Source organism: Parabacteroides caeci (assembly GCF_023656795.1).
Lineage (GTDB): Bacteria > Bacteroidota > Bacteroidia > Bacteroidales > Tannerellaceae > Parabacteroides > Parabacteroides segnis.
The window spans coordinates 1-230,686 of the sequence record NZ_JAMOKT010000001.1 but is presented as its reverse complement, the minus strand read 5'-3'; the positions used below and the strand labels follow the sequence as shown (position 1 = coordinate 230,686).

The following is a 230,686-nucleotide window of genomic DNA, read 5'->3' as shown; positions in this document are numbered from 1 at the left end:
ACCTCACTTGACTATTACAGGTCTATTTACCGTCTGCTTTAGCTGACGGACTAGTAAAGAATCTATCTCTTTGGACTTTAGTCCCATTTCTTAAAGCTTTCTATCTGAGAAAAATGTGGCTAAAGCCAAAAAAAGAACCTGCTTATAAACCGTCAGCTAAAGCAGACGGCAAATGAACCTGTAACAGATGAGTCACTTTGACAGTTGGATAGCTCAATTTTTTCTATACTTTCACTTTAGGCAATATCAATTCCAATAATTTATTTACCGACTCTTCGAGGCTCAACACCGAGGTATCCAACGACAAAGCCGGATGCTCCGGTGCTTCGAATGGGGCCGAAACACCTGTAAAATCTTTAATCTCTCCCTTGCGGGCTTTTGCATACAATCCTTTTACGTCGCGTCGCTCACATTCTTCGATCGGCGTATTCACATAAATTTCCAGGAAATTATCTTTTCCGATAATCGTAGAAGCCATCTCCCTTAACTCATTGTTCGGACTGATAAAAGCCGCTATAGTTATAACACCAGTGTCAATAAATAGTTTGCTTACTTCCGCGATACGACGGATATTCTCCACCCGGTCTTCCGCAGAAAATCCCAAATTGTTATTGATACCGCTACGGATATTGTCGCCATCCAGAATACGGCATAACAAACCGCGCTTATGCAACTCACGCTCCAAAGCAATGGCAATCGTACTTTTACCGGAACCGCTCAGCCCGGTAAACCATACCATCACACTACGTTGTTTCAAAAGCGCCTCTTTATCCTCTCTTCCCAACATACGGTCGAAAATAGGATATATATTATTCGGCTGTGTATTATTCATTTTATTTCTTATTGCCTTTTATATTAAAATTCCCAGATCATCGGTATCACGAACACGGAAATCAAAAACGTAATCAGGTTCAACGGCAATCCCACACGGACAAAATCCGTAAACTTATAACTACCGATACCTTGTACGATCAGATTTGTCTGATAACCGATCGGAGAACTGAAACTGGCCGACGCCGCCATACAAATCACCACAAAGAATGGCGTCGGGTTTACTCCCAACTGTGTAGCGACCGACAACGCTATCGGAAAACTCAAGGCAGCCGCCGCATTGTTCGTTATCAGTTCGGTAAAAATATTTGTTATGATAAAAATGATGGCAAGCAGAGCATACGGTCCGAGATTGTCGGCCATACTGATAATATAGCTGGCTACCAAGGCTGCAAAGCCTGAATTTTCCATCGCCTTACTGATAGCAAACGCACAAGCGATTGTAATCAGAATATCCCAGGATATATATTTGGTATATTTCTTCGGTGGAAATATCTTCGTCCAAGCCATAATAATAGTAGTGATGCAAACGAAAAAGAACATATCCAGACGCATACCCGGAATGGCTTCTTTCACGGCCGGCAATTCGCCGACTGTAGCCCCTACAATCATAAAGATAAGTAACCCCAGTGCCAGCCAACGTTTCTTTTTCGATACCGGTTCAGTATTTTCATTACCATTGGCAAGCATCAGGAAGACACTCGATTCTCCCCAAGTCGGAATAAACGAATCATCGGCCCAAAGCACCAAGGTATCACCTTCATGCAAAGTAACCTTGTCCAGATCATGGGTGAAACGTTCTCCCCCACTTTTCACTTCCTTTACGATAGCACCATAATGGCGGGCAAAATTAAACTCTCCCAAAGTCTTATTGATACCGGGAAAACGAGAACCCAACACAGCTTCCACCCGATGCAGGTTTCCCTGACTCTCTTCTTCCCCTTCATCCACATAATTATCCTGACGGGAATCGGGCAATAACTTATTGGAGAATGCAAACAGATACAGGATACCGGCTATGGCAATAAAAATGCCGACTTTTCCGAGTTCAAACATAGTGAACCCCTCGTAGCCGGCTTCAATAACCATACCATGAACAACCAGGTTGGTGGAGGTTCCGATCAGCGTACAAATACCGCCTAATATGGTTACGTAAGAAAGTGGTATAAGAAATTTGGTAGCCGGAAGTTTTACCGACTCAGCCCACCGTTTGATGATCGGGGCAAAAATAACTACTACCGGAGTATTATTAAGAAAGGCTGAAATAAATGCAATGGGAGGTAACATCCGGACCTGGGCCTTTAAAACGGTAGTTTTTCCTTCCGGAAGCAGTTTCTTGATAACTTGCCCGAGCGCCCCGCTCTGCCGGATTCCTTCACTCACAAGAAAGAGCATGCCGACGGTTATCATACCTTTGTTACTGAATCCCTCCAACATTTCTTTTGGAGACAATATTCCTACGACCAGGAATAATACTACAACAGTCAGTAATACCATTCCCGGTCGCATCCTATCCCATATCAATGCCGCAACCATTCCGGCCAGGGCTAGCAATACAAATAATATTTCGAAGTTCATCGCGTTCCTAATCTGTCTAAATTTCTCAGATAAGGTGCAAATGTAATAAGAAAATTAACGTTATTCGTACGCAAAAACCCTATTTTAATCCTTTTGACCAAAATAATCAGCAAATGGAAGAAAGAGGTTTGACGATAAACCAAGGGTTATGCAAATCCTTCTTATTGTATTTCAACGGAGTTCGGCCATCTATGTGGAATACGTCACATCCGGACCCTCTTGCGATAGCATGACCGGCAGCAGTGTCCCATTCCATTGTCGGTGCAAAACGGGGATAAATATCTGCACTTCCTTCTGCCACCAGACAGATTTTCAGGCTACTACCACTACTGATCAAGGTAACAGGCTGTCCTTGTTTCCGCAGATTCTCTATAAAATCGGTCGTCTCCGGACTCTGATGCGAACGGGAAGCGACAACGACAATACCCTGATGTCCCATAGATACAGGCAGTCGCGTAGCCTTTTGCATAATCTCATCCATAGAAGGTTGCAGGTCACAATCTGCAATCAACTTATAAGCTCCTACAGAGTCGGCCGAGAAATAGAGTTCTTTCCGCACCGGCACATAAATAACTCCCAATACAGGGACTCCCTTTTGAATCAAAGCGATATTTACAGTAAACTCACCGTTCTTTTTAATAAACTCCTTGGTTCCGTCCAACGGATCAACCAGCCAGAAAGTTTCCCAGGCAGCCCGTTCAGCATGCGGAATATCCTTCCCTTCCTCGCTCAATATCGGATACGGGGTCACGGAAAGGACATTCATTATCAGCTTATGAGCAGCTTTGTCTGCTTTCGTCAGCGGAGAATTATCAGCTTTGCGTTCAATTTCAAAATCAGATGCAGGATCTGTATAAATATCCATGATAGCTTTACCGGCATCTATCGCTGCCCGGATAGCAATGTAAAGATAGTTCGAATAGTTCATCATCACTCATATCTATTAGGTTGTGAATATACAAATATACTATTTTTTTCGAACAAAACGCAGCTGAAGTGATTTATTTCAAGCGGTCTTACCTATTAAGACATAAATGGCGTCTTTTTGACCTGATGCAAAACTCCTTTTTATGTATCCAATCTGATTAAATTATACTTCTGACTACCGATACCGATTGCTTCTGCATGTTCAAGTGTATGAATGCCGTGGCGCGACTCCATCCGTTCGATCAAGTGACTGCGTCCTTCGTCAGGTGAACTATACACCATGTCCACACAGGCTTTATCCAACGCTACCGGATCCAGTGAGGCCAGGATACCGATATCTGCCATTTGAGGATCTTCCGGATGCGAATCGCAATCGCAATCCACCGATAAATTATTCATCACACTGATATAAAGTATTTTATCACCACAATGATCTACTACCGCTTTAGCCGCTTCAGCCATCGATTCCAGAAAAATATCCTGTTCAGGCAATTGTCCCCACATCTCTCCCGCATTCCTGGTTTTACCGGCTGAGTGTATCCACGCCTTTCCGGAAGCCGAAGCAATACCGATAGATATATTCTTTATCGCTCCGCCGAAGCCGCCCATGGCATGTCCCTTGAAATGGGATAGAACAACCGTAAAATCATAATTGGTGTAATGGGAACCTACAATATCCTCTGTTAGATGCTTTCCCCCTTTCACTGGCAGACTGATCTCCCCTTCCGAGTCCATGATATCGACATCTGCAATAGCTGTAAAACCATGATCTGCCGCTGCTTTCAGGTGGGCTTCCGTATTAGAACGTCCGCCGGCATAAGCAGTATTACATTCAATGATAGTACCGTTTACTTTCCGCACCAGATCGCTGATAAGTGCCGGTTGCAGGAAATTATGCCCGCCGGGTTCTCCCGTACTCAGTTTCACGGCAACTTTACCTGAGGCTGAACGCCCGAGTGCTTCATAGATCCGCAGCAAACTAGCCGGAGAAATATCTGTTAACATATAAACTGCCGCTGCTTCACCTGACGGATTATTTGTTGTTCCTCCATTTTCTCCGGGTTCTTCTCCCTGCCCGTTATTGGTGGAACATGCAGCTAACGGAACCAAATTGGATGCCAATAAAACACCTCCGGCTGCTACCGATGCTTTAATAAAACCACGCCTTGTAATCTGTGATACCTTCTTTTTTTCACCCATAATCTATACATTTTTATTCTGTTACAAATATATTCGGATGTAACCTATTATATTGTATACACATTACGGATAAATATACCCGGATTACAGTTTTTCGATCAAGTTCAAATCAAACAAAGCAGATGAACTGGAAACAAAGAGAATTTGTCGTTTTTTATTAGCTTTGTCAAAAATATTTATAAAATGCCTGTTATACCGACACATAAAGTAATCCAACAATCCGATTTCGGGATATTCCTGAAAGAAATATCCCCTGTTCTTTCCCAGGAAACGATTGTGCATGCCCATCGGGATGATTATTATATATTTGGTATGGTGGATAGTGGGAACTGCCGCATCAATATCGACTTTAAAGAGTATCTGTTATCAGGAGGCAAAATGATGTGCATCCAGCCGGGACAAATTCATCATGTTGTAAAATCAAGCGACATAGAAGCATTTCTCCTTTTTGTAGATAGTGTATTTGTAGCCCCATCGGATAAGCATATCATCGCCGAATACGCATTGTCTCCCATTCCTTTTCAGGTAAACGACATGCAACAATCTGAATTAAAGCAAATTTTCAATATCATTGCCCGCAGGATAGGTAATCCAGAAAATGAGGATTCAAAGCGCATCATACAAAATCTAGCATGTGCTTCCATAGGAATAATTACGGAAGCTGTACGAAATACCATCCGGCAACAACCTAAAAACAGAAGGCATATTGAAATTACTTTAGCATTCAAAGAGCTTTTGGCAAAAGAGCATCCTATAAATAAATCTCCATCCCACTATGCGTCCTTATTGCACATTTCTTCTGTCTATTTGAACGAGGTTATCAAAAACATAACAGGAGAAAGCACTAGCAAATACATTCAAAACGAGCTCATATTGAGGGCAAAACGAATGTTAGTCCATACCACTTTGAATATACAGGAGATAGCTCTTGACCTGGGATTTGACGATTATGCCTATTTCTCCCGCTTGTTCACGAAAATAACCGGGATGAATCCTACTTCCTACAGAAAAAAATACCTTGAATAGTACAATATTTACCTCGCGTTGTCTATTCTCCCGCTTTTCTATAAGTCGTTATTTTGTATCAAAAAAACGATGAACAGAAAAAGAATTATTTATCTTACGGATTTAGTATTAGTGCCTCTCTTTCTTCTTACTTTATATACAGGCATCATGCTGCATATTGCAAGTCATGGCAGCAATCATGATATCTGGCATAACTGGGCGATATTCCACGTTATTATCAGCTTGCTATTTAGCGTATTCGGGATTATGCATGTCAAACATCATTGGGGATGGTACAAGGGATTAAAAACAAAAGGCATCAAAGGTAAAAATAAGGTCGTCTTATTATTATCTTTCACCTTTATCCTTGTTATTATAACAGGAATATTGTTATTATGTATAGAAGGTGCAAATTCTTCAACCGGGCTATTACATTATAAAGCAGGTCTTATGGCTGGAGTTTTAGGAGTTCTGCATATCGTGAAACGATGGCGCTTTCTAATTATCAAGAAAAAAGTTTCCTGATTGGTGCCAGTATTTCATGTTATGACGGATTAAATCCGAAAAGAAATAAATCCATATAAACAAATATCAGATATGAAGAGTTTTATATTAACTACCGCTTTACTATTGACAAGCGTGATAGCAATGGCACAAGTTACAAGGAGTGATCAACTTTCAAAAAAAACAGACATGAATACAAACGATAAGACTCCCTCGGAAAAGAAATTCGAAAAGCCGGACGACGTAACACTACGTTCAAAACTCACAGCAGAACAGTATGCAGTAACACAACAGAATGCAACGGAACGGGCATTCAAGAATGAATACTGGAACGAAAACCGGGAAGGCATCTACGTAGATATCACCACCGGCGAGCCATTATTCATTTCGACGGATAAATTCGACTCCGGCTGTGGATGGCCCAGCTTTTCAAAGCCGATAGATAAAAGTTTGATTATGGAAAAAACAGATAAGTCTCATGGCATGAACCGGACGGAGGTACGCAGCAAAACTGGAGACGCACACCTGGGACATGTGTTCAATGACGGCCCTATCGCCAAAGGAGGATTACGTTATTGTATCAACAGTGCCTCCCTGAAATTTATACCAAAGGCAAAGATGAAAGAGGAAGGATATGCCGATTATATACCACTGCTCGAAAAGAAATAAAACGAATTATATCATTAATAATTAAATAATACAGTATATTCGCAAAAGAATAAAATCAAGTAAATATGGAAAAAGCGAATATCACGCTATACACAGTCATTGGCGACCCCGGCCGCATCGTAACAGCCATCCGGGAGCATTTTAAAGAAATGACAAAAGAGTTCACACCGGAAAACGGAAATATCCTCCTGACCCTTGCAGACGATTCAACGATCTCCTTCAATATCAATCACCGGCAGGACAAGCCTGACTTCATCGCCTCCCATACAGCCGGGATGGCAAACTATTTTTCTTCAGCAGAGACTCCGCTGGTCGAACTGAAGGAGAACGTTTTACAGCAAATCCGCGTATTCAACTGCGTGACTGGCATCACTTTCGACATCGACGACAATGAAGACCGCACCAGCTATATCATCAACGGCCTTTTCGCCATTGCGAACGATGTAAACGGCTTCCTGCTCTATCCCAGCATGCAGATATATACCCAGGAAGGCAAATTGCTATTCTCTATCAAAGGCGAAAGCCAGTTGACAGAATTTATCCCGGTTGCCAATGCCGACCTGCTGGACGGAAACCGCCCCCAAGAATCACCTGCCGATATGAAAAGACGCCTGCGCTCAAACGCCCTGCTCAAAGCAAGAAACATTCCTTATATGGAGCAACTGCCCTGTGAAGTCCTGGAAAGCGAAGTGCAGATGAGAAGCCGTGAAGAAATGGTGGAACGGGCAGCCGCCTTGTTTGCTGTTGCCGTCTATTCGGAAGTCATCCTCTCGGAAGATGCGGACCGCGAAAAAGCCCTCTTCTATTTCAACAAGATGAACGATTTGTATGGCGTCAAATCTTACCTTACGAAAAAAGAAACAGCCTATATCAATGACCCCAAACCCGAACGGCAAACCTGTATCCAGTTCGTATGGCGTTATGAATGCTGCGCCGTGCTGCTTTGGGCGGCAGGTGTTGTCGACGACCTCTCCCATCCGTCCGAGATTGTCGATGTGCCCGTCCTGGCTGCTATTTTCTGGCAACATAAAGGATTGCAGGACATATTGTCCAAAGGCTATTCGCGTCCGGAAAAGGAAATACTGGATGAAGCAGACCTTACATTGCGTTACGACTGGGCCTGTGTGGATGCACGCATTCATGGGCAAAAAGCTCCGACCGGAATCGACGGCGGAATCGTGATAGAACGCCATTATGCCTTTAACTGGATTATCGGAGCGAATAACGGTGCCGATTGGGATCACATACAGCCGAATACATAATTCGGCTGCTCTATCAATCAAACTCCTATATGTTATGAATAAAATTAAAACAGGATTAGCCGCCTACGGAATGTCAGGACAGGTATTTCATGCCCCGTTTATCAGCACGAATCCGCATTTCGAACTGACGGCTATCACCGAACGAAGCAAAAACCTGGCCTGCGAACGGTATCCGCAAACCCGCATCGTCCGCAGCTTCGACGAATTGCTGGAAGTGGATGGCCTGGAACTGGTCGTAGTCAACACTCCCGACAGTTCCCATTATGAATATGCCCGTCGCGCACTTGAAGCCGGAAAACATGTCATTGTAGAAAAACCTTTCACCCAAACGGTAGAGGAAGCCAATGAACTGGTCGCCCTCGCCGCCGGAAAAGGATTGACATTGAGTGTTTATCAGAACCGCCGCTGGGACAGCGATTTCCTGACCGTTAAGGAAATACTCGCTAAAAACCTGCTCGGACGCCTGGTCGAGTTCGAATTGACCTTCCCCCGTTTCCGCAATTTCATCAAGCAGGGCACCTGGAAAGAAACAGGCGAAGCCGGCGGAGGCATGACTTACAATCTGGGAGCACATGTAATAGACCAGGCCGTGCAACTGTTCGGTATGCCGCAGGCCATCTTTGCCGACATCGCCACCTTGCGCGATAACGGAATGGTAGACGATTATTTCATCATCCATCTCCTGAAACCCTCCAAAGCCCCTGAGGTAAGAATCACCCTGAAAGCCAGCTACCTGATGTGCGAGCGTGAGCCGCGTTTCACCTTGCACGGCACGAAAGGCTCTTTCGTCAAATACGGCCTCGACCGCCAGGAAGAGGACCTGACAAACGGCTTGATGCCCGACTCCCCTCATTGGGGTGAAGAGGATTCCTCCATCTGGGGTCTCCTGCATACCGAAAAGAATACTATAAATGTACGCGAACGATATCCGAGCCTCTCGGGCAATTACGGTGCTTTCTACGAAAACATTTACCAGCATGTCCGTAACGGAGCCGCTTTAGAAAGCGATGCCCGCGAAGTGGTAGACGTTATCCGCCTGATTGAAGCGGCCTGGGAAAGCAGCCGGACAAAATCAGTTCAGAACTTATAACCCAATCCGATAAGCAAACGGGAGAAACAAATATTGCGCTATTCTTTGATGATTTTATTCTTCTTCCGGTACTCAGTCGTACTCAATCCGGTGGCATTTTTGAAAAAGCGGCTGAAGGTGGCCTGGTCTTCAAAACCCAGCATCAGGGCAATCTCTTTGGAGCTTTTGGATGAATAGAGCAGCAGGCGCTCCGCCTCTGCTTGCACCCGGTTGTGGATTACGCGGATGGCCGAAGGTTGTTGGTAGGTAGACAGCAGGTTAGCCAGCGTCTTGGGCGACTTATTCAGCATATCGGCATATTCCTGCACCTGTTTCTTTTCTTTGAAATGGGTATCGACCAGGACATAGAACTTGCGAATCGTCTCAAACTGCATCCCGTTTTCCTTCCTTACGCCCTGCCTGTTTTCTGCGATACGCGTACATAATATAATAAAGCGTTTCAACAGCACGCGGAGCATTTCGTCCTGCAAATGGTCGCGGCTTTCAAATTCTTCACGCATAATCCCGGTCAGCGTCGCGATTTTCCGCCGCTCCTCACCGGACAAATCAAAGATAACGACATGCGAGGAACCGTGAAACAGCAACCCGTTGCACGAAACCTCATGGTCGTTGCCGTAAATACAATAAAAATTACTGTTGAACAACAAAGACAGATACTCGCCGTCCACCCGTACAAAGTCCACATGGTGCAGATGGGACAAGGTGAGCAACTGACCTTCTTTCAATACGACCGGTTGGTGGTCGACATCCAGTTCCAGTTGACCGGACAAAACCCATATAAACTTATACAAGGTTTTATCCTTCAGCAAAGCCTTGTTTTCATGTAAGGAGTCTGATAAAATGACTTTTCCTTTAATCTTTGTGTTCTCAAATAATAAATCTATCGTATTCATATGCTTAGTGTTATCTCCATTCCGTCGGAATCTCCCCCGTATGCCTGCGGAACCAACGTGAGAAAGTGTCGTGGTTGGCAAATCCCAGCATCGTTGCAATCTGCGAAGGACGCAGACGGGTTTTCGATAACAGGTCTTTTGCTTCCAGCAATACGAACTCACTAATCCACTCGGCCGCAGAGATACCGGCTCCTTGCTTACATCGGATATTCAATTCTTGCGAAGTGATTCCTAATTTCTCTGCGTAAAAGTACGCAGGAGAATGGTGATATCTACTAATTAATGTCGCAAATCGTTGGAAAAAGAGTGAATTTTCTGTTTTCGGCGTGTCAGACACTGCTTTTCCCTGTTGTAAATTTATAATCAGAGCTCTCAGGAGAGATTCGACCACCTTCGCACGCATCTCTTTCATCTGTTCTATTTGCGATTCGACAAGGCGCAGATAGATTTTTGTCTCCTCGATTTCGTCGGAAGGAATATCGCGGTACACGAGGCGCTGGCGGTTAATCAACAGCTCTTCGGACACATAAACAATTATTCCGGAAAACCGGGTGCTGGGAAAGGCTTCGACCGCCGTCACGTCGTCGCTGGCAGCGAGTAAAAGTTGTCCGGCCGATACATCGTATGTATGGTGCAAGGCTTTACAGGTAAAAGTTCCTCCGGTACAGATTACGGCCAGGGTACCCGAGTCCAGAGGCAGCAATTTATAGTCTTCACCCTCTTTTACATATAGGATTCTCAGCGAACTTTCGAGCTTCAGTTCCGGTGTTGATACGGAATTATACAAATCAACAGGTAAGATTCTTTCTGCTTTCATCATCATGTCTTTTTGTCTGTAATTTAATTTCCGGGTAAACATAAAAAGGTGTCTTTTAGTTTATTATGTTGGGTGATTTTATCTTTAGTTAAAAAAATAAGACATATTCCGCAAACCAAATCTTTTATCAGTATCGCCTAAAAGTCTTTTGATCATATATCCAATGATTCTTTTGTTAGAGGTAGGTGTAAATAAATTTAGAGGTAGGTCTATTTTCATTTAGAGGTAGGTCTAAATCGATTTACACCTACCTCTAAATAAAAAAACATTAGCTCTTTTCATTCTTTTTATCCTAAACAAAAAAGAATCGTTATAGAGAGTTATCTTGATTTTTATTCGGTTCGCATACAATGCAACGATTATTTTATGTATGTTTGTCACATAAAGATCGTTGCAATGAAACAAACGAATACAATTCTAGCAATCATTCTGTTGGTGGTATTGGCAGGGTGTGGAGAAAACAAACAGTCAACCGATGATTTAATCACCGTCGACGTATCGAAAAGCTATCCTAAAAAGGAACTGATTCTTCAGGATTTTATGGATGTGGAATACATTGCGCTTGAAACCACCGACGAGTTTCTTACACAAGGTCTGGTAAAAGATGTAGGAAAAAAATGCTTACTGGTGACAAACAGGAATAACGACGGGGATATTTTTATTTTTGACAGAAAAACAGGCAAAGGAGTAAGAAAGATAAACCGGCAAGGGCCAGGAGCGGAAGAATATACAAGGATTAACGAGATTATTCTCGATGAAAGCAATGGCGAAATATTCGTAAAGTCGCCGGGCAATAAAATCCTGGTGTACGACCTTTACGGAAAATTCAAACGGTGTCTGAACCTGGACTGGGAAGTTTCATCTGTTTTTGATTACGACAAAAATAATTTAATTTGCTATGATATGTCAGATTATCATAATAAAGGAAAGGACAGAAGCAAAGCATACCATGTTATTCTATCCAAACAGGATGGAAGCATCACACGGGAGATTTTTATCCCTTTTAAAACGATTAACTCACCGATAGTGACCGATGGGAGTAACTTTGTGGCAAGTTATTCTTACCAAATACGCCTGAGCCACGGTCAATGGACACTCATGGACGCATCAGCCGACACATTGTATAACTACGCACCGGATGGAACATTAACCCCCTTTATCGTAAGAACTCCCTCTGCGCATAACATGCAGCCCGAAGTTTTTCTTTATATGGGTATTCATACCGACCGTTATTATTTTATGGAAACCGTTAAAAATGTATTCAATTTTGAAAAGGGTAACGGATTCTATACGGATGAACTGGTGTACGACAAGGAAGAAAAAAGCCTGTATCAAGTTGCCGTATACAATAATGACTATGCAGAAAAAAGAACCGTGGCTATGATTGCGAAATCAATTAATTGCGAAATCAATTAATCGCGAAATCGAAAACGTCACCAGTCTAAATGCCTCCCCTCTCGTTGAGATTTACAAGAAAGACCAACTGAAAGAGGGCAAATTGAAAGAAATAACCTCGAGGTTGGATGAAGAAGATAATCCGGTAATTATGCTTGTAAAACAAAAGAAATGAAAACATATCCACGTACAAACGACTTTCAGACTATCTACCTGAACACAGTCATTACAAACCCCAATATCCTTGTCGGCGACTATACGATATACAACGATTTTGTCAACGATCCGACCCAGTTCGAGAAGAACAACGTTTTATATCATTATCCGATCAATAAAGACCGACTGATAATCGGCAAGTTTTGTTCCATCGCCTGTGGAGCGAAATTCCTTTTCAACAGTGCCAACCATACATTAGATTCCCTGTCTAATTATACATTTCCCCTATTCTTCGAAGAGTGGGACCTGGATAAAAAAGACGTCGCCTCTGCCTGGGACAACAAAGGCGACATCGTCGTCGGCAACGATGTATGGATAGGTTATGAGGCTGTAATCATGGCAGGCGTACATATCGGAGACGGGGCTGTCATAGCAGCACGGGCAGTCGTCACCAAAGACGTCCCTCCTTATACCATCGTAGGCGGAACGCCGGCCAGGGAAATACGCAAACGCTTCGACGAAGAAACAATCGCCCGGTTGCTGGAATTACAATGGTGGGACTGGCCCACCGAAAAGATACGCCGTTCTTTACCTTGATATCATGGGGAAAAACCTCGACTCGTTGTCCGACCTATAGTTTTTGCGACAGATGCTATTCCAGCTCCTTCGCATAAATATGGATAGTCTGTAATGCGTTTAGGATGGTAGCCGGAATCATTTCCCGGCATTCTATCCTCAATACCTTCTCCCAATTCTCCAAGTCCACATGCCATTTGTCGATTTGGGGGAATTGGACGAAAAGCGTTTCGATACGCTTTATATCTTGTTTATTTCTTACGGATGTCCGGAAAATCAAAATATACTTTTTCATACACATTAATAATAAATTGGTATGCAAAAGTAGGCTCTATTGCAACCCGGAAAAGACTTATTCGACGAATCACGTCATTTCAGATGACGAAACAAGGAAAATAAACTACAAACAAGCCGGAGAAAATAATCAATCTGTTAAAACTAAAATGGAATAATTATATGAGAATCTGTATTGCACAAATTGAACCTATAAAAGGTGATATTCAAAAGAATCTGGGTAAACACCTGAAGTTCATAACGGCAGCATTGGCAAAACGACCGGACCTGATTATGAAATATGTATCAGTATGATCATTTTCCAACCCAACCAGGAAAGAATCACCTATTCAAAACAATATTTATATCCTACTGAAAAAAGGATATTCACACCAGGTACTACCTCATGTGTGATTCCTTTTGGCAAAACAGACATTATTGCTCCCGCCATCTGCTACAAGTTATCCAATAGCGAACACGCGGATTATGCACATAGATACTCAGACCAAGTCTATCGACATGCAACGAGGAGAAATGTTAAAAATGCAACCTTGAGGAAAAATAATAATATTTCCATGCGGTTATTAAAAAATAAATTGTACATTTGCTGGTAAAAAACGTAAATTTTTTCATAGTTAAGGTTTTGGTTAATAAGAGATGGCCCGCTTGTGAAAGCAGACCATCTCGTTTTTTTATACCTACCCATTATTTCCTCGGATCATACCAAAATCCTGAGGGAAAAGATTATACATAAATATTAGCTAGTCTAAATAAAAAGAAACGATCAATCACCTGCTTGGCGGCAGGAAAATAGATACGTGCTATTTGAGCCATATTGGGTCCATATCCAGAGTAATTTCCCGAACTTGAAAACGACAACGGCGCGAGAGTTTGAGAAGGGCCTTTGAGACTTTCTCTGCTGACGTCCCTTTGATCATGGCTATTATTGTTCCCTTCTTCCCTTTTGCCTCCTTGTTGATTAGGATGGTATAGAGTTCACCGGTAGAGAGGGGTTTCATCCAGGCCAACATAGGGTCCTATATTTTTCTCGAATAGAATCCAATCCTGAGCATGAGCAAGTTGCTCCCATTTTCTAAAATCACTCAGATGGTTCTTGTATTATGATTCAAGTTGCTTGGCCTCCATTCCATAATGATCGGCCAACGAACTAATGCTTATTGCACGAGAGTCGATCCAATGCTTTTAAAAAAGACGCAAACTCAACCGATATTTGCGTGCCTTCTGCCACTAACTTCCAATTGCGACTGACATTTAAAAAAGCGAAGATAAGAATATTTTAATCTTTTCCCTCAGGATTTCGGTATGATCCAGTATTTCTGCCAGTAGGCAAATAAAAAACCGCCATAAACACCTAGTTTACAGCGGTTTATTTTATAAAAGTGATCCGCCTGGGGTTCGAACCCAGGACCCCATCCTTAAAAGGGATGTGCTCTACCTGCTGAGCTAGCGAATCATCCGGTGCGTTACTTCTGTAATGCGGGTGCAAAGATAGAAGGTTGTTTTTTATTATGCAAATATTCCAATGACTTTTTTGAATTTTTTTTCATCTAACAAACGAAACACATTGGCTCACTGTACATAACCGGAACCAGATCTTTTCAGGTGTCACCTCCACATATTCGCCATTGACTAATACTGTTACTGGCCATCGTGTATCACTACTCATTTAAAAAGGTGCAAAAAAAGGCTGAAAGGGTATATGAAGAATACAATACCACCATAGATTTTAGAATCTGAAGATATTTATGTAAGTTTGTCCTGGAAAAAAATTACAAAATACATTCTTAAAAATATGGCAGACGACAAGAAAATTATTTTCTCGATGGTAGGCGTGAGCAAGACTTTCCCGCCGCAGAAACAAGTACTGAAAAATATTTATCTGTCTTTCTTTTATGGAGCCAAGATCGGTATCATCGGTCTGAACGGTTCCGGTAAATCTACGTTGCTGAAGATTATAGCCGGCATTGAAAAGGAATATCAGGGAGAAGTGGTCTTCTCACCCGGATATTCGGTAGGTTATCTGGAACAGGACCCGAAACTGGAACCAGGCAAAACCGTAAAGGAGATCGTACAGGAAGGAGTACAGGAAATCGTTGATACATTAAAAGAATACGAAGAGGTAAACGAAAAGTTCGGTGATCCTGAAGTGCTGGAAGACCCGGACAAGATGGATGCGCTGATCGCCCGTCAGGCCGAATTGCAGGATAAGATCGACGCAACCGACGCCTGGAACCTCGACAGCCGCCTGGAGCGTGCAATGGATGCCCTGCGTTGCCCGCCTGAAGACCAGATCGTGGATACGCTGTCCGGAGGTGAGCGCCGTCGTGTAGCTCTTTGCCGTCTGTTGCTTCAACAGCCGGACGTGTTGCTGCTCGATGAGCCGACCAACCACCTGGATGCCGAGTCTATTGACTGGCTGGAACAACATTTGCAGCAGTATGCCGGAACAGTGATCTGCATCACACACGACCGTTACTTCCTCGATCACGTGGCCGGTTGGATTCTTGAACTCGACCGTGGCGAAGGTATTCCCTGGAAAGGCAATTACTCTTCCTGGCTGGATCAGAAGACTAAGAAAATGGCTCAGGAAGAAAAGCAGGCCAGCAAACGCCGCAAGACGTTGGAACGCGAGCTGGAATGGATCAACATGGCTCCGAAAGCTCGCCAAGCTAAAGGTAAAGCTCGTCTGAACTCCTACGAAGCCTTGCTGAATGAAGACCAGAAAGAACGCGAAGCCAAGCTGGAAATCTTTATCCCGAACGGTCCCCGTCTGGGTAACAAGGTGATCGAAGCGCAACATGTAGCCAAGGCATTCGGTGAAAAACTATTGTTCGACGACCTGAACTTCATGCTTCCTCCGAACGGCATCGTGGGTGTGATCGGTCCGAACGGTGCCGGTAAAACAACACTATTCAAGATGATCATGGGCATGGAAAGCATCGACAAAGGTACATTCGAAGTGGGTGAAACCGTAAAAGTAGGTTATGCCGACCAGACACATAAAGACATCGACCCGAATAAAACAGTCTACCAGGTTGTTTCCGGCGGACAGGAATTTATCCGCGTAGGAGGAAAAGAAATCAACTCGCGTGCTTACCTGTCACGTTTCAACTTTGCAGGAGCCGACCAGGAAAAACTTTGCGGCGTCTTGTCAGGTGGAGAACGTAACCGCCTGCACCTTGCCATCACACTGAAAGCCGAAGCCAATGTGCTGTTGCTCGACGAACCGACCAACGACATCGACGTGAACACGCTGCGTGCCCTGGAAGAAGGTCTGGAGAACTTCGCCGGATGCGCCGTTGTCGTTTCGCACGACCGCTGGTTCCTTGACCGTATCTGTACACATATCCTGTCGTTCGAAGGCGATTCGAATGTGGTCTTCTATGAAGGTACTTATTCCGAATACGAAGAATACAAACGCAAGCAGGGTGGCGACACTGAACCGAAGCGTGTACGTTATCGCAAACTTATTGTTGACTAATTACTATTTTATTATTCATAATTCATTTAGAACCATGAAAAAAAGAATGCTCTGCATGGCGGCCATAGCCGCAGCATTTTTGTGCTTCGGAAGCGACGCAAATGCACAGAAGACAACCAAGTTGTTCAACGGAAAAGACCTGTCAAACTGGAACTTTGTCGTTGACAAAAATTCCGTTCCGCCCGAACAGGTTTATTCCGTAAGCGACGGTGTGATCAAGATCAAAGGCCAGCCTTTCGGTTATATGTACACGAAAGAAAAGTACGATAACTACAAGCTGCACGTGGAATGGCGCTGGCCGAACGGTGACCAGAATGCGAACAGCGGTATTTTCCTGCTGATCGCCGATCCGAAGAATCCGTTCCCGAACGGAATAGAATGTAACCTGATGCTGGGTAATGCGGGTGACTTTGTCCTTCTGGGCGGCTCCGACCTGATGCAATACCAGGGCAAGCCAGGTGAACCCCGTCCTGGTTTCCCAGTGGTGAAAAAGAACGCTCCGAGCAGCGAAAAGCCTGCCGGCGAATGGAACGAGGCCAACATCTATGTGAAAGACGGAAAGATCAACGTCTATATCAACGGCGTTTATCAGAACACCGGATGGAACAAGCAGAAAGACGGTTATATCGGCTTGCAGAGCGAAGGTAAGGAAGTGGAGTTCCGCAATGTGACGATCACTCCCTGGTAAAATTATAATAAATCAGATTATCTGATAACACGGAAGGCGGCTACCTGGAGGATTCTAATCTCCGGCAGCCGCCTTTTATAATTTTTTTTCACTTAACCTATCCCGTTTCTTTTTGTTGTATGTAAATCAACAATAAAAATGAACGTCAAAATGAAACGGCACAAAACTTTATACATTTTCCTGCTCTTATTATTCCTGCACACAACGGCAAACGCCCAACTGCAAAAAGTAATCAAGGATATTTTCTCGGCCGATACGACCCTGACACATACCGACTCGTCCGCCATACAAAAGACAGACGCCGCCTTCAAACTGAAAGCCGGACAGATCCAGAAACTGGATTCGTTGCACCAGGAAACGGTTGACAAACTAAAGGACAGCAAACTTCATGAAAATTGGTGGGAAACGGGAAAACACGCCCTCTATTTCATGCTGGTGCTGCTGGGACAATACCTGCTGTTCCGCCTTTCTTCCTGGCTCTACCAAAAAGCAAAAGCACGTATCCAACAACTGAAAGATACCAGGTTAAAACCAATCTCCATCCAGAACTACGAGATACTGGATACGCAAAAGCAGGTCAAACTACTGGTCTTTATGGCAAGCATCGTACGCTACCTGCTGCTTTTCATCCTGCTGGTGCTGACGATCCCGATCCTCTTTTCGATCTTCCCGCAGACTAAAGAGCTCGCCTACAAAATCGCTTATTACATCTGGAATCCGGTAAAAAGCATCCTGGTAGGTATTCTGGATTATATCCCCAACCTGTTTACGATCATCGTGATCTGCCTGGCTATAAAATATATTATCCGTGGAATCCGTTACCTGGCAACGGAAATAGATGCGGGAAGGCTGAAGATTAACGGCTTTTATGCGGATTGGGCGATGCCGACCTATCATATCGTCCGATTCCTGCTGTATGCGTTTATGATCGCTATGATTTATCCTTATTTGCCGGGTGCCAATTCGGGCGTGTTCCAGGGAGTATCGGTCTTTGTCGGGCTGATCGTTTCATTGGGGTCGAGCACGGTGATCGGGAATATTATTGCCGGATTCGTTATCACTTATATGCGTGCTTTCAAACAGGGTGACCGGATTAAACTGAACGATACGGTGGGTAATGTAATCGAAAAGACAGCGTTCGTCACCCGCCTCCGCACGATAAAGAACGAGATTGTAACGATACCGAACTCATTCATTATGTCTTCACAGACGGTCAATTACAGTTCGTCGGCCAGAAGTTACGGGCTTATCATCCATTCCGAAGTGACGATCGGCTATGACACGCCATGGCGTCAGGTACACCAGCTTCTGATCGAGGCAGCCAAGGCAACGCCCGGAGTGATGCCCGAACCGGCTCCTTTCGTCCTCGAAACGTCCCTGAGCGACTTCTACCCCGTTTATCAGATCAACGCTTATATCCAGGAAGCGGACAAGATGACAAGCATCTATTCAGACCTGCATCAGAACATCCAGGACTATTTCGATAAGGCCGGTGTCGAGATCCTGTCGCCCCACTATACGGCGTTCAGGAACGGAAATGCCTCAACGATCCCCAAGGAAAAACCGGCAGCCGATTAAGCCGGCAATCCTTCTAATTGTTGTTCTTTCCATTCCACAAAGCCCGTGCCAAACATGCGGCCTGTCCCCTTCGCAAATCCGGGAACAGGCCGCACATAATCTTATATCCGACTAATTTAGAACGGGACCTCGTTACTACTGCCCTGGTTCAGGAAATCTGCACCGGCAGGCGGTATCGGAGGTAACGAATCGTCACTGTTCATATTCGATGAAAACTCACGTACAGCCACATCTTCATCAATATTCATGAACTTCGCATAATCGCCCTTAAATCGCAGACGCACATCACCCGTCGCACCGTTACGATGCTTGGCAATGATGATCTCCGCCAGACCGACCAGCGAGTTACCGCGTTCATCTTCCGTAATCTTATAATATTCGGGACGATGGATAAAGCAAACCATATCCGCATCCTGCTCGATCGCTCCGGATTCACGAAGGTCGGCCAACTGCGGACGTTTTCCTTCAGCTCCCTGACGGCTTTCCACACCACGGTTCAACTGCGAAAGTGCAATAATCGGGATATTCAGTTCCTTCGCCAACCCTTTCAACGAACGGGAGATGGTACTTACCTCCTGCTCACGGCTACCGAAACTCATACCACTTGCATTCATCAACTGAAGGTAGTCGATGATAATACATCTTACCCCATGTTCACGTACCAGACGGCGTGCCTTTGTACGCAACTCGAACACCGAAAGACTCGGCGTATCATCCACATAAATCGGAGCATCATACAATTCCTTAATCTTGAAGTCAAGCTGCTCCCACTCATAGCTTTCCAGGCGTCCGCTTTTAATCTTCTCACCCGGTATCTCACATACATTCACGATCAGACGGTTTACCAACTGAACGTTACTCATTTCAAGCGAGAACAAGGCAACCGGCACATTATGGTTCACCGCCATATTCTTCGCCATCGAAAGTACAAACGCCGTCTTACCCATCGCAGGACGGGCAGCGATAATGATCAAGTCAGAATTTTGCCACCCCGAAGTGATCTTATCCAACGCATCGAAACCGGTACGCGTACCGCTCAGACCTTCTTTCTGGTTTGCCGCTTTCTGCAACATATCCATCGCATCCTTGATAACCGGATTGATCTGGGTCACGTCTTTCTTTACATTCCGTTGCGAAATCTCAAACAATTTACCTTCGGCCTCCTGCATCAGGTCTTCCACGTCGATCGTCTCATCAAACGCTTTCCCCTGTATCATGGCCGTAAAAGAGATCAACTCCCTTGCCAGATATTTCTGGGCGATGATACGGGCATGATATTCGATATGCGCACTACTGGCAACCTTACTGGTGAGCTGCGAAATATAAAACGGTCCGCCCACCTGATCCAATTCGCCGCGTTTCCTCAGCTGTTCCGTCACGGTCAGCATATCGACCGGACGCTGGCTGGCTGCCAGATCCACAATAGCTGCATAGATCATCTCGTGCGACTTTTCATAGAAGCACTCCGGCTTCAATATCTCACTAATGATCGAATAAGCATCCTTCTCAAGCATCAAGGCACCTAAAACGGCCTCTTCCAACTCGCGTGCCTGTGGTTGTAGACGCCCCATATCAGACACGACCACAGGTTTTTGCTTTCCCCTTCCGGAGTTTCCTCTCCCGGTATTTTTAGTTCCTTCTGCCATTCTATTTTGTAATTTTCGGACACCAAAAAAATAAAAAACGCTCTTACATAAGATGATTTTCAAAGCGTTTTTATATCTTTCAATATATTCCTTGTAAAATTTGTGTAAAGATACTAGCAAACTTTTATTCCGCAAAATGATAGACAAAGAAATACCGGGCAGAGCATTCTACCTGGCTAACAACCCGACAATTTAGATAAAGCATCATAAAAAAAACGCAAACAACATCTAATTTAATCCCTATTAATTGTAGTTCCTATTAAAACATCACCTTCTCGATAAGGCTCTATTTTTCCGGATGCACTATACGAAGAAGGATTGGAAATATTAGCCTGTCCTGTTTTTGGATTTATATAAATAGATATTTTATTTCCAGATTTATTTCCTGCTCTAAAAGTAAGTATAATAGAACCTTTCTTATTCACTTTCTTTTTTAAATCTACTATAAGTCCTTTACTAGTAAAACCACCTATGCCATTATTCCCTGGATAAGGATGAGTATAAGAGCCATTATTTACTTGTAATATTTCCTTCTTTGTTCGTGACCCCATTATTTGTGCCCCGTTTTTCATGGTTTGAAATATATATTTATTCCCTTCAATTATCATAAAATTACAAGATTGATCTAGCCCCCTATAAGATAATTTATTATCATTTTCTTCAGTTAAACGATCAAATTTAATAATCCAGGTACCATTTTCTATTAACTCTTTGACCATTTGTTCACAATTGACATCTTGTCCCAATTTCTCTGAACCTCCTACATTTTCTTGCCCAAAAAGAAATGTGCAGTAAACCAGTAAACAGATACATAACAATATACTTTTCATATATACTTATTTATAGTAATAAATTCTAACTATGCCTTCTTTATTTCCTAATGACCCCGAGCCTGAAATTTGTTTCTCAACCTCTTTAATGTCTGTAATTTTATTATCGTCATCACGTACGATTTGATAAGAAGTCCATTTATCTCCGCAAATAGTACCTGAATCTATTTGAGAAAATGTAAGATCAACATACTGATCATTATACCTATTCGTAACTTCGACTCTTCTAGCAAAATACCATAAGAATTTATCAGCCGATAGTTTAAAAACAAGACGATTCCCAGATATTGCAAAATAATCCGCAAAAGGAAGATTGTATTGAATACTAGTAAACTCTTTAAATGTATAATCAAAATCCAACACATTACTTGGAGATGACACATCAAAATGGACCATATGATATATGGACTGGGATTTAATACTTGTTGTCAGAGCAAATAGTGTAACAACAATAAACATGAATCTAATTCTTTGTGTTTTCATAACTTTGTTTTTTATTATTAGTGGTTGAAACAAATGTATTACAAATCCAAACAGCATAGCACATTTTTTGTTGACAATTTGTTGACAATCAATAAAAAGCTGAATACTAAGCAATTAAGACACAAAATATATCAAACAAAGAAAAACAACATAATACCATAATAATCAATACCTTATAAACTGTCAATAAATTGTCAACAGTTAAATTAGCATATTAAATAATAAATGCATACATTAGTAGCTTTTTGACATAAAAACAACCTTACCCTCCTCTAACGCAGTTAGCGTAAAAATAGCGTATTAAATTTCGGACACTAAAATACGATTTTTATTTGGTATTCATTCCTTTTTTTTACCTTTGCAGCCGTAAAAAGTAATTAACTAATTATGGACGACAGTATTCCGCGAGAAACATTAACAAGTAAAAATTAGCGGACGGGGGTTTCTTATTACCTCTGTTCGTGTTAACAACGAAAGGAGGCAATAATGAAAACATTTCTTTATTGTGAAGCCGGTTTTGTGGAGAAAGACCAGTGGCTTCCTAACAGCTGGGTAAACGTAGAATGCCCTACACCCGAAGACATCCAATACCTTTTAAATCAATTTCACGTACCCGAATCATTCCTGAGCGATATCGCCGATACCGACGAACGTCCGCGTATCGAATACGAAGGAAACTGGCTGCTGACTATCCTGCGTATCCCGGTACAAAGCAAGGAAAGCGGTATTCCCTTCACTACCGTTCCGATCGGCATCATCACCAACAATGAGATTATTATCTCGGTATGTTATCACAAAACCGAGTTATTGCCTGATTTCATCCGTTACAGCCGGCGTAAAGAACTTGTGGTACGTCATAAATACGACCTGATCCTGCGCCTGATCCACTCATCGGCCGTCTGGTTCCTGAAATATCTGAAACAGATTAACAACGAAGTGGCACGTGCCGAAAAAGCCCTGGAAAAGAGTATCCGTAACGAAGACCTCCTGCGGTTGATGAAACTGGAGAAAAGTATGGTTTACTTCAACACTTCCATCCGTGGAAACGAAGTGATGCTCTCGAAGCTGCAAAGCATTTTCCAGGAACCGATGTATATGGATGCGGAACTGTTGGAAGATGTCGAAACAGAGTTAAAACAGGCACACCTCACGGTGAACATTTACAGCGATATCCTTACCGGAACGATGGATGCTTTCGCCTCCATCATCTCCAACAACGTGAATACCATCATGAAGCGCATGACCTCCATCTCTATTATTCTGATGGTACCAACGCTGATTGCCAGCTTCTACGGAATGAATGTGGTCAATTATATTGAAGACGCTCCCCACGGACTTATTGCGATCGTACTTTTATCGATCACCTTATCCGCTTTGGCATTCTTTATTTTCAGAAAGATCAAGTGGTTCTGATAATTACACAAAAACTCATACAAAAAAAGTCCCGGATATCCGGGACTTTTGGGTTTGTTTTGACGGGAAACAAATCGTTCTCCCGAAAAACGAGATATACTTATTTAAGGGTTGCGCCTCCGTCCCCACCCTGATTCCGGACGATCCAGGGTAAAACATTAAAATCCATTTTCAGATAAGCTTCGTATTCATCAGGTTTTTCCGGATCGATCTCCGGTGTACCGGAACCAAGTCCGGAAATATTCGTCACCAACAAACGGTAAATATTATTTCGTACTATCGCAAACTCCATAACTCCCATCTCGTTTTCCTTGTTATTATCCAGATGCCTGATCCAATAATTATAATAGCAATAATAATTGTTACCTTCCGGATCTTTCCGGTAACGTTTCACAAAGAACTTTGCCAGCTCTTCATCAGTCGAATCTTCCGTAATGCCATCCAGTTTAAGTCCGGCATCTTTCATCGCTTTAATACTGTTATAAAATTTATAGTTCGCATAATAAATAACATCAGGCCTTGCACTAGTTGCTTCTTTACCCTCTCCCCAAAGCGTACCGGGAACAAAGCTTGCCTTAAACCGTACCCCGGTCGAATAAGCATTCAACTGTGCCGTTTTAAACATGCAATTCTCCAGACAATAAAAACCGTGGAACGCATCAACCGGAACCGACTGCCAGCTTTCAGCCACAGAGGTCAATGGATAAGCATAATAACTATCCGGATTATCAAACCCTTTCGCTCCGTCTACCGTTTTCGAAAAGAAATAAGGGTCGATCACATAACCGTTATTCGCATTTATCTCTCCGAAATTTCCATTAGCAATAGTATAGGAAGAAGGAGCATTATTTGCTGTCAGCACCGCCGTATGACGAAACGTATAGAACCATCGGCTCAAATTGATATACTGGAATCCGGTCAGACTGATGGAAACATACTCTTTTCCATTTCCATCAACCAGGCTATAATCCTCTTTCGACTGCCCGACCAGAACTTTAGCCATCACACGTTCCAGATTGATAGTCACGATATCCGGTTCCTCCGACGGTAAAATCTCACGAACTGTCACTTTCAGATTTGAATCGGTCGTACCATCATACAAACCGCTGTTATCGGCACGGTTTGTCATCTGCAATGTGCCGTCTTCGGTCAAGACTCCGAAACCATCCTTATAAGTAGACCTATCCACCAGGTTTATAAACTCATTTTCCGTACTGAAAGAACCCGTAACATCTCCATTGGCAATCGTAAAGATATCATACGTACCCGGGTCTATCAACACCCGGTTGGCCGTATATTTCACCACATGCTCGTTTTGATTTCCGGATGAGCTATTTTCCGGTAATTGCGGACCGGCCGTACGTGTTATATTTTCCAGCCGAATCTTTTTATATAAAGCCTTCGTATCTGAATTAAACAGATAGACATTAAGCGACTTCACATTATATTCGTTCGCATTTCCGGTTTCATAAATACCCGAAGTTTCGGCATCTCCGGCTTTAGTTGAAGAACTGTTGGGCACAACAAAAGCAAAACGAACATTTCCTTCTCCTCCATCCACAAAACCGGAATTATCTTCCGGCAAAACATCTGCATCATTAATGCATCCGGCCAGCCCCAAAGCCAGGCATAACAGCCATACTGATTTTACAAAAAGTTTGTTTTTCATACGATAAAAGTATTTAGTAAATAATATTCCAGACTAACTCAATGACGTTTATTATTCTCAAAAAATAATGTCAGATTCATGCCGGCCTCTTCCGAGCCTTCCGCTTTTGCAGACTTCAGCAAACGGATACCCTCATACAAATTTCCGGTCATTAACTCATATACCCCCTTACAGTTCTTATAGGCCAACGTTTCATGAGGTGCCATTTGCAGATATTGTCCGGCAGCCTGCCAGTTTCCCTGTTCGATGGCTGCCGCTGCCACATTCTGGTTGGCTACCGGATGAGCCGGATAAATCCTGACGCTTGTTTCGATCATCTTATAAAACTGTTCCCGTTCATTTTTATAGCTTAATGCAACCATATACAGCTCACGCAAAGAGAGCATCTGAGGGTTCATTTCAGCCACTACACGGGCTTCCTCCAGATTAAAATTCAGCTCTTTCTGATTACGTATATCCGTTGCATCGCTCTCTGGAGAAATATAAGATGCCTTTAATCCTGACAGGCCGGACACTGTCGACGAAGATACGGTCTCCTCCACAACAAGCGGTTTCCCGCTATCCGGAGACAAACCGGATTTCGTCAAACGAACCTCTTCCCTAACATTCTCCCCGGAATGAGTCAACCGGTTCATTTTCAAAAACAACTCAGGTTTACGCATCCAGTTCTCCGCAATAACAGAAGTAGTATAGACTATTTCACAAGGTTCTTTTTCCGACAGTTCCTTTACAAGAAAAAAGTCATCTCCTTTAATTCCTTTTCTCTTATTTAAAACCCGGTTCCGTTCATAAGTACGATGTCTTTTTTTACCATTTAATAAAACCGGAGGCAACTCTTTTTCCTGTCTGTTTTCTTTAATAACCGGAATAAGCGTCAGGGCTTCGTCTGATGCAAAATCATGTGCATTGACCATGTACTTTATCGACACCATTAACGAATCCCCTTCCACAAAACAGGATTGCGATTTTATCTCCACATCGATATCTTTTGCAGATAAAGAATTGCTAATAAAGAATAAGCCCAATAACACGAGCAAATTGATTTTCATATTTATCGTTTTTTTATTGTATAAAGTAGATTAAAGAGAAACCTAACTGAGTCGGACCGACATAATTAGTATGCGCTTTTTCTATCAGAGATGCCCCCTCCTTCCGCCCGTACTTATCATAACTCAAATAAGCATATCCAAACGCAATGCTGGCCTCCAGATTCCACAACGGACTTATCATCCATTGATATCCGTAAGAAACCCCGCCACCAACCAGATTTCCTTGAAAACGATAATCGGACAATATCCCTCCGACATTAAAACGAGCATAATGAGCCTGTATACCGACAAAACTTCCCTGAAAAACATCGCCAAACCATTTCCTGAGCTCCGGCTGTATAAGAAGATGCTTCATCTTTCTGTTATCAGCAAAAGTCCACGGATTATAACTTATAATCGAACTGATAGAATAGGTATCATTACATTTTATCTCCCCACCGATATTCAAAGATGACGTCAAATCATAGAGAACATTACTTTTCACTGCTATATTCTGACAATTCATTTTTTGCAATACACTAATAATCAAAACAATAAACAAAAGGCACTTAGGCTTATAAAACAATAAAATACCTTTATTGCAATAATTCATAATGTTACAAAAAGCAACTTTATAATTTCTTTTTTCTTGCATAACAAATATCATCGTAAATAATTAACACCATATATTCTTCACTTTTTACATTTTCACAAAAAAATAATGACTAGAATAAAGGATCGTTTTTTCTAGTCACTATTTCGAGAGTAAAATTCAATATATGATGATTATTGCAACTTCTTGAAAAACTACATTTATCTATCTGTAATACAGCGAAATAAAAAGATTAAAAATGCTTTGTTTTTCATTTAATATAAAATATATTTGCACAAAATAAATGACTAAAAAAAACGATCGTTTTTTTTAGTCATTGCTTTATAACCTTATGAATATTTCATAAAAAACTCCGTATTTCCCGGTATTATTTTTAGTTGAAACCGGGAAATACAGAGTTAAATATTGAACACGAATAAAACCTATACCGCTATTTTTCCTGATTATTCAGTTTACGGACCAAATCGTCTGCTGTCCGGAATTTTATTGTTGTTCTCGGAGCAAGCATAATTGGTTCCATTGTTTGCGGATTACGAACAGGGCGGGACTTCTGGAGCACGGGAGAAAAAACACCAAGCCCTCCTATCCTCACCTTGTTCTCTGATTTTACTTCATTAAATACAGTATCGATAAATGTATTCAATACCTTTCGTACAGCACTTTGCGTGTACCCTGTCTGTTCTGCAATGGAGTATATCAACTCTCTTTTGTTCATCATATCTTTTACGATTTTTAATTGTTTGTTATGTTTAATCTGTTATTTCAAAAGCATTTCATTGTTATCTAATAATTTGCGTACCAACCGGACCTGTTCCCCAGACAAGCGTAAAGTCCTCAACCCTTTCTCATACTCACTTAGTTTATGAAAATCGGTACCGACATAATCATAATACCCTTCACGGAGCAAATGCTCCGCTACCTGCCGGACCTGTTTACCCTGTAAGCCGGCTAAAGAAAACAGGTTCAGTTGAAATCTATACCCTTTACTTTTCAAATAAGAATAGTCCTCCTGTTTCATATACCCATATCGCTCCGGATGAGCGATAACAGGCGTATAACCATCCAATGCCAGGTCGAACAGGATTGTCAGAAATTTGTCGTGAGCCGACAAACAGGAAGTCTCAACCAAGACCTGCCTGCCGGGAAGTGTAAATAACATTCCCTTCATATATGCCTCAAAACCATCGTCCAGCATATACTCGGCAGCCAGGTGTAACTCTATTTCCGGAGGACAACATTCCTTCAAAATAGCATACTTTGCACACAGGAGTTCCGGTGTATTATTAGGAAACTCCGCCATAATATGGGGAGTCAGAAATATCCGTTTCACACCGACTTCCTTCATTCTCTCTAATGCAGCGATCGAGTCCATCAACGACTCCGATCCACCGTCCACATTAGGAAGCAGATGCGCATGCACATCTGTCATTCCTTCAAGCAATGTGGTACGGATTATGTTTTTCTTTGAGCTAAACCAGGTCAGCATATTGGAAAATAGTTTTTATTTTTTCTTTTCGTTCCCGTAGCCATAACCATAGCCGTAACCGTATCCATAGCCATAACCGTAACCATAACCCGAACGATTATAGCGGACACCATTCAGCACCAGACTCATATTCCTGAATTTACCCTGCCTGTATAGCTTTTCCAGTTCAGGTAACTGCCGGCGGTCCATCAATCCGGCACGCAGGATATAAATGGTCAGGTCGGCTACACGGTTTACAATCGCTGCATCGGCCACCAAACCGGCAGGCACATTATCCAGAATGATATAATCATACCGTTTCTTCAACTCCTCGATCAAAGCTTCCAAACGATCGCTCAATAAAAGCTCGGAAGGATTGGGAGGCACAGGGCCGGTATGGATAATATCCAGGTTTGTGGCAAGTTCCTCTTTTTTTATGATAGAGTTGATGTCATCCACTTTTCCGGATAAATAGTTTGTTATTCCCATGTTAGTGGAACCACTAACATGGCCGCTAAGGGTACCCTTACGAATATCGAGATCGACCAGTATCACTTTTTTTCGGGTCAGGGCAAAACTCATGGCCAGATTCATCGATACAAATGTCTTTCCTGCATTCGGATTGAAAGAAGTAAACATCACCACTTTCATATCCTTCGCTTTCACACGCATGAAATCCATATTCGTACGGACAATACGGAACGCCTCCGAAATACTGTCGCGCCCATTTTCACGCACGACTATTTCATCTTTATTCTTCTTGTCACGCAAAGGAATCTCTCCCAGGAACGGGATCGATACGGCATCTTCCACATCCTTACGTGTACGCACAGTCGTATTCATGACCATCTGCAACCAGATGATACCTGCCGGAATAGCCAATCCCAACACTACTGCTGCCAATAAGATCATCATCGATTTCGGTGCCACCGGACTCCGGCTTCCCTGCGCCGCATCGATCACACGGGCATTACTTTCGGTAATCACCTGCGACAAAGCATTCTCTTCCCGCTTATTCAACAAGTAGAGATACAACTCTTCCTTGATCTTCTGCTGACGTTCGACAGACAACACATATTTCTGTTGTGTCGGCACAGCCGAAATACGGCGGCTGGTCTGGGCTTCCCGTTCTCTGATATTCTTTATCTTGATATTCAGACCGACAATCAGGTTGTCGATAGCCCGGATAATCGTCTGCTTCATCGCACTAAGCGAATTATTCAGGTCCATCACCACCGGGTTCTTGTTACTGCTATTACCTATCAGTTTATCACGTTTTAGCAACAAGTTGTTGTATTCGCTGATTTGCCCTTCTATATTCACATCGGCAATCCCGGTGTTGGCAGGTATCAGGTCCGAACTCTTATGAGGGTCTGTCAGGTAATCGCGTATATATTTCGCCAAAGTCACCTGATTCTCCAGTCCAAGTCCTTCTTTGCTATACTGGCTACTCTCCTGAAGGTACATTCCCGTTTCCGAACTGATGTCCGTCAGCTGGTTTTCCCGTTTATACGTTTCGATATCGGCATCCACACTACCCAACTCCTCTTCAATAATGATCAAACGGTCATTAATAAAGTTGGAGGTGTTCACCGTTACCTGGTTCTTATCGTTTATCGCGTCTTCGTTATACACGGCAATCAACATATTCAGAACATCTTCGGCACGCGGTATGGATACGTCCTGCAACGTCAGGTTGATGATCGTCGCCGTCTTACTGGCCAACGCCACCTGAAGGGAATTGCTATAAGTCAAAGCGATCTCCTCCCTGTTCCGCTTACTTATAGTTACCGCCTTCCCGAAATATTTATCCGCATAATACAACGTAGGGGTCACCACCAGTTTACCCACCGGAGTAGAGACCGTATCGTTCAATGCCACTTTCAAGCTCTTAGCCTCATTCGTCGAGAAACCGGACAACAAAATCTCTCCGGCCGACAAAGGTGTCGCTACCAAGGAAAAAGACTGCGAAGCCTCCGCTTCCGGGAACCGTACGGCTATCGGCGATTGCGTATACAACTCTTCCGTCCGCAACCCGTCCTTTATCGTATAGCTGATATCCAGATTCAACCGTTCAGCCACTACCGACATCAGACGCTTCGACTTGAAGACCAACACTTCGTTGTCCACATTACTTTTTACATTGAACATATTCAGCTCTTCGAAAGCTGCCGACTCGCTGAGCCCTCCTCCCTTGCTATTGTCTTTTATCAGTACCGATGCCGTACGTGTATAGACTTTAGGAGCCCATTTCAGATACAGAACAGCGACTCCGGCACAAACCAGGACAGACAAAACGAACCAATACCAGTTGGCCAACACAATATGGAAAAGGTCACTCAGGTTCAGTTCGTTTTCTTCTCTTCGCAAGTTGATTGTTTCTTGTTCAGAATTCATTTGTAATCCGATTATTTAAAGATTAATACCGCAATCGTAGTCAGCAAGGAGATAACAGAAACCCAGACTCCGATCGAATTATTCTGGTTGATGCTGCTCTGACCCGATTTCGCTTTATTCGGTTCCACATAGACAATATCGTTCTGTTGCAGGTAGTAACAAGGAGAATTAAAAATATCCGCCGAACGCAAGTCATGGAACAGGATTGTACGTTTTCCGTTATTTTCGCGAATCACCCCTACCCGGTCACGACGTCCGTAGATTGTCAGGTCACCTGCCATACTCAAAGCCTCCAACAATGTGATACGGTCGCCGGAGATAGTAAAGCTACCCGGACGTCCGACTTCACCCATCACGGAAATTTTGAAGTTCAGGAACTGTACCGTCACAATCGGATCCTTAATCAAATCGCCTTCGATCAGCTTGTTTTTGATCAGTTCGGTCAACTGCATACGAGTCAAGCCTTCCACATGGATTTCTCCCAAGATGGGAAAGTCGATGTTTCCGTTCGTATCCACCAGATACCCTAAAACACGTTGCTGTCCGCCAGTGTTAGAACCCAACTGATAACTTACCATCGGCATATTGAAAGGCAATGCCAGTTCCGGGTCGCGACTGTTCACCATAATAGCCAGCAAGTCGTCACCATGGATAATCACCTCATACTTTTGTTCGATCTCCTGTTGTTTCAACGGAACGACATCCTGCAAATAGATAATTTTTTTAGTCGATGTGCAGGCGGTAAAAAATACCGCCATACACACGACCAAATAGGCCACATACTTCTTAAACATAGTTACTTACAATATTAATTATGCTCAGGTTTCATGTTTCCCTGTTCTTTCTCGATGTTCTGCGATACCGTTCCATACTGTTCGACAACAATGCTTTCCACGCCACGGTTAGTCTTAACACGAATCGTATATCTTATTACCGCCTGCTTATAAGTGACAGTCATCTTCATGTCGCCACTTACCGCCATACTCTTTGACATTGCGATTTCGGAAACACCTTCACTAGCCAAAACATTCCTTAAAGCAGCCATCAGCATTGCTTCAACATCACCCGTCACTCCTTTACTTTTAGATACGACTTTCCAACCTTCTTTCGCCTTAACGGAAAAGTCTTTCGATACAGCCGTTGTTTTTCCAAGGTTGTCCACTTCTTCAGACAAGAGGGTTTCACTATTCGGTTCGGCCGACAAATCTGTAACCACTCTCAACTCGTGTACAGAAAAGCCATCCAACTGCAGGACATAAGATTTATCCGAATCATCATAAATAACTTCTGCATTATCCGTTCCGTTCACATAATGTTTCACTTCCGTGAAATAAACATCATTATCGGCTTCCAGCGCCTTTACCCTTATTTCCAATGGCTTTTCAAACTTGACACCGTCCGGTTGGCAATCAAAGCTAGATAACGCCAATGCAGAAGATGTTGTTTGCGGAGTAGAAGTCGACACCGCCTTATCGGCCACCTCTTTCAACTTTTTATCAGCAGCCGGAACAAATGACGTGATTGCTATATCCGTTTCTTTTTCCACTGCGCCGGCAGGAACAAACGCTTCGGTATTTTGCGTAACAACCAGCAAAGCGTCTTTCTCAGGAGTTACTTTGACTGATTCAGCCTGCTTAGTCAGTATCTGCGAGTAAAATACGGTGGTACCTTTTTCTGCTTTGCTATCCACTGTCACTTCATTTTTAATCGTGATGTATCCGTCTTTGGCAAAGCTCAGTTCAAAAGAACCTTTCTTATCCACCTCGATTTGGTAAGCACCTGAAGCATCCGTTTTTGCCGACACCTTTCCGGCAGATACGGAAACATCCGCCAACGCATTTGTTCCGTCCGTTACCTTACCGGTAATAAAATAGGCTTCTTTTTCCAATGGGTTTTCTACTACTTCGGGAACCGGTTCCACTTCATCTTTTTTACATGAGTTGAAGGACAATCCCCCCACCATCAACGTTGCAGCCAACAGGCTCAACGACCAGAAATTAGTTGTTTTCATACTAAAAATGAATTAATTAACATTTATTATTTGTTGATAATATGTTTATGGAAAAGCTGTTATTTCAATTCTTATCAGGTTTGAACTATCTTGTCCCCGTGCTTGACACGGGGCCGCAGAAGAACCAGCAGTATCAAAAGATACATATAGGATACGGTCTGTGCCTTTGCGATCCCGTGTCAAGCACGGGAACAGGATAGCTCAATTATTCCTAAATTGGCACATTGGCATATTACCACATTGGCTCATTATTTTCTATACAGGAAATTATTTTGTAACAATTCTCAGAATCTCCTTCTTTATAAAATCCGGAGCATCATATCCCCGGCTACCGTTTTCGTCGGGACGGACTTCGTAGCTGTAACCTAACAACTCGTCGCCATACGAACCGCCATGACGTGCCCTGTATTCATGGGCAAAATATTCAGGTAACCGGAAACGGACGGCTCTACGTTTCCCCCGCTTCGTTCCCGGAATCGGGAGAGCAAAATGGAAACCACCATTCATCTCACCATCGGTAAACAGGCCATATACCCCGACCGTCACCTCACCGAAATGACGACGGCAATCCAGCCGAGCTCCCATATCGCCATACACCAGCCGCACGGCCGCCAGGTCTATCTGCAAACCATAATGCGGTTCGTTATACCGTCCCCAGACGGAACCCGACACCCTTCTCCAGGTCGACACCACCCATTCCCCGCCATAGCAGGTACTCGACCCGGTCAGGCCGACATTCGCACCCACCAACCACCGTCCCCGAGCCGGTTGATAACGGAGGGCGGCATCCACTCCCATCCGGTTGCCTGTAAAGTTTCCGGCCGTAAGCCGTCCCAACACACCACCCGGCAGACGAAATTCCTGCCGCAGCGTAATCACTCCCGGACGTATATATTTACGGAAATCAGTCATATTCGTATAAACCGGCAACACGACCTGCCCCGTCAGCACCGCCCCTTTCCAAAGGTCCATCCGGATAGCCGGAGAAAAATTGACCGCTACCCCATATAATTTATCGAGCCATGAATTCTGTAAGAACAGCTCCGGATACAACACCACATCTATCCGTCCCGCCATCTTATTCCGGCGTTCTTTCCCTTTCAAGCGCCGCATCGCCTCGTCCGTATCATAGCTCACCTCCAATGCCGCCGTCTGCCGGGGCAATGTCAACAGCAATCGCGGCATACGGTCGTCCAACACCACCAGCTCATACGCTGTTGCCTGTTCCGTCTCCGGCAGGCTGCGCAGGGCTTCAATCACAGCCGCCAGTCCGCGATACGTCCCCCGGTATATATTATCTTCATAGGCTATCGTACAAACCGAATCGGTCTGTGCCACCCGTATCTCTTCCATGCCGAGCGAAAGCAAAGTTTGTTCAGCCGCTTCTACAACCTGTCTTCCCGCCGGTTGTTGCCCCAGTACCCCTGCAACCATTCCCCAGCCCATCAGGCAAACCATTCCCAAACGATTCCCTCTCATTGACGGCCTCCTTTCTTTTTGAACAATACCAGTTCATACCGTATCCCGCCCGACACCGCTTTCAGGTCGTAACAAAACAGGTGTACCGTAAAATGATTGAAAAGACGCACGCAACCACCCATATTCACCGCATTGCCGTCGTACTCCGCCATCAAGGAAAGCGGACGGCAGAAGGCGGGCGAATAACTCATCCCACCAAAGACTCCGTCACGAACAGCATGCTTACGGAACGGGATATTCCATCCGAATGTAAACGCCAGGTCATGACCGCCAGACTGAAAATGCTTTGTCGCTACCCCATACACCGACGAGAAATAACGATTGCCGGTCTCCCCGCTAAACGTATTCAGTTGCCCGGTCGTCAATGCGTCACTACTCCCCACGACCACCGACGGCCAATATCGTCCTTCTTTCAACGGACGTATCCTGAGCGACACCGAACGGTCCTGATTCCATTTACCCGTTTTAAGTTTCATCAACGTACAGCGATAACCGACCTCCAGGCAAGGCAGAAAAGTCACATTCAGGAAATAATTCCCGGAATTATAATCCCAGAAATCAGGAAGCATCTGCTCCGGCAGATAATTCGCCCCCACCATAAACGTTCCGTCTACCTGCATATCTGCCGTCGGAATATTCAATAACCCCGTCACCCCCATCGAGTGTTGAGCGTATAAGGATGAGCCGCCCAGCAAAAAGCCCGCAGCCAAAACAAATAGAAAACATTTCATTTATTCGGATATTATAAGAAACTGTTCATTATTAAACCGCCCCCGGCCTGTCCAGCCACACCGAAACGTGGCGCAGTTGTTCCCGGCGTTCCGCCAGCTTTATAACCAGTTCGTGCCGCAACTCTTCATGGTCTTCCTGCACTACCTGACGGACCAGCCGGGAGATCAGCCGGAGCAAACGAGCTTCGCTATACAGGAATAGCAGATAAGGCAGATATACATCGGACGATAACAGTTCCAGATCAGCCTGTAATTGCGTATCATATTCCCGATGCAGCTCAGCAACAACGCATTGAAGCGGGGCCGACAACCCATTCTCCGTTCCTGCCTCCTGCAGATGTTCGAAAATACGCTGATGATCCGCATCTTCAAACCAGAGATCATCCGTCTCCAGGGCCGAAGCCACCAGGTCGATAAACAAGTACTCCGCCCCTCTCAAACGAAAAGTAACCTCCGGATACAACAGGCAAACCGTCAGCAAGGCGCACTCCGACGAATGCGGCCTGTTCTGCAACCGCCCGATCATCCGCGCAAACTCTTCCCTGCCTAACCGACGGAATAAAGAATCCGGATCTCCCCCGCCAGGAATCAACGCCGAATCGGCATCCATCCCCGCTTCCCGCAAGCGCAACACCGCTTTCTTCGAAGCTGCCTGCCCCGCCTCGTCACCGTCGAGCAACAAACAGGCACGGTTGGTATATTTCTTCAGCAAAGCAATATGGCTGTCGGTCAAAGCCGTCCCGCACAAAGCCACCGTATTGACAAACCCGGCAGCATGCATCGCAATCGCATCTTTATATCCTTCGGTAATAAACACATAATCTTCTTTCCGTATCACCGCCACCGCACGGTTGAGTCCGTACAAGGTAGCCCCTTTGTCATACCCGTCGGCTGCCGACGAGTTGATATATTTCGGAACCGAAGTATCTTCGTCACACAACCGGCGTGCTCCCATCCCGACCAGTTTTCCATACTCGTCGCGCACCGGAAAAATAATCCGGTTGCGCATCACCTTCCATTCGGCAGGCACCTGCACAGGCGACATGCCCACTTCAAAATCCAGATAAGCAGCCGAAAGCTCCGTACACCCGCAGGCATAAGGCAACAACAGTTTCATAAAAGCCGCAAAATCCTTTGCTGGCTGTTTCGCCTGTCGTTTGATAGCCAGCCGCCCTGTACCGGGCATCACGAAATCCGGCTTACCCTCAGCAAATCTGCCTGCCGCCAGTTTCCTGACCGCATCACTCAACGTACAATGTTCCATCTTCCTGACAAACTCGAATACATCCCCATGTTCCCCGCAGGCAAAACAGGAATAAGTCTGTTTTTCGGGATTCACCATCAACGACGGATGGTGGTCCGGATGAAACGGACACAGCCCGACATAATTCTTCCCCTTAGGCTCCAAATGCTGATAACCGCCGATCACCTCCTCGATACGAACAGATGATTTTATTTGTTGAAAATCATTCTTCTTCATAACGCATCCGGTTGTCATAGTTAGTAATACGGGTAAATGACTTATTGTAACGGAAACGGGCAATCCCGGTCGATCCGTTTCGTGTTTTCAGTATATATAATTTCCCTACGCCCCGCAGGCTCTCCCCTGTCGTCTCGTCCTTGAAAATACCGTAACGTTCGGGACGGTGAACGAAAAAGACACAATCCGCCACCTGTTCGATCACACCCGAATCACGCAGATCATGCAATTCAGGGACATACGCCTTTTCGACACGTTGTACACTATTACGGTTCATCTGCGACAAGACCAGCACCGGGCAATTGGCATCGACCGCCACCTGTTTCGCTCCTTCTATATTACGGCCCACCAACTGGTCCATCGTCTCCCCGGCACGCCCTTTGCGTTCCATCAGATGCAGATAATCGATCACTACCAGGTCACACAGCCCCTTCTTCTTCTGTAACATCACCTGGGCACGGATATTCTCTATGCTATTGCCCGGCGTATGGTCGAAAAAGAGCGGCAGGTCTTCAAACTTTCCCGCCAGCCGTTCCATACGTTCCAGTTCAGCCGTCGTCAGTCCCTCGATACGTAAATGATCAGCATCCACACTAGCATAACCGGCAAAAAGACGGTTCATCGTCTGCATAGCTGTCATCTCCAGGCTGAAAAAACAGACCGCTTTTCCCGAAAGCGCTACATTCATGGCAATATGCATGGCGACAGCCGTTTTTCCGTCGCTCGGACGTCCGCCTTCCACCAACAGTTCACCGTTGTAAAGTCCGCCCGTCACGTAATCGAACTCTTCGATTCCCGACAGGATACGCATTCTGTCATTCCCCGTGTTCAACCGTTCACGATGCATCTGAAGCACCTCGTTGGCCGTACATCCGATACGTTCGAGCGGTTTGCCCACCGTGCATCTCCCACGCAGTTCGAGCAACGACCGCTCCGCCTCTTCTATCAACAGTGTGTAAGAAGACTCGAACCCGGCCGCCTTTGCGCCCAGCGTCACAAAAAGGATGTTCAACAGGCGGAGCATATACTGTCTTTTCACCTCTTCCACATAATAAGGCAAACCCGAAATATGGCGTATGCGTCCTACCAACGAAGCCATTCGTTTAATACCGCCCCATTCCTTCCAACGTTTCTCGTCGGTCTTACGCATTTCGGTATCGACCGTGATCATATCCACCGTTTCCCCCTTGTCGTAAAGATTGCTGACTGCCTGATAGATAAATGCCAGGTCCGGACGGCTGAACATCTCCGGTTTCAAGACGGGAAAGGTGCCCACTATCGCTCCGGCATCGAGCAGCAAGGCGCTGATAACGGCTTCTTCCACCTGTTCCACACTGATGTTGTTTTCTCCTGCGAATATTTTATTTTCGATATTCTCTGTTGCCATGGTCGATTCAGTTAACGTTTTTATTTGGATATTGCTTGCTTCTTCCCCCTATCTTGGCCTCAGCCTCCGACAGGCGTGCTGCGGCATCTTCCGCCTGTTTCGCTTCGTTCGTCCGACTGGTTTTAGCAGTGTCACGCAACTTGTATTCCTTCTCCGAAGCAAAACAGAATTTATCGTATCCGTTTACGCGGATGACAGAGCCGCCCGGTACCCGGACTATCTCTACCAGTTCTCTTTTCTCCAGTTTTTCAAGCAAGCGGCTGATCGAGCCGAAAGGTATTCCCGACAATCGCGACAGCTCACGATACGTGCCTACATACTCCCCTCTGTAACTCATTACCTGGTTATTTCCCAATTTCACCACCCTGTCATCGAAGTTGCATGAAATAAACAAAACCAAATGCAACCTGGCTAACATTTTTTCTTCTTTCTCCAAACTCAATACCCTAGCATATAAGACTCTGGGTACTTTTACGAATGAATGCCCCATATATTCGAGAGCCACCCGTTCATGTTCTTTGTTTTCTTGTCTCATGTGTATTACTTTAACGTGTAACATCTGAAACGCAATTTGAAACACTTTTAAAACGCTACTCATCCGGTTAACAAATAGATTTAAGCTTTTTCGAAACGCTTTTGAGACGCATTACCCTATTTTCTATATATATTAAAGAACTTCTTAAAAGAACATATAAAAAATAAACATTGATTTTCAACTTGCATTACGAAGACAAAAGTAGACGGTTCGGAAACGGATGGCAACCCGCTTTTTTCCGCATTTTATTTCTTTAGAAGGCTTTCTGACAACAGGTTATAAAATTAAAATACGTATTTTTGTGTAAATACAGTTTGTTAAACTAGTATAATCTATACTACGAATGACTCAAATGTGAACTGAGGTATTCTTTCGTACAATTCATTTCAAAAATGGTGAGCAGGGCGGCGGCCAATCTCCCGTAAGAGATATCTCCCAGCAAACCGGCTTCTCTCATTTCGAGAAACAGTTCTATCACTTTCGTCTTTCCCTTTTCATCCAATGGAATTTTTTCAAAAGCCTCGACCAGATTCGTGTATCCGAGTTGATGCAGGATCAATTCTTTATTGTTTTCGAAAAACTGCGTCCGCAGACTATCCCAACGACTCGTGTTTTTCGTGTCATTGCATGCCAGGACAGGGATGAGCATTAATACCAGACCGATTTTATCATCGTTCTTTTCGATTACTTCCTCCAGGTACGTATACGCAAGGTTTCTACCTGTCAAAGCGCCGATTCTTTTTTTACGATCTTGATCAGATCGATATGTTTTTTGATAAATAAGTTCATATGACAATTGTATTATGCTGTCAGAAAGCCTCTTTTAATTGTCAATTTCCTAACTATATAATCGCATACGGATAACTATGTAATCCGCCACGTATAACTATCTGTTTTCTCATTTACGGTTCGCCCAGAAAACGGACGATAACCTGCACCTGTATGGGTGTCAGAATCTTTTTCCCTTTCTTCCATCCGCACCGTTCCAGTTCGTCTGTCAACGAAGGATTGACCTGTACCCATTTGCTTAATCTTTTGGTAGACGATTCGGGTGTCAGTCCCTCTCCATACAGCAATGCCAACTCCTGCCAACCATACGATCTGATCTTGAATTTTCCTTCTTCCATATTTCCTCCTCCGTTGTTTTACATGCCTTGAAGTTACAAAATAAAAACGACATAATCGCCATGATTCTCAATTATTTCAAGAGATTCAATCATATTCATCTGCGTCCCTTAATACAGACATTGAGCATTGCGAATAGATCAATTATTATCAGAAGTGAATGTTACTTTTCTCTTGATAGAAAAGTAACCAAAAGATCAAGGCTGCATCTGCTTCGCTACTCAGCATCCTGCGTTCGCTGTCGTCTGTGAACTCGCTACGCTCAAACAGCACAGCCTCCGGGCGCTCTCTACAGATGCTTCGCTTTACGCTCACCAGATGAGGCCTTTCATAGAACGCTTTGCGTTCTCCTGGGATTGCCGATACTACCTGTTAAATCCGATAGTTTTTGTTCTATAAGTACCGGTACCGGCCATCCTAAGAGGAAGCACAGCTTCCTGGGAAAGGCCTAAGCGGGTGAACGTCCGCGAAGGGGGAAGACGAAGCGGTTAAAAAAATCCGTTGTCTGAGCGAAGCGAGTTTCGGATTTTTCAGCGGAGTCTTTCACCAGAGCAGTGAATCCGGTTGAGCCTTGATCTTTTGACTACTTTTCCATCAAGGGAAAAGTAGGTTCAATTATTTCTAATACTGAACTGAAAATAAGAACAAATATTCATCGATCTTCCCGTTGAAGGATAGATAGGAATTTGCGTTTTTCGGCTGATGTACCTTTGTATTGTTATCGATAACCAACCTGTTAATCGTCAATAGCTTTCGGAGTATTTCCATTGGCATATTGGCACATTGTCAAATTAAAAAATTATTTCCCATGGCTTTAAAGTATCATTTAGTACAGCGTCTTGACAAGAGTAAAGATGCTGCTGCCGGTTCAAAGCTGTATTACGGCCAGATCCGTGCCCAACAGAAACTGGAGTTTAACAAACTCTGCGAAATCATTGCTTCTTATTCTACGGCTTCACGCGGTGATGTCATGTTAGTAATCGACGATTTGTTATACGTTATGCGCCAACATCTGGAAAACGGCGAAGTGGTCCAGGTGGGCGATTTCGGTAACTTCCGTATGCTGGCTGGCAGCAAGGGGACAGCGGTTGCCGATGATTTCACCACGAGTCTGTTCAAAAAGGGTCGTATCGTTTTCACACCGGGTCCCATGCTGAAAGAAGTCACAGCGAAACCGAAGTTTGAGAAAATTGTACCGATCACCTCATCCGGCAACAGTGGCTCGGGGAGTGACCGTCCTGAAATCGAGTAATGACGCACCATGAAAAAGCTAGATTTCATCAAACAATATTTGCCTCTCGCCCAAAAGGCGGGAGTGCAATTCGGAATGAACCCGGTCATCATCCTGGCACAATCGGCCATCGAAACCGGCTGGGGCGAAAGTACGCTTTGCAAGGAACATAACAACTTTTTCGGTATCACGGCTTACGGTCATCCCAACCCTTTCTGGAAAGGCGACCGCACCGACCTGTCTGCCGTCACCGGCCGTCCGACCTTATGGTTCCGCCGGTACGCTTCACCGGAAGACAGTTTCCTCGACTTCGCCCGCCTGATCCACTCGGCCTATCCTGTGGCAGCGACTCTCACCTTCCACCCTGCGGCTTACGCCAAAGAGATTGCCTACAGCAAATACATCAGCGAAGTGAACGGTGACAACCGTGCCGCTTACCAGCGTATGCTAGTGTCGATCTGCCGGTCGATAGAGCGGTTATCGGTCAATTAATTTTCAATTTATAATTTTCAATTCCCATGAATGTCCTTGAAACAATTCTCAACTTCCTCACCAGCCTTGCCCGGATCATCTTTCCCCGCAAGCGAAAACCGGCAGCCGGTGACTGCCCCTGTCCTCATCCTCTGCCTGCTCCTGCTGAGCCTCCTCTCCCTCCTGATGCGGGAGACGGAAGTAACCCTGACCTGTATCGGAGCGATACTCTCGCTCTCGGACAGGGGGACTGGGGAACCCGGCAAGAAAGCCTCCCTCCCGGAGCCGACTGGCTCGGAATGTCCGGATACAGCCTGATGCTGATGGGCGGGGTTGGGTGTTTGTACAAATGGTTTATTGCGTAAGCGATCCTTCCCTTTTGAGGGAAACAGGGGGTGTGTCGAGGGATGCACTCCCTTTCTATTTCATAAGAACCTGTTTAAATTTTGCTCAAATCAGTTTGAATAATCATGTTAACCTGCGGATAATTTCTTTACATCCAAAATAATCAAACACGAAAAGAGGAAATGCACTCAACACCGCAACTTTAGGACACGGTTGTCCGATATATTTTTCTATTTGTTTCTCAAAGATCACAAATTGTGACACCAACTCTTCCGGTAAAGAATAAGAATCATTGACCACATAATTCATCTTAAAAAGATGCGCCTTTATAAGGGTATTCCAACACTCTGAATTATATTGATGAATATTCGACATTTTAGGACATTCATTACCTACCCGCGTTTTATAATGAGGTTCACTCAAACAGGTAGCCACCTCCTTACAATCTTCTTGATTAGGGCAATTCCTTCCTTTGCATTTTACACACAAGTCCCTAAAACTGTCATGATCCTTAAAATGCCTGATGGCCTCCACCATTGGATAGCTAATATAGAGCTTACCTTGTTCTGTCTCGTTATCAAAGTAAGTCAACATTTCTTTTATCTTTTCATCGCCTGGCTTCCCTTTGTTAGCTGTAGCATGACCATCATAATCAAAGAATAAATGAATTTCCGAAAAATCATCTCTATTATAATCTTCAAGCACCTTGGCATTCTGTTCATTCAATGCTTTAATATAGCTAAACATATCCAAATATTCATCTGTAACAAAAGTAGCATATAGCTGATAAATATCTGCAGCAAAAGCGCACTTGATTATTTTTTCATCCTTAAAAACGGATTTTTCCAGACTTTCAGCAATCACCTTCTCAGCCCTTTCTCCTTCAAAGACAAACAAAATATTAGTCGACATTGAATGCTCCTGCTTTATACATTTTCTCAATATTGTGTGCTTCTCTCAATTCTTTATCTGTGCTATTCGACAAAGATTTGATTTTCTTCTTATTCATCAAGAAATAGCAATCCGGACGTAATAAGTCGTTAGAAAGGATAGACGTATTATGAGTAGTCAAAATAAACTGAACCCCTATTTCTTTCAAAGTTTCCACTATCATCTTAGATAGATCATGATGATAAAAAGCATCAAATTCATCTATGAATAAAAAAGACACTTCATTTTTTCGTATTCGCTGATACCAACAGTAAAAAAGAGTAAGTGCACTTGTTCCTGTTGACATAATCTCAGTCATCAACAACTTCTTCCCATTAAAATCAAATGCCAAATCTTTTCTATCCAATGATTCTACTACAGAAAGCTTGCAATTAATATTTGCCTTATTTAGGAAAAGCTCAAAATCCTCAACATTCCCCCATTCGATAATATCTTCCGTCAACGATCTCTTTCCGGTATCCTGTAATCCCATATAGGTCCGATCTTCCAACGAACGAAAAAACAACATATGTTCTACAAAGGAGAAAAAGGCTTTAAATATATTGTTTTGTTCATTTTCCTCCAGTACTGTATTGTTTTTAATATACTTCAAAACAGATAATTGAGGATCATTAATCATAGTTTTCAGACTTTCTGCACCTTTCAGCCAAACAGAGAAGTTAGTATTCCCGTTTGTTCTATCAAATGACACCAGGACTGTATCATCTATTGAAAACTCCTCATAAACCAAAACCTTATAATCACTCTTTTTATAAGTATACTTTACAACCTTATTATCAATAAGAAATTCGTAATAAAAATCAACCGTAGGCGAGGTACTATAAGCATTTACATAATTTCTATATCTACGCTCTTCTCTTCTTTGATCAGTCAAATGTTCAATAATATCAAAAATAGCTAATCCCAAATTTGATTTCCCCATGCCGTTATGCCCATAAATAAGCGCAGCATTCACTATTCCATTTTTCACACATTGTGAATTAAATGAATAACCATTCGTTTCCGAAAGATCAAATTCAAAATCATTTTGGAAACATTTAAAATTAGAAACTCTAAATTTCCTAAGCATAGATATTATTTCGTTAGTTCACAACAAATATATAAGAAAGAACAACTACTGTAATTTTTTTACGGCTGTTTTTATTCTTTTTTATATAATCACGTTACATAACCGCCTTCTTGATCTCTTGCACAATATAAACCACATCCTCATCCGTCACACACGGGCCACTTGGCAGACAAAGCCCTTGTTTGAACAAAGATTCGCTCACGCCATTCACATAACAAGGGTTATTCTTATATACAGGTTGCAAATGCATCGGTTTCCACAATGGACGAGATTCGATACCGGCAACATCCAAGGCCATACGCATGGCTTCCACATTCCGGTTCGGCTCCGAGGCTGTATGCAAGGAAGAAGCCTCGTGTGTCACACCGGCTGCGCCTCCTACGGCTCCCTGCACAGCGGTTTCATAGGCATGTTCTTCACCTTTCACATGTAAGTCAGTATTAAGCAGGATTGTATTCAGCCAATAGTTACTATCGAACCGGGAAGATGGATTTTCATGCAGTACGATTCCCTCTACTCCGGCAAGTAACTCCTTGTAAAGACGGCAAGTGTACTGATGGTGGGCGATATGTTCTTCTAGTACTGTCATCTGCCCACGTCCGATACCGGCACAGATATTCGACATACGGTAATTATAACCGATCTCTTCATGCTGATAATAAGGATATGACTCGCGAGCCTGGGTAGCATAGAACATGATTTTCCTTTTAGCCTCTTCATCCGGACAAATTAATGCACCGCCTCCGGAAGTCGTAATCATCTTATTCCCATTGAAAGAAAGTACCCCAAACCGTCCAAACGTACCACAAACCTGTCCGTCATACCGGCTGCCTAATCCTTCGGCAGCATCCTCGATAACCGGAATATCATACTTATTGGCAACCGCCATAATCTCCTCAATCTTAGCAGGCATACCATACAGATAAACGGGAACAATCGCCTTCGGCTTCTTACCAGTCTTGGCGATCCGATCTTTAATAGCCTCTTCCAACAACTCCGGGTCCATATTCCAAGTATCCGCCTCCGAATCCACAAATACCGGAGTAGCCCCCAGATAAGTCACCGGATGCGAAGAAGCACAGAAAGTAAAGCTCTGTACAATCACTTCGTCCCCCGGTCCCACACCACAGGCCAACAATGCAAGATGGACGGCTGCCGTACCGGCAGAGAGTACTACAACTTCCTTATTATTACCTACAAAATGTTTCAGATCCTCTTCAAACCCATTCACATTCGGTCCCAAGGGTACAACCCAATTGGTATCAAAGGCTTCTTGGATAAAAGTCTGTTCTTTGCCGCTCATGTGGGCTAGGCAAAGGTAAATTCGTTTGTTCATTATCTATTACAAATGTTTTAATATCTTACATCTATTTCCTACAGCCAAAACCCCATCCGGAATGTCTTTGGCAACTACCGAGCCAGCACCTATAACAGACCATTTTCCGATCTTGACACCCGGTAGAACCGTCGTACCTGCACCGATCCAACAACCTTCACCAACATGAACGTTTCCACAAAGCGTACTATGTGGAGAGATATGCACATAATCTTCTATCACACATTCATGATCAACTGACACTCCGGTATTAACAATGCAATGTTTCCCTATACAGGCACAAGACTGGACAACCGCTCCCTGCATTATAACCGATCCTTCCCGTACAATAACATAAGGAGAGATCATCGCAGACGGGTGTATCGCCGTTCCAAACTCAACATTCAATTTATGAGCGATCATCTGACGTATTTTATTATCTCCTATACTTATTATCAGAGGTGAAATATCTTCTTTTCCATGAAAAACCGGATAACCTAAAAGTTCATTTATATTCGGATTATCATCGACAAGACCTTCTATCTCTATATGATTCGCTTTTAATATATCTATGATCACTTTAGCATGACCACTCGCACCGTATAAATACATATCCGTTTAATTATTACCCGTAAAAAACTCCATCGTTGCCTGTCCCTCTTGTGAAATACCTTCCCGGACAAACACTTTTTTTATCGTTAAAAAGATGATCTTTACATCCAACAAGAACGAACAATGGTCCACATACCAGACATCCAGTTCGAACTTCTTCGTCCAACTGATCGCATTACGTCCGTTCACTTGTGCCCATCCGGTAATACCCGGTCGCACATCATGACGACGAGCTTGCTCTTTACTATACAATGGTAGATATTGAACCAATAAGGGACGAGGTCCGATCAACGCCATATCCCCTTTCAGGACATTTATCAGCTGGGGCAACTCATCGATTGAAGTAGAACGAACAAAACGCCCTACGTTCGTCAACCGATCCGCATCAGGCAGTAAATTACCGTCAGCATCCCGTTCATCCGTCATGGTCTTGAACTTGATTACCTTAAATACTTTTCCCCCTTTCCCAGGGCGTTCTTGCATGAAAAAAACGCCAGTTCCTTTGTTGGCAAAATGCAACCACAAGGTGATAACCAACAATATCGGCCAGATCACGGCCAATACACAAAAAACGATGATAAAATCGATCAATCGTTTAAAAAAATGTTTATACATGGATTACTCCTTAAATTATAGACTTGTATTCAGCCAACAATGCATTCCATACCATCCGCTGTTCATAACGGGAAACGATCAACGGACGGGCATTGGTAGCCATCTTTTCTACTTCCACCGAATGGGAAGCAAAATATTTCATCGCTTCACATTTAGAAGTTTTAGTTCAATATTTCATGATAATATCGTAACCATGCAGCAGTTAACACATTATTATCAAATTTATCTTCTACACGTTTCCGTCCGTTCAATCCATGTAATTTACGTTCAGCTGGATTCTCATAATACCACTTCATACATTGATACAATCCCTCCGGATCATTCACCCCACAACGTATCCCGGTCTCATTAGGTACTGAAGCATCAACTACCCCATACGCATCACTTGTAATCACAGGAAGTTCTAATGCCTGAGCCTCAAGTACACTTGTACCAAAACCTTCCCTCCAAGTTGGAAGAACAAAAACATCGCCACATTGCAAGACTTCATAAGGTTGACGCGTAATTCCTGGATAGAAGAAGTTTTCGTCACGTTTCAGAGCAGGATAATCTCGCGCCTTTTCCTCGTAATTCTCTTCATCGAAACCATACAACAACAATTTAGCATGAGGGCATTCCTCAACCATCTGGCTAAAAGCTTCATACAGTTCTCCTATGCCCTTGTCATGATTCAATCTGCCGATAAAGATATAAACCACATCTTCATCGGTAAATCGAAACTTCTCCCGCTCACGTTTGCGCACTTCTTCAGAAATGACAAACCGTTCCAACCGTACTCCAGCTATCGAACCGTTAGCCAATACTTGGCTGTTTGCTTCTTTCAGCACTCCTTCTTTAATAAGGAAATTACGTTGCGATTTGCCATCAACCAACAAATCCGTATTGAACCATGCTGGTATTTTGTCCATGCATTTCAACAAGGTACGCATGACTCCCCTACGTGTTGCCCACACCTGTCCTGTATAAATATGGATACGATGTGGAACTCTTACTAACCAACCCGCTAAAGCAGTCAATAACCCCGCCTTAGGAGTAACCGAATGCACACTCTCAAAATGCTCTTGTTTAAAGATTTGGCAAATTACCGACAATGTTTTCAAATCATTCCAAATAGATATTTTCCGTTGTATGGGAATCCAATGGCAACTGACTTCTATTTGGGCAAATTCGTCTTTATCTTCTTTGGAAAAATTGGCCAAAAGATGTACGTCATATTCCTGTACCAATCGCATCATGTGGTCTTTCAAGAAAACACGTGCTGTTACAGGAGAAGCCACTACGAAAGCTATTTTTTTTCTATACATTTATTAAAGCTAAATTTTATCACCCTTACTTTGTAAAGTAAATCAATTGTGATTGTGGCTATTGTTCTTTCTTCTATGCAAATAAACATATAAAGAACGTGGGAGTAAATACTTGATAATGGGTTCTAATGTGAATATCTGATAATACCACGGTAAACCAATCATTTTGTAGCCAATATGTTTTACATATACTTCATTCTTTCTGCTTTTCCAATTGCGACGCGATATGCTTGCCGAACTGCTCCTAACTAAATAAAGACTTTCGGACATTTGATATAATTTATATCCTGCCGCAAAAATTTTAAACCATAAATGATAATCTTCCACTCTAAGCAGTCTGTCATCGACAGTATATCCACCTACTTTCTTAAACACCGCCGTTCGTGCCATACATTCTGCATGACCAACAGGGCTACTTCGTATAAAATCTTTAGGTTTTACTTCTCCTTGTCCCTTATTTATTCTGAATACACCATTTTCATCAAAATATGTTCCAGGAGTACTTACAACTCCATATTCGGGATGTTCATCAAGAAACTTCACCTGTATAGCAAAACGTTCCGGTTTTGAAAGATCATCACCATCCATTCTTGCGATAAGTTCCGTGTCTGCATATTGCAAACAATGGTTTAGAGTATAATTAAGTCCACGATTTCGATCATTTTTAAGAAGAATGACATTGTCATATCTATTTGCATATTCTGATGCGATATTATATGTTTCATCCTTTGAACCATCATCACAAAGAATTATTTGAAAGTCTTTGTATGTTTGTGCATATAGAGAATCCAATGCCTCCCTAAGGGTATCTGCACAATTGTAAATTCCCATTAAAACTGAAATCCTCGGCATTATATTTTATTTTTTGGAGTTTAACAACAAGTCTGCAATTTCTCTCATCGTATATGACTGCATACTATATGTACGATGACATTCACTATAGCATTTCAAAATCTCTTCAATGAACCACATATTGTTTTCAAGATTAGCACCACAATTATGTGGATGCCACCAGATATGATATACTTCATTGTGTTTGGCTGCATAACGAATTTCGCATTTCACCCGATATAACCTTAACCTTTCCAAAAGATATAATTTGGGAATGAACGGACGAATAAAACGACTAGCTGGTATATTTATAAGATTTTTACTTCTATCAATCCTTTCATAAGGATAGGATGTATTTCCACCAATATTCACATAAGCATCTACCAATCTGCAAATACGATTTTTTAGAGCTATCGTCTTGTTTTTAGTCGGGGAGAAATATTTGAGTGCATTACCTCGATAATATTTTAATCCCCAATTAACACATGCTTCAATATAATTCTTACTGACCTGATTCTTGGGGAATATAATAGACTCTAATTCAACACCGTGTTCGGAAGCAATTTTGTTCATTTCTGCAAGATCGGCTTGGAATTCTTCAATTGTCTGTCCCTCTTCTTGACAAAAATAGTGACTGAATGTATGCGAACCGATTTCTATGTTCGGACATATCTTTAACTTTTCTATAACATCCAATGCATAATACAAAGAGAAATCTTGGTCGTTAATACGATTTATGTAATCAATTTTGAAAGGACTTAAATTTGAGTCAAAATACGAAGGTAACTTCACTGGCCGATGTTTTATGGCATCTTCGTTGTCTTGACAAAACAGGAGTCCAACAGTTGCAAATGTTGCATGTATTTCATATCGATTAAACAATTCAAGCAACTTGTAAATGACAGAGCGCACTGCACTAATATTGCTTTTCCCATAGTCCATGGGAGTTGCCCAATCATGACATCCCCACATCATCTCAAAATCCAATGATATGACTAAACAACCATGTCTATTCATTTACATCCTCCCGTTCACTAATTTCTTTGATAACCTTGCACGGAGCCCCAGCTGCAATTGTCCAAGCAGGAATGTCCTTTGTGACAACCGACCTTGCCCCTATAATAGCCCCTTCACCAATAGTTACGCCAGGCATTACAATGGCCCCCATGCCGATTTGACAACCTCTTTTTAAAGTCACGGGGTTATGGATGTAAGGTAGTTCGTAGGAATTATCATACTTTCGATAGTTTTTCATGTCCCGCCTATGGCAAAGAATTATGGAACAGTTTGTTATAATGACATGGTCCTCAATATGGATAAGATCTGTATTGCCTATATCTGTAGAAACAGAATGTCCGATACACACCCCTTTACCTACATGACATCCCATTTTTCTCCAAAGGTAAGCTCGAAACTTATTAAAGTATATTGTTTCTACAATTCCCGGCTTATAAGCCATCTTAAAACAAATGATAATCTTAAGAGATTTTAAGGCATGACCTATTATTGAAAAAAGCGAAATTCTACCATATTTCTTTTCATCGTGAATAATTCCCAAATGCTTGAAAGTCCTAAAAGTTAGGCTTAAATCTTTGTTTGACATACCAATAAATGTAAAATTTTTTAATAATATACGACTGCCATAAACAACGTAAAAAGTAAATGCACAGCCATAACTACAGAGAATGTTTTATTTTTATTTTTAATCTGAATATTTACTGAAAAATAAGGATATATCAATACTATCGGATATAAAAGCCACGAAAGAGCAGCAATCCGATTTGTAAAGTTTGCATACATACAAAGTAGCCACAATCCATTTATAAGCATATACAAGTTCAACAAAAAATCATACTCCACGTCTTCAACTTTTTTCCTAAACCTGTAATACCAACCCAACAGGATTGGTATAAAACTATATAATACGAAATCGTATCTCATACCGGTCATCCATCCTTCTTCATCAGTCAAGTATCTCGCACTTTTTTCATCCGTCAATCCTGCAAAAAGATTTTGAAAATAGGAAATGTGCATTATCGCGACCAGCAAACAGAAAATCCAAAATAGAGAATAAAATTTAGTATTCTTATAAAGCGAAACCGCTATGAAAGCCAATATACAGAGATGCATTGAATGATGAAACCCCCAACTTGTGAGTAATAGTATGACTGATAAAATTTTATTATCTTTATAAGCGACAGCACAAACAAAAATAGATGCAGCTGCACCGGCTTTTATTCCATTTACAGACGATGCAAATGTCAAAAAAGCCCCTAAAAAAACAAGATACGCTGCCCAACTGTTATTAGGAAACATTTTCCTACACGATATATATCTGCCAATAAAATAAATAAATGCAATAACCAAAAAAAATATAGAATAAGAAATGCCATTGGAAGACATAAATTCAAGCAAATTGTCGAAAAGTATGTTTTCAACATCTACTGAAAATGAGAAAGGCAAATTTATGTGGGAATTATAGTACGAAGCATATCCTACTGTATCGGCAAACACACGATGTATAGGTCTGAAACCGATAAAAAAAGACAGTGCAATTGCCAAAATTAATGGTGAACCTTTCCACTCCAATATAGTGCCACCATAGCTATAATATCTCATAAAACAGAAAAATGTAAAAAAAGCTACGATGAAAAGAAATATGCCTTGATAATATATAGCGTCTATCATTTTCCTACAACTACTTACGCAGCCATTTTTGTTGTTCTTCCTTTAGCTTAGACATTAAAGTCTCCGCTGTCGTTTGTCCATTGAAATGAGTTCGAACAAACTCACACCCTGCCTTAGCAATTTGTTCCAACTCTTCTTGATGTTCTTCCTTCTGATAGTACTTCACCACTTTACGTAATCCTTCTTTCGTTCCGTCATACACTATGTAATGTGTACCGGGAATAAGTCCGAGATCACGATACATGGAAGAGTCGATTCCAATATAGGCACATCCGCAAGCCATGCCTTCCACATAACCGATGCCAGGTACCCCCAAGATTTCTTCACCAATAAGACACATTTTATATTCGTTGAATTTCTCTACCATATCGAAAGAGAAATATTTCTTTTGTTTACCCACATGGGTACGGTTGTAAATCTTTTTGTATAATTTCAAAAGGGTATTATCACCTGCATTGACAGGCTTTCCTGAGTTGTCTTCCAAATAATCGCTACTATAACAATCTACCGTGTCTTTGAAATACTCCGGATTGTCTTTTACAAATTTTCTGGCTGGTTGGTCACAAGGATCACCATACACGGAAAGGAATTCATCGTGTTTCTTATAGGTGATGGTTCCTGTGGAAAAACATTTGTTCTTGCGCTCCTTAAACGGCTTCATGTTCCTAAACCGCTCTGCGAATACAAACGGATGAATTACCCACGGACATTTCACGGAATAATACTTCCTGAATATTTCAGAAGTGGCACTTAAATCCACTTCATTAAAGTAACAACTGATGTTTGCACAACGAATGTCAGCATTCTCTTCTTTCCGTCCATGAAAGTGTAGCATACTTAATGCCTTAAATGCATTGACTTGATTCATCCCCCTCAGTCCTTCATGACAAACATTATAGAGAATGACTATATCATCCTTCCTTATTTCTTCAGGATGTTTTAGTATGGTTATATGTTTAGGTTTGATACCATTCTTTTTCAATGTAATCCGATTCTCTATGCCACTTAATTTATTCAAGAATTTCATAAAGATACCATTTCCGTTTGTGAATAAAGAGAAGCCCCGGTCGTTTATATAGTTGCACACCTCGTATTCCTTCGGGTGTTCCAACAAATATTTCAACAGATAACCATGTTTGATGGCTGCTGAATACTTAAACACATAGACCATCGCCACCCTAAGGAGCATCCAGTCAGAATGGAGATTTACAAATACGACTCTCATATTATTGGTTTATTTAATAGATTCAAAAACTTTCTCCATCTGTTTGGCCATGTGGCTGATGGAATAATTTTGCAGTCTTTCCTTGTCAATACTCAATCTTATCTTACCGTCTATCATGTCGCTCATGTTTTTTACCCATACATCGTAGTTGTCAGACAATGGAACAAAGTAGCATTTGCCACAATCAGCGGCCCTTGGCACTACATCCGAAACTATGCACGGCAAACCTGCCGCTTGGGCTTCAATAATAACTATCCCTAATCCCTCGAAAGCACTTGGCAAACAAAATAGATCACAACATTTCAATATATCAGCCACATCATTCCTGCTGCCCAAAAAATGCACCCTGTCAGATATGCTATTTTCCTGAAATATTTGGCGACACTTTTCTTCCAAGGGACCGATGCCCACCCACACCAAGTCGCAATCTTTGCGATTTTTGCACAACTTGGAGAACATTTCGGCAAGGAACAATGGTTTTTTCTGAGGAATAAACCTGCCTACCGTCACCAGATTGTATTTTGCCGTCAGTCCCAATTCTTTTTTCTTTTCGGTTGTGTTTATCTCTCGTCCATATTCCTTTAAGTCTATTCCGTTTGATATGACACTAGGATATTCCTTTTGCTGCCATCCATATCCTTTATACAGAAACTCCATAGCTTCGGTAGAGCATCCACACCGCCTGTTGGAGAAATGCCAGCACATCCACCTCATCATTCTCTGATAGATGCGTATGGGGAACGTTGTTCCCTCTACAAGAGCTTTCTGTTGCATGGCATTGTGCGAATGACAACATCTCACCGGCACGCCAGCCAACCAAGCCACCAATAAGTTTGGCCCGTTGAACAAATCAATGTTAGTTTGGAATACATCAAACTTTCCTTTTTTTAATATGGAATATAGACGTTTGAGGTGAATAAATTTCCCTTTCAAGTCACCCAAGTCGTGTGTATGAAGGATAGTTGTCCCTGTGGCAAGCACATCAACTTCACGAACCCGACTTTCCTCTTTTATGCTTGGGTTAACCACTGTTATCTCATATTTCTCCTTATCTATTGATGCACATAGATTGACCACAAAAGTATCTGTTCCACCACGTGCCAATCCGTTTTGCAATATACAGACCTTTCTCTTAGCCATGATTTATCCTTTTATTAGTTTTATCAATCTACCGAAGCCATACCAACGACTAAAAATAGCAGCCGTTACATATCTGTCAACACTGTCCATCTTATATTTTCTGAGATTTGCCAAGTTTCTTCTGATATTGTTTTGTCTTTCTTTGATATGCTCGTCATATTTATAACCGCAAAGTGAGGCAAAGTAGAGTGCCCACATATCTTCCAAAGCAAAGCGCGCTTGGGCTACATCTAAATATTGTAACCAACGTTTTGCTACATCGTCGCATATTGTTTGCCAAACGATATGCCCCGTTCCTTTTCGTTCAGGAGTCCAGTTTTGATGGCTAATACTGTTCCAATTTCTCCTGTAATGATACAGTTGCCTGTTTGTGTTCACAAGTATTTTCACCCTCTGAAACATATTCCAACAGAACAGTGCGTCTTCGCCGTATGATATCTCTTTTTGGAACATCTGGCCATGTAACAAACTCGTCAAGACGAGTTTGTTACATAAAGAGCCTGATAGCTCTTTATGGAACAGAAATTTTTCAATTACGGTCTCCTGACTCCAAACCTCCTGCCTGTAATCAGCCGAAATCCTTGTGTCATTCACAACCATGCTACACGTGACGACATCCGCTTCATACTCTTCTACTTTCTTGACTAAAAATTCTATCATATCAAGTTCCAGCCAATCATCGGAATCCACAAAAAGTACATAATCTCCCTTTACATGTGCAAGCAAGGAATTTCTGGCAACTGCCACCCCTGCATTTTCTTGATGGTAAATCTCGATATAGGGATATTTGTCAGCATATACCTTGGCAATTGCCAAGGTATTGTCTGTAGAACCATCATCCACAATTACTACTTGTAATTGTGGATAGGTTTGATTGACAATACTATCTAAACACTGTGGTAAGTATTGTGCCACATTATAAGCAGGAATAAGAATAGATATTAATGGAAACATATATTTTATAACTTCAAACCAAGCATTCTTTTTGATCCCCAATCCTCATAATTATTTACCACAAAAGGGCGAAATGTTTTTTTATCCAACAACATGGCATAGATGATATGTGACAAATACAAACGGTCATAATGGCGTAAACTGGTATAATATCTACAAAACACTTCACAGTCCTCAAAAACATATCCACCGGCACTGATATAATGACCTATTACTGATTTCTCTATTATATTCGTGATATAATACATATCATCTACAGCGACATAACTCTTATCACGCGGATCAAGCATTTCCAACTCTTCAATCGGATAAATCGCAACTCCATTTCGTATAGCTTCCTTCGATTCAAAATAGCAATCGGCATCCTTTATGTATATACTGCCGGAAATCCGTTCTTGTTGAATCGTCATAAACACAGTTTCCGCCTGATCGCGTGTAGGTTCATCAAGAATTACAATCTTGACATTGACAAATCCCAAACGTTTACACTGCATCCATAACGAATCGGCTATATAAAAAAGATCATCATGTTTGCGGAGAACAGTAAAATAGATATTATCAAATCGATCCAACGAAAGTCCCAATATTGATTTGATACAAACGATTATGCCATCTTCACCTAAAGCAAACACATAAGGAAGCTTATTACGGTATTCCGGCTTATCAGCAGCTACAGGTACAATCAAATTACTACTCATGCAACAAACTATTTAAAATATTTTTAAGATAATAAACTACTTTTGCCTCATGTGCATAAGGAAGAATACGCAGTATATTCATAAGTTGGACAGTCCTATAATGATCCGTATACCACTGATATTTATTCGAAAAATATTGATTTATTTCATGGTCAATCTTATCGCAGATAATACCCAGACGAACAGCGTCATACCGTTTGGTGTACATTAATTGAGACCAACGATATGCCGTATCCTGGCGAATCTTTACAATATCTTGTAGTGGAGTTTCTATAAAACTATCCAAGAAATCGATCAGATAATAATTATTACCATTAAAAAGAATATTTGAGAAAGTCAGATCGCCATGACATACGCCTATGGGGAGCAACATCTCTTGAAGGTGATCAAAATAGGATTGACAGTCTTCAATAATGCGAACTACTTGGACATCTTGTTGAAAAAGCGTATTTTTCTCTAACTTCATACGGATGTCGTCAAACTTCGTACGAAATATTTGAGGAGATACGGCCTGAAGCTTACATTTGTTGATCTCATACTCTATGAAATATTTCAAAGCTCCAACCAAATAATCGATTTGCTCAAAACCTGCTTGTTCAAAAAATTCAATAAAATTCTTTGAATAAACATATTGCATCTTCACAATCGTTTTCTTATCCGTTTTTTTCAATTCATAAATAAGAGGTACACGGATATGCTGAAACTCTACCAAACAGGCTTTACGTTGTTTTTCGGCTTGTAAAGCAAGACGATTCAAATATAAGGGATCTGCTGTCGATTTATAAACAAAGATCTGTCCGTCTTCGGAAACAACATCGATCTGGCAGCCGGAATGGCCCTTCACTTCTATTTCCATTATCTAAAAAGTTATTTTAATGAAATAAGCACCGGAAGCTTTTGCAGCCCGAAGACCAACTTCTGAATCTTCAAAAATAAGAGTATCCGATGGTTGAACTTGAAGCTCAGCCATCGTTTTATCATATATTTCAGGTGAAGGCTTCCCATTCTTCACGTCCTGCCCTGTATAAATCAGATCGAACAAATCAACAATCCCCAAGTAATTTAGCGCATTCATTAAATTTTCCTTACAAGCCGTAGATGCAATTGCCGTCTTTCCCCCAAAATATTTAAAATTACGAATCAACTCAATCAGTGCATCATTCGGATGCAAGGATTCAAAAAACAGTGGATAATAATCTTTCTTCAAACTCTTTATACGAACTATGGTCTCTTTTTCAGAAATTCCCATCGCTTCCATAAACCGGTCAAAACGAAAACCGAAATATTCACGATACTTTTCTTCACTCAACACCACACCGACTTCTCCAAATGCTTTTTGGTAAGCCTTTAGATTCGCATCAAAAGTATCAACCAATGTTCCGTCAAAATCGGTTATTATTGCTCTAACCATAAATATCGCTTAAGTTCTTCAGGAGTTCCATAACTATAATATTCTTCCATAGGAGCAAGCCAAACTTTTTCGCCATCTTTTAGAAGATAATTAAAAAGAAGACTCACATAATATTCCGGCTTAGCAAATACTGGTTCTGCCAAGAGCAGATGGGCAATTTGCTTAAAACGTCTACCGGATGCGAAAAAGTAAGCCCCACAAAGCGCATGGTTACTGATAACTTCTTTCTCTGCTGTACGAATTACAAAACCATCCTCTCCTATTGCAGCATAACTATATCGAGGTTCGTTGGATTCAAAAGAGACTAGCGCTCCACCTGTTGCTTCTTCTATCGGCTTATAGAGAATCTGCTTGATAATTTCTATAAATTTCTTACTACGAAATTCCAAATCGCAATCCATGATAATCACTGCGTCATCATCAGCAATAGTACTTTCTGCTATTAAACAAGTCTCCACTGCTCCACGTGTTGTCTTTACGACAGAAAATAGGTTTGCTTCAGGCAAGAACGATTTAATACCCTTATCTATTTGGTGTTTATCAATATGCTCTTGACGAACGATGAATGAATATTTCATCTGGATATCTTTATCTGTCACACTACTTATAGCATGTTTAAATAAAGGTTGCCCATTAAGTTCGATTAAAGGTTTGGGCGTTGTCCATCCTTCTTTGAGGAAACGACTGCCTTCACCCGCCATAGGCATTATTACATGTAAATTTCTCATAAATTCAAATAGAACAACAATTTATTTTATTCACGAAGAGATTCTTTTAAAAAAATTTCAGATAAAACAACTTCATTTTCTAAAGTTAAAGTAACTTTTTCATAATCAATCAATTCAAAAGTAGGCAATATTCCTTTATTCAAAAAACGCTTCTCTAATCTCAATTTCTCAACAAGAGAAGCGATTCGATTATCAGAAGAGTTATTCTGCTTAATTGCATAAAAAGGTTTATTAAAAATAATGGATAATGCAGTTCCATGGAATGAAGTTGTAATAATACAAGCTGCATTAGCAATATACTCTACAAACTTTTCCGGAGATGTTGCCATATCTTTCTGCTTCAACCGTTTTGCAGACCAACTGCCTTCTAATTCAATAATGTCTGCATTTAATTGTCTAGCCACTGAATTTGCAACATTCAACGTTTCATCATGGCTACTCAATTCATAAATAAAAACATAAGTTTTTTTATGCGGCTTATTCGAGCAAGAAACAAAACGTGATAGAACTTCTTTTCCCGCCAACAAGGTTGGATCCACAACGGTAGAAATATGATTGTTTAAAACTAATGGTTGCAAAAGCTTTGCTAACGAAAGCTCACGTACACTAATTGCTGATAAATGGGATAAAGCATTTCTAAAATATTCAACCTCATCTTGTTCTAGCCCAAAACTTTTATTACTCGCAGCATATGATATAACTTTACACTTTGCTTTTTTCCCAAAAAAGGTATCATCATAAGATCCACCAGTTATACCACGATTCCATATTTGATCACTTCCCAAAATAAGAACATCAAACTCCGAATAATCAGAATCTGCACTATAAGGATATAATCTTAAATTATTATTTATGAAATGCATAAAGCTATCATAACGTTTTTTTCTGTCAAATATTAAAAACGGTTCATTACTCCATTTATAAAAAAAACCTTTAACAGATTTTGATATCCAACATTTAAAACTAAATCGATATATTGTATCAACTATATAGGAAGGACGATAATCTATAACATAAACATCATGTCCTAGTTTTTTTAGTTTCTCTTGCAGACAAAAAGCCTGAAGAACTGCACCATAATTATGTGCACAATGGAATGTTAAAATGCCTATTTTCATTTTACTTTACAACTCCTCTAATTAGTACTTTTATTGATTTCGGCATAATGCGTTTTACAAAATGTTTCCAACCAATAAAACCATAGTATTTCAACACATAGCTAAAACCTTTATCTGTATAAAGACTTTCAAATTCTAAACGTTTGGGATGAAGCTCTGTAGGATAGGATAATTGAGGTTGTAAACAATCTCTTAATGCAACTTCTTGATATTCCATCTTGTTCTTTACTTGCTCAAACCAACACCTTCCTTTCTCAGTATTTAATAAAACCAAAGAACATCCTCTATTATCACCCCCCATAGATACAGCCTTTGTTTTCTCTACTCCCCAAAAGTCAGCAACCGTTATATCAGAAGGACGTTTTAGATTAGTATATGGACACTCCATACACGATTGACGTATGGTCATAGTTGTATAAAATGTAAACGAATATGTCTTTTTCTTTCCATTTGAAAACAAAAATGATTCAACTTGAGACCGCCAGCCAAAAGACTTATCACGAAAATTTGTTTCCACTAATCTTTGACCTTCTCTTTTCTCCAAAAAGCTTAAATAATCTTCCCAAACAAAAGGAGCTGCAACACCATGACAAACCACATCCACCAAAAATAAATTTTCTTGTAATGATTTTTTAATATAGGACCTTAATCCTGATGTTTGACATGGAGTACCTGAAAACAAGACTATTAAACCTTTTTTTTAATCTTCTTCAACTTGAGAAAAAACAGAACTTAAATCACTTTGAACATATTTACTTCCTTTAAATTCATTTCTTTCCGCTTTTGTTGTTGCTTTTTTATGAACTACGCGAAAATGTCCTACATAGCCGACACCATATACAACACCTCCTTCATTCAATATCCAATCAGAAAAAGCAACAAAAGCCGCTCCACTTTGAGACGTCTGTATTTCTTGTAAATCTTTATGACGAGCAGCATAAGCAATAGGATTTAATAAATTCAAACTTTTATCATAATCCGTGTGAAAAGAACAAATTTTTTCACACAATCCACAATCAACACATAGAGAGTCATCAATCTTTGGATAAAGAAATCCCAAAGTATCCGGCTGCATTACAATAGCCTTATGTGGACAAATATTTTCACAAGCTGTACACCCACAACAATCTGTTTTCGTTTTATTTATTCTCATAAAAATAATCTCTGTTTTAACTGAAATATTTTCTTTAATACAAAAGAACGTTCCTGCTTAGAACAACCTATAAAAAAAATAACACAAGTTGTTGATATCATACATATTGGCACACTGATAATCAAACGAATAAAACCTTCTTCAAAGAAAAATGTAGTACAATAAGGGATTATTAAAGACAAACAACTTACTAAAAGTACATTCAGAACTACTACATGCAAAAAACGACGAATATCAAATCCAATCATTATACGTAACATATAAGCACGCAGAAACATACAACAAAACGCTATGCCAATAGCTAAAAGTACTGTTGTTTCCGGGGCATATCCAATTTTCAACAACAAATAAGAAACAGGGAAATTCAGCAATTGGAGTCCTCCCACTAATAGTTGATAGTTTCGAATTTTGCCTGTAGCTAACATTAATGTTATCATTGTATTTGATATAGATTCAAAAATTACATACAAAAGAAGCAAACGGACAAAAGAAACTGTATAATCAGGTACTATTTTCAACCATAATTTGAGTATTGTATGTGTCTCCATTAAGACAGGAAGAGATAATAACAACAATAGATAAAAAGAATAACGAGCTCCTTGTAGAACTAAATTCATGGTACATTCTAAATTTTCTACTGCATAAGATTTTATTATCTGTGGATTTAAGGCCATCATAAAATTATTAGTAAAACTAGTAACCGCCCCACTTACTTGCATAGCAACACCACGAGCTGCATTTACAACTGGTCCACAGAACACATTCAACAAAATATTTACACCATGATCACGCAATATTCCAGAAGAAGCACCAATAAAATTCCATCCAGCAAAACTAAATATTCTTTTTATTAGAAAGACATCCCATAACCAAATAAAATGACATTCAGAAAAATATCTCTTACAATACCACAAATAAAGACAACGTATCGAAACAGACAAAACCAACATTAACATCGCATAAAATATCAAACGATCAAATGGAGCATAATCTATCAAAAAAGCAACTAATAACGTTCCTATAGCTTGAACAATACTAATATAAGCAAAAGCTCCCATTTTTTCATGAGCAACGATAGTAGCATTATATGGGATACTCATAAGATTTATAATGAATGACAACAAAGAAAACTGAAAAACCCAATTAGTGGCAAAAAGTCGCTCTGACGGAATATTCATGTGTACATTTAAAAACCAAAGACCTAATGTCTCGGATAAAAGTATAACAATACAAGAAATAAGTAATTGAATAATAATCGTTGTAGAAAAAACTTTACGCAATTGACCATCATTACCACTAACTCCTAATTCGTATGTAATAAATCGACTTATTGAAGCAGTTAAAGAATTCGAAATAATAGCAAACATCGCAACAAAACCTCCAACCACAGAATAAAGTCCAAAATCATCCACACCTAATGCATTTAAAACAACTCGTGAAGAATAAAGCGTAATAGGCATAGTCAAAAACATTCTAGCATAAAGCATCAATGTGTTTTTAGCTATCCGTTTATTATTACTTGTATTTGTATCCAATGTTTTTTTCTTTATTGCAATTTTTCACGCCAAATCACCATATTATGATCACTAAGCAAGAACTCTGTAGAGGTATAGATTAATCCAAAGAACTCATTTGAATAAAAAATATAATCAATCTGCCACAGTCTATACAACTGTCGGAAAGTATATCGATAGCCGTCTACGACATCTTGAAAATCATTCTGTCAAACCTTTTCTCACTCGCTGGTATGATAAGAAGCTGGCGTATTATTTAAGTTTCCACAAACTAATACTGGATAAGATGATTGCTCGATTTCAAAGCGAATCGAGTCAGTTTGATCTGCCCGTTTCTGATAATTACTTTTCATTTTCAGAATTAAGTCTTTAATTGCTTTCACCCGAATTTTCAAATCTTTCCCTGGCACAGTGATTATGTCACGATAAGAATTAACGTTTGTTGTTTCGAAGTGATTATTGACCACACGGAGGTAATCCACATCACTGGGAACTTCCAGAAAAGAGATAAAGAGAAGAAAAATGCCAACAGGATATTATTCAACCTTATCCAACACCTCATACACCGAATTCTTACTCTTAAACTCTGGCACAATCCCTTTCATCATTTGGACTGTCCTCATTTTATCCACTTTAATCGCCAAAGCAATCAGCGGGTTCATAACCGAGCAAATATCATTGTAATCATATTCTCTCACCTGAGCACGAAATATTTTGCTATTATTTGTAGGGAGGGTATTTTCTTTCGTTGCCAAAAGTTCCTCATACAGTTTTTCGCCTGGACGAAGACCTGTATACTGGATTTCTATATCTTCATCGGGGATAAGACCTGCCAATTCAATCATACGACGGGCCAGATCGGCGATCTTTACAGGGGTTCCCATATCGAATACGAATATCTCATTTCCCTTACCCATAAAGGCAGCTTCCAAAACCAAACGACATGCCTCCGGGATCGTCATGAAATAACGGATAATGTCCGGATGGGTGACTGTTAAAGGACCTCCTTTCGCTAATTGCTCACGGAAACGGGGAATGACGGAGCCATTACTGCCTAATACATTACCAAAACGAGTGGTAATAAAACGAGTCTTACCCGGATGCAAACCTTTACTGATGGCGATGCTCAAGCTTTGTACATAGATTTCTGCAAGACGCTTGGAGGCTCCCATCACATTCGTCGGATTGACGGCTTTGTCGGTCGAAACCATAATGAACTTATCGACATTATACCTGACTGCCATATCCGCTACATTACGGGTACCGTATACATTCGTATGAACGGCTTCGCAGGGATTCTCTTCCATTAGAGGAACATGCTTGTAAGCGGCAGCATGAAATACATACTGAGGCTGAAAACGACGGAAAACAGATTCAACACGATCGATCATCCGGATATCTCCCATTACAGGAGTAAATTCTACCTGAGGAAATTTTTCTTCCAGTTCCAAACGTATGTTGTGCATAGGTGTTTCTGCACTGTCGAACAAGATCAATTGCTTCAGATTGAATGTACATAGTTGACGGCATAATTCGCTACCGATAGAACCGGCGGCTCCGGTTACCAAAACAACTTTACCTTTCAAGGATGTAGCGATTTCAGTCATATTGATACATATTTCCTCACGACCTAATAAATCTTCTATATGTACTTCAGGGAGATTACGGAAATTAACCTTACCTTTCTTCAATTCATCGACAGAAGGAAGCATCAACATACGAACTTTCTTCTTTTCACAATAACGGACTAAACGCTCACTCTCTTCTTTTACTAAATGATAGTCCGTAAACAGCACTGCTTTAATATTTTTCCTATTAACCAAATGGTTAAAGTCTACCTGCTTTTTAATTGAATAAATTCTGTATTTTCCTACACGTAAACAGGTATGATCTCCAAAGCGCAGGAAACCACAAACTTTATACAATAGTTTGTCACTCAGGGAAGCATCAAACAAGAAAGTTCCGGATTTATCACCTTGATAAATCAATAGTTTTCCTTGATTCAAGGATACACTATTGACTATAATTGAATAGAAAACGATCATGAAAACACGGAGTATTGTCAAAAGGAAGAAGGTAAGGAACAAGTCTACTACAGCTCCTAAGGCTAATTCACGAGGAGATTGAATCGTCGTGGTCAGGTAAACCAAAACGACAATGAAAAGTACCTTTATTAATGAGGATAAAGCAAGACGTCCAGTTTCTGTAAATGCAGAATGCCGGATCACACCTTTATAGGTCTGGCACAAAAAGAAACTCACCAGACTGCTACAGAAAGAAATGGATAATATATGAAATAGAGAATCGTCCACAAGCTCTGTTCCAAGGATATACCATAGGAATGACAGAGAAGTAGCAGTAGCCAGAATTGATAGAAATAAATCAATAAATAGGACGATCCAACGGTTAAAAAATTTAACGCGTGATAATACTAGTGCAAAACCATTGATATTCATAAGTTATAAATTAAGGATGTTATGTAAAAAAGTTCGTCAGTCACAAGTGACCAACCTACATAAATCATTGTAATTCTTATACTTAAAGGTCATTGGAGTGACTAAAAAAAACGATCGTTTTTTCTAGTCACTATATTTTGCCTAATTTTTGTTAACCTATGATTGGAGCGGCTTTTTGAAAAAATCGAATTAAAACATTGAGGAACAAATAGATAATTTCTCAGAAACTCTTTGTATTTCAATAAATATCACTTACATTTGCAGCACAAAAAAATGACTAGAAAAAACGATCGTTTTTTCTAGTCATTTTGAATTATCCCCCTTTCATCTTTTCAAAAGATTTTACATTCAGTAACAAATTCACCTATCAATCTCTACGCTCATAATACAGTTTCCTAAATACAAAAAGCCCTGAGAAGTTCATTACTCCCCAGGGCTCCCTTACGATAATTTATTTTTCTTACTTATGCGTATCTTCCAAAATAAATTTAAGCGTTCCGGCATTTACCAATTCTTCCTGAGAAATGGTATAGCCTTTTAGCTTCTTTCCGTCGGCTGTTACTTCTTTAATATAGATGTCTTCCGGATTGTTATGCATGGATTCGATTACTAACTCACCTTTCGGATAGAATTTCTTATTCAAATCGATGGTAACCTTGTTAAAGGTCGGCGAAGTCAGTACATAATCCATATCGCCAGGACAAGCCGGATAGAATCCCATCATAGAGAAGACAGCCCAGGTTGACATGGTTCCGGTATCGTCATTGCCGGGAAGACCGTTCGGTGCATTATGATAGTATTTACTTAACAATTCACGAACGAGCTTCTGTGTACGCCAGGCATCACCTTTGAAATAACTGAACAGATATGGATAGGCGATATCCGGTTCGTTTGCCATATCGTAATGGCCTTCGTCGAATACCATCTGCAATTTGTCTACAAATTTCTTCTGGCCTCCCATCAGCTTAACCAGACCGGGGATATCGTGGGGAACATAGAAAGTATAGTTCCAGGCACTTCCTTCATGGAAACCGGGATTGGGTTCGAAGTTTTCACCTTGTTTAGGGTTGAAGGGAGAATAGAATGTTCCATCGGGCAGAATCGGACGAAGCGTACCGAATTCTTTACTGTAATAATGTTTATAGCCCATTGAGCGGTCATAGAAGAGTTTTGCATCTTCCTTCTTTCCCAATGCTTTAGCAAACTGGGACAGGTTCCAGTCAGCTATATAATATTCCAAAGCATGGGATACGGAGTTGTCGTATTGTTCACGAAGCGGAACATATCCTTTGCTCATATAATCGTTATTGTCCGGACGAAGCAGGTTGAACTCACCCGGTGTAGTAGCTCCTTTACGCATCGCTTCGTAAGCTGTTTCTACATCGAAATCACGAAGGCCGCGCATCCAGGCATCTACTATATAAGGTATGGAAGGATCACCTTCCATCGTGAGGGTTTCGCGTCCGTATAGTTCCCACTTAGGCAACCAGCCGCTTTCCTTATACATATCGACCATGGTACGGATGATATCGAGCTGACGTTCGGGGAAAAGCAAGGTCATCAAAGTACTTACGTTACGATAGGTATCCCACAAAGAGAATACGGTGTAACGGTTTCCGGTAGTATGACCTACTTTCAGGCTTTCCATCATCGGGTATTCACCGTTCACATCCTGAATAATGTTCGGATGAATCAGCAGGTGATATAAAGCGGTATAGAAAATTGTCTTGTCGTCTTTGCTACCGCCTTCTACCTTTACACGAGACAGGTCGCTGTTCCACATATTGCTGGCGGTTGTCCTGACTTTATCGAAATCGAAACCGGGTTGTTCCGTATTCATGTTGAGACGGGCGTTTTCGATGCTGACAAAAGAGACACCCATCTTGACTTCGATGGCTTCGTTTTCTTCCGTATCATAGGTGAACCATACACCGACATCGTCACCGCTCATTTCACGGTTATACTTGGTATATAGTTTGTATTTGCCTGAATAGACATCCCATTCGGCTTCCACACCTTTCATTTCACGCTGTTTCTTCCAGTATCCCATCGACTTGGGAGCCTTGCTGACCTTCATTACGAAATAGATCGGGAAAACGGCCTGCGGGTTATAACAGAAAGTTCCCAGCAACTTGCTTCCTTCAATCTCGGTTTCGTTGACGATACGAACGGTTGCTCCGGTTTCGTTGGTCAATCCTTCTCCCAGGTTCAGCAGAATATTCCCCTGCCCTTTCGGGAAAGTGAAACGGCTAAGGCCGGTACGCATACTGGCTGTCGCTTCGGTCTTGATACCATATTTTGTCAGGACATTGCTATAATAACCGGGATGGGCTACTTCATCCTTATATTTGCTACCATATTCCCGGTAATCGACTTTCAGTTCGCCGGCGGTCGGCATCAATAACAGACTGCCTAATTCGGGACAACCTACCCCACTCAGGTTTACATGGGCAAAACCTGTCATGTAGTCATTATCGGCGGAGTATGGAGTGGACCACCATTGGCTGTCTTTATCGAAGCGGTTGCTCTCCGATCCCATCACATTGAATGGAGTGACACTCATCATACCCTGGGGACAGATGGCTCCGGGATTAGTAGTCCCGTAGTTGCTGGTCCCGATAAAAGGGTTTACATAATCTACCGGCTGTTGTGCTGCCGCCATCAGGCTACCACACAGCAGGAGGCTCATTACTTGCTTCTTCATTCTCGATTTATTTAGTTAATTAATAATATGCTAATTTGAAAATGTGCCAATATGCCAATGAGATACATATGCATTCATTCTTAGAATCGGCACATTGGCATATTTACCACATTGGTTCATTATTCTTCTTACCATACGACGATCTCATCCACAAAGATGAATCCCTTATTCGCTTCATCAGCCTTCAGACGGACATAGCGGGCTTTCCAGTCTCCCTGGAAGAGATATTCCTGGAAAGAAAGTTCGGGATCTTTATTGGAGATGGTGGTCGGGATAATTCCCTGTGAAGTGAAATTCGTTCCATCTTCGGATGTCAATAACTCGACTGTAGCCGGTTGGAAAACTCCCGGCCCGATCAGTTGCATGAAACGGGCGGATACTTTGTGAATATCGGTAACTTCTTCCATATCGATCACACAATCAAGGTCGTTCAGGTAGCCCTGCCAACGACCATCCAGATAGGTCAGTCCTCCCCGATAACCATCGAGCAGCGCATTCATACCGCCTGCCATATAATCGGGATACAACTTACTATTATAATGTATAGGTTTGTTGATGGCGCGGTGGTAATCGACTTTCTTCTCGGTCGGGGTTCCCTGCAACTGACCATTACTGAAAATGGCTGCTTTGATATAAGCTGAATCCTTCACCAGAATCATCCCGTCGTAAACTGTGGAGGAGGCTGTCGGGACAGTACCGTCCGTCGTATAACGGATTTCTGCCGGATACTTTTCGGCATCCAGGTAGACTTCAATCTGTTTGCTGACCGTATCGACCTTCATCGTTACTTCCAGTTCGTCGGAAAGAGTAAATGTATTGATGCCCATCTGCTGTAATTTTGAAATATGAGCATTCATACGGGGTTTGAAGTCATTCCATTCACGCTTTTCCTGAGGCGACCAGGCTATTTCAGCCAAAGCCAAAGCACGAGGAAACATCATATATTCCAGATGTTGTTCGTTCGGAATATATTCTGTCCAGGTATTGGCCTGTACTCCCATGATGTGTTTACTTTCTTCGGCAGTCAGTGAGTCGACCGGAATCGGATTATAACTATACACTTTCTTAATCGGAGTATATCCGCCGATAGCATAAGGTTGTGTTTTCGGATCAGCCTGGTAGAAGTCAAAATACATATAATTACCCGGTGTCATCACCACGTCATGTCCCATACGGGCAGACTTAATGCCACCACTTTCGCCACGCCAGGACATAACGGTAGCCTCCGGAGCAAGGCCACCTTCCAGTATCTCATCCCAGCCGATCAGCTTACGGCCTTTAGAGATCAGATGTTCCTCTGCCTTATGTATCATATAACTTTGCAGTTCATCCACGCTTTTCATGCCATTCTTTTTCATCAAAGCCTGACATTTAGGACAGGTTTTCCAGGCACCTTTACCGGCTTCGTCCCCTCCTATATGAATATACTCGGATGGAAAAAGTTCGATCACTTCATCCAGTACGTCTTCCATAAAGGTAAATGATTTCGGATTACCGATACAGAAATCTCCATTCTTATAAGGCTGACCGGAACAGCTAAACTCCGGATAAGCAAACAGGACCTCTTCCGAATGACCGGGAAATTCGATTTCCGGCAATACATTAATATGTTTAGATACTGCATAGGCAACGATCGCACGTATATCGTCTTTGGTATAATAACCGCCATAGGCTCCCGGAGTTCCTTCAGGAAGATATTTGCGGTCTTTTCCATCCCACCACTTCCGCCAGTCGGATTCGGTACGGAAAGCGGCATCAGTAGTCAGTTTAGGATATTTATCCATCTGGATACGCCATCCTCCTGCATCCGTCAGGTGAAGATGCAGATTATTCAGCTTATAAAAGGACATCACGTCCAGCAACTTGAATACTTCTTCTTTGGGAAAGAAATGACGCGACACATCCAGGTGCATCCCTCGGTACTTGAACCGAGGCTCATCCTGTATGGTGACATAAGGGATTCCCTGGGGAGAAAACAGCTGACGGAGTGTCTGTTCGCCATAGAACAGACCTGTCTCGGTAGCCGCTTTCAGGTCGATACCCTTTTCATTCACTACAAGCTGGTATCCTTCCGGATTTCCACCTATTGACTCATCCACGATAAAGCGGACATTTGCAGGCTTTGCTGTAGAAAAAACAGCAGCACTGTCGACTTTCAAAAAGCCTCCTGAAGCACTAACCTGTGCAGGCAGCGGGATTACATTCAGTTGCACAGTCTCTTTCGGAGAACAGGCAACAAGAAGCAAAGAGCATACTACAGTAACACCCGTCATCGCTATGCGCGATTGTTTTGGCAGTAACATAATAATCAGTTTTTGTGTATTTATTCTTGGTGCGGTAAATATACAAAGAAAAAGGGAAAATCCCGTAAGAGATTTTCCCTTTATATGAGAAGAAAGCCGCACCGTAGATATGAACAAACTCCGTATGACAGGATTTGAGTGCTTTGCCACCTTTGTAATCCGCTGTGCGATGCATGCCCCGAAGGGTGCGGCCCGCCATTAGCGACAAGAGCGTTGTCTCGGAATTAAAATAAACTGATGAGTTTCCCAATCGAACAAGTGCGGCTAACTCATTTTTCTTATCACAAAGATATGTAAAGCCTTTGAATCTTCCAAACAAAATGTCAACAATTTCCCCTTAAATAATGAATAAAAAAGTGAAGTCTCAGTGTTTCAGAAGGTATGAATTGCAAAAAGCTAACAAAAAAGGGTCCCGAAACCGGAACCCTTCTCTTATTGACATTTATATATCAATTTACTTTACTTTTGCAACGATAGCTTTGAAAGCTTCCGGATGGTTCATAGCCAAGTCGGCCAACACCTTACGGTTGATTTCAATTCCTGCAGCATGCAAAGCTCCCATCAAACGAGAGTAAGACATACCTTCCAGGCGAGCAGCAGCGTTGATACGCTGGATCCACAATGCGCGGAAGTTACGTTTCTTGTTACGACGGTCACGGAATGCATAAGTCAAACCTTTTTCCCAGGTATTCTTTGCTACGGTCCACACATTCTTACGTGCACCATAATAACCTCTGGTAAGTTTTAAAATCCGTTTTCTTTTTGCTCTTGAAGCAACATGATTTACTGATCTAGGCATAATTCTAATCTGTTTTGAATGTTAGCGTCATCCTTTATGATGATCTTACTTGCTAAATACATTCGGTTAATAAAAATCTTTGTAAAACTCGCTTAATTTAAGAAGATTACTTCATGCCAAGCATTAGCTTAACACTGCTTACATCAACAGTAGCAACAAGGCCAGTGTGAGTAAGGTTTCTCTTAGCTTTTTTAGTCTTCTTAGTCAAAATGTGACTTTTAAAAGCGTGTTTTCTTTTGATTTTTCCTGTTCCGGTAAGGGCGAACCTCTTTTTGGCACCGGAATTAGTCTTCATCTTAGGCATTTTCCAATTTTGTTTTAATTATTAAACTTGACACCCTCTACGGGCGTTTTTTATTCTTTATTTTCTTCAGCGTCAGATTCTGTCCTCGGCTTCAGGGTTATCACTTTCTTAACCACAGGCTTTGCCGGTCCAGATCCCACAGATGCAGGTTTCGGAGCAGCTGCTGTAGCCGGTGCCCCTGCTTTTTTAGGTGTCAGCATGATGATCATACGTTTACCTTCCAAAACCGGTAGCTGTTCTACTTTACCGTAGTCTTCCAAATCATTAGCAAAACGAAGCAATAAAACTTCACCCTGCTCTTTGAAAAGAATGGAACGTCCTTTAAAGAACACATATGCTTTCACTTTAGAGCCTTCTTCCAGAAATCCTTTAGCATGCTTCAGTTTGAAGTTATAATCATGATCATCTGTCTGAGGTCCGAAACGAATCTCCTTCACAACAACCTTCACAGACTTCGCTTTTTGCTCTTTCTGTCGCTTTTTCTGCTGATAGAGGAATTTCTGATAATCGGTTATTTTACAAACGGGGGGCGCAGCATTGGGTGAAATTTCTACCAGGTCCAATCCCTGATCTTCAGCCATTTTTAATGCCTGAGATGTAGGAAATACACCTTGTTCTACATTGTCACCTACTAAACGAACTTCACGAACACGAATACGTTCGTTGATTCTGTACTGTTCTTTCAGATTGTCATTCTTCATTCAAAAAGATTTATTCTCCTCGTTATTAGTTATTTACTTGTTTTTATTTTGCCAACGATTCATCATGTCCTCTACTTCATCGTTCAAAAGCGCTGCAAAGGTAGCAATTTTCATCGAACCTTTATCACCTTCGCCCTGTTTTCTTACAGAAACTTCATTATTTTCTGCTTCTTTTTCTCCGACGATGAGCATATAAGGAATACGTTTCAATTCATTGTCACGAATCTTACGACCGATTTTTTCATTTCTGTCATCTACCAAAACACGAATGTCCTGTTCTTCCAGCTGACGGGCGATGTCCCATGCATATTCATTGAACTTCTCACTGATAGGCATGATACATACCTGATCCGGAGTCAGCCACAACGGGAATTTACCTCCTGTATGTTCGATCAGCACGGCAACGAAACGTTCCATTGAGCCAAACGGTGCACGGTGGATCATTACCGGACGGTGTTTTTTGTTATCTTCACCTGTATATTCCAGCTCGAAACGTTCCGGCAGGTTATAGTCTACTTGGATAGTTCCCAGCTGCCAGCGGCGACCGATAGCATCTTTCACCATAAAGTCGAGTTTCGGACCATAGAAAGCTGCTTCACCATATTCGATCTTCGCTTTCAGACCTTTTTCCTGACAGGCTTCGATAATAGCGGTTTCAGCTTTTTCCCAGTTCTCTTCCGAACCGATATATTTTTCTCTGTTTACTTTATCACGTAAAGAAATCTGGGCTTCGAAGTTTTCGAAATCGAGCGCTTTAAAGATGATAAAGATAATATCCATTACTTTCAGGAATTCATCCTTCAACTGATCCGGACGGCAGAACAGGTGGGCGTCATCCTGCGTAAAGCCACGTACTCTCGTCAAACCGTGCAACTCACCGCTCTGTTCATAACGGTAAACCGTACCGAACTCTGCGAAACGCAAAGGCAGGTCTTTGTATGAACGCGGAAATGCTTTGAATATCTCACAATGGTGAGGACAGTTCATCGGTTTCAACAGGAATTCTTCGCCTTCCTGCGGAGTATGAATCGGCTGGAATGAATCCTTACCGTATTTTGCATAGTGGCCTGATGTTACATACAGTTGTTTGCCTCCGATATGCGGAGTCATTACCTGCTGGTAACCGTATTTCTTCTGGATACGTTTCAGGAAATCTTCCAGTTTCAAACGCAACTGAGTACCACGGGGCAACCACAAAGGAAGACCTGCTCCTACTGCGGTAGAGAATGTGAATAACTCCAGTTCCTTACCGATCTTACGGTGGTCACGTTTTTTGGCTTCTTCCAATAATGCCAGATATTCATCCAACATTTTCTTTTTCGGGAAAGTGATACCATACAGACGAACCAACTGTTTGCGTTTTTCATCACCACGCCAGTAAGCACCGGCCACGCTCAGAATCTTTACAGCTTTCAGGTAAGATGTGTTAGGTAAATGCGGACCACGACACAAATCTGTGAAAGAGCCTTGTGTATAGGTTGTGATCGTACCGTCTTCCAGTTCACTGATCAACTCAGTTTTATATTCTTCACCTCTGTCACCGAACATTTTCATGGCATCAGCCTTGGTAATGTCCTGACGTTTGATTTCTTCTTTTTTAGCTACTAACTCCAGCATCTTTGCTTCGATTGCTGCGAAATCACCTTCTTTGATTGTAGCTTCACCCGGATCTACGTCATAGTAGAATCCATTCTCGATAGCCGGACCGATACCGAACTTGATGCCAGGATAAAGTTCCTGCAGTGCTTCAGCCATCAGGTGAGCACTTGAGTGCCAGAAAGCATGTTTACCTTCTTCATCATCCCACTTTAGCAGCTTCACAGTTGAATCCTGCATAATTGGACGAGACAGGTCCCATGTTTCTCCGTTCACACTTGCGGCCAAAACTTCCTGAGCCAAACGGGAACTGATGCTTTCTGCGATCTGCATAGCACTTGTTCCTTCGGCGTATTCTCTTACGGAATCATCCGGAAATGTAATCTTTATCATAATCTGTTCTCTATAATTCTTTAATTAGCATGCAAATTTAGCATTCTTTTTCGTAAAATGATCTTTTTAAGTCAAAAGATATATGCTTTAAACCCAAAACAGACATGTTTTGTTGGGAAACATGTCTGTTTTGAACCTAAAAAGCTTATTCAGATCAATTGCTTGTCATACGTTTGATGATACTGTAGGCATTGATAATACCTAATTCACCAGCCTTACTCAGGTCCGCAATACCTTGATTGGCATCACCCAGAGAGAGATGAGCCAGTCCGCGGTTAAAATAAGCCTCTGCAAAATCAGGGTCACGTTTGATCGCCTCATCATAATCCTGTATGGCCGCACGGAAGTCACGCTGCACACAACGCAGGTTTCCGCGGTTGAAATAGGCATACACAAATCCGGGGTTCAAACGGATAACCATATCGTAATCACGTGTAATCAACTCATGCTCGTAAGCCTTCCTTTTATCCTTCACTTCGGCCGATCTAGGATCAGAAGGAGCTTTCGGCTGTGTCGGACTCTGCCCCATCTTAAAGTTCATACTACCCATAGAGGCTGACAAGTCATCGGTTGTAGTAGTCTGGGACATATCATAAACCAATTGTTTGTAACGTACCACTGCACGGTTGAAATAAGCCATCGTATAGGTCGGATCAAGTTCAATAACCTTATTGAAATCTTTGATAGCTTCCGTAAAGTCTTGCACAAGCATATAATCTACAGCCCGACCAAACCACGCATCCGCATTTCCCGGCTGGGCTTCTATCTTCGCGGAATAATCATTGATCGAGGCAAAGTGAACCGAAATCTGATCTTCCGTAAGGGCAGCCTCTTCATTGGTTATGCGTAATTTGCGCGATAAAACCATACGGGCATTATATTCTTCGATCGTCTTGCCGTAATAAACAATTTTCTTGATCGGATCAATCTTTTCGTAATAAGTCAGGACAAACTGAGGTTCGATATCTACGCGGACATTACGATCCTGCACACGTCCACGGACATCACTCTGGTATTTATTCCTGCGTTCCTCTTCCTTGTCATACACCACCAGGCGATTGAATTTACTGATGTTCTTATCTGATTTCTCACGTGTATTTTCACCTTTGTCATCCGAAGAAGAAGCATTACTATCCTGTCCAGTCGTATTAGTAGAGGCCATGGCATTTCCACCCTGCGCGGACTGGCGGTCCTTCTTGGAATTGTTTTCCATTTCAATAGCGGTCCAGTAGTCGCGATCGGCACCTACCAGGTCATTCATTTTACGCTTTGCTTCGGAACGGCTGTAATAACCCGGAGTAAAATTCGGATATTGACCTAAAACAACATCGAAGTCCTGAACGGAACCGCGATAGTCACCTGTTTCGAAACGCAGGAGAGCACGGTTATAATAAGCCATATAGTTATCCGGTTCTTGCTGGATCACCACATCGAAGTCTTCGATAGCACGGTTGTTATCGCCTACCTGATAACGAAGCAGTCCCCGGTTAAAGCGAGCAATCAGATTATTTTTATCCATACCGATTACCTGATCGTAATCATCCATCGCACCACGGAGGTCATTCATCTGGTAACGTACCAGACCACGATTGATATAATAGCCACTTTCACGGGTATTCAGGCGGATAGCCTCGTTCAGATCCGCCAAAGCACCTTTCAGATTATTAGTTTGATAAAGCAGGATCGCACGGTTACCATAGGACGGAGCATAATAAGGGTCCATTTCAATAGCCTTATTATAGTCGGCAAGCGCTTTTACCGTGTCGCCTTTCTCGGTGTACATAGCACCGCGGGTCAGATAATTCATCGAATATTTAGGATGCGCTTTCATCAGCACATCGAATGTCTTTTCGGCATCATCATAGTCTTTCCGTTGGATATTGGCTACGGCTTTATTGACAAGCATCTGGCGGTCTTCGGGTTTAAATTCAAGACCTTTGTCGTAATCGGCAATCGCTTCGGCATATTTTTCCTGGCTCTGACGAGCAATACCGCGGGCATAATAGGCCTGGACCAGAAATGGATTCCGCTGGAGACATAATGTACAGTCTTCTTCCGCTCCCTTGTAGTCGTCCAGATTGATCTTGGCAACAGCGCGGTAGAAATAGGGCTCCGCGATCCAGGGTTTTGCTTTAATGACTTGATTGAAATATTGTATCGACAATACGTAATCTTCAAAATACAAGGCATTACGTCCGATAGCCAGAACACGATCCGTATTGATCTGCGCTGACATCGCCAACGAACATGCTACAAACATCAAAAAGAGGAATATTTTTTTCATCAGATTGCCTTAAGTGTTAAAAAGAGGCATGCCAAAAGGTTTCAACAGACTTTTGACACCCCTCTTTATTCAGCGAACAAAAATAAGCAATTCATGTGAATGTTAAAACGGTTCGCAGCAAAAATAATCCTCAACAAACCGTAATCAAGCCAAAAAACTTAAATTGAGTGCAAAATGTATCAAATAAAAAGGTTGCACCAGTGTATAAACACTACTGGCACAACCTTTTCGCACGTATTATGAAATAACCAAATTTTACTTCGGCTGTATTTTTACCATCAAATGATCTTTTGCGATCTTATCTCCTTCGGTTACATCCAACTCGGTAATCACTCCGGATACCGGAGCGACGATCCGATTGTACATCTTCATCGCCTGATGAATGAGGAGCAACTGGCCGGCTTCAACTTCCTGCCCTTTTTCCACATAGATCTTCACGACAGTCCCCGGAAGAGTCGAAATCACATCACCGACGAAGGGCTTATGCCACATCTTACGGTTCTTATATTTCTCTGTCAGCAGTGTTTTGTATTTACGGGCGGTAACTACAAAATCTACATATTCGTTTTCTTTATTTTCCATATTTTCAAAAAGTATATGTACGGATTTAATTAGAACGGAGGGATTCCGTGCTTTTTAGCCGGTCTGTATTCCTCTTTCAAAATAGAAAGTTTCAGAGCGTGAAGCAACAACGCACGTGTTTCTTTCGGCTCGATAACAGAATCGATAAATCCTTTCGAAGCTGCCACATAAGGATTAGCGAACTTCTCGATATACTCTTTCACTTTTTCCTGACGCATTGCATTCTGGTCTTCAGCTTCCATGATTTCCTTACGGAAAATAATGTTGGCTGCACCTTCCGGTCCCATAACGGCAATCTCTGCGCTCGGCCATGCAAACATAAAGTCGGCACCCAGGTGACGCGAGTTCATCGCAATGTAACCACCACCGTAAGCCTTACGCAAGATTACTGTGATCTTAGGCACAGTTGCTTCCGAATAAGCATACAATACTTTTGCCCCGTGACGGATCACACCGGCATGCTCCTGGTCTACGCCCGGCAGGTAACCCGGCATATCTTCCAAGGTAATAATAGGAATATTGAATGAGTCGCAGAAACGAATGAAACGGGCTGCTTTGTCGGCACTGTCGCAATCGAGTACGCCGGCCAGCACCATCGGCTGGTTAGCAACGAAACCGACTGTTTCGCCTGCCATACGACCGAAACCGATCACGATATTGGCAGCCCACAGTTCCTGAATTTCCAGGAAGTCGGAATCATCGACGATGCATTTGATAACGTCACGAACATCGTACGGCTGTTTCGGATCAGCAGGAACAACTTCTTCAATGTTCAGCATCGCTGTCGGTTCTTTTGGCTCAGTAGTCTTGGCACGCTGCTGGTTATTCCAGGGGATAAAGCTGACCAGACGTTTAACCTGTTCGAAACAGTCCTGTTCGCTCAAGGCATAGAAATGAGCATTACCTGTTGTTTCCGCATGAACACGGGCACCGCCCAGGTCTTCCATAGAGATGTCTTCACCTAAAACAGTCTTGATCACATTCGGACCGGTGATAAACATCTTGGAGATATTTTCAACCACGAACACGAAGTCTGTCAAAGCAGGTGAATAAACAGCACCACCGGCACACGGACCCAGAATCAATGAGATCTGAGGGATAACGCCTGATGCGATTGTATTTCTATAGAATATTTCACCATATCCGGCCAAAGCACCAACACCTTCCTGAATACGTGCACCACCTGAGTCATTGATACCGATAATCGGACATTTCATCTTCAATGCATGATCCATGATCTTGGTGATCTTACGAGCATGTTGCAAACCTAATGAACCACCGGCTACAGTAAAGTCCTGTGCGTAGATACATACCGGAGCACCGAAAATAGTACCTGTACCTGTAACTACACCATCACCCGGAAAATCTTTCTTATCCATTCCGAAGTCACGGCCATCGTGCTTTACAAACAAATCGTACTCATGAAAAGAGTTCTTGTCCAGCAAGAAAAGAATACGATCACGGGCAGTAAGTTTACCCATTGCGATCTGCTTTTCGATAGCAGCCTCGCCTCCCCCCATCTCAACGACGGCTTTCTTCTCCCTGAGGGCCTGAATGTTTTTACTTAAATCTGTCATATTATTTAATAGATTTTTATTATTTACCGACAGCTTTTGCTCTGTATGAACAACGAGCAGTCCCTTTAATAATACTATTTAGTTTTCCTTTATTCAACTGGCGGCGGATAGCCGAAACATTGTCGATAAATACATGGCCTTCCAGATGCTCGCATTCGTGCTGTACCACACGGGCAGCAAAACCATCTACCACCTCGTCATGTACCTCCCAGTTTTCATCAAAATATTTCACCCGAATTTTGCTGGCACGGGACACTTTCTCATGTACGCCAGGAAGGCTCAGACAGCCTTCTTCCATAGAAATCTCTTCTTCACTGCTTTCAACGATATCCGGATTAATCATCGCACGCTTGAATCCCTTACATTCAGGGAAATCATCTCCCATCACATCAGCATCGATCACAAGCAAACGAATCGACAACCCAACCTGGGGAGCGGCCAAACCTACTCCATCGGCATTGTACATCGTATCGAACATATTAGCTACTAACTGCTTTAATTCCGGATAATCCCTGGGTACATCTTCAGCCTCTTTTCTTAACACAGGCTGACCGTATAAGTATACTGGTAAAATCATAAACTATAACTGATATTTTTTATTTTCTAAATATGATTGAAGGATAATAACTGCACTGATCTCATCCACCAGGCCTTTATCCTGTCTTTTTTTCTTCTTCAAACCTCCGTCGAGCATTGCCTTGTGCGCCAGGACAGACGTGAAACGCTCATCATAATATTCAACCGGAATATCCGGAATGGTCCGTTTCAGATGTGTCACGAAAGCCTCTACATGCTTCATGTTTTCCGAAGGCTCGTTATTCATCTGCTTCGGCAAGCCAACCACGAATAAATCGACCGGTTCTTTTGCCACATAAGCAGATAACCAGGAGACCAATTCTCCACTCGACACCGTTGTCAGACCGTTTGCAATCATCTGCAAAGTGTCTGTAGCTGCCAACCCAGTCCGTTTCCGGCCATAATCAATTGCTAGTATCCTTCCCATCGGCTGCAAAGATAGCACAAATATGCATTTGTATTACACAAATACACAAAAAGTGTGCAATTTATAAGTTTAATAGGCATTCTTTTCACCTTTAGACATGTTCAGAATCGTCACCACGATAATCTTCAGGTCCAGAAAGAACGACCAGTTCTCGATGTACCATACATCCCGTTTCACACGTCCTTCCATCTGTTCGAGCGTCTTGGTTTCTCCCCGATAACCGGTTACCTGCGCCCATCCCGTCACTCCGGGTTTTACCAGATGGCGCACCATATATTTATCGATAAGAGCCGAATATTGCTCAGTGTGTTTCAACATATGAGGACGAGGGCCCACTACCGACATCTCCCCTCTTAATACATTGATAAATTGAGGAAACTCATCCAGATTCGTACGCCGAAGAAAATCTCCGATACGGGTTTTACGCGGATCATCTTTCGCTGCCTGCAATTTATCAGCATCTGCATTGACCCGCATTGTCCGGAATTTATAACACTCAAATTCCTGCCCGTACAAACCGGTACGCTTTTGCTTGAAAAAAATAGGACCCGGAGATGTTGCTTTTATCAATATTCCTATAACAATATAAAGTATCGGATAAATGGTCAGTAAAACACCCAAAGAAAAAAGAATATCAAAAGTTCTCTTTAATGCCCGGTTGTAAGCAGCCTGCAAAGGTTCACGGCGAACTGCCAATAATGGAATAGACTCCATTATTTCCATAACAAGACTCTTCTTTATATTCCTGTAAAACTCCGGAACAATATAGAAACGGATCATATGCTTTTCAGCAAAATTCATTATCCGCAATATTTTCTCGTCTTGCGTTCCTGGCAAAGTACAATAGATTTCGTCTATATCATTAGCCAATACATACTTTTCCACTTCATGCGTCATACCCAGGTAATTCGGCAACACACTTTGCAAAGACAGATTATCATCAAAAAACCCCATGATACTAAATCCATAGGAAAGATCATCCTTCATAACCCGATACAATTCCATACCGTTCTTACCTGCTCCTACAATAATAATTCTTTTAAAATTATGTCCTTTTCTACGGTACATCTTTAGTGTAACGCGAACAAACACTCTCCAAAGAGCAAAAATTATAACCGTTACAGCAAAATAAACCAGCAGAAATGTAGCCAGGGCATCCCCTATATTCAGAAAGATAAGACAAGTAGCAAACAGAAAGACAAATATAGAAACCAACGCAAAGGCACGCTGTACAATCTTGTCAATAAAAACAACAGCCACATGCAATTGCATGGGAACAAAATAAAGGGCAAAGAAATAACAGAAATTCAATAAGAGAACAACCTCTCTCAAACTATAGGATATAGCTTTTGTATAAAATTCCCCCAATCCATAATAGACAGCGAAGAACAATAGATTTAATACAACTAAATCTCCCATTCCTATCAGCCACTGGATAAGGTAACCATGTTTTTTGTCGAATTCCATAACTGTGTTCTAAAATTCCACAAAAGTAATGAATATTCTGTGCAAAAAAAAGGCCGCACAATAGAATGTGCAGCCTTTTTCAGATATAATTAAAAATAAATTAATTATTAGCAGACATGATAACAACACGGTTCCAGTTGTTTTCGCTGTACGGCTGTTCGTCAGAACCTCTCCATTCGATAGTAATCTGGTTAGAGTTGATACCGTATTTTTCGATCAATTCTTTAGCAACGGCTTTAGCACGTTTTTCAGAAAGACCCATGTTGTATTTAGAAGTACCTGTGTTCTTATCAGCATAACCGATAACCTTGATCGGAGCATTGTTTGCCTTCATGAATTCAGCAGTGTTGTAAATACTGATCTGCTGGTTCTTATCGATCTTAGAACTATTCAGACGGAAGTATACTACATTGTCAACATAGTTGTTTACAACATTAGTTACAACTTCTTCGCATTCAGGACAAGATTCCGGACGTTTGCTCAGTTCATCGTTAGCAGCACGCAAAGAGTTGATCTGATTGTTCAGGTCGTTCAACAAAGCGTAATCCATCGGTTCCAATACTTCGAAATCAGTTTTACCCAGTTTGAATGTCAAACCTGCGCTCAACTGAGCGATACCGTCTGTCAGGTGGAACATGTTAACACGATTGAACTGTTCGTTCAGCAAAGAACCCTGAACTTCCACGTTCAAATCAACACGTTTGCTCAAACGGAAAGCAGTAAGGATACCAGCATTCAATGTCGGAGATTCTGTTCTTGCACGACCCTGGTTTTCGAAACGCTGTGCATAACCGAAACCAACCCAAGGAATCAAACGGAATACTCTCTTTTCATTATAAACACCCCAGAAATTAGTTACATCCCATAACAAGTCTACATGAGCTGCTGCATATTTATTATGCTGCATGAACTCTGCATTGTCACCTTCAAATCCGTGAAGGATACCGCCGTTCAACTGAGTACGGAAAGCCAAATACGGATTGAACCACTTACCAAACGAGAACTGAGGTGCAAAATTCAGACGGTTGCCAAAATCTGCTTTATTATTTTGGTCACCCAATAACATACTTGCACCACCGGCAACAGAAATAAACCAATTATCGCCAGCTTTGTTTTTCTTGAAATTTGTCTTATAACCTTTTTCAGTACTAAAACCAACTTGTGGTTTAAATTCCTGTGCTGACACAGAGAAAACAAAACCTGACAATAAAGCTAAAAGTAATACTTTAGTCTTCATATTCATCAACTTTTTAATTAAACAATCAATTACCTTAAATAACGCTCAAATTTAGAGCAAAATTAAATCTTTTTTTAACTAAAACAAAATAAATCTATGTTTTGTTCTTAATTTATTCAAAATAATTCAGAATCTTATATCCACCTTCTTTCAGGTAGGACTCTTTTTTCATCAACTTAATATCATTCTGCATCATATCCTGAATAAGAGCATCGAGGGTGTATTTCGGCTCCCAACCCAAACGGGTACGAGCCTTCGTTGCATCCCCGATAAGTAAGTCAACCTCGGTCGGACGGAAGTACTGAGGGTCAATACCAACCACCTCTTCACCTATCCGTTCTTTAAACTTTTCGAGATAAGCCTCACCTACTTTCTCTATAAACATTTTTTCGTCAATATAGTTTAATACTGCGACCTCATTAACATTTTCGCCTTTAAAAATGACTTCTACTCCTATTTCTTTAAATGCTTTACTGATAAAATCACGAATAGTCGTCGTTATCCCGGTAGCAATAACATAATCAGAGGGTTCATCCTGCTGAAGAATTGCATACATGGCACGGACATAATCCTTAGCATGTCCCCAGTCACGTTTGGAAGATAAATTCCCCATATAAACTTTTTCCTGCATACCCAAAGCAATACGCGAAACGGCACGAGTTACTTTACGGGTAACAAAAGTTTCTCCGCGAAGCGGCGATTCATGATTAAACAGAATACCGTTGGAAGCATGCATTTTATAGGCTTCACGATAGTTTACCGTAATCCAATAACCATATAATTTCGCAACAGCATACGGGCTTCGGGGATAAAAAGGTGTCGTTTCCTTTTGAGGCACTTCCTGAACCAATCCATATAATTCGGATGTAGAAGCCTGGTAAATACGGGTTTTAGGGATCAGGTTCAGCAGACGTACCGCTTCAAGGATACGCAACACCCCCAGACCATCAGCATTCGCCGTATATTCAGGAGTATCGAAACTTACTTTCACATGGCTCATAGCTGCCAGGTTATATATTTCGTCAGGCTGCACTTCACCGATGATACGGGTAAGGTTCAGGCTGTCGGTCAGGTCGCCATAATGAAGGATCAGGTTCCGGTTCTCCACATGAGGGTCCTGATAAAGATGATCGATACGGTCTGTGTTGAACATGGATGAACGACGTTTGATACCATGCACCGTATATCCTTTTTTTACAAGATATTCTGCCAGATAAGCGCCATCCTGCCCTGTGATACCTGTTATTAAAGCTACTTTACTCATTTATACGAATTTATTATTGTTTGTCTAAATACCAGTTGTATAAAAGTTCCACACCTTCGGCAACCTCTATTTTATGATGCCATCCCAAAGCGTGCAGCTTACTTACATCTGTCAGTTTGCGTAATGTCCCATCGGGTTTGGAAGCATCAAAAGCCAGTTCACCTTCAAAACCGATCTTTTCCTGAATCAGCGTAGCAACTTCTTTTATAGATAACTCTTTTCCCGTACCTATATTTATATGTGTGTTGCGCACTTCATTTCCCTCCGGACGCACATTCGGGAAATCGATGTGTTCCATAATATAAACAGAAGCATCTGCCATTTCTTCACTCCAAAGGAATTCACGGAGTGGTTTTCCGGTTCCCCACAGCTGCACTTTTCCCGGATAAATACCGTATTTAGCTAAAATAGCCAGGATGTCATTATCCGTTGCATTCCCGGTCACTCCTTCTACAGGACGTGCATTCAAATCTTTGCGCAAAGCCTCCCAATTATCGGTATGAAGGCATTTGCCCAGATGAATCTTACGGATCATCGCCGGAAGCACATGCGAAGTCTCCAGATTGAAATTATCGTTCGGACCATACAAATTAGTGGGCATCACTGCGATATAGTTCGTTCCGTATTGCAGGTTATAGCTTTCACACATCTTTATACCGGCAATCTTTGCGATGGCATAGGGTTCATTGGTATATTCCAACGGAGAAGTGAGCAGGCAATCTTCGGGCATCGGCTGCGGCGCTTCGCCCGGATAAATACAGGTGCTGCCTAAAAACAGTAACTTCTTTACATTATTAATATAGGAAGCATGGATCACATTATTCTGGATCATCAGATTTATGTAAATGAAATCCGCACGATACCGGCTGTTTGCCATAATACCGCCAACATGGGCAGCAGCCAAAAAGACATACTCCGGTTTTTCCGTCGCAAAGAATTCATTTACCGCACACTGATTGGTCAAGTCCAGTTCTGTATGGGTACGCAAAACAAAGTTTGTGTATCCTTTCTGCTGCAAGTTCTTCAGGATAGCAGAACCGACCAGGCCACGATGACCGGCTACAAATATTTTACTGTCTTTATTCATTCCTTTATCAACTTCAATAAATATTGGCCGTACTGGTTCTTTATCATCGGAGTTGCTGCTTCTTTCAGTTTCTCGTCATCGATCCAACCTTTCCGGTAAGCGATTTCCTCCAGACAAGCCACTTTCAGTCCCTGTCGTTTTTCAATCACCTCCACAAATGTAGAAGCCTCCGAAAGCGAATCGTGCGTACCGGTATCAAGCCAGGCGAAACCGCGTCCTAATAACTGAACTTTCAACTCTCCGTCTTTCAGGAACTCCTGGTTTACGGTTGTAATCTCCAGTTCTCCGCGTGCCGACGGCTTGATTTGTTTTGCCACTTCGACCACTTTATTCGGATAAAAATAGAGTCCGACAACAGCGTAATTCGACTTGGGGTTCTTCGGTTTTTCTTCAATGCTCAGCACGTTTCCATCCTTGTCAAATTCAGCAACGCCATAGCGTTCCGGATCGTTTACGTAGTAACCGAAGACAGTTGCTTTTTGTTCGTTCTCCACATTGTTAACGGCCTCTTTTAACATAGCCGTAAAGCTCTGTCCGTAAAAGATATTGTCGCCTAACACAAGGCAAACCGAATCATTACCAATGAATTTATCCCCTATAATAAAAGCCTGTGCCAAACCATCGGGCGAAGGTTGTTCGGCATATTCAAAATGCACGCCATAATCCGAACCGTCTCCCAGCAACCGCCGAAACCCGGGTAAGTCCTGCGGGGTAGAAATGATCAGGATCTCCCTTATCCCGGCAAGCATCAATACAGACACAGGATAATAGATCATCGGTTTATCATAAATCGGCAACAATTGCTTGGATACTCCTTTGGTTATTGGATACAAACGGGTTCCGGAACCTCCGGCCAGTACAATTCCTTTCATAAAACAGACTTTTAATTTTACTTAATACGGGGCAAATGTATATAAAATATTTCATTTTGAAGGCATGGAGGAAATACAATCGGCACCCTTAATTTACTTAATCGTGAAACCTTTCTTTCTTACGGTTTGTTACAGTAGAAATAATTTTTAAAGGTAACTTGATATGAATACATTTGACGAAAGAATCAGTTCCGCTGTAAAGAACTGGTGGGTTTCACTTTTACTGGGATTATTATATATCCTGATCGCAATATGCCTGATGTTCACACCGATGGCAAGTTATGTGGCTTTAAGCCTTTTATTCAGCGTCGCCATGTTCGTAAGCGGTACGCTCGAAATCCTTTTTGCCGTGTCGAACCGGAAGCACATTTCGAGCTGGGGTTGGTATCTGGCAGGTGGTATTATCGACCTGATACTGGGTATTTACCTCATGGCTAGTCCGGGACTGAGCATGACCGTACTGCCGTTTATCCTGGCGTTCTGGCTAATGTTCAGAGGCTTCTCTTCCACAGGCTATGCCATGGACCTGAAACGGTTCGGAACCGGAAACTGGGGTTGGTATATGGCCTTCGGTATCCTGGCAATCATCTGTAGCATCGCTATCATCTGGCAACCGGGATTGGGCGTATTCACCCTTGTTTATATGATTGCTTATGCACTTCTTATCATCGGTATCTTCCGTGTAATGCTTTCTTTCGAACTAAGAAGCCTGCACAAAAGAGCGACAACTCCGCTACAGTAAAGTTTTTTCCCCACTCGAATGGGACTTTTTCCCCACACGCATGGGTATTATTCCCCACATGCATGGGGCATTTTCCCCACCTATGTCAAAAAGGTGGGGATTTTGTTTCACTAAATATCCCTGTCTGTCATTCTTCCAGCCTTAATCATTTGTTCAATAAAAAAAATAACGTAGTTTTGTACTTGTATAGATACAGAAAAACACATTTGGGATTAAATCTAACTAAAAATAATACTCACAGTGAAAAAGGAAGATGAAGAAAAGGTAAGCGGGCTACCCGAAAATGCCTACAGAGAACTCAAAGAAGGAGAAGTATTTAACCCGATTATGTCACCTCAAAAACAATACAGGGAAGTAACCCCCTGGTCTGTATTCTGGGGACTTGTCATGGCTGTCATATTCAGCGCGGCTGCCGCCTATCTGGGATTGAAGGTCGGACAGGTGTTTGAAGCAGCTATCCCGATTGCCATCATTGCCGTCGGACTGTCGAGCGGTTTCAAACGAAAAAATGCATTGGGAGAAAATGTGATTATCCAATCTATCGGAGCCTGTAGCGGTGTAATCGTAGCCGGGGCGATTTTTACTCTTCCTGCCCTGTATATCCTTCAGGACAAATATCCGGAAATTACCATCAACTTTTTTGAAGTATTCATGAGTTCGCTGCTGGGCGGCATACTCGGCATTCTTCTGTTAATCCCGTTCCGGAAGTATTTCGTTTCGGATATGCATGGCAAATATCCGTTCCCGGAAGCAACAGCAACCACCCAGGTGCTTGTTTCGGGCGAGAAAGGTGGAAGCCAGGCGAAACCGCTTATTCTGGCGGGTTTGATCGGAGGTTTATACGATTTTATTATTGCCACTTTCGGTTGGTGGAGCGAAACTGTCAGCACGCGCATTGTCGGAGTTGGTGAAATGCTGGCCGACAAAGCGAAAGTCGTGCTGAAAGTTAATACAGGTGCCGCTGTACTGGGACTCGGTTATATCATCGGATTGAAATATTCCATGATTATCTGTGCCGGTTCATTCCTTGTCTGGTTGGTCATCATCCCGCTGATGTCTGCCATCTTCGGTACAGACGTATTGACATTCGGTAATGACGCTATTACCGCAACAGTCGGAAGCATGAGTGCCGAACAAATCTTTACGACCTATGCCCGCCATATCGGTATCGGTGGTATCGCAACGGCCGGAGTTATCGGCATTATCAATTCATGGGGAATTATCCGCGGGGCCGTCGGACTGGCAGCCAAAGAACTGAAAGGGAAAAATACGGAAGCAGACACAGCCACAGTACGCACACAAAAAGACTTATCGATGAAGATTATCTCAATCGGTATTTTTGCTACGCTGATTGTTACTTATCTGTTCTTCCATTTCGGAGTATTGGATAACTGGTATTATGCCTTAATCGGGTTGTTGATTGTCGGGATTATTGCCTTCCTGTTCACGACTGTTGCCGCAAATGCCATTGCTATTGTAGGAACAAATCCGGTGTCGGGTATGACGCTGATGACATTAATCTTATCGTCCATCATTCTGGTGGCTGCCGGACTGAAAGGAACGGCCGGTATGGTTTCGGCCCTGATTATCGGAGGTGTTGTCTGTACGGCACTTTCCATGGCAGGCGGTTTCATTACCGACCTGAAGATAGGTTACTGGCTGGGAAGTACGCCTGCTAAACAGCAGACATGGAAATTTCTCGGCACCTTAGTCTCTGCTGCAACAGTTGGCGGTGTAATCCTTATCCTGAACCAGACGTACGGATTTACGACCGGGCAGCTGGCCGCACCGCAGGCTAATGCAATGGCAGCCGTTATCGAACCGCTGATGAGCGGTTCGGGAGCACCCTGGGTGCTGTATGGCATCGGTGCCGTACTGGCTATCGTTCTGAACTTCTGTAAAATTCCGGCACTGGCATTCGCATTGGGTATGTTTATCCCGATGGAACTGAACACTCCGCTGCTGATCGGTGGAGCCATCAGCTGGTATGTAGGAAGCCGCAGCAAAGACCAGGCATTGAATACGGCCCGTTTGGAAAAAGGAACATTACTTGCATCCGGTTTCATCGCAGGTGGTGCCTTGATGGGAGTTATCAGCGCAGCTTTACGTTTTGGTGGCATCAACCTGCTGAATGAAAAATGGTTGGAAGGGAACTTTGCCGAACCACTGGCTGTTGTAATGTATATTGCATTGATGGCTTATCTGGCGATAAGTTCATTGAGCGCGAAAAAAGAATAAAATAAAGAATGGATGCACCGTTAGTTAATGTTGGAATTATGACAGGGAAGGCTCTCTCTTTCGTATTCAATGGAGAATATATCCATACGGAGAGCAGTTCCTTCCTGACGGGAGAACAACGCGCATTGTTTGTAAACGGAAATATCGTCTATAACGGCAAGCTCTACAAGGAACTTTTCTTTGAACCGGCTTCGCCCCAATCATCGTTCGACCTGAAAGCTGTGACAATCGGAGTAGACTTCCACTGGCAACGCCAGGAAGACCAACGCTTCAAAGGAGCACTGAACCTGGTGGCAACAAATGACGGGATTGTTGTAATCAACAGTATTGACGTTGAAGAATATCTGACAAGCGTGATTTCGTCTGAAATGAGTGCCACAGCATCAAAAGAGTTGTTGAAGGCACACGCCGTAATCTCCCGCAGCTGGCTACTGGCGCAGATAGAAAAGAATTTCCGCCTGGGTAACGCTTCGGAAAAATATGAGAGTTGCCATCGCGACAATAACCAATTAATCCGTTGGTACGACCGCGAAGATCATACCATGTTCGATGTGTGTGCCGACGACCATTGCCAGCGTTACCAAGGCATAACCCGTGCTTCTACCGAAATCGTACAGGAAGCGGTCCACGAAACACGCGGCGAGATACTGACCGATGGCGAATCCATCTGCGACGCACGTTTCTCTAAATGTTGCGGAGGCGTGACCGAACAGTTCGAACACTGTTGGGAGCCGGTGCCCCACTCCTATCTGACAGTTGTACGGGACAGTAAAGAGACTTCTTATCCCGACCTGACCGACCCGATTGAAGCGGAAATGTGGATACGTAATTCTCCTAACGCATTTTGCAACACAACAAAGAAAAAGATACTCAGCCAGGTCTTGAACAACTATGATCAGGAAACGATAAATTTCTATCGCTGGAAAGTGTCTTACACCCAGGATGAGCTGTCCGAACTGATTCATCGTAAAAGCGGCATTGACTTTGGCGAAATACAAGACCTGGTACCATTGAAAAGAGGTACTTCCGGACGTATCGAAGAGTTACAGATCGTGGGAACCCGCCGTATTTATACTATCGGCAAGGAACTGGAGATACGGCGCACTTTATCGGAAACCCATCTGTACAGTTCCGCCTTTGTGGTAGACAAAGAAGATATACGCGTTCGTATTCCCCAACGTTTCGTACTGACGGGTGCCGGCTGGGGGCATGGCGTAGGACTTTGCCAGATAGGTGCAGCCGTCATGGGTGAAAAAGGATATGCTTATACAAAAATACTGGAACATTATTTCCGGGGAGCATTCATAGAGAAAAGGTATTAATCTAAAAAGGTCGCTAATCTCACGATAGCGGCCTTTTTTTGTGTTTACCTATCTTTCCGGTTCCTAGTGGAATCCGGTTGTCTTTACTCTCACGAGCTCTAACTGATTACAAAGGAATAAAGAATAAATCAAGAAGACAAACAAAATAGATTAATAAGGATATTTTCCCCACAAAAAAGGGAAAAACACCGATAAAATTCATTAGAACGAACCTGACATACGGTCCACAAACACCCTTATCCGTCCTCTAACGTCCTGCCTGAAAGAAGAAGAAGTTTACATGATATTACATTTTAGCAAATTGTTGTTATCTTTGTATCCGAACGTTCGACAGGGACCAATACCCTGCTCTACTTAATTAAATACTGGTGAATGAATAGCTATATCATCCTCTCTATAATTGCAATTTACTTTGGCATACTGTTGTTGATTGCCTGGATAACAGGCAGGAAAAGTACAAGTAACGATGCTTTCTTTCTGGGAAACCGTAAATCTCCGTGGTATATCGTTTCTATCGGGATGATTGGGACATCGCTTTCCGGCGTCACCTTCGTTTCGGTTCCGGGGATGGTTCGCAGCATAGATATGACTTATATGCAAACGGTTTTCGGATTCTTTTTCGGATATATACTGATTGCCAAAGTGCTGTTACCGCTTTACTATAAATTGAAACTGACTTCTATCTACTCCTATCTGGGTGACCGGATTGGAAAGCGGAGTTATAAAACCGGTGCTTCTTTTTTCCTGCTTTCAAAGATTGTCGGGGCAGCGGCACGGCTTTATCTGGTTGTCCTGATTTTACAGCATTACGTCTTCAGTACCTGGAATATTCCTTTTTGGGTAACTGTTATCATCAGTATTTTTCTGGTTTGGCTATACACCTACCGGAGTGGAATCAAAACTATTATCTGGACGGACACGCTTCAGGCACTTTGCCTGGTTGCCATGCTGGTCGTCATCATCTGGAAGGTAAAAGATGCCATGGAACTGGATATGGAAGGCATGGTGCAAACCCTGACCGAGAATCCCCATTTTCGTATCTTTGAATTCAACGACTGGCACAGCACACAACATTTCGTGAAACAGTTTTTCAGCGGCATCTTTATCACCATCGTCATGACCGGGCTCGACCAGGATATGATGCAGAAGAACCTATCCTGCAAAAGCCTGAAAGATGCACAGAAGAATATGTACACCTATGGTTTTGCTTTCACGCCGGTCAATTTTCTGTTCCTGGCATTAGGTGTATTATTGTTGAGCCTGGCTTCTCAAAAGAATATCGAACTGCCGGCCTTAAACGATGATATTCTGCCGATGTTCTGCACTTCCGGAATCTTGGGGCATTCTATTCTAATTTTCTTTACAATCGGTATCATTGCAGCCGCTTTTAGTAGTGCCGATTCAGCATTAACGGCTTTGACCACCTCTTTTTGCGTCGATATTCTGGGAGTGGAAAAGGAGGAAGCGAACAAGGCTAAACGCACCCGATTGATGGTTCATTTGCTTATCTCTGCTCTGTTTGCCATAATAATCCTTATCTTTAAGGCCGTAAACAGCCGCAGCGTGATTGATGCCATCTATATGATTGCTTCTTATACCTACGGTCCTTTGCTGGGATTATTTGTCTTTGGCTTGTTCACCAAAAAACAACCGCGTGACAAATATGTTCCTTATATATGTATTCTCTCGCCGCTAATCTGTTTCGCAACGGATTATTTGGTGAAACAACATACAGGCTATGCCTTCGGTTACGAAATGCTGATGCTCAACGGAGCCATCACATTCTTTGGGTTATGGGTGGCCTCAGTCAAACACAAAACAATAAAAGTTTAAGAATATGGAAATCAAAAGTGCAGAATTTGTTATCAGTAACACAGACGTAAAGAAATGCCCCGCAGGAAACTTTCCGGAGTATGCCTTTATCGGGCGAAGCAATGTTGGCAAATCCTCCCTTATCAATATGCTGACAGGCAAGAAAGGTCTGGCAATGACTTCACAGAAACCTGGGAAGACATTGCTTATCAATCATTTTATTATCAACAACAACTGGTTTCTGGTCGACCTTCCCGGATATGGGTTTGCTCAACGGGGAAAAGAAGGAAGACAGAATATCCAGCGGATTATCGAAGATTATATCCTGGAACGTGAGCAGCTAACTAATCTATTCGTCTTAATCGACTGCCGCCATGAAGCACAGAAAATCGACCTGGAGTTTATGGAGTGGCTGGGTGAGAACGGAGTTCCTTTCTCCATCATCTTCACCAAAATAGATAAGATTAGTAAAGGCCGTCTACAAGAAAATCTGAAAGCCTATCAGGAAAAATTACTTGAAACGTGGGAAGAGCTTCCCCCTATCCTACTTTCTTCATCCGAGAAAAAAGACGGGCGGGAAGAAATACTTGATTATATCGATACAATAAATAAAAGTTTAAAAGGGTAGCATTATCCGGGAGCGACATGGTGTCGGTTGCACGGAATCGCCACAATTATACCGGAGCGGATACAATCATCCGCTCTGCAAGGTTGCGCTTCACCAAGTATAGTTGCCGTGCAACCACAGCCTCCTGAATAATTTTTCTTTACTTATCTTATGCCGGTTCCAAAAAAATAAATACATTTGTAATTCATCAAAACCGAAAGGAGTAAAGATATGAAAGCAATGGAATTACAGGGTGAACGCCTGGAACTGTTCAACGAAATCATTAACCTTGACACGGAAAGTATCGAGAAAGTAAAGAAGTATATTAAACGTATCGCATCTAACCGATACAAAATATCCCGTACTACTCAAGTGGATGACATTGACATCATCACTGATGAAGAGATTGAAAATGCTATGCGTCCATTATCTTATGAGGAGAAGATAGAAAGCCTTAGGTTGTCGGAGGCCGATCCTGTTTATTATACACAGGAAGAGATGCGAAAAGCTGTTGCTTCATGGAGAAACCTTTAACTATTAAATGGAAACGTCCAGCAAGGAAGAATGCTAGAGTAACTTATGCCTGGTATAAAAAAGAAATGGGCATTAGAGCTGCCGACAAATTCATAAACAGTATTTTAGATACTGTAAACTTACTGGCATTAAATCCTAATATGGGACAACCGATTGAACTGAATACCGAAACATGTAAAAGAAATTATCGTTCCTTCGTAGAACATAAGAACCATAAAATCATTTACTATGTAGAAAAAAAGACAATCTGTATTGCCAACATTTGGTCTAACAGTCAGAATCCGGAAGATTTTAATGAACAACTAAGATAAAAGGAAGCAGTTTCGCTTCCTTTTTTATCTTATATAGCCTTACAACGCCTCTCTTATCTTCTCCACCATCTCCTTGTACTCCTGTTCCGACAGATAAACTTTCTGCGGATTCATTGTGAATGTTCCTCCGAAATCGGGACCATCTTCATATTTAGGGGCCAGATGAAAATGCAGATGCGACAGCTTATCGGAATAAGCACCGTAATTTATCTTTTGCGGATTGAATACTTTCTGCATGGCACGGGTTACTTTTACGACATCTGCCATAAATGCATTCCGTTCGTCATCGCTCAGCATATTCAAATCGTGCACATGCTCTTTATAGGCAACCAGGCAACGGCCATAATAAGTCTGTTCCTTGAAAAGAAAAAGCCGGGAGACTGATAAAGGAGCTATTTCGATCATCAAATCATCTAAAGTCTGATTGTTCGTGCAATACAAACAATCTTTGGGATCACTTAAATTCATGTTATATCAGATTTATTTATAATGGGCGCTAAAGTAAACATAAAGCCCGGTAAAAACAAGAAACTTTTACCGGGCCTTTCCGAATATTTTAAATCAGCATCTTAGTAACTGATCTTACAACCTATGAAATAACTGCGGGGAATACCCGGACCATAAATATAGCCGGCATCCCGTTTCTCATATTTATCAAAATCATCCTGATAAGAATTAAAGATATTCTGAACACCTGCATTTACCTGCAAAGTAACAGATTTATAAAGAGGAAAATCATACGCCACCTTTACATTCAGGTCGAAGAAGTCCTTCGTTTTCTCCTCCCTGTCTTCCGGGATATAACCGGCCAGGTGCTGAACCAGCATGCTACCGGTATAAGTACCGGTCAACGAAGCCGTCAACCGCTTCACCGGGGTAAATGAAGAAGTGAAATAACCATATACATCCGGCGAACGGAACATCTTTTTCTGAGGTGCCAGATTCTCATTCTCACTCCAACTCTCCGGTTCTTTGTAACGGCTGCGCTGGATAGTTGCGCCTGCCTGAATCTGCATCCATGAATAGACGGCTTTTGCCTCCAGGTTTATTCCCATCACACGAGCACCTTTCCCATTACGACGTTCCATCAACAAGTTATTATCATTGTCGCGCCCTATCTCTTCAAGGATGAAGACATTACGCAGGTCTGTGTAAAAACCTTCTACCAGGAAATTAGTCTGTACCGGACCGAAACGACGGTAAAAGTCGGCAGAGGCACTGATACTTTGCGAGTTCTCTTCTTTCAGGTCCGGAGATATCTGGATGATCGCCACATCGCCGCCGACTGCCGTAATATGCAAGTCCTCGTCAAAAGCCTGAGGAGCACGGAAACCACTCGAATAAGACAGACGCAGGTTTATATCGCTGGTCGGATTAAAACGCACATTGGCACGCGGACTGAATATCGCATGGTCTATCAAATTGTGCTTGTCCATCCGTGCACCGATCAGGAAACTCCATTTCTCATTCTTCCACTCATTTTGCAGGAAAACACTACCGATATGCACAGTCTGCTCAATCGTACGGTTATAGCCTAACATCTTATCCTGCAAATCGTCATAGTTATATTCGGCACCTCCGGTAAACTCGGCAGGCATGAAAAGACATTTATCCCATTCATAGGAATACTGCGCTCCTCCGACAAAGGTCATATCCGTTGTGCTGCCATAAGCATTCGGGTTCTTGTCTGCGCCATAATAACTGTTTCTTTTTGTATGCTGGGCAGAAGTATACACATTCAGACGATGCTTATAATCCTTTGAAAACAAATCGAATTTCAAGCCGCCGCCATTGATGTTATGTTCGGTCTGCTCGGCAATATCGGCTTCGTGGGGAGGCAGGTCCAACAGGTTACCGCCACGACGGTATTCATTGATATTATGATATTCGAAAGTCAGCTTCGAATACATGCTTGTTTTCAGGTAAGAACGGAAACCGAGCGTGCGGGCATTCAGTTTGCCCAGTTCGGTATATCCGTCACCGTCATGGTCGTAAGCTCCGCGATAACGGTTCTGTCCGAACATATAAATACCGGCTTTATGGTCGTCCGTCACCAGCGAAGCATTTATCGTTGTGTTATTATCGGGACGGTCGCCGCCAATCATCGTCAGTGAGTGAGAAATCTGTGCCGAATTTCGCAACGGTTCTTTGGTAATGATATTAATCGTACCGGCAATAGCGGAAGAACCGAACAAGGCGGAACCTCCCCCACGCATAATCTCCACACGTTCGATCATATTGGCCGGAATCTGTTCCAAACCGTACACACCCGTCAGAGCACTGAATATCGGACGGCTGTCAACCAATATCTGCGTATAAGGGCCCTCAAGTCCGTTGATACGCACCTGCTGAAACCCACAGTTCTGGCAATTGTTTTCCACACGCACACCAGGCTGGAAGTTCAAACCGTCCGCTAAAGAAGTAGCATGTGTCGTCTCAAATGTTTTTGAATCGAGCACATTCACCAACGAAGGAGCCAGGCGGCGGGTTGTCTCATTACGGTTTGCCGATACGACAACCCCATCCAACGACACCAGGTCTTCCTCCGCCTCAAAATTGATTTCCAGCGTTTTTCCTTTCTTCAAGGTGATAGGTTTCTCTACTGTCTTAAAGCCCAGCGTTTTCATCACCAGGGTATATTTGCCTTCCGGCAGGTTCTTCAGGTAATAATGACCGGTAGCATCGGTCGATGTACCGATTGTCGTTCCTTTCAGAAATACATTAATAAAAGAAAGATGCTCACCCGTTTTCTTGTCCAGTATATGTCCTACGATATTGGCATCCGACGGATTCAGGGCCGGAGCATCATCCGCCCATGCTGCTGTAAAGACACAACACAGGCATAGTATAAGCGTAATTATCTTATTCATTGCGATTTGTTCTGATAAATAGGTAATGTTATAATGTAAAACACGGCACTTTCTAATTCAAAGCCTCCGATGTTTTATACTTTTGACCTGGGTCGAATACATATTTCACCTGGGTCAACTACATGTTTCACCTAGGTCAAAAATGTATTCGACCAGGGTCAAAAGATTAGAAGGACGGTATGTTTATAGTAGAAACACCTATCCTTATCAATAAAAGTCTTACTATTCTTTATCAGAAAACAGGAGGGGCACGAAGGCTAAGCAGCCCTTTGTCTGGGAGTTTATAATCCGGATAGACCGGATATTCTACTATTTCAGCGACTTGCTGTGCATTAAAATTCAGATGTAACGCATGAACAGCCCCATCTTCCACACTAAGAGTCGTCAGTATATGGAATAGCTGTATTTCGGAAAGAGAAGCATGATGATGGCAGGGACCGCCGTTCATCTTTCCGAAAGGGTGAGAATGGACAATCGTCGTGCCATGTTCGATATGGACATGGATAAATAACGTGATACAGCTATAGTAGGCGATAAAAATCACCGGCAGCAGCCATTTCAGATATTTTCTCATCGTTTGTCTCACGCCCTTATTGTTTGGAAGGTGCAAAATTACAAAATATTTTTTATACATTTGCTTATATATTCAATCAAAGCAAACTTTAAAACGACACCATGACAAAAGAACAAATGCTCGAACAATGGACTAGAATCTATGAGCAAGGATACTACAAATGCGCCTTCACCCCGAAAGTATATGAATATCTGGACGAGAAAACCGACCAGATTCCCGAAACGGTGATGTCGGGCCCAAAGATATATGTTGATTATGACGCCTGGATTATACATGAATTAAACGGGGACAATGCGGAACTGGCACGCCGCATGCTGGTTATCCTCTCGAAAATACGTCGCGACGGACCTATCCATAAATGGGGGATGAAAGATGATCTGGAGATTTGCCTGCTCATCGGTTACGGCCATGATTTCAGGAACCTGATTAAAGAGTCGGTAACCCGTCACAAAACACAAGGTCCGGAGTTATATGAAACAGCACAGATATTACTGAAATATTGCCCGTCCGAATCGGAAGCATTTGCCGACCTGCTTCTTTCCGATAAACTAAAGGAACTGGAAGAACAGCGAAACAACACCCATGAATTATACCTGGCTTTATACCTGGCCATCCTGTTGCTGGAACAGGATGCGGATAAATATGCCCGCTATCTGCCGGTACTGACTGCTTTGGCTTACAGATATTCCGGTCCGAGTTTCACTTTCATCCTGTATTTCTGCTATAAGTTCGCTCCCGAACTAAAAGAGCGTTTACTCCAACTGCTCAAAGAGACTATATCGGCACGGGCCTTGTTCTTCCATCTCAATCCGCATAAGATGCTGGCATTCCTGCAATCGATCGGGGCTCCTTTAGGCATTTATTATTATTTGATTCTGACAGAAGATAATGATGCCGACAAGGCATCCATGTTCCATACCTTATATAAAGAAGATAAAGAACTGTTCATGGAAGTCTACCGGATGCTGGCAAAGACAACTCCCATCCAACAGGCCGCCTACAGCTTTTACCTTTTGTCAATCCTGCTCGAACATGGAGAAGGCACGGAAGAACTGGCAGAAAGTACAGAGTTACAGACTCGCTGCATGCTTAACCTGCTGGGAGAAAACTTAGGTAACACCGATAATTTTATTTCAGCCCTGACGGACGATTCGACACCGCAAGTTACCTGGGAGAATCGTCTGAAGAATTGCGGCAACTTCGGCTGGGGATACGGGAAAAATGCTCCGGCTTTATTGATCGGTGCCCTGGCTCTTCTATACTGTGAGTCGGAACTGGTCCGGCGGTTCATCAACGTTCTGCTGATTCAGGTCCGTACCAGTGCCGCAATAAATAATCCGGTATATCTTACATACATATTCCTTGAAACACGTAAGAAATGGCTGAACAGTTCTCCAAAGGAAAGCCTTCGGCTATTACTCGACACCACCAGCCGGTTCACCTATGCCGAAGCCTTCAAAGCCTATGCCTATAACCCGAACCGGATGCAGGACGTTCTGGATAAAGAAGATATTATCAGCCACCAGTCTCTGGCACTGGACTTGCTAAACAGCGGCGACCTCTCGATCGAAGAGACACAGAACTGGCTCGACATGATTTACGGAACCTGTAAAATAACGGACGTCCAACCGTTGCTCGGGTTATTATCCAACAAATCGAAGATACTCCGCAAGACTGCCGAAGAGTTGATTAACCTCCATGAAGAAGCAACCCGTCCGTTGCTGGAATCGGGATTATCCAAACTGAAAGGAGATGCCCTGGCAGCCGGTAAACGAATCATCAAACGCTGGGACAACGAACGGAAATTCGGTGCAGACTTTACCTTTACCAAAGAAAGCGTCGTCGAATATTGCAACGACAACTTCGACAAGGATAATCAGAAATTCATTGCCTGGATACCCGAAGACATGTTCACCGACGTACGCTTTGCCGACATGACCGAAAAAGCGCCCGCCATCGTCACCCGTTATATCCTCTCCGAATATCTCTGTCTGGAAGAAGCCTACAAAATAAAGGTTTGCGATAAAATAACGGAGCAGTTGCATACTCCGGACTTCCAGCAAATGATGGAGAACATTTATCTGTTCTGGAAAGAGAACGGAGCCGAAGCCAAAAAGAAAATGATTATGGTCCCGTATTGCATCTACGGTTCCGACACACAGATACTCCGCCTCAAAACGCAGTTGAAAGACTGGGCCGAAGCTTCACGCGGTGCTATCGCCGCCTTTGTGGTCAACGCCATCGCCATGAACGGAGGAAGCGTTGCACTGGTCATGATAGACGGTATCTCTGTCAAGTTCCCCAATAATCAGGTCAAAAATGCCGCCAAGGCAGCCTTCTCTTTTGCAGCCAAAGCATTGGAAATACCGGAGGATGAACTCTCCGACAAGATTGTCCCCACCCTGGGCTTCAATAAGGAAGGAGAAAAGATTCTCGATTACGGTCCGCGAAACTTCACAATAACCTTGATGCCCGACTTCTCACTTTCTATCTTCGACAACGAAAAACAGAAAGCCATCAAGTCGATGCCTGCTCCCGGAGCCAATGACGACGCAGTGAAAGCGACGGCCGCCAAAAAGGAATTCTCCGAACTGAAAAAACAAATCAAGGCCACCGTACAGTCACAAACCAACCGTTTGGAAAAGGTACTGATGAACGGACGTCGCTGGACAGCCGGTTCCTGGAACACCCTCTTTGTAGAGAACCCGATTATGCACCGTTTTGCAACCGCCCTGATATGGGGTGTGTATAACGGAGACAAACTGACCGGAACGTTCCGTTATATGGAAGACGGCACATTCAATACAGTAGATGAAGAGGAATATACGCTGCCCGAAAAAGCTGCTATCACCCTCGTCCATCCCATCGAGCTGGAGGAAGAAGTTCTTGCAAGCTGGAAGGAGCAACTGGATGATTATGAAATTGTGCAGCCCATCCCGCAACTAACCGCTCCCATAATTGTTTTAGGAGAAAAGGAGACGGACGGAAATAAGATAACCCGTTACAACGGCCTGACCGTCAAGTCAGGAAAGATAAGCGGTATGGCAAAGAAACACAACATGGTTCGCGGAGAGGTATGGGATGCCGGCAGCTACACTTGTTATCATCTGGTAGACAAATACCTGAATATGGCCGCCCTGCTGAACTTCGAATATATGTACATGGGCCAGGAATATAATGACGACGTGACACTCGGAGATGTCATCTTCTACCGCCTGGGAGAAGACCAGACGACCGACGACGAACCGAAAAACAACGCAATCCTCTCGCCCGAAAGTGTTCCGGCCCGCTTCCTGAGCAGTGTATTGGGTATTTTTGATGTATTGAAAGAAGAATAAAAGGATATGAAGAGAAAGCAACAACCGGATTTAGCAGCATTATTCGACAGCTATTGCGAAGCATATACAGCATCCGACTGGCAGGTTCTGAAAACATTTCAGGAGATGCCGCTCGACGACATAATCCGTAAGAACAAACAGGCAGCATACGATTATTTATATAGTGATGTCGCATTGAAAAAGAGACTGATCTGGTTGAATAAGCTGTTTTCCGATTGCGGCTTGAAAGACTATGAGCAGTTACTGGGATTACTGAAGGAAAACTCCAAACTAATCCGCAGAAACATCGAAAAGATCATCCTCGACAAAGAGAAGAAAACCCGCAATTTACTGGAACAACTGTATCCAGAACTGGACGAGGATTCGCAGAACTGGACCCGGCAGTTATTCAAATACTGGGATAACGCACATGCCTCAGCCCGTAAAATCAAATTCAGAAACAAACAGGCTGTTATCGACTATTGCAGCAAACATATCGAGCTCTATTGCACGCAACAAATAGCCTGGTTACCGCAGAAGCCTTATACGAGAATCCATTGGGCAAACGAAACCGATGTAGACGAGTTTGTGCCGCGCCATGTGCTCCGCTATGTATTAAGCGAACACATGGCACTCACCCAAATCACCCGGCTGCATGCCTGTGATGCGATTGTCCCTTTCGTCGATGAAAAAGAATGGCAGGCGGCCCTGGAAGAACTGTTCCGGTATTGGCTGGCAGACAGTGCGGAGGCCAACAGGAGGATGCTTCTGCTTCCTTATTGTTTCTACGGGGCAGAATGGCAGATAGTCCAATTAGCCCCCCTGATAAAGTCATGGTCGAAAGCCTCCCGCAAACAACTTGTCGGCCTCACGATGAAGTTGCTGGGATTGAAGGCTAGTCCTAACGCGCTTATCATACTCAACGACTGGATGGAGACTGCTCCCAACGGCATGTACAAACGTGCTGCCTGGGAAGCATTCCGTCAAGCCGCCATCCGGAAAGGCCTGTCGATAGAAGAACTCGCCGACCAAATCATCCCCGACTTCGGTTTTAACCGCCAGGGAGAAAAGAGGGTGGATTATGGCACACGTACTTTCCGGGTAACTTTGATGCCCGACTTCAGCATATCCGTACTTGATCTTGATAAGCAGAAAGTAAGCAAGTCACTTCCCGCCCCTTTAAAGAGCGATGATCGGGAGAAAGCTGAAAATGCCAGAGCCGAACAGGCCAGCCTGAAGAAACGGGTTAAGACGCAGACTAATATTCAGAAAAAACGGCTGGAACAGTCGCTCAAGAACGGACGGACCTGGCCCAAAGAGGCCTGGCTGGCAACTTTTATAGAGAATCCGGTCATGCGGTATATAGCAACCGGACTTATCTGGGGCGTTTATAAGGAAGGGAAACTCCAGGATTCTTTCCGTTACCTGGAAGACGGCACGTTCACAACTGCCGACGAAAAAGAATTCCTTCTCCCGGACAACGCAGTCATTTCCCTCGTGCATCCGATTGACTTGCCCGATGAAACGCTGGCTGACTGGAAAGAGCAACTGGACGATTACGAGCTTATTCCTTTCATTCCCCAACTGAGCGCACCGGTCCATCGTCTGACCGAAACGGAAAAGCAGGGAGATACCCTTCTTCGTTATTCAGGGAAAAAAGTCTATCTCAGCAACATTTACGAGTTTGAAACGGCAGATATAACCATCCGGATAGAAAACAACACGCTTCATATCATAGACCGGTCTCTCAATGTGGTGGCACAACTTTCGTTTGTTTATGAAGAAAGTGATTGTTTCCTGAAAGAGTTATACTTCTCATCCGTGGAAGAAGGGGAAGATATAAACACCATACAGTTGCCCAAAGAGGAAAGGCTACCGTTATCGTCTATCCCCGAACGCTTTATCAGCACCCTGCTGGATATACTGAATCGTGCCTTTCCGCTGAATGAATAATCGAATAAAACAAATACAGCACTTACATATATTATATGGATAACAAAATTCAGAAACCATTGATGGAGATGCGCTATGCCGACGAGCTTGCCGCACTCCGCAAACAAGATACAGGAGCCAAGCCTGCAAACTGGCAACTCTCTCCCCGTGCAGTCCGTGCCTTTATCCTCGGTCAAAGCGAACCGATAGAACTGGACGGACGGCAGGTCACCATCACCCCGAAGTTCTTCGGCGATGACGCCCTGGTTGAACGTGCCATCATCACCCTGGCCGGTAACCGGGGATTAATGTTGGTTGGTGAACCGGGCACGGCAAAGACCATGTTAAGCGAACTGCTTTCTGCCGCTATCTGCGGCATCAGTACCAATACAGTACAAGGTACGGCCGGAACCAGCGAAGACAATATCAAATATTCCTGGAACTATGCCCTTTTGCTTGCCAAAGGACCGGTCAAGGAAGCCCTTGTCCCCTCTCCCGTCTATATCGGCATGAAACGGAGAATCATCACACGCTTCGAAGAGATTACCCGCTGCCCGCTGGAAATACAGGACAGCCTGATCAGTATTATGAGCGACCGGGTATTGAATATACCCGAACTGGGAGAAGAAGGGTTGCTCTTCGCCTCATCCGGATTCAATGTGATAGCAACCGCCAATACCCGCGACAAAGGGATTAACGAAATGAGTAGTGCCCTGAAACGCCGTTTCAACTTCGAGACAGTCGAACCGATACGCAGCGTAGCATTAGAAAGCCGCATCATCACCGACCAATGCCAGGGAATGCTGGCTGCCAACGGCTTGGAAATGCCGGTGCAGGAAGAGGTTGTCGACATTCTTGCCTCCACCTTCAACGAACTACGCAACGGAACCTCCTTCGAGAAAGCCAAGATACAGAAGATGTCGGGCGTAATGAGTACAGCCGAGGCCGTATCCGTTTATTACCAGTCCGCCCTGGACGGATATTATTACGGAGACGGAAGCGTAAGTATGCGTTCCCTGGTACAAAACCTGTTGGGTGCCGTCATGAAAGAAAACAAAGACGATTTGCCCAAACTGAAAGATTACTTTAACGGCGTAGTCCGGCTGAAAGCCGAAAGACAAGGAGGAAAATGGAAGGAATATTACGACAACCGGACCTGGCTGAAATAGAGCACCTCTTCGCTACCAGTTTCAATATGGACGGACAAGTGGTGTACTTTCCGGTACGTCACCACTCCCCTGCCTGTGCGCTGCATCTGCAACGTACAATCGACAGTTTCCGTCCGGAACTGATCCTGATAGAAGGGCCTTCGGATTCGGCACAACTGTTGCCTTACATAGCCGACGAAGAATCGGTTCCGCCTTTTTGCATCTATTACAGTTACGATGACAAGGAGGGAAAAGTAAGTGAAGAAAAAGAGAAGTATCGCGCTTACTATCCATTCCTCTCTTATTCGCCGGAGCTGGTCGCTATCCGTGAAGGGGCACGTCGCAACATACCGACCCGTTTTATAGACCTGCCCTATGCACTTCGACTGATAAATAAAATAGAGGAAGAGCCGCAGACACAGTTCTATTATAATGAGAATAAGGAATACGAAGTAAATACCTATACGGCCATGATTGCCCGCAAAGCCGGATGCCGCAGCTTTGCGGAATTTTGGGAAAGCCGCTTCGAACTGGATACCGGAAAAATGAAAACACACGATTTCGTGCGTAACGTATTTCATCTCGGTTATTTCATGCGGCTGGCAACACCGGGCAACGAAACGTCTCTGAAAGAAGACCGGCAACGGGAAACTTATATGGCAGCAGAAATACGGAAAGCAATCCCCAACCATCAGAAAATACTGGTAGTGGCAGGTGCTTTCCATATCTCCGACTTAATGGATGAGTTGCAATCAGACCGGAAACAATCGCTGAAATCAGGCAACCCGGAGCATGTCGCTTCTTATCTGATGCCTTACACATTTAAGGAAGCCGACAGTAAAAGCGGTTACGCCGCCGGTATGCCCTTCCCTGCTTTCTACCAGGAAGTCTGGGAAAAGATGGAAAAACAAAAGAAAGACCCGTTTGCTTCGACCGTTCTCGAATATATTATAAAGACGGCCCGTTATGCCCGTAAAACACAGATAATCTCCCTGCCCGATGAAATCAATGCCTTGAATATGGCACGTTCGCTGGCTATATTGAGAGGCAAACAGAGTGCCGGCGTATATGAATTGCTGGATGGTGTACGAAGTTGTTTTGTGAAAGGCGACCTGAATGCGACTTCGACTTTCGAAGTGGATTTCCTGTACCGTCTTCTCTCCGGGATGGGTGCCGGAAAGATTGTGGCCAACGATTGCATCCCGCCTGTGGTCCGTGAGTTTCGTTCCTTATGTTCGCTTCACCGGTTAAAGACATTGACTATCGAACGGCAGGAAGTAACGCTCGACATCATTAAGAATCCGGCCCATTACAGGAAAAGCCGTTTCCTTCACCAGATGGAGTTTTTGGAGACAGGTTTCGCCACCCTTCAGTCTGGTCCCGATTATGTGAACCAGAAGAACAAAAACCTGGTACGGGAACAATGGATATGCCGTTACGGCACAGGCGTTGAAACCCGTTTGATTGACCTGTCCGTCTATGGGGCGACACTCTCGCAGGTTTGCAACTCGCTCATCGAAAAGAATTTTAAAGACAGCATGACGGCAGAAGAGCTGGGCAAACTGCTCATCTCCGTTCAGGTGATGGGGATAGAAGGCTTTTATTCCCGGTATGAAGACACTGTCCGGCTGGTAGTGGAAAGCGAAGGGAATTTTATCAGCCTCTGCAAACTTATCAACAGCCTGTTATACCTCGCCAATATGCAGCAATTGATGGACGGAACTATCCAGCCGGTCATTGCCGGATTGGCACGAACCGCGTTCAATGGAGCAGTCGTACTGATTCCGTCACTGAAAAGCACAACGGAAGAAGAAGAACAGGAAATATGTGAACAGATGCGCAATCTCTACAGTTTCACCATGGATACGAAAGACTGGTTCGATACCGCCGCTTTCCTGTCTGCCGTAGAGAAGATATTGAACGATAGTTTCAGCAACAGCCGCCTCTTCGGCCTCTGCCTTGCTATACATTATAAAGAAGGACAAACCGGACAGGCTGTTTTCTGCCGGCAGATAGCCGCCTACCTCGAAAGCAGCATCACGCATCCTGAGCAGGCGGCCTCCTTTATCTGCGGCCTGTTTCTGATTGCCCGCGATGTGTTATTTACCGACCCGCATATCCTGGAAGCGATAGACCGCGTTATCGCCAATGCCGACCAGGAGACTTTCCTGACTATTCTGCCCAACCTGCGTTATGCCTTCACCGGCTTTCTCCCGGCAGAAGTCAGCCGTCTGGGACAACAGGTTGCGGAATATCATCAGGTAGCGGAAGCCCGCTTAACAGGAAGTATCACTGTTTCGCAACAGGAAATCACCGAAGCTATGCGCCTGGATAAACTGGCGGCAGAAGCACTAAAAACATGGAGAATCATCGAATGGACAAGCACGAAATAGTCAACCGCTGGCGGCTTATATTGGGAGACTTTGCCGAAAACAGCCTGCCCCTCGACCCGGAGAACGCAGAACTGGACGGTACGCTTTATTTCCTATACAACCGCGAATATACCGATGAACAGGGAATACGGAACGACTTCCCGAACCGGGGAGGCCGTGGCGGCTCCATGCTGACCGTCCCCGGATGGCTGAAAAAAGTAAAGAAGCTGTTCCCCAGAAAGACCGTCGAAATCATGCAGAAACAGGCTTTGGATAAATATAACCTTACCCAACTGCTGACCGACGAATCTGTCCTGAGCCAACTCGAACCGAATATCGGACTGCTGAAAAATATCCTGACGTTCCGCAACATGATGCCGGAACATGTCAGAAAGCTGGCTTATTCAATCGTGGAACAGGTCATAAAAGAGATTCAAAAGAAGCTGGAAATAAATGTACGCAAAGCCTTCTACGGAAAGAAACTTCCGCATACCAATTCCAGCTACAAAATATTCCGGAACTTCGATTTCAAGCAGACCATCGAAAAGAATCTGAAAAACTACAGTCGCGAACACGGGACAATTATCCCCGACCGCCTGTATTTCAACCAGAACATACGTCGTTACAATCCCTGGCATATCATCATCCTGGTAGATGAGAGCGGCAGCATGCTCGATTCGGTAATCTATACGGCTGTCATGGCCTCCATCTTTGCCAAAATGCCCTTTCTTTCGGTCAAGCTGGCGATATTCGACACATCGGTCGTCGATTTGAGCGAACATCTCGACGATCCGGTCGGTATCCTGATGAAAGTACAGCTGGGTGGCGGAACGGATATACATAAAGCGCTGGAATATGGAAAGAAACTAATCTCCGCGCCACAAAAAACAATAGTAGTACTGGTAAGCGACCTTTACGACGGGAACAACTATAGTTATATGTTCCGCTCCTGCCGCGACATCATCGAAGCAGGAAGTAAGTTGTTCATATTGCCGGCACTCGACTACTCCGGTGCCCCCTGTTATGATGTCCGTGCCGCACGGACCATTGCCGGCATGGGTGCCGATGTAGCCGCAATAACCCCTGAAGAGTTAGCAGAATGGATAGGAAAGATTATATCATAAACGGAGACGGATGCCACGCTTCCGCCGGACAGTTCGTCGCTTTTGCCAACGAGGCCTTCCTGGTTACGCTGGCAAACAAAGGTCTATATAAACGTGCCCTGAAAGACCTGGAAACGACCGGACAAATCGCCCTGACGGTTACAGGCAGCAATCTACAGGTCCAACTGGACGACATCACCGTCTGCCTCGCCCCCAATGTATCCCAAAGTACATGCAGCTGTCCTTCCAAAACTGTCTGCAAGCATATCCTGATGGGAATACTTGCCGCAGCCGGTTATGCAGCAACCGCAGAAGACGATAACGCCCTGCCGGAAACGTCTCCGGACCTGCCTTCTTCCGCCCCCTGGGAGAAATTGATAAATGCAGACCTTACGCAACTTCGCAAACAAGCCGGCAAGAAATTGTTCGAAGACACCCTCCGTCTTATCCAGGATGGCTGGACGGCCGACTTCACGGAAGGCGATATGCTGGAAGCCACTATCAACACCGAAAACATCACGGTCTATTTTCCCAAAGAAGACAGCCTGAACCGTTCCGTCTGCAAATGCGGAGAAAACGGATTGTGCAAACATAAACTGATAGCCATCCTGTCATACCTGAGCCGGCAGGGAATACTATCGTCCGACTCCGCCGGCAACCAGCCGGAACTCTCCCTACTGACGGAGGATACGGTAAAAGTCCTACAGGGAGCTTCCCGTTTCATCCTCGGCATATTGGAAAAAGGCCTGATCAGTTGTGGAGAAAACGAGGCGGAAACAGCCATCCAGTATTCCATCCGCCTGGAAACCTGCGGAATCGGAAATCTGGCCCGCTTATTCCGTTCGCTCTCCTCCGATATCGAAAATATGCTTGCCAAACATGTGGGTTTTCAGCCTCTGACAACTTTTGCCACGCTCTCCCGGTTGTATAACACGCTTACCTTACTCTTACGGAATACACAAAACAACGAGATGCTCGGCAAACTGATTGAAGGGACACGCTCGGATTATTACACCACCCCTATCGGCCATTTCACCGGACTGGGCGCTTATCCCTGGCAAACCCGTTCGGGTTATTTCGGAATTACGGCTTATTTCTTCTATCAGGAGAAAGAGAGTATCTGCACACTGACATCGAGCATGGCTGATTATTATGAACATACCCAGTCACTCGTTACACCGGAAAACCTGAGGAAACAACTCGAGATGCAAAGCTTTTGGGGGAACAGCGCATCACTGGCCCGGTTATCGATATCCACCCTTACATTGCGCAACTTCAAGCTGAACAGGCAAAACCGCCTCTCATCGTCTTCACAGACACAATGTGAGATAGCAGATAAAGTAACAATCGGTCATCTGAATACATTACTTACGGTTCCGGAGTTATCCGATTTATCCATACGTCCGGACCAACACTACGATTATTTCCGGAAAAAACAACCCGAACAACTGGCTTTAGTCCCTTTCACTCATCTTTCAGAGGTACGGTTCAGCTCCTCCGAACAGAAACTCTATTTCACCATGACTGACGGTCAGACAGAGACGGAAGGTTCCCTGGCATACAGCGAACTGAACCGTAATGCCATCCGCAAACTGGAACAACTGGGACAACCCTATACAGAAAAGAAACAGCGTTACATGGTCTGCCAGAAACGACCGGACACACTGATTCCAATCAGTATTATCACCGCTTCAGAGATTGATAACTTCTACTTCTAACTTTTTAAAAGCGAACACAATGATCATAAAGAATCTCCTTGCCGAACTGGAACTCCAGCTTTCCGACATCGCCTTCTCCGGCTTGCGCAACATACAACCGGTCACCCTCCAAAAGCTGGAAGACCTCAAACACTGGATGAATGAATTAAATATGTCTGAAGCTATCCGTTTAACAGACCGTTTTATCGATTCGGTCTATGCCTGGCAAGCCGGACAAACAACCCTGGAAACCGTCGCCACCAATCTATGTGCACTGGAGTTTTATGAAAAGAATATAGTTAACAATTAATTTTGACATCAAAGGTTTTATTTAAAATATTTCCAACTAATTGTAAGCATATCATACTATATATCTAATAATTTGTTACTTTTGTGGGCGATTTTAAAACGTACACAAAATCTACAAATATCATAAGTCTATGGCAAAGATAACAAAAGAGGAAGCACTTCGGTATCATTCCGAAGGCAAACCCGGAAAGATCGAAGTAATTCCAACAAAACCCTATAGTACACAAACAGATTTATCATTGGCTTATTCTCCCGGTGTGGCAGAGCCTTGCCTGGAAATAGAGAAAGAACCGCTTGATGCCTATAAATATACATCAAAAGGTAATCTGGTAGCCGTTATCTCTAACGGTACCGCTGTTTTGGGACTGGGTAATATCGGAGCGCTTGCCGGCAAACCGGTTATGGAAGGCAAAGGCCTCCTGTTTAAAATCTTCGCAGGAATCGATGTATTCGATATCGAAGTGGACCAGAAAGATCCCGATAAGTTCATCGAAACCGTAAAAGCAATCGCCCCTACTTTTGGTGGTATCAACCTGGAAGATATCAAAGCGCCCGAATGTTTCCAGATTGAACAGCGACTGAAAGCGGAACTGGATATTCCGGTGATGCACGACGACCAGCACGGTACGGCAATCATCTCCGGTGCCGGTCTGCTCAATGCGCTTGAAATAGTCGGAAAGAAGATTGAAGATGTAAAAATCGTTGTCAACGGTGCAGGCGCCGCTTCCATCTCTTGTACGAAACTGTATGTGATGCTGGGAGCCCGCAAGGAAAACATCATTATGTGTGATAGTAAAGGGGTTATCTCTACGCATCGTACCGACCTGAACGAATCGAAGAAGGAGTTTGCTACTACAAGAGATATAAAGACGCTGGAAGAAGCCGTTGTCGGTACAGACGTATTTCTGGGATTGTCTGTTGCCAATGTGCTGACACAAGAGATGGTGCGTTCCATGAACGAAAACCCGATCGTATTCGCTCTGGCTAATCCGAATCCGGAAATTTCATACGCCGATGCAATGGCATCACGCGAAGATATTATTTTCGCAACAGGACGTTCGGACTATCCGAATCAGATCAATAATGTATTAGGATTCCCGTATATCTTCCGCGGAGCATTGGATACACATGCCAAAGCAATCAACGAAGAGATGAAACTGGCCGCCGTACATGCCATCGCCGAACTGGCAAAAGAACCGGTTCCCGATGTGGTAAATGCAGCGTATAAACTGAAACGTACGACTTTCGGACGCGATTATATCCTGCCGAAAGCACTCGACCCACGGTTGTTGACACGAGTATCGGTTGCTGTTGCCAAAGCAGCTATCGAGTCGGGTGTCTCACGCAAAACAATCACAGACTGGGAAGGCTATGCCAACCATTTGCGTGAAATGATGGGTTATGATAATAAACTACTCCGTTCCTTCACCGATATGGCAAAAGCAAATCCGAAACGTGTGGTATTTGCCGAAGCCAACCACGTGAACATGCTGAAAGCTGCTGTAGAAGCCAAAGCCGAAGGAATCTGTTATCCGATCCTGTTAGGCAATGAAGAACGTTTGGAAAAAATTGCTGCCGAAGAAAACCTGAGCCTGGAAGGTATCGAAATCGTCAACCTGCGCCACGACCGTGAAGAAGAACGCCGCGACCGCTACGCCCGTATCCTTTCTGAAAAGAGAGCACGCGAAGGCGTTACTTTCTCGGAAGCACGCGAAAAGATGGTCGGTCGGAACGCTTTCGGTATGATGATGGTGGCAACCGGCGATGCGGATGCATTTATCACAGGTGTTTACAGCCGTTATTCGGAAGTGACAAAGTTGGCGGAAGAGATCATCGGTATCCGTCCGACATACGATCATTTCGGTGCCATGAACATTGTAACTTGCAAAAAGGGTACTTTCTTTATGGCAGATACGCTGATTAACCGTCATCCGTCAACAGAAGTCCTGATCGACATTGCCCGCCTGACGCATGATGCGGTGAAGTTCTTCGCGCACGATCCGGTTATCTCGATGGTATCTTATTCAAACTTCGGTTCCGATAAACAGGGAAGCCCGCTGAAAGTACACGGCGCTATCGAATACCTTCACAAGAATCACCCGGAAATCGTCGTAGACGGTGAAATGCAGGTAAACTTTGCATTAGACAAGAAGTTGCGCGACGATATGTATCCGTTCAACAAGCTGAAAGGCAAAGATGTAAACACATTGGTATTCCCGAACCTGAGTTCGGCCAACAGTGCTTACAAACTATTGCTCGAAATGGGTGTCGTAGAAACCATCGGCCCGATCCAGATGGGATTGAACAAACCGATTCATTTCACCGACGTAGAAAGCTCTACCCGCGACATCCTCAACCTGACAACCGTTGCCGTTGTAGATGCAATCGTACAGGAGCAAATTGAAAAAGGAGAATAAGAACTTTATTCTTTATATAGGAAGAGGCTGTGCAGAACAGCCTCTTTTTTTGTATCCTATTGAAGCACCAAAATACAAATATAAGGCATATATTTGCATTCAGTCAAACAATAGAAGATTCGATCTATGTACGAAAACGAAATAAAAGAATATGACCAGTTGGTCAAAGAATATAAAGAACAGATTTCTGACAGGTTCTCAAAAGAGGATTTCATTACCTACAATGAAATTCTTTTCTCAACACACAACTGTGCCATCGAAGGTAATTCGTTTTCGGTAGATGAAACACGTATCCTGAAAGAAAAGGGATTAGGTATGATTCCGCAAGGAAAACCATTAGTTGAAGCTTTTGAAATACTGGATCATTTCAGTGCATACGAATACATGATCAAAAACTTAGAAGGTCCCCTGACTGAAGAGTATATTAAAAAGTTACATTTCATCCTGACTGAACATACGCTTGCCTACAGGCATCCCGGAGCTACTCCCGGTGAATATACAGATGTTGATATGTGTGCGGGAGATACAATATTCGGCGATCACGAAGAATTAATACAAAGAGTCCCCCATCTACTGGAATCAACAGAAAAAGCACTTGAAAAAGGAATCCACCCCATGGTTGTAGCCGGTTTATTTCATGGTTATTTCGAATATCTCCATCCTTTCAGGGATGGAAACGAGCGCATAGGACGCCTGCTTGCAAATCGTATCCTTCTACAAAAAGAACTTCCTCTCCTGATAATCAGAAACGATGACAGAGCCGAATATATAAATTGCCTGAAATGTATCCGCAAAGAAAATACGCATGAATATCTCATACATTTTTTCTTCCGGACAGCCATGAACAGGATGAGCAATGAAATTGCGGAAAAAAAGAATCTTACCCGGAACTTCTCAAAAGGCTTTTTAGATGAATTCCTCAAAGCGTAAGTAATCCCGATAATCTTCAGGCAATCCCCAGTAACTCCACCTCAAAGATTAACGTTGAAAATGCAGGAATCGGACCGGAAGCCCGGTTACCATATCCTACTGTATAAGGGATATAAATAACCCATTTATCCCCTACATGCATTTGTTGAAGTGCAATCTGCCATCCTTCGATAACCTGGTTCAGACGGAAGGCCTCCGGGCAGTTGCGTTCGTATGAATTATCAAATTCGCGCCCATTCATCAGAGTCCCCCGATAATGAACGGAAACAACGTTATCCAACTGGGGAGAAACAGTACCGCTCCCCTGCTCCGTTACTTTATATAATATCCCGCCAGCCAGTTTCTTTACACCTTCCTGTGAAGCTATTTCTTCCAGATACCGCAGATTTTGCTCTTTATATTCTTCTTTCCTGTTCTTTGCCATTTTTATATTATTCTCCGTTACCGGAATTTTGTTAATTCAGTTAATTCAGTTAATTCAGTTAATTCAGTTATTATCAGAATTGAACTATCCTGTCATCAACCTCACTTGACTATTGCAGGTCTATTTGCCGTCTGCTTTAGCTGACGGACTAGTAAAGAATCTATCTCTTTGGACTTTAGTCCCATTTCTTAAAGCTTTCTATCTGAGAGAAATGTGGCTAAAGCCAAAAAAGAACCTGCTTATAAACCGTCAGCTAAAGCAGACGGCAAATGAACCTGTAACAGATGAGTCACATTGACAGTTGGATAGCTCAATTATTTCTAAATTGGCACATTGGCTCATATTCTTATGATTTTAGCAAATAAATTCCGGTAAAATAGGAGAATAAAATTCATTCCTTTTGATAACAGCGAACATTCTTGCTACCAGTTTAGCCCGTAGAGCATTGATGATGGTCATTTTATTCTTTCCTTCATCCACTTTGCGTTCATAATATGCTTTCAGCTCACCACTTTTTCTATGTATTACAGCTACAGCTGACATATGCAACAGTGTTTTTATATACTTACAAGCTCTCTGCGAGACTCTGTTTTTCGAATGCTGGCTACTTCCTGAAGTATAAGCAAATGGAGCTACACCAGCATAGCAACAGAACTGCCTGGGGCTTTCAAAACGTGTAAAGGCTTCCGTCACTATTATCATATTCATGGCCACAACGCGCCCGATCCCATCTATGAACATTAATAAATCCATCTGCCGGCTTAATACTTTTGTTGACTCTATTATTTTATTCATCTCTTCTTCTATCCTTTTCAAAACCTCTTCCAAGGATTGCATTAATATTCTCAGTCTACCAGATTTGCTTTTGTATATTGCTTTGGGCAGATAATCTTTCTGATCTGTCATCTGTGCTTTATATTTCGATAAATCAACCAGATATAACGTGCGCTCCGCTTCCAATTGTTTCAAACGAGTCAATTCTTCAGACGGTCGTTTATAATAAGTTGCCTTATCATAAAAACGGGATGCGTACATAGCAATACGTTTAGCATCAACCTTATCGTTTTTTCCTCGAGTCATGCCTGAAGAGTACTTTATCTGTGTAGGATTTTCAATCCACAGTTTACAATCGGTGGATTTACAGGCACAAATCAATGGATATGTGTACTGACCCGTATGTTCTGCACAAATTAAAAAATCTTCATTTGCCATATTCAAATTCTGCTTTAATCCGTTGATCATCTTTACTATAGCTTGCGGATGATTACTCACTTGTTCCTCTGTTACAACTTTAGAATCACAAATAACACAGATGTCCAATTTCTTTTTTGATACATCTACACCGATAAAATAAAAGTTTTCCATATTTTTGTATAACCCAATTTTAAAGAGAGAAAGGAACGAGAACTTAGCCTAATAACCTTAACAACGAAGGTGTTATATTCTTATATAGGTCTGGGTTCCGGAGAGACAGAGAGTCCTAATATGAGCATGAAGCTTATTCTAATTTTCTACTGGTTCACTCACTGTCTTCCTTTCTTTCAATGATTTAACATTCTACAAAACTATTCTTTTCTATTTTATCGAAATCCTATGCGCCAAAACTAAGGTTATTTTCTATACTTGTAACATCCTCAATAAACCAAGTGGTAGAGCCGAGCAAACAGATTGTTATACCGGCTCCTTATTCCTTTCGGGCACAAAGATAAATCTTTCGATTATTCAAACCTATTTGTTCTCTAATCTGTTATGAATTAAATCTAAACAAAAAGTTATGCACATAAGTACATGGTGTTATACTATGCTTTGCCTTTTTCTGCCAATGACGCTGATGGCACAGGCTAAGCATAAGTACCTCGATCACGCATTGCCGGAAGCGTGGCAGGAGAATGACAGTAATTTCCAACAAACCCTACCCGTTGATGACAACTGGTGGAGGAATTTCAATGATCCGGTATTGGATTCCCTGATCGATGTGGCCGTGAAGCAGAACTATTCTGTGCAGATGGCTGCCGATCGTATCGCTATGGCGAAAGCCAACCTGCGCATACAACAGGGCAGTTATTCACCGACGCTGGGACTATCGGCGGGATGGAACCGGCAACAAAGCAGCGGCAACACCAGTAGTTTGCCGCAAACAATCACCCAATATGCCGATGCCTCGCTCTCCATGAGTTGGGAAATCGACGTATTCGGTAGTATCCGTAACCGGGTGAAAGCGCAGAAAGAGAATTTCGCTGCCTCCAAAGAAGAATACAACGCCGTCATGGTATCGCTTTGTGCACAGGTCGCATCGGCCTACATCAACCTGCGTGAACTGCAACAGGAGGTCGATGTAGTCACCCAAAACTGTCTGTCGCAACAGGCTGTAGTCGAAATCACCCAGAAAAGGTATGAAACCGGCCTGGTGTCAAAACTGGATGTGGCACAGGCACAATCCGTATATTACAGTACCAAGGCCTCGCTCCCCATGCTGGAAGCAGGTATCATCCAGTACACGAATGCCCTGGCTGTGCTGATGGGACTGTATCCGCAAGACGTTAAAGGACTGATCGACCATCCGCGCCCCCTGCCCGATTACATCGAAACCGTCGGAGTAGGATTCCCCGCCAACCTGTTACTGCGTCGTCCGGATATCCGTTCTGCCGAACGCCAGGTCAACGCCCAGGCCGCGACATTGGGTGCATCCAAATCCGACTGGTGGCCGCAGGTTTTCGTCAAAGGTTCCATCGGATTCGCTTCTCACGACATCGATAAGATAGCCAACCATAACAGCCTGACATATGAAATCGCACCCGCCATCTCCTGGAATTTCTTCCAGGGAGGCAAACTGGCACAGGCAACCCGCCTGGCAAAAGTCCAGTTAGACGAAACAATCAGGCAGTTCAACGAAACCGTCCTCACCTCCGTACAGGAAGTCGATAACGCGATGAGTTCCTATAAAAACTCCATCAAACAAATCGTCGCCCTCCGCGAAGTAGTCAACCAGGGCCAGCAAACGCTCGACCTCTCACTCGACCTGTATAAACAGGGACTGACGCCGTTTCAGAATGTACTGGATGCGCAACGCTCGCTGCTGTCGTATGAGAATCAATTGACACAAGCCAAAGGCCAGTCGCTCGTCTATCTGATTCAGCTCTACCAGGCACTGGGCGGAGGCTGGGACGAAAACGGGTATTAAGAAAGGTTAGTTTACCAAACTAAAAAACACAAATATGAAAACATCTGTCAGAATCGCCCTGATCGCCTTGTCGGTCCTTACGCTGGCATCGTGCAAAGGGAAAAAGCAACCGGCGGAAACAGCCGCCCCTTCCATCAGCGTGGCAACACCGGAAGTAAAAGATATTACGCTGACAAAAGACTATCCCGGTTATCTGAGTTCGGAATTGACCGTCAATCTGGTGGCCCGGGTAAACGGTTATCTCCGGACCTCCCACCTGGTGGCCGGCAGCAAAGTGAAGAAGGGAGAACTCATCTTCGTGATCGAGCCCGACACTTATCAGGATAATGTGACCCAGGCCGAGGCGGCACTTAAAACCTCCAAAGCGCAACTCGACTATGCCCGCAGCAATTACGAGCGGATGAAAGAAGCCGCCAAAAGCGGAGCCGTCAGCCAGATACAGGTATTGCAGGCCCAATCGACCGCACAGGAAATGGAAGCATCCGTCCGTAATTCGGAAGCCGAACTGAATACGGCACGCACCAACCTCAGCTACTGCTATATCCGTGCCCCGTTCGACGGACGAATCACCCGGGCCACTTACGACATCGGCAATTATATCAACGGGGCGGCGCAACCCGTCACGCTGGCTACCCTTTATAAAGATGACAAAATGTTCGTCAACTTCAATATAGAAGATAACCAGTTTATGAAAATGATGATTACCGCTGCCCAAAACGAGTCGACCGTCAAACTGCCGGAAACAATCGCCGTACATCTGGGAGACAACGGACGGCAAAACTACACCGGACAGTTGGATTATTTCTCTCCCAATGTCGACCTGTCGACCGGAACACTGAATGTCCGTGCCAACCTGGATAACAAGGACGGCGAACTGAAAAGCGGATTATACGTCACCATCACCCTGCCCTACAGCGAAAAGCGGGATGCCGTCCTGGTACGCGACGCCTCCATCGGCACCGACCAGCTGGGCAAATATCTTTATATCGTAAACGATTCCAATATCGTACGGTACCGTCATATAGAACCGGGACAGTTGGTAGACGACACCTTACGCCAGGTCGTCAGCGGACTTGAACCGAACGAACGTTACGTCACCACCGCTTTATTGAAAGTGCGTGACGGAATGAGTATTACCCCTATAAAATAAGAACGTCATGGTAAAATTCTTTATAAACAGACCCATCTTTGCCACCGTTCTTGCCCTGATTATCGTGGTTGCGGGATTGGTCACACTCAACGTATTACCCATCGCCCAATATCCGGATATCACACCGCCTACCGTACAGGTTTCGGCAGTTTATCCGGGAGCCGATGCGCAGACGGTTTCACAAACCGTCGGACTGCCTATCGAGCAACAGGTGAACGGTGTGGACGGAATGCTTTATATGAGCTCCAACTCTTCCAGTTCGGGCGCTTACTCGCTGACCATCACTTTTGCTGTCGGTACGGACATCGACATGGCTACCGTCATGGTACAAAACCGTGTCAGCATTGCACAAAGCAGTCTGCCGGAAGCAGTAATCGTACAAGGAATCACGACTAAAAAGCAATCATCCAACATCGTGATGATGCTTTCCCTCACTTCCAGGGATTCTCTTTACGACGGACTTTATCTGAGCAACTATGCCAGCCTGAACCTGACCGACCAGCTGGCCCGTCTGCCGGGAGTCGGTTCGGTAAGTGTCATGGGAGCCGGCAACTACAGCATGCGTATCTGGCTCAACCCCGAAGTCATGCGCATCCGCAACCTGACGCCGGATATGGTTTTCCAGGCTATCTCGACACAGAACAGGCAGGTTTCTGCCGGTTACGTAGGCCAGCCAATTGCAGAGGCGAACAATCCTTATCAATACACCCTGACCGTAAAAGGCCGGCTGACTACGCCGGAGGAATTTGGCAATATCATCCTGCGGACAGAGCAAGGCGGTAAAATACTCCGGCTGAAAGATATTGCCCGTATCGAACTGGGCAGTTCCTCCTACAACGTGACTTCACGGTTACGGGGACAACAGGCTGCCGCCATTGCCATCTACCAGCTGCCCGGCTCCAACTCGCTGGAAGTATCCAAAGCTGTACGGGCAAAGATGGAAGAGATTGCCTCCACCCTTCCGCAAGGCGTCGAATACGGCGTTACTCTGGACACGACAGAAGTCATCAACGCTTCTATCGACGAAGTGTTGGTGACTTTCCTGGAGACAACAGCCCTGGTTGTCCTGGTTATTTTCCTTTTCCTCCAGAATTTCCGGGCGGTAATCATTCCCTGCCTCAGTATTCCTGTTTCATTGATAGGAACGCTGGCTGTCATGGGGGCATTGGGATTCTCGGTCAACACATTAACGTTATTCGGATTGATCCTGGCGATTGCCATTGTGGTAGACGACGCAATCATTGTCGTCGAGAACTCGTCGCGATACATGGATACCGGGAAATATACGGCACGCGAAGCGGTAACAAAAGCGATGGGCGAACTTGTCGGGCCGGTTATCGGTGTCGTATTGGTTCTGTTGGCGGTATTTATCCCGACCACTTTTATTGGCGGCATCTCCGGACAACTTTACAAACAGTTCGCCCTGACGATTGCTGCCGCAACCGTCCTGAGCGGCATCAACTCATTGACATTGACACCGGCACTCTGCGCCCTGTTCCTGCGCGTCACTAACGACCCGAAGTTTGTCGTCTTCAAAGCCTTCAATAAGGTATACGACAAAACGCAGAAGATCTACGACGATGTTGTCGACCGCATGTTGAAACATCAGCTGGTCACATTGATAATCTTCCTGATCGTTTCAGCTACGGCAGCCGTCATGTTCATGCGCTGGCCTTCGACCTTCATCCCGGAAGAAGACGACGGATATTTCATTATCTCCAGCCAGTTGCCACCGGCTTCGAGCCTGCCACGCACCGAAGCCGTCAGCCAGAAAATCAACAAGATACTGGACACTTATCCGGAAGTCAAAACCTATATGGGAATAAACGGTTTCTCTGTGATGGGAGGCGGCGAACTGTCGAATACCGGTACCTATTTTGTCGTACTGAAGAACTGGAGTGAACGAAAAGGGAAAGGTCATACGGCACAAGATGTCGTCACCCGCTTCAACCGGGAAGCCTATGGCATCCAGGAAGCACAGATCTTTGCCTTGGTTCCTCCCGCCATTCCCGGCCTGGGTGCTTCCGGCGGTCTGCAACTCCAACTGGAAGACCGCAAGAACCTGGGACCGACCGAAATGCAGCATGCCATACAGACATTGCTGGAAACATACCGTACCAAACCTCAACTTCTGAGTTTATCCAGTATGTATCAGGCGAATGTTCCCCAATACCGTCTGAATATCGACCGCGACAAAGTGCAGTTACTGGGATTACAGTTGAGCGATGTCTTCTCCACCCTCAGCTATTACATGGGAGCCGCCTATGTAAATGACTTTGTCGAGTTCGGGCGTATCTATCAGGTCAAGATTGAAGCCGGCGGACAGGCGCAAAAGGTCATCGATGATGTTATGCGGTTGAGTTTGGAAAACAGTTCCGGCAAGATGGTTCCTTTCTCCGCTTTTACGGAAGCGAAACAACAATTGGGACTGGACCAGATTAACCTGTATAATATGTATTCTTCTGCCTCCATCACTTGTATTGCCAATCCGAAATACAGTTCGGGAGAAGCCATACAGGCGATGGAAGAACTCATACAGGAACAGCTGGGCGACAATTTCGGTTACGAATGGACCTCCGTCGCCTATCAGGAGACCAAAGCCGGCTCGACCACGATGTTGATATTCGGTATGGCTTTACTGGTGGCCTTCCTGGTTCTTTCGGCACAATATGAAAGTTGGACAAGTCCGCTGGCAGCCATCATGGGATTGCCGATCGCCTTGCTGGGAGCCATTCTCGGTTGTTTCATTATGGGAGTGCCCGTCAGCGTCTACACGCAAATCGGGATTATCCTGCTGATAGCCCTCTCTGCAAAGAACGGTATCCTGATTGTCGAATTTGCCCGCGACTACCGTGCCGCCGGTAATCCGATACGCGAAGCGGCCCTCGAAGCCGGACACGTCCGCCTGCGCCCCATCCTGATGACTTCGTTCGCTTTTGTACTCGGAGTCATGCCGTTATTGTTTGCCACCGGAGCAGGGGCAGCCAGCCGTGTATCATTGGGGGCAGCCGTCGTATTCGGCATGGCCATCAATACGATTTTTGCGACCGCCTTTATCCCCAGCTTCTACGAATGGATGCAAACCTTCCAGGAGAAATGGCTGGACAAAGCCTCTCCCAATAAAACTGCAACTAAAGCCTGATGCAGGTCTTTAGATTGTAAAAAGAGGATGCGCCAAAAGACTGTAACTTTTCGACGCATCCTCTTATCTATTCTGTTGCGGAATGATCACCAATATGATCAGAAAGTAATCCCGCACATAGAACTGAGTACTTCCACATCCGATTTATAAACGGTATGTTCCCATCGCCGTCCGGCATTGTACTGGTCAAATTCCTTCAACGACAATTTATCTTCATTAAGGGTTCCGACCTGTTCGGCAGACAGGATCTCTGCATAGACGAACGTTCCTTTATCCGGTTCGAGTACAAGCGTATTACGGGGTTGAATGCTCATCGACTTTTCAAAATCATCCAATGCTATAATACGGAATCTTTTCTCCCCGTCTTTATCCGCGATCAGCAAAAGATAGTCTGTTTTATGAGCCGGAGACAAAAAGAGCAGTCCGTCTACCGAATCGATGAATGCCAGTGGAGTATTGGGTTGCGATATTCCTTTTTTCAGATTCGACAGGCCGACCTCGCCATTGGCGAAAACTGCAACCAGGATATCCTCTTTATCTTCCGGATTATAAGAGAACAGGACTTTTCCCTCGCCTCCCCAAACACCTATTTTGGGACTGGGAGAACTGGCGATCTTTCCATTGGCAAACAAAGAAACGAATAAGTGCCCCGGCGTATATCCGTGGTCCGGTTTCTTTATCAGGGGGTTCGTTCGCAAACCGGATGTTTTGCACGCATACGCTTTGTTTTTAGCTTTTCCCTTCTCATTGTCTTTTTTTATCTCGCGCATCGGCGGAAGAACGGTCTCTTCTTTTACCTCTACTTCCGGCAGGAGAAAAATCTCCTGTTGCACATTACTGTCTTGTTGTACCTTAAAAATGTATTCTTTCCGTTCCTCGCTGAAGAATACCGGAAACTCAGGCTTCTTAGGTGTTGAATCCAGTTTCAGTGTACGCCTTTGTTTAACAAACTCGTCCACATTGCACACCGCCTTTGCCATACTTGAACTGCCTGTTCGGGTATATACAACCCCTTTCACCTTCACCACTTCATTGATCGGCACCACCCTAAAGGCCAATACCATCCTCCCGTCTTCATATTCATAGATCCGGCAACGGATATTTTCCTGATACCGGTTCCGGTCTTCTTCTTTTTCTCCCAACTGGCAAATGATACTTCTGTTGACTTCACGAAGGTAGACATCGCTGTCGTTACGGGCAAATTTCAAATCCTCTGCCAACCCGTTCAGATAACCTTTGTCGTTGACGCCGATATAAAGCGTTCCTCCGTCTGTATTCATGAAAGAGGCGATGACACGGGCCAAGACGACACTCTGATCTTCGCCGGCATTTTTATTGGCATGAATAAAGGCCGATGTCTTAAATTCCTTCTCCATGCCTTCGTGCCCGAAGTAGACCGGAACATATGTCTTCTTTTCTTTCCCGGGTTCCTTAAAGCCCAACAGCAAGTTGATGCTTTTATAGATAACCTCCTGCAACTCCGTATCTTTCTCCCTCAGAAAACGAACAATACTGAAATAGCGGGCCAATTCCGAAACAAGCGGGTTCTTGTCCTGCATAAAAGAGTTCAAGAGCGACAAAGAGTCTTTTTCATACAACGTCTGCATCACCCGTATCACCTGCCGGCACTGTTTCAGATTACGGCCATAACGGTTTATATCCATGAGCTCCATCTTCTTCAGCAGATCGCGGAACTTTTGTATGTTCGCTTCCGAAAAACGGGTATGATAAGGCTCCGTCATCAGCACTTCTACATTATATATATAGTCGGCACAAAGTTGGTAATAACTAGCCAACGCCTGGTTGCCGGTGAAGTTACACAAGAGACTCAATATGTTATATACATTGAACCGTTCGGTAGAATCATCCAGTTCCAAAACCAGCGAATCCACGCAAAAGATCAGTTCGCGCACCAGTTCGATCGTTAATGCCGGGTTATCAGCAAGCGTGCTCTTCACCTCTTTTTCCACTACTTCTTTGCTTTCTTCCATATCGCAAGGAGTAATATTCACATTTTCCAGGCTCAGATCTTTCAGGGCAACGAAAAAAGGGTTATTCTCTTTCTTCTGTTCGGTCAATAACACGGAGTCGCCGTCTCCTTTATAAATCTCTTTTGTCAGGAATATAAAGAAATCGCGTATATTCTCCAACACGGACCGGTCGAAAGCCGCATGGTCAGGACGAGGCACATGCGACTGTACATTGATCGTATTTTTCAGTTTGTGGGAAAGGAGACCGACATATTCAACCTTAAAGATATCTCCGATCCGGTATTTTTTATGCGAGGTCAAAGCAGTCGTAGCCGTAGCTCCGGACGAAAGCAACCACCAGACTTTCCCGTCACGAACTTCGACTACCTTCCCCAACAATGCTTTCCGCCGTACACATTCCGGATAAATAAATTCATTGAAATCCTGTATCAGGGATAAAAGAATTTCACCTTTCTCCACTTCTTTTATTTTAGCCTGAAACAATTGGTTGACAGAAAACAGATCGGAAAATCCGGGAATCATGCTATAACAGGAATTGATATAGGCAAAAGGCAAACGGGCTTTCATTCCCTGATAAGTTTTGTCGATTATTTCCGCATACATCGACATCGATTCTTTATTAATCGATAAAATACGAATATTTACCCGCTCGTTAGGCGAAGGATAGACAATCCCCGGAAATTCTTCTTCCGACTTCTTCGCAGTAAATGCTTCTTCTTCAGGAAACATCTCGACAACCGGTTTGCTGCCCTGCAAAGAAAGAGGAAAATCTTCCGCCAGCTGCTTCCAGTACAACCTGTAATCTTTTATGGTCTTACAGGCATCGAACGAACAGACCGGTTTATCGAATAAGGCCACAAACAACCTGTTATTCAACACGGACGCCCGGTCTTTGCGCCCTTTCCATAAAAGGGAAGCATGGGGCAAATGTGTACTGAGCGTAAAACCATCGTTATCGAGTGTCAGCGTATTCGATGCATTGCTATACTGTTGCCACTTAAGTGCCTGCTCAAAAACAGGACAGGCAGCATCTTCAATTGGTATCGTAACGAGTTGTTCCAACATACGCCTTTCATCATAATCACACAAACTGTCCCAGCGGATTTTGCCGTTCAGCCGGTTTTCTCCGGTTAACAGCGTATACGATTTATTTTTCAATACACCACCATAAACAGAAGGGATACGGGATAAATACCGGCAAATACGTGCAGCAATCACCGCCCGGTCAGAATCGGCAACTTCTGCCTCTTTCGATACCAGGTAGAGGAAAGCATGTATTTGTATCGCATTCGTAATAACCGGATGGACAGTGTTCCATTCATCCATGTACCATACTTCGGCAGTCTTATCTTCCACCGCCTGCGCTTTTCTTTTTAACAGGCTGTATAACTCTGCAAGTTCGTTTTTCCCGATTCGGTTGCTTGCTATCAGTTCATTGATCAAACGGATAACCAACATCAAAGCATTCGTCAGAACATCCGTGTCATAGGATAAAAGATATAATATCTGCCGGATTTCTTTTTCTGCATGCCAAAGATTCCCGCTCGCTTTCAACCTGAACAGTATGCTCGCCAGCCGAGATTCGGTCCTTTTATCCAAAATGCATTTACATGCTTCTATTTTCCCTTGCAGATTATCCATCCGCCGAAAGATTTCCTCCCGCTTCAGCTCCACATCATCTTTATAGACAGACTGCAAGTAATCCGATCCTTCACTGATCCACTTAAAAATATCCAAAGCAAGAGTAAACGCTCCGATCGCATTTTTCCTGTCTTTCTGCAAACATTCTGCATGCAGTTCTTCGAAAGCAGCGATTGCCTCTATCCAGGAAACATCATTATTCCGATATAATAGCTGTGCTTTCCTTAATAAAAGATTCGATATATGGTAACTGGACGGACATCTGTTCTTTACAATCCCTATATCCAAAGAGGTGTGAGCTGATATATAATTTACAGTCTTCGTAAAATCAATACGGGTCGATCCTTCCAGTGAAAGATTGTTTTCATATAAAGTGTTTATAGTCAGATCAGTCATATGCGTTATTCAGTTTTTTTAGTTCATATTTTTATTCAAAGCCAACAATTAGGCAAACGCCTTGATTCCTGAAGGCTAAATATACTACAATAATCTGAAAAACCAAATGAGATTGATAATTAATATCAAATCTTTATCAAGCCGGACAACCGTTTGTTGTTTCTCCTGATAAATAACCCTTATCCGCCTATCAAAATTACCTATTTGATTTCTGCTGAATAACATTTTACTTTTGTTCAATAATTAAAAACAAAAGCTGTGTCCGTTCGGTTACATTAATATTCAACGGTAGAATGTCGTCGACTATATACAGATAAAAAATTCATCTATGGAGAACAAGAAACTCACAGCTGCCAACGGTCGTCCCGTAGCAGACAATCAGAACATCCAGACAGTAGGTCCGCGTGGACAAGTGTTATTACAAGATCCGTGGTTTTTGGAGAAACTGGCCCATTTCGACCGCGAAGTTATTCCCGAAAGACGTATGCATGCCAAAGGCTCCGGAGCATTCGGTACTTTCACTGTCACACATGACATTACAAAGTACACAAAAGCAGCAATCTTCAGTGAAGTAGGCAAGCAGACCGAATGTTTCGTCCGCTTCTCCACTGTTGCCGGCGAACGCGGAGCGGCCGATGCCGAACGTGATATCCGCGGCTTTGCCATGAAGTTTTATACGGAAGAAGGTAACTGGGATTTAGTCGGAAACAATACTCCGGTATTTTTCCTGCGCGACCCGCTGAAGTTTCCCGACCTTAATCACGCCGTCAAAAGAGATCCGAAAACAAACATGCGCAGTGCAAACAACAACTGGGATTTCTGGACGTTACTTCCTGAAGCATTGCATCAGGTCACCATTACAATGAGCTCACGTGGAATCCCTTACTCCTATCGTCACATGCATGGATTCGGTAGTCATACGTATAGCTTTATCAATGCAAAGAACGAACGTATCTGGGTGAAATTCCACCTGCGGACATTACAGGGAATCAAGAACCTGACAGACCAGGAAGCAGAAGCAATCATCGCCAAAGACCGCGAGTCGCATCAGCGTGATTTGTTTGAAAGCATTGAAAAGGGAGATTTCCCTAAATGGAAATTCCAGATTCAGTTGATGACGGAAGAGCAGGCAGACAACTATCGTATCAATCCGTTCGACCTGACAAAAGTATGGCCGCACGGCGACTTCCCGCTGCAAGACGTGGGCATCCTTGAACTGAACCGTAATCCGGAAAACTATTTCGCCGATGTGGAACAAGCCGCATTCAACCCGATAAATACAGTAGAAGGTATCGGCTTCTCTCCCGACAAGATGCTTCAGGGACGCCTTTTCTCTTATGGCGATGCACAACGCTACCGTCTGGGAGTCAACTCCGAACAAATACCGGTAAACAAACCCCGCTGTCCTTTCCATGCTTATCACCGCGACGGAGCTATGCGTGTAGACGGAAACTACGGTGCCGCAAAAGGATACGAACCGAACAGCTACGGCGAATGGCAGGACTCTCCCGAAAAGAAAGAACCGCCTTTGAAAGCGAACGGCGACATCTATAATTATAACGAACGCGAATACGATGACGATTATTACAGCCAGCCGGGTGCTTTATTCCGCCTGATGCCGCCTGACGAACAGCAGCTATTATTCGAAAACACCGCCCGTCAGATCGGTGGTGCCGAACTGTTCATCCAGCAACGTCACGTACGCAACTGTTACAAAGCCGATCCTGCTTATGGCAAAGGCATTGCCGATGCGTTAGGCATCAGTCTGGAAGATGCACTGAAAGAAACAAGATAATCACTTGCGAAGGGGTTCCAGTTTCCTTAGGAGGAAACGCGCGTTTCCTGCCTGGGAAACTGGAATTCCCTCCGCAGGAAATTACCGTTTCCTAGGCAGGGAACTGGAGTTTCCTGAGCACGGAACTACGAGGAAACTGTAATCAACTCACAATTAGCCAATAAAGCCTTTTTCGTTACTTCATTATTTTACCAGATCAATCAGCCATTTCACCATCTCCGGGTCGTAATGCGAGAAGAACAGACTTTTGGCCTTATCGAGTCCGGCTATAGCCTGCATATCTTCTTCCGTCAGGACAAAATCAAACACTTCCATATTCTGAATCATGCGCTCCTTGTGAGTTGATTTGGGAATGACGATGACACCGCGCTGGATAAGGAAACGCAAAGCGGTTTGTGCCACTGATTTTCCATACTTCTCCCCTATCGTTTTCAGTACTTCGTTTGTGAAGAAATCGTTCCGTCCTTCGGCAAACGGACCCCACGACATAACACGGGTGCCGTAGCGCTCCATGATTTTCTGCGGTTCTATCTGCTGGTTGAAGACGTGTGTTTCCACTTGATTGACAGCCGGCTTTATTTCACAAAACTCTGCCAGGTCGATAAAACGGTCGGGATAGAAGTTACTTACGCCGATGGCGCGTGCCTTGCCTGCTTTACAGGCCTCTTCCATGGCACGATAAGTACCGTAATAATCGTTGAAAGGCTGATGAATCAGGAGCAGGTCGATGTAATCGCTTTGCAGTTTGCGCAGGGATTCGTCGATAGATGCTTTTGCTTTTTCATAGCCTCCGTTGGATATCCAGACTTTGGTGGTGATAAATACCTCGCTCCGGGAAATACCGCTTTTAACAAGCGCATTTCCAACCCCTTCTTCATTAAAATAAGCCTGTGCGGTGTCGATAGAACGGTAGCCGACACTCAAAGCATCCAGTACGCAACGTTCACATTCTTCGGGTGTCACCTGATAGACACCATAACCCAAAATCGGCATTTCCACGCCGTTGTTCAATTTTACTGTTTCCATAATTTATTTAATTGTTTTACGTGATACAAAATTACCGGACCTCCAACTCTACTACCTGTCCAATCTCCGGGGCAATCAGGTCCAACGAGTTTCGGGTAGCTGCTTCAAGTTCATTCTTCAACGGTTCGTCCCAGGGATGACGGGCAAGTGCGTATTTGGAATGATGGACAGTGACGAGCCTTTTCGCTTTCAGATCACGGGCAGCCTCACCTAGGGCAGCCGGCATCAGATGGATATGTTGCCAGTCTTCGTTATATTGTCCGTTTTCCAGAATAGCCAGATCAATGTCCGGAAATGCAATACCAGCCACTCCCAATACGATCAGTATACCTATAATTATTCCTGCTATCATACGCCACTTACTCTTTTTTATTAAGTTCATAAACCGAGTTCTTTGTTTTTATTGATGATACAAAAATAGAACAATCCGGCGAGGTTGTTGGTAGACGAATTACAGATATAATTACCATTATTACAGTATCTATCCGTTACTCTCCTAATTATATACGGCTAAAGAAATTTTACTTTTTTGTAGGAAACGAAAGAATATGCCAGGTCACCCCGATACTTATCAGGATCAGCAAGATTTTCACCCAAAGATATTCAATAAGGAAAAGAGAAGTAAGAATGGCAGACAGCCACATCACCGCCACCGAGATAATCTTTGAACGTAGCGGGATTGCTTTGTCTACCAGATAATTTCGGATATACGGTCCGAAATAACGGTTATCCATCGCCCGGTTATATAACTTTTCGGAACTACGGATATAAAACCAGCAGGTAAGTAACCAGAAAGGAGTAGTCGGGAGCAACGGAACAAATACGCCGACTGCTCCCAATATCAGGAAGAAAGAACCCAGTGTTATATAGATAATGCGCCTGGTTTCCTTCATTATTATTCTACTGTATAATCACCGATTTGTTTGAAACCGTTGAGGAAATCTTTTATTTCCATCCGTTTCTTTCCGGCCAGCTGCAACGTCAGGAAACGAATATAACCGTCTTCAACAGCCACATCGACATAACTCTTTGCATCCGTACAGATAGTGCCGGTTGCCAGGTCATGCGAAGCCGGACGCTTTTCCGTCTTATACACTTTCAACGCCATGCGGCTTCCGTCCGGAGCAACCAACTCCGTCCATGCAGCAGGATAAGGAGAGAGCCCGCGGACAAAATCATAGATCTTCTTCAATGGTTGATTCCAGTTTATCCGACAAGTTTCCTTAAATATTTTCGGAGCCGGGCGAAGTTCTGCCGGGTCTTTAAAAAACTCTTCCTGGGGAACGGCATCCACTTTTCCTTCCAGCAACAAGTCCACCGTTTCCGTCACCAGGCCGGCACCCATAGTCATCAGGGCATCGTGTACGATTCCGACATCATCCGTATCGGCTATCGACAAATGTTTCTGACGGATAATCTTGCCGGTATCTATTTCATGTGTCAGGAAGAAGGTGGTCACACCCGTTTCCGTATCGCCATTAATCACCGCCCAGTTGATGGGAGCCGCCCCACGGTACTGCGGCAGCAAAGACGCATGAAGATTGAATGTTCCGAAACGGGGCATATTCCAGACAACCTCCGGCAGCATACGGAAGGCGACTACAATCTGCAAATCAGCCTCCAAAGCACGCAACTCAGCGAGGAATGCCTCATCTTTCAACTTCTCCGGCTGCAAGACAGGAAGGTTCTGCGACACGGCATATTCCTTCACCGGGCTTGCCTGCAAGACACTTCCGTGACGTCCGACCGGTTTGTCCGGCATCGTAATCACTCCTACTACATTATATCCGCCTTCAACTAAGGCTTTCAGGCTCTCCACCGCAAAATCGGGGGTGCCCATATATACAATCCGTAACTCTTTTTTTTCCATCTTTTAATCTCCTGAAAAGTTTTCTACCAATACTTCGCGGTATGAATTAAATATCTTCGATTTCGACATAAAGCCGACATAACGTCCTTCTTCATCCACCACGGGAAGGTTCCAAGCCTTTGTATCATCAAAAACACCCATGATTTGCTCCATCGGTGTCCCGATACATATCTTAGCCGGAGCCGACACCATGAACTTGGATACATGGAACCTGTTATATAACTCCGGACGGAACATAATGTTGCGGATATTATCCAGCAACACGATTCCCAGCAAAACGCCCTTTTCATCGACTACCGGGAACGAGTTACGTCCGCTCTTTGCAATCACCTTCACCATATCTCCCAGCGACATTTCCGGAGAAACGACCTGGAAGTCCTTTTCAATCACGCTATCCGTATTCAGCAAAGTCAGTACGGCGCGGTCTTTATGATGGGTCAGCAATTCACCTTTCTGTGCCAGACGCATCGAATAGATACTGTGAGGCTCGAACATCAGAATCGTCAGGTACGAACTGATGGAAACAATCATCAGCGGCAGGAAAAGGTCGTATCCACCGGTAAGTTCCGCAATCAGAAACACACCGGTAAGCGGCGCATGCATGACGCCCGACATAATTCCCGCCATCCCCAACAATGCAAAATTCTTCTCAGAGATATACATGGTGAAAGGGAAATAATTGGAAGCATGCGCAAAAAGGAAACCGGAAATACAACCCAGATACAAGCTCGGTGCAAAGATACCACCACATCCCCCGCCGGCATTGGTCGCACTCGAGGCAAACACTTTAGTCAGCAGAATCAGGAACAGGAATACCAGGATTCCCCAGTAAGTATCATTCAAATCATAGAACAAACTCTTATCCATTATATGGGAGAACTGCCCGTTCAGCAACGAACCAATCGTGTCGTAACCTTCACCATACAACGGAGGGAAAAGAAAGATAAGCACACTCAGCATAACACCGCCGAGCAGGAACTTCTTCCAGTACACACCCAACTTGCGGTACATCCCTTCCACCCGGTTCATCACCCGCGTAAAATAAAGAGAAACCAATCCGCAGAAGACACCCAGCAACAACACGTATGGGATACGTTCTATCTCGAACACTTCTGTCTGCGAGAATTTAAACATCGCTTCCGTCCCCGTAAAAATATAGGAAACCGTCGCCGCCGTCACCGATGAAATCAGCAAAGGCAACACCGACGTCATCGTCAGGTCAAGCAACAAGACCTCGATCACAAAAACCAACCCGGCAATCGGCGCCTTAAAGATACCGGCAATTGCACCTGCCGCACCGCAACCGACTAACAGCATCAACGTCTTCTGCTCCATCCGGAACAGGCGTCCGAGATTGGAACCGATGGCCGCTCCCGTCAGTACAATCGGAGCCTCCGCTCCTACCGAACCACCAAAACCAATCGTCACCGAACTGGCAACAATGGAAGTCCAGGTATTATGAGGCTTGATACGGCTTTTGCGCTGCGAAATAGCATAGAGGATTTTCGTTACCCCATGGCTGATATCGTCACGCACAATATACTTTACAAACAACCCTGCCAGCAAAATACCGATTACCGGATAAAGCAGGTACAGGTAATTCACCCCGCTCACATCAAAATTCCCAGTAAGTAAATGCTGAATCAGGTGTATCAACTGTTTCAGGATAATCGCAGACGCTGCCGTGCATATTCCGACCAGGAAACTGATTACCAGAATAAAATGCTTTTCTTTTATATGCTTGTCCCTCCACAACAGGAACCTGTAAAATAAACCTTCTTTTGCCATTTCAAATACCTTTACCTGTAAATACCGTTCTCACCGTATAAATCAAAATTGTTATATCCAGCACTAACGACATATTTTCATAATATAATATATCATACTTTAAACGCTCTATCATCTTATCGACATCATTGGCATAACCGTATTTCACCATTCCCAATGAAGTAATACCCGGTCTCACATTATGCAACAAATAATAAAAAGGAGCTTTTTTCACAATCTGGTCGATAAAATACTTCCGTTCCGGCCGTGGACCGACGATTGACATATCGCCTTTCAGTACATTCCAGAACTGCGGAAACTCGTCCAGCCGGTATTTCCTCAATATATGGCCGAACGGAGTAATCCGTTTATCCTTCTCCGATGAAAGCAGAGGGCCGTTATCTTCCGCATCCACATACATCGTCCGGAACTTATAGATATAAAAAGGTTTCCCCATATATCCAATCCGTTCCTGACGGAAAAAGACCGGTCCCAGCGAATCTTTCTTCACCCGCCAGGCTATATAAAGATACATCGGCGAAAATATCAGCAAGACCAACACAGAGACAACCTTATCCATCACAAACTTTATATTCTTTTCCACCGCCGACAGGTTATTCTCCGTCACATTCACCAGCGGAATCCCGCGGATTGTCTTTATCTTCACCTGCGACAACATACTCAACTTATCCGCCAACACCTTGATTGGCAGTTTATAATGATAAAGCGAATAAAGAATCGTAAGCAGTTTTTTGTTGTCCTCCGTTTCGGCAGCCAGTACCAGTTCATCAATTTTCTTATCTGCCACAACCGAAGCCAATCCGGATAAAGTTCCGGCAACCAGCTCTTTCTCCACTTCTACCGGAGCCGCATCATCTTCGGGAATAAAACCTGAAATATGGTATCCCATCCGGTGCAAATCACCTGCAATACGGGTTGCTTTCTTCCCGGCACCGATAATGAGCACGTTCATTGCCAACTCCCGGCTTTTAATCTTCCGCAAACCGCTCTGTGTAATTACCAGGCGGGGAATATACGTCAGAAAGAACTGCAATCCGAGAAGGACGAAGAACAACTCATAATAAATATGGAAAGAGCGAGGCAAATCATTCAGCACCACAACAAAAAATATAAATACCACTCCGATTAGTGTCGTCACAAACGTAGAGAATAACTCCGTCAGTCTTGACTTACCGAATGGTTTGTTGTAGTAACCCGAAAAATAATATAATATCAGCCAAAAGAACGGAACGAACAACTGTCCCTTCACCACCTGTACATACCCCAGATAGCTGGTAAAGGAAGTAGCGCCCTCATATACTGCCAGTTCTTCATAGCGCAGCCAGTTAAATAAAAACCAGGCTACGGCTGCCGATATAAAATCCGATAATATGTATTTTGCGGCCTCTCTGCTTCTTTTCATTATTATCTGATCACCTGAATAAGACCTCCGGCACCCAATTTAATGATGTTCGACGGTTGTGCCTTGCTCATATCATCCTGGCGGTAGGAAACGATATAATCCACACCATTCTTTATTACCTCGGACACTTCAGAGAAATTGGCCGGAGACAATTCCCCGCTCACATTGGCAGAAGTAGAGACCAACGGTTTACGGAAACGCTCACATAACTTATGGGAAAATTCTTCATTGGTAATACGGATACCTACACTACCGTCGTCAGCCAGCAGATTCTTTGCCAGGTTCTTCGCATTCGAATAAATAATAGTCAGCGGCTTGTCCGCTACTTCTATCAAATCCCAGGCAATATCCGGAATATCGTTCACGTACATATTTAATTTGGCAGAACTATCCATAAGAACCAGCATAGCCTTATTGTCTGCTCTTCTCTTTAACTCGTACACACGCTGTACGGCATCCTCGTTGGTCGCATCGCAACCAATCCCCCAGATAGTATCTGTCGGATAAAGGATTATACCCCCTTCCTGCATCACTTCGCAGGCTTTTTTAATATCTTCCGTCATTGTTTTTTAAAATATTGTGACAAATATACAGGTTTATTTTCCAACTAACGATATAAACAGAAAATAATTGTATGCCACAACCACCGCCAAGCAAATGAAAGTTTTCCACCGCCGGCTGATACCATTGAACAACCATAGGAAGTGTATCAGGTTTCACAAACTGGAAATTTTATTGTTAATATTTCGCCAGCCCCACCAAAATTCTCCATTTTAATTTCTAACTTTACGGATTCAAAAATAATAATTTGCCAATAGTCCAATATGCAAATGTGCCAATCCTGGAAATCAGGATTTTATAAGGTATTATCATTAGCATATGGGCACATTAGTAATTGGCACATTATTTTTAGGGAGATAAAAAGAAAAAAACAATATATAATGATTAACAAATGGAATTTTCAAACCCCGACAGAAGAAGAATTACATAAGAGAGATGCACTGGCAGCCGAAATCGGTTTCAGCCCGGTCATCTGTCTCCTGCTTGTTCAGAGAGGGATTACGACGGCCGAAGAAGCCAGAAAATTCTTTAAACCCAATCTGAACGATCTGCATGACCCGTTCCTGATGCCGGATATGGATAAGGCGGTGAAACGGTTGAACAGAGCCTTGGGCAATAAAGAAAAGATTCTGGTTTACGGCGACTACGATGTAGACGGTACGACTGCCGTATCGCTTGTGTATAAGTATTTAAGACCCTATTCATCGACGTTGGATTATTATATCCCCGACCGGTATGACGAAGGGTACGGTATTTCTTATAAAGGGATTGATTATGCCTCCGACAACGGAGTCACATTAATTATTTCGCTCGACTGTGGAATCAAAGCAATCGAAAAGATTGAGTATGCAAAGACAAAAGGCATTGACTTTATTATCTGTGACCATCACATGCCGGATGATACATTGCCCGATGCCGTTGCGGTGTTGGATGCTAAACGCGTTGATTCCATCTATCCGTACGAGCATCTGTCCGGTTGTGGCGTAGGCTTCAAATTTATGCAGGCTTTTGCCAAAAGCAATAACTTCCCTTTCTCCGAACTGGAGAAATTACTGGAACTGACGGCTGTCAGCATTGCATCCGATATCGTGCCTATTACGGGAGAAAACCGTATCCTGGCTTATTACGGACTAAAGCAATTGAACAGTAATCCCAGCCTGGGACTGAAAGGCATCATCGACATCTGCGGACTTACCGGGAAAGAGATAACCATCAGCGACATCGTTTTCAAGATCGGTCCGCGCATCAATGCATCCGGACGGATGATGAACGGAAAAGAAGCAGTCGACCTGCTTCTCGCCAAAGATGTAGAATCAGCCCGCGAGAAGAGTGAAAACATCAACCAATACAATGACGAACGACGCGAACTCGATAAGAAAATAACCGACGAGGCCAACGCCATCATCGATGAATTCGCCAATATGGAAGACCGGAAAGCGATAATCGTTTACAATCCCGGCTGGCATAAAGGAGTTATCGGAATCGTTGCGTCGCGCCTGACGGAAAAATATTACCGCCCGGCTGTTGTGCTGACTAAATCATCCGAACTAATCACCGGTTCTGCCCGCTCAGTTACCGGTTTCGACATTTATAAGGCAATAGAGAACTGCCGTGACTTACTGGAAAACTTCGGGGGACATACCTATGCCGCCGGCCTTTCTCTGAAAGAAGAAAATCTGGACGAATTTACCGAGCGTTTCCTGAAGCTGGCTGCCGACGAGATTATCCCCGAACAGATGATCCCGCAAATCGACATTGACGCCGTTCTCGACCTGAAGGACATCAATACCAAGTTCATGAGCGAACTGAAAAAGATGAATCCTTTCGGACCGGACAACCAGAAACCGGTATTCTGCTCGTTGAACGTGAAAGATTACGGAACAAGCAAGCTGGTCGGCAAAGAACTGGAACATATCAAGTTGGAACTGATAGACGACAAATCGAACACGCCCATCCATGGCATCGCTTTCGGAATGCATCAGCACAGCCCGCATATTAAAGGGATGAAACCTTTTAATATCTGCTATACGATTGAAGAGAATACATATAACGGAAACACGACCTTGCAACTCATGGTTAAAGACATAAAGGTCGATGACATATGAAGGGAACCGGTGGACGTCTACCATAAGATATTAGAAAAGTATTGGGGATACCCTGCTTTTCGTCCTTTACAGGAAGATATTATTCACTCCGTTTGTGAGGGGAAAGATACACTCGGGCTAATGCCGACAGGGGGAGGTAAATCGATTACCTTCCAGGTTCCGGCTTTGGCAATGGAAGGAATATGTATTGTCGTAACCCCGCTGATCGCTCTGATGAAGGATCAGGTGGATAACCTGCGCCGGTTGGGGATAAAAGCAACTGCCGTCTATTCGGGCATGACCCGCCAGGAGATTATCGCCCAGCTGGAAAACTGTATCTTCGGCGATTATAAATTCCTGTACGTTTCGCCTGAACGGTTAGGGACCGATATATTCAAAAGTAAGCTACAGGCAATGAATGTTTGTCTGCTGGTTATCGACGAAAGCCATTGTATTTCGCAATGGGGATATGACTTCCGTCCTTCTTACCTGAGCATTGCCGATATCCGGGAAGATCTTCCCGGTGTGCCGGTTCTTGCCCTGACGGCAACAGCTACTCCGGAGGTAGTGAATGATATCCAGGAACGGCTACATTTTAGGGAAAAGAATGTATTCCGGAAAAGTTTCGTCCGGAAGAACCTGTCCTATATCGTCCGTCAGACGGAAGATAAGATAAACACATTGATATACATTCTGGGAAAAGTTCCCGGAACGGCCATCGTTTATGTGCGCAACCGGAAACGGACAAAGGAAATTGCAGTCTTGCTTCAGCAAGCCGGCATATCAGCCGATTTCTTTCATGCCGGCCTCAACCGCGACGACAAAAACCTTCGCCAGAACCGTTGGAAGAATAACGAGTGCCGGGTAATTGTCTCGACCAATGCATTCGGAATGGGTATCGACAAGCCGGACGTACGTCTGGTGGTCCACATGGATATGCCCGGATCGCTGGAAGAGTATTATCAGGAAGCCGGACGCGCCGGACGGGATGAACAGAGGGCTTACGCTGTCGCTTTGTGTTCCAATATAGATTGTACAAAGTTGAAGAAACGGCTGGCCGATGAATTTCCGGACAGGGATTTTATCAGTCGGGTGTACGATGCTTTAGGTAATTATTATCAGATAGCAATGGGTTTCGGACTGGATACAGTACACGACTTCTCCCTGGTCGATTTCTGCACAGCCTATAAGTTTTCGCATCTACAAGCACATCATGCCCTAAAGATACTTGAACTGGCAGGCTACATAGAATATACGGAAGAACAGGAAAATGCTTCTCGTCTGGTATTTACCGCCACACGTGACGAGCTTTACAAATACCTGCATCAGGATAAAAAGACGGACGAGGTTATACAAACGATACTCCGTTCCTACACCGGCCTGTTCTCGGATTACGTATATATTAATGAAGGGCTGATCTCTACCCGTACCGGACTGAGTCAGCAGGAGATTTATGAAGTGCTGGTCGGACTTTCCAAATACCGGATTGTCAATTACATCCCTCATAAGAAAACACCTCTCATTATCTATACCCGTACCCGGGAGGAGATTAAATATCTGTCTATCCCCCGTTCGGCTTACGAAGAGCGTAAAGAACGTTTTGAAAGCCGTATCAACCGGGTCATGGAATACATCAACGAAAACCGGATATGCCGGAGCCGGATGCTGATCTCTTACTTCGGTGAAAAAGGGACTTCCGATTGCGGTTGTTGCGATGTATGTCTGGCAAAAAACGATTCGGGTCTGAACAACCATACGTTCAATGCCATCCGTGACGCATTGCAGGAGGCTTTGACCGACAGTCCGCAGGAGGCTAAGAAACTGACGGAGAACCTACCTTTTCCCGCTGACAAGATCATCACCGTAATCCGCTACCTGGCCGATCACGATGAACATTTTTCGCTGGAAGATGGAATAATAAGCCTTACAAAAATGAACACTATGTCCGATAACGAACAGTAAAAAGTATGTCCATAGACTGAACAACAGGCTTTTACCTTTATGGCACAGACTTTGTTATTATAGATTCCAAACAATAATAACAAAGTCTTCTATGTATAAGGTCTATCTCAGGCAGGCTATGCAGATGCTGAGACAAAACAAGTTCTTTAGCATCATTTATATAACCGGTACCGGTCTGGCCATTACGATGGTCATGGTACTGGCTATCTTATATTATTTCCGAACAGGAAATATCGCTCCGGAAACCAACCGTGACCGGATGCTGGTCATACAGCACGGAAAAATTCTAAACAAAGTGGAAGGTCAGGGAAACGGAAGTAGCCGGCTTTCTTATCCGACCATCAAAGAATGCTTTTATTCAATGCAGACTCCGGAGGCTGTCACTGCCATCCTCCCGATCGGAGAACAAACCGAATTTATACAAACCCCGGGGAGTGATGAAGTATACAACGGACTTGTGATGGGTACAGATGTTACATTCTGGAAAATATTCCAATTCAGATTCCTTGCCGGAAAACCTTATACGGAAGAAGAGTTTACCTCCGGAATCAGAAAAGCTGTCGTGAGCGAATCACTGGCACGCAGGCTGTTCAATACATCGGATGCAACAGGTAAAACATTTCTGCTGAACTTTGAAGAGTACCAGGTCTCCGGCGTTGTGGAAGATGTACCTTCCATAGCACAATTCTGTTACGCTGAAATGTGGATACCTTTCACCAACCGTCCTTCACAGATACAGGGAAGTAAATGGTGTGATTTTATTTTAGGTCATATGCAGCTTTATATCCTGGCAAAGAAACCAGGCGACTTTGATGCAATCCGCCGGGAAGCCGAAGAAAATTGTCGGCGTTACAGTGCAAATATTCCACAATATAATTTTGTACTAAACGAACAGCCTGACACCGTTCTACGTGCCTGGTTACGCACAGATTCCTTCTCCTGTCCGGAATTCATGAAAGTCTTTATACAAATCTTTTCAGTAGTACTCCTTCTGTTGTTGGTTCCTTCCATCAATCTGACGGGAATGACTGCATCACGCATGAAAAAACGCATGGAAGAATTAGGTATCCGTAAAGCGTTCGGGGCCCAGAACAGAACATTGCTTTTGCAGATATTATATGAAAACCTGCTGCTCACATTATTAGGCGGACTGATCGGATTATTGATCTCCTACGGATTGATATTTATGCTGAAAGGATGGTTGCTGGGTAATTACGACTGGGACGGCAGTTCGCTCACCGCCTCTATCGATCTTTCTCCCGGCATGCTGATCAACCCCGCAATTTTCGGATATACGCTGATCTTCTGCCTGGTTTTAAATCTGATGTCCGCTCTCGTTCCTGCCTGGCGTGCACTCAGACGTCCCATTGTCGATGCTTTAAACGATAAATAACTAGAATCATGATACATCATCTTTTAAAACTTTTATGGAAACAACGCCGGCAAAATGCCTGGATTGCCGCTGAATTATTCCTGGTATTCATTTTATTATGGTATATTATGGACTACTTCATAACGATCGGATATGCAAATTCAATCAATAGCGCTTACGAGATAAAAGACACCTACCAGGTACGGCTCACAACTGTGCCGCAAAGTAGTCCCAACTATATTCACCATGAAAACACGGAAGAGGCAGGTAGCCTATACCTATCTATTTTAGAACGTATCCGACAATATCCACAGGTAGAAAAAGTTTGCCTGACACAGAATAGTAGTCCTTATAACCCCAGTTATATGGATAACCAAATGGGAAAAGATAGTTCGAAAATAGTGCAGTTCCAATATTTACCGGTTACTCCTTCCTACTTCGATGTATTCAGAGTCCGCCCCTTGAACGAAGAAGACCGATCTTCTTTAAAAGATGCTTTGACCGAAAAGGACATTGTCATTTCCCGTAAACTGGCTGAAGAACTTTTCCCCGGAGAACAGGCTAAAGGACGTTCTATTTACATGAAGAATGACAATTCTTTTCGGATAGGAGGTGTTTGCGGGATATTAAAACGTGACGATTACAGCCGGGAAGAAAGAGCGGCTTACTTTCTGTTGCCTACTTCCTATTTCAAGGAATGGAATGAGCAACAACTCGCCTGGTCGTTAGAAATCAGTATACGGGTAAAACCCGGGCTCAACAAACAAAAATTCATAGAAGATTTCCAACGGGATATAAGGGAACAGATAAATGTCGGTAATTTCATACTTTCCAAAGTCGACTCTTACGACGACCTGAGAAACAGACTTTATCTGACAAACGGAGTGACAGATGCCATCCGTTACCGGATAGCCTTTATGGCATTCCTGATCTTCAATATATTCTTGGGAATCATCGGCACTTTCTGGTTCCGTAATGAGTACAGGAAATCTGAAATCGGCCTCCGCCTGGCTGTTGGCTCCACACGCCGCCAGATATTGCAAATGATGATCGGAGAAGGCTGGCTGTTATTAAGCCTGGTGGCTATCCCTGCCGCTATCATCTGCATCAATATTGCGAAAATGGAATTGATTGACACGAATGTTATGCCGGTCACTTTCTTCCGCGTCTTTGCCGGTTTGATATCGACTTATCTGCTTATGGCATTCTTTATCACACTGGGAGCCTGGTATCCGGCTTACCTCTCATCTAAAATTGCTCCGGCAGATACATTACGAGCTGAATAAACCTATTTTTCCTTCATAGAAGGATAGATAAAAAATCAAGGCTGCTCCGGTAAAAACCAGATGCAGCCTTGATTTCTTAATTGCTTTTCTTTCAAAAGAAAATAATATCTATTTATTTTTTTTCCTTATAATCCTTCCGGTAACTACTTTGTGTCTCAGTCGGGAAATCTTTGGGCACTTTCTGAGTTACCTTTCCGGTTGCTGCCCATTCTGCACCGCGCAGTAACAAGACCTGGAAGCCTGTACACTGCATAGCTGTATTATCTTCAACAGTAGCACCGGCATGTCCGAGCATGGTATGGAAGATACGGGCATTTCCGTAATCGACGGTAAAGATCAGCGGTTCTTCACGTCCTGAACCTCCAGTCTCTTTATCCGAATAAGCCGTATAAAGCAAGTCTCCGATATTACCCGGACCACGCATACGGTCGTATAGTTCATCCTGGGTGTGACGCCATTTCAATGGCAATCCTTTTACGATGGGGTGAACTTTATCGCGCCCGTTCAACACATATTCATGCTGTTTTCCATGCGAACCGCCCGGACCGGCAGAACTATCCTTGACTAGTTTGCCATCCTGCCAGTACACATAAGGACCGGAGTTTTCATTTCGTCCTTCCCATCCTCCCAAGGCACATATCTTATTAAATTCGGGCCATTTGGAGAATGCGTTATCTGCCGCATGATAAACGACCACTCCCCCGCCATTTTGCACGAACTCCAGAAAACGCTTGTTTGTTTCTTCCGGCCATGAATCACCGTTATAATCCAACACAACTAATTCATACGGAGCAAAATCAAGCACAAAACCGGACATATCCTGTCCTTGTGAAGGAGACACAGCGAAATCTACGGAGAAACGACCGGAGTTTTCCAGTATTTGCTTTAAAACAACATGACTAACTTGCCAGTTATGATTGTTTTGCCCGGTAATCAACAACGTCTTGATAGGTTTGCGTGCGGATACCGAACATACACAGAAAAGGGAGAGCAACACAACCAATAGCTTTCCAAAAAATAAATGTTTCATGGTATAAATATGGTTTAAAGATTTGTTTCCACAAATATAGTAATTATTGTATGAATGCCAATAAGTAAACAACTTCCGGCACTAATATATTTATTACTTGAATTTAATAATCCTGATTACCGGATTATCGTCTTCGACAAGTGTCTTTGCAATCTTCATACCATTCCCGACCAAACGTTTTCCATGATAAGCCTCTATAACCGTTGATGCCTGAATCATTTCAGCGACCATATTCCGTGCGATATCAGGCGATGCATCCGGCGACCATCTTCCCTGACTCCAAGCCCTTGTATCATATTCTGTATCCAAAATCGGCGTCTTCTTTATTTCACCGGTTTTAAATTCATACATAAACGTTGGGATCGGTCCGCCTTTCAGTGATTTAAAATCCAATAAAAGCGTACCCATCAACATGAACTTATCAGTTGTTACTAAAGGTATCCATATATTCCGAGGTTCAGGAGCATGAGTCGATGGCTTGCGGGTTAATAAGGGTATTAATCCCTTATCCGGGGATAACCGAAACAATGTGTCGGATGAAATATCCGCAATCATTAGATCCGGACCGTAATGCATATTTTGTGAATAATAAATTCCAAAAGGTCTCCACATATTACCCTCCAATGATTGAGCTATTTTGTTTGTATATCTTTTTTCAAAATGAATGTCTAATACAGAAAGCTGGCTACCATCTTTTTTGGAGACAAGACGGTAAGGGGACTTTTTAGTCTTACTTTCACGACCAGGTTCAATTATTACACCTTCATAGATAAGTAGAGATTCATCGTCAAAATTGAAAATACTCATTTCATTATCAAATGTATTTATTTTCAATGTCCGTTTGTAGTCTCCCTTCAGAGAATAAACCTGAATGAATTGGGAACACACATAGATTTCTTCCTTCTTCTCATCTAAAATTGTACCGACATTAATCCATGTATATTCCCGCCCGCTCTGTCCTTTGTGATTGAAATGTGAATAGAGCTTTCCTGTTTTACGATCGAAAACAAATATATCACCCAATCGGGATTCATGGATAAGAATATATTTATCAGTAACAGCTGAAAGTACCGACAATCCACCCAACAAAATATCATCCGTTGTCTCCAAAGGCACATACTCTATTTCCGCCATATCCTGAAGGCGCAACTTCTTCTGAGGATAGTTTTTTGAGAAATCAAATACCGGTAAGTCGCCTGTCTTCGATTGGGAGCTTACGACCTGGCTTCCCATTATTAAAAAGGACACCAGTAAGATGAGATTGTTTATTTTCATGCTATTTTATTTATAGGACAATGAATCTCTTAAGCTATAGCTAACACGGTGGCAAGGTATTAAGAATATATTGAATGAACAAGTAAAGAACAGTCTAAAAGATGGATGTGTGAAATATAGAATATCAATAAGTAAGAATCAAAGCGTTGAATTAATAAAGTTTTGCTTACATTTGTTCTTCTATTAGTCTTTAAATAAAAAGAAATCGTGAAAAGGATTGTTATCATCGGGGCGACTTCCGGTATCGGTTACGAAGTGGCAAAGATATATCGTCAACTGGGTTGGCGCGTTGGAGTGGCAGGACGCCGGCTGGAACGGCTGGAAGCATTCAAGGAGCAGGCTCCCGAGCAGACAGAGATACAACAACTCGACGTGACTGAGGTGGAAGCCGTAGACAAGCTCCACCTGCTAATCGATAAGCTGGGAGGCATGGACCTGTTCCTGCTCAGTACCGGTGTCGGCAACCAGAACCGGACTTTGAATCCGGACATTGAACTGGCAACCGTCAATACTAATGCAATCGGTTTTACCCGCATGGTCACTGCCGCTTACCATTACTTCAAGGAACAGGGATGCGGACACCTGGCCGTCATCAGTTCTATCGCCGGGACTAAAGGCTTGGGAGTGGCACCCTCCTATTCCGCCACCAAACGTTTCCAGAATACTTATATCGACGCACTGGCACAGTTGGCCAGGATGGAAAAGCTACCGATAACTTTTACCGATATACGTCCGGGGTTCGTGAAAACGGCTTTGCTAAAAAATGATAACTATCCGCTGCTGATGCGTCCGGAACGGGTAGCACAACGGATTGTAAGGGCTTTGAAACGAAAGAAACGGACAGTCATCATCGACTGGCGGTATGTCACACTGGTATTCTTCTGGAAGCTGATTCCCGATTACATCTGGGAACGATTGTCCATTCATAACTGAATTTGTATATTTTTCCTGTAATCCCTACCTTTGCGGCCGATTATTGAAATACTGTGAGGCTGCATCGGGTTCGCTATGACAAAAGAGGCTTTTGACGCAGCCACACCTAAACAAACAGAAGAATGGGATTATTTATAAAGAAACCGTTAGGCGCTTTACAGGCGGAGGCTAACGAGTCGGGTAGTAAAACGCTGAAACGGGTATTAGGCCCCTGGAGTCTGGTCGCACTGGGTGTAGGGGTTATCATCGGTGCCGGATTATTCTCTATCACCGGAACCGTTGCTGCCGGATATACCGGTCCTGCCATTACCTTATCATTTGCCATTGCTGCATTAGGCTGTTGTTTTGCCGGATTATGCTATGCCGAATTTGCATCCATGATACCGGTTGCCGGAAGTGCCTATACCTATTCATATGCTACGATGGGAGAACTGATTGCCTGGATTATCGGCTGGGATTTGGTACTTGAATATACCGTAGCCGCAACAACAGTCAGTATCAGTTGGAGCCGGTATCTGGTCGTATTCCTCGAAGGGTTGGGTATCCATCTGCCACATACGTTGACAGCATGTCCCTGGGACGGAGGGATAGTCAATATACCCGCTTTTCTTATTGTCGTACTGATGAGTATTTTCCTGATACGAGGGACGGAAGGGAGTTCGATTTTCAACGGGGTAATTGTCTTCCTCAAGGTTTCGGTCGTATTGGTATTTGTCGCTTTAGGATGGAAATATATCAATACGAAGAATTATGTTCCTTATATTCCGGCGAATACTGGGACGTTAGGTGAATACGGTTTCTCCGGTGTGCTTCGCGGGGCAGCAATCGTTTTCTTCGCTTTCCTTGGATTCGATGCCGTATCGACCGCTGCGCAGGAAGCTAAAAACCCGAAACGGGATATGCCGATCGGGATTCTTGTTTCCCTGCTGGTTTGTACTATCCTTTATATGCTTTTCGCCCATGTGATGACCGGAGTGGCACATTACAGCCAGTTCAACGGACAGGAAGGGATTGCACCTGTTGCCGTAGCTATTTCACATATGGGACATGCGGATGCCGCCGGGGTCATCCAACCGGATTATCCCTGGCTGAATAAGGCAATCGTACTGGCTATCCTGTTTGGTTACTGTTCGGTGATTATGGTTACGTTGCTCGGACAAAGCCGTGTATTCCTGAGCATGAGCCGCGACGGGTTATTGCCTCCGTTCTTTTCGCATATCAATGAAAAATTCCGCACTCCGGCACGCAGCAATCTGCTTTTCATGTTGTTGGTCGGATTGTTGGCGGCCTTCGTACCTGCCCGGGTAGCCGGGGAGATGACGAGTATAGGGACTTTGTTTGCCTTTACACTGGTTTGTGCAGGCGTATTAGTGGTAAGGAAAACGATGCCGGACGTGCAACGTGCTTTTAAAACGCCGTTCGTTCCGCTTGTACCGGTTCTCGGAATCGTGACTTGTCTCTGCATGATGCTTTTCCTTCCGGCCGACACATGGATTCGTTTAATACTTTGGATGCTGATCGGACTGGATATTTATGCCTGTTACGGCATCAAACATAGTAAACTGGAATATATGCAACAACATCGCAAAGGGCAGCTTTCGCTGAACATGATAGGTATTGCCCTCTCCGTCCTCTGCGTTATCACCGGGTTGTGGCACCAGCAAACAGTGGGTTGGGATGAAAGCAAGGTTTTGCTAATCATCTCCTTTGTATTCGCATTCACACACCTGCCATTTTATATGGTACGGATTTGGAAGAATACGACACAAGCTTAATGCCATATGGTCATGAGGATAGACAGGTTCAATTATTATCAGATTCGAGTCATAGCATTTGTTTCTATATGGCACGCAGATGACGCAGATTGGACCATATAGAAACTTTATACACTCTGTCTCTTTTCAAATTATTGCTTTCAGCTTTCAGTTGCCGGGAGAGAATATTTTTCAATATATACGGCTGAAGGGATAGTATTGTAAAAAAATGTATACGGAAATTCCGGATAAAGTAACTTCCGGCAAAACATAGGACTTTTGTCTTCAAAGCATATATATTTTGTCATCAAAAGTCCTGACTTAACATTTCGAAACACCTATGCTTTTTGGAGCGGATAACTACCCGTAGACAAACAAATAACTATCGGTTGGCAAACGGGTGCCTATCTGTCGGAATCAAAATCCGGAATGTGACACCCTTCAGTTGGATTCCTTATTTTTCAAGGATTATATATTCCTGAAGCCTGAAGGATAAAGTTTGAATAGTGTCACTACCGGATAAGAAATCATTGTTTTCTGGTAAAAGTCAACCGTTTATTCATCGTGAAATTGACGGCACCATATACGAATAACCCCAGGAACTGCGCCAGGTATTCATTCATATCACCTATCTCAACCATCAACAGCAGGGAGAGAAACTGTAAGCCGTAAGCACAACCGAAAGCGACAAGGAAAAGAGGCACCTCACGTTCAAACTTTCCACTCCGGGAGGAGAATATCCAGTATTTGCTCCAAAAAAAGTTATTAACCAACGCAGCAACATAACCGGCAATGTTCGACCAAAGGTAATTACACCCGACACCCTTCATCAACACCCAAATAACCAGGGCAGTAATAAGAGCATTCAGGGTCCCCACAATGATAAAACGGAATATCCGTACTGATTCTTTCATATCAATCTCCCACAAACTTATCCTGCCTAATCCTTCGACTCGCGTTCCCTGGCTGTGTATAATCCATAACTCTTAATGGAAAAGGCAGCGGCTATTTTAGGCATCTTTTGTTCACTTTATTTATTTTCCAACGACAAATATACGGGATTTTCAAAAGAACAGTACTCAATCCGCCGGATTATTCTTCATAAAAAACTTCTCAAAGAACGCATCCCGATAACTATTCCCTATCGATATTTCATACTTTCCAATAAAGACATCATTGTTGTCAAACGAGGCTATATGATTGGAATTCACGATATAAGACTTGTTCGTTCGCAGAAAAACATCTTTCGGAAGCATCTCATGAATCGACTTCAGATTCATCTTCGTCACAATCCGCTGTTCGGGAGTCTGTATCACGACATAATCCTTCAAACCCTCGATGAAAAGGATATTTTCCAGCTGTATCCTGAAATAGCGCCGTTCCGCTTTCACAAAGATATGACTGGCGGAAACAGACTCCACCCGGTTCTTACTGTTGTCGGTTTTCAGCAGGGAATGATAGGTATGTGCTTTCTGTACCGCCCGTTTGAAACGTTCGATTTCAATCGGTTTCACCAGATAATCTATCGCATCCACCTCATAGCTATCGAGGGCATACTCCGCATAAGCCGTCACAAAGATGACAAGCGTATCCGACGGAATCATCCGGGCAAACTCCAGTCCGTTCACCCCCGGCATCTTGATATCCAGAAACACCAGGTCCACCGGACTCGCCTGCATAAACTTCCCGGCAGACACGGCATCGCCGAAACTTCCGCACAAAGACAACACCGGCGTATCCTGTATCAACAACTGGATTGCCTTACGACCTAGCGGTTCATCATCTACAATGATACAATTCATACTAATCAGTTTTTTAGTTTTAAACGAAGATTGACCGTATATGTTATATCCGTTTCATTTATTTGCAAAGAACAATCCGTGTCGTACAGAAGTTGCAGGCGGCGGCGGATATTGGCAAGGCCTATTCCCCCGTCGACAGGCTTCTCTTTCTGTTCGGCCGGCTTCGAATTGATACAGATAAAGATAAGCTGCTCCTCTTCCGTTTTGAAATAGAGGTGCACATACGACAGTTTCCTGTTATCGTTATTATGTTTCACGGCATTCTCCACAAAAGGGATGAACAATAAAGGCGGAACGGTTATATGCGCTGTTTCCCCTTCCGTAGAGATAATGAAATCGAAATTATCACGCCGTATCTTCTCCATATTGAGATAATCGGTCAGGAAACGGATATCATCCGCCAGATAAACCGTTTCGGAAGTACTGTCTTTCAGCTGATACTTCAACAGGTCTTTCAACTTGGACAGGACATGCACCGCCTCCACCGGATTCTCCCTAATCAACACATTCGCGTTATTCAGCATATTGAACAGGAAATGCGGGTTTATCTGATTCTTCAACTGTTCCAGTTCCGACTGCATCGTCGCATTCTCCAGTTCGTCGATACGCTGGCCGTATTTCACGTAATCCTGGAAAACAATCACCGCCGATGCCCCCGCAATAATCAAGCTCAACTGGATGATGGAAGAGATAAAAAAGAAGGCTGCCAGCCAAAACTGATACAGTTTATACTCTCTTTCGATATCTTCCTGCCGCAGCAGATAAGAAAACAAAAGAGCCACAGCGATAACCAGAAACACGGAGATGACATACTTCCCCAGCTTATTCTTCAGCAGTAAACGCGGGGTCAATATAAATACGCTCAAATAAATAGGTATAAGTAGTATCAAACTCTGTGCAATACTACTTCTTATCAAATACTCCTTCCCCTCTATCAAATCCAGATAAAAATTCACGGATATGATCAGCATACTGAGAAAGAACAGCAGGAAATGCCTGAAAACCCTGTAACGGGAATCAATCAGCAGACGCAGCAGAAAACCGGATGCATTTATCATAACCTGATACATAAATTCGTTTTACAAAGGGCCCCGTCATCCACCGCCTCCAACTTATAAGAGTCTTTGAACAACAAATCGAGGCGGTGCTTCACATCTTCCAGACCTTCGTTATGCTCTTTCTGCCCGTCCGGCAGTCCCGGAGCAAAACAGATACAGGAGAAAAACAACTCCCGCTCCCCTGCCCGGAAACAGAAATGAATATCCATCCGGGACTCTTCCGACGACAGCTGCTTTATATAATGAATGGCAAAAGGAATAAACAATAAAGGCGGCACCAGTTTACGGCTGACCTCCCCCTCCTTCGTCACGGTAAAGCTCAGGTTCGCATACTTCATCCTGGTCAGTTCCAGGAAACGCTCGATAAACGATATCTCGGAAATAAGCAGCACCTTCTCCCGCTTCCCGTCGTACAACTGGTAGCGGAGCAGCCTGCTCAACTCCATCAACACCTTCGATGCCTGTTCGGGGTTATCGAAGGTCTGTCTGCCCGCCTCATCAAGCATATTAAAAAGGAACTCCGGGTTTATCTGGTCTTTCAGAGATTCCAGTTCTGTTTTCAGGTTCACCTTCTCCAGTTCGTTCTTCCGTTGGTAGAATCCCATCCAATGACGAAGCAGGATGGTGATGGAAGTGCCGGCAATCAGCAACCCGTACAGGAAAAAGTTACTTACAATCTCAATTGCCATTATCCGGTTCTTATAGAAAAAGGAATAATACCCCGGCTCCTGCCCGGAATACCGGTTCAGCCAGTAATCGCTCCCGAAAGAGACTACAATCATAACCAGAATAAGCAGGGACACGATAATGATATACAACACATACCGGTTTTTCAGCAGCAATCCGGGCAACAGGACATACATGTGCAGATAAATCCCTCCGAGATAAAACGCCAGCAACAGCAAGCTAACATACCCAATCATACCGCCCACCTCATCCAGAAAACCGGCGCAGGTCAGATAAGGCATATTGAACGCCACAAAAGTAAAGAACAGTACCAGCAGCAAATGCCTCCCGAACCTGTACTTCGGAGCTATCAGAAAATCAATCAAAAAGCTGTTATAGGTTCCTTCCGACTTCGGCATAATAAGGGTTTAATTATTTCACAAATAAAGAACAAAGATACACATATCCTCCACTCAAAAGCCATATTTGATGGCTATACTCGTATAAAAAGCAGGTGAGAAATGCGGGTCGTACTCCCTGTCCATCGACTTGAACATCGCTTTCAGCGTGCGGTCGTCATAAAAGGCCGCCCGGTAAGCGGACAAGCCAACCGTTATCGGAACGGACAGCGACTTCGTGATAGTCAGTTCCGGTTGCAACCCGGTCGTAATATACTGCTGGGTGAATATCTTATCCTTGCCGTCATGCTCCACGAAAGCAAGCATACCGTTCATCGAACCGACCAGCTTCAGCCGAAGTAACTTATGCAACTGCATCCCGCCCGATATCTCCACTCCGTCCATCATCGAGACATTCACCATATAACGCCCCTCTAGCCGCCAGTCCACAAAAAGAGCCGGAAAAACCATCGGATAACCGAAACTGGTATTCAGCGCAACCCCCATCCCCAAATCCAGATTATCGCGCAGATGCCAGATAGCCGCCGCCATCCCCACCCCCATCACATGGTCCCAACGGGCATAGGCAAGGCTGCCGGTATTCATAAAAAGCCCCACCCCGGCACTTGCCAGAAGCGACCACCTCTTACTCAACGGACGGATATACGAAACAGCCAGCTGCGCATTGAAGATTTGCGACTCCATATACTCCGACAAGTCCTTGTTATCCATCGAAGCATAGGAAGCGCCCAGACCGACCATCCAGGCCGTCGGGTGGTTGTTTTCGTCCATTTTCATGGATACGGGAATATTCACACCTCCCTGAATCACCTTCATATCCCCTTTGCCGCCCACCTTTTTGTTATCGGCATCCCGGAATCCGGACGAACCGATATATTCAGTCTTCAGCCAGACCTGTGCGCTTGTTTCCTGACATATAAAAACTCCCGCCAACATCAACCACAACCATACTGTTTTCATATCATGCTTCTTTTTATTATTGAACTTGAAACAAAACTAGACAAACAGCCGATGCCCGGATATTTTAGTAGACGAAGCAGCAGTAATAATAGACCAAACGGGGTTTCAGGTATATTTCCCGGTAAACCAGTCCTTGAACTCCCCAACCCGCGCCTTACTTACCAGGATTTTCTCTTGCACAGGGACTTTCAGGTTCACAGACAGGCGTCCGTTAAACCAGAGGTCGATGTCGGATACGGCTTTCCGGGAGATAAGATACTGGCGGTTCACACGGAAGAAAATATCCGGGTTCAGGCAGTCGGACAACTCATCGAGCGTCTGCGTAAAAATATATTCCCGCCCATCGGTAACGACCGCCTTCACAAGCCCGTCGTTGATATAGAAAAACAAAATCATATCTACCGATAGCGGAAGCAGCTTGTCCCCCTTTACCGGAACCAGGAAATGCGTCTTGTAGCTTTCCTGCCGTTTCAGCACATGAACCAGGCGGCTATAATCAAATTCCTTTGAAGGCACCTCCGAACGCAGTTGTTCCAGTTTGCCAATCGCCTTCCGTATGTCGCTCCCGCCAATCGGCTTGAGCAGATAATCGATGCTGTTCACTTTGAAGGCACGCAGGGCATACTCATCGTAGGCCGTCGTGAAAATGATCGGACAGGAGATATCCACATGTTCAAAAATCTCGAAGGCGGAGCCGTCCGCCAAATGAATATCGAGGAATATCAGGTCGGGCATCGCATTGGCACAGAACCAGTCTATACTTTCTGCAATACTATCCAATACGGCCACAACCCCGATATGCGGGGCCGCCTCCGAAAGCAGAGCCGTCAGATTGCGGACGGCCGCTTTTTCATCTTCTATGATAAGTGCATTCATATCAATGGAATAGTTACGATAAATGTATTGTTCTCTTCGCGCACCTCGATTTCTTCCTTAAAGAGCAGGTTGTAACGTTTCGCCAGGTTTGCCAGACCGATTTGTAAACCTCCGCTGGCTGTAAGCTTACGCTGGACGGGATTGCTGACCGTCAGCCGGTTTCCTTCGGTAAAGACCCGGATTACCAATGGATGACGATTGCTAATCTCATTATGCTTGACGGCGTTTTCAATTAGCAGCTGGACGGACATAGGGGGAAGCTGGCGCGCCCCGGCGGCTTCGTCTATCCGGATATCAAACTCCAGGTTATCTTCATAGCGCATCTTCAACAAAAAGATATAGGCGGAGACAAACTCCATCTCCTCCCGTAAGGTGACGCTTTGGGATTCATTCTCCTGCAAGGTGTAACGAAGCACCCGCGACAGTTCCTGCAAATAATCCTGTGCCTTATCGGGCGTTTCGCGGATTAGCGAGCGCAGGGTATTCAGCGAGTTGAACAGCATATGCGGGTTCAGTTGGTTCTTCAGGGCTTCGTACTGGTTCACCAGGTTCTCCGTGCGTAGCTGCTGGTTCTCGACCAACACCTGCTGGCTTTTGCGAAGCAGGTGAATCATATAACAACTGCCCGTCACAATACAGGTAATGATAAAATCGCGCAACGGATGCAGGTAATGGTGCACCATCGCATCAATCGCCGGAATGTCGAAATGATGGTGAAGGAAGACGAAAACCTTCCCCAGCAGATTGCTCATCAACCAGGTCAGGACGAAAGATAAAACCATCTTTCCCCACGTGATACGTGCCACCGGACGGTTGAACCGGAAGAGGAACGTATTCAGGGCAAAGAGAATCAGCAGCGAAATAAAAGTAAAAAACACTTCATTGGCAACATCGGCCATCCGCATTCCGGGGAAAAGATTGTTCTCCCCGGAATGGTCGAACAGGGATATCAGTTCCGGGAAATGGGTCAGGAACGCCACCACCACGGAAATGACGACAACAGCCAATACATATTTATCTATATTTACTTTCATACCACAAATATACTTATTTCTTTTCTACACGCGCCGTCACATACATGCCGGGACGAAAACGTTCGTGGTTTCCTTTCACCCGTGCATAGATTTCGAGGGAGCGGTTTACGGCATCGACCTCCTGGCCGACAGACAGCAGTGTAGCATCGAACGTCTGCTTTCCCATGCCGTTCACGCGGAACTGGATGCGGCTGCCCGGGGTAAGGTCGTCGAGGTCTTTCTCGTAAGCGGTCAGGCAAAGGAGGGTTTCGCCTTTGTCGATTACTTCACAGACAGGTTCACCGGCATTGATATATTTACCCAGGTTCAAGGTCATTCCGGTCACGTAACCGTTCAGCGGGGATTTTACTTCCAGGTAAGGACGGATACCGTCTTTGAGCAGGTCGCCGGGCATAACTCCGAGTATCGTAAGTTGTGCAGCGGCAGCTTCCAGGCGGCTTTTCATCGAAAGGTAATCGGCTTTGCTCTGCTGGAAACGTTTCTGGGAGGCAGCTTCCTGCGAACTCAGACGCTCCTGGCGGTGGTATTCGGCTTCAAGATATTCCGTTTGAGCATGAGCCTCCAGGTAACTTTGCTGCAACAGGATGAAATCAGGGTTTTCGAGGGTGGCGAGAACGGCACCTTTCTTTACATAATCGCCCGGAAGCAGGGGCGTTGAATGAACGGTCCCTCCCATCGTCAGGGTGACAGTGGCATGGCGTTGGGGAGGCACAATCATGGTTCCGTTGAAGGAAGAATGATTCGGCATGGCGGTTGCCGAAGTGACGGCATCGACACGGATGGTATCGGCGGCAACCACTGCCGGTTCGACAGGAGGTGCAACCGGTTCCGGGATCTGTTCTTTTTCGGTTGTCGTATTGCAGGCTGTCAATAACACGACTGCGGCAGATATTAATATCGTTTTCATTTCGTATATCTTTATTGTATTAGTTATTATTTTTTCTGAAACTGTATCTGAATGTAATTTCATCAACGCGTATAAAGCTCCAATTCCAGTGCAGAGACATTATAATTATAGACCGCTTCAATATATCCTCTCCTAATCTCGCGGGCACTGTTCAGGCTTTGGACGAACTGCATAATATCCGTTTCGCTCTCCTTGAATTGTATTTGCGCACTCTTCAGCAGGGCATCCGCTTCCGGGAGCGCACCGGTCGTATAATAACGGATATTTTCTCCCTGTTGGCGGAGCATGACTTGCAACTCATCGACCTTGTTGTTCAGCTGGCGGGCACTCGCTTCCGCTTCCGTCCGGGCAATACCGGCATCTATCCTCGCCTGCTTCGAACGGCTTTGCTGCGGGAAGAACAAAAGCGGGAAGGAAACACCGACCATCCACGAATTCAACCCGTTCAGCGGTGAAATCTTCTGGCGGATATAACCGACCGAAAGTTCGGGGAAGAAGCGGCTGCGCTCCACGTTCAACAGCGCCTTCTTCTCGTCTGCCAGGCTCCGGAAATAATTCAGATGCGCTTCCGACGGCGCCGCCTCTCCAGTCACACCCGGAAGCAACGCCAGCGTACTGTCGGCCGGAACAACCGGACTGTCGGCATAACACACCCAGGTGAAACGGCGGACTGCCAGTTGAAGCTCTTCTTCCGCCTGCATCAGCCGGGTACGCAGGTCGGCAGCCAGCGTCGTTGCCATATTCCGCTCCAGCAAAGTGATATCGCCCTGCTCGTAACGGAGTTTTCCCGCCTCCTGCAAACGAACTGCCAACTCGCTCTCTTCGCGGTAAAGGGAACAAAGGTTTGCCGCATACTGATAATAAGCCCAGGCACGTTTCACCTCCGCCGTTATCTCTTTGCGTACCATGTCGCGATAATATTCGCCCGTCGCCACCTGCTTGCTGACCAGAGCGTTTTTATAGAAAGGAGTCAAAAGATTGCCCAGCGACTGGGTGACTTCCAGCTGGTTGTCACTGCGTATCTCACCATTGATTTGCCCCCAGGAATAGGAGAAGGAAGTCGCTCCCGGGTCCCAGGCCTCTCCCCTAGCAGCCCGCGAACGGTCTATCGCCGCCGAGGCCGTCTTCAAACGGGGATGGTTTTTCATGGCAAGGGCAAGAGCCTCGTCCAGCGTAACGGTTGCCGGGACTGCGTCGGGAACTGCTACTCCCTCCGCCCATACCGCCGGTGACAGGACAGCCAGCAGCAGAACCAGGGTGGCAACCTTCGTCCCCCTCCTTTTCCTGAACTTCTTCCACATCAGCGGAAACGAATTAACCATCCGGTAGAAGACCGGAATAATCAGCAGAGTAAGGACGGTCGAAACAATCAACCCGCCAATCACGACAGTCGCCAGCGGACGTTGCACCTCCGCACCTGCCGATCTGGCAATCGCCATCGGGACAAATCCCAGCGAAGCCACCAGCCCCGTCAGGAATACCGGGCGCAACAAATGCGGGCATCCCCGGGCAATAATCCGGTTCGTACTCATTGTATATCTGTTTCTTTTACGTAAGTCATTGAAATGATTAATCATCAGGATACCATTCAGCACCGCCACCCCGAACAGGGCTATAAAGCCGACCCCGGCAGAAATACTGAAAGGCAACCCACGCAGCCAAAGCGCCACAATCCCCCCTATCAACGACAAGGGCACGGTCGAAAAGACCACCAGCGTATAAGTCACACTCTTGAAAGCGAAGAACAGCAGCAGCAAAATCAGCGCCAGCGCAACAGGAATCACGACCAGCAAGGTATTGATGGCATTTTGCAGGTTCTCAAACTGCCCGCCGTATTCGAAATAATAACCGGGCTTCAGCCTGACATTCTTTTCCAGCGTGTCCTGTATCTGCGAAACGACCTGCTGTATATCGGCATCGCGTACATTCACCCCAATTACGATACGACGTTTGGTCGCATCCCTGTTAATCTGCAAAGGGCCGTTCACCAGCTCGATACTCGCCACCTCGCTGACGGGTATCTGGATACCCTCCGCCGTGCGGACAAACAACTTGTCGAGGTTAAGGTCCGACACTTTATCGTTATCCAGCCGCAACACAAGGTCGAAGCGGCGTTCGTTCTCAAAAATCACGCCAGCTGCCTCCCCGGCATAGGCCGTGCGGATAATCGTATTCAGTTCCTCTATATTCATACCGTAACGGGCAATCTTGCCGCGGTTGTACCTGACTACCAGTTGCGGAAGCCCCATCGCCTGCTCCACAATCACGTCGGCGGCACCGGGCACCTGCTCCACATAGATCGCCGCCTCTTTCGCCCGGGTGTAGAGTTCCTCCATGTCTTCGCCATACAGCTTGATGGCGATGTCCGCCTTGGCACCTGTCATCAACTCGTTAAACCGGAGTTGTATCGGCTGGCTGAAATTGAACTCCGCCCCCTCGACCGTCTCCAGCGCCTTCTTCATCTTCTCCACCATCTCGGCACGGCTGGAAGCCGACGTCCATTCCTTGAACGGCTTCATGATTATCATCACATCGGCATCCTCCACCGCCATCGGGTCAGTAGGCACCTCCGCCGTCCCTATCTTGGCAACGACATGTTTGATTTCAGGGAACTGCTCCATCAGCGTCTTCTGTGCCCGGCTGGAAAGTTCGATACTCTGCGTCAGCGAACTTCCGGCGGGAAGCGTCATCTGCATCGCAAAGTCGCCTTCATCAAGCGTCGGGATAAACTCCGCGCCCAACCGGGTAAACAGCAGCAACGAAGCCGCCAGCAACACAAAAGCGGAACCGACCGTCGCCCAGGTATGATGCAGGCAGAAACGCAGGCCGCGTTTATAAAACACATTCAGCTTATCGAAGAAACGGTCGGCAAAGGTCGGCTTTGCAGAGATAGTCCGTTTCAAGAAGAGCGAAGCCATCATCGGCACATAGGTAAGCGAGAGAATCAGCGCACCGATAATACAGAAGACCAGCGTCTTCGCCATCGGCGTGAAATATTTGCCTTCAATCCCCGTCAGTGTCAAGATAGGAAAGAACACAATCAGGATAATCAAAACGGCAAAAGTCGCACTGCGCACCACGCCGCTCGCCCCGGCTTCCACTTCCCAGTCCAGTTCAGCCTGCGTGAGCGTCCGCCCGACAAGCCGTTTCGTATAGATATGCGCCAGTATCCCTTCAAGGATAACAATCGAGCCGTCCACCACGATACCGAAGTCAATCGCTCCCAGGCTCATCAAGTTGGCCGACACGCCGAAGACACGCATCAGGATGAAACCGAACAGCATTGCCAGCGGAATAACCGAAGCGACAATCAACCCGGCACGCACATTCCCCAGAAAAACGATCAACACCAAGAAGACTATCAGTGCCCCTTCAATCAGGTTGCGCACCACGGTCGAGATATTCCGGTTCACCAGCTCTGAACGGTTCAGGTAAGGTTCGACACTGACGCCTTCGGGAAGCATTTTCTGCACTTTCTCCACGCGGGCCTCCAGTTCCTTCGTCACCACATTGGCGTTCGCCCCTTTCAGCATCATGGCAATGCCGCCCACACATTCGCCTTCGCCGTCTTTGGTCATCGCACCGAAACGTTTCGGCGCACCGAAGCGCACCGTGCCGACATCGCTGATATGGATAGGAATGCCTCCGCGGTTCGTAATCACGATGCGTTCGATGTCTTTCACGTCGCTTATCATACCTTCCGAACGGATATAGTAAGCGCGGTTCACCTTCTCGATATAACTTCCGCCGGTGTTCTGGTTGTTGCTGCTCAGGGCGGAATAGACGTCGCCGATGGTAATATTCAGCGAATAGAGCGCATCCGGGTCGACCGCCACCTCGTATTGTTTCAGGTAGCCGCCGAAACTGTTAATCTCCACAATCCCCGGAATCCCCGAAAGCTGCCGCTTCACAATCCAGTCCTGAATCGTGCGCAACTCCATGGCATCGTAGCGGTCCTCATAGCCGGGGGCGACCTTCAGCACATACTGGTAGATTTCACCCAGCCCGGTCGTTATCGGCATCAGTTCCGGCATGCCCAGTTCGACGGGAATCTCTCCGGCAACGGTTTGTATCTGTTCATTGATCAGCTGCCGCGCATCCAGTGTCGGGACACTCTCCTTAAACACCACCGTCACGAGCGACAGCCCGAAACGCGACACGGAGCGTATCTCTTCCACATTCATAATATTACTCATGGCAATCTCTATCGGGAAAGTAATCAACTGCTCCACCTCCTGCGGGGCAAGCGTCGGCGAGACGGTCACAATCTGCACCTGGTTGTTCGTAATATCGGGAACGGCGTCGATAGGCAACGTCAGCATGGCATAAATCCCCCCGATTAGCAGGAAGAGGGTCGTCAACCCGACGAACAGTTTTTTGCGAATCGAAAAATGTACTATGGCTTTAAACATCACTTTGTAATTTAAAATAACATTACAAAGCTAGCAGCCGCAAAAGAAGTAACCTATAAGAAAAGAATGAAGCTGACAGAATAGGAAGTGAAATGTACGAATCAGCTTTTAAACGAAAAAGGGAGAAAGGGCGTAAAGATAAAAATCCGGGAAAAGCCAAAGCCGCATATCTTCGCGTAAAGGGTCATACATGCGTTGTAAAAGGGGGTACATGTGTTTGGTCTGAAGACTAACAGGCTCCTGTGCGCGACTTTTCCCGGAATCTTTTTTTAGGGGACATCATTCTTTTCATTGAAGTCGTCTGCCTCCTGGTTGCCGCCTTCAATGGTTTCCGTGACGTCTTTCACGTCGCCCGATGTATAGCTATCAGACAGGACAGAGGCATCCGAAGACATTCCTTCGTCGGTCAGTTCGGCACTCTCATCCCACAATGTTTGCATTATCTTTGTCATAACCATTGATTTTATTTTGTTAATACATTAATCTAACAAGACTGCCGCGCAAAAGGTTGAAGAAGGAAAGAAGTTTCTGAGAAATAAATGGCTTATTTCTCACAGAATCCTTTAGATACCGGCCGGTCCAATACGAACCGGCCGGTATTTGCACAAACACATTGACTTATCATTACAGCGTCGTATACACTATCGAATCCACCGCATGCGACAGGATATAAGCTGCCGGCGTTGCATTCGTTATGGAATACCCCTTCTTCAATTCCTCTATTGCATCCGCTTTACCTTTGCCCAATACAGGGACCAGCAACGGCGAACCGTTCAGGATAAGCGGGCCCGTCATCGTGATGCGGAACTGTCCCGTTTCCGGATGCTGCGATACCGCATAATTGCGGCTGTCGGTCAACAAGGGAAGATTGTCGGGGAAGATAGACGCCGTATGTGAATCTCCTCCTATCCCCAAGATGATACAATCGAAATAGGGAAACTGGCCGTGACGCGGCAAATACTCCTTCACAATACGCGAATAACGCATAGCCTCCGTCCCCGGTTCCCCTTCACCATGAATCCGGTGGATATGCTCACGGGGAATGTGGAGCGGTTCGAACAACAGTTTGTTCGCATGACCAAAATTACTTTCCGTATCTGTCGGCGAAACGCAACGTTCGTCCACCCAGAAGAAACGCATGTTGTTCCAGTCTATCTTATCTTTATATTCGTCCGCCCACAAGGCAAACATCTGTTTGGCCGTTTCACCACCCGACAAAGCCAGGTTGAACGGTTCATCATCCTCTTTACGGGCCATATAATCCATCAACTGGCGAGTCAATGCCCGTAACGCATCTTTGTTGTCTTTGTAATTCTCTATTTTCATATGCTTCATTATTATCAGCCGCATGATTCGCAGGGAGCTCCCATCGAATCTGCGCCTAGCATCATTCTTTCTATCGGACCATTCTGTCCCGGCTCATAGAAGAAGAGATTCTTCGAACCCTCTTCCTTCCAATGATGCAGGATAGGGTCTATAAAACGCCAGCTTGCCTCCAACGCATCGCTGCGGGCATACAAGGTAGAATCTCCCAGCATAGCATCCAGCAACAAACGCTCGTAAGCATCCGGCAGGTGAGTTTTTGAAAGCGAGTCGTAACGGAATTCCATTCCGACTTGTTTCACGGTGAATCCGGCTCCCGGCATCTTCAGTCCGAAACGCAGCGTGATGCTTTCGTCCGGTTGGATGCGGATAACCAGCTTATTGCATGAACTGCCCGAACATTGCCCGGCAAAAAGCTGATGCGGTGTCGATTTGAAATGGATGACAATCTCCGACGACTTCTCCGGCAACTTCTTACCCGTAAAGAAATAGAACGGGACACCGCTCCAACGCCAGTTGTCAATGAAGAACTTCATGCCGACATACGTTTCGGTATTCGAATCGGGTGCAACATTCTTCTCCTCGCGATAACCGTCGTACTGGCCGCGGACTACCCATTCATTCATCTCACGAATCGTATAGGGACGGATAGCACGGAACACCTTCACAATCTCATCGCGAATCGGCTCCGGGTCGAACACGGCCGGAGATTCCATCGCTGCAAACGCCATCAATTGCATCAGGTGGTTCTGAACCATATCACGCAGGGCACCTGCCCCGTCATAATATTTGCCGCGGTTTTCCACACCCAGCGTTTCGGAGGCGCTTATCTCGACCGAATCCACATAATTCCGATTCCAAAGGGGTTCAAAAATACCGTTGGAGAAACGGAGTACCAGGATATTCTGCACCGTCTCCTTTCCCAGATAATGGTCGATACGGTAAATCTCCTCCTCTTCGAAAATACGGCAGAGATGCTTGTTCAGTTCCTGGGCCGTCTCAAGGCTTGTTCCGAACGGCTTCTCCACAATCACGCGGCGCCATCCGTCTTCCGTCTCAGCCACATTCATGCCGTTTTCCTGAAGATACTTCGGCACCAACTCGTACATCAGCGGCGGAGTGGCCAGGTAATAGATAATCCTGTCCGGAATATTCTCCTGCTGCTGCAACGAATGGATGCGGTCTTTCAGTTTTACATATTCGGCGGAGTTGGTTGAATCGAATGCCAGGTAGAACAGAATCCGGAGGAATTTATCCAGTTCTGCGCTGTTTGTTTCCTTATTTCCCCTTGCTTCCAGGATGTGTTTACGCTGTTCGGCACGGAACTCTTCATCCGTGTATCCCGTACGGGCCGCACCCAATATAGCGAAATGTTCGGGTAACATATCGCCAATGAACAATTCAAAAAGTGCCGGAAGCAGCTTGCGGCCTGTCAGGTCGCCCGATGCTCCGAAAATAACCAGGAGTTGACTGTCTGCTCTTTTCATCATCAAGTCCCTCCTTTATACTGTATAAGTTCCGGAAACTGTGTTACCGCCTTCGCCCGTCCAGTTGGTGTGGAAGAAAATACCGGGGTCGCGGTCTACCCTTTCATAGGTATGGGCACCGAAATAGTCACGCTGTGCCTGAATCAGGTTGGCAGCCGAATTGAGCGTGCGCAAGCCGTCGAAATAACTCAGGGCCGAACTCATGGCCGGCAAGGCTACGCCACTCAGGGCGCCTTCTGCAACCACCTTACGCCAAGATGGCAAAGCGGCCTGTATCTTGATGCGGAAGAAGTCGTCGAACAGGAGGTTCGGCAACTCCGGAGCCTTCTTGTACGCATCCGTAATCTTCTGCAAGAATACGGAACGGATGATGCAGCCTTTACGCCATATCTGTGCAATCGTGCCGAAGTCGAGCTCCCATCCGTAACGTTCGGAAGCGCGGAGAATCAAAGAAAAACCTTGTGCATAAGAAATCAGCTTCGCAGCATACAAGGCCTGGCGAATCTCTTCCACATACAGGTTTTCACCCAGTTCGACAGGTTCGGGATATAAGCTGGAAGCCTCTCCGCGTTCAGATATCAGGGTCGATAGCATACGGGCATAAACGGCCTCGGTAATCAAGGTCAGCGGGTCGTTCTCGTCCATCGCTGCGATGGCACTCCATTTGCCGGTTCCTTTCTGGCTGGCAACGTCCAGGATTTTGTCCAGCAACGGTTTGCCGTCTTCGTCGCGGAAGCGGAGGATATTCTTTGTAATCTCAATCAGGAAACTGTCCAGTTCCCCTTTGTTCCATTCTTCAAAGACGACAGCCATTTCGTCATTATCCAGCCCTTTACGGTTCTTCAGCAAAGAATAGGCTTCGGAGATTAACTGCATGTCGCCATACTCAATCCCGTTATGCACCATCTTCACGAAATGTCCGGCACCGCCTGCGCCTATCCATTGGCAACAGGGAGTCCCGTCATCGAGCTTGGCAGCAATGCCTTGCAATATGTCCTTCACAATAGGCCATGCTTCGGGAGAACCTCCGGGCATCACGGACGGGCCGTGCAGGGCACCTTCCTCGCCGCCTGAAATACCGCTACCGACAAAATAAAGACCTTTTGCCTCCACTTCCTTCACACGGCGTTCCGTATCGTGGAAATCGGAATTACCACCGTCAATAATCACATCGCCGGGCGACATGTGGGGCAACAGTTGTTCAATCATCTCATCGACCGGAGCACCTGCCTTAATCATCATCATGATGACACGCGGACGCTTAACGGCTTCCACCAGTTCCTCGATAGAATGGGCCGGGATAAAATTCTTCCCCTTGCCGCGGCCGTTCACAAAACGGTCCACTACCCTTTCCTCACCGGGGAAACTACGGTTATATACAGCAACGGTAAAACCTTTGCTTTCCATGTTCAGAGCCAGGTTCTCCCCCATAACGGCAAGACCTATCAGTCCGATATCTGCTTTTTTCATGTTCTGTTCTATTTTATATTTCGTTATTTTATCAATGCAAACAAATCGTTCAACGATTCACTCATCGAAGGATGCGTATAAATGCTATCCCTCAGGAATGTGTAATCTTTTCCCGCCCGTATAGCCAGCGAGACGGTATTGATAACCTCCGTCGATTCGGCGCAGAACAGGGTACAACCCAGTATCTCGCCTGTTTCCGTATCGACAATCGCTTTCAGTAGGCCATCCGTCTGCTCGAAAGTACGTGTCCGAGGGAATGCTGCCGCCGGAATCCGTGCGATACTTATCTTTCTTCCCGAACGCAAGGCCTCTTCTTCTCCCATACCGATACGCGACAAAGGCGGGTCGATGAAAACGGAGTAAGCCACGGCTACACGGTCATCTTTCGTACGGCGTCCGCTACCGAACAGTTCATCCTTTATCACCCGGTAATCGTCCAGGGAGATGTAAGTGAACTGGAGTCCGCCTGTCACATCGCCCATGGCCCATATATCGGGCACGTTCGTATGCAGGTGTTCGTCTACCACGATTGCACCACGGTCGGAAACCTGTATGCCTGCGGCTTCCGTATTCAGGTCCGTCGTGTTCGGACGTCGGCCGGTTGCCAACAAAACGGCATCAGCGGGAAGTTGCCGGAGCTCTCCTCCCACATTCTCTTTATATGTTATAACAGCTTCGGCGCCATTGTGTTCAATCGACTGCACCAAAGCGTTCAGATGAATAGTAATTCCTTTCTTTTCCAATACTGTTTTTACCGCCTCAGCGATATCGCGGTCTTCGCGGGCAATAAACTTGTCGCCCCCTTCGAGCACAGTCACTTCGGAACCGAAGCCGGCAAACATGGAGGCAAACTCAAGGCCGATGTAACCACCGCCAACAATCACCAATCGGCGCGGTAACTTATCCAGTTCCATGATAGAAGTACTGGTATAAACATACGGATTACCTTCCAGTCCCTTGATTGACGGAATAATGGTGGAAGCGCCCGTATTGATGAATATCTTTTCGCCCTCCAGGAGAAGGGTTTCATTGCCTGCTTTCACTTCTATTTCATGAGGAGAACGGAAAGAAGCGATACCGGTATAGACCGTGACGGTGTCTTTCGAATCGAGGTTATCGAAATTCTTTTTGCGTAAAAAGGCAGTCAGTTCTCTTTTTCCGGCAATAGCATTCCGGAATTCCTCTGCGTATTGCTCAAAAGAAGAGGGTTTCCTGTATTGAGTTACTTTCGACATGTGTACCAGCCTTTTTGTCGGGATACAACCTATATTGATACAAGTTCCGCCATACATACCAGCCGAACGTTCAATAATGGCCACGTTCCAGCCTCTTGTTCCCAACTCTGCGGCCAAAGTCTTGCCGGCCTTACCAAACCCAATGATTATCGCATCATACTTTTTCATCTTTCGTTTCTCCTCTTTTAAGTTAGTTATTAACAGAACATTCGTTTTAACCTAATTGTTCGTAATATTTATCTATATTCCAATATTTATTATCTATCAGCCTCCCCGCTTAAAACGCAAAGGATGACAAGACAAAAGTAGAGAAAGCGACTAGTTAAGGGAATGGTCATTTTTCCTATTGAGTTGGCAATTTGTCATTCACTGGGGAGCAAAATTCCGGACATGCCGAAACGGCTTCAGTTTCCTAAGCAGGAAACGCGAGTTTCTTCCGCAGGAAACTGGAGTTCCCCAGGCAGGAAATTACAGTTTCCTAGGCAGGGAACTGGAGTTTCCCAAACACGAAACTACGAGGAAACTGTAATCAACTGAGCAATAACACACTAGTATAAAATTGAGAATAGTAAGAAAACAGGTTCTATTACCTCTTGACAGCCGAAATAAGGAGCATCATCGGCCTGCGTAATTCATCCTGCATACCGGGAATGGTATCCAGTAAGGCAGGGTCGGGTTCCGACTCTATCAATCCGGTTATTTCAAAGCCCGACTTAATCAATCCATTTATATAAGTAGTCAATGTCTTATGATACTTCACCACCTCTTCGCCCAAAAAGACAGCACGGCGTTTTCCTTCCGTAAAATAACGGTCGACCGGCCAATGCAGAATCTCACCGTCAGCTCCATAATACCAATCCTGCGTACCATAAGCCGTAAAAACCGGATGCTCGACCGAGAAAACAAATGTTCCGCCCTTGCTCAGACAACGGTACACATGCTCACAAACCGTATCAAAAGATTCCAGATAATGAAACGTCAGCGAACTGATGACTACATCAAACATATCAGGCTTATATTCAAAATCTTCCACAGCCATACATTTATAGGTTATCCGAGGGGAAGAATTTCTTTTTCGGGCTTCTTCCAGCATCTTCTCCGAAATATCGATACCCAGTGCAGAAGCCGCTCCCTGTTCAATGGCATATACGCAATGCCATCCGAAACCACATCCCAGGTCAAGCACCCTTTTCCCCTGGAAATCGGGCAACATCTTCTTTAGCATGTGCCATTCTCCCGCGCCTTTCAAACCATCCACAGAACGCGACATCCGGCAATAGCGGCTGAAGAACTCTTCGTCATCATATTTATTCTCTTTCATACCTTAAACTCTTAGTTTTAACAGAAATATTTCCACAAATACGGAGAACGGCAAAGATAGGCATAAAAACAACCTCTTTCCCTCCCCTCTCTATTTATATTTTGATAACAATTAGACTATATATACAGAAATTTATCGTAAATTTGCGACGATTCTCTCATTTTGATAAGCAGAGAACTCATTGCAATAACCAATTTTACATGTAATGAAACAAGACAAGATCATTTTCGACATCATTGAAAAAGAACATCAGCGCCAGTTGAAAGGCATCGAGCTGATTGCTTCTGAAAACTTTGTGAGCGACCAGGTGATGCAAGCCATGGGAAGCTGCCTGACCAACAAATACGCCGAAGGTTATCCCGGCAAGCGTTATTATGGTGGTTGCGAGGTAGTAGACCAGAGCGAAACGATTGCTATCGAACGGTTGAAACAAATCTTCAATGCTGAATGGGCAAATGTCCAGCCTCACTCGGGAGCACAGGCAAATGCAGCCGTATTCCTGGCAGTTCTTAACCCAGGGGATACATTCCTCGGTTTGAATCTGGCACATGGCGGCCACCTTTCTCATGGTTCTCCCGTAAATAGTTCAGGTATCCTATATAAAGCAACAGAATATAACGTAAAAGAAGAAACCGGACGCGTCGATTACGACCAGATGGAAGAAGTTGCACTGCGCGAAAAACCGAAATTGATTGTCGGTGGCGGTTCTGCTTATTCACGTGAATGGGATTACAAACGGATGCGCGAAATCGCCGACAAAGTAGGCGCCCTGTTGATGATAGACATGGCCCACCCTGCCGGTCTGATTGCAGCCGGTTTGCTGAACAACCCGTTGGAATATGCCCACATCGTAACTTCTACGACTCATAAAACGCTGCGTGGTCCGCGCGGAGGTATCATTCTGTTAGGCAAAGACTTCGAAAACCCATGGGGAAAGAAGACTCCGAAAGGCGAAATCAAAAAGATGTCGCAGTTACTCGATTCAGCCGTATTCCCGGGTATCCAGGGAGGTCCGCTGGAACATGTGATTGCTGCTAAAGCCGTTTCTTTCGGCGAAGCACTGGAACCGGAATACAAAACATACCAGGCTCAGGTGAAGGCAAATGCGGCTGCTATGGCTAAAGCATTTATCGATAAGGGGTATAAGATTATTTCCGATGGTACGGACAATCACAGTATGCTGATCGACCTGCGTAAGAAATTCCCTGAACTGACTGGTAAAGTTGCTGAAAAAGCATTGGTTGCTGCCGACATCACTGTCAATAAGAACATGGTTCCGTTCGACAGCCGTTCAGCATTCCAGACTTCAGGTATCCGTGTCGGTACTCCGGCTATCACAACCCGTGGTGCCAAAGAACCGCTGATGACTGAAATCGTTGAATTAATCGACACTGTTCTTTCTGCTCCCGAATGTGATAAGACAATCACCGCTGTTCGCGAAAAAGTAAACAGCATCATGAAAGAATATCCAATCTTCGCATGGTAAAATACCTTGTATAGGGCCGGCACTAAACCGCCGTCCCTATACATTATATTATATATAGTATATAAATACCGTATAAGCGGCAAAAATATCTGTTTAACCGGAGTAAATACCGGGACGACCGCTAGGGCCGCCCCTACGAAAAACAAAATTCACAATTATCTATAAACTTATCTTTATAACATGAAGAAGCTCGTTTCAATGTGTGCAGGCGCAGCACTATGTATCCTTGCGTCATGCAGCGAAGGGCCTACAAAACAGATGCCTTATAATCAGGGTATCAATGTAATTCCCGTACCTGTAAGTCTGACTCAGAACGAAGGAGTCTTTAAAGTTGGCAAAAATATGGCTTTCCAGGCTTCCACTCCGGAAGCAAAGACTGTGGCTGAATTTTTTGCTTCTAAAATGAATCTGGCAACAGGTTATCAGGTAACAGTCGGAGACAAAGAAGTTTCTAACGGGATTTCATTGCTCATCGACGAATCACTGGACGTAAATAACGAGGGGTACACACTCGACGTAACTGCCAATGGAGTTGTTGTAAAATCTAAAACTCCGCAAGGTTTGTTCTACGGTATGCAGACATTCATGCAACTGTTGCCGGCAGAAATCGAAAGTCCGGTTGTCGTAAACGGTATCGCATGGACCACCCCATGTGTTTCCGTAAAAGACGAACCGCGTTTCGGATACCGTGGCTTCATGCTTGACCCGTGCCGCCATTTCATTCCAGTTGAAAACGTAAAGAAACAGATCGACGTATTATCCTTGTTCAAGGTCAACCGCATGCATTGGCACTTAACAGACGACCAGGGCTGGCGTATCGAAATCAAGAAATATCCGAAACTGACAGAAGTCGGAGCAAAACGTATTGAAGGCGAAGGCACTGAGTACGGTGGCTTCTATACACAGGAAGAAATCAAGGAAGTTGTGAAATATGCAGCCGACCGCTTCATCACTGTTATTCCTGAACTGGAACTTCCGGGACACGAAATGGCCGCTATCGCCGGTTATCCTGAATTGTCTTGTAAAGGCGAACCGGGTACTCCGCGTATCATCTGGGGTGTTGAAGACATCGTAATGTGTGCCGGCAAAGAAGAAACATTCAAGTTCCTGGAAGACGTGATTGATGAAATCGCTCCGTTGTTCCCCAGCGAATATTTCCATATCGGAGGCGACGAATGTCCGAAGATTAGTTGGAAAGAATGTCCGCTATGCCAGAAACGTATCAGGGAAGAAGGCTTGAAAGGCGACAAACAGCACAGCGCGGAAGAACGTTTGCAGAGTTACTTCGTACAACGTATGGAAAAATATCTTTCCGGCAAATACGGAAAGAAAATCATTGGTTGGGATGAAATCCTGGAAGGTGGTCTTGCACCGTCTGCAACTGTTATGTCATGGCGTGGTGAAGCCGGCGGTATCGCTGCTGCTAACATGGACCACGATGTGATTATGACTCCGGGAAGCGGTGGTATGTATCTCGACCAATATGAAGGAGACTACAAGATCGAACCGGTTACTATCGGCGGATTTGCTTCTATTGAAAAAGTATATAACTACAATCCGGTTCCCGATACGCTGGTTGCTACAGGCAAAGGCCAGCATGTGATCGGCGTTCAGTGCAACAACTGGTCGGAATATATGTACAACACCGATTTGATGGAATACCGTATGTATCCTCGTATGCTGGCTTTGGCTGAAATCGGTTGGTCACCGCTTACCCGCAAGGACTACAAAGATTTCGAACGCAGACTGGATAATGCATTGGTTCGCCTGGATGCACACAACATCAATTACTATATCCCGCAAGCAGAACAACCGAACGGTTCATCTAATTTTGTCGCATTTACCGACAAAGCGTCTCTTGAGTTTAAGACTTCCCGTCCGATGAAGGTGGTGTACACAATCGACGGAACAGAACCGACTGCCGAATCAACTGTTTACTCTACTCCTATCGAGTTCACTGAATCTGGCATATTGAAAATCCGCTCCGTATTGCCTTCCGGTAAAATGAGCAAGACTCGTACAATCACCGTAGAAAAGCAGGCCCTGGCTCCGGCTAAGGAAGTTGCTAAAACAACCCCGGGATTGGAAATGCAGGTTACTGACGGTATGTTCCTTGAATCATCCAAGCTGGCTGACGTAAAAGAATGGAAGAAATCGACCATGAAAGATTTACGCGAACTTACCAGCGTTGTCAAGACCAGCGAATCAATGAGAGGCGTTAAACAGTATGCTGCCGTTGCAACCGGTTATGTAAATATTCCGGAAGATGGCGTTTACTATATCTCTTCTGACAACGAAGAAGTTTGGATTGACGGCAAACTGCTAATCAACAATGGCGGTGAAGTAAAACGTTTCTCACGCCACGACACTTCTGTTGCTTTGGCTGCCGGCCTGCATGAAATCAAAGTGGTATTCCTCGGACATATCATCGGCGGATGGCCTTCCAACTGGAATGACGGCAGTGTAAAACTGCGTAAAGCGGATGCAGAAAGATTCACCCGTATCACTCCGGAAATGCTGGTTCATTAATCACATTTTCGTAATCATAAAAAAGGCCCTGGACGTCACTGTTTAGGGCCTTTCTTTATCTTAATCGACTTTCATCTTCATAATGGTAATTGAGTTGGGCGGGAAAGAATAAACCATTGGTCCGCCCAGGGAGAAAGTGATATTCTTCGATACCGGAACAATTCGGGTCGGATTATCAAATGTATTACGCACCAAAGGCTCGCCGGTCAATTGAAGGATTTCCGCATCGTTTTTGACACTAGCGCCTTTTATATTCAATTCCGTCTTTTCTTCATGTTGTGTCGTATTTACGACTTTCAGTATAATCGTATTGGTCTCCTTCTCCAACGTGGCGACAGAAACCAGCGACGGCAACGGAGGCAATACAACCTCATGCACCAATTTATCATCGACATAACAACTTACCGCTTCATCCTTACAAACCACTTTCACATTATACCAGCGGTTGCTTTCAAAAGAATAAGGTTCAGGAGAACGCAATGTGTCTTTAACCGCACCGGACGAACGATAGAACTCACAGGTTCCGGGAGCAATGGAAACTGCAATATGATCGTTGGCCTCTCCTTCTTTTCCATTATCCCGCACACGGAGCTGAATCTGTCCGCTTCCTTTATTCCTTCTGACTTTCATGGAAAAAGTGTAGTCGTGAGCTATCGAATCGCCCATTAAGATATAGTTCCAGCGGTTGGCATCGGGAGTTAATGTACCGTTATTTACTTTCCAGCCTCCGGTCCTGACTATCGCATCCGTTACAGGTTTGCCATCAATCCGCACATCTTCAAAGTCATAACTGTTATCAAACAGTTCGATTCCTGCATATCCGAATGTAACCTGGGGCCGGCTATATGTTTCTATTTCTGTTTTCAGCAAATCATCTCCCCGGTTATCCGAAAACATCTTCATCATATAATAAGAAGGAGACCCGATTGCACTGTTATTATTAAAAGAAATAGCCGGATATCTCTGAAAATCATAATTTACATTCCCCAATACCGGTGCATAGGCCAGGTGTTTTACCACTTCCGGACTACTCTCCACACCAAGCAGGAAACAGGCTTCTCCAATCGCCGCCCGCAAGGTACCTTGTAAAGAGACATCGCCCATACTGAACTCACCGATGAAAACCGCAGGAAATCTTCTCAGATATTGCCCGGTCTCGTATCTGTCATGATTTGCGATAAGGAAATCTTCACCGGAATAAAAATGATAATCAGTCCACTCGTTACGGTTTTTCCCTGAAATAAACGAGCTCTTAATCACGGTAATTTCAGGATAAGCCTCATTAATAGCTTTTTTAAAAAGGTCAAAACGCTTTGAATATTCCTGCCCATAATTCTCACTTCCAATCTCTATGTATTTCAAGTCAAAGGGTTCCGGATGCCCATTCCTGGCGCGCATAGCACCAAAAGTCGAATCAGCAGGCTGATTGGCATAAGCAATCGCATCCAATGCATCCTGAACCAACTTGTTCATAGCTGTAATATCCTCATAACGGGGCCGGCGGCTTTGGCTTGTCACCCCGCTATTAATCACATAAAGCGGTTCCGCATCCAAATCTTCGCACATTTGCAGATATTCATGATACCCCATACCGTTGGTCGAACCATACGCCCATATATTCCAGAAATTCCTGCGTGTAGAAATATCTCCAATGGTTTCATGCCAGACCGGATACGTTCCGGCCGTATAACCTTCTACAAAACTTCCTCCCGGAAAACGGACAAACTGGGGATTCAACGAGGAAATCATCTCCATTAAATCAGGACGCAGACCGTTAGGCCTGTCTTTCCATGTTTTTTGAGGAAATAGAGAAACCATATCCATCCAAAATACAATAGAAGTATCTGCCGTAATAGCCAAAACGGCATTGTTTGTGCTTTCCGAAGCGGTAAACGTATGTTTATATTTCCTCCATTCATATATCGGAGAAACATCAAAAGTCTCACTCAAAGGTGTTTCTGCCACAGAATCGCCTAAAAAGATACGAACCTTTTTAGGAATCATCGACCCGCCTTTCAGATATAAGGACAATTCATATTTTTCACCCTCACGTATAGAAAGTCCATTATAACCGGTTGCAACTACGCCTCCTCTCCCGGTTTCCGAAGAAGCGGCAACAGAAACCAATAAAGAGCGTTTATTTTTATCATTAATCAACTCCTTATTATCAGGCCATATACTGGTATTTGAAGAAATTTTCCGCCAGCCGGGTGTTGAATCGGGACGAATAAAAGGAATCGTCCATCCGTTAGGCGTGCTTAATACATTTCGCTTGGCATCATAAGGGCAGTTTAAAGGAGGCACTCCATCCTCAAAACTGCGGTTTTGTATCATCTCCGCATATACTCCCCCATCAATGGCATGGTTTATCTCTTCAATTGTTACTCCATACAAATTTTTATTAACAGGAACAGAAAAGCCGTCCAAATCAATTATTATTGAAGATGTAACAGGCATTTCCGGCTGACAACCGGAAAGCATAGTGACAAGTATAATGCTTATATTTAATACTTTAAAGGGTATATTCATTTCTTTATTTATCAATTCAATATAACGACTAGATTTCGCCTTGCAAACTTAAAGAATAATTTTCATATATAACATTCTTTGGAGAAAAGACTATTCTCTTGTAAAAACCTTTGATTTTTATACGTTTTATTAAATAATTATTTTAATTTTGTGCATTGAAGCTAATAAAAACAGCACTAGTATATAAAAACATGAAACAGTCAATTCTATTGGTTGATGATAAGCCGGAGATAGCAAAGATTATAATGCTTTATTTATCTTCTCTATATGATGTTACATATAGAGAAAATCCGATTAAAGCTATAGCCTGGCTTAATGAAGGAAATATTCCTGACGGAGTGATATCCGATTTGAATATGCCCGAAATGAGCGGAGAAGAATTCTTATGTTATCTAAAGGCGAATGCTCTTTTTAATCACATTCCGGTATTGATTCTGTCAAGCGTTGAAAGTAGCGCGAACAGAATACGTCTTTTTGAAGAAGGGGCAGAAGATTTTATTCTGAAACCTTTTAATCCTGAAGAATTAAGGGTTCGGGTAAAAAGACTTTTGAGATAAATAACTAAACGCTAGGGTAAATAACAACATCTTGTATGGAATATATCTTTTGGGGACATAATATTCCTCTTGCCGCTCACTTACGTGAAACTTTGCAATGCAAAATCATCGAATGTATCACCTTCCAGCAGATAAAATCTTGCCTATCCAGTATTGAATACATCGATTTTTGTGTTTTTATGGAGAGGTCCGATATGGCAACAGATATACCAACTATTGCCCAACTGCATAAGTTATATCCTACCCTATACATTATTTTAATCAGTGAAACGTTAAGTAAGGATGAGAAAATTCCTTATCTGAGAGCCGGCACTGATTGCATGATATCAAAGAACACCTCCAAGGATGATTTGCAGAAATTATTTTCTGTTATTATTGATTTTAAAGAAAAGGAAAAAGCCAGAAAAGATAATCAGATATCATCTTTGACAGAATTCAGACTGCCTTTATGGAAACGAACATTCGATATCCTGGCTTCGGGGTCAGCTATTCTTTGTTTATCCCCGATACTTATCCTGACGGCATTAGCTATTCGTACCGAAAGTAATGGAAAGATTGTATACAAATCAAAACGTGTAGGCAGCAACTATAAGATTTTTGACTTTTATAAGTTCCGTTCCATGTATTCGGATGCAGACAAACGGCTGGCTGAATATCAGCAATTAAATCAGTATACAAAAAGTATAGCCGAAGAAGAGTTCAAAGACTCTTCTTCGGCCGCTGAGATATCTCAGCAATCCTCTTCCAGCGGGCATGAACAGGATATACTTTTATTCTCTGACAATTTAAGTACTTCCGAAAATAATTACCTGAAAACTAAACGAACCGAACGTTCTAACGCTTTTTTCAAACTGGAAAACGACCCACGAATCACTCGCGTCGGTCATTTCATTCGAAAATATAGTATTGATGAACTCCCACAATTATTCAACATCCTAAAAGGTGATATGTCTGTTGTAGGAAACCGTCCTCTCCCCCTCTACGAAGCCGAACTGCTAACAAGCGACGAATACGTTCAACGTTTCATGGCCCCAGCCGGTCTAACCGGACTCTGGCAGGTTGAAAAACGTGGTAGTGCAGGAAAAATGTCTGCTGAAGAGCGGAAACAACTGGATATCAAATATGCGAAAGACTTTTCTTTTCATATGGATATGATGATCATTATAAGAACGTTTACAGCATTTATCCAAAAGGAGGATGTATAAATCTGATGAAAAATATTTTCATTATATTGTTACTGATAAATACGTCCTACTGTTTCTGTCAAAAAAAGAAAAGCAACTATTTTGACAAAGCTACAACAGTAGAAGTAACAGCCATGGCCAATGCAGACTCTATACAAGCCATGTTAGATGACTATGAACGGGTTCAACTTCCTCCCCTTTCTGTTTTCTTACAATCTGTTTACGATCATCCCTCTATAAAAATATATGAGGCCAAACGGGAAGAAGCTAATGCTGAAATGAAAGTGTCGAGGAGAGAATGGTTGGACTATTTCAGAATATACGGACAGTACCAGTACGGAAAGATCGTTCAGTTATCTACTACAAAAACAGTCGAAGATCCAATGTTTATGACTAGCCTGGGTAGTAATCAAAGTACATATAGTGCAGGCTTATCCATATCAATACCTTTCGGCGATTTGTTTAGTCACAGACAAAAGATAAGAGCAAAGAAAGCACATTTCCGTCAATTAGATTACGAGTACGAAATGTCAATAGAGGAACGAAAATTAAAAATATTGGAGGCGTATAACAATGTATTACAATCTTTAGCCACTCTAAAAGCGAAATCGGATGCTGCGGCATTGTATAACGCCCAAATGAAAATATCCGAACAGGACTTCATTAATGGGAAAATTGGTATTGGAGAACTTTCCATAGAGAAAGGAAGACGTACTAATGCAATCATCCTTTATCAGGAAGGACGAACAGCTTTACATAATGCTGTCACTCTACTAGAGATGCTCACAAATGTAAAGATCATAAACAGATGACTTATGGATATCACACTCTATATATCCCGTTTTCTACATCGCATTCGCTATCAACTAATATTAGGAACGTTAGTTGTCACAGCATTAGTTGCATACTTTACACAGTTCATGCAAAAAAAATATACTGTGAATACTTCTATCTATACCGGCATTACATCTAATACCGGATTAGAGAGTGAAAGTAAACCGGATTGGATGAGTGTAAACAATACCTTCGACAATTTGGTAAACCTTACTAAATCAAAAGGTACTTTAGAAACCGTATCAATGAAATTATTAGCATTGAATCTTATTAATGGAGATCCCAATGTAAATAATAAATATATAACTGCCAAAAACTATCAGAACCTAGTTAGCTTTGTTCCTAAAGAAGTCCTGAATTTAATTGATAAAGATTCTTTTAAGAAAACGATAAGTAACCTTGAGAAATATAAGCAAAATGATACACATAATTTCTTGTATAAGTTATTTAACGGATTCACTCCTTACTATAGTTATGGTGCATTATCCCAAATCATTGTAAAACGCTTGGGTAATAGTGATCTGATTGATATTGCTTACACATCAACAGATCCAGGCATCACATTAACAACAGTGAAATTCCTTAGTGAAGAATTACGCATTTCATATAATCAATTAAAATATAAAACTGCTGACGACATCGTAAAATATTACGAGGATGAACAAAAGAGATTACAAAGCCAATTAAATAAACTTGAAAATGAACTTACTGATTATAACATTAAAAATAGCGTAATAAACTATCAGGAACAAACAAAAGCTATTGCCGGTTCTTTTTCCGATTTTGAGAATCGTTATGAGGAAGTAATTAGCAGAATCAATAGTTCTTCACAATTACTTCAAGGTCTTGAACAATATATGCGAGTTCGTGTCAAGCTGGTGCAGGCTAATGACGAGTTTATCAAAGCTTTAGAAGAAATATCTAAAATAAATGGAAAAATAACAGAAATAGAAATATTTACGACCGAAAATACTCAGGATGATGACCTGGAATTATTAAAATACAAAGAAGACTTAAAGAATGCGGAGAAAAAGGTTGCTACTCTGACAGAACAGATCAATAACTACAAAGAAAGTAAAGAGGGTATTTCTATTGACGGATTAGTAAATGAATGGCTAGCCCAAACTATTATTAATATCAAAGCTAAAGCAGAATTAAAAATATTAGACCAAAGGAAAATAGATTTTACTGAACAGTATAAAACCTACTCTCCCGTTGGAACCCAGATCAACAGACAAGAACGTGAAATCCACGTAACAGAAGAATCATATTTACAGGTGTTGCATGCTTTGAATATGGCAAAAATGAAACAAAAGAATTTACAATTAACTTCTGCCACATTAAACACAATATCAGAACCTACATTTCCTCTTTTCAGTGACAAAAGTAAACGATTATTATTGATCATTGCAGCATTTGCAGGTAGTATAATATTCATTATTGGTCTAAATTTAATTGTTGAGCTGCTAGACAGAACTTTGCGGGATGCAGAACGTACCCGGAGACTTACTAATATGACTGTATTAGGTGCGTTCACCGGTAATCAGCAATTGAAATACAGAGGATTTATAAAAGCCTGTAACAGAATATCAGCCGCCTATACTTGTAACCGACTGATGCAATACATGAAAAAAGGTCATACATTCCATATTAATATATTAAGTATAGAAAAAAAAGAAGGTAAAAGTTTTGTTTGCCAATATCTAACAGAATATTGGAAGGAGATCGGATTCAATGTCAAGCATCTAGTTGCAGGAAAAGATTTTCCAATTGATGCGAGTTATTTATCTTCTGGAGAAATCAGTTTCTACATGGGAGATAATGACCGTCCAGATATTCTTTTATTAGAATATCCAGCTATTAAAGATAATAGTCTACCTGTTAATCTATTAAACAAAGCAGACATAAATCTCTTAATTGCTAATGCTCGCAGAGTATGGAAAAACAGCGATGAAGAGTTTGTGAATTACTTACATGATATGGCTCAGGGTAAACCATTATATCTCTATTTAAATAATGCTTCACGTGAGACAGTAGAAGACTTTACAGGTCAATTACCTCCGGAGACCTCTATCCGTTCACTTTCAAACCGCATTATTTATATGGGATTAACGGCAAGAAACTCTGCAATTAGAGAATAACATGGATAGTAGTAATTACATACCTGTCGAAACTCGTTCTGTTAAGCTTCTCTATCTTTTAATATTGGTAGGATTAGCTGGTATTTTTATGGCCTTATTATCCATGAATATACCTCTATTTGCAGTAATTATTACATTTCCTTTTATATGTACCGGCGGAATTTTAATCCTGAGATATCCTCAGTTAATGTTATTCATCATCTTTACTATCAATTATTTCATACTCGGGATCACCCGCTATATACCAATAGAGGGAATCAGCATAATTATGGATATATTGTATGTCTTGACCCTCATATTGATTATTATACATAGCGCACTCTATCACAATGTCGAATGGAAAAGATGTTTTCATCTATTAAGTGCATTTTCATTATTATGGGCTTCCTATTGTATATTGGAGATTATGAATCCTAGTGCGGTATTAGATGGTTGGATTTTATCCAGAGGATTAATTATTAATGGGTTAATCATTACAGTACTAACCTCTTTATTATGTACAAAATATAAAATATTAAAAGCCCTCTTATTTACCTATTCACTTTTTACAGTATTAGCAATACTAAAAACATTTATGCAAAAATATATAGGCTTTGATACTTTTGAAACCCGATGGCTCAATAATGGAGGTGCGACAACTCATTTAATACATTCTGGCATACGTTATTTTTCATTTTTCACCGATGCCAGTAATATGGGTTCAAATATGGGAGGTGCAGGTATTGTTTTAGGTATAGCATCTTTACACATAAAAAATAGAACACTCAAAATTTATTATATAATTGTAGCTATTACATCTTTATATACTATGATGCTTTCCGGTACTCGGGGAGCCATAATCGTCCCTTTAGCCGGATTGGCCCTTTATACCGTAGTGAGCAAACAAACACGATCAATAATAACAGGAAGTATATCTTTAGCCCTAATCTATGTATTTTTTGCTTTCACGATGATCGGACAGAGTAATCCATCGATCAGAAGAATGAGAACAGCGTTTAAACCAAGTGAAGATGCTTCATACATCGTCCGCAAGGAAAACCAAAAGAAATTAAAGGAATATCTAAAATATAAACCATTTGGAGAAGGTCTGGGATTATCCGGTGACGGTTTGGGGTTAAAACTATCCAGGCGTTTCACAACTTCTATTCCTACCGACTCCTGGTACGTTAAAATATGGGTTGAAACAGGAATAGTCGGCTTAATCATATATATGGGAATGGTTCTTATTACTATAGGGCGTGGAGCATGGATTTTAATGTTCAATATATATGACCCGGAGCTTAAAGGGATATTAACAGGTTGGTTATGTGCAATATTCGGAATGTTCCTGAGCGCATATGGAAATTCATTTTGGGGACAATTCCCAACAATGGTCATAGCTTTTATGGGGATGAGTTTTATTTTGAATGGAAAATATTTTGACAAAGAACTTAATAATAAGAATAAAAAATAGACAAACTTCTAGCTGATAAAAATATGATAGAATTATTATTTAACATAAAGAACAACTGGATCGATAAACAGGAATATATATTCCTACTTATTGATGCCATCCTTTTTTTACTTTTCTTGATAGCAGTATTATATCTGTTTATATTCGCTGCCTATTCAAAAAAGAAAGCACCTTATACTTATCCTAAAGCAAATAAACAATGCAGGTATGCTATATTATTTCCGGCTTACATGGAAGATAATGTGATCGTTGATTCCGTTCAATCATTTCTCAAACAAGATTATCCCAGAGATTTATATGATATAATTGTTGTTTCAGACCAAATGCAGGAAGAAACAATTTTCAAATTAAGAGAAATAACAGCTAAAGTCACTCAAATATCCGATCCGATGAGCACCAAAATTTATGCATTGGAGAAAGCTATCGAATATATTGAACAAGAAAAACTGTCTTTTGATATGGTGGTAATTCTCGATGCAGATAATGTCGTAAAACCAGATTTTTTACAGAAAATCAATGATGCTTTTTACTCCGGATGTCTAGCCATACAGACACATAGAGTTGCCAAAAATCGAGATACAAATACGGCCGTCCTTGATGCTGTTAGTGAGGAGATCAATAATTCTATCTTCAGAAAGGGGCATACACGTCTCGGTTTTTCATCCGGATTAAGCGGATCAGGCATGGCTTTTGAATACAGTTTATTTAAAAACATAATCCAGGGAATCGATAAAATAGGTGAAGATAAACATATGGAGCGTAAATTACTTTTACAAAATATATATATCGAGTATCTAGAAGATGTATATACTTTTGATGAAAAAGTAAGAGGTAAAAAAGAATTCTATAATCAACGACGTCGGTGGTTAGCCACCCAATTTTATAATTTATTTTCAGGAATATCCCAGTTACCAGGGGCCATATTGAGAGGAAAATGGGATTATTGTGATAAACTATTCCAATGGATGATGCCTCCCCGCATCCTGCTATTAGGATTTGTTATCCTTATTGCCTGTTTCCTGAGTGTCATTAATATATTTTTATCAATCAAATGGTGGGGATTATTACTTTTTATCGGCATAACTTTCAGTCTGGCTGTTCCTGACTATTTAGTAGATAAACAATTTAAAAAGGCGATTATCAGTTTGCCTGTATTATTTCTTTTAATGTTTTTCAATCTTTTTCGATTAAGGGGAGGTAATAAACAATTTATTCATACAAAACACACTGTTAGAGATGAAAATAGCCATTGAAGCACAACGTATATTTCGTTCCAACAAACATGGGATGGACTTTGTTGCCTTAGAAAGCATACGGAAGTTACAAAAAATAGACAAAGAGAATGAGTACTATATTTTTGTAAGTCCAGGCAACGACCGCTGTCTGGAAGAAACTTCTAATATGCATATTATAGAAGTAAACTGTCCCACATATCCTCTATGGGAACAGATAGCCTTACCTCGTGCTGTAGCAAAGATAAAAGCAGATCTGTTACATTGCACTAGTAACACAGCTCCCATCTATTGTCCGGTTCCATTAATACTCACATTACATGATATCATCTTTTTGGAACCACGTCAAAGCGGAAATAAGTCATGGTACCAAAATATGGGATGGTATTATCGTCGATTGGTTGTTCCACGTATTTTACCTCTATGCAAAAAGATTATTACCGTTTCCAATTTTGAGCGAAAACGTATTCAAAATGCGTTACATCTACCTAATAACCAAATAACATCAATATATAATGGATATAGCCGACATTTCTATCCGATATCCGACATTTCTTCCGTTACTAGGAAATACGTAAAAGAGGATGAATATCTCTTTTTCCTTGGAAACACAGACCCTAAAAAGAATGTCCCACGCACATTAAAGGCCTACAGTCTATATCTAAAGAAATCTGATAAAAAACGTCCTCTTTTGATAGCTGATTTAAAAGAAGACAAACTGGATAGCATATTAAAAGAGCAAGGAATAGAAGATATCAAGCCTTATCTATATTATCCCGGATATATACCGAACAAAGATTTAGCTTATTTATATAATGGAGCATATGTATTTCTATATACTTCACTTCGAGAAAGTTTCGGTATTCCTATACTTGAAGCCATGGCTTGCGGAACACCGGTAATTACAGGCAATACATCCGCAATGCCAGAAATTGCGGGAGAAAAAGGCCTATTGGCAGATCCATTCAATGAGGAAGATATTTCCAATAAGCTACTTTTATTAGAAAATGATCATCTATATTACACTCAGCAGGTAGAATATGGCTTACAACGAGTAAAGAAATTTTCCTGGGAAAGTACTGCATTGTCTTTATTAGAAATCTATCAGAATATTTTAAAATAACACAATGAATAATAACCTTAAACAAAAGATAAAACAAAATGAGACATTAAAACATTTCGTTTTGTTTTTAATATCATCTCCTAAGAATCCTAAACCCAGAATTTGGGTTAAATGGTTCGTAAACCCTTTTTTCCATAAAAAAGGAAAAGGAGCTATCATTCGAAAAAGCAAATCAAGGATTGACGTCTTTCCTTGGAATCAGTTCATAATAGGGAATAATACTTTGATAGAAGATTTTACTACCATTAATAATGGAGCTGGTGATGTCATCATTGGCAATGATGCGAGAATAGGCATAGGATCAGTTGTAATTGGTCCTGTTAAGCTAGGAAATAAAGTTGGTTTGGGACAACATGTTTTCATTTCCGGCTTTAATCATGGATATGAAAATGGAAATCTTGATTCTAATGAGCAACCATTGATTAAAAAAGAAGTTATCATTGAAGATGATTCTCATATAGGAGCAAACTCTGTTGTAGTTGCGGGAGTACATATCGGAAAAAGATGTCAAATAGGAGCTGGAAGTGTTGTAACAAAAAACATCCCTGATTATTCGGTCGCAGTTGGGAATCCTGCCAAAGTTATAAAATATTTTGATCTCAAATTAAACAAATGGATTAATACAAAAAAGCAATGAAAACCATCAAAGAATATTTATATTACTTCATAAAAGTAAATTCAGAAAAATCGCATAGAGATTATTACTGTAACTATTATGCAAAATATTTAGATATGTATACATCATGCGAAGAGAAAAAAAGTGCAAATATCATTAAGAATGAAATAAGAATACTAAAAAAATATTGGAACACCTATCCTATTCAATATTTTAGGTATAACTTATACAGAAAAGACTGTACTCTAAATATTGAAGAAATGAAAGACTACATTCCTGATTATTTTGCATATTATTTACTATATCCAAAATCATTTAAAGATAGAAATATTTTATGCGAAGATAAAAAACTCATGTATATTGTAAATACAGGATTAAACATACCACAACCTAATACATTATTTTTCACTGAAAATAATTCAAAACTGTCTACTTCGTTAGATTTAATAGACACAACAGATTGTTATAATTTAATCAAAAAATCAAATGCTAATAAAATATTCGTAAAACCGACATTTGGTGTTGGAGGAAAAGGCATTAAAGTTTTCAACAAAAAGGATAACATTTTTTTGGATCGTAATGACAATATTGTTTTAGATGAAAATTATATATCAGAAATAGCAAAAAACAGTTATATTATTCAGGAAGGAGTAAATCAACATACGGATATAAACAAAATTTATCCATATGCTATAAACACATTTCGCATAATAACAGAATATAATCAAGGTGAAGAACCTAAAATTATCTTTTCTCTTTTACGCATGGGATGCGGAGGAATGCAAATTGACAATGCCAGTTCTGGAGGTATCTATATCAAAATAAATTCAGAATCAGGATTATTAGGAAAAGAAGCAATAGCCGATAATCGAAAAACATATACAGAACATCCAGATACTCAATTTTTATTTAACAATTATAAAATCCCATTTTGGAATGAAATTATAAAATTTGCAAAAGATATTGCTTCTAAATATTCACCAATAAAATACATTGGATGGGATATTGCATATTCAGAATCAGGACCGATTCTCATTGAAGGGAATAATGGACCAAGTATAGAAATTATACAAGACCATTTCGGTGGTGTTAGAAAAAAATTTGATATAAATAATCCTAATGATTTTTGGTTTTCAAAAAATTACGGATTAAAAGATTTATAAAGTTCTCAATAAATAGATTATCATGAAATCACCCAAAGTAAGTGTAATAATCCCTGTCTACAATACCGAAAAATATGTAGAAAAGGCTGTAAAATCTATAATGGACCAAACATTAAAGAATATAGAAATTATTATTATTAATGATGGTTCAACAGATAATTCTTTATTTGTAATTCAAAAATTGGCGAATGAGGATGACCGCATACAAGTCTATAGCAAAGAAAATCAAGGTCCTTCTACTACACGGAATCAAGGAATAAGTATTGCTAAAGGAAAATATCTGTATTTCATGGATAGCGATGACTATCTTGAACCTGAAACTTTAGAATCATGTTTCTTCAAATGTGAAAAAAATGCTTTAGATTTTATTTTTTTTGATGCTGACATTCTTAATAAAGAAGCAAATTTTGATATTCATATCAATTATCAGCGTAAAGATTGTACTAACCCTGATATCCTATATGATGGCGTACAATTATTTACACTCTTGGTAGAAAATAGCAAATATTCTCCGTCTCCCTGCTTAAATCTTATAAACACAAAATTTCTAAACGAGATAAATCTTCGTTTTCTTCCCGGAATTATTCATGAAGATCAATTATTTATAACCTTATTATACTTACAGGCAGAACGAATTATGTGCATACATGAAGATTTTTTCAAGAGAAGACTTCGTTGCGACTCAATTATGACGAGTAAATTCTCATTGAAAAATATGGATAGCTATTTCATCATTACTGACAAATTATTACATTATGCATCCAATCATATAGAAACACAAAACATAATCGATAAGTACTTGTCTAAAATGCTCAATGCCGCAGTGTGGTTATCTTACAAAATGCCATTCAAGGACCGCTTATACATCACTAAACATTGTATCAAAAATTATACGAAGTATGTTTCTCGGAAAAATCTAGCAATTTTACTATTTAAATCATTTTTCAAAAAGTAAATCATATGACTTCCACTAAAAAAGAACTTCTATCCGGTGTTTTCTATACCGCAATAGCTAAATATTCAGGAATAATAGTATCCTTAGTCGTTGCAGGGATACTTGCCCGCCTTATAGATCCGGAAGACTTTGGTGTAGTGGCAATTGCTACTGTGATTATTTCTTTCTTTAATATATTCAGCGATCTCGGAATAGCACCGGCAATCATACAGAATAAAACACTCTTAAAAAAAGATTTCAGCAATATCTTTACCTTTACACTTTGGTTAGGTATTAGCATAGCCATTCTATTTTTTTTATCTTCATGGCCCATATCTCATTTTTACAACAACAATACATTATTAACTATATGCCAACTGCTATCATTAAACTTATTCTTCGCATCAGCCAATATTGTGCCTAATGCATTATTGTTTAAGAAAAAGGAATTTAAGTTCATTGCATACCGAAGTTTAACAATCCAAATTATCGGAGGCAGTATGGCCATCATTGCAGCTCTTATGGGAGCCGGGTTATATGCACTGGTCATTAATCCCATATTGTCAAGTATATTATTATTCATTATTTCTTTTCGGAAAAACCCACAAAAATTATCTCGGACATGGGGTATTCAATCCATGAAAAAGATTTTTAGCTTCTCAGCATACCAATTCATGTTTAATGTGATCAATTATTTCAGTCGTAATCTGGATAAGCTATTGATCGGAAAATATATGGATATGGTTGCGTTAGGATACTATGAAAAATCATATCGGCTGATGATGTTACCTCTTCAAAATATTACACATGTCATTTCACCTGTAATGCATCCTATATTTTCAGACTTTCAAAATGATTTGACCAAATTATCAATTTCATACAATAAGGTAATTCGCTTTTTGGCATTTATTGGATTTCCTTTATCTGTATTATTATGTTCTTGTTCCAAAGAAATCATATTAATCATTTTTGGAGAACAATGGATGCCTTCCGTTCCTGTATTTCAAATCCTATCCATATCAGTCGGTATACAGATCATCTTATCGACCTCCGGTTCTATTTTTCAAGCGGCAAATGATACTAGAAGTTTATTTATATGCGGTTTATTCTCTACCCTACTCAATATTATAGGTATATTGACCGGTATATTTTTTTTCAAAACCTTGGAGGCTGTAGCATGGTGCATATGTATCACATTTACAATCAATTTTGTACAGTGTTATATATGGATGTATAAGATTACCTTTAAAGAAGATCTTTGGAAATTTTGGAAACAGTTTTTGTCCCCTATTCTACTTACAGGTATATTAATAGTTTGTTTATTACCTATCTATTATATTTCAGATAAAAGTTCCATATATGCCAGTCTGCTATTAAAAGGTAGTGTATTCACTATAATTTACGTTGCATACGTGCAAATAAGAGGAGAATATAATATTATTAACTTTATCAAATCGAAAATAAAAAAATGAAAGTATTATTCCTCATATACCATGGTTTCAGTGAAACAAATGGCATCAGCAAAAAGATATATTATCAAGTAGATGCCTTAAAAAATTGTGCTTTAGATGTACGTACCTGTTATTTGTTAGAATCTGATAGAAATAAATACAGGATGATTGATAATAATATTTTGAGAGATTATGGACAAGGTGTAAGTAGTAAAATTTTAAAACGAGTTGAATTTAATTCTATTGCAGATTATGTAATTCGAGAGGAAATTCGTTTTGTATATATTCGCTCTGATCACAATGCCAACCCTTTTACTATTAATATGGTAAAAAAAATGCACAAAGCCAATATTCGTGTTGTAATGGAAATACCGACTTACCCATATGACAATGAATACTCTAGCTTTTACGGAAAGATAATATTGTTTATAGACAAATGTTTTAGAAAAACTTTTGCTAAATATTTATATCGCATTATTACTTTCTCTGATTACAAATATATTTTTGGGACTCCAACTATTCAAATATCCAATGGCATAGACTTTCGCAAAATAAAGCTAAAGCAAAACATCAACGATACATCCCATGAACTTCATCTGATTGGAGTCGCAGAAATACACTACTGGCACGGATTTGATCGCCTCGTACAAGGTCTTGTTGATTATTATAAAGGAAACCCTGTTTACAAAGTTTTTTTTCATATTGTTGGTAACTTCTTTGGAGAAAGAGAAAGCAATGATATTGTACCCTTGATTAGCAGACACCATTTAGAACCTTACATAATTCTACATGGAGCAAAACATGGAGGAGATTTAGATCTGCTTTTTGAACAATCTGATATGGCGATTGGCAGTCTTGCCCGCCACCGTAGTGGCATAACAAACATAAAAACATTAAAAAACCGGGAATATGCAGCTCGTGGATTATCTTTCATTTATTCAGAACAAGATAGTGATTTTGAAAATAAAGCCTATATTTTAAAAGTACCGGCAGATGAAAGCCCTATTAATATAAACAAAATAATAGATTTCCATAAAAGACTAAAGCTCAATCCATCAGAAATAAGAAATTCAATTCTTTCACTTTCATGGGAAGCTCAAATGGATAAAGTTTTAAAAGCGATAGAAAAATAATTCATTAAAAATTAAATGTATGGGACATCGTACACCAATAGATCAAGAAAATATAATTCTAAATGAGGATACAACAAAAATACTCATTGAAATTCAAAGTATCTAAATATTATATTTACTTTTGTAAAAAAAGAAAATGAACCTTCTATTTCAATTGGATACATTCCTGTTCATCATCACTGCGATATTCACAGGATATAATCTTTTTTTCACTTTGGCCTCTTTTGTCAAAAGAAAAAAAGGAAAGACAGACCATGTTAAAACACAAAGCATTGCGGTTATCTTTGCTGCCTATAAGGAAGACCAGGTAATAAAAGAATCTGTTGAAAGTTTTTTGAAGCAAGATTATCCCCAAGATAAATTTCAGGTAGTAGTGATCTCTGATCATATGGAGGAGGCAACCAATCTCTCTTTGGAGCAATTGCCAATAACTCTTTTTACTCCTGACTTTCAAGAAAGTATGAAGCATAAATCCATATCTTATGCATTAGATCACTTGGAAGGATTTGACCGGGTTATTATTATGGACGCCGATAACATTACCGACACAGACTTTCTGACCCGCATAAACCAAGCCACACAAGCAGTTAAAGTATTACAGGCCCACAGAACCCGGAAAAATGAAAACACATCCGTTGCCGTGTGGGATGGCATTTCAGAAGAGATAAATAATACTATATTCAGAAAAGGACGTGTGAACGTTGGACTATCATCAGCTTTGATCGGTTCCGGAATGGTTTTTGATTTTGAATGGCTGAAACAACATATGCATGAGTGCAAAACCTTTGCAGAAGACAAAGAACTGGAAGCCATCCTGGCCAGAGACAACATATTCGTAGATTATAGTGATGATATATATGTATATGATGAGAAGACCGCCAGACAAGACATTCTGATCAGACAACGATCAAGATGGTTCCATGCACAGATTCTTGCATTTTCCCTGATAACAAAGGATTTTAATATAAGGAAGATAAATCTGTCATATATTGACAAGGTCATCCAATGGATCCCTTTCCCCAGACCAGTCCGTTTTTTGCTGATATTCTTGATGATACTCTTCTGGTCTGTCGTATCGTTTCCCGTTGCAATTAAATGGTATTGCCTGCTAATCATCAAAATAGGAACATATCTCTTAGCAATACCCCGGAATATGTACACCCGGGACTTTTTCGTCAGCATAACAAAACTACCATCAATGATGATAGCACTGTTACGCAGTTACACGGCCTCGATTTGCCGCGTAAAAAAGAAAGACATGAGTTTCAACAATACACCGCATCATATCACTAAAAAGAATAATCATGAATAAAAAAGTCTCCATAATCACTGTTAATTATAACGGGGTCACAGATACATGTGAAATGATTGAATCATTAAAACGGCATGAAAATTATCCTTACGAACTGATAGTTGTGGATAACGGTTCAGCCAGCCTGAAAGATTACACTTTGTTAAAAGAAAAATATCCTGATGCAAAAGTAATACGAAACGAGATCAATCTCGGATTCGCGGAAGGAAATAACATCGGTGTCAAACAGGCAACCGGTGATTACTTGTTTTTCCTGAATAACGATACGATCATTACCCGCCCTATTCTTGAGATACTGGTAAAACGGCTGGATAGTGATGAAAAAATAGGATGTGTCTCCCCTAAAACGACTTTCTGGCCGCAAAACAATAAACTGCAATATGCAGGAGCCACTCCAATGAGTTACATAACACTCCGTAACGAGTTCATCGGCTACTCACAGGAAGACGACGGAAGGTTTGATGTCCCGCAGGAAACAACCTTTGCCAATGGAGCAGCCATGATGATCCGGACTGCTGATACTCAAAAGTTCGGTTATATGAGCGAATACTATTTTTTATATTATGAAGAACTGGATTGGTGTACTTTCATGCATAAAGCCGGATTTAGTATCTGGTATGAACCTCAGGCAGTCGTCGGACATAAAGAAAGTGCCAGTGTCGGTCTGCAAAGTCCGTTACAAGTATATTTTCATACCCGCAATCGCTTGATATTTGCCCAAAGAACATTGTCTGACCCATTTGAAAGGAAATGTTCATATCTATATCAGCTTTTTGTTGCTTTACCTAAGCACTTTCTGACTTATTTATGCCAAGGAAAATTCAAGCTGATACTTCCTTTGCTTAAAGGAGGAATAGACGGAATCTCTTTTATCAGATAAATAAATATAAAACCATGCAAGAAGTATTTTACACTGTAATCGAATGGCTATTTTGGATCGGTATCTTTATAGTCTTCTATACCTATCTGGGATACGGTACATTATTATATGTATTAGTAAAAGTAAAAGAACTCTTCAAAAAAACCATAAGCATAGGATTGCCTGAGCCTCTTCCTGAAGTTACTCTCTTCATTGCGGCATACAATGAAGAAGATATCGTTGCATCTAAGATGGAGAACAGTCATGCCCTCGCCTATCCGACTGATAAGCTTAAAATCGTTTGGGTTACAGACGGGTCGAACGACCGTACGAATGAACTCCTGAAACAATACCCGGAAGTAACCGTGCTTTTCCAACCGGAACGAAGAGGTAAAACAGCCGCCCTGAACCGAGGTATACAATACATAACAACGCCCTACGTCATCTTTACGGATGCAAATACCATGCTTAATAAAGAAGCCGTGCATGAAATTATCCGCCAATTCTCCAATCCGGAGGTCGGCTGCGTAGCCGGAGAAAAAAGAGTGGAAACAAACACTGCCCAGGGAGCTACGGCGGGAGAAGGCATTTACTGGAAATACGAATCAGCCCTGAAAGCATTAGACTACCGGTTGTATTCGGCAGTCGGAGCAGCAGGAGAATTATTTGCCGTACGGACGGAGTTATTCGAACAAATGCCGTCAGACACCCTTCTTGACGACTTCATTCTTTCATTACGTATTGCACAAAAAGGCTATAAAATAGCCTTTTGTAAAGAAGCCTACGCTACCGAAACCGCTTCCCTCAATATGAAAGAGGAAGAAAAACGCAAAATACGCATTGCTGCCGGAGGATTGCAATCTGTCTGGCGTCTGCGAAACCTGTTCAACATCTTCCGTTATGGTATACTTAGTTTTCAATTTGTGAGCCATCGTGTCTTACGATGGACCATTACACCGGTCATGTTATTTCTTTTAATACCATTAAATATAATATTAGCCTGTTATGGTAAGTTTACTTATATATTTTTACTACTTTTACAAGTTGCATTCTATATAATGGCTTATGCAGGTTATATGATGGAACAGAAAAATGTTCGAAACAAGTTGTTTTTTATCCCCTACTACTTCTCTTTCATGAATATAAATGTGATAAGAGGTTTTTTCTATTTAGCTGGAAATAAAGGGAATGGAGCATGGGAGAAAGCAAAAAGAATTCAATAAAAAAAATAATTCTAAAATGTAACAAGGAAAACGCCTGTAAATTCAAACATTATTAATATTTTTGCGTACGCATAGTGATTGAATATCAAGAAAAGTTTAAATTTGATATGGATAATTTAGCAGCAGGATATACAGTATTGATCGTTGACGATGTACCAACCAACGTCATGTTAGTACAAGCTATATTAAAAAAAGAAGGCTACAGGCTATTAACCTGTGACAGCGGAGCCAAGGCTTTACGTCTGGCACATGACAAGCACCCTAATCTCATACTATTAGATATCATGATGCCGGAGATGGATGGATACGAAGTATTACAGCATCTTAAAAGCAATCCGGACACAAACGATATACCTGTTATTATCATGTCGGCCCTGAGTGATATGCAGAGTATAGTAAAAGGTTACCAGCTCGGAGCAACAGAATATGTGACGAAACCGTTCCAGAGAGAGGAATTGGTTAAGCGCGTAGCCCACCGTTTCGAGTTATTCAGCATTAAACGAATTAAGCAGGAACTGGAAAACACCATAGAATCCCGTGACACCCTTTATTCCGTTATCGCCCATGACCTGCGTTCGCCGCTAGGTTCTCTGAAAATGATGAACAATGCGATCCTTATGATGGTAGATAAGGACCTGGTAAGTCCGGAAGTATTTGAAATGCTCCAGATGATGAACAAGACATCGGAAGAAATCTTCCTGCTGTTGGATAATTTGCTTAAGTGGGCCAAAAACCGTCTGAAGAAACAAAACGTATATAAACAGGAAACTGATATAAACAGCCTGGTTTCAAGCACAGCAGAAATATATATCCCGATGGCAACCCAAAAAGGACTGACTATCCAATTACAGGACATGGACAAAGAATTATCCGGTTTTGTTGATATAGATATGATCAAAACAGTCATCAGGAACCTTATTTCAAATGCTATTAAGTTCAGCTTTGAAGGCGGAACAATTACTATCGGTTCCAAGATAGAAGGAGACCATGTCATTATCAGCGTCAAAGACTCCGGCAAGGGGATAAAGAAAGAAGACCAGGAAAAGCTGTTAAAACAGAATACTCACTTCACGTCCTATGGAACGAATAATGAAAAAGGTTCCGGATTAGGTTTGATGCTGTGCAAAGACTTTGTTGAACAGCATGACGGAAAGCTCTGGTTCGAGTCGGAAGAAGGTAAAGGTTCCACATTCTTCGCATCCCTGAAAGCGTTGAGTAAAGAATAAAAAGAAACTATATAATGAAAAAGGGAAGGTTCGTCACCTTCCCTTTTTCATTATAACCCGATTCAAATCTGAAGCGAACCGCTTATATTCAATATCCGGGATGGTTTCCCCGGAGGAAAGAACAACTAACGAATGATCCGGATATCCCTTTCTGTAAGCCGGATGGGTATGAGGAAACTGATTTTCTACAAACCCATGTAACTGATAAAAATGCAGGCGGGCAGCAGAGACATTATCCGTAACAGGATCTATTTCTAATAATACACGTCCACTTTCCTGCTCTATCAGATTCTTCAGAATCAAACCTCCCAGACCTTTCCCGCGCTCATTCGGATGGATTGCAAAATGTTCCACATACGTATAACTATCGAACCTCCAATAAGCGATAAAGCCCAATAAAAGATCATTGACCGGATCAATATAACAATCCAGATGATACCGGCTGTCTGAAAACGCGTCCAGTTGCTGCTCCACAGTCCGTTGTTCATAGATTGGGAAACTTATATCATATATGTTTCTAAAAGCAGTATACCGCGGATGATCCGTTGCTGTCAATCTTATAATCTCCATCTTGTTTTTGTTTTCTTAAACGGATACAAAGATAAAAACTAATGCTTTCTAACCTTCAAGCAATTGTATTCAAATATAAACATACAACCTTGAAACTGTTTCATAGTAATGAAACAAATGTTTCTCCCTAATGAAACAAGTGTTCCAATAGGGAGAAACAGATTTTACTTAGTATGTATTTTACCAGAGGTCACTGCATCCGTCGGATACCAATAGCCTTATTATACTGGGCCAATGATGCTTTTTGCTGGTACCAGGTCTGGATCAGGCTGCTATAAGACTGTATCCATGACAACTGGGCAGAAAGGACATCGACGATGGGTAGCTTTCCTTCGTTGTAACTGAATGTATTCAGATCCAGGTTCTCTTCTGCTATCTTACAAGCCTCTTCAGCGACATCGATCTGTTTAGTATTCTCTGTCAGGCTTGTCCATGCATTAGCCACTTCCTGAGTGATCTGGTCGCGGGTATTATCCATTGCATACTCTTTACTGCGCAGCACGGCTTTTTGGGAATTTACTTCCTTGAAACGGGCACCCCAACGGAACAAAGGAATCTTTAAAGAAGCAAATACAGCCGGTGTCCATAAGTTATCGGAGCCTTTTACGTTCAGCATAGGAGTTCCCCATGTGCTCTGAAAACCGACAGACAGGGTCGGATTATATTTTGCTTTTGATAGATTGATCTGTCTTTTCTGATACTCGATGTTCAATTTGGAGATCAGGTAGTCCGGCCGGTTTTCCAATGCTGCCGATTCACCGACCTGCATAGGTAACGGTAAAACCATCGTAATAGAGTCTGTGATCGTTATCGGTTCCATTGGAGGAACGCCCATCAGGACATTCAGATTCTGCAATGCAATCTGATAATCCTTATAAGCGGCACTTTTATTCAACTCGGCTTCCTTTAAACGGGCCTGTACCTGCAACAGGTCAGTCTTGCTGATCTGTCCGTCCTGAAAACGGAGAGTCAGCACGTTTGCCAGTTCCTGTACGATATCGACATACTGTGTCATTACACCGTACATGCCTTTACGGGCGGCTACAGACCAATAGTTCATATCTGCGGCATAAACGATGTTATCGGTCGTCAGCTCTTCGGCCTCAGTAGCGATCTGACCCTGGATTTCGGCAGCCTTATAATTGTTGTAAATTTGTCCGCCGGCGTAAATAGGTTGGCTTACTGTGGCACCAAGACTATACGTATTATGGTCCATTTCAATACCGGGTATGCCATCTCCCATTCCCAATTCGTATTTATTTATACGGTATTGATAACTTCCGGAGAAATCCACAGCCGGGAAGAATGCTGTTTTAGCTGCTTTAATAGCATGCTGCATTGCAATCCGTTCTTCCGAACTTTGCTTGATCTGACGGCTGTATTCAAGTACTTTTTCTTTGTATTCGGCTGCCGTAATGGGCTGCACCTGTGCTTTCGCAGACAGGGCACCCAGTAACATACAACCTATTATCAGTTTACTTTTCATATCTTATTCCGATTTAATCTTAAAGAAAATACAATAGGTAACCGGAAGCACGAAGATGGTCAGGATGGTTGAAACAAACAAACCTCCCATGATCGTTGCGGCCATACCTGCAAACATCGCGTCGCCCAGCAACGGAAGCATACCCAGAATCGTTGTACCCGAGGCCATCGTAACAGGCACGATACGTGTCTTGGTTGCCTCGATAACAGCATTGACAGGAGCCAGTCCGTTATCCATTTGCAAACCAATCTCATCGACGAGCACAATCGCATTCTTAATATTCATACCGATCAGTCCCAACAATCCCAGCATCGCAAAGAAGTCGAGCGACTTGCCGAATACCAGTAATCCTAGTACCACACCGATGAAGATCAATGGAAGCATAGCCATAATCAACACCGGTTTACGGTAATATTTCGGGAAAAGGAACAACAGGGTAACATAGATCAGACCGAACATCAACGGAATATTGGCGGCAATCGCTTTGTTACCTTTATCCTGTTCGCTTTGTTCTCCGAAATAAGTCATCTTATAACCTTCAGGAACCTGTATTTGTTTTTGAGCTTCTGTCCAAAGATGGCTGAAAGCAGCCATGGTGTTAGCGCCGCGTTTCGGCTCACATTGCATCATCATGTATGGCTGACGGTTGTAACGTCTCACTACATTATATTCATAATCGAGAGAGAAATCGTCGATAACCTGTTCAACTTTGACGGAACGTCCTTTGGCACTGTAAACCGGCAATGTTCTAATATCGTTCAGGTTCATAGAATCCCTGTCGGCATCCTTCATCAGGATAGGCATGAAGACATCGCCTTCACGATATTCGCCTAATGGTACACCGTTTGTTGCCGAACGAAGGGAATAAGCAACCTGCTGGCGGGTAATACCCAGGCGCAGACCTTTTTCCTGTGAGTACATCGGTTTCCATACCGGTACTTTATTCCCCCAACTGTCACGCACTTCCATCACCTGGTCGTACTGGCGGGCAATCTCTTTGACTTGTTCCGTTAAAGCGACCAGTGTATCCACATTGTCGCCGATAAAACCGATCTCGATAGCGGCATCTGGTACCGGAGACAAGGCAAACAAGGCTGAACGGGTCAAGATATCAGGATAGTTAGCCACCATATAGTCATAGAATTTACCTTCTTCCGCCTGTGCATCCTCCGCCTTTTTAGTTTCAATCAGCACATTGGCAAAGTTGGGTTTCGGACCTACCGACGAACTTGCCAGGTAATAGCGGACCGGTGAACCTCCCAGGGTAAATGAATATGACTTGATATTCTCGTTCTTACTCAGGTAATCTTCAATCAGCTTAACATTCTTCTCCACGTCGTAAATACTGTACCCTTCAGGGAAGATCAGGTCGGCACGGAAATAAGGTTTGTTCATGATCGGGAAGAAACTCTGCGGCATGATACTCATAATAAATAAAGAGAGGAATAATGTCGCAATCACGGAAGTAATAGTTATCCATCTGCGTTTGATCAGACGACCCAGCACCCCTTCGAATTTATGATACAGTTTCGTATCGTACGGATCCTTCGACTCGCCCGGTTTAGCCTCTTTCAGGATAAAGTTACCGAAAGTTGTTGTCTGAGTCAATGCCAGTATCCAACTTAAACCTAATGAAACAGCCAATACGATAAACAACGGTTTAACGATTTCGGCTACTGAAGCCGGAGCCAGATACATCGGCAGGAATGAACAGACAGCGATAAAGGTAGCCCCCAGCAATGCCCATTGCGGTTTGGTCGCCCCATCGATCAGGGCCTGATAACGAGACAATCCCCGCTTGATACCCACCTGCGCATTGTCGGTTACAACTATCGCATTATCCACCAGCATACCCATTGCAATGATAAAGGCAGCCAGCGAAGTACGGTTCAGTCCGACGCCCCAGATCAGCATAAGCAATAAAGTACCGCCCACTGAGAAGAGCAGCGAACTACCCACCAGCATACCGGCACGTGATCCCATCACCAGGAAGATCACCACGATTACAATCAACAACGATTCGATCAGGTTCAGGATAAAACCATTGTTCGCTTCATCTGCTATCTTGTTTTCCGGATAGATCGTTTTCAGGTCCATTCCGACAGGGAACAATTGTTCCATCTCCTGGAGGTGGGCAGCTACATCATTACCGACAGCCACCACGTCATCTTTAGCACCTGTTGCAACTCCGATACCAATAGCACGTTTGCCATCCACACGCATCAGATTGGAAGGAGGATCCATATAACCTCGTTCCACAATAGCAATATCTCCTAAACGGACTTCACTACCGCTTTTGGTTACGATCAACTGGTCGCGGATATCCTGGATATTCTTATAGGTTCCTTCCGCCCGGACACGCAACTGGTAGTTACCCGTATTGATATCTCCGGTATTTACCAGCAGGTTTTGCGTTTGCAACACTTGCTGTATCGAGTTCGGGTCGATACCGAGGTTTGCTAGTTTAGGAACTGAAATCCTTACATTAATAACTTGTGTCTGTTCACCAAACAGATATACTTTCTGAACACCGGGAACGGGAGACAATTCCGTCTTGATCTTCTGGGCCCAGTCACGCAATTCATCATAGGTATAACCATCATCCGCACTCAAAGCGTAATAGATACCAAACACGTCTCCAAAATCATCGCTGACTGAGATGGAAGAAGCACCACTCGGCAAGCGGGGCTCTATATTCGCCACTTTACGGCGAAGTTCATCCCACTTAACAGGCATGTTATCAGGGTCGAGTGTTGGCTGAAGTTCAATCGAAATCTTTGACATACCGAAATAAGATTCAGACTTGATCTGAAGCACGTCAGACATAGATTGAATCTCACGTTCGATTGGCTCGGTGACCAGTTTTTCTACCTCGAAAGGAGTCGCACCCGGATATTGTGTAACAAGCACAGCCTGCTTGATCACAAAGGGAGCATCTTCCTTCTTCGGCAATTTAAAGAAAGAGTATATACCACCTATCAGCATAACAGCCAGGAAGAAGTATATAATCTTCGTATTCTCTAAGGAATATTTTGGAATATTCATTGCTTATCCTCTTAATCTGTTAATACTTTTACTTGTTGTCCGTCGACAAGGCGGGTTACTCCGGCAGTAACGATCTGTTCTCCGGCTTTCAAACCTTCGGTTACGACAACACCGTCTTTGCCGACCAGTTCTTTTTCCGTAATCTTACGACGTTCCACTTTCGAGGTTTGCGGGTTATAGACGAACACATATTTATTACCGCTGTTCGGTTCGTCGGCAACGATAGCAGACAGCGGAATCAACACGGCCCCTTCATTGAAACTCTTGCTCTCTATGTTCAGGATTACACGACAGGAGAAACCTACGGCTACCTTATATTTGTTCAGATTAAATTCGGGATCATCAATATAAAGGAATACCGGTACGCCAGAACCATCGGGCGAGGCTTCCACATATTCTTTTACTTTCGCTTTGAAACGGGTTCCTTTGTAATTGTCAAACTCTACAAAGATGCTGTAGGGAGTGGAGAAGTAAGTGATATTCGTTTCAGGCATTGTAAACTGCACCTGCAATTTGTTCGGGTTTATCAGGCAGACAATACCTTGTCCCATTTGTACCTTCTGATAGTTCTCTACATATTTCTTTTGGATGAAGCCATCGAAAGGAGCACGCAGCTTAGTCTGCTCCAAGGTATTCTGTGAGTTTTCGAATGCTGCCTGCGCATTGGAATAAGCAGCCTTTGTCGATTCATACTCCTGTTGAGAGATTGCCTGTTTAGCCAGAAGTCTTTCTGCACGCTGCAACTGTGCCTGTGCTGTCTGGAAAGAAGCCTTTTTGGCTTCATAATCCCATTTGAAATCCTGTGGGTCTATTTCGGCTACGATTTGCCCTGTACGTACTTTCTGTCCTTCTTCGACATTTAATGAAATCAGCGGACCGGACATCTTAAAAGCCAGGTCACTAAATTGATCAGGCGATACAACACCGCTAAATGATTTTTCTACCATATCCAAAGATGTCACTTCTTCCAGCTTCACCGGACGAGGGCCCTGTTCCTTTACCGGAGGCTGGCTACATGACATCAATGCTGTCAATACAAAAACGGGAATCAATTTACCATTCATGATAACAACTTGATTTAGTTATTTAGTTACTTATTATAATTATATATACTTGTATGCAGTCATATAAAACTATGCGTTAAATCATAGTTATACAACACTCATTTTCCACTAATTGTTCTAATTGCGCCGCTCCTTCGGAACCGAACGGCTGCTACTTACATTTGCTTGTCTTACTTCTATATTGCTCGTACAAACTACTAGTGTCAAAAGGACCAACTGTCCCAATCTATTTTTGCTTCCATTACCCTTTCCTGTTCATCGGGAACAGCCGGAAAGAAATCAATTCCTGTTACTTTTTCCACACTATCGACAGGTATCACCATTGACTTCAAAGAAGTTTTTTTATAATCCTTATTTTCCAGAATGAACGCAATTGCTTTATATTCACTTCCCGAAACGTAACAAATCACTTTGTAAAACGCGTCAGGAACACCTACTTGATTCTTTCCCATCCGTTTCATATTGTCCGTAATTACAGGACCGGTAGCAATCAGCAAAGATCCGTAATCTTTCGCCCATAGACGGCTCTGCTCTTCCAGTTCTTTCCAGATACCCCGGTTCAGCGCCGGTTTCTGCGGACAGATATTACTGAAATAAAATGATTCACGCATTGCCTTTGCCGACCACTTCATGTCACCGGCAGGAGCCATATGACCACGGTCGTAACCTGTGCGAGTATAATCTTCATTTGTTGCTGTCGCACCTTTTACCATCGGGTCCGGTACGAATTTATTAGAACGTTCCGTCTTTTTGCTTTTCGCCTCTTCGGCAGTCAGCTCGTAAGCTACCCAGTTTGCAATCTTATAATCTGAATTGTAGGATACGGTATACCCTTCGTGACGGATCACTTGCTCGGAACGTTTAGCCTTCAATTTAGGGATTTCGGCATTTGCCGGAACTTTAAAAGTAGTTGTTTTCGGACGAGGGGGAACAATGGCAGGCTTTTTATCTGCCGTTTTTTCCTTTACCGGGTCAGCAGGCTGCTTCTTCTGTTCCACTGCCACAGGCTTCTTGCCGGAAGTAGGATAGAAATAGTTAAACACATATAACAGGCCGATAAAACAGATAACCACTAAGGCCGCAAGAACAAATATACGCCTGATTACAGAAACCAAAGATGCCCCCTGATTCTTCTTTTTCCGCGATTTTGCTTTGCCTTTTCTTTTTGCCATTGATTAATAACCATTTATTCTCCGCCGCAAAAGTAGATAATGTGAGATTATTAAACAACATATAAACCTTAAATATATTCGTCAGAATTAATACAAAAAGTGCCCCGATTAAAAGGGGCACTTTAAATTATATGTTCCGGAGCCTATCTGCTGTATCTTTCCTTTCGGAGAAACAACCTCTGCACTCGTCTGTTCCGGAACTTGTATTTCCATTAATATAGTACGTCCTGACTTGCGTAATTTCACTTTTATATCCCCGTAATGGGTAGGTACTGATGCCGAAGCTTCCGTCAAAGCCCCCATCTGAGGTTTTATGCGGAATGTACGGAAACCGGGAGATGTCGGTTCAATTCCACACACTTTCTGGCTCAGCAACGTCAGCGGCCCTCCGCTCCAGGCATGGTTGATCGTACCTCCTCCGAAACCTTCAGCGCCGACTCCCCAACCCTCAAATAAGGTGGTATAATCCTTATAGCTTAACATACCGGCATACCGGTCACGCATCCTCTGCAAGGCAACCTCCGGGGCATTCATCTGAAAAAGTGCTTCCAATACATACTTTTCCATATAAGGACTGGCATGATATTCTTTTTTCAAGACCTTCAGTATAGCCGGATACTTGTCTTTTGCCGCCAGACCGGATAAAACGGCCATAGCCTGCGAACGGTCGTCATCCTTGCCATGATAACCAGGAGAACGATATGCAGTGCCGGTCCAGAATTTTGTATTAAAACATTTCTCAATACTATACATCATACGGGTGATCTCTTCCGCATCTGCTTTCTTACCCAGTTGAAGTGCAAATTCCTTTTCTGCTTTCAGTGCCAGATAATACCAGCAATTCGTCAATACCCCCATATCGATCTGTTCGCCCCAGTCACCCCAACTCCATTCGCCACTGCGTTCGATGGGCAAGCCACTCTTATCGACCTGCCATGTTTCATGCAGATAACGATGCAGACGGTCATAAATAACCGGAATAAATGTACTGTCTCCGCTATAATAATACTGTGTATAGAAACCATACCAACCCACCGAAGCCAGCATCTGCAAAGGCAACTCCTTCGACCAGTTACCGGCAGGAACAGGAGCAAACAATGAGCCGTCGGCACGCTGCCAGTTCATCAGTTCATAAATACCTTTAACGGCCAGCTTATGAGAAGAAGGAGAAAGTGCATAGAAAGCCTCTCCCAACTCGTTCACCTCATCTCCCCACCATTGAGCACGTTCGCGTTCGGGACAATCCATATAATTGTCACGCATCGTTATATATAATGTTCTCGCAGAACGTTTCCAAAGTTCGTTCAGGAAAGGATCGTTACATTGAAACGATCCGGCAAACTCTGTATCATAGCCGGTTTCACGATACTTAACTTCCAGTACTTTTACTCCTTCGGGAAGAATATACCACATCTCATGACCGCTCATCCAGCCGTAACTTTCATACTCCTGTATGCCGTTGCGGGTAACATATTCGGCACGGACATTTTCCGGTCCTCCACCCCGATAATTATCCGTCTGCATATGAATTGTCGCACCTTCCGCCGACTCCACTTTCAGATAGGGTGTAAACTGGCAGTTGTAAGGTAAACGGCAGAACAGGGTATCTCCTCTCTCCGACCGGCGGACACCCGGATACTCCTTTAAACCGAAATCCTTAAAGAGCGGAATAGGACGTTCAACCAGGTTTCCCAAAGGCGCTTTACCGACCACTGAAGCGATCTCGGCACCGGGAAACGTATTCTTATAACCAGGCTGGTTCCATCCTTCCAATGTTCTGCGGGCATCAAAACGGATATTGCTTTCCGACAAGCGATAGTTCGGATAAGGAGCACCGGTATTCTGATAAGCATCATATACCCTACAACTCCAGCTTTTATCGGATACAATCTCTATGCCGGGAGCAATCGCCTCAAACAGCAAGGCTGCCAGTCCACTGTTCACATGGCTGAATCCGTTCTTGCCAAAATGCCATACCAGAACAGCGATCGTATTTTCCCCCGACGTAAGGTAAGGAGCAATCTCTACCGAATCGTAATAAGTATCATAAGGAGAAGGACCACGTTTCAAGCCTCCTTCAAACACCACCATCCGGCCGTTAATCCATAACCAATATTTACTGTCGGCTGCAATATGTGCGGTCAGTGTCCGGGGAACTTCAGCCAAAGTTACCGTTTTACGATAGGCCAGCCAGGTATTGCTCGCACTCTGGCATTGTTCCGTATTTATCCAGTTTGCTTTCCAGTCCGTTTTCGTTTTAGCTTCTGCCGAAGCCAAAAATCCGGCGCATACACACAGTAAGAGATACTTTTTCATAATACGATCGCTTTTACAGGTTATCAATTTTATTTAATTCTCCAGATATACTTTCACACCGTCCGGAGCCTTTACTTCGCTTTTCACCTTACCGTCCGCTCCTTTCTCGTGACGGATCGTTATTACACCCTGCGGAGTCGGGAAAGTACCTTCCACCCATTTTAAATCGCCCAGATGCGGGGTGATACGGACTGCACGGCATCCCGGCTCCACCACCTGAACACCCAAGACGTATTCACTCAGCCATGATGTCGGACCGGAAGCCCAGCCATGACACAAACTATGACGGAAACCTTTATAGCAATAATCACCATAATCACCGTGAATATCCTTTTTCCCTTCAGGCACAAGTTCGTCGATACGTGCCGCATTCGGAAGCCAGTCCATATTGAAATCTTCCCAGAACGTAGTAGCACCCAGGTCGATCATCGCTCCCCAATACTGGCGGATCACATCGATCGCTCCCTGATAATTTCCGGCAGCAGCCATTGCACGCAACATATAATATCCGTAGAAAGTAGAGAATCCACGTGCCCCGCCTACTGACAGATATTTACTGTTTGCCTCTTCCGGTTTCATCAAACCAGCCAGGGCCAATAAAGCCGCACCCTGTTTTGAGCCCGGAGCATCCGGTGCTATTTTTGATTTCAACAAAGGCTTGATCACCTTCGGAGCCGCCTTTTCCATTTTCTTCGCCGTTTCACGACATTGGGATGCCAGCACATCGTCACCAAGTGTTGTACATAATTCATCGCCTGCCCTCATGGCCATCAGAACCAGCGATTGCAGACCGGCATCGATCGCCACCTGATTCTCACTTGACGGCCAGTCCATGAAACGCCATCCATCCAGTTTCTCACGTCCGTCTGCATCCACTTTAGAAATCAGAAGACGCAGAAGGTCGCTCATATAAGTTTGCTGTTCTTTCAGGTAAGCCACATCTCCATGATGATAATACCAGTCACGCTGGATCAGCAACCACCAGATCGAATAGGCACTGATACCATTCATCCAAGCGGGAAGAGGCGTTACATCACGGATCAGGTCAAGGCTCTTTGGAACGACTTCGTTATAACCGAAAACAGTATTTACGGTCATCACTTCCGGATGCATATCACCCAACCAAACCAAACGATCACGCTTAATACCGTCCCAGAGATATTCCTGCATATTCAAATGAACCGTATATGCACCAGTCTGCCAGATTTTATTCAGCCGTTCGTCGCTACTCCGGAAAGAACCTTTGTACGGAATATCACGGAATGTAGAAATAGCACGGATTTCTTTCAAGGAAACTTCCGTAGAATCGCTCATCAGGTCTATACGGGCAAAACGGAAACCGGAATTACCGACTTCCAACACACCCAACCAGGGCAATGTGACAACAAAATCACGTATTGCATGGTCATTACTGGCCCCGTTCTTCCCTTCAATTTCACACATGGCTTCACTGACAGATTCTCCGAAACGGACACGCATCTTTATAGGGCTTTTATTGGAAAAAGCACCGGTCACAATCTGAATGCCTCCCTGAAGTTCTTTCCCGAAATCAAACAAAAGGGCCGGATGCTCTTCTGACGTACTGGTCATCTTGCAAAGGGCACGATCTGTTAATTCTGCCTGTCCGTTACCCGGCAGGAGCAGTTTATCGCCATTTTTTATCAATTCGCTATGTTGTTGCCAGACAATACGCGTCGGGGAAAGATATTCGCGTACCCGGCTGTCGCGTTGCTGGGCCAGTACCGGCAGGGAACATAAAAGAGTAAGAAGTATAAGTATCTTTTTCATGGTATTATCAATAATGAATCAATTTGCTTCTATGGACAGGTTTAGTTTTTATCAGGTTTGATTGTTGCATCGTCGGTAGGGGCGGTACAAGATAAATATCAACCCTTTCTACCTTGTTGCACCCCTACAGGGTGCCTCAAAAAGAAAAGGATTCAAGGGAACCCAGGGTTCTAACCCTGGGCTAATTTGTTACAGGCCTACAGCCTAAAGACACCGTCACTAACTGGCTCATCCTATAATTAGCAGATAGCTCAAAACTTTCTAATTCTGAACCTCTCACACGCTACAGGAACTACAACCCAAAAGCAGGAACCAGATCATCCAACTGTTGGTCGGTCATTCCTGCCGGTTCATAGCCGGCCATGCGGGCACTCAGATAGATTTGAGCAGATTTTGCCAAGGTGTCGATTGCGTCAAAACATTCGATCAGATCTTCGCCGACTGCCAGAATTCCATGTTTTTCCCAAAATACAACATCATGTTTTTCCAGTTGTTTGATCGTAGCATGTGCCAGTTCGATCGTTCCCGGTATTTCATAAGGGACAATACCGACGCCTTTCGGTACGATGATACGGCATTCGGGGATCATGCCCCATAACGTCCGGGTGATTACCTGCGAATCGAGGAATGGTTTACAATGCGTCATACCGATCAGTTCTGTCGGATGCGTATGCAAAACGACCTTGTTATCACGTCCCAAGGAACGGAGATAATTGTGCATCATCAGGTGAGACGGCAGTTCGGATGTCGGGGCGACAGGTTGTTCGGCAATGATCTCATAGCTTTTTCCGTCCGGTGCTATCCGGATCAGCGAACCATTTGCGAACGGGTCCTGTGCGACATACCGCATCCGTTTGCCTGTCCCGGTCACATAAAATACATGTCCTCCAAGGGCGGTCATTGCTTCCTGCAACTGAATAGCAGGAGCAAGTGCCGGCAATGCCATTTCTTCCGGTGTCAATAAACCGGTCAGATTAACAGATATATTTCCTCCATTTCTTTCGGCCCATCCTTTTGTCCAGAGATAGCCTGCCACCTCAGCGATACGGCCAATTTCAGCCATCAAAAGGCTGTTGTTTCCAATTGTTGTCATTTTTTTTCTATATTAATTGCTTCGGGTATTCCCGAAAAGTCATCTATAAACTCGGTAACAGCAATGAGAATATCAGTATTCCCATACCGGTAATTAATACGATAATCGTTTTTCTGCTAACACCTTTCCATTCATTCAATATGATTCCCCAAACATTACTGAATATGACATTCAGCGACATCAGGATACTCCACGAAAAGGCAAGCATTACCGGAGAGTCAGAAAAATAACTCTTTCCCATGCCCAAGCCGAAGAACTGTGAATACCAAAGTACTCCTGCCAGCGCACAAAATAAAACATTATTCAATAATATCTTACCCGGAACGGAGAAATAATCTTTCCCTGTTTTATTTTTTATATTCTGGAAGATACAATAGACTGCATTCGTCAGGAAGCCACCCATTGTTACCAACAAGATCACCGGATTTAAGGCAAATAAATCGCTTGCACCGGAGGCCTTCGCTTTTTCCAGTATCGGAGTTCCGGATTCAAGGCCCAGATTAAAACAGGCACTCATCACACCCGCCAACAATGCAACCAGCAAACCTTTCGTCAGGGCAAAGTCTTTCACAGCCGCTTTCTTTTCCTCGTCCGTCATGTTGCGGGCACGCAGACTACCGGCATAACCGATCACTGCGATACCAGCCAACGTTACGCAAACCCCCAGTAGAAGGATCAGTCCGTCGCCATGAAACAAATCCGTCCCCCCGAATACTGCCGGAAAAAGCGTACCGAATCCGGCACAGGTACCAAGAGCGATACTCTGCCCCAGGGCTATTCCCAGATAACGCATGCTAAGACCGAATGTCAGACCTCCCACGCCCCACAGCATTCCGTAGATTACAGCGCCGATACTTCCACCGGCACTCCAGAGTTCAGTCAGGCTATTTCCTTCCGGTATAGCGAGTTGTGCGCCCAGATAAGGGAAAACGAGCCAGGCAAAAATACCCTGGATCAGCCAGAAGCTCTCCCAACTCCAGTTTTTCACCTTATTGATCGGCACGTAGGAACTGCTTTGCCCCAGACTGCCGATGGCGATAATCAGTAAGCCTATCAGTATATTCATTTGCGCTTGCTTGTTACTTCCGCTTCATATTTTTCTATTTCTGCAATGTAATCTTCCCCAACAGGAACATTATTTTTCAAACAGTACATATCCCATACGGCAGTCCACGGAAGGCTTTTCAATTCTTCCTGCAATGCCAGGCGCTGGAACAGTTTATCTTCCGATTCATATTGCTGCAAAGTAGCAGACGGTTCAAGCAAGGCTTGCAGGAATGCTTTCAGTGTGGCACGGCAACCGATCACATAAGCTCCTATGCGGTTGATCGTAGCATCAAAATAATCCAGTCCGATATGTACACGATCCAATGCATTGCAACGGATGATCTCACGGGAAAGGTCCAGCAGGTCATCGCTCAATACAACCACATGGTCACTGTCCCAACGGATCGGACGGCTCACGTGAAGCATGATTTCAGGAGTGAACAACAGCATGGAAGAGATCTTATCGGCAATGCTTTCCGTCAGATGGAAATGTCCGGTATCCAGCGTTACGATTTTGTTATTCTTAGCCCCATATCCCAAATAAAAATCGTAAGAACCGACCGTATAGCTTTCCAGTCCGATACCGAACAATTTAGCTTCGATGCAATCTTTCATGTTCTTATACTCCGTTGCAAAGATTTCGTCCAGCGAATCTTTCAGCAGCTGGCGGTATTTGATGCGGCTTGCCGGTACTTCCTTGGAACCATCATGTATCCAGAGATTCATCATACAGGGATCGTTCTGGTAAACACCCATCGCTTCACTGATCGCACGGCAGCGTTTCGTATGTTCGATCCAGAAGTTACGGATCGAATCATCCGGATTAGCCAATGTCAGGTTTCCGCTTTTAGGATGCGAGAAAGATGTGGAGTTGAAATCGAGTTTCATATTGTTCTCTTTCCCCCACTCCATCCAACTTTGGAAATGGGCAGGTTCCACTTCATCACGGTCCACTTTCTTTCCTCCGAAATCGCCATAGATTTCATGCAGGTTCAAGCGGTGAGTTCCCGGGATAAAAGAGTTTGCCGTCAGGATATCGGCGCGAACTTCATCTATATTACGCGCTTTGCCCGGATAATTGCCGGTCACCTGTATGCCGCCCGAAAGCGAGCCGTCCGGATTCTCGAATCCCGTCACGTCATCTGCCTGCCAGCAATGGAGTGAAAGACTGATTTTCTGCAATTTCTCAAGTGCACTGTTTACATCAACGTTTACAGCAGCAAAACGTTCGGCTGCCAGATCAAATGCTTCTTTTACTTTCTTTTCAGTATTCATGGTATGCTTTTTAATTTGTTATTATATATATTCTGAATTATACCCAACCGGACTAAAAATGCAGGAGGTCGTGGGTGTAGGCCCCGCCATCCGGGTAACCTAACCCCATCCGACCATTACATGTATGTTGACATGCCTGCTACTACACTGGTCTTTATTTTTTCTTAATTATTACCGTTTTACAACCTGTAAATACCGGTCGTAAACATCTTTCCAAACAGTCTCATCCTGCGGCAGGAATGTTTCGGTCTGAATAGAATCTGCTATCAACTGCCGCATTTCCCAACGGGTGGAGACGATACCGGCAGACCGTGCCTGTACCATACTGTTCCCGATCGCCGTTGCTTCCGACGGGCCGGCAATCACCGGCATGCCGATCGCATTCGCCGTAAACTGATTCAGCAGGTTATTTTTCGAACCTCCGCCGATCACATGCAACCGATCGATCCGGAAAGGTGCCATTCCCTTCAACATCCGGATCACCTCATTATAACGGAGCGCAAGACTCTCGAAAATGCAACGGATAAAATCAGCATCCGTTTCAGGAACAGGCTGCCCTGTCTCCTCGCAATAACCGGCAATAGCCTTTGTCATACACGCCGGATTAGCAAAACGGGGATCGTCCGGATCGACGAAACGTACAAAGGGAGCAGCCTGCCCGGCCAGCTCCACGATTTCAGAATAAGCATAAGCACGCCCGGCCTTCTCCCACTCTTTCCGGCATTGTTCCAATAACCACATGCCGGTAATATTTTTCAGGAAGCGGGTTGTTCCCTCGATACCGCCTTCGTTTGTAAAGTTATTCTTATAGGATTCTTCCGTTATGATCGGTTGTTCCGTTTCAATCCCCATCAGGCTCCAGGTCCCGCTACTCAGGTAAGCAAAATGCTCATCCCTGGCCGGAACAGCTGCTACGGCAGAAGCCGTATCATGCCCCGCTACAGCAATAACGGGTATCTTGCCAATGCCGGTTTCCTCCGCCAGGGCATCCGTCAGTTCCCCGACAAGCGTTCCCGGCATCACCACCTGCCGCACGATAGACGGCGAAACTCCTGCCGCCTCCAGCAAGGATGGTTCAAATTGTTTCGTAACAGGATTAAGCAACTGGGATGTGGAAGCATCCGTATATTCACACACCTTCTTGCCCGTTAACAGATAAGACAATAAGTCAGGAATGAAAAGTATTTCTTCAGCATTTCTCAAAGGTGCAAAATCCTCCTTCCGGGCACGGAACAACTGAAAGAGGCTATTAAAGTTCATAAACTGGATACCAGTCAGCCGGTAGACTTCCTCACGCGGCACCAGGCGGAAATATTCCTCCAATGCACCTTCCGTATACGGATCGCGGTAAGCCCTGGGCAACCCCAGTAAAGAACCATCCGAAGCCAGATAACCGAAATCGACTCCCCAGGTATCGATCCCGATCGAATCGACCGGGATATCTTCCCGGGCACAAAGGGAAAGACTTTTCTTCAGTTCCTCATACAGATTATATATGTTCCAATAATATTTCCCGTGCAATTCCAACAGGTTATTAGGGAAGCGGTGAAGTTCCCGCATTTCAAATTTGCCATTCATTAATGACACCAAAACGGCTCTCCCGCTTGTGGCTCCTATGTCAAATGCTAAAAAGTTATGTTTCTTCATGCCTGCAACAAAGTTATTTGTTTTACAGAAGCAAAAGTAAAAGGTTATTTACTATCTTTGCTTACGAAAATGATTTTAAACCTTTCAATTCTGACATGAATAAACACGCAAATAATCAAATACGCTACCTGACTATCGGAGCGTCTGATGAAGACTGGGGGATTACGGTCACCACGATCGGATACCAATTCATTCCACCCCAAAGTCAATATCCGTTATCCGGTCATCCGGACAGTTATAACTTCAAACCGCAGACAGGACGTATCCTGAAGGAATACCAGCTTGTCTATATAACGAAAGGAAGCGGCTACTTCTCTTCCCAATCCTGCAAACAGCAAAAGATAGAAGCCGGCACCATGATCCTGCTTTTTCCGGGAGAATGGCACAGTTACTATCCGGACAAAGAGACCGGATGGGATGAATATTGGGTAGGTTTCCGTGGAATACATATCGACAAACGAGTGGAAAAACGTTTCTTCACGAAAGAAGAGCCGCTTCATAGAATCGGTTTAAGTGCTACTATTGTAGGATTATATGAAGATATATTAAAGTTTGCCATGCAGGAAAAATCCGGATACCAGCAGATGATATCCAGTATCGTCCTTCATATAATGGGTACTGTTTATTATAAGAAAAAGAATGGCGCTTTTACTAATACATATGTAGTAGACAAAATCAACGAGGCCCGTATTCTGATGAAAGAGCAGGTAGAAAACCCCGTGTCGCCGGAAGAGATCGCCTCGCAACTGGGACTGGGATACTCCTGGTTCCGCCGTATGTTCAAAGAATATACCGGCGTGTCTCCCGCTCAATACCAGTTACAACAAAAACTATTGAGGGCAAAAGAACTCCTGACAGGAAGTAACCTGAACATATCGGAGATTGCTTACAGCCTGAAGTTTGAAAATGCCGGCCAGTTCTCGACCTTCTTTAAAAAGAAAGAGGGCGTTACGCCCTCCGAGTTCAGGGAAAGAGCACATTAATACGGTTGTTGACGATTGGACAGAAAACACCAAGAAGCAATTTACTCACTGAAACAGGAAACGAATAATATGAATACAATGGAGACAAACATCCTATTGACCCCCGAACAAATTCCTCCCTCCTACTGCCGTTGCTTCCAAAGCGACTGCCCGAAGGCGGACAGTTGCGCCCGTTTTCTCGCAGGGAAGTACCTCCCCGAAGGCTGGGTGACAGGGCCTGCCGTCTATCCCACGGCCCGTCAAGGCGTCACCTGCGTATGCTATAAGCAGACACGTATTATCCACGCCGCCTACGGTTTCCGTGCCCTCTTTGCCGAGGTGAAGAAGAAAGACGATACGCCTCTGCGCGACCGTATCAAGACGTATTTAGGTGGAAACACCACCTACTACCGCTACCACAATGGCGAACGCCTTCTCACACCTGAGCAACAGGAATGGATCATCAACCTCTTCCGCCGGCACGGCTATACAGACGAGTTGCGCTTCGACGAGTATCGCGACCTCTACGATTTTATCCTTACCTGATTACCACGGCGTGGTAGCGTCTCTTCCACGGATTGGAAGCCACACTACTACGCCTTGGAAGCGAGACTACCAAAGTGCGGCAGGCTAGTTGGTAAAAGCGAGAAGGGATACATTATACATACTGGTTTGTATTTTAGTTGTATTTCACTTCCATCCCCCGGACTTCGTCGTTTATGACGCCATTGTCATACACCAACTGTCCGTTGACAAAAGTCTGGCTGACACTATGATGGAAGGTAGTCCCTTCAAAAGGTGCCCATCCGCATTTATATATTATATTTTCGGGAGTCACCGTCCAGCTCTTCTCCGGATCGACAAGGACCAGGTCGGCATAATAACCCGGACGGATATAACCGCGCCGGTCGATATGGAACAGGTCTGCCGGCATATGCGCCATCTTTTCCACCACTTTTTCATACGTGAAGCAACCTTCTGCCACCATCTCCAGCATGGCAACCAGCGAATGCTGAATCAACGGACCGCCCGAAGCCGCTTTCAAACAACTGCCCTCTTTCTCCGATAACAAATGCGGAGCATGGTCGGTCGCTACGATATCTATCGTATTATCATTAACGGCATTGCGCAAAGCGATGCGGTCTTCCAACGTCTTGATAGACGGATTCCATTTGATTCGGTTACCGAACTTAGCGTAATCGCCGTCATGGAACCAAAGGTGATGCACACACACCTCGCCGGTAATCTTCTTCTCGCTCAAAGGAATCTCATTACTCAGCAATGTCAGTTCTTTGGCAGTAGACAAATGCAGGATATGCAAACGTGAATTCAGGCGGGTAGCCAGTTCGACAGCTTCTGATGAAGAGGCATAACATGCTTCCTCGCTTCTGATCTTGCTATGGAAAGAGATGTCGAGATCTTCACCGTACAACCCTGTATAATAAGCGATATTACGTTTGATCACTTCTTCCTTTTCCGCATGGATGGCGATCAGCATATCCGCTTCACCGAAGATACGCTCCAGGCTCTCCTTCTTATCCACCAGCATGTTGCCTGTAGAAGAACCGAGGAACAGCTTCAAGCCCGGCACACGGCTACGATCCAGCTTACGGATCTCGTCCATATTATCATTCGTTCCGCCGAAGAAAAAAGAGTAGTTGGCGACAGATGTTTCCGCTCCGCGCTGCAACTTCCATTCCAGATCGGCTATTGTGGTAGTCTGAGGCTTGGTATTCGGCATATCCATAAAAGAGGTGACACCGCCAGCAACGGCCGCACGGCTTTCACTAGCGATGTCTCCTTTATGTGTCAGGCCCGGTTCACGGAAATGTACCTGATCGTCGATTGCTCCCGGTAACAGGAGCTTTCCTTCAGCATCAATAACTTGTACATTGGAGGCGGTTTCGGGAACAACTTCCTCGAACACCTCTGCTATTTTATCTCCATCAATAAGGACCGAGCCTTTAAACATACAGCCTTCATTCACTATGCGAGCGTTTTTTATCAGAATCTTATTCATATACCTTGTATTTTATTTGTTACAAATGTACATGATTCTATTCAAAAACAACGCAGGCAGGAGCGGTTATTCGTAAGAATAGGCCTGTATTTCCACCGGTCCGATCAAACCGGACGATTGCAGAGGCGAATCTGCATTCCAGGGATTCACGTTTGTCCAGGTGCCGCGTTCCTTCTCAGGTAACGAAGCGTCACCGATCAGGCGGTTCCTCCAGTTATTCACGACTTCCACTTCGATCAGGTTCTCCCCTTTACGTAGGAAGTCTCCAACCGGCAGGCGGTAAGGGGTTGTCCATACGCCGCCAACATACTGTCCGTTGATCTTTACTTTTGCCATTACCATCACCTTGCCCAGATCCAGATAAAGCGCTTTCTGAGGCAGTTCATCCAAGGTGATCCGGTTGGTATAGATTGCTTTTCCTGAGAAATAGCGGATGGACGGGTCTGTATTTTCTGTCCAGTCCTGCAATGCCGGGAAGGTTACAGCTTCTTCCGGTCCTCTTTTCCCTTTTTCAAAATCGACCTGCCAGGGAGAGCTAACGGTTGCCAAAACCTCTTTAACCGGATAATTCCGGGCGGTTGTTTTCGACGGCGTGCCTTTTTTACGGAAGATAATAAAGGAACTTTCAAAGCCTTCGAGACGAACCGGTACGGTGGTTACTCCGTCGGCACAAGTGAACTCCGGCAAAAGGCGTATCTCTGCTGTCAGCGGATTCCACAGTTCCGGTAATTTTCCGGCTACACGGAAAGACGGATTTATATCAACCGGGTTTTCACTTTGATTCGATATAAAATAAATATCACCTTCATCCGTAGCACGGTGGATAAACAAAACAGGCGTACCGGAATTAACACGCATATCCGGTTTTACGTTCAAGGCTTCCAATACCGGTTGCAGGGAAGTCGCCGGCATAAACAGACGGCCTTTACCTATTGTCCGTACAGATTCTGTCTGGTCGCCCCAAAGCTCGGAAGCTAGAGCCTGCACTTTCTGATCGGCAGCCGGATAATCACTCAGACTCGGAGAATATTTCGGAGCAGGCCCTATCACACAGGCACCAGCCTGTAACAGTTCCTTTATCTTCTGCAAAATTTCCGGACGCATAGTTTCCAGTTGGGGTAATACCAGCAAACGATATTTCATTCCGCTAGGTAAAACAATCCGGCCGTCTTCCACCGATGCCCGCTGCAACAAAACTTCCCCATTAATATAATCGAAGGAATAGCCGGCAGGAAGTTCAGGCGTACAGATACCGGTCATCTTCGGAGCATCCTCACCGATAAAGTAAGCCACATCTGCCACATAATCGCCGCGTTGCAACATGAAGTTACATCTTTTCAGATAGCCGGTAAAGACATCCATCTGGCTGAACCAGGTATTCTTCCGGTTAAATTCATTACCGAACCAGGCATCCAGCCCCGGTTCGCGGTCTTCAAACGGCTGGTGGATATATACATGCAGTAAAGAACTGTTTATCCCTTCGGTAAAGAAACGGTCCCCACGCTGCTTCATCTGATACGGATAGCGGCCGAAAGCAGGTCCACCGCTTGTAAACGACTCGGCCCAGACACGTCTCTTGCCATAAATATGCCCGCAGGAAGAAGCCGCCCTGTTCTCGATATCCCCCAGGGAACCTTCGCTCCAAAACTCGCCGGCTATCTCATCGGACTGGCCGCCATATTGCAGGAACTCGCCGGGGAATCCCCAATGACCGTAATTTTCCAGCCAAGTTGTCAATCCGTGTTGATGACAAACATCACGCAAGCCACCTACATAATCGTAAGAAACACGGTCGGCTATCAAACGGCGCAAATCCCACAGGAAGCGATCTGAAATATCAGGATTGCCGACCACTGTACCTTCCAGAACCGGAAGATACGGAACGGGATCATATCCGTAACGTTCCTTAAATACGCTGATCATATCGTCGGTCCAGTTCTGTCCTCCGGTTTCATAGCTATCCTGGACAACAACCTTAAATGTTTTACGGTCTGCCTCCGGAATGCGTTTCAGTATATCACCGATAAAGGCATCAAAATGGAAAGCGACATGTTTCTTGCTCATTTTATCGATCTCAGGTCCTGTAGCTTCAGGAGCAGCCGGCGAGTTGGTTACACCTGTCGGCAACATCGCCATCCGGCGGATCACCCACTTACCTTCGGGCACTTCCCAATCCAACACACCGTTCTTTGAAAATTCAGTCACGTTCTTTATCGCATCCGGCGAAACCATCAAAGAGGTATCACTAACGGCAGGCTGTTTTTCCCAGAGATAGTCATCCCACATAGGGAGCGGGGTCTGGAACATCTTAGCCAGCGATTTCTCCGGGTAGCGTTCCATCATGGGAGAAGATGTAAGAGTTACATTTCCGGCAGCCTCTCCTTCTTCAGACATTTCCAGGCGGAACTGTGAAGCGGAAGTCTCCGGAAGGGAAATAACGACCGGCGCATAAGGGACAAAGCCTACATTCAGTGCCGGGTTACTACGGTCGATCACGAATTGTCTCAGCAATTCTTCTTTTCCTCCTTTTTTCACCCACAGCTTGGCGGTCGTTTTAAAAGGTGTATTTACCCGGTAAATCAGTGTGCGGACAGTTGCTTCCTTATCAAAGACCAGAACGGAAGAGGACGATTGCCCTGACTTCTTATTTATCGCCCAGCTTTTTTCCGCCACCGGTTTATCAGATGCCGGATAGGCAATAACGCAGACGTCCTGTTCATCTTTTCCAACGGAAGGCAGCGTCAGTTGCATACGTCCCGGTCCGGCGACAATCGTATCTGAAGAGGCCAGATAACGCATAGCCTGTGAACTTTTCACCCACGGACCGCCGGACTGGCTCCATCCCGGACTGTTGAATATTCCGATTTCTATATTCAGTTCCGTGGCTTTCTTCAAAGCGGCATGCAGCACTTCCCACCATTCGGAACTCAGCAGTTTATTATCGCCGTAAGGGATGCCATCGATACCGATATTCCCGATAAACGCACGATTAATACCAGCCACTTTCATGGCTTCCAGGTCACGTACCACCCCTTCTTTCGATATATTATCAGAAATCCAGTACCAATAAACACCAGTCTGTACACTATCGGGTATTGAACGGAAGCCTTGCTCGATACTGGCAAAGGATGGATGATTTGCAGACGTCTCTGTCTTATTACATGACAAAAGACCTAAACAAACAAGAATACATAAAGAGAATAAGTGTGTTATTTTCGCCATAATACATGAATTAAGCAATTACATTGATCTTATATGCAAGCAAAAATACTGTTTATATTCTCCTCTATTACTTATAATAATGACAATATACTTCTCAATTCTGATAAATTCCGAACCATCCCTTACCTCAATTTCAATACTCCTAAAGAAGACGGTATATGGAAGTCCGGATTGGCGGCATCGGGGATGATCCAGGACGACCAGATCACCTGTTCCTCTTGCGGCCCGTAATAATCGGCACGGTATACACCGAAACGTATCTCGCCGTCCGGTGAGATCACGCCCATTTCTTCCAGGCTCTTCAAGGGGATGGAGCCTTCCACGATATAGGTGTCTTTGCCGGTATGTGTTCCCAGTTTCAGCCCTTTAAAGTTCCAGTCGAAATCGAACTGGCGACGGAAATCGACTTTACCAACGGCGCGCTGATAACCGGGGTAACGGAAACAGACTGGCCGGAAGCCTGGTTGGCAAGAACCATTATCTTCAAATCGTAGTCATTGATCGTTAAAGACAAGGACGTTTGTGTATGTGTCGGATCGCTTGCCTCTATACGGAGTTTCCCGTTTCCCGGAGAAAGCATATAGATACCCGGTGTCTGTACCGCCAGTGTTATATCATCCGACAGGCGGATGGTTCCCTTCTGATATGCAGTGACATAGAAACGGTTGCCGGCTGCTACGGCCTGCATGGCCTCGTCATTGCGAAGCACCCGGATACCATCCGTCCGGAAAGTGGCTGTACGGTCTGCCGAAGAGGCCGGCAGTATCAGGTATTGGTAAGTGGCGGGAACCTCTTTCGGATGGCGGATATATAAAGAGATCACCTCTCCTTCCACCGTTTGCGGTATATATGAACCCATAAAGTCGGACCAGCGGCCGGAACGTTTTTCTGAGATCGCCACACAGTTTTCTGGTTGCATCAGGATATAACCGGTACTGTCATGATAGAAACGCGGAGCCTTCCCGGTAATCGTAACGGTTCCGTTGACAGGATTCCAACAGTTATTTTCCCAATAAGCCAGTTCCCCCTGTTTCATACGCTGGTCAATCGATGTCGCCAGGTTCAGCGTACTGTCGGTCTGAATTCCTGCCCCGAGGCATAACACAAAATCGTCCGTGATAACCCACGACTTGCAGGCATGTGCTCCGTCACGGTTCAGGATCATAGCGGTCATACCTGTACTGCCATCCGTTACACCACCGACAAAAGTCGTTTCATTACGGACATGCGCCCCGTAAGTACGGGGAGAAGGGATAGGCGCATCGCTTTCATACGAAGTAATACCCGGGACCTTGCGCCAGTCCCAGAACGGGAACACATTCAGATATTCATCGCCGTTACGGTATATATAAGTAGCGCCGTCACCCATATAAAAGCCTTTCAGGTTATCTTCATTTACTAACTCAGTACCGATCACCCGCTTGGAAGCCATCTTGACAGAGGCCATCCACCCCGGTGCGCGATGGATAGTCTGGTCTGAATCCCAGAAATGTTTCTGTCCGGAAAAGGCTGTCCTCTGCGCAGGTTGGGGAGGGAAATTGTCATTCAGAAAATCATCCATCTTCTGCACATCGGCCGGTGTGCTGCCCTTCTTCAGTGAGCTGGCGGCATATCCTATCGCCAACGCTTTATGAATAGGGGCATTATGAAACAATTGCCGGTCGAGGGCATTCACATCCATATAGCCACGCCAGATAATCCAGCGATAGCCTTCCGTTAATAAATTATTCAGGATAGATTGCTGTTCGGCATTCAAAGCAAAGGAAGTTCCAGCAAACAATCCCGAATAGAAACTCATCTCACCGAGATAAGCCAGCCCGTAGTTGCCGAACTGCTGTTGCGGCCCGTGCTGGTGGAAGCTCCAGTCGCTTTTAATACCTTCCTCACGCCCGGTGGTTATTTCAGAGATGATTGTATCGCGGGCAGCCTTTACCAAGGCATAATCGTCTGTCAGCAAGCCTTTGACAAGTACGTTTCCTGCCAGCCAGACTTTATTCTGCCCCGTCATGCCGAAACGGGCGTTATCCATTACTTTCACAGCTTCTTTGAGTTCGTCGGGTGTCATCTGCATACGGAGCAGCAGGAAAGCCGGCCCGAACGTTTTCGGGATACCGATCTCGTTATACCACCAGTTCATGCAAACAGGTTTCGTGCGGAACCAATAACCGAGCGCCTGATGAATAACCGTAGAGAAGCGGGGCGACCAGGTACACGAAGGCCCTTCGGCATGATAGAGTTTTGCCAACTCCAGTATACGGTCGGCATGCTTCTTGGCATCCCATCCGGAGCGTTTGGTATCTGTATAGTTGATATCCGGCCAGGAACCGTCTTCACTTATACTCTCCATATATCCTTTGATCTTCTCCATATTGAAAGGATACCGTTGATGCAGTTCCACAACGACCTGGTCAGACATTTCCGTCTCAGGCGGGATACCGGACAATATACGGTTGAGTAAATCCGATTCATCATTGGAACTGATCAAGGTCCCGATATAGTTCTGACGGATCTGCTCCAGTTCGTCCTGCCGTGTTTGCGAGAACACACGCACGGGTAAAAACAAGAATGCGGCTAACAAGAATGTGTTTGTAAGAAGCTTCATGATATTGAATTTAGTACTGAAAGCAACAAATTTACCATAATTAATCCTGACAAGTATAATAATGGCGAAAAAAAATTGTAACGAATCCGTCTTCTATTACCAGTGACCTAATTCAATACACCCGGGAGATTGCTTTGTTTATGCGGTAGAGATTGCGATCAGGCAGGCAACAAAAAAACAGGCATGTAACCGGAATTACATGCCCTATAAATAAAACTACCTTTAATGTCCTGATAAATAAGAAGCGGATAACACCAACTATCCCCTTTATTTCTTCTGCGGATACTTGCGGAACAAACTCCACCACTTCAGTTTAAGCACGCCGAACAACGCTTCCCCGAATATGGAAGAGTTCATCTTGGATGTTCCCAATACGCGGTTAATAAAGATAATAGGCACTTCCACCAGTTTGAAACCACATTTATACGCCGTAAACTTCATCTCTATCTGGAAAGCATATCCCTTGAAATGAATATGATCGAGATCGATCGCCTCAAGCACCTCGCGACGGTAGCATTTGAAACCGGCAGTCGTATCCTGTACTTTCATCCCGGTAACGAAACGGACATAGACAGATGCGTAATATGACATCAATACACGTCCCAGCGGCCAGTTCACCACATTCACGCCATTGCTGTAACGCGAACCGATAGCCACATCTCCCCCCTGCTCCGTGCAGGCGGCATATAACTTCGGAAGATCATTCGGATTATGACTGAAATCGGCATCCATTTCGAAGACAAAGTCGTACTTATGTTCGATCGCCCATTTGAAACCGCAAATGTAGGCAGTTCCCAACCCTAACTTGCCTTTCCTTTCTACCATGAAAAGACGTTCAGGAAATTCACTCTGTAATCGCTTTACAATATCCGCTGTTCCATCAGGCGAGCCATCATCTATAATCAAAATATGAAACTCCTTTTCCAACCCAAATACCGCACGGATAATATTCTCAATATTCTCTTTCTCGTTGTAGGTCGGAATAATAACAATACTGTCTGACATATACTTCTTTTATTAATTGACAGTTGACAAGTAACAGTTGACAGATTTACTGCAACTATCCCGCAGAACTGTCGGCAATCGGTTATCAACCCGAATGCGAAGGTACATATTTTAGTTGATTTAAACTTATTACTCTATATTATTTTGAACAAAAAAGCTACCTTTGCCAAACATTTCAGTAACATTTGTTGCTGTCATTTGTTACTTGTCAACAGACAACAATTTTAATGGAGGTACAAGAATTACTTAAAATATTCGCCGCCCACCCGCAAGTTTCCGCATTGGATACCCTTTTGAACGGTAATACGTCAAATAACATTTTCCTGAAAGGGTTGAACGGTTCGGGCGCAGCAATGACAATCGCTTCTCTTTTTTTAAAAAGAAGGGGCAACTATGTGTGCATACTCAACGACCAGGAAGAAGCCGGCTACTTCTATCACGACCTGATGCAGCTGACCGGAAGCAATGAGATTTACTTTTTCCCGTCCGCTTACCGCCGGGCCATCAAATACGGACATATCGACCCCGCAAATGAAATACTGCGGACCGAAGTGCTCAGTGTCCTCCAGGACCCCGAAGCACCCTTCGTGATCGTTTCCTATCCTGATGCACTGGCTGAAAAGGTCATATCGCGCGACGACCTGAAAAAGAACACTCTGAAGATCAGTGTCGGCGAGAAGCTGGATAATATGTTCGTGTCCGACGTGCTCGACGAATATGGATTCGAACAGGTGGACTATGTCTACGAACCGGGGCAATATGCCCTGCGCGGCAGTATCCTGGACGTATTCTCTTTCTCCTACGAATTTCCCTACCGTATCGACTTCTTCGGAAAGGAAGTGGAGACAATCCGTACGTTCAATGTGGAAACCCAGCTTTCCAAAGAGAAAATGGACAGTATCTATATCGTGCCGGAAATGAATAAAAGCGACCGTACCAACACCCTGCTGCTGGATTCACTGCCTGCACAAACAATCCTGGCGGCCAGAGACCTGGCATGGACGAAGGAACGTATCGGCAGCTTGTGGAATGAAGAGCCGGTTGTCGGTGACGAAGAATCGTTTGCCGACATCAGCCGAATGCGTGCCAGACTGGTGACTGGAGAAGATTTCCTCCGGGCAGCCCTCAACTTCCGCCGGATACATTTCGGTACACGCCCGGCAGGAGTAGCGGATGCCACCCTTACATTCAGTACACAGGCACAGCCTATTTACCATAAGAATTTCGATATGGTGAGCGACTCTTTCCGTAACTATCTGGAGAGTGGCTATACATTATATATATTGAGTGACGTCGAAAAACAGGCAACCCGTATCCGGGCGATCTTCGAGGACCGGGGAGAAAATATTCCTTTCACTTCGGTCAACAAGACCATACATGAAGGATTTACCGATGACGCGCTGCGTATCTGTCTCTTTACGGATCATCAGCTGTTCGACCGTTTCCACAAGTTCAACCTGAAAAGCGAAAAGGCCCGCAGCGGAAAACTCACGTTGTCACTGAAAGAACTGAACCAGTTCACGACCGGCGACTATATCGTGCATATCGACCATGGCGTCGGGCAGTTCGGCGGCCTGGTACGCACCGAAGTAAACGGCAAGATACAGGAAGCTATCAAACTGATCTACCAAAACAACGACATCATCTTCGTCAGCATACATTCCCTGCATAAGCTATCCAAATATAAAGGAAAAGACAGCGGCGAACCGCCCAAGCTGAACAAGCTGGGAACCGGTGCATGGGAGAAGATGAAGGAAAAGACAAAGAAGAAGGTCAAGGACATTGCCCGCGACCTGATCCTTCTTTACTCCCAACGCAAACAGGAGACAGGTTTCTCCTACTCGCCGGATAGCTTCATGCAGCACGAACTGGAAGCAAGCTTCATTTATGAAGACACACCCGACCAGATGAAAGCGACAAGCGAAGTAAAAGAAGACATGGAAAGTTTACGTCCGATGGATCGCCTGATCTGTGGTGACGTAGGTTTCGGCAAGACGGAGGTAGCGATCCGTGCTGCCTTCAAGGCTGTTTCCGATAACAAGCAGGTAGCCGTACTGGTTCCTACAACAGTTCTTGCTTTCCAACATTTCCAGACTTTTTCGGAGCGTCTGAAAGATTTCCCCTGCCGGATCGATTATATCAGCCGGGCAAGGACTACGGCACAGATCAAAAGGACGTTGATGGATGTCGCCGACGGTCAGGTGAACATCCTGATCGGTACGCATCGTATTGTCAGCAAAGATGTCAAGTTCAAAGACCTGGGATTGCTTATCATCGATGAAGAGCAAAAGTTCGGCGTATCCGTTAAGGAAAAACTTCGTCAGATGAAAGTGAATGTGGATACGCTGACAATGACAGCGACACCGATCCCCCGAACTTTGCAGTTCTCGTTGATGGGTGCCCGCGACCTGAGCAGCATCACCACTCCCCCGCCCAACCGGTATCCGGTACAGACGGAAGTGGAGCGTTTCAACCCCGATATTATCCGTGAAGCGATTAATTTCGAGATGAGCCGTAACGGACAGGTTTTCTTCATCAATAACCGTGTTCAGAACATCTACGAAATAGAACATCTGGTACGCAGGGAAGTGCCAGACGCCCGCATAGCCGTAGGACACGGCCAGATGGAACCGGACAAACTGGAGAAGATCATTCTCGACTTCGTAAACTATGAATATGATGTACTGATCGCCACCAGCATTGTGGAAAGCGGTATCGATGTACCGAATGCCAATACCATCATCATCAATAACGCACAACAATTCGGTCTGTCCGACCTGCACCAGTTGCGCGGACGTGTAGGACGAAGCAACCGCAAGGCCTTCTGTTATCTACTCTCGCCGCCCCTCTCCTCACTTACGCAGGAGGCACGCCGCCGTTTGCAAGCGATCGAAAACTTCTCCGAACTGGGAAGTGGAATTCATATCGCCATGCAAGACTTGGATATCCGTGGCGCCGGTAACATGTTGGGTGCCGAGCAAAGTGGTTTCATCGCCGACCTCGGCTACGAAACCTATCAGAAAATCCTGGAAGAAGCTGTCGATGAACTGAAAAGCGATGAGTTTGCCGACCTGTATGCCGATTCCGATGACGGCAAACGAGATTCCGGCAGCGAATACGTTCGCGAAACGTATATCGAAAGCGACCTCGAACTGATGTTCCCGCCAACCTATATTCCCAACGATTCGGAACGTGTTTCTCTCTACCGTGAACTGGATAAGATGGAAGAAGAACGCGATATTCTGGCCTTCACGGAACGTCTGAAAGATCGCTTCGGCAAAATTCCGAAGGAAGGAAAAGAACTGATCCGTATCGTTCGCCTCCGCCGTATGGCCAAGAAGCTGGGAATGGAAAAAGTGGTATTAAAGAAGGGGCAGATGAACATCATCCTCATATCCAACTCCGAAAGCACGTACTATCAGAGCAAGGCTTTCGACAAATTGCTGGCCTTTATACAAAAACATCCCCGCGAATGTAATCTCCGGGACCAGAACGGTAAGCGCAGTATCGTAATAAAAAATGTCCGTACAGTAGAAACCGCCTGCGCATTAGTAGAAGAAATAGAAAAATCATAAAATGAAGATGTCATGAAAAGAACATTGGTAGACCTTTTTGAAAACTCGGTGAAACAATATCCCGATAACCCGTTCTTATGGGAAAAGACAACAAACAAATTTGAGCCTACCACCTACACACAGGTTAGGGAACAGGTTTACACGCTGGGCGCCGGACTGGTTGCCCTGGGAGTAATGAAAGGCGACAACATGGCCCTGCTCAGCGAAGGCCGCAACGCCTGGATCATCGGCGAACTGGCGATGTTCTACGCCGGAGCCACCAACGTCCCCCTCTCTATCAAACTGGAAGAGGCAAACGACCTGTTGTTCCGTCTGACACATGCCGATGTAAAATATATTATGGTATCTGGCAACCAGTTGAAGAAAATACGTTCTATCGTCGATAAACTGCCGTTGCTTCAACAAATCATCATCTTCGACGACCAAAAGGAATATCAGGAAAAAGAAATTCCCCTCTCTAAAGTAATAGAAATGGGAAAAGAATATCTCAGTGCGCACCCGTTGGAAGAGTTTCTGACAATCGGACAATCGCTTACCAACGATGATTATGCCACAATCACTTACACCTCCGGAACAACCGCCGACCCGAAAGGCGTTATCCTCACTCATCGCAATTACACGGCTAACGTGGAGCAATCACTTACTTGCGTAGATATCGACGATACCTGGCGCACACTGGTTATCCTTCCGCTCGACCATTGCTTTGCCCACGTGGTAGGTTTCTATATATTTATGTATAAAGGAGCTTCGGTAGCTACCGTACAGGTGGGAAGAACCGGTATGGAGACGTTAAAGAATATCCCTGTAAACATCAAGGAATTTAAGCCGTATTTAATATTGAGTGTCCCGGCCCTTGCCAAGAACTTCAAAAAGAATATCGAACAAGGCATCCGGACGCAGGGTAACATGGTCAACCGTCTGTTCCACATGGGGCTGAACGTAGCATATACCTATAACGGGGATGGCGGCGATGACAAAGGTCGTGGCTGGCGGTTCCTGCTAAAACCGGTTGTAAGCCTGTTCGATAGTATCATCTTTTCTAAGGTCCGTGAGAACTTTGGCGGCGAACTGAAGTTCTTCATCGGCGGCGGTGCCCTGCTGGATAAGGATTTACAAAAGTTCTATTATGCCATCGGCCTGCCGATGTACCAGGGGTACGGGCTTAGCGAAGCAACTCCTGTCATCTCGACCAACGGCCCGCGCCACCACAGGTTTGGAAGCAGCGGTGTACTGGTTCAACCGCTTGACCTGAAAATATGTGACCAGGAAGGCAAAGAACTTCCCCTCGGAGAAAAAGGCGAAATTGTTATCCGCGGAGAAAATGTTATGGCAGGATACTGGAAAAATCCGGCTTCTACAACCGAAACCATTAAAGACGGTTGGCTTTACACCGGGGATATGGGATATATGGGTAAAGATGGCTTATTATATGTATTAGGCCGTTTCAAAAGCCTGCTGATCGGTAGCGATGGCGAAAAATACAGTCCGGAAGGTATCGAAGAAGCATTGGTTGAACATTCTTCCTGCATCGACCAACTGTTGCTTTACAACAACCAGAATCCTTATACGGTTGCTTTGGTTGTACCGAACAAAGACCATCTGAAAAGACATCTCTCCCACCTGCAACTCGATCTGAATACGGAAAAAGGAAAAGAAGAAGCCATCCGTATCATCCAAAAACAGATCGACCGTTTCCGTAAAGGGGGTGACTTGTCATCTATGTTCCCTGATCGCTGGCTACCCACCACATTTGCCGTCTTGCCCGAACCCTTCACCGAACAAAACGGCATGGTTAACAGTACAATGAAGATTGTCCGTGGAAAAGTAGAAAAAGCCTATGCTTCCCGCATCGATCATTTATATACACCGGAAGGGAAGAATCCGGTAAATAGGGAGAATATAAAGTCGTTGTAAACGGTTCCTGCATCCTCCTTGATTAAATATTATTAATAAGACTGACTCAGCTCCTACCGGGAAAAAGCTTACCTTTGCCAACTGCATTATCCGAGAAGGAATAACGTTAGTTTCATGGTAAAAAGAATTCACTTAATAGTACTGTTGGTTCTGTTGCAGGCAGCGACCGGTATTTCCGTTTTATATGCACAAAGCATGACCTCTGCATCCGGTATCGTAAAGGATTCAATAACCGGAGAACCTTTGGCTTTTGTTTCCGTCTATTTTGACGGTTCAACCATTGGGGCAATGACCGACGACAACGGGGCTTTCGCCTTACAGAACGATAAAGGTTATAACAAGCTGGCTGTCGCATCATTAGGATACGACACTAAAATATTGGACCTGAAAACCGGACAGAAGAACGACGGGCTTACCATTGACCTCCGCCCTACCGCCTTCGAAATATCCGAAGTCATCGTCAAACCCAAAAGAGAAAAATATTCCCGTAAAGACAATCCGGCCGTCGAACTGATTAAGAAAGTAATCGAACATAAGAACGATAACCGCATCGAAGCCAAGGACGAATATCAAACCGAGGTATACGAAAAATTATCTCTCTCCCTGGACGACTTCAACCCGGATTTCGAGAAAAACAAATTCATGAAGAAATTCAAATTCATCAAGAACTATCTGGACAGTTCCGAATTTAACGGCAAACCTATCCTGACCCTTTCCGTTCGTGAAACAATTGCAGATAGATACTACCGGAAACATCCGAAAACAGAAAAAACGATTGTCAAAGGTAAACGTATGCAAGGCGTCGACCAGACTCTAGATGACGGCGGGGGCATCACCTCCAACCTGGAAGAGATATTTCAGGGCATCAACATCTTCGATAATAATATCAATATCCTATTGAACCGTTTCGTCAGCCCCTTGTCCTCCACCCTGGCTACCAGCTATTATAAATACTATATCATGGATACCCTCGATATAGGAGGCGATAAATGTGTCGACCTGGCTTTCGTCCCGGTCAACAGCCAGAGTTACGGTTTTACCGGAAGGTTATACATCACTCTTGACGGTAATTATGCTTTAAAAAAATTCCTGCTGAACACCCCCGCCAATATCAACCTGAACTGGGTGGACAAACTCCGCATCGAACAGGAATTCGAACGGATGCCGGACAGCACCTGGGTGGTAAAGAACGAAAACACCTATGTCAATTTCTACCTGGTAAAAGGTGCCCAGCAGCTCTATGCGCACCAACTCAGGAATTACGACAAATACAATTTCAACATAGAACAGGCGAAAGCAGACTCCGTATTCAACCTGTTGGGTTCACTCCATACATTACCTGTGGCAATCGAACAGCCTGATACCTTCTGGATAAACAACCGGCATGTGCCTCTGAAAGAAAAAGAAAATGCCTTGAACGACCTGCTGGCCCAACTCCGGAAAGTCCCGGCATTCAATGTAATTATCAAAACAGCAGAAATACTTATATCCGGATATATCCCGACAGCCGGCGATAAGAAATCCACCAAATTTGACTTCGGTCCGATGAACACGACAATCAGCGGTAACAGTCTGGAAGGTGTCCGTTTACGTATCGGAGGTATGACGACAGCCAACTTGAATCCTTACTGGTTCGCCAGCGGATATCTCGCCTACGGAACGAACGACCGTAAACTGAAATACAACGTAAAACTGACACATAGCTTCAATAAAAAACTATACCACGAAGGAGAAAGTCCGGTCAATAATTTATCCTTTATCCAGGAATATGACGTATATACCCCCGGACAGGATTTCCTTTTCACCAGCAAGGATAACATCTTTGTTGCCTGGAAAGTAGGCGAACCTGTAACTAAAATGCAGTATATCCGCAAATCCATGTTCCAGTACGAAAAAGAATGGCTGAACGGCCTTACGTGGAGGTCATGGGTATATAACCAGAATAACCAGGCTGCCGGAACGCTCAAATATATCGAGAAAGAAGCAGACGGCACATTGATTCAAAAAAAGGATATTACAACCTCTGAAATCGGAACACAACTCCGTTTCGCTCCCGGTGAACGCTCTTACGACGGACGCTCCGGAAAAGAATCGGTCTTCAACCTGTCGAAGGATGCTCCTATCTTCAAACTGTCACATCAGTTGGGTATCAAAGGGGTACTGGGTGGAGAATATAACTACAATCATACGGAAGTCAGTGCGGAAAAACGTATCTGGTTATCCTCGTTCGGGCATATCGATACGCAGTTGAAAGCCGGAAAGGTATGGAACAAAGTACCTTTCCCGCTGCTGATCCTGCCGAATACCAACCAGTCAATTACTATCCAGCCGGAAGCATTCCACATGATGAATGCCCTGGAGTTTGTAACAGACCAATACGTTTCATTCAACGCCACCTATTATCTGAAAGGCTGGATATTGAATCGTATCCCAGGTATCAAATGGCTAAGGTTACGCGAAGTAATCTCTTTCAACGGTATCTACGGAGGATTGACGGATAAAAACAATCCGGCCTTGACACCGAATCTGTTCCTCCTGCCCGACAGCACACGTCCTTTGGGCAAAACACCGTATATGGAAGCAAGCGTCGGCCTGGAAAACATCTTCAAGATTCTTCGTATAGATTATTACCGCCGGCTCACCTATCTGGATGAACCGAATATTAAGAAAGGAGGGGTGCGTATTGCGTTGCGATTCTCCTTCTAACTCTCCTTTAAATCATGCGCCTAATGCCTGGGCACTCATACCTTTACTGGTATTCCTGCTCACCTATCTAGTCGTATCGATATTGGCAGGCGATTTTTATAAGATGCCTATCACCGTAGCGTTTGTTATATCATCTGTCGTTGCTATCGCCATATCCAAGGGAGGGAAATTATCCAACCGTATCGAACAGTTCTGCCGCGGAGCTGCCAACAGCAATATCATGCTGATGGTACTGATCTTTATTCTCGCCGGGGCGTTTGCCCAGACAGCCAAAGCGATGGGGGCCGTAGATGCGACCGTCAATCTGGCAATGTCGATCCTGCCCGGAAACCTGTTGGCTGCCGGTATATTCCTGGCTGCCTGCTTTATATCTATTTCTGTCGGGACCTCCGTAGGTACAATCGTAGCCCTCGCCCCTGTAGCAGTAGGTATTGCCGATAAGACGGGAATGCCCGATGCCCTGATGCTCGGAGTGGTTGTAAGCGGGGCCATGTTCGGCGACAATCTGTCTTTTATATCCGACACCACGATCGTTGCCACCCGAACACAGGGATGTAACATGAATGATAAGTTTAAAGTGAACATCCGTATCGCTCTCCCCATCGCTATTATTACAGGTATTATATATGTATTGGTTGGAAGCGGTATCGACAGCAATTATACAGCCGGAGCGATCGAATGGACAAAGGTGGTTCCTTATCTGGTAATCCTTGTCACCGCCATTTGCGGAGTCAATGTAATGCTGGTCTTATTTATCGGTATCCTGCTCTCCGGCATTATCGGATTACTGACGGGAGGTTTCGACATATGGGGCTGGACAGCTTCAATGGGACTCGGTATAACCAATATGGGTGAACTGATTATCGTCACTTTACTGGCAGGAGGCATGTTGGAAATGATTCGTTACAATGGAGGTATCGACTGGATCATCCTCAAACTGACTTCCCGTATCCATTCCTCCAAAGGAGCGGAAATGAGTATCGCCGCATTGGTCAGCTTTGCCAATCTCTGTACGGCAAACAATACGATTGCCCTGATCATGGCGGGACCGATCGCAAAAGATATTGCAGACCGTTTCAAAGTCGATCCGCGCCGCAGCGCAAGTATTCTGGATATTTTCTCTTGTTTCATTCAGGGAATCATCCCCTACGGGGCACAGTTGCTAATGGCTTCAGGATTAGGCCAGGTCTCCCCTCTCGAGATTATGCAGTACCTATACTATCCTTATTTATTGGGATTCGGCGCTTTACTGGCAATCTTCTCAGGATACCCGAAAAAATACAGTAACATGGTTTCTACGAAATAGCAAATCCAGACACATATAAACAAAAAAAGGCTATCCATCACGGACAGCCAATCTTCATTGTTAACCTTAAATCTAATACCATGAAAAACACAGTGCAAATATAGGGGTTTTATGTTATTCAGCATAATATTTGCAAGAAAAATGCGTCGCATTAACATTGTTTAGCTAAAACATGCTCTAAAACATATAAAATGAAGCATCCTTTACAGGAAACTTTATTACCCACCCCACTTAAAAATAAAGGGGACACCCTAGACCGGATATCCCCTCCCATCAACAAACCTCTTATATTTGTCATTTACCGAAACGTTCTTTCAGTTTTGCGATCATGTCTTTAGTCATTGTATCCAGATCGTAAGTCGGCTTCCAATCCCATTCTTCACGGGCACAAGTATCATCCAATGAATTGGGCCATGAATCAGCGATCGCCTGACGCAACGGATCAACCTTGTATTCCATCTGGAAGTCAGGAATATATTTACGGATATTGTTTGCTATAATTTCCGGATCGAAACTCATAGAAGCAATATTGAATGAGTTGCGGTGTTGCAGACGCGTAGGATCAGCTTCCATAATCTGGATAGCAGCATGCAATGCATCCGGCATATACATCATATCCATAAATGTACCGGCAGCGATCGGACATTCAAACTTCTCACCCTTTACGGCTGAATAATAAATATCCACTGCATAGTCAGTTGTACCACCACCCGGAGGAGTTACATAAGAAATCAATCCCGGGAAGCGAACCGAACGTGTATCCACACCGAAACGGATGTTATAATAGTCGCTCAACAACTCGCCGGAAACTTTAGTCACACCATACATCGTACGCGGGTTACGGATTGTATCCTGCGGAGTCTTGTCTTTCGGAGTGTTGTTACCGAATACACCGATAGAACTCGGAGTAAATACGGCACATTTCATTTCACGTGCTACTTCCAGTACGTTGAATAATCCACCCATACCGATCTTCCAGGCTAACTGAGGCTTTGCTTCAGCTACGGCAGACAATAATGCAGCCAGATTATAGATTGTGTCAATCTTATATTTAGACACTGTCTCGGCGATCTGCTGTTCATTTGTTATATCAACAAGTGCAGAAGGTCCTGATTCCAATAGTTCACCTTTGGGTTCTGCTCCGGATATATAACCTGCTACGATGTCGCCATCGTAACGTTTTCTCAACTCCATGGTTAACTCTGAGCCGATCTGACCGGTAGAACCGATAATTAATACATTCTTCATTGCGTTTTTATTGTTCTTTTAAGTTTTTTCTGCGGCAAAGGTATAGAGAATAAAATTGTTCCCGCACGATTTTCTTGTGTTTTTTCATGCTAATATTCAAAAAAAAATATGACCTTTGCTTCACCAGTTGAGAGTTGACTATTAACTGTTGACAGCCCTTTGTAACAAAAACGAACTAACTGTTACTTTTCAACTATCAATTGTTAACTAAATAGTCTACTTGATTCAAAAATACTAACAAAAAACAAAGTTATGTACGGTAAACTGAAAGATTTCCTTACACAGGAACTGGCTAACATTAAAGCAGCCGGATTGTACAAAAACGAGCGTATTATCACTACGCCACAAAGAGCCGACATTAAAGTAAATGCCGGAAGTAATGTTTTAAACTTCTGTGCCAACAATTACCTTGGTCTGTCAGACAACCAACGTCTGATTAAAGCAGCTAAAGATGCCATGGATTCTCACGGATACGGTATGTCATCCGTTCGTTTCATCTGCGGAACACAGGATTTGCACAAAGAATTGGAAGCCGCTATTTCCGATTATTTCAAAACAGAAGATACGATTCTGTATGCCGCCTGTTTCGATGCAAACGGTGGTTTGTTCGAACCGTTGTTCGGCGAAGAAGATGCCATCATCTCCGATGCGTTGAACCACGCCTCCATCATTGACGGTGTACGTTTGTGTAAAGCAAAACGTTATCGCTACGCCAACGCAGATATGGCTGACCTGGAACGTTGCTTGCAGGAAGCTCAGGCACAGCGTCATCGCATCATCGCCACAGACGGTGTCTTCTCTATGGACGGTAACGTTGCCCCGATGGACAAGATCTGCGAACTGGCAGAAAAATATGATGCACTGGTCATGGTCGACGAATCTCACTCAGCCGGTGTAGCCGGTCCGACAGGTCACGGTGTGGCAGAACAATATAATGTATATGGAAAAATAGATATTTTCACAGGTACATTAGGTAAAGCATTCGGTGGCGCTATGGGTGGTTTCACTACAGGTAAAAAAGAAATTATCGACATGCTCCGCCAGCGTTCACGTCCTTATTTGTTCTCTAACTCAGTAGCACCAGCTATCGTCGGAGCTAGTCTGGAAATGTTCAAGATTCTGGAAGAAAGCGACGCACTGCATACTAAGCTGATGAACAACGTTTCTTACTTCCGCGATAAGATGCTGGCTGCCGGTTTCGATATCAAACCGACACAGTCTGCAATCTGCGCCGTGATGTTGTATGATGCCAAGTTGTCTCAGGACTTTGCTGCAAAAATGCAGGAAGAAGGCATTTATGTAACAGGATTCTACTATCCGGTAGTTCCGAAAGACCAGGCCCGTATCCGCGTTCAGTTGTCTGCCGGCCACGAAAAAGAACATCTGGATAAAGCCATTGCAGCATTTATCAAAGTTGGTAAAGAGCTGAATGTCATCAAATAAGCATTCTTCTATTTTATAGAAGTCTATAACAGCGGAAAGCATATCTCGTTTTCCGCTGTTTTTAACAACAGCTAGTCAAAACATTTAAAATCAAACCACAATGAAGTCATTACCACTAATATGCCTTATTTTTTGCTGTTGTTTCAACCTGGAAGCACAGGAAACAACACCCTCTAATAAAGAGTATCTGTTCGATTCATTTACAGACGGTAAAGCGTTATTAAAAAACAAACGTTTCAATCAAACAAAATTCAATTATAATTGTGTCTACCAGGAACTCCATTTCCTGAACAACGGAGAAGACATGACGATGGATAATAACAGCAACATAGACACCATTTACATCGACAACCGCAAATTCATTCCGCATTTAAACCGTTTCCTGGAATATATCCCAGTCAATAATACCGTTCTGCTGGTCGACTATAAAACCAAAGCAGTTCCTTTCGCGAAAAAAGGAGCATTCGGTATTGCGACACAAGGCTCGGTCCAGGCCATCGATGCCAACCAGACCCGGCAACAGAAGATGGGCAGCACCGACAATTACGTCTATAAATATAATCCGGAAAACACCTATTATCTTTTACAGAATCAAAAGAGGAAGAAATTCACAAATGCAAAATCATTCCTGAAACTCTTCCCCAAAGAACAGTCCGAATCAATTTCATCTTTCATAAAAGACCAGAAAATCAGCCTGAACCAAGTAAATGATATCGTAAAACTGCTTGAGTTTGCCACTCAAGCACAATAAAAAAAGAAGCGAAACATCCCGATGTTGCCGCTTCTTTTCTTCCTAAAACAATCTATTAACCTATAAATATGCCTATCAGTAATTATTATCTTCCTCGCCATCGATAAGGTTGTTCAACTCAAACTCCAGACTGACTATATCTTTCCTCCACGAATCTAAAATATGGGAAGGAATATCTTTCGGAGCATTATCTATCTTCGACTGGATATTCGAAACCTCCAGTTCCAATCTTTCTCGTCTGTTCATATCTCTTATAAATTATCACCTGTTTAACAATCTCTCAACTATTAAACAACAGTCCCGGCCAATATGTTCAGAAAGATTTTCTATCTTTGTATTCCTAAAACAATCGACAATAGAATATTTATGCAACTTAGTAATTATCACAGTCATTGTACATTCTGTGACGGGCGCAGTACGCCTGAAGACTTTGTAAAGTTCGCTATATCCCATGGCTTCCGGGCGTATGGATTTTCATCACACTCCCCCCTGCCCTTCGAGACCTTCTGGAACATGTCGAAAGACGACATGCCCGAATACCTGGCTGAAATAGACCGGCTGAAAAAGAAATACAGCGACCGGTTAGAAATATATACAGCCCTGGAAATTGATTATCTGGATGAAACCTACAACCCATCCGTCCCCTATTTCCAGAAACTTCCGCTGGATTACCGCATCGGCTCCATCCATTTCCTTCCTATCTCGGAACATCTGAGTGAAGAGAATATGGTCTGTATCGACGGTTCCTTCGCTGATTATAAAGCATCGGTGGAACGTTATTTTGAAGGAGATATCCGCAAGTTGGTAACCCGTTATTATGATTCGACACTGAAAATGATAGAAGCCGGAGGTATCGATATTGTCGGCCATATGGATAAAATATATATGAACGGGCACAAATGCGAAGGTTTCTCTTTTGACGCAACCTGGTATCAGGAACCGTTCATAGCGACCCTCGACCTGATAGCCGAAAAAGGATTGATGGTTGAAATAAACACCAAAAATCTGGAAAAGAAGCAACAGCTATTTCCCCGGAAAGAGTATCTCGGATTACTGAAAGAGATGAACATCCCCGTGATGGTTAATTCCGACTGCCATTATCCTTATCTGGTAAACGACGGACGGGAAAAGGCATTCAAATTGCTGAAAGAGATCGGGTTTAAATCTACCCGTGAATTGGTGAAAGGGGAATGGCAGGATGTCGCCATTGACTAATAGGAAAGTATTATTGGAAATTTACCTCAAACTCCAGGGGAAAGAAATCTTATCCAGCAGATCCTTACGATCAGAAGAGAGTTCGCCTTTTTTCAAGGCTCTGCGCTGTACGAAACACCAACTGCCGAGTTTGTTCTCACGGGCGGTTGGCCAGCGGTTGTTTTCAGAGAAGAATTGTTGTAGTTTTTCATAGTTTTCCATCCAGACATCATCGATAGTCCAGATAAAACCTTCGGCATCCATCCGGGCGATGCGTTCAGCCGAAAGTAAACCTTGTTTCCGGTTCTTACGCTGGGTGTTACACCAGCTGCCGGCTTTGCCTTCGTTGCTTTTGGGCCAGCGGTTGTGTTTTTTGTAGTAGGCAAGTACCTGCTGCCAGTTCTCCGTCCAAAGCGAATCCAGATCCTGCTCCCACCAGAAGCCGATCGAATCGAGCAACCGGATTCTTTCATTGGAAAGGAGACCTTTCTTTCGTGCCTGGCGTTGGGTATTGCACCAGGTATTCAGTTTGTTTTCGCCGCGTTTGGGACAACGGTGTTCTACGACCATAAATGCTTTCAGCTCTTCAAAGCAGTTCATCCAACGACTGTCCTGTACCTCCCATTCGAAACCGACCCGGTCCAGCTGCGAGATGTAATCTTCCGATAACGTCCCTTTCTTCCGGGCAATCCGCTGGGTGTTGCACCAGTTTCCCAGCTTCCCTTCGGCTGCCTGCGGCCAGCGTCCTTCACGCTCCTTATATTCGATCAAACGTTCATACATCACAAGCCATGCATCCAACTCCGCCAGCATATCATCCACCTGGGCACGGATATCGGACAGGAACCCCGTAACCTCAAACTCCATAAAGCCTTTAAAGCTCTTTGGGGCACGGATCGCCGGATGATAAGCCAACTCCCTTGACATAGCCTCATAAACAGAACGCCCCGAAAGGTTATTGACAAAATCAAGTACTACCGGATGACGATCCGAACGGCTTTCAGGCAACGGCCCAACTGCTGCAAGGCAACCACATATGATTCCGTCCGACGCAGGAACATGGCAGCATCCACTCCTTCCACATGCAATCCTTCGATCAGCATGTTTATGGAGAAAAGGACATGCAGTTTTCCCGTTTCCTTACGGAAACAACGCAACGTCTTTTCATTCTCCCGGTTACTCAGCCCGTTATGAATCTCGAATGTCTCCGTCTCAAAGCCCGCCTGACCGAGCCAGTTCGATACTTCGGGAACCATATGCTGAAGGTCTTCCTTGTCTTTACAGAAGACAAGCATTTTCTTTATTTCTTTCGGCAGATAACGCCGGATCAGTTCCGATGCACTCAATGAAGCGCGAAAATCCAGTCGGGCAAAGTCTATCTTATCCTGAATACGCTTACGCCTTTCTGATGTACAGCCACTCCTGTTCAACATTCGCTGTACCTTATCCTGCTGGTTATTCAGATCGAATACGCTCTGCACCAAGACAGGAACAGGTAGTATCTTATAATACCAAGCCATAGACAAAGACAGTTCATGGAACAGGTTTCCCTTGAAATAGACCTCTACCGTATCGAGCATCTCTTCGGGACGTATTGGAGTGGCCGACATTCCCAGTACACGGGCTTCCGGATTGTTATCTATTACTTCCTGTACAGCCTGTCCCCATACCTCCGCTCCGAAATGATGGAACTCGTCGATAATAATATGATTTGCTTTGAGTTCACCGACTGTTCCGCGATTCAGAACTTAATGCCTGAAAAGTCCGGTAGGCAACATGCGGCATTGTCCTGCCAATAGCTTTTTTGATCTCGGCAATGATCGTAACGTTGGGAGCGATAACCACTATATCATCTTCCGAATGATTGACGATATAACGGGCAATCAGGTAAGACTTTCCTGTTCCGGTCGCCAGTACAACGGCTCCGATCCTGTTTGTTTTGAATCCTTCCTCGATAGCCCGGTAAGCCGCTTCATTATGTGAGAACAGTTCAATATGCTTTCCCGTCTCCAGACTTCTCAGATAGCTTTCATCCGAAACTGTCAGTCCGTGCAGTTCAAAGGAAAGTGCCTCCGGTAGATAGCCTCCATGAGCTAATATACTGCATATTAATACATATTTCAAGTCATATCCTTTATATGAATAAATTCATTTTTCAATCAAAACCCAAAACATTAATTCCATACAATAAGTAAGGCGAAAATACACTGTTTTTTATAAGTAATTAAAAAGATGAGATTTCCAGAAATAGGTTTAGTTTCATAAGGAAAGTGGACGTTCCGATGATGGCAAACTTCAAAAAGAGAGGTTATATACTTCTGAAAAATAAAAAAATCTTGCAAATTCACTTTTCAATCGTGAATTTGCAAGATTTTTTTATTTAACTATTGCCAGATATGGATTACTCTTTCTTTTTTCTTTTATAGAGGAAAGAGTTCCAACGTTCTTCGGCATGGTCCTGTTGAAACATTTCGTAACGGGCCATAGTGAAAAGTAGGTCTGAGAGGCGATTCACGAACTGCATGATTTCTTCCGGAAGCGGATCTTTCCGGTATAATGTCCATAAACGACGTTCGGCTCGACGGGCAACAGTACGTGCCAACTGCAAATGGGCGGAGATCAGGGTACCGCCGGGCAGGATAAAGAAACCGTTATCCTGCATCTGTCCGGTGAGTAGATCTATTTGTTGCTCACAGAAGGACACAAGGTCCTCCGATAAACTGTTAGGGTTCTTGTCGCGGATAGCCGAAGGGGTTGCCACGTGCGACATGACAACCATCAGCTCCCGTTGTATTTTACCTAAGACATCCTGCCATTCATGTTCGGGAGGTAATAAAGCCCGCACGATACCGATTTGTGCATTCACTTCGTCAAGCGTACCGTTGGCTTCGATACGGATATCGTCTTTATCAACCCGTTCGCCGCCATGGATACCGGTACGGCCTTTATCTCCTCCCCTGGTATAAATTCTCATATTACTTCTTCGTTGTATCTTTCTTTTCGTCTTTTTCTTCCGGACGAATGATTCCTTTTACGGTTTCGCCGATAGGCAATTTATCCAATACGCCGAGACTCGGGGCTACGGTTTTAACCAATTGGTTCAGGAAATTACCGGTTGTGCCCTGGCCACCGTCAAAGACGGTGATATCACCGAGCTGCATGTGTTCAAATGCCTTCACCTGTTCACCGGCAATTTCTTTCCACTGGTCTACCATCTTATACTGGATAGCGATAGCCGGGTTAGACTCGGCTGCCTCAACCATTGCCTTGAATCCATCGGCTTCAGCCAACAATGATTTCTTTTTACCTTCGGCCTCGGCTTCCAGTTTCATCTGGATAGCACGGGCTTCGGCTTCGGCCTGGGCCAAAGTTGCCTTTGCTTTCGCTTCGGCTTCGCGGATCATCTTTTCGGCCACTGCTTCAGCTTGCAGGATGGCTTCCTGACGGGCGATTTCTGCCGGAACGATCTTTTGTGCTTTCAGGGCTGATTCAACCTTTTTGGCTTTTGCTTCTTCCACTTCGCGCTGAGCGATTTCGCGGGCAGCTTGCACAGAAGCTTCCGAACGGGCTGCTGCTTCACCGGCTTGTTTGCTTGCTTCGGCCTGGGTTACCGCCAGTTCGGCATCAGACTTGGCAACTTCTTTATTTGCTTCGTTTCGTCCGACAGCGGCTTTCTTTCCGGCATCGGCCTTCTTGATTTCCATATCGGAATTTAGTTCTGCGATACGGCTCTCTTTTTCAGTATTTGCTTTTTCTATATTGATATTCTTATCTGCTTCGGCTTTGGCTACCTGCGACTCTTTCGAGGCATTGGCAACGGCAACCTGGGCAATACGTTCTTTATCAGCATTGGCTACTGATATTTCCTGTTGTTTCTTTGTCTCTGCAATAGCGATATCCTGATCTTTGCGTGTTTCGGCAACAGTCGTTTCACGTTCGCGAATCTGATTGGCAATCTTGATGGCACCGAGTTTTTCCTGTTCTTCGATATTGGCCTGTGCTTCGTTCAAGGCTTTGCTTTCAGCTTCTTTACCGAGATTGACGATATAATTGGCGGCATCACGGATATCGCTGATATTAATGTTCATCAGGTAAAGACCGAACTTGCGTAGTTCCGTATCGATATTGTCGCGTACCTTGGAAAGGAATTTATCACGGTCGGAGTTCAACTCTTCGATCGTCATATCGGCAATAACCAGACGCATCTGGCCATACACAACATCGGTAATCAGGTTCTGCTTGTCTTCCGGCAGCAAACCTAACAGACGTTCGGCTGCATTCTGCATCACTTCAGGGTCGGTACTGATCGCTACCGTAATGGTGGTCGGAACATCTACACGGATATTCTGCGCGGACAAGGCGCCGGTCAGTTTACAATCAATCTGAAGAGGTTTCATGGAAAGGAACTCGTATCCCTGAATAATAGGCCATACGAAAGCGGCTCCACCGTGATAGAGTTTGGCTGATTTCTCTCCGGATGTCTTACCATACACAACCAACACCTCGTCACTCTTACACTTACGGTAACGGGACAATATCCCGATAAAAGAAAGAATGATAACCCCTACCAGGATGGCTACCATGATTAACATTTCCTGTGTCATAATTTAATAGTTGAGTTCATTACTGTCCCGTAAAAGTGGATAAATAGTTCTTTGAAATAATTGAAATATAGTCTATTAGATACTACTTTTTAGGCGCGACGATTTGAAATCATACCTTTGAGGTCAATTAAGGTGACCTC

182 protein-coding genes, 1 tRNA gene and 4 pseudogenes are annotated in these 230,686 nt (G+C 43.8%); 68 read left to right on the top strand and 119 right to left on the bottom strand.

The features are described from left to right. Positions 1 to 223: 223 nt before the first annotated feature. The 4 genes from cysC to NBH15_RS00925 form a co-directional block, all read right to left on the bottom strand. A complete protein-coding gene (gene cysC, locus NBH15_RS00940) occupies positions 224 to 832 on the bottom strand; it encodes an adenylyl-sulfate kinase (RefSeq protein ID WP_007656948.1) in 609 nt (202 codons plus the stop codon). A gap of 23 nt (positions 833 to 855) precedes the next feature. After that, a complete protein-coding gene (locus NBH15_RS00935; RefSeq protein WP_250821783.1) occupies positions 856 to 2,409 on the bottom strand; it encodes an SLC13 family permease in 1,554 nt (517 codons plus the stop codon). Between the two features lie 106 nt (positions 2,410 to 2,515). After that, on the bottom strand, positions 2,516 to 3,340 hold the full coding sequence (gene cysQ / locus NBH15_RS00930) for a 3'(2'),5'-bisphosphate nucleotidase CysQ (protein WP_250821782.1): 825 nt from the start codon (positions 3,338 to 3,340) through the stop codon (positions 2,516 to 2,518). A 137-nt stretch (positions 3,341 to 3,477) separates the two neighbouring features. Then, positions 3,478 to 4,536 (bottom strand): DUF362 domain-containing protein, encoded by a 1,059-nt coding sequence (locus NBH15_RS00925; RefSeq protein WP_250821781.1) that lies wholly within the window; start codon positions 4,534 to 4,536, stop codon positions 3,478 to 3,480. 183 nt (positions 4,537 to 4,719) lie between these two features. On the opposite strand from NBH15_RS00925, the gene NBH15_RS00920 reads away from it, so the two are divergent. The 5 genes and pseudogenes from NBH15_RS00920 (at position 4,720) to NBH15_RS00900 (ending at position 9,066) form a co-directional block, all read left to right on the top strand. Continuing rightward, positions 4,720 to 5,562, top strand: a complete 843-nt coding sequence (locus NBH15_RS00920; protein ID WP_250821780.1) for a helix-turn-helix domain-containing protein — start codon at positions 4,720 to 4,722, stop codon at positions 5,560 to 5,562. A 69-nt stretch (positions 5,563 to 5,631) separates the two neighbouring features. After that, positions 5,632 to 6,066, top strand: a complete 435-nt coding sequence (locus NBH15_RS00915) for a DUF4405 domain-containing protein (protein ID WP_250821779.1) — start codon at positions 5,632 to 5,634, stop codon at positions 6,064 to 6,066. Positions 6,067 to 6,255: 189 nt separating this feature from the next. Next, positions 6,256 to 6,714: pseudogene (msrB, locus tag NBH15_RS00910) on the top strand (peptide-methionine (R)-S-oxide reductase MsrB); the annotation flags it as partial. A gap of 65 nt (positions 6,715 to 6,779) precedes the next feature. Then, positions 6,780 to 7,976: a DUF4272 domain-containing protein gene (locus tag NBH15_RS00905; RefSeq protein WP_250821778.1), complete on the top strand. Its 1,197-nt coding sequence runs from the start codon at positions 6,780 to 6,782 to the stop codon at positions 7,974 to 7,976. A 34-nt stretch (positions 7,977 to 8,010) separates the two neighbouring features. After that, entirely contained in the window at positions 8,011 to 9,066 is a 1,056-nt protein-coding gene (locus NBH15_RS00900) for a Gfo/Idh/MocA family oxidoreductase (RefSeq protein ID WP_250821777.1), read from the top strand. Positions 9,067 to 9,104: 38 nt separating this feature from the next. Here NBH15_RS00900 and NBH15_RS00895 read toward each other — a convergent pair whose 3' ends face one another. Both NBH15_RS00895 and NBH15_RS00890 read right to left on the bottom strand, forming a co-directional pair. Further along, positions 9,105 to 9,959 (bottom strand): AraC family transcriptional regulator, encoded by an 855-nt coding sequence (locus NBH15_RS00895; protein ID WP_007656956.1) that lies wholly within the window; start codon positions 9,957 to 9,959, stop codon positions 9,105 to 9,107. Between the two features lie 10 nt (positions 9,960 to 9,969). Then, positions 9,970 to 10,776 carry a helix-turn-helix domain-containing protein gene (locus NBH15_RS00890; protein WP_250821776.1) on the bottom strand — a complete coding sequence of 269 codons (807 nt, stop codon included), beginning with the start codon at positions 10,774 to 10,776 and terminating at the stop codon, positions 9,970 to 9,972. Positions 10,777 to 11,172: 396 nt separating this feature from the next. On the opposite strand from NBH15_RS00890, the pseudogene NBH15_RS00885 reads away from it, so the two are divergent. Together NBH15_RS00885 and NBH15_RS00880 are read left to right on the top strand one after the other, a co-directional pair. Beyond that, positions 11,173 to 12,346: pseudogene (locus NBH15_RS00885) on the top strand (6-bladed beta-propeller). Beyond that, positions 12,343 to 12,924, top strand: a complete 582-nt coding sequence (locus tag NBH15_RS00880; RefSeq protein WP_250821775.1) for a CatB-related O-acetyltransferase — start codon at positions 12,343 to 12,345, stop codon at positions 12,922 to 12,924. Before NBH15_RS00885 ends, NBH15_RS00880 begins: the two are co-directional and overlap by 4 nt. A gap of 55 nt (positions 12,925 to 12,979) precedes the next feature. Here the strand turns inward: NBH15_RS00880 and NBH15_RS00875 are convergent, their stop codons facing one another. After that, positions 12,980 to 13,198: a hypothetical protein gene (locus NBH15_RS00875; RefSeq protein WP_010803027.1), complete on the bottom strand. Its 219-nt coding sequence runs from the start codon at positions 13,196 to 13,198 to the stop codon at positions 12,980 to 12,982. Positions 13,199 to 13,359: 161 nt separating this feature from the next. Between NBH15_RS00875 and NBH15_RS29190 the strand changes: the two genes are divergently transcribed. Beyond that, positions 13,360 to 13,491, top strand: a complete 132-nt coding sequence (locus tag NBH15_RS29190) for a hypothetical protein (protein WP_255420003.1) — start codon at positions 13,360 to 13,362, stop codon at positions 13,489 to 13,491. Positions 13,492 to 13,997: 506 nt separating this feature from the next. On the opposite strand, the gene NBH15_RS29475 is transcribed toward NBH15_RS29190, so the two are convergent. Both NBH15_RS29475 and NBH15_RS00865 read right to left on the bottom strand, forming a co-directional pair. Continuing rightward, the gene (locus NBH15_RS29475) at positions 13,998 to 14,207 is read right to left on the bottom strand and encodes a hypothetical protein (protein ID WP_443146931.1); all 210 of its coding nucleotides are present in this window, start codon (positions 14,205 to 14,207) and stop codon (positions 13,998 to 14,000) included. A 370-nt stretch (positions 14,208 to 14,577) separates the two neighbouring features. Next, a tRNA-Lys gene (locus tag NBH15_RS00865) sits at positions 14,578 to 14,650 on the bottom strand. A gap of 339 nt (positions 14,651 to 14,989) precedes the next feature. On the opposite strand from NBH15_RS00865, the gene ettA reads away from it, so the two are divergent. The 3 genes from ettA (at position 14,990) to NBH15_RS00850 (ending at position 18,944) form a co-directional block, all read left to right on the top strand. After that, a complete protein-coding gene (gene ettA, locus NBH15_RS00860; RefSeq protein ID WP_250821774.1) occupies positions 14,990 to 16,678 on the top strand; it encodes an energy-dependent translational throttle protein EttA in 1,689 nt (562 codons plus the stop codon). A 34-nt stretch (positions 16,679 to 16,712) separates the two neighbouring features. Next, positions 16,713 to 17,366, top strand: a complete 654-nt coding sequence (locus NBH15_RS00855) for a 3-keto-disaccharide hydrolase (protein ID WP_044214392.1) — start codon at positions 16,713 to 16,715, stop codon at positions 17,364 to 17,366. Between the two features lie 138 nt (positions 17,367 to 17,504). After that, on the top strand, positions 17,505 to 18,944 hold the full coding sequence (locus NBH15_RS00850; RefSeq protein WP_244051027.1) for a mechanosensitive ion channel family protein: 1,440 nt from the start codon (positions 17,505 to 17,507) through the stop codon (positions 18,942 to 18,944). Between the two features lie 116 nt (positions 18,945 to 19,060). Here the strand turns inward: NBH15_RS00850 and dnaB are convergent, their stop codons facing one another. The 3 genes from dnaB to NBH15_RS00835 form a co-directional block, all read right to left on the bottom strand. Continuing rightward, entirely contained in the window at positions 19,061 to 20,590 is a 1,530-nt protein-coding gene (gene dnaB, locus NBH15_RS00845) for a replicative DNA helicase (protein ID WP_250821773.1), read from the bottom strand. 233 nt (positions 20,591 to 20,823) lie between these two features. After that, positions 20,824 to 21,420 carry a DUF4251 domain-containing protein gene (locus NBH15_RS00840; protein WP_250821772.1) on the bottom strand — a complete coding sequence of 199 codons (597 nt, stop codon included), beginning with the start codon at positions 21,418 to 21,420 and terminating at the stop codon, positions 20,824 to 20,826. 6 nt (positions 21,421 to 21,426) lie between these two features. Then, positions 21,427 to 21,903 (bottom strand): hypothetical protein, encoded by a 477-nt coding sequence (locus NBH15_RS00835; protein ID WP_250821771.1) that lies wholly within the window; start codon positions 21,901 to 21,903, stop codon positions 21,427 to 21,429. A 486-nt stretch (positions 21,904 to 22,389) separates the two neighbouring features. On the opposite strand from NBH15_RS00835, the gene NBH15_RS00830 reads away from it, so the two are divergent. Next, positions 22,390 to 23,316, top strand: a complete 927-nt coding sequence (locus tag NBH15_RS00830; protein WP_007657016.1) for a magnesium transporter CorA family protein — start codon at positions 22,390 to 22,392, stop codon at positions 23,314 to 23,316. 100 nt (positions 23,317 to 23,416) lie between these two features. Here the strand turns inward: NBH15_RS00830 and NBH15_RS00825 are convergent, their stop codons facing one another. From NBH15_RS00825 to NBH15_RS00750, 16 genes are all read right to left on the bottom strand, one after another. Beyond that, positions 23,417 to 24,985: an Mfa1 family fimbria major subunit gene (locus NBH15_RS00825; protein WP_250821770.1), complete on the bottom strand. Its 1,569-nt coding sequence runs from the start codon at positions 24,983 to 24,985 to the stop codon at positions 23,417 to 23,419. Positions 24,986 to 25,023: 38 nt separating this feature from the next. Further along, the gene (locus NBH15_RS00820) at positions 25,024 to 26,034 is read right to left on the bottom strand and encodes a DUF3868 domain-containing protein (RefSeq protein ID WP_250821769.1); all 1,011 of its coding nucleotides are present in this window, start codon (positions 26,032 to 26,034) and stop codon (positions 25,024 to 25,026) included. A gap of 13 nt (positions 26,035 to 26,047) precedes the next feature. Continuing rightward, the gene (locus NBH15_RS00815; RefSeq protein WP_250821768.1) at positions 26,048 to 26,626 is read right to left on the bottom strand and encodes a DUF3575 domain-containing protein; all 579 of its coding nucleotides are present in this window, start codon (positions 26,624 to 26,626) and stop codon (positions 26,048 to 26,050) included. A 430-nt stretch (positions 26,627 to 27,056) separates the two neighbouring features. Then, positions 27,057 to 27,344, bottom strand: coding sequence for an HU family DNA-binding protein (locus NBH15_RS00810; protein ID WP_007657030.1), 288 nt, complete (start codon positions 27,342 to 27,344; stop codon positions 27,057 to 27,059). Between the two features lie 39 nt (positions 27,345 to 27,383). Next, a complete protein-coding gene (locus NBH15_RS00805) occupies positions 27,384 to 28,112 on the bottom strand; it encodes a tyrosine-protein phosphatase (protein WP_007657032.1) in 729 nt (242 codons plus the stop codon). Between the two features lie 15 nt (positions 28,113 to 28,127). Beyond that, positions 28,128 to 30,488: a GumC family protein gene (locus NBH15_RS00800; RefSeq protein ID WP_250821767.1), complete on the bottom strand. Its 2,361-nt coding sequence runs from the start codon at positions 30,486 to 30,488 to the stop codon at positions 28,128 to 28,130. Between the two features lie 11 nt (positions 30,489 to 30,499). After that, positions 30,500 to 31,282, bottom strand: a complete 783-nt coding sequence (locus tag NBH15_RS00795; RefSeq protein WP_007657036.1) for a polysaccharide biosynthesis/export family protein — start codon at positions 31,280 to 31,282, stop codon at positions 30,500 to 30,502. Positions 31,283 to 31,296: 14 nt separating this feature from the next. Continuing rightward, on the bottom strand, positions 31,297 to 32,499 hold the full coding sequence (locus NBH15_RS00790) for a carboxypeptidase-like regulatory domain-containing protein (protein ID WP_007657037.1): 1,203 nt from the start codon (positions 32,497 to 32,499) through the stop codon (positions 31,297 to 31,299). 267 nt (positions 32,500 to 32,766) lie between these two features. Then, complete coding sequence (locus NBH15_RS00785) at positions 32,767 to 33,978, bottom strand: YjbH domain-containing protein (RefSeq protein ID WP_250821766.1); 1,212 nt, start codon at positions 33,976 to 33,978, stop codon at positions 32,767 to 32,769. Further along, a complete protein-coding gene (locus tag NBH15_RS00780) occupies positions 33,975 to 34,709 on the bottom strand; it encodes a YjbH domain-containing protein (RefSeq protein WP_250821765.1) in 735 nt (244 codons plus the stop codon). The genes NBH15_RS00785 and NBH15_RS00780 overlap by 4 nt, the downstream gene beginning before the upstream one ends. A 31-nt stretch (positions 34,710 to 34,740) precedes the next feature. Continuing rightward, a complete protein-coding gene (locus tag NBH15_RS00775) occupies positions 34,741 to 36,189 on the bottom strand; it encodes a DNA primase (protein WP_250821764.1) in 1,449 nt (482 codons plus the stop codon). Further along, the gene (locus NBH15_RS00770; RefSeq protein ID WP_122327400.1) at positions 36,176 to 37,576 is read right to left on the bottom strand and encodes a replicative DNA helicase; all 1,401 of its coding nucleotides are present in this window, start codon (positions 37,574 to 37,576) and stop codon (positions 36,176 to 36,178) included. Before NBH15_RS00770 ends, NBH15_RS00775 begins: the two co-directional genes overlap by 14 nt. 7 nt (positions 37,577 to 37,583) lie before the next feature. Next, positions 37,584 to 38,111 (bottom strand): MarR family transcriptional regulator, encoded by a 528-nt coding sequence (locus tag NBH15_RS00765; protein ID WP_010802987.1) that lies wholly within the window; start codon positions 38,109 to 38,111, stop codon positions 37,584 to 37,586. 337 nt (positions 38,112 to 38,448) lie between these two features. Beyond that, on the bottom strand, positions 38,449 to 38,838 hold the full coding sequence (locus NBH15_RS00760; protein ID WP_250821763.1) for a hypothetical protein: 390 nt from the start codon (positions 38,836 to 38,838) through the stop codon (positions 38,449 to 38,451). Positions 38,839 to 39,013: 175 nt separating this feature from the next. Continuing rightward, positions 39,014 to 39,238: a DUF4248 domain-containing protein gene (locus tag NBH15_RS00755; protein WP_007657044.1), complete on the bottom strand. Its 225-nt coding sequence runs from the start codon at positions 39,236 to 39,238 to the stop codon at positions 39,014 to 39,016. Positions 39,239 to 39,386: 148 nt separating this feature from the next. After that, positions 39,387 to 39,551 (bottom strand): hypothetical protein, encoded by a 165-nt coding sequence (locus NBH15_RS00750; protein WP_157277612.1) that lies wholly within the window; start codon positions 39,549 to 39,551, stop codon positions 39,387 to 39,389. Between the two features lie 493 nt (positions 39,552 to 40,044). Here NBH15_RS00750 and NBH15_RS00745 point away from each other — a divergent pair, with 493 nt between their 5' ends. From NBH15_RS00745 to NBH15_RS00735, 3 genes are read left to right on the top strand one after another with little or no spacing between them, the layout of a single operon-like run. Further along, a complete protein-coding gene (locus NBH15_RS00745; protein WP_250821762.1) occupies positions 40,045 to 40,488 on the top strand; it encodes an HU family DNA-binding protein in 444 nt (147 codons plus the stop codon). Positions 40,489 to 40,497: 9 nt separating this feature from the next. Then, positions 40,498 to 40,959, top strand: a complete 462-nt coding sequence (locus tag NBH15_RS00740) for a glucosaminidase domain-containing protein (protein WP_195585690.1) — start codon at positions 40,498 to 40,500, stop codon at positions 40,957 to 40,959. A 26-nt stretch (positions 40,960 to 40,985) separates the two neighbouring features. Next, entirely contained in the window at positions 40,986 to 41,303 is a 318-nt protein-coding gene (locus tag NBH15_RS00735) for a hypothetical protein (protein ID WP_250821761.1), read from the top strand. 103 nt (positions 41,304 to 41,406) lie between these two features. Here NBH15_RS00735 and NBH15_RS00730 read toward each other — a convergent pair whose 3' ends face one another. The 39 genes from NBH15_RS00730 to rfbA all read right to left on the bottom strand — a co-directional run bounded on the left by NBH15_RS00730 (position 41,407) and on the right by rfbA (position 83,238). Next, positions 41,407 to 42,195 carry a hypothetical protein gene (locus tag NBH15_RS00730; protein WP_052349849.1) on the bottom strand — a complete coding sequence of 263 codons (789 nt, stop codon included), beginning with the start codon at positions 42,193 to 42,195 and terminating at the stop codon, positions 41,407 to 41,409. Next, a complete protein-coding gene (locus NBH15_RS00725) occupies positions 42,185 to 43,303 on the bottom strand; it encodes an AAA family ATPase (RefSeq protein ID WP_250821760.1) in 1,119 nt (372 codons plus the stop codon). Before NBH15_RS00725 ends, NBH15_RS00730 begins: the two co-directional genes overlap by 11 nt. 94 nt (positions 43,304 to 43,397) lie before the next feature. Continuing rightward, positions 43,398 to 44,639: a DegT/DnrJ/EryC1/StrS family aminotransferase gene (locus NBH15_RS00720; RefSeq protein WP_250821759.1), complete on the bottom strand. Its 1,242-nt coding sequence runs from the start codon at positions 44,637 to 44,639 to the stop codon at positions 43,398 to 43,400. A 6-nt stretch (positions 44,640 to 44,645) separates the two neighbouring features. Beyond that, a complete protein-coding gene (locus tag NBH15_RS00715; RefSeq protein WP_250821758.1) occupies positions 44,646 to 45,230 on the bottom strand; it encodes an acetyltransferase in 585 nt (194 codons plus the stop codon). Between the two features lie 6 nt (positions 45,231 to 45,236). Continuing rightward, complete coding sequence (locus NBH15_RS00710) at positions 45,237 to 45,845, bottom strand: sugar transferase (RefSeq protein WP_250821757.1); 609 nt, start codon at positions 45,843 to 45,845, stop codon at positions 45,237 to 45,239. Positions 45,846 to 45,855: 10 nt separating this feature from the next. Beyond that, positions 45,856 to 45,987, bottom strand: coding sequence for a hypothetical protein (locus tag NBH15_RS29185; protein WP_284706442.1), 132 nt, complete (start codon positions 45,985 to 45,987; stop codon positions 45,856 to 45,858). Positions 45,988 to 46,006: 19 nt separating this feature from the next. Then, the gene (locus NBH15_RS00705; protein ID WP_250821756.1) at positions 46,007 to 47,149 is read right to left on the bottom strand and encodes a glycosyltransferase family 4 protein; all 1,143 of its coding nucleotides are present in this window, start codon (positions 47,147 to 47,149) and stop codon (positions 46,007 to 46,009) included. 42 nt (positions 47,150 to 47,191) lie between these two features. Beyond that, positions 47,192 to 48,001, bottom strand: coding sequence for a glycosyltransferase family 2 protein (locus tag NBH15_RS00700; protein ID WP_250821755.1), 810 nt, complete (start codon positions 47,999 to 48,001; stop codon positions 47,192 to 47,194). A gap of 6 nt (positions 48,002 to 48,007) precedes the next feature. Beyond that, the gene (locus NBH15_RS00695; RefSeq protein ID WP_250821754.1) at positions 48,008 to 48,997 is read right to left on the bottom strand and encodes a polysaccharide deacetylase family protein; all 990 of its coding nucleotides are present in this window, start codon (positions 48,995 to 48,997) and stop codon (positions 48,008 to 48,010) included. Continuing rightward, positions 48,990 to 49,583 (bottom strand): acyltransferase, encoded by a 594-nt coding sequence (locus NBH15_RS29180; protein WP_284706441.1) that lies wholly within the window; start codon positions 49,581 to 49,583, stop codon positions 48,990 to 48,992. The genes NBH15_RS00695 and NBH15_RS29180 overlap by 8 nt, the downstream gene beginning before the upstream one ends. Before the next feature lie 20 nt (positions 49,584 to 49,603). After that, positions 49,604 to 50,668: an EpsG family protein gene (locus NBH15_RS00685; RefSeq protein ID WP_250821753.1), complete on the bottom strand. Its 1,065-nt coding sequence runs from the start codon at positions 50,666 to 50,668 to the stop codon at positions 49,604 to 49,606. A gap of 10 nt (positions 50,669 to 50,678) precedes the next feature. Next, positions 50,679 to 51,893: a glycosyltransferase gene (locus tag NBH15_RS00680; RefSeq protein ID WP_250821752.1), complete on the bottom strand. Its 1,215-nt coding sequence runs from the start codon at positions 51,891 to 51,893 to the stop codon at positions 50,679 to 50,681. Between the two features lie 9 nt (positions 51,894 to 51,902). Then, the gene (locus tag NBH15_RS00675; RefSeq protein ID WP_250821751.1) at positions 51,903 to 53,033 is read right to left on the bottom strand and encodes a glycosyltransferase; all 1,131 of its coding nucleotides are present in this window, start codon (positions 53,031 to 53,033) and stop codon (positions 51,903 to 51,905) included. Between the two features lie 3 nt (positions 53,034 to 53,036). After that, the gene (locus NBH15_RS00670) at positions 53,037 to 54,029 is read right to left on the bottom strand and encodes a glycosyltransferase family 2 protein (RefSeq protein WP_250821750.1); all 993 of its coding nucleotides are present in this window, start codon (positions 54,027 to 54,029) and stop codon (positions 53,037 to 53,039) included. Next, on the bottom strand, positions 53,993 to 54,685 hold the full coding sequence (locus NBH15_RS00665; RefSeq protein ID WP_250821749.1) for a glycosyltransferase family protein: 693 nt from the start codon (positions 54,683 to 54,685) through the stop codon (positions 53,993 to 53,995). The genes NBH15_RS00670 and NBH15_RS00665 overlap by 37 nt, the downstream gene beginning before the upstream one ends. Next, entirely contained in the window at positions 54,678 to 55,541 is an 864-nt protein-coding gene (locus tag NBH15_RS00660) for a phosphotransferase (RefSeq protein ID WP_250821748.1), read from the bottom strand. Before NBH15_RS00660 ends, NBH15_RS00665 begins: the two co-directional genes overlap by 8 nt. A 3-nt stretch (positions 55,542 to 55,544) precedes the next feature. Then, the gene (locus tag NBH15_RS00655) at positions 55,545 to 56,096 is read right to left on the bottom strand and encodes an HAD family hydrolase (RefSeq protein WP_250821747.1); all 552 of its coding nucleotides are present in this window, start codon (positions 56,094 to 56,096) and stop codon (positions 55,545 to 55,547) included. Beyond that, a complete protein-coding gene (locus NBH15_RS00650; RefSeq protein WP_250821746.1) occupies positions 56,081 to 56,824 on the bottom strand; it encodes a glycosyltransferase family 2 protein in 744 nt (247 codons plus the stop codon). The genes NBH15_RS00655 and NBH15_RS00650 overlap by 16 nt, the downstream gene beginning before the upstream one ends. A 26-nt stretch (positions 56,825 to 56,850) precedes the next feature. Then, positions 56,851 to 57,942: a polysaccharide pyruvyl transferase family protein gene (locus tag NBH15_RS00645; RefSeq protein ID WP_250821745.1), complete on the bottom strand. Its 1,092-nt coding sequence runs from the start codon at positions 57,940 to 57,942 to the stop codon at positions 56,851 to 56,853. Position 57,943: 1 nt separating this feature from the next. Further along, positions 57,944 to 58,624 carry a Coenzyme F420 hydrogenase/dehydrogenase, beta subunit C-terminal domain gene (locus tag NBH15_RS00640; protein ID WP_250821744.1) on the bottom strand — a complete coding sequence of 227 codons (681 nt, stop codon included), beginning with the start codon at positions 58,622 to 58,624 and terminating at the stop codon, positions 57,944 to 57,946. A gap of 18 nt (positions 58,625 to 58,642) precedes the next feature. Continuing rightward, entirely contained in the window at positions 58,643 to 59,095 is a 453-nt protein-coding gene (locus NBH15_RS00635; protein ID WP_250821743.1) for a 4Fe-4S dicluster domain-containing protein, read from the bottom strand. Then, positions 59,092 to 60,630, bottom strand: a complete 1,539-nt coding sequence (locus tag NBH15_RS00630) for an MATE family efflux transporter (RefSeq protein ID WP_250821742.1) — start codon at positions 60,628 to 60,630, stop codon at positions 59,092 to 59,094. Before NBH15_RS00630 ends, NBH15_RS00635 begins: the two co-directional genes overlap by 4 nt. A 515-nt stretch (positions 60,631 to 61,145) precedes the next feature. Next, positions 61,146 to 63,065: a UDP-N-acetylglucosamine 4,6-dehydratase family protein gene (locus tag NBH15_RS00625; RefSeq protein WP_250821741.1), complete on the bottom strand. Its 1,920-nt coding sequence runs from the start codon at positions 63,063 to 63,065 to the stop codon at positions 61,146 to 61,148. A 460-nt stretch (positions 63,066 to 63,525) separates the two neighbouring features. Further along, a complete protein-coding gene (locus tag NBH15_RS00620) occupies positions 63,526 to 65,769 on the bottom strand; it encodes a GH92 family glycosyl hydrolase (RefSeq protein WP_195585699.1) in 2,244 nt (747 codons plus the stop codon). A 128-nt stretch (positions 65,770 to 65,897) separates the two neighbouring features. Beyond that, positions 65,898 to 68,072 carry a beta-N-acetylhexosaminidase gene (locus NBH15_RS00615; protein WP_250821740.1) on the bottom strand — a complete coding sequence of 725 codons (2,175 nt, stop codon included), beginning with the start codon at positions 68,070 to 68,072 and terminating at the stop codon, positions 65,898 to 65,900. Between the two features lie 454 nt (positions 68,073 to 68,526). Then, on the bottom strand, positions 68,527 to 68,871 hold the full coding sequence (rplT, locus tag NBH15_RS00610; RefSeq protein WP_005635321.1) for a 50S ribosomal protein L20: 345 nt from the start codon (positions 68,869 to 68,871) through the stop codon (positions 68,527 to 68,529). A 106-nt stretch (positions 68,872 to 68,977) separates the two neighbouring features. Further along, positions 68,978 to 69,175, bottom strand: a complete 198-nt coding sequence (rpmI, locus tag NBH15_RS00605; protein WP_128133450.1) for a 50S ribosomal protein L35 — start codon at positions 69,173 to 69,175, stop codon at positions 68,978 to 68,980. A 50-nt stretch (positions 69,176 to 69,225) separates the two neighbouring features. Next, positions 69,226 to 69,876, bottom strand: coding sequence for a translation initiation factor IF-3 (infC, locus tag NBH15_RS00600; protein WP_250821739.1), 651 nt, complete (start codon positions 69,874 to 69,876; stop codon positions 69,226 to 69,228). Positions 69,877 to 69,909: 33 nt separating this feature from the next. Continuing rightward, a complete protein-coding gene (gene thrS / locus NBH15_RS00595; RefSeq protein ID WP_186959646.1) occupies positions 69,910 to 71,865 on the bottom strand; it encodes a threonine--tRNA ligase in 1,956 nt (651 codons plus the stop codon). Between the two features lie 154 nt (positions 71,866 to 72,019). Continuing rightward, complete coding sequence (locus NBH15_RS00590; protein WP_250821738.1) at positions 72,020 to 74,149, bottom strand: tetratricopeptide repeat protein; 2,130 nt, start codon at positions 74,147 to 74,149, stop codon at positions 72,020 to 72,022. A gap of 255 nt (positions 74,150 to 74,404) precedes the next feature. Continuing rightward, positions 74,405 to 74,731 carry an acyl-CoA carboxylase biotin carboxyl carrier protein subunit gene (locus tag NBH15_RS00585; RefSeq protein WP_007657087.1) on the bottom strand — a complete coding sequence of 109 codons (327 nt, stop codon included), beginning with the start codon at positions 74,729 to 74,731 and terminating at the stop codon, positions 74,405 to 74,407. 29 nt (positions 74,732 to 74,760) lie between these two features. Next, positions 74,761 to 76,308: an acyl-CoA carboxylase subunit beta gene (locus NBH15_RS00580; protein WP_250821737.1), complete on the bottom strand. Its 1,548-nt coding sequence runs from the start codon at positions 76,306 to 76,308 to the stop codon at positions 74,761 to 74,763. 19 nt (positions 76,309 to 76,327) lie between these two features. Continuing rightward, positions 76,328 to 76,885 (bottom strand): peptide deformylase, encoded by a 558-nt coding sequence (gene def, locus NBH15_RS00575; RefSeq protein ID WP_128133454.1) that lies wholly within the window; start codon positions 76,883 to 76,885, stop codon positions 76,328 to 76,330. Between the two features lie 3 nt (positions 76,886 to 76,888). Next, positions 76,889 to 77,311, bottom strand: a complete 423-nt coding sequence (gene ruvX, locus NBH15_RS00570; RefSeq protein ID WP_244051015.1) for a Holliday junction resolvase RuvX — start codon at positions 77,309 to 77,311, stop codon at positions 76,889 to 76,891. Between the two features lie 69 nt (positions 77,312 to 77,380). Then, complete coding sequence (locus NBH15_RS00565) at positions 77,381 to 78,778, bottom strand: undecaprenyl-phosphate glucose phosphotransferase (protein ID WP_128133455.1); 1,398 nt, start codon at positions 78,776 to 78,778, stop codon at positions 77,381 to 77,383. Between the two features lie 100 nt (positions 78,779 to 78,878). Then, the gene (locus tag NBH15_RS00560; protein WP_250821736.1) at positions 78,879 to 80,015 is read right to left on the bottom strand and encodes an OmpA family protein; all 1,137 of its coding nucleotides are present in this window, start codon (positions 80,013 to 80,015) and stop codon (positions 78,879 to 78,881) included. A gap of 112 nt (positions 80,016 to 80,127) precedes the next feature. Further along, a complete protein-coding gene (gene gmd / locus NBH15_RS00555; protein WP_128133457.1) occupies positions 80,128 to 81,279 on the bottom strand; it encodes a GDP-mannose 4,6-dehydratase in 1,152 nt (383 codons plus the stop codon). Positions 81,280 to 81,292: 13 nt separating this feature from the next. Then, positions 81,293 to 82,366 (bottom strand): GDP-L-fucose synthase family protein, encoded by a 1,074-nt coding sequence (locus tag NBH15_RS00550; protein ID WP_250821735.1) that lies wholly within the window; start codon positions 82,364 to 82,366, stop codon positions 81,293 to 81,295. Beyond that, the gene (gene rfbA, locus NBH15_RS00545; RefSeq protein ID WP_186959654.1) at positions 82,363 to 83,238 is read right to left on the bottom strand and encodes a glucose-1-phosphate thymidylyltransferase RfbA; all 876 of its coding nucleotides are present in this window, start codon (positions 83,236 to 83,238) and stop codon (positions 82,363 to 82,365) included. The genes NBH15_RS00550 and rfbA overlap by 4 nt, the downstream gene beginning before the upstream one ends. Before the next feature lie 163 nt (positions 83,239 to 83,401). Here rfbA and NBH15_RS00540 point away from each other — a divergent pair, with 163 nt between their 5' ends. The 7 genes from NBH15_RS00540 to NBH15_RS00510 all read left to right on the top strand — a co-directional run bounded on the left by NBH15_RS00540 (position 83,402) and on the right by NBH15_RS00510 (position 90,804). Continuing rightward, positions 83,402 to 83,980, top strand: coding sequence for an HdeD family acid-resistance protein (locus NBH15_RS00540; RefSeq protein ID WP_128133459.1), 579 nt, complete (start codon positions 83,402 to 83,404; stop codon positions 83,978 to 83,980). 240 nt (positions 83,981 to 84,220) lie between these two features. Then, positions 84,221 to 86,218: an OPT family oligopeptide transporter gene (locus NBH15_RS00535; RefSeq protein WP_128133460.1), complete on the top strand. Its 1,998-nt coding sequence runs from the start codon at positions 84,221 to 84,223 to the stop codon at positions 86,216 to 86,218. A gap of 8 nt (positions 86,219 to 86,226) precedes the next feature. Beyond that, positions 86,227 to 87,540: a SpoIID/LytB domain-containing protein gene (locus NBH15_RS00530; protein WP_010802952.1), complete on the top strand. Its 1,314-nt coding sequence runs from the start codon at positions 86,227 to 86,229 to the stop codon at positions 87,538 to 87,540. 372 nt (positions 87,541 to 87,912) lie between these two features. Continuing rightward, a complete protein-coding gene (locus NBH15_RS00525) occupies positions 87,913 to 89,373 on the top strand; it encodes a sodium:solute symporter (protein WP_250821734.1) in 1,461 nt (486 codons plus the stop codon). A 4-nt stretch (positions 89,374 to 89,377) separates the two neighbouring features. Then, on the top strand, positions 89,378 to 89,980 hold the full coding sequence (gene yihA, locus NBH15_RS00520; protein ID WP_007657110.1) for a ribosome biogenesis GTP-binding protein YihA/YsxC: 603 nt from the start codon (positions 89,378 to 89,380) through the stop codon (positions 89,978 to 89,980). A 210-nt stretch (positions 89,981 to 90,190) separates the two neighbouring features. Continuing rightward, positions 90,191 to 90,493, top strand: coding sequence for a hypothetical protein (locus NBH15_RS00515; protein ID WP_224265325.1), 303 nt, complete (start codon positions 90,191 to 90,193; stop codon positions 90,491 to 90,493). Further along, a complete protein-coding gene (locus NBH15_RS00510; protein WP_007657112.1) occupies positions 90,478 to 90,804 on the top strand; it encodes a type II toxin-antitoxin system RelE/ParE family toxin in 327 nt (108 codons plus the stop codon). Before NBH15_RS00515 ends, NBH15_RS00510 begins: the two co-directional genes overlap by 16 nt. 39 nt (positions 90,805 to 90,843) lie before the next feature. Here the strand turns inward: NBH15_RS00510 and NBH15_RS00505 are convergent, their stop codons facing one another. The 3 genes from NBH15_RS00505 to NBH15_RS00495 all read right to left on the bottom strand — a co-directional run bounded on the left by NBH15_RS00505 (position 90,844) and on the right by NBH15_RS00495 (position 94,260). Further along, complete coding sequence (locus tag NBH15_RS00505) at positions 90,844 to 91,272, bottom strand: HIT family protein (protein WP_007657113.1); 429 nt, start codon at positions 91,270 to 91,272, stop codon at positions 90,844 to 90,846. Between the two features lie 101 nt (positions 91,273 to 91,373). Further along, entirely contained in the window at positions 91,374 to 93,674 is a 2,301-nt protein-coding gene (locus tag NBH15_RS00500) for a TonB-dependent receptor (RefSeq protein ID WP_195437999.1), read from the bottom strand. Between the two features lie 232 nt (positions 93,675 to 93,906). Further along, positions 93,907 to 94,260 (bottom strand): DUF8478 family putative metalloprotein, encoded by a 354-nt coding sequence (locus NBH15_RS00495; RefSeq protein WP_493351719.1) that lies wholly within the window; start codon positions 94,258 to 94,260, stop codon positions 93,907 to 93,909. Between the two features lie 89 nt (positions 94,261 to 94,349). Here NBH15_RS00495 and NBH15_RS00490 point away from each other — a divergent pair, with 89 nt between their 5' ends. The 9 genes from NBH15_RS00490 to NBH15_RS00450 all read left to right on the top strand — a co-directional run bounded on the left by NBH15_RS00490 (position 94,350) and on the right by NBH15_RS00450 (position 109,473). After that, positions 94,350 to 97,586: a DUF4132 domain-containing protein gene (locus NBH15_RS00490; protein WP_250821733.1), complete on the top strand. Its 3,237-nt coding sequence runs from the start codon at positions 94,350 to 94,352 to the stop codon at positions 97,584 to 97,586. A 6-nt stretch (positions 97,587 to 97,592) separates the two neighbouring features. Next, positions 97,593 to 99,518, top strand: coding sequence for a DUF4132 domain-containing protein (locus NBH15_RS00485; protein WP_250821732.1), 1,926 nt, complete (start codon positions 97,593 to 97,595; stop codon positions 99,516 to 99,518). Positions 99,519 to 99,553: 35 nt separating this feature from the next. Then, the gene (locus NBH15_RS00480; RefSeq protein WP_250821731.1) at positions 99,554 to 100,666 is read left to right on the top strand and encodes an ATP-binding protein; all 1,113 of its coding nucleotides are present in this window, start codon (positions 99,554 to 99,556) and stop codon (positions 100,664 to 100,666) included. Next, positions 100,627 to 103,038 carry a DUF5682 family protein gene (locus NBH15_RS00475; RefSeq protein WP_250821730.1) on the top strand — a complete coding sequence of 804 codons (2,412 nt, stop codon included), beginning with the start codon at positions 100,627 to 100,629 and terminating at the stop codon, positions 103,036 to 103,038. The genes NBH15_RS00480 and NBH15_RS00475 overlap by 40 nt, the downstream gene beginning before the upstream one ends. Further along, positions 103,005 to 104,141 carry a VWA domain-containing protein gene (locus NBH15_RS00470; RefSeq protein ID WP_128133470.1) on the top strand — a complete coding sequence of 379 codons (1,137 nt, stop codon included), beginning with the start codon at positions 103,005 to 103,007 and terminating at the stop codon, positions 104,139 to 104,141. The genes NBH15_RS00475 and NBH15_RS00470 overlap by 34 nt, the downstream gene beginning before the upstream one ends. Beyond that, entirely contained in the window at positions 104,117 to 105,838 is a 1,722-nt protein-coding gene (locus NBH15_RS00465; protein WP_128133471.1) for an SWIM zinc finger family protein, read from the top strand. The genes NBH15_RS00470 and NBH15_RS00465 overlap by 25 nt, the downstream gene beginning before the upstream one ends. Before the next feature lie 19 nt (positions 105,839 to 105,857). Next, positions 105,858 to 106,127, top strand: coding sequence for a hypothetical protein (locus NBH15_RS00460; RefSeq protein ID WP_128133472.1), 270 nt, complete (start codon positions 105,858 to 105,860; stop codon positions 106,125 to 106,127). Between the two features lie 130 nt (positions 106,128 to 106,257). Next, positions 106,258 to 108,543, top strand: coding sequence for an NADP-dependent malic enzyme (locus NBH15_RS00455; protein WP_250821729.1), 2,286 nt, complete (start codon positions 106,258 to 106,260; stop codon positions 108,541 to 108,543). Between the two features lie 126 nt (positions 108,544 to 108,669). Continuing rightward, a complete protein-coding gene (locus tag NBH15_RS00450; protein ID WP_244051012.1) occupies positions 108,670 to 109,473 on the top strand; it encodes a Fic family protein in 804 nt (267 codons plus the stop codon). Positions 109,474 to 109,489: 16 nt separating this feature from the next. Here NBH15_RS00450 and bamJ read toward each other — a convergent pair whose 3' ends face one another. Beyond that, positions 109,490 to 109,897: a BamJ family beta-barrel-assembly machinery protein gene (gene bamJ, locus NBH15_RS00445; RefSeq protein WP_128133473.1), complete on the bottom strand. Its 408-nt coding sequence runs from the start codon at positions 109,895 to 109,897 to the stop codon at positions 109,490 to 109,492. 354 nt (positions 109,898 to 110,251) lie between these two features. Beyond that, on the bottom strand, positions 110,252 to 111,262 hold the full coding sequence (locus NBH15_RS00440) for an IS110 family RNA-guided transposase (protein WP_128133959.1): 1,011 nt from the start codon (positions 111,260 to 111,262) through the stop codon (positions 110,252 to 110,254). A gap of 409 nt (positions 111,263 to 111,671) precedes the next feature. Between NBH15_RS00440 and NBH15_RS00435 the strand changes: the two genes are divergently transcribed. The 3 genes from NBH15_RS00435 to NBH15_RS00425 are packed head-to-tail and all read left to right on the top strand — an operon-like array spanning position 111,672 to position 117,370. Then, positions 111,672 to 113,078, top strand: a complete 1,407-nt coding sequence (locus tag NBH15_RS00435; RefSeq protein WP_250821728.1) for an efflux transporter outer membrane subunit — start codon at positions 111,672 to 111,674, stop codon at positions 113,076 to 113,078. 34 nt (positions 113,079 to 113,112) lie between these two features. Next, positions 113,113 to 114,228: an efflux RND transporter periplasmic adaptor subunit gene (locus NBH15_RS00430; RefSeq protein ID WP_128133960.1), complete on the top strand. Its 1,116-nt coding sequence runs from the start codon at positions 113,113 to 113,115 to the stop codon at positions 114,226 to 114,228. Positions 114,229 to 114,235: 7 nt separating this feature from the next. Next, positions 114,236 to 117,370 carry an efflux RND transporter permease subunit gene (locus NBH15_RS00425; RefSeq protein WP_250821727.1) on the top strand — a complete coding sequence of 1,045 codons (3,135 nt, stop codon included), beginning with the start codon at positions 114,236 to 114,238 and terminating at the stop codon, positions 117,368 to 117,370. Positions 117,371 to 117,468: 98 nt separating this feature from the next. On the opposite strand, the gene NBH15_RS00420 is transcribed toward NBH15_RS00425, so the two are convergent. Beyond that, on the bottom strand, positions 117,469 to 121,398 hold the full coding sequence (locus NBH15_RS00420; protein WP_128133962.1) for an AlbA family DNA-binding domain-containing protein: 3,930 nt from the start codon (positions 121,396 to 121,398) through the stop codon (positions 117,469 to 117,471). 328 nt (positions 121,399 to 121,726) lie between these two features. On the opposite strand from NBH15_RS00420, the gene NBH15_RS00415 reads away from it, so the two are divergent. Further along, entirely contained in the window at positions 121,727 to 123,193 is a 1,467-nt protein-coding gene (locus NBH15_RS00415) for a catalase (RefSeq protein WP_128133963.1), read from the top strand. Between the two features lie 183 nt (positions 123,194 to 123,376). On the opposite strand, the gene NBH15_RS00410 is transcribed toward NBH15_RS00415, so the two are convergent. The 7 genes and pseudogenes from NBH15_RS00410 to NBH15_RS00380 form a co-directional block, all read right to left on the bottom strand. After that, positions 123,377 to 124,219, bottom strand: coding sequence for an aldo/keto reductase (locus NBH15_RS00410; protein ID WP_250821726.1), 843 nt, complete (start codon positions 124,217 to 124,219; stop codon positions 123,377 to 123,379). A 31-nt stretch (positions 124,220 to 124,250) separates the two neighbouring features. Beyond that, positions 124,251 to 124,523: pseudogene (locus tag NBH15_RS00405) on the bottom strand (MBL fold metallo-hydrolase); the annotation flags it as partial. A gap of 217 nt (positions 124,524 to 124,740) precedes the next feature. Continuing rightward, on the bottom strand, positions 124,741 to 125,112 hold the full coding sequence (locus NBH15_RS00400; protein ID WP_128133965.1) for a YbaN family protein: 372 nt from the start codon (positions 125,110 to 125,112) through the stop codon (positions 124,741 to 124,743). Between the two features lie 2 nt (positions 125,113 to 125,114). Next, a complete protein-coding gene (fmt, locus tag NBH15_RS00395; protein WP_244051010.1) occupies positions 125,115 to 126,089 on the bottom strand; it encodes a methionyl-tRNA formyltransferase in 975 nt (324 codons plus the stop codon). A 3-nt stretch (positions 126,090 to 126,092) separates the two neighbouring features. Next, positions 126,093 to 127,877: a chloride channel protein gene (locus NBH15_RS00390; protein ID WP_128133966.1), complete on the bottom strand. Its 1,785-nt coding sequence runs from the start codon at positions 127,875 to 127,877 to the stop codon at positions 126,093 to 126,095. A 1-nt stretch (position 127,878) separates the two neighbouring features. Beyond that, positions 127,879 to 129,279 (bottom strand): sugar transferase, encoded by a 1,401-nt coding sequence (locus NBH15_RS00385; protein WP_128133967.1) that lies wholly within the window; start codon positions 129,277 to 129,279, stop codon positions 127,879 to 127,881. 2 nt (positions 129,280 to 129,281) lie between these two features. After that, on the bottom strand, positions 129,282 to 129,842 hold the full coding sequence (locus NBH15_RS00380; RefSeq protein ID WP_010802933.1) for an L-threonylcarbamoyladenylate synthase: 561 nt from the start codon (positions 129,840 to 129,842) through the stop codon (positions 129,282 to 129,284). A gap of 378 nt (positions 129,843 to 130,220) precedes the next feature. Here NBH15_RS00380 and recJ point away from each other — a divergent pair, with 378 nt between their 5' ends. The 4 genes from recJ to NBH15_RS00360 all read left to right on the top strand — a co-directional run bounded on the left by recJ (position 130,221) and on the right by NBH15_RS00360 (position 136,544). Beyond that, on the top strand, positions 130,221 to 131,945 hold the full coding sequence (recJ, locus tag NBH15_RS00375; RefSeq protein WP_007657149.1) for a single-stranded-DNA-specific exonuclease RecJ: 1,725 nt from the start codon (positions 130,221 to 130,223) through the stop codon (positions 131,943 to 131,945). Positions 131,946 to 131,954: 9 nt separating this feature from the next. After that, entirely contained in the window at positions 131,955 to 133,886 is a 1,932-nt protein-coding gene (locus NBH15_RS00370) for a RecQ family ATP-dependent DNA helicase (RefSeq protein WP_244051009.1), read from the top strand. A gap of 91 nt (positions 133,887 to 133,977) precedes the next feature. Next, positions 133,978 to 135,279 carry an ABC transporter permease gene (locus NBH15_RS00365; RefSeq protein WP_250821725.1) on the top strand — a complete coding sequence of 434 codons (1,302 nt, stop codon included), beginning with the start codon at positions 133,978 to 133,980 and terminating at the stop codon, positions 135,277 to 135,279. An 8-nt stretch (positions 135,280 to 135,287) separates the two neighbouring features. After that, positions 135,288 to 136,544, top strand: coding sequence for an ABC transporter permease (locus NBH15_RS00360; protein WP_128133968.1), 1,257 nt, complete (start codon positions 135,288 to 135,290; stop codon positions 136,542 to 136,544). A 112-nt stretch (positions 136,545 to 136,656) separates the two neighbouring features. On the opposite strand, the gene NBH15_RS00355 is transcribed toward NBH15_RS00360, so the two are convergent. Together NBH15_RS00355 and NBH15_RS00350 are read right to left on the bottom strand one after the other, a co-directional pair. Then, positions 136,657 to 137,574 carry a ThuA domain-containing protein gene (locus NBH15_RS00355; protein WP_244051007.1) on the bottom strand — a complete coding sequence of 306 codons (918 nt, stop codon included), beginning with the start codon at positions 137,572 to 137,574 and terminating at the stop codon, positions 136,657 to 136,659. A gap of 93 nt (positions 137,575 to 137,667) precedes the next feature. Next, entirely contained in the window at positions 137,668 to 138,849 is a 1,182-nt protein-coding gene (locus tag NBH15_RS00350) for a DUF4934 domain-containing protein (RefSeq protein WP_128133970.1), read from the bottom strand. A 207-nt stretch (positions 138,850 to 139,056) separates the two neighbouring features. Between NBH15_RS00350 and NBH15_RS00345 the strand changes: the two genes are divergently transcribed. Together NBH15_RS00345 and NBH15_RS00340 are read left to right on the top strand one after the other, a co-directional pair. Further along, entirely contained in the window at positions 139,057 to 139,782 is a 726-nt protein-coding gene (locus NBH15_RS00345; RefSeq protein WP_128133971.1) for an SDR family NAD(P)-dependent oxidoreductase, read from the top strand. Between the two features lie 122 nt (positions 139,783 to 139,904). After that, positions 139,905 to 141,557, top strand: a complete 1,653-nt coding sequence (locus tag NBH15_RS00340; RefSeq protein WP_244051006.1) for an amino acid permease — start codon at positions 139,905 to 139,907, stop codon at positions 141,555 to 141,557. A 506-nt stretch (positions 141,558 to 142,063) separates the two neighbouring features. On the opposite strand, the gene NBH15_RS00335 is transcribed toward NBH15_RS00340, so the two are convergent. From NBH15_RS00335 to NBH15_RS00265, 15 genes are all read right to left on the bottom strand, one after another. Beyond that, positions 142,064 to 142,450 (bottom strand): GtrA family protein, encoded by a 387-nt coding sequence (locus tag NBH15_RS00335; protein WP_007657160.1) that lies wholly within the window; start codon positions 142,448 to 142,450, stop codon positions 142,064 to 142,066. Positions 142,451 to 142,615: 165 nt separating this feature from the next. Continuing rightward, complete coding sequence (locus NBH15_RS00330) at positions 142,616 to 143,338, bottom strand: LytR/AlgR family response regulator transcription factor (RefSeq protein ID WP_128133972.1); 723 nt, start codon at positions 143,336 to 143,338, stop codon at positions 142,616 to 142,618. A 5-nt stretch (positions 143,339 to 143,343) separates the two neighbouring features. Beyond that, entirely contained in the window at positions 143,344 to 144,396 is a 1,053-nt protein-coding gene (locus NBH15_RS00325; RefSeq protein WP_233567127.1) for a sensor histidine kinase, read from the bottom strand. Continuing rightward, positions 144,393 to 145,481 (bottom strand): sensor histidine kinase, encoded by a 1,089-nt coding sequence (locus NBH15_RS00320; protein WP_128133974.1) that lies wholly within the window; start codon positions 145,479 to 145,481, stop codon positions 144,393 to 144,395. Before NBH15_RS00320 ends, NBH15_RS00325 begins: the two co-directional genes overlap by 4 nt. Before the next feature lie 54 nt (positions 145,482 to 145,535). Then, positions 145,536 to 146,441 (bottom strand): DUF6268 family outer membrane beta-barrel protein, encoded by a 906-nt coding sequence (locus NBH15_RS00315; RefSeq protein WP_128133975.1) that lies wholly within the window; start codon positions 146,439 to 146,441, stop codon positions 145,536 to 145,538. A 105-nt stretch (positions 146,442 to 146,546) separates the two neighbouring features. Beyond that, complete coding sequence (locus tag NBH15_RS00310; RefSeq protein ID WP_244051005.1) at positions 146,547 to 147,317, bottom strand: LytR/AlgR family response regulator transcription factor; 771 nt, start codon at positions 147,315 to 147,317, stop codon at positions 146,547 to 146,549. Next, a complete protein-coding gene (locus NBH15_RS00305; protein WP_128133976.1) occupies positions 147,314 to 148,351 on the bottom strand; it encodes a sensor histidine kinase in 1,038 nt (345 codons plus the stop codon). The genes NBH15_RS00310 and NBH15_RS00305 overlap by 4 nt, the downstream gene beginning before the upstream one ends. Positions 148,352 to 148,364: 13 nt before the next feature. After that, positions 148,365 to 149,258 carry an efflux RND transporter periplasmic adaptor subunit gene (locus tag NBH15_RS00300; protein ID WP_128133977.1) on the bottom strand — a complete coding sequence of 298 codons (894 nt, stop codon included), beginning with the start codon at positions 149,256 to 149,258 and terminating at the stop codon, positions 148,365 to 148,367. Positions 149,259 to 149,320: 62 nt separating this feature from the next. Beyond that, complete coding sequence (locus tag NBH15_RS00295; protein ID WP_250821724.1) at positions 149,321 to 153,670, bottom strand: CusA/CzcA family heavy metal efflux RND transporter; 4,350 nt, start codon at positions 153,668 to 153,670, stop codon at positions 149,321 to 149,323. A 269-nt stretch (positions 153,671 to 153,939) separates the two neighbouring features. Then, complete coding sequence (locus tag NBH15_RS00290) at positions 153,940 to 154,122, bottom strand: hypothetical protein (RefSeq protein WP_128133979.1); 183 nt, start codon at positions 154,120 to 154,122, stop codon at positions 153,940 to 153,942. A 172-nt stretch (positions 154,123 to 154,294) separates the two neighbouring features. Beyond that, a complete protein-coding gene (gene pgl, locus NBH15_RS00285; RefSeq protein WP_128133980.1) occupies positions 154,295 to 154,996 on the bottom strand; it encodes a 6-phosphogluconolactonase in 702 nt (233 codons plus the stop codon). 14 nt (positions 154,997 to 155,010) lie between these two features. Continuing rightward, positions 155,011 to 156,480, bottom strand: coding sequence for a glucose-6-phosphate dehydrogenase (zwf, locus tag NBH15_RS00280; RefSeq protein ID WP_128133984.1), 1,470 nt, complete (start codon positions 156,478 to 156,480; stop codon positions 155,011 to 155,013). 15 nt (positions 156,481 to 156,495) lie between these two features. Next, positions 156,496 to 157,950, bottom strand: a complete 1,455-nt coding sequence (gene gnd / locus NBH15_RS00275; RefSeq protein ID WP_244051004.1) for a decarboxylating NADP(+)-dependent phosphogluconate dehydrogenase — start codon at positions 157,948 to 157,950, stop codon at positions 156,496 to 156,498. A 23-nt stretch (positions 157,951 to 157,973) separates the two neighbouring features. Next, a complete protein-coding gene (locus tag NBH15_RS00270; RefSeq protein ID WP_122328978.1) occupies positions 157,974 to 159,353 on the bottom strand; it encodes an FAD-dependent oxidoreductase in 1,380 nt (459 codons plus the stop codon). Positions 159,354 to 159,771: 418 nt separating this feature from the next. Beyond that, positions 159,772 to 160,506: a class I SAM-dependent methyltransferase gene (locus tag NBH15_RS00265; RefSeq protein ID WP_128133981.1), complete on the bottom strand. Its 735-nt coding sequence runs from the start codon at positions 160,504 to 160,506 to the stop codon at positions 159,772 to 159,774. Positions 160,507 to 160,711: 205 nt separating this feature from the next. On the opposite strand from NBH15_RS00265, the gene glyA reads away from it, so the two are divergent. Together glyA and NBH15_RS00255 are read left to right on the top strand one after the other, a co-directional pair. Then, positions 160,712 to 161,992, top strand: a complete 1,281-nt coding sequence (gene glyA, locus NBH15_RS00260) for a serine hydroxymethyltransferase (protein WP_250821723.1) — start codon at positions 160,712 to 160,714, stop codon at positions 161,990 to 161,992. A 180-nt stretch (positions 161,993 to 162,172) separates the two neighbouring features. After that, positions 162,173 to 164,521 (top strand): family 20 glycosylhydrolase, encoded by a 2,349-nt coding sequence (locus NBH15_RS00255; protein ID WP_250821722.1) that lies wholly within the window; start codon positions 162,173 to 162,175, stop codon positions 164,519 to 164,521. Between the two features lie 60 nt (positions 164,522 to 164,581). Here NBH15_RS00255 and NBH15_RS00250 read toward each other — a convergent pair whose 3' ends face one another. Further along, on the bottom strand, positions 164,582 to 167,050 hold the full coding sequence (locus NBH15_RS00250; protein ID WP_250821721.1) for an alpha-L-arabinofuranosidase family protein: 2,469 nt from the start codon (positions 167,048 to 167,050) through the stop codon (positions 164,582 to 164,584). A 191-nt stretch (positions 167,051 to 167,241) separates the two neighbouring features. On the opposite strand from NBH15_RS00250, the gene NBH15_RS00245 reads away from it, so the two are divergent. The 16 genes from NBH15_RS00245 to NBH15_RS00170 all read left to right on the top strand — a co-directional run bounded on the left by NBH15_RS00245 (position 167,242) and on the right by NBH15_RS00170 (position 185,491). Further along, a complete protein-coding gene (locus NBH15_RS00245; RefSeq protein WP_007656214.1) occupies positions 167,242 to 167,607 on the top strand; it encodes a response regulator in 366 nt (121 codons plus the stop codon). Positions 167,608 to 167,642: 35 nt separating this feature from the next. Then, complete coding sequence (locus NBH15_RS00240) at positions 167,643 to 168,812, top strand: sugar transferase (protein WP_250821720.1); 1,170 nt, start codon at positions 167,643 to 167,645, stop codon at positions 168,810 to 168,812. Positions 168,813 to 168,817: 5 nt separating this feature from the next. Beyond that, on the top strand, positions 168,818 to 169,603 hold the full coding sequence (locus NBH15_RS00235) for a TolC family protein (RefSeq protein ID WP_250821719.1): 786 nt from the start codon (positions 168,818 to 168,820) through the stop codon (positions 169,601 to 169,603). A gap of 3 nt (positions 169,604 to 169,606) precedes the next feature. Beyond that, on the top strand, positions 169,607 to 171,766 hold the full coding sequence (locus tag NBH15_RS00230) for a GumC family protein (protein ID WP_250821718.1): 2,160 nt from the start codon (positions 169,607 to 169,609) through the stop codon (positions 171,764 to 171,766). Position 171,767: 1 nt separating this feature from the next. Further along, positions 171,768 to 173,219, top strand: a complete 1,452-nt coding sequence (locus tag NBH15_RS00225; protein WP_250821717.1) for an O-antigen ligase family protein — start codon at positions 171,768 to 171,770, stop codon at positions 173,217 to 173,219. A gap of 23 nt (positions 173,220 to 173,242) precedes the next feature. After that, a complete protein-coding gene (locus NBH15_RS00220) occupies positions 173,243 to 174,472 on the top strand; it encodes a glycosyltransferase family 2 protein (protein WP_250821716.1) in 1,230 nt (409 codons plus the stop codon). After that, positions 174,456 to 175,574, top strand: a complete 1,119-nt coding sequence (locus NBH15_RS00215) for a glycosyltransferase family 4 protein (protein WP_250821715.1) — start codon at positions 174,456 to 174,458, stop codon at positions 175,572 to 175,574. The genes NBH15_RS00220 and NBH15_RS00215 overlap by 17 nt, the downstream gene beginning before the upstream one ends. A 4-nt stretch (positions 175,575 to 175,578) precedes the next feature. After that, positions 175,579 to 176,211 carry an acyltransferase gene (locus NBH15_RS00210; RefSeq protein WP_186959710.1) on the top strand — a complete coding sequence of 211 codons (633 nt, stop codon included), beginning with the start codon at positions 175,579 to 175,581 and terminating at the stop codon, positions 176,209 to 176,211. Then, a complete protein-coding gene (locus tag NBH15_RS00205) occupies positions 176,208 to 177,353 on the top strand; it encodes a sugar-transfer associated ATP-grasp domain-containing protein (RefSeq protein ID WP_250821714.1) in 1,146 nt (381 codons plus the stop codon). Before NBH15_RS00210 ends, NBH15_RS00205 begins: the two co-directional genes overlap by 4 nt. Before the next feature lie 22 nt (positions 177,354 to 177,375). Continuing rightward, positions 177,376 to 178,308 carry a glycosyltransferase family 2 protein gene (locus tag NBH15_RS00200; RefSeq protein WP_250821713.1) on the top strand — a complete coding sequence of 311 codons (933 nt, stop codon included), beginning with the start codon at positions 177,376 to 177,378 and terminating at the stop codon, positions 178,306 to 178,308. Between the two features lie 5 nt (positions 178,309 to 178,313). Beyond that, complete coding sequence (locus tag NBH15_RS00195) at positions 178,314 to 179,759, top strand: lipopolysaccharide biosynthesis protein (protein ID WP_250821712.1); 1,446 nt, start codon at positions 178,314 to 178,316, stop codon at positions 179,757 to 179,759. After that, positions 179,756 to 180,871: a glycosyltransferase family protein gene (locus NBH15_RS00190; RefSeq protein WP_250821711.1), complete on the top strand. Its 1,116-nt coding sequence runs from the start codon at positions 179,756 to 179,758 to the stop codon at positions 180,869 to 180,871. Before NBH15_RS00195 ends, NBH15_RS00190 begins: the two co-directional genes overlap by 4 nt. Positions 180,872 to 181,007: 136 nt before the next feature. Continuing rightward, the gene (locus NBH15_RS00185) at positions 181,008 to 182,183 is read left to right on the top strand and encodes a glycosyltransferase family 2 protein (protein WP_250821710.1); all 1,176 of its coding nucleotides are present in this window, start codon (positions 181,008 to 181,010) and stop codon (positions 182,181 to 182,183) included. Beyond that, positions 182,176 to 183,063 carry a glycosyltransferase family 2 protein gene (locus NBH15_RS00180; RefSeq protein ID WP_250821709.1) on the top strand — a complete coding sequence of 296 codons (888 nt, stop codon included), beginning with the start codon at positions 182,176 to 182,178 and terminating at the stop codon, positions 183,061 to 183,063. The genes NBH15_RS00185 and NBH15_RS00180 overlap by 8 nt, the downstream gene beginning before the upstream one ends. Before the next feature lie 14 nt (positions 183,064 to 183,077). Further along, positions 183,078 to 184,265, top strand: coding sequence for a glycosyltransferase family 2 protein (locus NBH15_RS00175; RefSeq protein ID WP_244051001.1), 1,188 nt, complete (start codon positions 183,078 to 183,080; stop codon positions 184,263 to 184,265). A gap of 107 nt (positions 184,266 to 184,372) precedes the next feature. Next, on the top strand, positions 184,373 to 185,491 hold the full coding sequence (locus tag NBH15_RS00170) for a hybrid sensor histidine kinase/response regulator (RefSeq protein WP_250821708.1): 1,119 nt from the start codon (positions 184,373 to 184,375) through the stop codon (positions 185,489 to 185,491). Between the two features lie 33 nt (positions 185,492 to 185,524). On the opposite strand, the gene NBH15_RS00165 is transcribed toward NBH15_RS00170, so the two are convergent. From NBH15_RS00165 to NBH15_RS00115, 11 genes are all read right to left on the bottom strand, one after another. After that, positions 185,525 to 186,061, bottom strand: a complete 537-nt coding sequence (locus tag NBH15_RS00165; protein WP_128133894.1) for a GNAT family N-acetyltransferase — start codon at positions 186,059 to 186,061, stop codon at positions 185,525 to 185,527. 190 nt (positions 186,062 to 186,251) lie between these two features. Then, entirely contained in the window at positions 186,252 to 187,547 is a 1,296-nt protein-coding gene (locus tag NBH15_RS00160) for a TolC family protein (protein ID WP_250821707.1), read from the bottom strand. Positions 187,548 to 187,550: 3 nt separating this feature from the next. Beyond that, entirely contained in the window at positions 187,551 to 190,592 is a 3,042-nt protein-coding gene (locus NBH15_RS00155) for an efflux RND transporter permease subunit (protein WP_122328995.1), read from the bottom strand. A gap of 11 nt (positions 190,593 to 190,603) precedes the next feature. Continuing rightward, positions 190,604 to 191,656: an efflux RND transporter periplasmic adaptor subunit gene (locus NBH15_RS00150; protein WP_010802885.1), complete on the bottom strand. Its 1,053-nt coding sequence runs from the start codon at positions 191,654 to 191,656 to the stop codon at positions 190,604 to 190,606. Positions 191,657 to 191,859: 203 nt separating this feature from the next. Continuing rightward, positions 191,860 to 192,828 carry a DNA/RNA non-specific endonuclease gene (locus NBH15_RS00145; RefSeq protein ID WP_250821706.1) on the bottom strand — a complete coding sequence of 323 codons (969 nt, stop codon included), beginning with the start codon at positions 192,826 to 192,828 and terminating at the stop codon, positions 191,860 to 191,862. A gap of 108 nt (positions 192,829 to 192,936) precedes the next feature. Continuing rightward, the gene (locus NBH15_RS00140; protein WP_250821705.1) at positions 192,937 to 195,144 is read right to left on the bottom strand and encodes an alpha-L-rhamnosidase-related protein; all 2,208 of its coding nucleotides are present in this window, start codon (positions 195,142 to 195,144) and stop codon (positions 192,937 to 192,939) included. A 33-nt stretch (positions 195,145 to 195,177) separates the two neighbouring features. Beyond that, complete coding sequence (locus tag NBH15_RS00135; RefSeq protein WP_128133896.1) at positions 195,178 to 196,932, bottom strand: alpha-L-rhamnosidase-related protein; 1,755 nt, start codon at positions 196,930 to 196,932, stop codon at positions 195,178 to 195,180. A gap of 292 nt (positions 196,933 to 197,224) precedes the next feature. Next, positions 197,225 to 198,025, bottom strand: a complete 801-nt coding sequence (rhaD, locus tag NBH15_RS00130) for a rhamnulose-1-phosphate aldolase (protein WP_046147271.1) — start codon at positions 198,023 to 198,025, stop codon at positions 197,225 to 197,227. Positions 198,026 to 198,068: 43 nt separating this feature from the next. Then, the gene (rhaT, locus tag NBH15_RS00125) at positions 198,069 to 199,091 is read right to left on the bottom strand and encodes an L-rhamnose/proton symporter RhaT (RefSeq protein ID WP_244051000.1); all 1,023 of its coding nucleotides are present in this window, start codon (positions 199,089 to 199,091) and stop codon (positions 198,069 to 198,071) included. Then, positions 199,088 to 200,347, bottom strand: coding sequence for an L-rhamnose isomerase (locus NBH15_RS00120; protein WP_046147273.1), 1,260 nt, complete (start codon positions 200,345 to 200,347; stop codon positions 199,088 to 199,090). The genes rhaT and NBH15_RS00120 overlap by 4 nt, the downstream gene beginning before the upstream one ends. 171 nt (positions 200,348 to 200,518) lie before the next feature. Further along, on the bottom strand, positions 200,519 to 201,994 hold the full coding sequence (locus NBH15_RS00115) for a rhamnulokinase (RefSeq protein ID WP_250821704.1): 1,476 nt from the start codon (positions 201,992 to 201,994) through the stop codon (positions 200,519 to 200,521). Positions 201,995 to 202,089: 95 nt separating this feature from the next. Here NBH15_RS00115 and NBH15_RS00110 point away from each other — a divergent pair, with 95 nt between their 5' ends. Together NBH15_RS00110 and NBH15_RS00105 are read left to right on the top strand one after the other, a co-directional pair. Further along, positions 202,090 to 202,977 (top strand): AraC family transcriptional regulator, encoded by an 888-nt coding sequence (locus tag NBH15_RS00110; protein WP_007656161.1) that lies wholly within the window; start codon positions 202,090 to 202,092, stop codon positions 202,975 to 202,977. Between the two features lie 15 nt (positions 202,978 to 202,992). After that, positions 202,993 to 203,502 (top strand): DUF6078 family protein, encoded by a 510-nt coding sequence (locus NBH15_RS00105; protein WP_309296724.1) that lies wholly within the window; start codon positions 202,993 to 202,995, stop codon positions 203,500 to 203,502. 133 nt (positions 203,503 to 203,635) lie between these two features. On the opposite strand, the gene NBH15_RS00100 is transcribed toward NBH15_RS00105, so the two are convergent. From NBH15_RS00100 to NBH15_RS00080, 5 genes are all read right to left on the bottom strand, one after another. Next, entirely contained in the window at positions 203,636 to 204,976 is a 1,341-nt protein-coding gene (locus tag NBH15_RS00100; protein WP_250821703.1) for a dihydroorotase, read from the bottom strand. Positions 204,977 to 205,042: 66 nt separating this feature from the next. Continuing rightward, a complete protein-coding gene (locus NBH15_RS00095) occupies positions 205,043 to 208,198 on the bottom strand; it encodes a glycosyl hydrolase (RefSeq protein WP_250821702.1) in 3,156 nt (1,051 codons plus the stop codon). 122 nt (positions 208,199 to 208,320) lie between these two features. Beyond that, a complete protein-coding gene (locus NBH15_RS00090) occupies positions 208,321 to 208,521 on the bottom strand; it encodes a hypothetical protein (RefSeq protein WP_233567077.1) in 201 nt (66 codons plus the stop codon). 35 nt (positions 208,522 to 208,556) lie between these two features. Further along, a complete protein-coding gene (locus NBH15_RS00085) occupies positions 208,557 to 210,800 on the bottom strand; it encodes a polysaccharide lyase family 8 super-sandwich domain-containing protein (RefSeq protein WP_250821701.1) in 2,244 nt (747 codons plus the stop codon). A 267-nt stretch (positions 210,801 to 211,067) separates the two neighbouring features. Beyond that, entirely contained in the window at positions 211,068 to 211,805 is a 738-nt protein-coding gene (locus NBH15_RS00080; RefSeq protein ID WP_007656150.1) for a polyprenol monophosphomannose synthase, read from the bottom strand. Between the two features lie 227 nt (positions 211,806 to 212,032). Here NBH15_RS00080 and mfd point away from each other — a divergent pair, with 227 nt between their 5' ends. The 4 genes from mfd to NBH15_RS00060 all read left to right on the top strand — a co-directional run bounded on the left by mfd (position 212,033) and on the right by NBH15_RS00060 (position 221,306). Beyond that, positions 212,033 to 215,380 carry a transcription-repair coupling factor gene (gene mfd, locus NBH15_RS00075; protein ID WP_250821700.1) on the top strand — a complete coding sequence of 1,116 codons (3,348 nt, stop codon included), beginning with the start codon at positions 212,033 to 212,035 and terminating at the stop codon, positions 215,378 to 215,380. Positions 215,381 to 215,392: 12 nt separating this feature from the next. Further along, positions 215,393 to 217,294 (top strand): AMP-dependent synthetase/ligase, encoded by a 1,902-nt coding sequence (locus NBH15_RS00070; protein ID WP_128133902.1) that lies wholly within the window; start codon positions 215,393 to 215,395, stop codon positions 217,292 to 217,294. Between the two features lie 114 nt (positions 217,295 to 217,408). Then, entirely contained in the window at positions 217,409 to 220,000 is a 2,592-nt protein-coding gene (locus NBH15_RS00065; RefSeq protein WP_128133903.1) for a DUF5686 and carboxypeptidase-like regulatory domain-containing protein, read from the top strand. After that, a complete protein-coding gene (locus NBH15_RS00060; protein ID WP_233567083.1) occupies positions 219,945 to 221,306 on the top strand; it encodes a Na+/H+ antiporter NhaC family protein in 1,362 nt (453 codons plus the stop codon). The genes NBH15_RS00065 and NBH15_RS00060 overlap by 56 nt, the downstream gene beginning before the upstream one ends. A gap of 294 nt (positions 221,307 to 221,600) precedes the next feature. On the opposite strand, the gene NBH15_RS00055 is transcribed toward NBH15_RS00060, so the two are convergent. After that, complete coding sequence (locus tag NBH15_RS00055) at positions 221,601 to 222,554, bottom strand: NAD-dependent epimerase/dehydratase family protein (protein ID WP_007656131.1); 954 nt, start codon at positions 222,552 to 222,554, stop codon at positions 221,601 to 221,603. Positions 222,555 to 222,806: 252 nt separating this feature from the next. Here NBH15_RS00055 and kbl point away from each other — a divergent pair, with 252 nt between their 5' ends. Both kbl and NBH15_RS00045 read left to right on the top strand, forming a co-directional pair. Further along, entirely contained in the window at positions 222,807 to 223,997 is a 1,191-nt protein-coding gene (gene kbl, locus NBH15_RS00050) for a glycine C-acetyltransferase (RefSeq protein ID WP_128133905.1), read from the top strand. Positions 223,998 to 224,097: 100 nt separating this feature from the next. Next, positions 224,098 to 224,748 carry a hypothetical protein gene (locus tag NBH15_RS00045; RefSeq protein ID WP_128133906.1) on the top strand — a complete coding sequence of 217 codons (651 nt, stop codon included), beginning with the start codon at positions 224,098 to 224,100 and terminating at the stop codon, positions 224,746 to 224,748. A gap of 75 nt (positions 224,749 to 224,823) precedes the next feature. Here the strand turns inward: NBH15_RS00045 and NBH15_RS00040 are convergent, their stop codons facing one another. Beyond that, positions 224,824 to 224,994: a hypothetical protein gene (locus NBH15_RS00040; RefSeq protein WP_199676272.1), complete on the bottom strand. Its 171-nt coding sequence runs from the start codon at positions 224,992 to 224,994 to the stop codon at positions 224,824 to 224,826. A gap of 120 nt (positions 224,995 to 225,114) precedes the next feature. Here NBH15_RS00040 and NBH15_RS00035 point away from each other — a divergent pair, with 120 nt between their 5' ends. Then, positions 225,115 to 225,963, top strand: a complete 849-nt coding sequence (locus NBH15_RS00035) for a histidinol-phosphatase (protein ID WP_244050996.1) — start codon at positions 225,115 to 225,117, stop codon at positions 225,961 to 225,963. A gap of 21 nt (positions 225,964 to 225,984) precedes the next feature. On the opposite strand, the pseudogene NBH15_RS29280 reads toward NBH15_RS00035, so the two are convergent. From NBH15_RS29280 to NBH15_RS00005, 3 genes and pseudogenes are all read right to left on the bottom strand, one after another. Next, a pseudogene (locus tag NBH15_RS29280) lies at positions 225,985 to 228,042 on the bottom strand (Helicase associated domain protein); the annotation flags it as partial. Positions 228,043 to 228,343: 301 nt separating this feature from the next. Next, positions 228,344 to 228,916: a cob(I)yrinic acid a,c-diamide adenosyltransferase gene (locus NBH15_RS00010; RefSeq protein WP_128134871.1), complete on the bottom strand. Its 573-nt coding sequence runs from the start codon at positions 228,914 to 228,916 to the stop codon at positions 228,344 to 228,346. Between the two features lies 1 nt (position 228,917). Next, complete coding sequence (locus NBH15_RS00005) at positions 228,918 to 230,546, bottom strand: flotillin family protein (protein WP_128134872.1); 1,629 nt, start codon at positions 230,544 to 230,546, stop codon at positions 228,918 to 228,920. Between the last annotated feature and the right edge of the window lie 140 nt (positions 230,547 to 230,686).

Excerpts from the sequence above, each read along its gene's own strand:
- cysC (WP_007656948.1), bottom strand. The coding sequence starts at position 832 with ATGAATAATACACAGCCGAATAATATATATCCTATTTTCGACCGTATG.
- NBH15_RS00935 (WP_250821783.1), bottom strand. The coding sequence starts at position 2,409 with ATGAACTTCGAAATATTATTTGTATTGCTAGCCCTGGCCGGAATGGTT.
- cysQ (WP_250821782.1), bottom strand. The coding sequence starts at position 3,340 with ATGATGAACTATTCGAACTATCTTTACATTGCTATCCGGGCAGCGATA.
- NBH15_RS00925 (WP_250821781.1), bottom strand. The coding sequence starts at position 4,536 with ATGGGTGAAAAAAAGAAGGTATCACAGATTACAAGGCGTGGTTTTATT.
- NBH15_RS00920 (WP_250821780.1), top strand. The coding sequence starts at position 4,720 with ATGCCTGTTATACCGACACATAAAGTAATCCAACAATCCGATTTCGGG.
- NBH15_RS00915 (WP_250821779.1), top strand. The coding sequence starts at position 5,632 with ATGAACAGAAAAAGAATTATTTATCTTACGGATTTAGTATTAGTGCCT.
- NBH15_RS00905 (WP_250821778.1), top strand. The coding sequence starts at position 6,780 with ATGGAAAAAGCGAATATCACGCTATACACAGTCATTGGCGACCCCGGC.
- NBH15_RS00900 (WP_250821777.1), top strand. The coding sequence starts at position 8,011 with ATGAATAAAATTAAAACAGGATTAGCCGCCTACGGAATGTCAGGACAG.
- NBH15_RS00895 (WP_007656956.1), bottom strand. The coding sequence starts at position 9,959 with ATGAATACGATAGATTTATTATTTGAGAACACAAAGATTAAAGGAAAA.
- NBH15_RS00890 (WP_250821776.1), bottom strand. The coding sequence starts at position 10,776 with ATGAAAGCAGAAAGAATCTTACCTGTTGATTTGTATAATTCCGTATCA.
- NBH15_RS00880 (WP_250821775.1), top strand. The coding sequence starts at position 12,343 with ATGAAAACATATCCACGTACAAACGACTTTCAGACTATCTACCTGAAC.
- NBH15_RS00875 (WP_010803027.1), bottom strand. The coding sequence starts at position 13,198 with ATGAAAAAGTATATTTTGATTTTCCGGACATCCGTAAGAAATAAACAA.
- NBH15_RS29190 (WP_255420003.1), top strand. The coding sequence starts at position 13,360 with ATGAGAATCTGTATTGCACAAATTGAACCTATAAAAGGTGATATTCAA.
- NBH15_RS29475 (WP_443146931.1), bottom strand. The coding sequence starts at position 14,207 with ATGTTGGCCTGGATGAAACCCCTCTCTACCGGTGAACTCTATACCATC.
- ettA (WP_250821774.1), top strand. The coding sequence starts at position 14,990 with ATGGCAGACGACAAGAAAATTATTTTCTCGATGGTAGGCGTGAGCAAG.
- NBH15_RS00855 (WP_044214392.1), top strand. The coding sequence starts at position 16,713 with ATGAAAAAAAGAATGCTCTGCATGGCGGCCATAGCCGCAGCATTTTTG.
- NBH15_RS00850 (WP_244051027.1), top strand. The coding sequence starts at position 17,505 with ATGAACGTCAAAATGAAACGGCACAAAACTTTATACATTTTCCTGCTC.
- dnaB (WP_250821773.1), bottom strand. The coding sequence starts at position 20,590 with ATGGCAGAAGGAACTAAAAATACCGGGAGAGGAAACTCCGGAAGGGGA.
- NBH15_RS00840 (WP_250821772.1), bottom strand. The coding sequence starts at position 21,420 with ATGAAAAGTATATTGTTATGTATCTGTTTACTGGTTTACTGCACATTT.
- NBH15_RS00835 (WP_250821771.1), bottom strand. The coding sequence starts at position 21,903 with ATGAAAACACAAAGAATTAGATTCATGTTTATTGTTGTTACACTATTT.
- NBH15_RS00830 (WP_007657016.1), top strand. The coding sequence starts at position 22,390 with ATGAAAACATTTCTTTATTGTGAAGCCGGTTTTGTGGAGAAAGACCAG.
- NBH15_RS00825 (WP_250821770.1), bottom strand. The coding sequence starts at position 24,985 with ATGAAAAACAAACTTTTTGTAAAATCAGTATGGCTGTTATGCCTGGCT.
- NBH15_RS00820 (WP_250821769.1), bottom strand. The coding sequence starts at position 26,034 with ATGAAAATCAATTTGCTCGTGTTATTGGGCTTATTCTTTATTAGCAAT.
- NBH15_RS00815 (WP_250821768.1), bottom strand. The coding sequence starts at position 26,626 with ATGAATTATTGCAATAAAGGTATTTTATTGTTTTATAAGCCTAAGTGC.
- NBH15_RS00810 (WP_007657030.1), bottom strand. The coding sequence starts at position 27,344 with ATGATGAACAAAAGAGAGTTGATATACTCCATTGCAGAACAGACAGGG.
- NBH15_RS00805 (WP_007657032.1), bottom strand. The coding sequence starts at position 28,112 with ATGCTGACCTGGTTTAGCTCAAAGAAAAACATAATCCGTACCACATTG.
- NBH15_RS00800 (WP_250821767.1), bottom strand. The coding sequence starts at position 30,488 with ATGAATTCTGAACAAGAAACAATCAACTTGCGAAGAGAAGAAAACGAA.
- NBH15_RS00795 (WP_007657036.1), bottom strand. The coding sequence starts at position 31,282 with ATGTTTAAGAAGTATGTGGCCTATTTGGTCGTGTGTATGGCGGTATTT.
- NBH15_RS00790 (WP_007657037.1), bottom strand. The coding sequence starts at position 32,499 with ATGAAAACAACTAATTTCTGGTCGTTGAGCCTGTTGGCTGCAACGTTG.
- NBH15_RS00785 (WP_250821766.1), bottom strand. The coding sequence starts at position 33,978 with ATGAGAGGGAATCGTTTGGGAATGGTTTGCCTGATGGGCTGGGGAATG.
- NBH15_RS00780 (WP_250821765.1), bottom strand. The coding sequence starts at position 34,709 with ATGAAATGTTTTCTATTTGTTTTGGCTGCGGGCTTTTTGCTGGGCGGC.
- NBH15_RS00775 (WP_250821764.1), bottom strand. The coding sequence starts at position 36,189 with ATGAAGAAGAATGATTTTCAACAAATAAAATCATCTGTTCGTATCGAG.
- NBH15_RS00770 (WP_122327400.1), bottom strand. The coding sequence starts at position 37,576 with ATGGCAACAGAGAATATCGAAAATAAAATATTCGCAGGAGAAAACAAC.
- NBH15_RS00765 (WP_010802987.1), bottom strand. The coding sequence starts at position 38,111 with ATGAGACAAGAAAACAAAGAACATGAACGGGTGGCTCTCGAATATATG.
- NBH15_RS00755 (WP_007657044.1), bottom strand. The coding sequence starts at position 39,238 with ATGGAAGAAGGAAAATTCAAGATCAGATCGTATGGTTGGCAGGAGTTG.
- NBH15_RS00745 (WP_250821762.1), top strand. The coding sequence starts at position 40,045 with ATGGCTTTAAAGTATCATTTAGTACAGCGTCTTGACAAGAGTAAAGAT.
- NBH15_RS00740 (WP_195585690.1), top strand. The coding sequence starts at position 40,498 with ATGAAAAAGCTAGATTTCATCAAACAATATTTGCCTCTCGCCCAAAAG.
- NBH15_RS00735 (WP_250821761.1), top strand. The coding sequence starts at position 40,986 with ATGAATGTCCTTGAAACAATTCTCAACTTCCTCACCAGCCTTGCCCGG.
- NBH15_RS00730 (WP_052349849.1), bottom strand. The coding sequence starts at position 42,195 with ATGTCGACTAATATTTTGTTTGTCTTTGAAGGAGAAAGGGCTGAGAAG.
- NBH15_RS00725 (WP_250821760.1), bottom strand. The coding sequence starts at position 43,303 with ATGCTTAGGAAATTTAGAGTTTCTAATTTTAAATGTTTCCAAAATGAT.
- NBH15_RS00720 (WP_250821759.1), bottom strand. The coding sequence starts at position 44,639 with ATGAACAAACGAATTTACCTTTGCCTAGCCCACATGAGCGGCAAAGAA.
- NBH15_RS00715 (WP_250821758.1), bottom strand. The coding sequence starts at position 45,230 with ATGTATTTATACGGTGCGAGTGGTCATGCTAAAGTGATCATAGATATA.
- NBH15_RS00710 (WP_250821757.1), bottom strand. The coding sequence starts at position 45,845 with ATGTATAAACATTTTTTTAAACGATTGATCGATTTTATCATCGTTTTT.
- NBH15_RS29185 (WP_284706442.1), bottom strand. The coding sequence starts at position 45,987 with ATGAAATATTTTGCTTCCCATTCGGTGGAAGTAGAAAAGATGGCTACC.
- NBH15_RS00705 (WP_250821756.1), bottom strand. The coding sequence starts at position 47,149 with ATGTATAGAAAAAAAATAGCTTTCGTAGTGGCTTCTCCTGTAACAGCA.
- NBH15_RS00700 (WP_250821755.1), bottom strand. The coding sequence starts at position 48,001 with ATGCCGAGGATTTCAGTTTTAATGGGAATTTACAATTGTGCAGATACC.
- NBH15_RS00695 (WP_250821754.1), bottom strand. The coding sequence starts at position 48,997 with ATGAATAGACATGGTTGTTTAGTCATATCATTGGATTTTGAGATGATG.
- NBH15_RS29180 (WP_284706441.1), bottom strand. The coding sequence starts at position 49,583 with ATGTCAAACAAAGATTTAAGCCTAACTTTTAGGACTTTCAAGCATTTG.
- NBH15_RS00685 (WP_250821753.1), bottom strand. The coding sequence starts at position 50,668 with ATGATAGACGCTATATATTATCAAGGCATATTTCTTTTCATCGTAGCT.
- NBH15_RS00680 (WP_250821752.1), bottom strand. The coding sequence starts at position 51,893 with ATGAGAGTCGTATTTGTAAATCTCCATTCTGACTGGATGCTCCTTAGG.
- NBH15_RS00675 (WP_250821751.1), bottom strand. The coding sequence starts at position 53,033 with ATGGCTAAGAGAAAGGTCTGTATATTGCAAAACGGATTGGCACGTGGT.
- NBH15_RS00665 (WP_250821749.1), bottom strand. The coding sequence starts at position 54,685 with ATGAGTAGTAATTTGATTGTACCTGTAGCTGCTGATAAGCCGGAATAC.
- NBH15_RS00660 (WP_250821748.1), bottom strand. The coding sequence starts at position 55,541 with ATGGAAATAGAAGTGAAGGGCCATTCCGGCTGCCAGATCGATGTTGTT.
- NBH15_RS00655 (WP_250821747.1), bottom strand. The coding sequence starts at position 56,096 with ATGGTTAGAGCAATAATAACCGATTTTGACGGAACATTGGTTGATACT.
- NBH15_RS00650 (WP_250821746.1), bottom strand. The coding sequence starts at position 56,824 with ATGAGAAATTTACATGTAATAATGCCTATGGCGGGTGAAGGCAGTCGT.
- NBH15_RS00645 (WP_250821745.1), bottom strand. The coding sequence starts at position 57,942 with ATGAAAATAGGCATTTTAACATTCCATTGTGCACATAATTATGGTGCA.
- NBH15_RS00635 (WP_250821743.1), bottom strand. The coding sequence starts at position 59,095 with ATGAGAATAAATAAAACGAAAACAGATTGTTGTGGGTGTACAGCTTGT.
- NBH15_RS00625 (WP_250821741.1), bottom strand. The coding sequence starts at position 63,065 with ATGAATATCAATGGTTTTGCACTAGTATTATCACGCGTTAAATTTTTT.
- NBH15_RS00620 (WP_195585699.1), bottom strand. The coding sequence starts at position 65,769 with ATGAAGAAGCAAGTAATGAGCCTCCTGCTGTGTGGTAGCCTGATGGCG.
- NBH15_RS00615 (WP_250821740.1), bottom strand. The coding sequence starts at position 68,072 with ATGTTACTGCCAAAACAATCGCGCATAGCGATGACGGGTGTTACTGTA.
- rplT (WP_005635321.1), bottom strand. The coding sequence starts at position 68,871 with ATGCCTAGATCAGTAAATCATGTTGCTTCAAGAGCAAAAAGAAAACGG.
- rpmI (WP_128133450.1), bottom strand. The coding sequence starts at position 69,175 with ATGCCTAAGATGAAGACTAATTCCGGTGCCAAAAAGAGGTTCGCCCTT.
- infC (WP_250821739.1), bottom strand. The coding sequence starts at position 69,876 with ATGAAGAATGACAATCTGAAAGAACAGTACAGAATCAACGAACGTATT.
- thrS (WP_186959646.1), bottom strand. The coding sequence starts at position 71,865 with ATGATAAAGATTACATTTCCGGATGATTCCGTAAGAGAATACGCCGAA.
- NBH15_RS00590 (WP_250821738.1), bottom strand. The coding sequence starts at position 74,149 with ATGAAAAAAATATTCCTCTTTTTGATGTTTGTAGCATGTTCGTTGGCG.
- NBH15_RS00585 (WP_007657087.1), bottom strand. The coding sequence starts at position 74,731 with ATGGAAAATAAAGAAAACGAATATGTAGATTTTGTAGTTACCGCCCGT.
- NBH15_RS00580 (WP_250821737.1), bottom strand. The coding sequence starts at position 76,308 with ATGACAGATTTAAGTAAAAACATTCAGGCCCTCAGGGAGAAGAAAGCC.
- def (WP_128133454.1), bottom strand. The coding sequence starts at position 76,885 with ATGATTTTACCAGTATACTTATACGGTCAGCCTGTGTTAAGAAAAGAG.
- ruvX (WP_244051015.1), bottom strand. The coding sequence starts at position 77,311 with ATGGGAAGGATACTAGCAATTGATTATGGCCGGAAACGGACTGGGTTG.
- NBH15_RS00565 (WP_128133455.1), bottom strand. The coding sequence starts at position 78,778 with ATGGAATTCGACAAAAAACATGGTTACCTTATCCAGTGGCTGATAGGA.
- NBH15_RS00560 (WP_250821736.1), bottom strand. The coding sequence starts at position 80,015 with ATGAAGACTAAAGTATTACTTTTAGCTTTATTGTCAGGTTTTGTTTTC.
- gmd (WP_128133457.1), bottom strand. The coding sequence starts at position 81,279 with ATGAGTAAAGTAGCTTTAATAACAGGTATCACAGGGCAGGATGGCGCT.
- NBH15_RS00550 (WP_250821735.1), bottom strand. The coding sequence starts at position 82,366 with ATGAATAAAGACAGTAAAATATTTGTAGCCGGTCATCGTGGCCTGGTC.
- rfbA (WP_186959654.1), bottom strand. The coding sequence starts at position 83,238 with ATGAAAGGAATTGTACTGGCCGGAGGTTCCGGAACCCGTTTGTATCCA.
- NBH15_RS00540 (WP_128133459.1), top strand. The coding sequence starts at position 83,402 with ATGAATACATTTGACGAAAGAATCAGTTCCGCTGTAAAGAACTGGTGG.
- NBH15_RS00530 (WP_010802952.1), top strand. The coding sequence starts at position 86,227 with ATGGATGCACCGTTAGTTAATGTTGGAATTATGACAGGGAAGGCTCTC.
- NBH15_RS00525 (WP_250821734.1), top strand. The coding sequence starts at position 87,913 with ATGAATAGCTATATCATCCTCTCTATAATTGCAATTTACTTTGGCATA.
- yihA (WP_007657110.1), top strand. The coding sequence starts at position 89,378 with ATGGAAATCAAAAGTGCAGAATTTGTTATCAGTAACACAGACGTAAAG.
- NBH15_RS00515 (WP_224265325.1), top strand. The coding sequence starts at position 90,191 with ATGAAAGCAATGGAATTACAGGGTGAACGCCTGGAACTGTTCAACGAA.
- NBH15_RS00510 (WP_007657112.1), top strand. The coding sequence starts at position 90,478 with ATGGAGAAACCTTTAACTATTAAATGGAAACGTCCAGCAAGGAAGAAT.
- NBH15_RS00505 (WP_007657113.1), bottom strand. The coding sequence starts at position 91,272 with ATGAATTTAAGTGATCCCAAAGATTGTTTGTATTGCACGAACAATCAG.
- NBH15_RS00500 (WP_195437999.1), bottom strand. The coding sequence starts at position 93,674 with ATGAATAAGATAATTACGCTTATACTATGCCTGTGTTGTGTCTTTACA.
- NBH15_RS00490 (WP_250821733.1), top strand. The coding sequence starts at position 94,350 with ATGACAAAAGAACAAATGCTCGAACAATGGACTAGAATCTATGAGCAA.
- NBH15_RS00485 (WP_250821732.1), top strand. The coding sequence starts at position 97,593 with ATGAAGAGAAAGCAACAACCGGATTTAGCAGCATTATTCGACAGCTAT.
- NBH15_RS00480 (WP_250821731.1), top strand. The coding sequence starts at position 99,554 with ATGGATAACAAAATTCAGAAACCATTGATGGAGATGCGCTATGCCGAC.
- NBH15_RS00475 (WP_250821730.1), top strand. The coding sequence starts at position 100,627 with ATGGAAGGAATATTACGACAACCGGACCTGGCTGAAATAGAGCACCTC.
- NBH15_RS00470 (WP_128133470.1), top strand. The coding sequence starts at position 103,005 with ATGGAGAATCATCGAATGGACAAGCACGAAATAGTCAACCGCTGGCGG.
- NBH15_RS00465 (WP_128133471.1), top strand. The coding sequence starts at position 104,117 with ATGGATAGGAAAGATTATATCATAAACGGAGACGGATGCCACGCTTCC.
- NBH15_RS00460 (WP_128133472.1), top strand. The coding sequence starts at position 105,858 with ATGATCATAAAGAATCTCCTTGCCGAACTGGAACTCCAGCTTTCCGAC.
- NBH15_RS00455 (WP_250821729.1), top strand. The coding sequence starts at position 106,258 with ATGGCAAAGATAACAAAAGAGGAAGCACTTCGGTATCATTCCGAAGGC.
- NBH15_RS00450 (WP_244051012.1), top strand. The coding sequence starts at position 108,670 with ATGTACGAAAACGAAATAAAAGAATATGACCAGTTGGTCAAAGAATAT.
- bamJ (WP_128133473.1), bottom strand. The coding sequence starts at position 109,897 with ATGGCAAAGAACAGGAAAGAAGAATATAAAGAGCAAAATCTGCGGTAT.
- NBH15_RS00440 (WP_128133959.1), bottom strand. The coding sequence starts at position 111,262 with ATGGAAAACTTTTATTTTATCGGTGTAGATGTATCAAAAAAGAAATTG.
- NBH15_RS00435 (WP_250821728.1), top strand. The coding sequence starts at position 111,672 with ATGCACATAAGTACATGGTGTTATACTATGCTTTGCCTTTTTCTGCCA.
- NBH15_RS00430 (WP_128133960.1), top strand. The coding sequence starts at position 113,113 with ATGAAAACATCTGTCAGAATCGCCCTGATCGCCTTGTCGGTCCTTACG.
- NBH15_RS00425 (WP_250821727.1), top strand. The coding sequence starts at position 114,236 with ATGGTAAAATTCTTTATAAACAGACCCATCTTTGCCACCGTTCTTGCC.
- NBH15_RS00420 (WP_128133962.1), bottom strand. The coding sequence starts at position 121,398 with ATGACTGATCTGACTATAAACACTTTATATGAAAACAATCTTTCACTG.
- NBH15_RS00415 (WP_128133963.1), top strand. The coding sequence starts at position 121,727 with ATGGAGAACAAGAAACTCACAGCTGCCAACGGTCGTCCCGTAGCAGAC.
- NBH15_RS00410 (WP_250821726.1), bottom strand. The coding sequence starts at position 124,219 with ATGGAAACAGTAAAATTGAACAACGGCGTGGAAATGCCGATTTTGGGT.
- NBH15_RS00400 (WP_128133965.1), bottom strand. The coding sequence starts at position 125,112 with ATGAAGGAAACCAGGCGCATTATCTATATAACACTGGGTTCTTTCTTC.
- fmt (WP_244051010.1), bottom strand. The coding sequence starts at position 126,089 with ATGGAAAAAAAAGAGTTACGGATTGTATATATGGGCACCCCCGATTTT.
- NBH15_RS00390 (WP_128133966.1), bottom strand. The coding sequence starts at position 127,877 with ATGGCAAAAGAAGGTTTATTTTACAGGTTCCTGTTGTGGAGGGACAAG.
- NBH15_RS00385 (WP_128133967.1), bottom strand. The coding sequence starts at position 129,279 with ATGAAAAGAAGCAGAGAGGCCGCAAAATACATATTATCGGATTTTATA.
- NBH15_RS00380 (WP_010802933.1), bottom strand. The coding sequence starts at position 129,842 with ATGACGGAAGATATTAAAAAAGCCTGCGAAGTGATGCAGGAAGGGGGT.
- recJ (WP_007657149.1), top strand. The coding sequence starts at position 130,221 with ATGATTAACAAATGGAATTTTCAAACCCCGACAGAAGAAGAATTACAT.
- NBH15_RS00365 (WP_250821725.1), top strand. The coding sequence starts at position 133,978 with ATGTATAAGGTCTATCTCAGGCAGGCTATGCAGATGCTGAGACAAAAC.
- NBH15_RS00360 (WP_128133968.1), top strand. The coding sequence starts at position 135,288 with ATGATACATCATCTTTTAAAACTTTTATGGAAACAACGCCGGCAAAAT.
- NBH15_RS00355 (WP_244051007.1), bottom strand. The coding sequence starts at position 137,574 with ATGAAACATTTATTTTTTGGAAAGCTATTGGTTGTGTTGCTCTCCCTT.
- NBH15_RS00350 (WP_128133970.1), bottom strand. The coding sequence starts at position 138,849 with ATGAAAATAAACAATCTCATCTTACTGGTGTCCTTTTTAATAATGGGA.
- NBH15_RS00340 (WP_244051006.1), top strand. The coding sequence starts at position 139,905 with ATGGGATTATTTATAAAGAAACCGTTAGGCGCTTTACAGGCGGAGGCT.
- NBH15_RS00335 (WP_007657160.1), bottom strand. The coding sequence starts at position 142,450 with ATGAAAGAATCAGTACGGATATTCCGTTTTATCATTGTGGGGACCCTG.
- NBH15_RS00330 (WP_128133972.1), bottom strand. The coding sequence starts at position 143,338 with ATGAATTGTATCATTGTAGATGATGAACCGCTAGGTCGTAAGGCAATC.
- NBH15_RS00325 (WP_233567127.1), bottom strand. The coding sequence starts at position 144,396 with ATGATAAATGCATCCGGTTTTCTGCTGCGTCTGCTGATTGATTCCCGT.
- NBH15_RS00320 (WP_128133974.1), bottom strand. The coding sequence starts at position 145,481 with ATGCCGAAGTCGGAAGGAACCTATAACAGCTTTTTGATTGATTTTCTG.
- NBH15_RS00315 (WP_128133975.1), bottom strand. The coding sequence starts at position 146,441 with ATGAAAACAGTATGGTTGTGGTTGATGTTGGCGGGAGTTTTTATATGT.
- NBH15_RS00310 (WP_244051005.1), bottom strand. The coding sequence starts at position 147,317 with ATGAATGCACTTATCATAGAAGATGAAAAAGCGGCCGTCCGCAATCTG.
- NBH15_RS00305 (WP_128133976.1), bottom strand. The coding sequence starts at position 148,351 with ATGAAAGTAAATATAGATAAATATGTATTGGCTGTTGTCGTCATTTCC.
- NBH15_RS00300 (WP_128133977.1), bottom strand. The coding sequence starts at position 149,258 with ATGAAAACGATATTAATATCTGCCGCAGTCGTGTTATTGACAGCCTGC.
- NBH15_RS00295 (WP_250821724.1), bottom strand. The coding sequence starts at position 153,670 with ATGTTTAAAGCCATAGTACATTTTTCGATTCGCAAAAAACTGTTCGTC.
- NBH15_RS00290 (WP_128133979.1), bottom strand. The coding sequence starts at position 154,122 with ATGACAAAGATAATGCAAACATTGTGGGATGAGAGTGCCGAACTGACC.
- pgl (WP_128133980.1), bottom strand. The coding sequence starts at position 154,996 with ATGAAAATAGAGAATTACAAAGACAACAAAGATGCGTTACGGGCATTG.
- zwf (WP_128133984.1), bottom strand. The coding sequence starts at position 156,480 with ATGAAAAGAGCAGACAGTCAACTCCTGGTTATTTTCGGAGCATCGGGC.
- gnd (WP_244051004.1), bottom strand. The coding sequence starts at position 157,950 with ATGAAAAAAGCAGATATCGGACTGATAGGTCTTGCCGTTATGGGGGAG.
- NBH15_RS00270 (WP_122328978.1), bottom strand. The coding sequence starts at position 159,353 with ATGAAAAAGTATGATGCGATAATCATTGGGTTTGGTAAGGCCGGCAAG.
- NBH15_RS00265 (WP_128133981.1), bottom strand. The coding sequence starts at position 160,506 with ATGAAAGAGAATAAATATGATGACGAAGAGTTCTTCAGCCGCTATTGC.
- glyA (WP_250821723.1), top strand. The coding sequence starts at position 160,712 with ATGAAACAAGACAAGATCATTTTCGACATCATTGAAAAAGAACATCAG.
- NBH15_RS00255 (WP_250821722.1), top strand. The coding sequence starts at position 162,173 with ATGAAGAAGCTCGTTTCAATGTGTGCAGGCGCAGCACTATGTATCCTT.
- NBH15_RS00250 (WP_250821721.1), bottom strand. The coding sequence starts at position 167,050 with ATGAATATACCCTTTAAAGTATTAAATATAAGCATTATACTTGTCACT.
- NBH15_RS00245 (WP_007656214.1), top strand. The coding sequence starts at position 167,242 with ATGAAACAGTCAATTCTATTGGTTGATGATAAGCCGGAGATAGCAAAG.
- NBH15_RS00240 (WP_250821720.1), top strand. The coding sequence starts at position 167,643 with ATGGAATATATCTTTTGGGGACATAATATTCCTCTTGCCGCTCACTTA.
- NBH15_RS00235 (WP_250821719.1), top strand. The coding sequence starts at position 168,818 with ATGAAAAATATTTTCATTATATTGTTACTGATAAATACGTCCTACTGT.
- NBH15_RS00230 (WP_250821718.1), top strand. The coding sequence starts at position 169,607 with ATGGATATCACACTCTATATATCCCGTTTTCTACATCGCATTCGCTAT.
- NBH15_RS00225 (WP_250821717.1), top strand. The coding sequence starts at position 171,768 with ATGGATAGTAGTAATTACATACCTGTCGAAACTCGTTCTGTTAAGCTT.
- NBH15_RS00220 (WP_250821716.1), top strand. The coding sequence starts at position 173,243 with ATGATAGAATTATTATTTAACATAAAGAACAACTGGATCGATAAACAG.
- NBH15_RS00215 (WP_250821715.1), top strand. The coding sequence starts at position 174,456 with ATGAAAATAGCCATTGAAGCACAACGTATATTTCGTTCCAACAAACAT.
- NBH15_RS00210 (WP_186959710.1), top strand. The coding sequence starts at position 175,579 with ATGAATAATAACCTTAAACAAAAGATAAAACAAAATGAGACATTAAAA.
- NBH15_RS00205 (WP_250821714.1), top strand. The coding sequence starts at position 176,208 with ATGAAAACCATCAAAGAATATTTATATTACTTCATAAAAGTAAATTCA.
- NBH15_RS00200 (WP_250821713.1), top strand. The coding sequence starts at position 177,376 with ATGAAATCACCCAAAGTAAGTGTAATAATCCCTGTCTACAATACCGAA.
- NBH15_RS00195 (WP_250821712.1), top strand. The coding sequence starts at position 178,314 with ATGACTTCCACTAAAAAAGAACTTCTATCCGGTGTTTTCTATACCGCA.
- NBH15_RS00190 (WP_250821711.1), top strand. The coding sequence starts at position 179,756 with ATGAAAGTATTATTCCTCATATACCATGGTTTCAGTGAAACAAATGGC.
- NBH15_RS00185 (WP_250821710.1), top strand. The coding sequence starts at position 181,008 with ATGAACCTTCTATTTCAATTGGATACATTCCTGTTCATCATCACTGCG.
- NBH15_RS00180 (WP_250821709.1), top strand. The coding sequence starts at position 182,176 with ATGAATAAAAAAGTCTCCATAATCACTGTTAATTATAACGGGGTCACA.
- NBH15_RS00175 (WP_244051001.1), top strand. The coding sequence starts at position 183,078 with ATGCAAGAAGTATTTTACACTGTAATCGAATGGCTATTTTGGATCGGT.
- NBH15_RS00170 (WP_250821708.1), top strand. The coding sequence starts at position 184,373 with ATGGATAATTTAGCAGCAGGATATACAGTATTGATCGTTGACGATGTA.
- NBH15_RS00165 (WP_128133894.1), bottom strand. The coding sequence starts at position 186,061 with ATGGAGATTATAAGATTGACAGCAACGGATCATCCGCGGTATACTGCT.
- NBH15_RS00160 (WP_250821707.1), bottom strand. The coding sequence starts at position 187,547 with ATGAAAAGTAAACTGATAATAGGTTGTATGTTACTGGGTGCCCTGTCT.
- NBH15_RS00155 (WP_122328995.1), bottom strand. The coding sequence starts at position 190,592 with ATGAATATTCCAAAATATTCCTTAGAGAATACGAAGATTATATACTTC.
- NBH15_RS00150 (WP_010802885.1), bottom strand. The coding sequence starts at position 191,656 with ATGAATGGTAAATTGATTCCCGTTTTTGTATTGACAGCATTGATGTCA.
- NBH15_RS00145 (WP_250821706.1), bottom strand. The coding sequence starts at position 192,828 with ATGGCAAAAAGAAAAGGCAAAGCAAAATCGCGGAAAAAGAAGAATCAG.
- NBH15_RS00140 (WP_250821705.1), bottom strand. The coding sequence starts at position 195,144 with ATGAAAAAGTATCTCTTACTGTGTGTATGCGCCGGATTTTTGGCTTCG.
- NBH15_RS00135 (WP_128133896.1), bottom strand. The coding sequence starts at position 196,932 with ATGAAAAAGATACTTATACTTCTTACTCTTTTATGTTCCCTGCCGGTA.
- rhaD (WP_046147271.1), bottom strand. The coding sequence starts at position 198,025 with ATGACAACAATTGGAAACAACAGCCTTTTGATGGCTGAAATTGGCCGT.
- rhaT (WP_244051000.1), bottom strand. The coding sequence starts at position 199,091 with ATGAATATACTGATAGGCTTACTGATTATCGCCATCGGCAGTCTGGGG.
- NBH15_RS00120 (WP_046147273.1), bottom strand. The coding sequence starts at position 200,347 with ATGAATACTGAAAAGAAAGTAAAAGAAGCATTTGATCTGGCAGCCGAA.
- NBH15_RS00115 (WP_250821704.1), bottom strand. The coding sequence starts at position 201,994 with ATGAAGAAACATAACTTTTTAGCATTTGACATAGGAGCCACAAGCGGG.
- NBH15_RS00110 (WP_007656161.1), top strand. The coding sequence starts at position 202,090 with ATGAATAAACACGCAAATAATCAAATACGCTACCTGACTATCGGAGCG.
- NBH15_RS00100 (WP_250821703.1), bottom strand. The coding sequence starts at position 204,976 with ATGAATAAGATTCTGATAAAAAACGCTCGCATAGTGAATGAAGGCTGT.
- NBH15_RS00095 (WP_250821702.1), bottom strand. The coding sequence starts at position 208,198 with ATGGCGAAAATAACACACTTATTCTCTTTATGTATTCTTGTTTGTTTA.
- NBH15_RS00085 (WP_250821701.1), bottom strand. The coding sequence starts at position 210,800 with ATGAAGCTTCTTACAAACACATTCTTGTTAGCCGCATTCTTGTTTTTA.
- NBH15_RS00080 (WP_007656150.1), bottom strand. The coding sequence starts at position 211,805 with ATGTCAGACAGTATTGTTATTATTCCGACCTACAACGAGAAAGAGAAT.
- mfd (WP_250821700.1), top strand. The coding sequence starts at position 212,033 with ATGGAGGTACAAGAATTACTTAAAATATTCGCCGCCCACCCGCAAGTT.
- NBH15_RS00070 (WP_128133902.1), top strand. The coding sequence starts at position 215,393 with ATGAAAAGAACATTGGTAGACCTTTTTGAAAACTCGGTGAAACAATAT.
- NBH15_RS00065 (WP_128133903.1), top strand. The coding sequence starts at position 217,409 with ATGGTAAAAAGAATTCACTTAATAGTACTGTTGGTTCTGTTGCAGGCA.
- NBH15_RS00060 (WP_233567083.1), top strand. The coding sequence starts at position 219,945 with ATGAACCGAATATTAAGAAAGGAGGGGTGCGTATTGCGTTGCGATTCT.
- NBH15_RS00055 (WP_007656131.1), bottom strand. The coding sequence starts at position 222,554 with ATGAAGAATGTATTAATTATCGGTTCTACCGGTCAGATCGGCTCAGAG.
- kbl (WP_128133905.1), top strand. The coding sequence starts at position 222,807 with ATGTACGGTAAACTGAAAGATTTCCTTACACAGGAACTGGCTAACATT.
- NBH15_RS00045 (WP_128133906.1), top strand. The coding sequence starts at position 224,098 with ATGAAGTCATTACCACTAATATGCCTTATTTTTTGCTGTTGTTTCAAC.
- NBH15_RS00040 (WP_199676272.1), bottom strand. The coding sequence starts at position 224,994 with ATGAACAGACGAGAAAGATTGGAACTGGAGGTTTCGAATATCCAGTCG.
- NBH15_RS00035 (WP_244050996.1), top strand. The coding sequence starts at position 225,115 with ATGCAACTTAGTAATTATCACAGTCATTGTACATTCTGTGACGGGCGC.
- NBH15_RS00010 (WP_128134871.1), bottom strand. The coding sequence starts at position 228,916 with ATGAGAATTTATACCAGGGGAGGAGATAAAGGCCGTACCGGTATCCAT.
- NBH15_RS00005 (WP_128134872.1), bottom strand. The coding sequence starts at position 230,546 with ATGACACAGGAAATGTTAATCATGGTAGCCATCCTGGTAGGGGTTATC.